Below are 230,686 nucleotides of genomic sequence, written 5' to 3' on the forward strand. Positions count from 1 at the left end.
CCCTGCTCAAGAAGCATCCATGGGTCACATCGCCTACGCTAAATGGCCAGACTTAGTATTAATGGCGCCCGCTACCGCCAATAGCATTGCTAAATTTACTCACGGTTTGGCCGACGAATTAGTTAGCACCTTAATGCTTGCCACAGCCGCGCCCATTGCCATAGCACCAGCAATGAATCAGCAAATGTACCAAGCACCTGCCACTCAAGCCAATTTAAGCCTGCTTAAGCAACGCCAAGTGCATATTTGGGGCCCAGCCCAAGGTGAACAAGCCTGTGGCGATGTAGGCCCGGGCAGAATGCTAGAGCCAGCTCAATTGCTAGCCCACATTAATGAATTATTTGCTCCTAAAGCGCCTTTGCTAAAAGGCGTAAATGTAATGATAAGTGCCGGTCCTACTCGCGAAGCGATTGATCCAGTGCGTTATATAAGCAATCACAGCTCGGGTAAAATGGGCTTTGCGCTGGCCAATGCTGCCGAGCAGCTTGGTGCTAACGTAACTGTAATATCGGGCCCAGTGAACTTAACAACGCCAGCTGGCGTAACTAAGGTGGCGGTAAACACCGCCCAAGAAATGCTCGACGCTGCACTAGAGCACGTAGCAAGCTGCAACATTTTTATCGCCTGTGCGGCAGTCGCCGATTACCGCGTAGCTGATGTTGCCGAGCAAAAAATCAAGAAAACCGATGACAGCGATGAAATGCAGTTACGTTTGGTAAAAAATCCAGATATTGTAGCCACCATTGCTGGTTTAGCGAATAAACCCTTTACCGTGGGTTTTGCTGCAGAAACGCAAGACGTAGCACATTACGCACAAGATAAAATGGCGCGAAAAAACCTAGACATGATCGCCGCCAACGACGTATCAAAGCCCGAACAAGGCTTTAATAGTGAACAAAATGCCCTGTCGGTATTTTGGCCAACTGGCCATCAGCAATTAGACCTCGCTGATAAATCAGAACTGGCACAACAACTCATGGCATTAATTGCCAAGCAGTACGCTGCACAATAATTAAAAAACAAAAAATGAAACAAATAGCACTAAAAATACTAGACCAAAGAATTGGCACTACTTTTCCAATGCCAGAATACGCGACACCAGGCTCAGCAGGCATGGATTTACGCGCCTGCTTAGACCAAGCCATAACATTAGCGCCGGGCCAAACCGAGCTAATTCCTACCGGCTTAGCGATTCACATTGCCGATTCTACTCTTGCTGCCACCATTTTACCGCGCTCTGGCCTTGGCCATAAGCACGGCATTGTACTGGGTAACCTAGTTGGACTTATCGACTCCGACTACCAAGGACAATTAATGGTGTCGTGCTGGAATCGCGGACAAAGCACTTTTACTATCGAGCCCGGCGAGCGCATTGCCCAACTGGTATTTGTACCCGTGGTGCAAGCCAGCTTCGAGATTGTAGAAGACTTTGCCGCAAGCCAGCGTGGTGAAGGTGGATTTGGCCATTCCGGCACAAAGTAAACGGTTCTCAAGTAGTACGCTAATAGACTAATAAAAAGGATTACCATAACAATGGCGGGAAAACCAAAAAGCAATCGCCGCGAACAAATTCTACAGGCGCTCGCGCGCATGTTAGAAACCAGCCACGGACAGCGCATCACCACAGCGAGCCTTGCTAAAGAAGTAGGCGTATCAGAGGCCGCTCTGTATCGTCACTTTCCTAGTAAAGCTCGCATGTTTGAAGGCTTAATTGAGTTCATTGAAGAAACCTTGCTGTCGCGCATTAACCTGATTCAAGAAGAACAAAAAGATACCTTAAACCGCTGTCAGCACATACTCATGCTGTTACTGGGTTTTGCCGAGCGCAACCCAGGCTTAAGCCGCATACTAACCGGCGATGCCTTGCAGGGTGAGCACGAGCGCTTGCGTGCCAGAGTCAGCATTTTGTTCGACAAAATTGAAGTACAACTTAAACAAGTATTACGTGAGCGCAGGCTACGTGAAGGGCAAGGCTTTTTAATTGAAGAGAACAGCCTCGCCACTTTGTTATTGGCCTACACCGAAGGGCGCATTAGCCAATACGTACGCAGTGAATTTAAGTTAGAACCTACCGCACAATTTGATACTCACTGGGGCTTTTTAAAGCAGCAGCTAGTGCAAAGCTAAGCACCTAAAAGGCCTGCTAAATCCCTCGGCAGGCCTTAAGTCTTTCTGTAAAAAATCTAGACACTTGTTTGTATTAAAAAAGCTGCTAAATTTGTAGCTAATTTCACCCCATAACAAGGCGTAACACATGGACGTATTTACCGAAGGTACCAGTTGGTTTGAGAACAACCAAGACCTACTAATGCAGTATGCAATCAACATTGCTGCTGCCATTGCCATTTTGTTTGTTGGTATGATCGTAGCGCGCGTATTAGCGTCAAGCGTAGAAAAACTAATGAACGCCCGTAAGCTTGACTCAACCATTAGCCACTTTGTTGGCTCAATGGTGAAATACATCATCATTGCCTTTGTAATTATTGCTGCGCTATCACGTATCGGCATTCAAACCGCATCGTTTGTAGCGATTATTGGTGCTGCAGGCTTAGCGGTTGGTTTAGCCTTACAAGGCTCTCTCTCTAACTTTGCTGCAGGCGTACTTATTATTGGCTTCCGTCCATTTAAAGCGGGTGATTTTGTAGAAATTGCGGGTACTGCTGGCTCGGTAGCATCAGTGCAAATCTTCACTACCGTGTTAAAAACACCAGACAACAAGCAAATTGTGGTGCCAAATGGCTCGGTATTAGGCGGCAACATTGTTAACTATTCTACCCATCCAACTCGCCGTATAGATTTGGTAGTCGGTGTAAGCTACAACGCCGATTTAGCGAAAACTAAAGCAATACTACGCGAAGTATGTGAAGCAGATTCTCGCGTATTAAAAGATCCAGACATCACTATTGGTGTAAGCGAATTAGCCGACAGCTCTGTGAACCTAGTGGTTCGCCCTTGGGTAAATAGCGCAGATTACTGGGGTGCTTACTTTGATTTAAACGAAAACATCAAAGTGGCTCTAGATAATGCCGGCATCGAAATTCCATTCCCACAAATGGATGTTCACTTGGATAAAGTAGCCAGCTAGTCACCGGCCTTTATACCAACTAAAAGCACAGCCTTGGCTGTGCTTTTTTGTGCCTGACAACTGGCTAAATATCATCTAAGCGATGAGTAGCATGAACCATTTGTTGTTGACGCTTTTCTTGGTGCTCAATCAAGTTAGCTAAAAATTGTCGAGCCCCTAACATGGTTAACTCATCTTTGGCTAAGCGCAATAAACTTAAAGATTGCTCACTAAGTTCTAAGGCCAAATTGCTAACATCATCACTGCTAATATCGGCCGGTTTACTCAGCTTGACCATGTAGTCTAGCAAGTCTTGCTCCACCCGAATGTCGGTCCAGGTATCTAATAACTCCGGTTTAGCCTGGCTAATAAACTCCTGCAAATGCGCGGCATTTTCCTTCTCTTGATGCTGTAGGTAGGCAAGCAACATGCGCACTCGCTCAGCATCACTGTTTATTTCCAAGCGCCGATATAGGGCCATCATTGCTTCGCGGCAGGATACAAAGTGCTCCAGCAGCAGTTTTAGTTGATTAAATCGCATATCAGCTCTCCCGTGTAACTGGTGATAATTTCAGTGTAGAAGCTAGCTTTTCATCTGTTTCAACTAAGCAATCTTGGCTTGATTTATATCAAAACGAGCACCTAACAAACTACATTGTTGCGAGCTGCCGCAAGCTTTTATCGACAAAGAATTAGTAAGCAGTAAACTCACAAATTTGCTAAATTATTAACTAAACCATTGATATAGGTTGGCTACATGAAAAAGCTCATGGATTGGAGCGAAAAGAACAACTTCTACTTTCTTACCATTGCCTTGGTGGGTTACATCTTTTTAGCCGCTTGTTTAGACGAGTTCTGGCAGGGAGATGGCTTTAGGTTTTTACAAATCGCCATGGTACTGGTGCTCGCTGCAGGTGTATGGCAAGCCAAGGGCAAGCGCCTTTGGTATGTCACCGGCATCGGCTTCTTGCTCACCACCACAGTACTGGCTGTTTTTAGCTATTGGTTTGAAGCGGAAGGTTTAGTGAGTTTATACCTTACCATTGTGTTCTGTTACTTGGTATTAACGACCTGGACAGCGTTAAAACAGGTGTTATTTACTGGCGACATAGACACCAACAAAATCATTGGTGCCATCTGCATTTTTTTGCTGATTGGTCTTGGTTGGGCGCACTTGTACACCATTCTCAACTTCTGGTTAAACGAAGCCTTTAACGGCGTGCCCAAAGAACATTGGAGCACCCAAATGACCGATTTCATCTACTTCAGCTTTGTTACGCTAACCACATTAGGGTACGGCGAAATTACTCCCAATACGCCCATCACTCGCTTCTTCACTTTTAGCGAGGCGGTGTTTGGCCAATTTTACATGGCAATATTAGTGGCAAGCTTGGTGGGTGCACGTCTTTCAGAGCGCGAAGGCTAACTCTAAATTTGAGGCAAACCTGCTGCAAATACTGGCAGGTTTGCTTATTGCTTCACAAGATGTCGAATTACTTTTGCTTAGACGCCAACATCATAGCTATCACGCGCAACGATAAAGCTGCCAGCATCAGTATGCTGGGGCCGTTTACACCTTGGGTTTTTAGATGGGAGCTGGCGTTTTTAATCACCACTGCATTGCTCGTACTAGTTGTGCTAATGGCACTTTTTGCCAGGCCATCTAAAGAGCTCAGTAGTTTTTCATAAGAGCTTACTTCACCCGCCAGCATATCCACCAGTTCGTAACTTTTCTTATCTTTAAAGGGAGATTTAATGGACTCATCCTTTAGCTGCTTGCCAATTTTTTTCATCGCCTGATTCACCGCGGTTTCTAAGCCATCCATATTTGCAACCTTGGCATTAGTTGATTGCTTGGCACTAAAACGATGCTCCGGTGCAGCCTGATTTTGTTGAGCGTTGCCAAAGTGCTGAGCATTACTTTTTGAGCTTTTAATGGTTTTACTTAAATGCGCTAATTTATCGGCAACGTTTTTAACCTTTTGCTCCCACTGAGCGTCTGTGTTGCGGTTTTTTATTGCGGTTAAAGCATTAGAAACGAGAATCGAGATTTGATTGTTGGTGGCATTGATTTCAACAGACATGAGACTTCCTTAGTTCTCTGAATTACATGCAAATTTCCATAGATACGGGCTGTTAAACCCCACGCCTCGCAACTCTACCCTCTAAAAACAAAAGCATCAATATGGTTATTGACAATTAGCGTATTTTGGCAATAAAAAAGGCGACTTAATCAAGTCGCCTTAGGTTTAGATATTATAAATGCTAAGCGATACCGTATTGCTCGCGGTAAGCGCTCACTGCGGCTAAAGCAGTTTGATTATCACCTTGCTCTTCTAAGTAAGTGATTAAATCAGCCAACTTAACAATAGAGATAACCGTAGCACTGTAATCGCGCTCAACTTCCTGAATCGCCGACAACTCACCTTTGCCTTTTTCTTGGCGATCTAAGGCAATAAGCACACCGGCTAATTCCGCGTTATGGGCATTAATAATGTCCATTGACTCACGAATCGCTGTACCGGCAGTAATTACGTCGTCCACCAACATTACTTTGCCAGCTAACTCAGAACCTACCAAGCTGCCACCTTCACCGTGAGTTTTCGCTTCTTTACGGTTAAAGCAGTAAGGTACGTCTTTGCCGTGGTGCTCATCTAAAGCAACCACAGTAGTGGTAGCAATAGGAATACCTTTGTAGGCCGGGCCAAATACCAAGTCATAATCAATATTTGAATCTTGCAAAGCCGCTGCGTAAAACTTACCTAAGCGATTTAAATCTCGGCCAGTGTTAAACAAGCCAGCATTAAAAAAGTATGGGCTAGTACGGCCAGACTTTAAGGTAAATTCGCCAAACTTTAATACGCCTTTGGCTAAAGCAAATTCAATAAACTCACGTTGATAAGCTTTCATCTTTCTCTCTCAATTACTTAGCTAGGGCTTCGCGCTGGGCAGCGTTAATTTGGCTAATACCCTCTTTAGCAAAGGCTAGCATTTCTAATAGTTCTTCGTGGCTAAACGGTGCGCCTTCTGCGGTGCCTTGTACTTCAATCATGTTGCCGTCTTCACACATTACAACGTTCATGTCGGTTTCAGCTACGCTGTCTTCGGTGTACTCAAGGTCACAAACTACGTCACCGCCTACAACACCTACCGATACAGCAGCAATAAGCTGTTTAAGCGGGCTAACTTTTAATTTCTTCTGCTCTATCATCCACCAAATGGCGTCTTGCAGCGCAACACAAGCACCGGTAATAGCCGCAGTACGAGTACCGCCGTCTGCTTGAATCACATCACAATCCACTACAATGGTGTATTCGCCAAGAGCTTCTAAATCAACCGCAGCACGTAATGAGCGACCAATTAAACGTTGGATTTCTTGAGTACGACCACTTTGCTTACCACGAGCGGCTTCACGGCCCATACGGCTATGGGTAGAACGCGGCAACATACCATATTCAGCAGTAATCCAGCCTTGGCCTTTACCTTTTAAGAAGCGTGGTACACCATCGTCTACCGAGGCATTACATAGCACTTTAGTATCGCCAAACTCGACCAAAACAGAACCCTCGGCGTGCGCCGTGTAGTTTCGAGTAATAGTAATTGGACGCATTTGTTCAACAGCTCTTCCGTTCGGACGCATGGTAATAACCCTGTAATTTAAAATTCGCGGCTATTATATAGGCTTTTATCGCACTTGGTCACGCCTAGACTGACTAAGCAAGCAATAGCCGCTATAATCGAGCAAATTTATTAAGGGCATTCAACTATGATCCACAGCATGACAGGCTACGCACGCCACCAAATTAAAGGCGATTGGGGCAGTGCAACATGGGAAATTCGCAGCGTAAACCAACGTTACCTAGAAACCTACTGGCGCATGCCAGAACAGTTTCGCTCCCTAGAGCCAGTACTGCGTGACAAAATCCGCAAGGCCCTGCAACGCGGTAAAGTTGAATGTAACCTGCGTTTCGAAGCCGACCAAGCCAATCGCGGCGAACTGCAACTAAACCAAGCACTAGCCGAACAGCTAATTAAAAATGCTGAATGGGTACAACAGCAAGCAGGCGGGCAAATAAACCCAGCAGACATATTGCGCTGGCCAGGCGTAATGGAAACCCCAGAGCAAGACGCCGACGCCATTAGCAAAGAGTTATTAGCCGGCTGGCAAGAAGCCCTAACGGCATTTATCGAAAGCCGCGCCAGCGAAGGGGCCAATACAGCGGTAATGATTACCACCCGCCTCGATAAAACTACCGAGCAAGTTGCCTTTGTACGCGAGCAAATGCCAGCCGTTATGGAATGGCAACGCGAGCGTTTAAAAACCCGCCTAGCCGACGTAATTGACGAACTAGACCCACAGCGCATCGAACAAGAAATGATTATGGTAGCGCAAAAAATTGACGTAGCCGAAGAGCTAGATCGCCTCGACTCACACGTAACAGAGACCCGAAAAATCATCAAAAAAGGCGGCGCCTGTGGCCGACGCTTAGACTTTATGATGCAAGAGTTTAACCGCGAAGCAAATACCCTAGCGTCTAAATCAATTAACGCCGAGATAACCCAAGCCGCAGTAGAGCTTAAGGTGTTAATCGAGCAAATGCGCGAACAAATTCAGAATTTGGAATAAGCAGCCATGGAGCCAAATTCAACAGAGCATCAAGCGCTAAGCAAGTTAGTATTAACCGCCTTACCGCAAACGCGTTTGTTATATCTATTTGGCTCCCAAGCTAACAATAGCGCTACGGCGCAAAGTGACATCGACCTCGCGCTATTGTTACCCCAAAAACTCGACCCTATTCAACGCTTTGATCTGCAAGAAGAACTTGCCATAAAACTTGGGTCAGATGTAGACCTTGTAGATTTACTCTCGGCCTCTACCGTATTGCAGCACCAGATCATTTATAAAGGGAAGCTACTCTGGGGAGAAGAAGCCGAGAAAACACGCTTCGAGATGCAAGTAATGGCAATGTATCAAAAGCTTAATCAAGAGCGAGCAGACATCCTTAAGGCTTACCACAATGAATGACCCCATAATCAATAAGCTTGTTACCGTAGAACGTTGCTTGCAACGTATTGCAAAGGTATACCAAGAAGCGGGTAACAACTTTAAGCAAGACTACACGCGGCAAGACTCGGTAGTCTTAAACCTGCAACGCGCCTGCGAAGCATGTATAGATTTAGCCAACATCATCAATAAGCAACAACAGACAGGCATTCCCCAAAATAGCCGAGACAGCTTTGCGCTATTAGCAAGAGCTGGTTTATTGCCGTTGCCGCTATCAGAAAGTTTGCAAAAAATGGTGGGGCTACGCAACATAGCCGTTCATGACTACCAAACGCTAAACCTCGACATAGTCATCCACGTAGTTGAACATCGCTTGGGAGATTTCAGCGACTTTTGTGAGCACATTAAGCAGCTTTAAAAGCCATATGAGTTGGGAAATCAAAGCTTGCTAGGGCTTGCTGTTAAAATTAAATAAAAAGCTCTAGCATCAAGCTTTCTATACACTATAAACACTAAGCACTAGCCCAATTGAAAGCGAAACAGGAAAGCATGAATAATTTCGTGGGGCCCTCACACTCAGGCCCTTTCTATTAAGGTTCGTGTGCACAAAAATCTAACTGCCCCAATAAATAAAAAAATGCGCAAGTACTCTCTCGTTCAACAAGCTCCAATAATGAGAGAGTTGTCATATGCTCTTGACTCGCTTCATGGTGTACTAACAATATATATAAAGAAGTGATTCTATGACCTTAATCCGAACAGATGAATACCTTAGCTGCCCGCACTGTAAAAGAGTTTCTGTTTTAGCGAAGTGTTTCTGGACGTGCTTAGATTTTCATTTGGAAGAACACTGGTCCGATGGAGGCGTCACCAATGAAGCATTTCGTGACTATGCCTATCTTTGCTGTGAACACTGCAAATGCGTCTTTGAGCAAACAGATAACCTTAAGCTAACAGAGGAAGAAGCTCTACAATCGCAGGACTCCGTAATCCAAACGATTTGGGATGAAGCTTCTTTAACCGACGCTTTCAAAGCCCTCGAATCGCCAAAGTTATACATAGGAAATGAGCTCAGCTTTAGGCTATGGTTGTGGCGAGAAAGCAATACTGATTATCGCAATAAGCCTTACACTCAATTTAGTGCTCCGCGTATAGATAACATGCGGGCACTACTGACAATGCTTGAGCACTCTGGCATCGAAAACGAAACGGAATTGCGCGCAGAACTGTATCGCCAACTTGGTCAATTTAAAGAGGCCTTAGCAACTTTGGCCAACTCAATCGACAATGTTTACACAAGAGCAATACGTAAGCTCTCTGAACAACAGTCTATAGAAATAGTTAAGGTGGATCCTCGAGAAGACCACCCTGAGCCTAAGCCCAAATCCGAAGTCAAATTCGATAGACGTCCCGGAGTTTATATTGGAGACGATAACTCAACTGCAGTTGTCTACCCAGGCGGATGCATTAAAACCATTCTGTTAGACGGCTCACGCAACATCAGATCAAAAAGTGGATGTGAGATGGATATTGACCACCGAGGAGAAGTATCACCGCTTACCATACATGCATAGTGTGTCATTTTAATAACATTGCTGCTCAACTGAAGCGGAGAATGTCTAGCACCACCAAAGGGTAGACAAAACGCCTAGAGACATTGAGAAGGCTACAGCGAGCCCTGCATATTTATAGTTAAAAAATAACTTTAACGCCTCAGTACATGAAAGCTAAGTTGTAAGTAAAGCCAAGGAAAATCACCATGCTTTATCAAATTCCGCATAAACTTGGCTGTTGCCAGATATTTCATCCCAATGCCCAATAGTAGGTAAAAGCTCTACTTTGGTGAGTTTAAAATAAAAGTGCTCTTCGTAAGGTTTAACTATTGAACGTGTAAGTAAAGTTGGCTCGCCGACAAACTCAAATAACCAGAACAGCTTATCGTCGCTACTCACCTTACCTGTCATTTTATCGTCAATGCTATGCCTAGGAAGTAATTTAACACTGCTCACTCGATACAAATATCTCCCCATTTGGGTGGTATCTGCCAAGCTTTCTCTTACTGTTACAATCAGGTATCTAATTTCACGTACAATATTACGGTGAATATTTTGTCGATTAGTCGCCAACAGCTGAGTGTGATACCCCTTTAGCTTTCCATTTCTTGCGTCGTCTAAATAAGCAGTATCGCGATCAATCTCGTTTATCGGCGCCACCATCGTTAAGCCATTATAGCGAACACTGCTCCCCCCATAAGGAGCAATTCGCGTTGCATCCTCTACAAAATAGTAGTCATCACTTAAACTCGAACTCCTCGCTAAGCCTGCGCCCAGCTTTTGTTCAAGGTAGTTTTGCAACCACAAGCAATGGCTAACTTGCTCTGTATCAGTTGGCAATAATGAAAAAGCGCCAATACCTATTTGTTCGATGGCGTCTTGATAAGGGTTTGCACAATTAGCTTGGTCACTAAAGCCAGGATACAAAGCAAACGCTCCCATAACTGGGCGACTTTTTATCGGTTTGTCATTATCCAATTGTTGCTGATGAATAATTGCATCACGGTAGCGGTGCATCTGATTGATTGCGTCTTCTGGTACTGCGTCTTGCCCATCAATTTGGTAGTTATCTATTCGATATTTAGCATCAAATAAGATAAAAAAAGATTCCTTATTTGCCAACGTAACCTGAAGCACAATGTCAGGGCGCTGTTTGGCAATCCAAGTACGATTTTCAGCGTCACTATGTGGTGAAAAAGTGGGTTCATGAGCCAGCTTAACAATCATACCGTCATCACGTTCGAAGACAAAAGCGGCAGCCATTCCATCTTTATTAAACTGTTTCTCAAACTGCACTTGTTTTAACTTAGTTAGTTCTCGTTTTTTCTCTTCAAAACCTAGACTTTTAATAACCTCCATCACCCTAACAAAACACCAAATTTCGTAGAGTTCTGCCACTGATTTAATCGAAATATCAGCATGGCCACCAGCCTGATTCAGATAATGCTTTAATTGCTGCCACACTTTGTAAACCTTCGCGTAACCAGTCCCTTGTTGTAGCACCTTAGAATCACTATTCAGACCACTAAAATCGCCAACTTCTCGCCAAAGCTGTTGCTTTGCCATCTTACTGAATACTTTTTGCCACGTTTTGAGCTGATTTATAAATGAATCTGAAACCTTTGTTTTTTCGTTAGCGGCAACCGCAGTGATCAAGCCTTTTAAGTTATCAGCAATACGATTAATCACCATTTTTATAAAACGGTTTTCAGGAGTATCTATATGGAGTTTTTTATAATTAACACTAATACGTGGGTTACTAATACTACTCGCAATGAGTTGCTGCGCTTTTTCAATTTGTCTTGGCTTTTGTGGCTTACTGATACGATCTAGCTTTTGCTGCTTAGTAAATGACTGTAAGCGGTTATGAGGAGAGTTAATGATCTGCTTAACGCCACGCTCTAGTTCGGTTACCAATCTTTCAAACTGAGCTAACCAAAACAGTTCAAACTTCTCAGGGCTTCGATTTGATTTAGTAACCTGCTGACTGGTTTTACTTATTAAACTGTAGCGCCATAGGGGGTAAACACTATCAATAGCTTGATTTATCAGAGCAAGGTCTTGCTCCATCACCATCTTAGTCGCAAAAATAGTAAAATTTATATTAGCCGAGCAAAGCTTGCCATCGATCAGGTATTCCACCGTAAAACCACAACGGCCTACATCATTACCAAAATTGAGCGCTGCTTGAAGCGCATTGCCTGTGCGGTTTAGGTGAAAAGCCCCTTCTATTAGCCGATGCTTATGATTAACAACCGCAGAGCTTTTCGTCACCTGCTCATTAAACTCAATTTCAAACCAATATTGGCGATTCTCAAAAAAGAAGGGCTTATCTAGCGGCGAGCCACCATCAAATGTGTCAACGTTGCTGGCAGCGCAAACGGCAATCGGCACGCCCGTGGGCTGGGCAACATTACGTTGCTCATAGGTGTGCGACAGCTTTTTTAGTGGGCTATCAATATCATCGCAACTTACATAAACAGTAAAATCTTGGTGCTCTAATTTTATAGTCGCGCGTTTACGGGGGCTAGTCACAGTCATTGTCCTACTGCACCCTTATGGCCAGAATGATGTAAAGCCACTATCTAGCTTAGCCTGCATGCTCTGTAATTTGGCTTTAGAGCGACATGGCACCTTAAGCGCTTTATCATCGCTGTTTATATTTTCACGCAATAAATCTAAGCGCTCGCTATCCCAAATACTGTGTAGTTCTTGGCTTAATACGGTTTCTAGCTGTTGCAGTAATTCTTCACCTTTAAGTGTAGTGAGCTTATCTTCATCACCTTCAATACGTGGCAGCACCTTACACATTAAAAAGTCATCAAAAACTGCGACTAAATGTTCATCTGTTTCGGGCGCAAAACTAATTACCGCCAAACACAGTTCGTTAAAAGCACGAAACGCCAATTCAAACGGCGAACCTTGCAACACTGCGTTAATGACTTTAAAAAACACAGTGGTTTTTTCAGCATTGGGATCTGCTGTAATCGGTGAAAACTGCTCAAGCTTAGCGTGGCTATAAATGGGAAAGCTGAGTTTTTTGGGCTCTGATTTAGCAACAAAAAATTCATCAATGTTATTTGGGAAAAATTCACCAAAATCAAAGCTCAAAGCGCGATCAATCACCTTACGCGAAAAGCCGTGGGTGGTTTCATCCATATTCACCGTACCCGCAACTAGCAGGTTAAACGGAATACCTAAACCATATTGGCAAATATGTGCCCATAGCTCGTCGTATTTCGCATCATCAAAGCCTAGCGCTTCGCGTAGTTTTTCTTTATCAGCGACTTCTTTAATGGTGGCGGGTTTTAATAAAGCATCACTGCTGTAGGTAAAGCTGTCATCTGTCCAACGCCATTCGCGGGTTTCAAGCACCGACAAGTAATCGGCAAAATACTGCTCAACGGGTGCAAGGTTCATTTCATCTAAGCACAGCCAGTAAGGCAACACCTGCTCAAGCGCATCACGTTCACCTGTTACTACTAAACGCTCTCCTAGATCTTCGCTATCTTGAACTTCAACATTTAGCCCGCTATCTAAAATGGCGCGCCAAGCTTTGGCGATAAAATCCAACACATCAGTGGTGATGTATTCGGCAGCGCCATTTAAGCGCGAAATATACCCCAACAAATCACTCGGTTCATGCCAGTCGGGGCGTACCGCGGTTAAACAATAAGTTTCAACAAACTGCTTTGAGGTTTTCGCTTGTTCACGCACAAAACGGGTTTTACCTGTGCCTGAGATGCCTGCGAGAAGAAGGAAGGGCTTGGACAAAAGCTGTGCGTTACTTATTGCTGGCATTGAATTCTGATTAGTCTCTAAATTTACATCCGCATATATTTCTAATAATTCTATTAGGTCCGATGTAAGAGTATTTTCATCGGGCATATTTTCTAAAGGATAAAATTTTGCTCCAGCTGAAGCCCACTCATAGGATTGGCCTAATGTCGTATTAGATCGCAATTCAACTTTCTGATCCCAATCATCAAGTCGATTATCTAACTCCCTTATGCTATTGCGCAACTCCTCCGCTTTCTGCCTTGCTAGAGCTGTTCCATATTGCCTCTTAAGCTCCGTAGTTCCAAAGCCCAAAGAGAGATAAACACCACTGCCATCTGAACGGAACAAATAAACTGGATAAATACCGGACTGTGTTGACTCTGTTATGGACGGATTGAGGATCGACAACCAAGGCACGTCTGCCCAATTTCCTGCCCCAGCACTCGCTTTTATTAAATAGTCAGTTGGAGATGGCAGTTTGTTTTCTATTGCTTTAATTAAATCTTGCCTTAGTAAAGTAGCTATTGGATGACCAGTAAACTGCTCTTTTTTAGCTTGTTTCCAGCCACCTGCTATTTCTGTTAAAAGTTGTCTTAAACTCATACGTATCCTTTATACTAAGACCAAGAATTTTTGGTATTCCAGTTCTATTTTTTTGCATTTACATATTCTGAAGTTACCAGCCTTACAATACCTAAACCATCCCATGTTTTCATTGTTCTCGACACATTGCTGACCGCTCGTCCGGTAATCGGGTCGGGCGCTTGACCTTTAATGTCTATCACGCAGCGCGATTGTTTTGCGTTTTTCATTTCTTTACTTGCATAGCTTACTCGAGTCGTTTGCTCGCTAGATAATAACAGCAGCATAATGGAGGCTTGGATATGATAGAAGACACCTACCCAGAGTTAAGCTTTGAAGACACTTATAAGGGATACACTATTTTCATAGAGAATAACGCTGACCAATATCGCGGCGGTTACGAGTACTCTATTGCTGATGGTAACAGCGAACTTGAACGCGGCTTGGTATTCTCGCTTGAGGTAGGCATAAAGGAAGCTAAAGCATTTATAGATTCCCTAGGTGCTGCTACCTAGCTCTAGTGCCATATACATCATCTACGCTCAATACCTTGTTTGCGATGTTTTTCCAGTCAATCTCGATTAAACCTTGCTCTATAGCCTAGAATCATTACAGTGTGCCTCCCTTTGCTACTTTCGGCAGTTTTCTAGGATTATTATGAAAAAGACTTACCCGCTTACTCATCCCAAGCTTAAATTGGCGCGCATTGTTGAAGCCGCTAAGTATGATGCTAAAAAATACATTCGCCGTGAGAAAAACAAAACCTTGCCTGCGGGTGCCGACTTTTGGGCCTTTGACTGTAAGTACGGTCCTACTCAAGAAGAAGCTGAAGAGATCCACGTTTCGCAAATTAATGCTTGTATGGATAAAGCCGAGCAGCAGCAATTGCCGTCGTTTTACTTAGAAATTATGGCTAAACCTGCCAACCGCCCAGAAAAGCCAGAGGTGGAAGAGTCGTCAGATCTTGACGATATTATCGCTAGCGCAGAGCAAGAAATAGATAAAGACGCCGAGTAACTCTAGAATTGCAAAAGGCTTGCTAGAGGCTTACTAAAAAATAGTAATGTTATGTTTAGTGCTGATGTGCAAACTAAACAAGTAAGCAGATACCACTGCCGTTATTGCAAATAAAAAAGCCGCTTTAAAGCGGCTTTTTAGATCTTAAGTTAAGTACTAGCGCACCGTTAGGCTTATTGCCGCTGGGTCGGAGGCATCTAACACAAAGTCATAGCTACCTGCCGCTGCTGGGGTAAAGCTTAAGTTTGCTCCGCCGTCGAACAGTTGCAGCGGTAACTCTGGGTTTACCAGTGTCTCGGTACCACCACCGAGATTAATGCTAGTCCAATCTGGATCGGCTAACTTGAACAAGTAAGTTTGCACGTCTAATTGCACAGTAATCTCGTATTTACCGCTACCGTGATAAAGCATTTGGCTATCTGGGCCTGCGGCCCAGCCATTCATATCACCACGCAGGTAGACCGGCGTATATTGGTAGGGAGCATACGCTAAATCAGCTTCTACAATCAGTACCGGGTTAGCAGGGTCATCGGCTTGTAAAATAAGTACTAAAGGAGTGGCTTCTTCAAGTGTAATACTTAAGTTTCCACCGCCAGAAGCAAGTGTTTTAAAGCTTGCGGCCTCTAGCTCTGCGCCATCTACCCCCGCACCAAAGTTTAGGTTAGCCCAATTAGCATCGGCCAACTTGAACTCGGTGGTTCCAGCAGGGAAGGTTGCACTCACATGGTAGCTATCAGCCCCCACAAACTCAAAGGCGAGGCTAGTATCCCAGCCATTTAAGTCTCCGCGTAGGTATACTGTTTCGCTGTATGGTTGAGCAGGCTCTTCGCCACCCACTAGTAGTAACTTCGCTTCAAATGGAGCTAGTTCTATTTCAACAATTCCAGCAGCAAAAGCGTATTGCTCGCTACTTTGCAGATCTTGGAAAGTGTTGTGGTTACCTAGCCCCATGTATTCAGGTGGCATTACGGCCAATTGAGTTGTCGCGGTCATGTTAGCAATATAGAGAACTTGCTGTTCACCGTAGCTCTTCATATCGGCATATAGTTCGCCAACGCTCAACACACTTAAGCGTTCACCTTGGCTAAGCGCTGGGTAACTTGCACGAAGCTGCATAAGCTCGGCGATGTAGTCGCGAAGCTCTGCTTGCTGGGCATTAGCAGTAAATACTTCTCCACCTTGCTCGCTGGCTAAGCCTTCCACTTTACCGCTAGAACGAGATACGTGGTCATCACATAAACCGGCAATTGCTCCAGCGCCGCCGTCACTTGCACAATCTAACCTTTCTGCAAAGTTAGCCACTTCATCACCAATCTCATCACCGTAGTACAGTGTAATTGGGCCGGTGTAAGCTGCTAAGAACGCATAAGCGGCTTTATGGCGTTGCCAGTACTCGGCATCACTAGGCTCAGCGATACCAGCACGTTGCAATAAGTCGCCAAAGCGAACTAGATCGTGGTTGGTAATCATTAAGTTAGGAATGGCGTGCTCTGGGTATACAGCATGGGTATCAAATATACCTGCAAGTGTAGAGGCATCGGTGAAGAAGAAGCCATCTTCTTGCGCCGCAAAGTTTTGCACAACGCGGTAGCGACCAGGGAAATCAAAGGCGCTACACAAGCCATGCTGCTCATCGGTACCGTAACCGGTCTCGGCAATTTGGTCTTCGCCCGACCAAATTTCGGCCACCATGTAACCCAGTGGGTTAACCGTTTCGCCATTCATTTGGTAGCTTACGCCTTGCGAGGCTTCGGCCACTGACTGACGAATTTCGCCCCATGCGCCTACCGGTACTTGATAGGCTTGGTCTAAACGCCAGCCATCAATTTTCAGCTCTTCAATCCAGAATTTTGCCACTTCTTTGAAGAAGGCTAAATCTTCTGGGTAAACCGACTTACGACCTAATGTACCTTGGGCTGCTCCCGTCTCCGTAAGCGCTACGCCGTTTGGTGATACGTAGTCTTGAGCATTTGATTTAAAGTGACCAAATACTCCATCAAAGAAAACATACATGCCGCGAGCGTGAGCTTCATCAACCAAGGTTTTAGCTAACTGCATATCACCGAAGTTAGGGTCGATATTAAAGTAGTTAGTGGCAAAGTAGCCGGTTGCATCTAAGCGATCGGTCCAGTGTTCTTGGCCATCAACCGCTACCGTCTCAAACACTGGCGTGAACCAAACTGCATTCATACCCAGTGATTGAATGTAATCGAGCGAGTCGATAATACCTTGTAAGTCACCTTTGTGATGGCTGCTACCATAACCGGTACCGTAATCTGCATTACTGTCGCCGTCGATAAAGGCTTCGGTCATTACTTGGTAAATACGCAAGTCGTTGAACTTGGCTTGATCTTCGGCGGCACATTGGAAGGCGAGATAGTCATACTCTGGCTCTTCGCTATAAGCTTGGAAAGCCGCTAAGCGAGTTGCGTATTCATTACCATCTACCGTTACCGAAACAGCACGCTCTGGGTAGGTCGTCAGATTAAGCTGTAAATCAGCCTCTACCACTTTGTTTAGCGCACCATCACGAATGATGTAGTTGAAACAACCGTCTAATGTGGCTAGGTCAACTTCCCAGTAAGGGCCGTACTCATCATAACCCACTGGTGCGATGCTTTGATCGGCCCAGTCTAGAGTCATGCTTGGATCTGCTGCGCTACAGCTTGCATCATTCCAGATGTATAGCGACCAACTTGCGTACTTAGTAGCAGGGTCAGCCACTGGCGACTCCGCATCAACAAAGCTAATCACCGCTTTTCCGTCGGCCACTACTGGCTCTGGGATCTCGGTTTTAACTGTGCCAATTTCACACACATTTAAAGTAGCTTGGTCACCCGATACATCTAGGTTAAAGGCATAACGGCCTTCACTAAGCGTAATGCTGTTATTGCTTAAACCTGCGTCACCGCGGGTTGCGGTGTATTCAACATCAGTTTCTAGCTCAATCAAGCTGTCGTCTTGCACCACAAAATACTGAGTGCCCCAATCGTCGGTAGCCAGCTTGAACATGAAGGTACCGTTAAATTCAGCTACCGCTTGGTAAAGGTTATTGCCTTTGTAGTTAAATGCGTAAGCTGCATCCCAAGCCCAACCTGAGTTTTCACCACGAATGGCTAAGGCTTCGGCCAGTGGGCCTGCTTCGCCTACCGTAGCTAACTCGCTACATACCGCGCCAGCGTTGGCAAAGCTTACCGCTAAAGTAGGCGCTGCGGTGTCGGCTGCATTTAGGGTTAAGGTGTAGTCTGATGATGTAGCGACGCTTAAGCTTAAGTTGTCGTTGCTACCCGGTTGCAGTGTTACGCTTTCACCACCAGCCACCAAGGCCAGACCACCGCCCAAATTAACCGTGCTCCAATCGGCACTGGCTACTTTAAAGCCATAATCACCTGCAGCTAGATTAACAGTTTGGCTGTAGATACCACTGCCGTTGTAAGCAAACGGTAGGCTTTCGTCCCAACCGTTCATGTCACCACGCAGTAATACCGTGGTATCGCCATAAGGCGCTTCTTCAACTTGAGCAGTAATGCTTACCGTTGCAATGCTTGGGTCAGCCTTATCGATGGCAAAGCTGATTAGGTATTGGCCATCTTGCTCAATGGTCACACTTAAGTTGTCAGCTCCAGTCACAATCGGCAACGAGCCTTGGGCAACTGCAGCACTGTAACCGCCGTAATTAACCCCTTGCGCGCCCCAATCTGCGTCGGCAAATTTGAACTCGTAGCTGCCTGCCACCAAATCAACCAAAGCGCGGTATTCACCATCGTAAACGTATTCTAGAGGGTTGTCGGTAGACCAACTGTTCATGCCACCACGTAGGTACACCACGGTGTCGCCAAAGGTAGGTTGTGCTGGGTCGTACTTATCAACAACCGGAATACCTGCACCTTGCTCTTCACCTTGTGGCAGAACAAATACTACGCTGCTGTAGGCAGGCACGTTAATCGCGCTGCCGTTAACACTTGCCGAAGCCAGTACTGAATCAACAGACTGGGCCTGAGCAGGGTGTAACTCTAAACCAGCAATGCCAGTATCAAAGCCAAGCAATTCTGCGCCGGCATTAAAGGCAATTAAGATAGCGTCGTAGTTAGGGTCAAGATCTTCAAGCCCTGCGCCATCGTTCACCGACATAAGAATTAGACCCGGCGTTTGTGCGCTACCCATGTTGTGGTAATCCACACGAGTATTAATCGCATCGGCGCTGCCCAAACCAATTAATGGTGTGGAGTTACGCAGTGCTAAATACTCGTTAAACACCGCTTTAGCTTGGGCGATATCCCCAGCGGCTACGTCGGTGCTTGGGTCAGCAATAATCTGATCAATTAGTGGGTAGTTTCCGTCTAGGCCGTCTTTACCGTAACGGGGTAAACCCACATTCCAGTTGTTGTCTTGAGCGGTGAAATCTACCTTGTTGTACCAATCACCCGAGTCATAGCTGTCTCGCTCCATAGATTTAGAACGAAGAACATCTGAACCCATGTGAATAAATGGCACACCTTGGCCTAATAGCGGGAAGCTTAAGGCGAAGCTTTGTGCACGAACGCGATCGCTAGGGCTCATGCCACTAGGCAGTTTGTATTGGTTAATGTCCCACAGCGTTTGATTATCGTGCTTAGAAACATAAGACACTGCTTCTAAAGGTGAAGCGGTGTAACCGGTAGGCTGACCGTTGTAGTCAACCTCGCTGCCTAATACCACTTGGTCATTAGCATCGATGAGTTTAAAGCTAGACAACAAACCGGCCAGCTCTACCCGTGCAATGTCGGTATGCTGCAGCAATACTAGCTTGGTTGCATCGTCGCTGGCGTTTAGCTCGTTTGGATCGTGGAATAAACCATTGGCCAAACCTTGAGAACCGCGAATAGCTTCGGCGCTATCAAATGGGCTGCCGCCACGAACCACATCACGCATCCGATCTGAGAATGAACCAATGCCCGTACCGGCTAAGTTAAGTTGAGTAGCTTGAACAAAACGTGCATCGTTTTGTACTTCACCAAAGTTCCAACCTTCACCATAAAAGTAGTTGTCTGGATCTGCCGCTTTAACTGCCGCTAAAGATTCTTCCATAGCCGCTAAAGGCTGATGACCCATTAGGTCAAAGCGGAAAGCGTCAATGCCGTAATCACGCGTCCAAATAACCAAGGTGTCTTTCATCAACTTGGCCATCATGGCGTGTTCGGTGGCGGTGTTATCACAACAAGTAGAGGTTTCTACCGCACCGGTAATGGCGTTGCGGCGCTGGTAATAACCCGGAACCACTTTATCCAGCACTGATTTATCGTTTAGGCCAGACGCATTAGTGTGGTTATACACAACATCCATGGCTACCCGTAAACCCATTTCGTGCACAGATTGCACCATGGCACGGAATTCTTTAATTCGCGCAAAACCATCTGGGTTGCTAGCGTAGCTACCTTCTGGCGCGCCAAAGTGGAATGGGTCGTAACCCCAGTTAAAGCCGTCTAACCAGCGCAATGAGTCAACAATATCGTCGGCACATTGGGTGCTAGGGTCACAGGCTTCTAACAAGTTGGCAATCACCGCGCCATTAGATTCAACACCACACAAGGCGTTGTCTGGCTGAATGCTACATAACTTGCCTACTGTGTCGCTAATTTCAACACGGCGAGCTTCGTCTTCTTCAACGGTGGCAATGTCAAAAGCAGGCAACAGGTGTAGGTGAGTAAGGCCGGCTTGTTTTAGCTCGGCAAGATGCTGCATTGGTGCAGAATCTAGCTCGGTAAAGGCGAGGTACTTACCGCGGTTTTCTTCACTGGTAGATACATCATGCGCACTAAAGTCACGCACATGTGCTTCGTAAATGCTCATGCTGGTCATAGGCAGTTCAGGCACTACGTGACCATCCCAACCCGCTGGTTTAGTTTTACTGTCTTCCAGGTCAACCACTTGCGAATACAGTGAGTTAGTCGCCAAGCTTAGTGAGTAGGGGTCGGTAACCTCTAGTGTTTCTACTTCACCTGAAGCCGGGTGATAAACCTCGACCACGTAACGGTAATATTGGCCGTGTTTAACTCGCGTATCAACCAACCAAGTACCTAAGTCAGCTTGCCACTCCATAGAGTAAGCACGCTTGGCTTTTTTACGTTTGTTGTAAGTTTGCAAAGTTACCGATTGAGCTGTTGGTGCCCAAAGCTGGAACTGATAACCTTTTTGACTAGGGCTTACACCCAGCTGAACAGCATCATCATTAGCTGCGGCATATAAGCTATCTAGCGCGCCGGCAAACTGCACTTCAGTGGTTTTATATACATAGCCTTCGGCGGTAAGCGCCATCGCTACCACTTCGCCTTTTAGCAAGCTTTTTAGGTCTGCATCATCTGGCAGCTGGTAAGCCGAGCTAAAGTCTAGGTGAGGGAAGGCAGCTTGCGCTTCGTCACTCACTTGACCCGGCTCTAGCATCACCATTTGGTAAGCACCATCTACGGTGCCGTCACTGTTTACCGTAAAGCTACCATCGGCAGACGAGTACAAACGTACATAATCAGCGGCAATGGCATCTGCCCAAACCAAAGTATTGGCATCAACTAAATGCGCTGAGGCATTAATAATGCCCAAACCAGGAGGGTTTGTATTCCAAGCCTCTTCGCGGCTATCAAATACTTGGCTATTTCCTTGAATAACGCTCACTGTACGATCGGTGAACTGATCAAAAGAAATGGCTAAGTCTGCATCAATCAGCTTAGAGAGGCTGCCGTCACGAATAATCAGGTTGGCACAGCCAGACTCTTTATTTAAGTCTACTTCCCAATACGGACCATATTGGTCATGACCAGCTGGTACCAATGATTGGTCGGCCCACTCAGCATTTAGTGCCGATTCGGCAATCGCATCACAAGCAGCGTTGTTCCATAAATGAAGCGACCACGAAGCATAGTCTGCAGCAGGATCTTCTCGAGTCGCTGCAGCTGGGTCAATATAGTTCAAACGCAGCTGATTTGGGCCAGCAAGTACTAGCTCTGTTGGCGGAGTTAAATCAATATTTGGATTAGCCACCGGTGGGAAATGAGCTTCCCAAGGCTTATCGACACAGGCAACAACCAGCTGCATGTAGTCTTGTTCGGCCATAACGTCTTGTTCGGGCGTTACCGTACACGACTGCGTCATCGGCTCGTCAACAACAGCAACGGTAAAGGCTTGCTCTGCTGGTAATTTGGTTTTAAATACAAAAGGGCCATCTTCGGTGATGGCCAATGGTTTTTTCTCGTTTAACTGTAGGCTTAACTTGCCGTTTAAGCCCTCAACGTCTCCGCCAACGTTATAACACGCCGTTAGGAGAAGCGATCCAGCCACTACTGCTGAATGCTTTGTCCACCCGCTGAATATAATCATCTACAACATATCCTTGTTGTGTTTGGTTTGCTGCCAGTAAGTCTTCCTACTACTTAATGGGCTCTGGCAGATTAGCTGCCCTAACAAGGGCAAAACGGCACAAAGATAGTTCAGCCAGCGTGAGTTTTTTGTGACCTAGCACGCCCTTTGAAACTTTACAAAAAAGCTAGAAAATCAGCTAAATACGACCGAGCTAGGCTGTGCCTGATAGAAAACGCTTTCAAAACCAACAAAGTTTTTTTTACTTTTTTTGTCAATAAATGCCCGCCAATCAAACAAAGCTGAATGCACTTATTGATAGTTAGCTGTACACCCTAGCCACATGCTAAATTTTCAGCTGCTTTTTACGGTTATTTATAAGATTAAGATGTACTTAAAAACAGCCCTTAGTAGCCTAGGCCGCTATGCCTTATTGCTTGCTTTAGTTTCGCCCATGCTGGTAACTGCCGCCGGCAATCAAAACATTGAATCCTTTACCACCGCCAAGCAGCTATTGTTGCAAGAGGTTTATACTGAGCCGAGCACTCGCCATACCCTGTATTGCGGCGCTAAATTTGACGAGCAAAAGAACGTCACACTTCCACCCGGCTTTGCCACTGGTAAGTATCTGAATCGACTAAGGCGTTACGAAACTGAACATGTAGTGCCTGCAGAAAACTTTGGCCGCAGCTTTGTAGAGTGGCGAGAAGGTGACCCCAAATGTGTGAATAGCAAAGGAAAGGCATACAAAGGTAGGCGCTGCGCTGAGAAAACCAATGCTGAATACCGCTTAATGCAAGCCGACATGTATAACCTTTATCCGGCTATTGGTGCGGTAAATGCGGCGCGATCTAACTACAACTTCACCATACTAAGCGCCCAAGCTTCAAGCTTTGGAACTTGCGACATGCGCATAGAGACGCGCAAAGTACAACCTCCAGAAACAGCGCGAGGTCCCATAGCACGTAGTTATTTGTACATGGATGCAACTTACAAGCGTTTTAATATGAGTAATAGTCAGCGCAAACTGATGGAAGCCTGGGACAAGCAATACCCAGTTAGCCCCCAAGAATGCCTTAGAGCCGGTCGCATAGCGCGCAGCCAGCAGAATACCAACCAGATTCTTCAATCACGCTGTGAAATATTGAATAACTAAAACACTAAATCTGTGCTGCTGATGGGGTTTGGCTTTAGAGATAATCTCATAAATGCGCAGTGCAACCCTTTATAAAGCATGGATTTAGTGAATAATGGCAGGGTAAAATTTTTGTACTGTTCACGCTAAAGCACACTATGAATCAGCAACAACGCGACATTTATTATCCAGTTCTTTTCCTAATATCTTTAGGATTGGTGCTTTGGCAGTACTTAGGCATGGAGCGGAACCTTAACTACTCACTAAACGAAGAATCCCCCATCTCTCTTTCTACTCAGCTCGCCGATGGTCGCTTAGGTAAGGGCTTATTATTACGCCAACAAAATAAAGCCACGCTGTTTTGCAATATAACCGAGAGGCAGCAATCCGATGCCTGTGCTTTACAGTTAAAATTAGTAGAGAATAATCAAACAGGTATAACGCTAGCCAACTTTGAAAACATCCAACTAAATCTGTCTTTTCAAAGCACTGCACCAGACTCACTTTGGCTACAAGTATTTACTCAGCACAATAAAAAACATTTACACCTGCACCAACAAAGCATTTTGCCCCAACAAGGGCGCGCGACCTACAGTATCGATATAGATGATTTATATCAGCCCTCTTGGTGGCAGTTTATTAAGCGTGACAGCCAGCACTCATCGCAAGAGGCTAAAATCACCCACATTAGCTTGCTTACTGGCGACAATACTCAAGATAAAAACATCGAGTTGTCACTCCATTCCGCCCAATTTTCTGGAAAATGGCTACAAGCAAAAGACTTATATTTAGCCTTGCTAGGCATTTGGTTAGTGAGTATTACTTACGCCTTTTTCAGCGTGACTCGTGGGGTAAAAGAGCAACATCAGCAATCAAATAAACACGCGCTAGAACTCAATAAAATTAACAGTTACCTAAGTATTGAGCGCGATAACTACGAATTCATGGCCAAAACAGACCCGCTTACCAGCTGTTTTAATCGGGCCGGTTTGAGCAGTATTTTTGGCGATATCATTATCGAATATGCTGAAATTGGTATGCCTGCCAGCATCGTGTTGTTCGACATTGACCACTTCAAAAAAATCAATGACCAGTATGGCCACGACGAAGGCGACAAAGTATTAGTTAATTTAGCAAACTTAGTACGCCAACAAATTCGCGAGGGCGATTATTTAGCCCGTTGGGGTGGCGAAGAATTTTTAGTGGTATGTACCCACACTCGCCTAAAAGGCGCCTGCGCACTGGCAGAGCACCTTCGCCAAAGCATCGAAAACACCATACTAAGTGAAGAAACCCGCATCACTAGCTCATTTGGCGTGGCCGAAATCAACTCAGGCTTCTTAGAACAATGGATAAAACGCGCCGACGAAGCCCTATATCAAGCCAAAGAAAGTGGCCGCAATAAGGTCGTTGCGGCCAACTAATACCTAAGCCCTACAAAGGATTATCTGGGCAGTTTCCGCTAATGTACAAAGGTACGCCAATACTAGGCTCAATAGGTATTAGTACTGTGCCATTGGTGGCCTGTGGCCCCCAATATTCGACCGGTAAGCTAGCTTGCAAGCCTTGTGCTAGTGGGTAGTCACAAAAACCGCTGCCATCATCTGGGGCATTGTCGCTATAGTTGGCTAAAGCGGCTAGTGCTTCAAACAAAGCCACTCGGTTTATCCAGATCTGTTTACTCAAAAAGCTTGGATCGGGTAGGCCCGGGTTAACGCCAATTTGCGGCTGACCAAGATTTACAGCGGTAACATCGGCCCGCAAATCTTGCACAAAATTTACCGTCTCCCAGCCACCAGCGGCTGCGCCAATGTGTTGATAATTGGCGGTAGCACCACTGCTAATATTACCCGCGCCTAGTTGTACTTGTGAAAAGCGTCCGGTTGAACCCACAAATACTCGGTCGATTTTCTTCATCACTTTCACCGCTAAGCTTTGTGCTAAAAACTGTTGTGGGGAACCAGGAAGCGCATCGGCGAAAGGGCTTAACAAACGAAAGTCGTGAGCAGTTTGCCCGCCTAAACAATCAACGGTTGGTAATTGCCCCAATACCTGAGCCGGTTTAATAGAGCTAAAGTCCAATTGGCAGTCGGTTTTCTGTAAATCGCCATGTAAATCAAGTACCACTTCGGGCTGAAAAGCTAAGGCTGCGGCTACCATTGCTTGGCTTTCTACCGGGCGAATAGGTTTATCTAAGGTCACATGGTGATAACGGTTTAAATCATAACCGCGGCCTACAATGCCGACAAAGTCAGCTTCTGAGTTATCGGCAAAACCGCCACCCGCCATGGGATCTACATTCTGGCGAATCAGCGCGCAATCATTATCAATAACCGTTCCTGGAATAGGATTCAAACTACAGCTTTCTGGGTCAGGCTCACCGCCATCGGGGTTGGCTCTTAATAGCACCAGCAGGTCTAAGTTAGCTAAAATGGTTTTGGTTTTACGGCCAAACCCGGTGCTTAACCAGCGAACAATGCTCAGCGCGGCTTCGGTACCCGCAGGCTCGTTACCATGCTGCTGGGTAATAACCATCACTCGAGTTCCATTGGGGTTACCCATACGGATAGCCAATAATTCGCGACCTTGGGTAGAGAGCCCCACTCGGTCAGGGTTAATATTACCGCGCCCTCCATCATTCACTGTACAAACCACGGCTTGGCGAATGCTGTCGGCTTCAATTTGCTCACCGCACACCTGATAATTGATGTTTAAATCGGCCGGCAGTGCTTGGTCAATATCCAAGAGCCCGCCATTGTCTTGATTTTTGATCAAGGGGCCAGTTTGCATACTAACGCGCGAAAAATAAGGAAGGTAACTGAGTTGAAATTGCAGGTCTTGGTAACGAGACAACTGCCAATAAGTATCATCATTGGTTTGCCAGTTCTGCTGGGGGCTCGCAAAAAGTGAATAACTCACCAGTAACGAGCTTAAAAGAATCCACTTGTTTGCTTTATTCAAGCTTCTTAAAACGTCGTGTATGTTCATGATCATCCTTGATTCGCTAGTGCTTCGCCATTTGACTCAACACTTTGTCAAAAATTAATCATAGAAGCTCAGACGCTTAATTGAGAATTAACTTACTAATTATTCCAGCTTTTTTACTGTACCTTCTCCTTTGCACTAAGTTACTTTGCTGATTATTCATCAGACAACATGCGTACTTCGCGCTGAGGGAAAGGAATTTGTATCTCAGCCTGTTGCAGAGCATTAAACACCGCTAAGTTGGCGGCAAATTTAGTTTGATGGAAAACCGGTGTGGGCACCCAAAAGCGGTAACTAATATTAATGCCACTATCGGCAAACGCATCAATGCCTACCTTGGTAGCCGGAGATTGTTGTACGTCTTCTATCGAGGCTAAAGTTGTCTCTATTAAACCAATAACCTGTTCAGGATTACTGCCATAGGCAACCGCAACTTCGCCTTCAACTAAACTATTTTGCTCGGTGTTCTTAAGTATTTCGCCCACGATGTGGCGATTGGGAATGGTTACACGCTCATTGTCTTCGTTAATCAGCACGGTGGTAGCTAAGTTAATCTCTTCAACAATGCCGGTGTAGCCCTTTACGGTAATGGTGTTTTTGAGCACAAACGGGCGGGTAAGAATAATCGCTAAGCCAGCACCATAATTAGACAAGGTGCCTTGAATCGCTAAACCCGCACCGAGAGAAATAGCACCCAAAGCCGCCACAAACGGGGTAATACTAATACCCAACTTACCCAAGGCAATAATCACTGTAATGCTGATTAACAGCACCTTCACCACATTGGCAATGAAGTTAGCAAGGGTAATGTCTAAACCTTTATGCTCAAGCGTACTAAATAACCACTTAGCGACTTTGCCAGCAAACCATAAACCCAGCAGCACAATGATAATTGCACCGAACAGCTGGAAGCTGTATCTCACTAAAAAGTCGATGATGGTTTGGTATACCGATTCAAGTTGAGCGAGCTCTTGATCAATCATTTAGCATTCCTTGCTGCAAGTATTGTTAACTTAGGTAATAGCACAATAGTTGCTACTAACTTGCTAAGTTTACTGCTAAAACAACAAATATTCTTGAAATAAAGCAACAAACAGGGCTTTTATCACCGCCTAGAACGTTAAAAGCGCCGTCCAAAAAAAACCCAAAAACTGGATAGCAGACAAACAAATAAATAGTTATGTTCAACTAAACTAACCAAGGCTGGCGCTTGGTTTGTCATGGCTTGCTAACTCAATGCAGGCTAAGCTGTTGCTATTGTTACTGCTTAATCGTTGCCAATGACTGAAAAGCTCTCCCTTCAACAAGCCCAAAAGCTGGTGTTACACTCTCAGCGCTTGCCACCCGCCAAAACCAAAGGCTCGGCGCTTAGTGCCAGTTTGGCTGCCATAGAACAATTGAGCTATGTGCAAATAGATACTATTTCGGTAATTCAACGCGCTCATCATCACACCCTGTGGAACCGCAACCCGCGCTATCAAATAAACCACCTTGATCAACTGATGCGCCAGCAGCAAGTATTTGAGTACTGGTCACACGCTGCAGCTTATTTGCCAATGCGCGACTACCGCTTTAGCTTGGTTCGCAAACAAGCCTTTGCTAGCGGCCAGCAAAAGCACTGGTATACCAAGAATACTCAGTTAATGGACGCGATATTGAAGCGCATTAGCGAAGAAGGGCCACTGATGGCCAAAGATTTTGAGCACCACGGTAATAAAACCGCCGACTGGGCCAGTAAACCCGCCAAACAGGCACTAGAGTGTTTGTTTATGCAAGGTGACTTGATGGTGCCTTATCGGCAGAATTTTCATAAGGTCTATCAACTTACCGAAAAGGTATTACCTAGCGATATAGATACCCGCGTTCCTAACCAGCAGGAATACTGTAGGCACTTAATACAGCGCTACTTGGGTGCCAACGGTGTTGGTCTGATTAGCGAGATGACTTATTTACTCAAAAACGTAAAAAGCCCATTAAGCCAATGCTTAAACGAAATGTTATTAGCCGGAGAAGTGCTTGAAGTTGAGGTGGCTGGGCAGCCTTATTTGGCGCTAAGCCACAGCCTAGAGCTATTAAACAAACCCTTGGCGCGCAGCAAACTAAAGATCTTGTCGCCCTTCGACAACCTAGTAATTCAACGAAAACGCCTGCAGCAGTTGTTTAACTTTGATTATCTAATCGAATGCTATGTGCCAAAAGCCAAGCGCCAATACGGCTATTTTTGCTTACCTATTTTATGGGGTAGCCAAGTGGTCGCAAGAATGGACTGCAAGGCCGAGCGTAAAACTCAAACCTTGCACATTTACAACTTGGTGCTGGAACCAAGCCTTAAAAATATTAGCGCTTTTAGCGAAGCCTTAAACAACGAGCTAGCAGCATTTATGCAGTTTAACCAATGTGAGCAAGTAACTGTTCATCAGGTACAGCCCAAGTCAGCGCAGCCAATCATTAGTGCTGAATTACATAGACTAAAAACGGCGATTTAAACCAGCGATAAACTGGCGACGATCGCCACCAAAACCAACGTATTCAAACATGGCAGACCAATAAGCATTAATGTTGAAGTTGGCGCCCACTAAACCCTGCCATTTATCGGTGTTTTCTTGGCGAATTTTATAGTCGATAGAAAGGTCGGTACCAGGAATTGGCTGGTTACCGTCAATTCGTAGTTCGCTGTCTAAATAACTCACTCCGCCATATACCGCTAAGCTGCGGTCATTTTCAAACTGGAAGAGTTTGCCAGCACGTGGCACGGCGCTAAACACGATGCCTTCGCTGTTAGTTCTGTCCATATCGGCATAGGTAAAGGTAAGCGGTACTGCTAAAAAGTAAGAGCGCCAGCCACCAGCCAATACCGTACCTAGGCTATAACTGTAGCCGTCTACATCTACATTCACGTTAAACGGCACAGTTTCTTTACCTTCTAATACGCGACAAGCAGGATGGCTAATAATGCCGGAACAATCTATTTCTAGCTGATCCAGTAAGTCATCGCCGTTTAGCGCAAAGTTTACGTTGGCTTCGCCGGTAATTCGGCCAAAGGTGCCAAATACATTCATAAAGGGAAATATCCAAGCGTCTACTTTAATCTGCGGGGTTTGGGTGCGGTTATCGTTATCGCTAAAGGCAACAAAGTCGATGGGTACGTTGGCACCATTGCCTCCAAGGCCCACTTCTAGCTCATCAAGATTCATGTGCTGATAGGTGTCGACATAAATAAAGCTAATGCCGATGGGTAAAGGTAAGTCGTAACCCAAATCAATGACACGTTGCCCATAAAACGGCAATACCCGATCCCATTTTCGAGGCGAGTTCTCGGTTTGGCTGCCGGGTGATTTAGTATCACGCATGGGTAATGTGGTTTTGTTTAAGCCGCTATCGGTGAGCTCTTCGTTACGCGATAAATTAACCAATACTGCTGAGCCAGAAACATTGGCTCCGCTGTCGTTCACCACATAAGCAGGAATGTTATGTTGGTTCACCTCTATGGTGCTGGCATAGGTTTGGCCGCTTTCACCTAAGCGCCATTCGGCCGACACACCCGTGCCCCAACCACCTTGAGTAAAAGCCTCGATGCTTTGCTGATCTTCGAACAAACCAATAATGTAGTATGAGCTTAAGCCCAAGCCCACACCTACATCGTAACGCTCCACATCCATGTAGGTAATGCTGTCGTCCTGCTTATTGTACAGAGCACCTAAGCCACTAGATTTACCTAATACTGGCACCTTAAAGCTAGATAGTTCAGAGGAGAAGTAGCCTGCGGCTTGGTCAAGTTCTTGCTGTAATTCAGGATTTAACGCCACCAAGCGCTCGATAGCCGTGTCGGCTTGTTGCTCAACTTGCTGTCGCACCGCGTCTCGCTCACCGCTTGGAATCACCGTTTTGCTAGAACAGGCTGCCAAAGTAAATAGAGCAAATAAGCCAAAGCAAAAACCTAGAGGATTTCTCATTACTATCCTTGTTGTGTTGAGGCTGCATCCTGCAGCTCAATATAATGAAGGGCGATCTGCTAATCGCTATATACCAACAATAAGCAAAGGCTCAAATTTCTTCAATTTTAATTCGAAATACCTGCTCTTGCCCAGAGAGTTTAATTTTAGCGTCTTGGTAGCTGGGCGGGCCAAAACTTCCCTTTGGATTATTGCTCATGCCAGTTGGCTCTTTGGGAATGCCAAACCAGTTAGTATCAAGAACACCGTTGGCATTTATATCGTGATAAACATTTATCGCACACTCAGCCGGTAAAGGCTCACTTATAGTTAGCCTTAACTCACCATCACTTGCACTTTTTGCAGGCAAAGCTTGAGTAAAGATAGACTCTTTTAAATAGCTTTCGCTGGAGTCCCACACCCTAAGCACTATTTGCCCTTTCTTAGAGCTAATCCCTTGTACATCAACGTGCACTGGCGCAGCCAGCGCGCTCAAGGGGAGCAAAGCGATAAGGAAACTAAATATTTTCATAAAGCTCCTTGCTGTTAGTTAATCAATTAATACTGAAAGACTATTTGGTAGCTAGCAAGCACTATCAGCTTTTAACCAGAAAATAGCCAAGTGACCCGTCCTAAGATAGGTTGACGATTTTTAGGCCAGCTCCAGTAGCTGGCCTTTTCTATTGTGCACCTGATTGGGCGTTTTCATATTTAAACTCAGATGCGGCCTCATAGCGTTGTATATCGCTATCGATTCTTTTACAAGTATCTTCATTTCTTTAAGCGTTTTACATCGGTACAGTAAAAACTCCTGCTTCAGTATTCCGTTTATCCTTTCCGCCAACGCATTTTGGTAGCAATCATAACCGTCTGTCATCGAGGGTCGAATTTGGTTTATCAACAGTTCATCCTGATAAACTGCCGAGCAGTATTGTGAGCCTCGGTCTGAGTGGTGTACCGTGTTAGCGATATAGCGCTTATCTTTAACCGCCATTTTCAGGGCCTTCACTACGCTGTCAGCTTTCATGTCCTCACTCAAGTGATGACCGACTATTTTACGAGAAGCAGCATCGGTCACCAGCGACAGATAGTGTACACCTTGGTCTGATTCAAGATAGGTTATGTCGCTAACCAGTACATGCTCTGCATCATGTAACCCTTCCTCTTTCAGCAGGTTAGGATGTTTCTTCATCCAGTGCTTGCTGAATGTCGTTTTGGTGAAGCTTCTCTTTGGTTTAACCAGCAAACCMTCACGTCTCAAATAGGCAAAGAGCCCATCTCGTCCAAGTTTAATGTCGTGCTCAAGGAGTTTAGGCTTTATCAACACGTAGAGCTTGCGTACACCCAATCGCGGCATATATTTACGCCAGTACTGTACCCAGTCTTTGATGACCGATAACGTCGCTCTACGGTTTTCCATTCGGGCGACCGCCTGATAAATAGATTGCCGTGAAATACCCGCCGCGCGACATGCAGCAGCTAGGTTTATTTCGCTGTCGGTTTTCGCTTGCCAGATGTACCGGATAAGTACTTTTTTCTAAGGCCCGCTCCGTATTCATTGTCCATGATATCGACCATACCATTGAGGATTTGGTTACGTAGCTTCTCTTCGGCTAACTCACGCTCAAGGCGCTTGATTGTTTCGGCTGGCGTTTCTTTTGAATTAGGCATAAGGGGATGCTGAAATGGTTTTGACCAATCAAGCCTACCATGTTTTCTGAGCCAAACCAGTACTGTTGAACGCCCCTGAATGCCAAATCGGGCTTGAGCTTGTTTGTAAGTCATTTCGCCTTTTTCGACGCGCTCTACGACACCTAATTTAAAGGCTAAGGTGTAATCTCGTTGTGTGCGCTTAGGGCTTGAGTTAATGGGTGTTGTCATAAAGAAGTCCTCTTTATGTCAACCTATTTCCGGACGGGACAAGATGTAAACAAAAGCCGATGCGTGAGCATCGGCTTTTTTGTTTTTAAGGCCTTGCTGAAAAGCACCCAATAAAAAACCAGTCACGTAGACTGGTTTTTTGTTTAGCTGCTGCAGCGAGAGCTAGTTTTGACTGTCATCGAAAACAATGCTTACTGCGTGGCTACCTTTGGGGCCTTGCTGTGTTTCAAATTGAACTGGCTGACCAGCTTTAAGGGTGCGATACCCTTCCATTTGAATCGTCGAATAGTGAGCGAAGATATCTTCTCCACCTGTATCCGGGCAAATAAAACCAAATCCTTTTGCGTTGTTAAACCACTTAACTGTTCCGCTTGGCATACGACATATCCCTATTAAATTTATCTACCAAACTGACCGAGTTGGTCACTTTTGACGCAACTTTGAGTCAGCTGTTTAACAATTTAGTAAAATATTTACTACAGTCAAGTTTTCAAGGTACTTTTCTACTAGCCTTGTTAACTCAAAGCGGTTATGTTGAGAAACAGAGACGCGTTTTTACTACTATAGTTTTTATGAGCAAATTATCTGATTGGTTAGATGTTGAAGAAATAACCAAACAAGCAAAAAGTGAGACAGCACCGCCACCAATGTATAAGGTGGTTTTAAATAATGATGACTATACTCCTATGGAGTTCGTTATTGAGGTGTTGCAGTTGTATTTTAATATGGATTTGGACAAAGCAACCCAAATAATGCTTACCATTCACTACAAAGGTAAAGGAGTTTGTGGGGTTTTCACGGCCGAAGTAGCTGAAACCAAAGCTGCACAAGTAAATAGTTATGCCAAACAAAATGACCATCCCTTGATGTGCACTATGGAGAAAGCATAGCTAAGTAGTATTGATTGTCTTTAGGGGGCCTATGCATGCTAAATAAAGAGTTGGAACAAACTTTAAACCAGGCGTTTAAAGAAGCAAGACAGCAACAACACGAATTCATGACGGTAGAGCACTTGTTGTTGGGTTTATTAGAAAACTCTGCCGCCAAGGAAGCCCTAGTCGCTTGTGGGGCTAACCTCAACCAGCTTAACCAAGAGTTAAGTAGTTTCATTGAACAAACCACCCCTGTTATTCCAGAGGACGATGGAGAGCGCGAGACGCAACCTACTCTTGGTTTTCAACGGGTTCTCCAACGTGCAGTTTTCCATGTTCAATCTTCTGGTAATAGTGAAGTAAGTGGCGCCAATGTATTGGTAGCCATATTTAGCGAACAAGAAAGCCAAGCCGTTTATTTCCTTAAAAAAGCAGATATTAGCCGTTTAGACGTGGTTAACTTCATCTCTCATGGCATTCGCAAAGATGAAGAACCTAGTGCAGAGCAAGGCCCAGCGGAAACGGAAACTCAGTCTGAAGAGACTAAGCAGCTAGAAAGCTTTGCTAGCAACCTTAATCATTTGGTGCTTAAAGGCAAAATTGACCCGCTTATCGGCCGAGATAAAGAATTGTCTCGCACCATTCAAGTATTGTGTCGTCGCCGTAAAAACAATCCATTGTTAGTAGGTGAAGCCGGCGTGGGTAAAACAGCCATTGCCGAAGGCTTGGCTTACCGCATTGTGCACGAAGATGTGCCAGATGTGATTAAAGACGCCACTATTTACTCTTTAGATATTGGCTCGCTGCTTGCGGGGACTAAATACCGAGGTGACTTTGAGAAACGTTTTAAAGCCTTATTAAAGCAGCTAGAAAACGCCGAGAATGCGATTTTATTTATCGATGAAATCCACACTATTATCGGTGCAGGCGCGGCTTCTGGTGGCCAACTAGATGCGGCAAACTTAATTAAGCCTTTATTAAGTAATGGTTTATTACGTTGCGTGGGCTCTACCACCTATCAAGAGTACAATCAAATATTCGAGAAAGATCGCGCTTTAGCTCGTCGCTTCCAAAAAGTAGATGTAGTAGAGCCAACCATTGAAGATACTACTAAGATTTTGTTGGGCTTGAAGAGCCGTTACGAAGCTCACCACGACGTTCGTTACACCAAGCAAGCAATGCGCAGTGCGGCAGAGCTTGCAGCTAAGTACATTAACGAGCGCCACCTGCCCGATAAAGCGATTGATGTGATTGACGAAGCTGGCGCGAGTATGCGCATGTTACCAGTGAGTCGTCGCAAGAAAACCATTGGGGCAGGGGATATTGAAGCTATTGTTGCAAAAATTGCTCGTATCCCTGAAGCCAAAGTTTCTTCTTCAGACAGAGAAACTCTGCGCAGCTTAAATGAAATATTGAAGATGGTAGTATTTGGCCAAGACCCAGCCATTGATGTATTGGTTGATGCCATTCGTTTAAACCGCTCTGGTTTAGGTGCAGAGGAAAAACCGGTTGGTTCATTCCTGTTTGCTGGCCCTACGGGTGTTGGTAAAACAGAGGTAACCCAGCAGTTAGCTAAGGCCTTAGGTGTTGAACTAATTCGTTTTGACATGTCTGAGTATATGGAGCGCCATGCCGTTTCACGCCTGATTGGTGCGCCTCCAGGCTATGTAGGTTTTGACCAAGGTGGCTTACTTACTGATGCAGTGCTTAAGCACCCGCATTGTGTGGTTTTGCTCGATGAGATTGAAAAAGCCCACGAAGATGTATTTAACTTGTTATTACAGGTGATGGATCATGGCACGCTTACCGATAACAACGGCCGTCATGCTGATTTTCGTAATGTGATATTAGTGATGACCAGTAACGCTGGGGTTAAAGAGACGCAACGTTCTGCCATTGGCTTTAAAGAGCAAGACATGAGCTTTGATGCAATGGACGAGATTAAGCGTATATTTGCTCCTGAATTTAGAAACCGCTTGGACAACATCATTTGGTTTAACCATTTAGATGAAAATATTATTGAACAAGTAGTCGATAAATTTATTGTGGAACTGCAAGCTCAGCTTGACGCTAATGGCGTTTCAATGGAAGTAAATACAGAAGCGCGCTTATGGTTGTCTGAGCAGGGTTATGACAAAGCAATGGGCGCAAGGCCAATGTCTCGAGTGATTCGCGAGCAACTTCGTAAGCCGCTGGCTAACGAGATTCTATTTGGCCGCTTGAATGATGGTGGGCATGTAGATGTTGGAATTAAAGACGGTAAGCTTGATTTTCAATATGAAGATGAAGTTGCTGAAGTTTAATTACTAATGCTTAACCCGATCAAAAAAGCCAGCTACTAGCTGGCTTTTTAATTGTTGTATACAACAATTGCGGATTAGCGCGCGCGGAAAACAATGCGCCCTTTTGACAAGTCGTACGGTGTTAATTGAACCGTAACTTTATCTCCGGTTAAAATGCGGATGTAGTTTTTACGCATTTTTCCAGAAATGTGGGCAGTAACAACATGTCCGTTTTCTAGTTCTACACGGAACATTGTGTTAGGCAAGGTGTCTAACACTGTGCCTTGCATTTCAATATTGTCTTCTTTCGCCATTGAGTCCTCTGTTTGACACGCACTTATAAAAACGCAGGGAGAATGCCAGATTTACTGCCTTGTGTAAAGTTTATCCTCTAAATCTATTGCCATTTACTGTTAATAAATCGTTGATGTGGCAAATAGTTCCGTTTGTAGTTCATTTTTCTGCAATCATCTACCTGATAACCCAAATATAACCAGTCCTTACCTTGTTGTTTAGCTTGGCTAATTTGCATTAACACCGCCAAGTTGCCTAGTGATAATTTATCTAAGTCCGGGTCAAAGAATGTATAAACAGCGCTAAATGCTTTTGAAAAAACATCAGTAACGCACACAGCAACTAATTGTTCATCATCAAATAGCTTTAGGTATTGGGTGCTAGACCAATCACACTGCAAAAACTCAAAGAAGGCTTTTTCATTAGGCGGATACATGCTGCCATCTTTGTGCCTTGCTTCTATATAACGGGAGTAAAGTTGGTAATCGTCTTGGTCTAGTTGATGATCCCAGCAAAGGGTAAGCTGCTTAGCTTTGTTCAGAATCCGTTTTTGCGATTTGCTTGGGCTAAAATCTGCCACTTTAACTCTTAATGACTGACATTGAGTACATGCGCTGCAAGCTGGGCGGTATATCTCACTGCCACTGCGGCGAAAGCCGAGTTCTAACAATTGTGAGTAGTAGGCTGATTTTTGTTCATTATTACACAGTAAAAAGCATAATTGCTCTTGTTGGTCTTCCAAATATGGACAAGTATTTACTTGGCTTAAACCTAGCGGTAGCTGCATTAAAAAATCACCTGCTGTTGCCAACACTTAGCATCAACTTTGTTGTCTTTGTGTTTGTTAAGTAGGTTTAAAAAGCATTGTCTTTCAATCGCTTCCATGCCTAAACTTAACAAGTGAGGGTTCTCAACTTGCCCGTCAATGTAAACGCCGCCATGTTGTTTGAAGTGTTGGCAAAAAAGGTGGAACGCCAGTTTGGATGCGTTAGTCTCGGTATGAAACATTGACTCACCACAAAATACTTCTCCTACAAGAACCCCATATAATCCACCGACTAATTCTTCACCATTCCACACCTCAACGGAGTGAGCGCGTTCAAGTTGATGTAAAGCGATATAAGCCTTGATCATGTCTTGATTAATCCATGTTTCATCGGTGCGTAGGGCTGCGCACCGTTCAATCACCTGTGGAAAATCACTATTCACCGAAACCTTTAAGGTGGTTTTTCGCATGAATTTTTGCATGCTTTTGTTTACGGTATGCGCGCTTAAGTCTAAGCCGATTCTAGGATTAGGGCTCCACCATAACACTGGTTGATCATCACTAAACCAAGGGAAAATGCCATTGTCATAGGCTGCGATTAACCTTTGTGGACTAAGGTCTGCGCCAATGGCTAACAAACCATTAGGATCTTCTAAGGCGTGATTGGGAGAGGGGAATGGGCGATTTAGTTCTAAGAATACTGGATGCACAGGCACTTATAGCTTTTACAATATCTCTAACAAGTATATCAATACTAAACGATTTTTAGGTATAAAAAAGCCGGTTATTAAACCGGCTGAATAAGATGCTTAGTCGTTTATGCTATCTAAGTATCGCTCCGCGTCTAGCGCTGCCATACAACCCGCACCTGCAGAGGTGATGGCTTGACGATAAATGTGGTCAGCCACATCGCCCGCTGCATAAATACCAGGAATGCTGGTTTGAGTTGCATTACCTTCAGTACGCGATTGAATAGTGAGGTAGCCATCTTTCATTGCTAACTGGCCTTCGAAGATGCCGGTATTAGGTTGGTGACCAATGGCGATAAAGGCTCCCATTACGTCGATATCTTGGCTAGTACCGTCTTGCACGTTTTTAGTACGCACACCAGTAACGCCCATTTCATCACCTAACACTTCATCAAGAGTTTGGTTTAAATGCAGTACAATATTGCCGTTAGCTACTTTGTCCATTAGGCGTTTAGTTAAGATCTTTTCGCTTCGGAATTCTTCACGGCGGTGAATTAGGTGCACTTCAGATGCAATGTTCGATAAGTACAATGCTTCTTCAACAGCAGTGTTACCACCACCAACTACCGCTACTTTTTGGTTGCGGTAGAAGAAACCATCACAGGTAGCACAGGCAGAAACCCCTTTACCTTTGAATGCTTCTTCAGAAGGTAGGCCTAAGTACTTAGCTGATGCACCTGTGGCAATAATTAGTGCGTCACAAGTGTACTCGCCACTATCGCCTTTAAGCTTGTATGGCTTTTCTTTGAAGTCAACTTCGTTGATATGGTCGAAAACAATCTCGGTTTCAAACTTTTCAGCATGAGCTTGCATACGTTCCATTAGGGCAGGACCCGTTAAACCTTCAGCATCACCAGGCCAGTTTTCAACTTCCGTTGTGGTGGTTAATTGACCACCTTGCTGAATACCAGTGATAAGCACTGGGTTTAAGTTGGCGCGTGCCGCATATACTGCTGCAGTGTAACCCGCTGGGCCAGAGCCTAGAATAATTAGTTTGTGGTGTTTTGCATTGCTCATGATTGCTACAATTCCTTAAAGTTCTTGCTTGATATATGAGGGTACAAAATCCGAAATCAAGCGTCATAAAGCGAAAAAATTGCGCTTTATACAAAGTAGAAGTTTGTTGGATACAGCATAATAGGCTTCGTTATTCCCCCCAAATAATAAAACTTTATATGGATATGCGTATTTATCTAGCCTTTAATTCGGCTTTTTACTTGATAGTCCGTGCATTTTGTGGAATAAATAATGCCTAGGGATAAGACAAAAGTTTAAAAAAGTCTGTTGGCTTGGGTTTTAGCTCTGCATCTCGCTTGGAATGACTTATTTATGTGTGAAAGGACATCCACATAATTTATGCAAAGACTACAAGTATTAATGCATAAAAAGTCAGCACAACTTGGTGTGCTTAGGGACAACAATCGTATCACCATTAATGGAAGCAAAAGGTCGACCAATGAAGGAACTGGATCGTATTGATCGCAACATACTTAATGAGTTGCAAAAAGATGGCCGCATATCGAATGTGGAACTTTCAAAACGTGTAGGCCTTAGCCCTACACCTTGTCTAGAAAGGGTTAGACGTTTAGAGCGCCAAGGTTACATTACTGGTTACACTGCTATTCTAAACCCACAATACTTAGACGCTTCGCTACTGGTTTTTGTTGAAATCACGTTGAATCGCGGTGCTCCTGACGTATTCGAACAATTTAATCATGCTGTGCAGCAGCTTGAAGAAATTCAAGAATGTCATTTAGTGTCAGGTGATTTTGATTATCTATTAAAGACCCGCGTAGCAGATATGTCTGCTTACCGTAAGTTGTTAGGCGAAACCTTGTTACGTCTACCTGGTGTTAACGACACCCGTACTTACGTAGTGATGGAAGAAGTGAAGCAGAGTAATCGACTAGTTATCAAAAACTAACGGAGTCGTTTCCCCCTCCAATTCATTTTTGATAAAGTTAAACAAGCGGCTATAGCCGCTTGTTTTGTTTTTAGCCAAACAGAATAATTATTGGATATTTTTAGTTCAAGGGAACGCTTGTGACAGATACTACAGACAACAAATTGTCTGGCTTTGCTCGAATTGCGGAAGTTGGTGCCATCGCAATGGGCGCTTTAGGTGTTTACCTAATGGTAGCCTTATTAAGTTTTAATCCGAGCGATCCTAGTTGGTCGCAAACTGCTGGTCAGCAAAGTATTGCCAATGCTGCAGGAAGCTCTGGTGCATGGTTTGCCGACTTACTGTTGTTTAGCTTTGGTTTTATGGCTTATAGCATGCCGTTTATTTGCGCGTTGTTGGCTTGGGCGCTGTTTTGGCGTCCTTGTCCTATAGCCCAAGTAAACTTCTTCACTTTAGGCTTAAGGCTTATTGGTTTTGTTTTCACTTTCGCTAGCTTAACCACGCTGGCGAGCATTCATATTGACGATTTTCATTTCTTTTCTTCAGGAGGCTTAGTGGGAGATATCTTCACTCAGCTAATGATTCCGGTGTTTGGTTTACTTGGCACCAGCATTATTTTATTAGCCGTGTTTGCCGGTGGTATTACTTTGTTTACCGGACAGTCTTGGGTTCAATTTGTTGAACAACTGGGTGGTGGGCTTAATTCAGCTTATCTTGCGGTTGTTGGTTTTCCAGAGCGTTTACGAAATAAAAAACAACGTGAAATAGAGCAAGATGTCTTAATGCGAGACTTTGTAGCAGAGCCTTCTCAACAAGAATCACAGCAAAGTCCCCTTAATGAAGGTGATGCTGAGCGCCAAACCGATTTTGTAGAAGAGCAAAATGCTTATCAAGAACCAACGTTCGAACAGGCTATTCAATCAGAAACCGAAAATGATTCGGTAGCTATCGAGCCAAGTTTCTCTATGGAGACTGATTTTGAGGCCGAGCTTTCGCAAGCTAAAGAAGATATTGAGTTTGCTTATGAAGACGAAGCGATAGACCCTCCTAGCGTCATTCTTGATGACACCGCGCCTGAGCCTATGCCAGACATTCCATTTGACGGAGAGTCTGTCGCTGTAGCCAAGCCGCCTGTGTCAAAACCTGCTGTTCAAGCTAAACCCGCTCAGCCAAGGCTAAGCCGTTTACCCGATATGAATCTATTGGATAGGCCAGATAAAAAGGCCAACCCAATATCACCAGAAGAGTTAGAGCAGGTCTCACGCTTAGTTGAAGCTAAGTTGCTCGACTTTAATATTCAAGCAAACGTTGTTGCCGTTCACCCTGGCCCAGTGATTACCCGTTTTGAGCTAGATTTAGCGCCTGGGGTGAAGGTGAGTAAAATCACAAACTTGTCTAAAGATTTAGCGCGTGCATTGTCAGCAATTAGCGTTCGGGTGGTAGAAGTAATCCCTGGTAAATCGGTAATTGGTTTAGAACTGCCAAACCGTTACCGAGAAATCGTTTATTTAAGCGAAGTGATTGATAGCAGCACTTTCCATCAATCGAAATCGCCTTTGGCGATGGTATTGGGCAAAGACATTGCTGGCCAGCCAGTTGTGGCTGACTTAGCTAAAATGCCTCACTTATTGGTTGCTGGTACTACGGGTTCGGGTAAGTCTGTTGGTGTAAACGTCATGATTGTCAGTCTTCTGTATAAATCTACGCCAGAAGATGTTCGGATGATTATGATTGATCCCAAAATGTTGGAGCTGTCGGTCTACGAGGGCATTCCTCATCTACTATCTGAAGTTGTTACCGACATGAAAGAAGCCGCCAATGCCTTACGCTGGTGTGTAGGTGAAATGGAACGGCGCTACAAGTTAATGTCTGCCATGGGTGTGCGAAACCTTAAGGGCTTCAACCAAAAAGTGGTCGATGCGATTGAATCTGGTAATCCGATTGTTGACCCATTGTGGAAGCCGGAAGACAGCATGGCTGAAACAGCGCCTACCTTAGAAAAACTGCCTCACATCGTGGTTATCATCGACGAGTTTGCCGACATGATGATGATTGTGGGTAAAAAGGTTGAAGAGTTAATTGCGCGTATTGCACAAAAAGCCCGTGCCGCTGGTATTCATTTAGTACTTGCTACACAGCGTCCTTCTGTGGATGTTATAACCGGCTTGATTAAAGCAAATATTCCTACACGTATGGCCTTCCAAGTATCAAGCCGTATCGATTCTCGTACTATTCTTGACCAACAGGGTGCTGAAACCCTATTGGGTATGGGTGATATGCTATACCTTCCTGCGGGTACGGGTGTACCAACCCGTGTTCACGGAGCATTTGTTGATGACCACGAAGTACACGCTGTGGTATCGGCTTGGAAAGAGCGGGGTGAACCAGATTACATCGATGAAATTCTAAATGGCGAAGCAGGGCCTGACGCGATGTTGCCTGGCGAAGTTGCAGAGTCTGACGAAGAGCTAGATGCTTTGTTTGATCAAGCTGTTATGCATGTTACCGAAACCCGACGTGGTTCTGTATCTGGAGTACAACGTAAGTTTAAAATTGGTTATAACCGCGCCGCTCGTATTGTTGAGCAAATGGAAGCTCAGGGCATTGTTAGTGCACCAGGTCATAACGGTAACCGGGAAGTTATCGCTCCACCGCCGGTGAAAATTGATTAAGAGAAAAGATGAAAAAATTACTGAGTATAAGTTTTGCTGCATTGTTGTCTGCCCAAGCTTTTGCTAATGAAGCGGCTGACGAGCTACGCGCCCATCTTGCAGATTTAAAGGGGTTTCAGGCGCAGTTTAAGCAAACAGTGATAGATGCCGATGGCGTAAGCATTCATGAAGCGGAAGGAAAGCTAAGCTTAGCTAGGCCTGTAAAGTTAAATTGGCAACAGGTAATGCCCGAACAAGACATGATAGTGTCTGATGGTTCAACCATTTGGTACTACAGTCCGTTTGTCGAGCAAGTGACCATTATGGACGCAAGTGCAGCAATCAACCAATCGCCGTTCATTCTGTTAGCCGATGACCGCAGCGAGAGCTGGCAAAATTATCAGGTTGAGAAACAACAGCAGGGATTTTTAGTTAAGTCGAAAGATGATCCTCTGCAAGCTGCTTTTTGGGTAAAACTAAATGCAGATAACAGCATTTCTCGTTTTGATATTATCGAAAGCACTGGCCAACGTAGCCAATTTGATCTTCAGGGCTTTAAAGCTAACCCAAGCTTTAGTGACAAGTTGTTTAGCTTTGAAATCCCAAAAAATACCATGATTGATGATCAGCGCTAATGAGCCTTGAGCTAAACTTTGAGGCCGACTTTCGGCCTCTAGCTGCTAGAATGCGGCCCAGTAAGTTAGAGCATTATGTTGGCCAACAACATATCTTGGCTGGTGACAAACCGCTCCATAAAGCGATTTCTTCTGGACAGCTGCACTCAATGATTCTTTGGGGCCCTCCTGGCACAGGAAAAACCACAATTGCTGAATTAGCTGCTCTGTATGCCGACGCCGAAGTTGAAAAAATCTCGGCGGTAACTGGCGGCATTAAAGAAGTTAGAGCAGCGATAGACCGCGCCTTACAAAACAAACAGGTTAGCCGACGCACCATACTATTTGTAGATGAAGTGCATCGCTTTAATAAAAGCCAGCAAGATGCATTTTTGCCTTATGTAGAAAATGGTACGGTTATTTTTATTGGTGCCACCACCGAGAATCCATCTTTCGAACTTAATAACGCTTTGTTATCTCGGGCAAAAACCTATGTTCTGCGCGCTTTAGATAGCACCGCTATTTTGCAGCTACTCGACAGAGCGATAAACCAAGATGAGCTGTTAAAGCAACAAAAACTGAATTTTGAAGAAGGCGTGTTAGATACGCTTGCCAACTTAGTGAGTGGCGACGCTCGACGGGCGTTAAACTTACTAGAGATGATGAGTGAACTGGCTGAGAATGATGGTCAGCAAAAACTATTGAGCTTTGACTTGCTCAAGCAAGTAGCCGGAGAGCGTTATAGCCACATCGATAAGGGCGGCGATAAGTATTACGACTTGCTCTCTGCTTTACATAAATCTATACGAGGATCTTCGCCTGATGCCGCCTTATTTTGGTACTGCCGCATCTTAGAAGCCAGTGGCGATCCGCTAGCGGTCGCTCGTCGTTGTTTAGCGATTGCCTCTGAAGATGTCGGCAATGCTGACCCTCGTGCGATGCAAATAGCGGTAAGTGCCTGGGATTGTTTTACTCGAGTAGGAGCCGCAGAAGGCGAGCGAGCAATTGCTCAGGCGGTTGTCTACTTAGCCTGTGCCCCTAAAAGTAACTCTGTATATACCGCATTTAAAGCAGCCAGAGTGGCAGCTAAAGAATACGGTGATACCGAAGTGCCAGTGCACCTGAGAAACGCGCCTACTAAACTGATGGCCGAACTGGGCTATGGGGCAGAGTACCGCTATTCTCATGACGAGCCCAATGCTTACTCAGCTGGTCAGCAATATTTGCCTGATGCTTTGTTAGGGACGCAGTTTTACCATCCCGAACAACGCGGCTTAGAAAAGCAAATAGCAGAAAAGCTCGAATACCTAAGAAACTTGGACAAGCAATCGCCATAGCTTGGATTAAATAACAGTTATTATCTTTATATTGCACAATCAAGCTTAAAGCCTGATTGTGTCTGTAAGTAGTTGCTTTATAATAAGCTCGTTTTGGACACTAAGTCATTAACAGTGCTTAAACTTTTCCGAGTAGGCTTGTTTAGCATTGTTTTTAATTAACGATTTGAATTGGAAGTAGGTTATTGAATGTTAGACGCTAATTTGTTGCGCGGCGAAATAGAAACCACCGCAGAGCGCTTAAAGACTCGTGGATTTGAACTAGATGTAGCACGATTGACTGACTTAGAAAGTCGTCGTAAAGAGCTACAAGTTCGTACCCAAGAACTGCAAAATGAGCGTAATACCCGTTCCAAGTCTATCGGGCAAGCTAAAGGGCGCGGTGAAGACATTGCGCCACTGTTAGCCGAAGTAGGCCAACTTGGTGAAAAGTTAGATGCAGCCAAAGCAGAACTCAACGAACTGCTAGAAGAAATTAAAGACTACTCGTTAACCTTGCCTAATCTTCCTCACCCAAGTGCTCCTATTGGAAAAGACGAAGACGAAAACGTTGAGCTACACACTTGGGGTGAATTGCCTAGCTTTGACTTTGAGGTTAAAGATCACGTTGATGTAGGTAGCGATTTACAAGGGCTAGATTTTGCTAATGCGGTAAAAATTAGTGGCTCTCGTTTTATAGTAATGAAAGGCAAGATTGCCAAGTTACACCGTGCTATCGCTCAGTTTATGCTTGATACCCACACTGAAGAGCACGGCTACCAAGAAATGTACGTTCCGTACTTGGTTAACTCCGACTCTTTGTATGGTACCGGTCAAATGCCAAAATTTGGTAAAGACTTGTTCCATACCCAGCCAGCTACCGAAGAAGGTGTTGGCATGAGCTTAATTCCAACGGCTGAAGTACCGCTAACCAATATGTTACGCGACAGCATTGTAGAAGAAGCTGAACTGCCGATTAGAATGACTGCTCATACGCCGTGTTTTCGTAGTGAAGCGGGATCTTATGGCCGCGATACGCGTGGATTGATTCGTCAGCATCAATTCGACAAAGTAGAAATGGTGCAATTGGTTCATCCTGAGAAATCTTACGAAGCCTTAGAAGAAATGCGCCAACATGCTGAGAACATTCTACAAAAACTAGAGCTACCTTACCGAGTAGTAACCCTATGTACTGGTGACATGGGCTTTGGTGCTACTAAAACCTACGATTTAGAAGTATGGGTTCCTGCGCAAAATGCCTACCGTGAAATCTCATCAGTATCTAACTGTGAAGACTTTCAAGCGCGTCGTATGCAAGCGCGTTTTCGTGCTACCGGTGCTAAGAAGCCTGAGTTGCTGCACTCACTAAATGGTTCTGGTTTAGCTGTTGGTCGTACCTTGGTGGCTATATTAGAGAACTACCAAAATGCCGATGGTAGCATTAAGGTTCCAGAAGTATTGAAGCCTTATATGGGCGGCTTAGAAACTATCGCGGTATAAGCGTTAATTAAAATAAAAAAAGCGCCTTTAGGCGCTTTTTTTGTATGTAATTCAGGTACTAAATACACTTTACTGGTTTAGGTAAGCCAGCAACCTTAGTGGCTTGTTTTGCCGGTCCCTGTGGAAATAGCTTGTACAGGTAACGGCTATTGCCTTTCTCGGGTCCAAATTTTTTGGCCATTGCTTTAACTAAAGCACGCATGGCGGGCGAAGTATTAAACTCTAAGTAGAAGTTGCGGACAAATCTTACAACTTCCCAATGAGCCTCACTCATTTCAATCTCTTCAAGTTTGGCTATATGGGCTGCAAGATCTTCTGACCAACTGTCTATGTCGATCAAGTAGCCATTTTTATCGGTTTCGTATTGCTGGCCGTTGAATTCAATCATTATATTATTCGTATCTATCTTTAACTTGTGGCTAGTTTACCACTTACCATTTACTAGTAGTTGGCGAATTTTCTTCAAATCTTTGCCAATTAGCTGCAGTTGATATGCAATTAATAGCTCGTTACCAACCAGCTGTGGAAGAAGCTGATTAATGGCTCGCGTAAAAGACTCATTGTTAGCTTGAACGATGGGGCGGTTTGGGCCTTTAAGTAATAAGTAATCGTGCATTAACTGCAGCTCGTTTTGAATTAACTCGCCTAAACACGCCAAGCGCTCAGCCGCTTGATTTGATTGCAGTTGGGTGCGGTGGGTTGATAGCGCGGAGAGATGCGAGAGCAGGTGATGGCTTAAGCCCACAAGTTGGTATAAATCTGGCGATAAGCGTTGCTTACGGCTGGGCTCTGCAAGCATGTATTGCCAATGCCTTACCAACTCAGCCTCGCTTTGATAAGCGTGGTAGCGGCTTAGACGAAAATTGGTGGTTTCTTCAACATCGGCGTTAAAATACTGGTTGAAAATGGCGGTCTGGTAGTTAGCTATATTGGCAAACAATTGACTAATGATTTTGCGGCTTTGTTTGTGTTGCCAATCAGGCCATAAATAGCGAAGCGCCGCCATCGCCATAAGTGCACCCATTACCGTGACTAACGCTCGCACTATTAGCGCTTCGTTAGCGGGGTAGCCTTGAATGTCGAGGGAAATGGCAACAAATACCGTAATCATCGCAACCGATATTGCGTAATTAAAGTGGAAGAATAAAAAGAATAACAATACAAGGCCGGGTATCAGTGAGGTAAGTGCAATATCTGGAAGCTGTAGGTAGCTTAGCGCGGCTGCAAAGCCAACCCCGGCTATAGTGCCATACACTCGTTTATCTACGCGTTTCTTGGTGTCGTGATAATTAGGTTTTACTACCAGTAAGCAACTTAGCATAAGCCAATAGGCATGTTCGTCACCCGACAGCTGAATCAGGCCATAAGCAAGTAGCATCAATGTAGCCATGCGCAAAGCATGGCGATTAACGCTCAGACTGAGATCAACGGCTTGTGACAGGTATTGTTTAAGTGATATTTGAGTAAAAGGTGAAAAGCTTTGTTCTGGCTCTGGAAAATGTTGCTCGTGAAAACACAAAGCAATCACTTTGTGCAGGTTTTTCAGCATATAAGCAAAGCGCGGTGGAACATCTTTAAGGTTTGAACGATCCGCTTCTAGTTGTTCAACCGCAGTAATCAACTCTTGTTCTGCACTTGAATCAAGGTGTTTTGCGCCAATCACCCGCGCTATTCTTACTAGAACTGCTCTAGTGTCAGCGAGTAAAGTCCTTGGTAATACGCGTTGTAAGCGTTGGTAGTCTAGGTGCGAAGAGCTTAATCGCTCATGTAGCAGTTGGGCTTTAAAGAAACGGTCCATTTGGCTAGACCCAACATGCTGTTTGTTACGTTGTTGGTAAACATATAGTCCATGGCGTATTACCCCAAGTTGCTCAGCGATATCGGCGCTTTGAGCTGTTAACTTTACCTGTATGTCAGTGATGTTGGCTTCACGTTGAAACAAACGGGTTTTAGTTAATTGATAAAGACTAATTTGCTTGAATATCTGATCTAATTGTTTGTCTAGCCAACGCGTTGGGTAAAGGGCGTTGATTAACAACGAGAGTAGGGCATAACTTAAGGCGCCAACCACTAGCCAAAAGGGCTGTAGCCAAGGGTTGTCGTAGGTGTTGTAACCCAGCATGGTGTAAATAGCGATGATCAAGGAACAGAGGGAGATTGCACCATACTTTTGCCCAAGCACAGGCATTCGCATAAACAGGTAAGTGGAGCAAAATAAACCAATGGCAAACAGCCAAGGCCAGCAGAACAATAAGGTGACCGAGATACTGGCTAAGGAAAAACTGGCCATCATCAATAGCGTGCTTTGAACACGATGTTGATAAAAGTCAGGGCTGTCGGCTAAGCCTGCTGCAACCACGCCAAGTGTAGCCGTTAGGGCAAAATCTAAATTAAACACTAAGCCCAAGCTAAGAATGAACATAGCTAAGCCGGCTGCTTTGCAGGCTATGGTCCAATTTAGTTTGGCTGGGTCTAGTTTAAGATTTAGTACCATAAATAAAAACGCCCTGTAAGAACAGGGCGTGATAGTCCTTCAGCAATATCGCTTAGTCGTCGTTCAAGAAACCTAAGATATGTAACAAGTTTACGAAGATATTAAATACATTCAAGTACATAGAAATAGTAGCTCGAATATAGTTGGTTTCGGTTCCGTTTATGATATTGCTGGTATCATAAAGAATAAAGCCAGAAAACAACATTACCGCTGCACCACTAATGGCTAGGCTAAGCATTGGTATTTGTAAGAACAAGTTAAGTAACATGCTCACTACAACTACTATTAAACCCGCCATCAAAAAGCCGCTCATAAAAGAGAAGTCTTTTTTGGTGGTAAGTACATAGCCTGACAAACCAAAGAAGATAAGACCGGTCATTCCTAAGGCTTGCATTACAATTGCTCCGCCTTGCGGGAACTGTAGGTAATGACTAAGGATTGGTCCTAGTGAGCCACCCATTAGGGTTGTAAATACAAAAGTCCAAACCAAACCCATTGAAGAGTTAATGCTTTTAGGTAGAACGAAGAATACGATTACCATGGCGGCAACCATCATACCAATAGATGCTAAGTGGCCAATTCCGGCTACTACTGCAAAGAATGCTGCAATTGCACTGGTAAACAAGGTCATCGAAAGTAAGGCGTAGGTGTTACGCAATACCTTATTTGTTTCCAGTTTCGATGCAGCGCTATAGTTTATCGTGCTCGGCTGATTCATTATTTCACTCCGTTATGACTGAGTTAATTCGTTAAGTTATGTAAAACGAAATTCTAGTATAACGAGTTTTTTAACAAATAAAATCAAATCTGCCATCTAAAAGTGCGCTTAGCCTCACCAAATCATCATCAAACAATTTCCTAAGACACTCAACTACTTAACAAAATTGCTTCGCTTAAGCGAAAAAATCACTAGGCTTAACACCTCAGTAGTGTTGCACTCCGAATCACATATCCCTATGATCAGCCTATTAACAGGGCAGTTTGCCTAAACCATTCAACGAACAAGAGAGACGGATAACAGATGTTAGTTTTAGGACATACTAATCCAGACTGCGACAGTATTGCGGGTGCAATATCGTTAGCAGAGTTATTAACCAAGCAAGGCACACCAGCAACAGCGATTGCCCAAGGTGAGCCTAATCCTGAAGCCAAATTTCTGTTAGACAAAATTGGTTTTGCAGCGCCAGAAGTACGCACAGAGATTGCCGGTGAAGATGTGTGGCTAATTGACTACTCTGATTGGGGGCAAGCGCCAAAAGACGCTAAAAAAGCCAATATCCGCGGAATTGTTGATCACCACAAACTAGGTGATATCACTACAGCTGAGCCAGTAGAGTGTTGGATCCGCCCAGTAGGGTGTAGCTGTACTATTGTATACAGCATGTACCAAGCCGCTGATATTACACCTAGTAAAGAAGCCGCAACCCTAATGTTAGGCGCTATTTTAAGTGACACGGTTAAGTTTAATTCTCCAACATTTACACCTGTAGATCGCGAAGCAGCTGAAGCTCTTGCTAAGTTAGCTGGCGTAGCAGACATTGACGCATTTGCAGACGAGCAATTTGCTGCTAAATCAGACGTTGCATCTGTACCTGCTGACGAGTTAGTGCTACGAGACCAAAAAGTCTATGAGATCAACGGTAAGCAATTCGCTATTGCTCAATTAGAGCTTACATCAGTTAAACCTGTGTTAGCCCGTTTAGACGAACTAGAAACAGCATTAGTGGCGCTTAAGCAAGCTAATAACTACCATACTGCTCTTGTTCTACTGACCGACATTACTACTTTAAACTCAACCGGTTTAATCTGTAGTGACGAAGCGGCTTTGGTTGCTGCAACTTTAGGTGGAACAATCGAAGGCTCAGTTATCGACTTACCTGGCGTAGTAAGCCGCAAGAAGCAGGTTATGCCGCCGCTTCAGCGTGAATTTGATGTAGTCTAAAGGCTATTTCACTCATACAAAGCCAGCGTATAACGCTGGCTTTTTTGTAAGTAAATGTAGGCAGGGAAAATTTTGTAACCCTCGGTAGCGTTTTCAGTAACAAGATATCTTATTTTGATTTACAAATTACGTTATTTTATTACGTAGGGTATGACTGAAGGGATATTTTTCAGCGGATAGTGAATTTTTCTGCACTATTTGTGAGAAAAAACGCGCTTTTTTAGTCTGTTACGCATTTTTGTAAAAAAAAATCGTGTTTAATTTCAAGTCAAGTCTGAAATTCAATTTATATCTGTGGTAGCATTTCCTTTACTTTCGTGACGAATGGACTAGCTCCTGCGTTATTGAATGCTGTTGTTTTGGAGGTTTAAAGAATAATTATCTGTGAAAGGTAGTTGTTCACACATCATCGATAGATGATGGGGCTCCTCTTTAAATGAAAATACTATTGATGTCTAAGGTCCTGTCGGTCTGAATAACATTAATATAGCAGTAAATAGGAATTACTGGATGACAAACATAACTCAACACAATAAGAGCCTTTATAGGCCAGAATTCGAACACGATAGCTGTGGTATCGGATTCGTTGCCCACTTAAAAGGGCGTAAAAGTCATGATGTGATCGAAAACGCATTAACCATGCTTACTTGCATGGAACATCGTGGTGGTACTGGTTGTGACGTAGATAGTGGAGACGGCGCCGGTATTCTCATTCAGCTTCCTCATGAGTTTTTTAACGAAGAAGTAACAAAATTAGGCTTCAGCTTACCTAAACCAGGTGAGTATGGCGTGGGTATGGTTTACTTCCCAGCTGGTGAAGCTATTCGTCGCGAATGCCGCGAGATATTAAACCGTAACATTGAGAAACTAGGCTTAACCTTATTAGGTTACCGCGTAGTTCCAAAAGACAACTCGAGCTTAGGTCAAGCTTCTCTTGATAATGAGCCGCAGATAGAGCAAGTGTTCATTGCGCGCCCATCAGACTTAGACCAACAAGTGTTCGAACGTAAGCTATTTGTTTTACGTAAGTACACTTTGCACATCGCTGATGCAACAGTGGCTGGCGTGAACGAAGACTTCTACATGGCGTCTATGTCGTCACGTACTATTGTGTACAAGGGTCAGTTAACCACTGCTCAAGTTCGTAAGTATTATTTAGATCTTCAAGATCCTCGTGTGGTATCAGCAATTGCTATGTTCCACTCGCGTTTCTCAACTAACACTTTCCCTGCTTGGCGCTTAGCACAGCCTTTCCGTTACATTGCACACAACGGTGAAATTAACACTGTTAAAGGTAACGTAAACTGGATGCGTGCTCGCGAGTCTTTGCTTGCAAGTGTTAATTTCAGTAAAGAAGAACTGGATATGATTAATCCAGTTTGTGACATCTCTCGTTCAGACTCTGCAAACCTAGACATGTGTGTAGAGCTGCTTGTATTAAGTGGTCGCCCGCTTGAGCAAGTAATGATGATGGTTGTGCCAGAAGCTTGGCAAACTCAAGAAGACATGGATCCTGTGAAACGTGCCTTCTACGAGTACTACTCTTGCATCATGGAGCCTTGGGATGGTCCTGCTTCAATTTCATTTACCGATGGTAAAGTTATTGGCGCAACGCTTGACCGTAATGGTTTACGTCCTTCTCGTTACCTAGTAACTGATGACGGCTTAGTTGTTATGGGTTCAGAGACTGGTGCTTTGGTTGTAGACCAATCTAAAGTGGTTCAAAAAGGCCGCTTGCAGCCAGGCAAAATCTTCATCGCTGATCTAGAACAAGGTCGCATTGTTGCTGATGACGAAGTAAAACACACTGTTTGTTCTACTCAGCCTTATGGCAAATGGGTAGAAGAAAACAAGATTGTTTTAGACGACCTGCCACTACCAGAAGGCTACGACCGTTTTGCTACGCAGCACAGCTTAGAGAAACGTCAGAAAGCATTTGGCTACAGCCAAGAAGATATCTCGGCGGTATTAAAGCCGATGGTAGGTACTTCTAAAGAGCCGCTAGGTGCAATGGGTACAGATACGCCGTTAGCGATTTTATCTGACAAAAACCCGCACTTATCGCACTACTTTAAGCAGTTGTTTGCGCAAGTAACTAACCCGCCAATCGACCCAATTCGTGAAGAAATGGTAATGTCGCTGCGTACATACGTAGGTGCGGACTTAAACTTACTTGAAGAAACACCACTGCATTGTCGTAAGGTTGAAATCAAGCAACCAGTATTAACTAACGAGCAGTTAGCTAAGCTACGTAGCATTGACCATAACCATTTCCAAGCAGCCACTATTCATACTACGTTCCACGCTTCTGGCGCAGAGAATGAGTTGGAAAAAGCCTTAGAGCGCATTTGTCGTCACGCTAAAGATGCAGTAGATGATGGATTCTCAATTCTTATTTTGAGTGACCGTAAGGTAGACAGTGACCACGCAGCAGTACCATCAGTATTGGCTACTGCAGCAGTTCACCACTACTTAATTCGTGAGGGCATTCGTGCTCACGCTGATTTAATTGTTGAATCTGGTGATATTCGCGAAACTCATCACTTAGCTACCGTATTGGGTTATGGCGCAGCAGCTGTTAACCCTTACTTAGCGATTGAAACGCTTCTTGATATGCGCGACCAAGCGATTATTGAAAGCAGCCTAAGCAACGATGAAGTAGTAGAGCGCTACACTAAAGCGGTGAACAGCGGCCTATTAAAAATCTTCTCGAAGATGGGTATTTCAACGCTGCAGTCATACCAAGGTGCACAAATCTTTGAAGCCCTAGGTATTAACTCAGACGTAGTGAAAAAATACTTCACCGGTACAGTAACTCGTATTGAAGGTTTGAGCTTAGACGGTATTGCTACTGAAGCTTTAAATCGTCACCGTGATGGTTTCCCTGCAGACGACAATCCATTCAGTGATTTAATTCTGAAAACCGGTGGTGACTACGCTTGGCGTAAAGATGGTGAGCGTCACCTATTTAACCCAACTACTATTCGCTTGTTGCAAAATGCTTCGTCGACTAACGACTACAAAGTATTTAAAGAATACGCGGCAAACGTAGATAACCAAGCTAAAGAAGCATTCACTTTACGTGGCCTACTTAAATTTAAGTCGGACCGTGAAAGTGTGCCGCTAAGTGAAGTTGAATCAGCAGAGGCAATTCTTAAGCGTTTTGCTACTGGTGCAATGAGCTTCGGTTCTATTTCATGGGAAGCACACACTACACTGGCAATTGCTATGAACCGCATTGGCGGTAAGAGTAACTCTGGTGAGGGCGGTGAAGACCCAATTCGCTTCAAGCCGATGGAAAATGGCGACTCAATGATCTCTAAGATCAAACAGGTTGCTTCTGGTCGCTTTGGTGTAACCAGTCATTACCTAGCTAATGCCGAAGAACTACAGATCAAGATGGCGCAGGGTGCTAAACCAGGCGAGGGTGGTCAGTTACCAGGTGATAAAGTTGACGCTTGGATTGGTAAAACTCGTGGTTCAACGCCAGGTGTTGGTCTAATTTCACCACCACCTCACCACGACATTTACTCTATCGAAGATTTAGCGCAGCTAATCTACGATTTGAAAAATGCCAACCGTGATGCACGTATTAACGTTAAGTTAGTATCTGAAGCGGGCGTAGGTACAATCGCTTCTGGTGTATGTAAAGGTTACGCCGATGTAGTACTTATTGCTGGTTATGATGGTGGTACAGGTGCTTCTCCACTTAGCTCAATTAAGCACGCGGGTCTACCGTGGGAGCTAGGTCTAGCAGAAACGCATCAAACGTTAATTCAAAACAAATTACGTAGCCGTATTACAGTACAGGCCGATGGTCAGCTTAAAACGCCACGCGATTTAGCCGTAGCAACGCTACTAGGTGCTGAAGAATGGGGTGTAGCAACTGCTGCTCTAGTAGTAGAAGGTTGTACCATGATGCGTAAGTGTCACCTGAACACTTGTCCAGTCGGTATTGCGACTCAAGACCGCCGCTTGCGTGAACGTTACGCAGGTCAAGTTGACCACGTTGTTAACTTCTTCAAGATGATGGTTGAAGGCTTACGTGAGATTATGGCAGAGCTAGGCTTCCGCTCAATTAATGAGATGGTAGGTCAAAGCCAATGTCTAACGCCACGTACCGATGTAGACCATTGGAAATACAAAGGTGTGGATTTATCTCCAATCCTTTACAAAGCTGATGACAGCGGTAACGAAACACTTTACTGCAGCCAAGAGCAAAAACACTTAATTCACGACATCGTGGATCGTCAGTTGATTAAAGACGCTGCTAAAGCGCTTGAATCTGGCGAGAAAGTATCGCTAAGTTCAGAAATCATCAACACCAACCGTAGTGTTGGAACCATGTTGTCTAATGAGATTTCTAAACGCTACGGCGCAGAAGGTCTACCAGAAGATACTATCGAAGTTAAATTTAACGGTAGTGCTGGTCAAAGCTTCGGTACCTTTGCAGCTAAAGGTATTAAGTTTGAACTAGAAGGCGATGCTAACGATTACTTCGGTAAAGGTCTATCTGGCGCCAAGTTAGTGGTTTACCCAGATGAAAAAGCCCCATTCGAAGCACGCAAAAACATCATTGTAGGTAACGTAGCCTTCTTTGGTGGTACTTCTGGTGAAGCTTACATTCGCGGTATTGCTGGTGAGCGTTTCTGTGTTCGTAACTCTGGTGTAACAGCCATTGTAGAAGGTGTAGGTGACCACGGTTGTGAATACATGACTGGCGGTAAAGCGGTAATTCTTGGTGAAACAGGCCGTAACTTCGCTGCTGGTATGTCTGGCGGTGTAGCTTATGTATTAGACCGCAGCAAGCAATTCGCCTCACGTTGTAACATGGAAATGGTTAAGCTAGGCGGCATTGAAGATGCAGCCGAAGCAGCAGAGCTAAAAGCATTAATCGAAAATCACTTAGAGCAAACAGGCTCTGATGTAGCAAAAGAATTGCTAGCTGATTGGGATAACGCGCTTAGCATGTTCGTTCGTGTAATGCCTACCGACTACGAGCGTATGCAAAATTACATGAAAGAAGCAAAAGCTACAGGCGAGCATGAAACGGATTACGATGTAGCTGTTGCTGCATTCGATATGCACCTTGATAGCGTAGCGCAAGCGAAAAAAGCCAAGGCTGAACAAGCCAAACAAAAAGCTGAAGCGGTTTAGGAGAGAGACATGGCAAATCCAACGGGATTTATGGAAATAGACAGGAAGCTATCGACAGACCGCGACCCAGCAGAGCGTTTGATAGATTGGCTAGAAGTTAAAACGCCTATGAGCGAAGAAGCAGTTAAAGACCAAGCTTCTCGCTGTATGGATTGTGGTATTCCTTTTTGTCATTCTGGTGACTCAGACTACGCCCCGCGCGTAGCTGGGTGTCCAATTAACAACTTAATTCCAGAATGGAATGACCTGGTTTACCGTGGTCGCTGGAAAGATGCGATTGACCGTTTACACAAAACTAATAACTTCCCAGAGTTTACCGGACGTGTATGCCCGGCGCCTTGTGAAGATTCTTGTGTACTCGGTATTAATGCTCCACCAGTAACTATTAAGAGCCAAGAAGTTAATATTATTGAGCGTGCATTTAAGGAAGGTTGGGTTAAACCTAACATTCCAGCTAAGCGCAGCGGTAAAACAGTGGCCATTGTTGGCTCTGGTCCTGCTGGTTTAGCAGCGGCTGCTCAGTTAAATTCTGCTGGTCATAAAGTGACAGTGTTTGAACGTGCTGACCGTATCGGTGGCTTGCTAATGTACGGTATTCCGAACATGAAGCTGCAAAAAGAGATCGTAGAGCGTCGTATTGAAATCATGCGTGAAGAAGGCATTGTGTTCAAAACTTCAGTAGAAGTGGGTAAAGACATTTCTATTAACCGTTTGAACGAAGACTTTGATGCGTTATTGCTGGCCACTGGCGCAACTGTGCCACGTGACCTGCCTGTTGAAGGTCGCCAGTTAAACGGTGTTCACTTTGCGATGGAGTTCTTGGGTAAAAATACTAAGAGCTTGTTAGACAGCAACTTAGAAGATGGCCGTTACATTAGCGCTAAAGATAAGCACGTTGTGGTTATTGGTGGTGGTGATACCGGTACTGACTGTGTAGGTACTTCATTGCGTCACGGTTGTAAGAACGTAATGCAGCTAGAGATTATGCCTCAGCCTCCGCAAGAACGTGCTCAAGACAACCCTTGGCCAGAGTTTAAGCGCACATTGAAGCGTGACTACGGTCAAGATGAAGCGATTGCAATCCAAGGTGAAGATCCACGTCGTTACTTAGTCATGACGCAAAAGATGGTGGGGGACGAGCAGGGTAACGTAACTGAAGTTCACACTACTAAGATCAACTGGACTAAAAACGCTAACGGCCAAATGATTCCTGAGCCAGTAAAAGGCAGCGAAGAAGTAATTAAAGCTGACCTAGTTTTACTAGCAATGGGCTTCATGGGACCAGAAGCGGGCATTATTGATGAACTAGGTGTTGAAAAAGACGCCCGTTCAAATGCTAAAGCTACCTACGGTGAATACGCAACCAACGTTAAAGGTGTATTTGCAGCGGGTGATGCGCGTCGTGGTCAAAGTTTGATTGTATGGGCAATCAACGAAGGTCGTGGTGCTGCACAAGCGGTTGATACCTTCTTAATGGGCAAGAGTTACTTGCCTAAGTAAGCTCGAGACAAACAGCTAAAAAGCCCGGCTTATGCTGGGCTTTTTTATAGCCAAAATTCGGCTAGTGATTAGTCAATTGCGAAGCTTTTCTAAAAAATCCAAAAATGACGGTTTACAAGCTGAAAAATGCTAGGTAATATGCGCCCCGTTGCTGCGGAGGGGTGGCAGAGTGGTCGAATGCACCGGTCTTGAAAACCGGCAAGGGTTAATAGCCCTTCGAGAGTTCAAATCTCTCCTCCTCCGCCATTATTTAGAAGAACGCCAGCATTACGCTGGCGTTTTTCGTTTCTGTATTCCCTTACATATAATATTGATAAATTGCTAGTTTATTGCGCAAACTGCCAATAATCTCAGTTCTACTCTAAACTTATACCGCTTAATCCTTTAAATTATTATCCTGATGGGATATAAAGTTTGCTGCGCAGACGATGCAAGGTCTGGCAACCCGCCCAATTAGTAGATTGATGTTTTAGTTACAGCGGAGAAAACGCTTGATAAACGTATTTCTGGTTGACGATCATGAGCTAGTGCGTACAGGGATCCGTCGCATTTTAGAAGACGTTCGAGGATTTAAAGTGGTTGGTGAAGCCGAGAGCGGAGAAAAAGCCGCTCAATGGTGCAGAAACAACCAAGCCAACGTAATCTTAATGGATATGAACATGCCTGGTATTGGTGGCTTAGAGGCTACCCGCAAGATATTGCGTTACGATCCAGACGCCAAGATTATCGTACTAACCATTCACACCGAAAACCCATTTCCTACCAAGGTTATGCAGGCAGGTGCGTGTGGCTATCTAACTAAAAGCGCTGGCCCAGACGAAATGCTACAAGCGATTCGCGCGGTTAATGTAGGTCAACGTTACCTATCGCCAGAAATTGCCCAGCAAATGGCCTTGAGTCAGTTTAACCCTGCTGAAGATAATCCTTTTCAAAGTTTGTCTGAGCGTGAGTTACAGATCATGTTGATGATAACCAAAGGTGAAAAGGTTACGGATATCTCGGATCAGTTAAGCTTAAGCCCTAAAACGGTGAACTCTTATCGCTATCGCTTGTTCAGCAAGCTTAATATTAGCGGCGATGTAGAGCTAACTCACTTGGCCATTCGCCACGGCATGATTGATACCGACAAGCTGTAATTTTGCTCGAAGATAGCACTCCATTCGATAGTAAAAAGTTCCTAAGCCAGGTAACAGAAGCTAGCGGCATATACATGATGTATAACGCCGCTAATGAAGTGATCTATGTAGGCAAAGCTAAATCACTTAAAAAGCGTTTAAGCAGTTATTTTCGTAAAAACGTAGATAGCAACAAAACCCGCGCGCTGGTTTCAAACATCGCCAAGGTAGAAGTCACGGTAACCCATACCGAAACCGAAGCGCTGATTCTTGAACACAACCTAATCAAAAAACACCTACCAAAATACAATGTATTGCTGCGTGACGATAAGTCTTATCCCTACATTTTACTCAGTAAACACAAGCACCCCCGGATATCGATGCACCGTGGTGCTAAACGCAACAAAGGTGATTATTTTGGCCCTTACCCTAATGGCAATGCGGTAAGAGAAAGTCTGCATTTGATGCAGAAACTGTTTCCTATTCGCCAGTGCAGCGATAGTGAATATGCCAATCGGCAACGACCATGTTTACAGTATCAACTAAAGCGCTGCTCAGGACCCTGTGTGAATTTAATTAGCGATGAGGACTATAAGCAGCAAGTAGACCTCGCCAGCATGTTCCTAAAGGGCAAAAGCCAGCAGGTTATTAACCAACTGGCTGAGAAGATGACTACCGCCAGCGATAATCTAAACTTTGAAGCTGCTGCCGGTTTTAGAGATCAAATTCAAGCTTTACGTAAAGTACAAGAACAACAGTTTGTAAGTGGTAATACCGAACATAGCGATGTGCTTGGGTTTGCCTTTAGAAATGGCATTGCGGTTATTCACTTATTGTTAATTCGCGATGGTCAAGTATTAGGTAGCCGTTCTTATTATCCTAAGGTGCCTAAACAAGCAGACTTGCCGGAAGTATTACGCAGCTTTGTTATGCAGTATTACTTGTCGGAGCAACGTAAAGGCAATCAACCAAATGAAGTGTTGCTGCCTGACATCGAAGGCGACTGGCCAGAAATAGAAGCCGCTATCGAGAGCGAACTCGATTGTAAAGTTAAGCTGTTACAGCCTAAGCGTGGTGAGAAACTACGTTTTGTGGCACTTGCTAACACTAACGCTGAAAATGCGCTGTTAACTAAACTTAATCAAGAAGCCACTATTCATCATCGGGTAACCGAACTAGAAGCTTTGCTAAAGCAAGACAAGCCAATTAAACGCATGGAGTGTTTTGACATCAGCCACACCCAAGGTGAAAGAACTGTAGCGTCTTGTGTGGTGTTTGACAGGCAAGGGCCCAATAAAGCTGAGTATCGCCGTTTTAATATTGAAGGTATTACTGGCGGCGATGATTACGCCGCAATGGCGCAAGCTTTAACCCGGCGCTATAAAAAAGCTCAACTGGCAGAAAAAATCCCAGACGTACTGTTTATCGACGGTGGTAAGGGGCAATTGTCCGCGGCTTTTTCTAGCATAGAGCCGCTTAACCTTTCGCCAATGCCGCTGTTGGTTGGGGTCGCTAAAGGTACAACCCGTAAGCCAGGTTTAGAAACTCTGCTTATCGGTAAAGCAATGACAGAGATACACTTGCCCAGTGATTCCCCAGCATTACACTTAATCCAACACATTCGCGACGAAAGTCACCGCTTTGCCATTACCGGTCATCGTAATCGACGAGACAAGGCGCGTAAGACCAGCGTACTGGAAGACATTGATGGAGTAGGGGCAAAGCGTAGGCAAGCTCTACTCACCCATTTAGGGGGAATGCAGCAACTTAAAAGTGCCAGTGTAGACGAAATCAAAAAAGTTCCCGGAATTAGCCCTTCTTTGGCGCAAAAAATTTATGATTCGTTGCATCACTAGGCAAGATTAGGCAACATAGCGGCAGTAGTTTTATAAATGAAAAATAATGATAAATATTCCAAATATACTAACCGCGTTTAGAATTGTATTAATTCCGTTTTTCTTAATAGCTTTTTACCTTCCCGTAGAGTGGGGCATGCTAGCGGCTGCTTTCATCTTTGGTTTAGCCGCAGCAACAGATTATTTAGACGGGTATCTTGCACGCCGTTTAGGTCAAACCACGCCTTTTGGTGCTTTTTTGGACCCCGTAGCTGACAAAGCAATGGTGGTGGCTGCGCTGGTAATATTAGTCGAGCATTATCAAACATTCTGGATAACCGTACCTGCAGTAATAATGATCTCTCGCGAAATTATTATTTCTGCACTTAGAGAGTGGATGGCTGAATTAGGCAAGCGATCGAGTGTTGCGGTATCTTGGATCGGTAAATATAAAACGGCAGCTCAAATGGCGGCGATTACAGGTTTAACCGCACAAATAGACCCTTTGGTAACACAAGCTAGTTATGGTTTATTTTATATTGCGACCATTTTAACGCTGTGGTCTATGGTGAGTTACCTAGCTTTAGCTTGGCCAGAATTAAAGCAGAATGACAAATAAACAGCGGCTTTAGCCTAAAAATCAAACGAACAGTTAGAAACTTACCAAAAGACAGTTGACGTAGGGATTTGGGCCGCTAAAATGCACAGCACATTCAGCGGCAACGCTGGAGTGTTAAAGGCGCGTTACTTAGTGTAAATACAAAAGGTAATGCAGATGAAGCGGCACTAGCTCAGTTGGTAGAGCGCAACCTTGCCAAGGTTGAGGTCATCAGTTCGAACCTGATGTGCCGCTCCAATTTAACACAAGTAGTATGGCGGGTTGGCAGAGTGGCTATGCAGCGGATTGCAAATCCGTGGACCTCGGTTCGACTCCGGGACCCGCCTCCATACTATTAAAATTGTGTCGCCCGGGTGGTGAAATTGGTAGACACAAGGGATTTAAAATCCCTCGTCTGAAAGGACGTGCCGGTTCAAGTCCGGCCCCGGGCACCAACTCTTCTTGCTATTCTAAGTTCCAATCTCCCTAAAAAGACTTAACTCATTGTAAAACTATACCTGTTTAGTTATATGAGTTGTTTAAGCCATTTAATCTCTAATTAAAACTAACTTTATGTTCGTTATATTTATAGCTGACTTCGCCGTTATTAAACCTGCAAAAGATTGAAAAGGCAGCTGCTAGATCGCTTTTTAAGCACTTGAATCAACTCCCTCAAAAAATCCGTTGACTCATTTCTGTAATACGTTAAAGTACAACTCGTTTTCAGGGGCTAGCCCTTAGATAACAGCAAAACGTGTCGCCCGGGTGGTGAAATTGGTAGACACAAGGGATTTAAAATCCCTCGTCTGAAAGGACGTGCCGGTTCAAGTCCGGCCCCGGGCACCAGTTATTTGAGTTGGAATACTCGTTACTGCTTGAGTGGTAACAAAAGAAGTTTATTAAGCGGCACTAGCTCAGTGTGAGTATATAGAGTAGCGCAACCTAGTTGCTAACTCGCACACTAAATAGTGATAAAGAATTAAGCGGCACTAGCTCAGTTGGTAGAGCGCAACCTTGCCAAGGTTGAGGTCATCGGTTCGAACCCGATGTGCCGCTCCAAAATTTGTAATGCCTTTTGGCGGGTTGGCAGAGTGGCTATGCAGCGGATTGCAAATCCGTGGACCTCGGTTCGACTCCGGGACCCGCCTCCATTACAAAGTAAAGTTTTGCCCGGGTGGTGAAATTGGTAGACACAAGGGATTTAAAATCCCTCGTCTGAAAGGACGTGCCGGTTCAAGTCCGGCCCCGGGCACCAATTCAAAAAAAGCCAGTAGCAATTGCTACTGGCTTTTTTGGTTCTAAAATCTTCAATATTACTCTCTTAGACAAATCTCACCATGTTGGTGCTTGTTGAAGCGCATTGAGCAAAAACGGTGCGCGAAAAGATACTTTTGCGTCAATGAAGTACCTAAAATTAGGTAACGCTGGTTTGGCATAGCCATTGCTACTTTAACTTTGCGACATGAGAGATGTATGGCTCTGCCTCATCAAGAGCCGCTTAAAATTTGCAATAGACATCTAGGGTTCCGGCTGCAACGCAGTGTCTGGACCGAGAGTTGTCAACCTCATAGAGGTTACACGGAGGGATAAAAGCCCGGGAGATGACAATAAATACGTCTCTCATGTTTTTATTTTAAAGTGCATAACCACATTGAGGTGACCATGTTAAAACTAATTAAATCTCCACTCCGTACTTTGGCCGTAGCAGCCACCATCGTTAGCGCCAGCGCGCTTAGTATTGCATCTGCTCAAGCAGACGATAAACCAACTTATAAACTCGCTTGGACAATCTATGTAGGTTGGATGCCGTGGGATTATGGAGCAGCCTCGGGCATTGTTGATAAGTGGGCCGACAAATACGATATCAATATCGAAGTAGTGCAGGTGAATGACTACATCGAATCAATTAACCAATACACCGCCGGTGGTTTTGATGCCACAGTAATGACCAACATGGACGCACTAACTATTCCAGCAGCCAGTGGTGTTGATTCAACAGCACTTATTGTTGGCGATTTTTCTAATGGTAACGACGGTGTTGTACTCAAAGGTGATAAAACTCTTGCCGACATTAAAGGCGAAAAAGTTAACTTAGTAGAGTTAAGTGTTTCGCATTACTTGTTAGCACGAGCATTAGAATCGGTTGATTTGAAAGAACGCGACATTAAAGTTGAAAACACCTCAGACGCTGATTTAGTTGCCGCATTTACCACTTCAGATGTTACCGCTGTTACCACCTGGAACCCGCTATTAAGTGAAATTATTTCAATGCCAGACACCAACATGGTGTTCGACTCATCTAAGATCCCTGGCGAAATTATCGACTTACTAGTAGTTAATACCGATACCCTTAAGCAAGACCCTAAACTGGGTAAAGCCTTAACCGGCGCTTGGTATGAAATTATGGCAACTATGTCGGGCGACGACGAAGCAGCGACTAAAGCACGTGCGTTTATGGCTGAAGCTTCAGGTACTGACTTAGCCGGTTACGATGCGCAATTAGCCTCAACTAAAATGTTCTACCAAGCTGAAGATGCCGTTGATTTCACCAACAGCGCAACCCTAAAAAGCACCATGGCTAAAGTAGCCGAGTTTTCGCACCATCACGGTCTGTTAGGTGAAGGCGCGCCAGATGCTAGCTTTATCGGTATCGAAACTCCATCAGGTGTGTATGGCGATTCAAGTAACGTAAAACTTCGCTTTACAGCCGAGTACATGGACATGGCTGCTGACGGCAAACTATAAGGCTCTGCCTATGACTCGCATAATTAATAAAAAACCTAGCCGCTTTGTGCGGCTAATGTTGGGCTTACTACCGTTCTTGCTGTTAATTGCTTTATACATGGCGGCATCGCAGGCGCGTTTGGCTGATAATCCAAACGACAAGTTGTTGCCTGCAATGTCGAGTTTTGTGGAAGCAATTAACCGCATGGCCTTTGAGCCTAGCAAACGTAGTGGCGAATACTTAATGCTGGCAGATACAGTAGCCAGCTTAACTCGCTTAGCGTTTGGGGTAGGGATCAGTGCTTTAGTGGCTTTAATGGTGGGTGTTGCCAATGGCATGGTGCCATTTGTACGCGCTCCTTTATCACCGCTGGTTACTGCCATCTCGCTGATTCCACCGATGGCGATTTTGCCAATTCTTTTCATTGTGTTTGGTTTGGGAGAGCTGTCGAAAGTGATGTTGATCATTATTGGAATCTGTCCAATTATGATTAGAGATCTGCAGCTTCGCACCGATGTTCTGCCTAATGAACAGATCTTAAAAGCGCAAACCTTGGGAGCCTCCAGTTGGCAAACCATTATTGCCGTGGTTATTCCGCAAATCCTGCCAAAGCTAATCGAAGCAGTTCGCTTAACCTTGGGTAGCGCTTGGCTATTTTTGATTGCAGCCGAAGCGATTGCTGCCACAGAAGGTTTAGGTTATCGCATCTTCCTAATTCGCCGTTATTTAGCGATGGACGTAATTTTGCCTTACGTGCTATGGATTAGTGTATTGGCCTTTGTAATGGATTGGTTGCTACGCAAGTTGTCGGTGCATGCTTTTTCTTGGTATCACAAAACACAAGGAGACGCATAATGAGCACTCCAATTATTCAAGCTGTAGACGTTTGGAAAGAATACGGCGACAACGTAGTGCTAGAGCGCTTAAACCTAAGTGTTGAAGAAGGCGAGTTTGTTAGCATTGTGGGCGCATCTGGTTGTGGTAAATCTACCTTTCTCAACTTGATGCTAGGTAACGAAACGGTAAGCCGCGGCAAGCTTTTACTCAATGGCGAACCTTTACCTAATGAGCCTGGGCCAGAGCGCGGCATTGTGTTTCAAAAGTACTCAGTGTTTCCCCACTTAACGGCCGTACAAAACGTCATGCTAAGCGATGTATTTGCCCAAGCGCCAATTCTTGCGAGTCTATTTGGTAAAGCCAAGCAACAGGCCTACAGCCAAGCTATGGCAATGTTAGACAAGGTAGGTTTAACCGAGGCGGCGCATAAATACCCAACCGAGATGTCTGGTGGTATGCAGCAGCGCTTAGCCATTGCTCAAGCGTTGATGAAAAAGCCAAAGATATTGTTACTAGACGAACCCTTTGGTGCGCTTGATCCCGGCATTCGAAAAGACATGCACAAGCTAGTTCATCAGTTGTGGCAAGAGCACAAACTTACCATTTTTATGATTACCCACGATCTCTCCGAAGGTTTTAGCCTAGGCAATCGCCTATGGGTGTTTGATAAGCATCGTCATGATGCTCAACAACCCGAGCGCTTTGGCGCGCAAGTCACCTTCGATATTCCTATTAGCAAGGGCAGCGACGCTACTCGCTTTAGTGAAGAGATGAAACCGATTATTGATAAATCGGTGGCCTAATAAGGACAAACTATGAATCAAAATATTTCCCAAGAGCCTATTTACCAAGAAGTAATAAACGGTGCCGCGCATTGGTCGGTAACCGTGCCTGCAGGTAAAACCTTGCGTTTTACCAACCCTGAAGGGGCTTCAAACGTAAGCCTATTGTTTTATAACCCAAAAGATTTGTTAGAGCGTTATAACGCGCCCGATACCCTTAAATGCCAGCACACCTTTAAACTCACTAAAGGTAATTGCTTGTACTCCGATATGGGTCGTGTGTTCTGTTCTATTACCCGTGACGATACCGCTTGGATAGACAGCGTAGGCGGCTTAGCTAACAAACAAAAAGTCGCCGAAAAATGGGGCGAGCGCAGCTACCAAACTCAAGGCAATTTGTGGTTACAAAATGGCTACGACGCCATGCTGGTCGAGCTAGCTAAATATGGCTTAGGCAAACGTGATATGGCAGCGAATCTCAACCTATTTAGTAAGGTGGCAGCCGATGCTGAAGGCAACCTACAGTTTGAGCCAGGCGCTAGCAAAGCGGGGGATGTTATCGAGCTGCGTTTCGAAATGGACACCCTAGTGCTTATGACCACCTGCCCACATCCTATGAATCCTGCTAGCGAATACCCCAACCATGGTGTTGAAGTAGCCATGTTGGAAGCTGATCCCGTGAGCGAAGACGACTATTGCAGAAACTTTAGACCAGAGAATGGTCGTGGTTTTGAAAATACCGAACGCTACCGCTGTGTTAGCCAAGCTAGCACTTGTTGTGAAGCTTAGTTGTAAACGCTAAACAAGGAACAATATTGATGATCAAAGAAAGTGATTTACAAGCAGAACAAGCCAGCCAGCGAAACGTAGTTCCAGCAGGTGACTATTACATGCAGGAGCTCAAGGCCGGTCAAACTCTGCGAATTTTAGACTTAGAAGGTAACCAAGCTGCTGATACTTTGTTTTTTAGCACAGCAGATCCTAGTGAGCGGTACAGCGCCATGGATACTATTCGAGAGCAAGGCAATGTTTACTTAACAGCAGGCACAAAATTGTTGTCAAACTTAGGCCGTGAAATGCTCACCATTACTGCCGATACTTGTGGTCGTCACGATACCTTAGGCGGCGCTTGTGCCACCGAAAGTAATACCGTGCGTTACTCGCTAGATAAGAAATGCATGCACGCTTGTCGTGATAGCTGGTTGCTGGCCGTTGCCGAAAACGATCAATACGGCTTAACCAAACGCGATATTACCCACAACATTAATTTCTTTATGAACGTGCCAATTACTGCAGCTGGTGGTTTAACCTTTGAAGACGGCATTAGCGGCGCAGGTAAGTATGTAGAAATGCGCGCCGAAATGGACGTAATTGTTTTAATGTCTAACTGCCCGCAGTTAAACAACCCTTGTAACGGCTACAACCCAACGCCAGTAGAAATGTTGATTTGGGATGCAGTTTAAGCACAAGTAATAACTCTATAGACTAAGGCTAGGGACGACCCTAAACACGCCTTGTTATTAGCCGGGACGACCCGCAGTTCTCAGGTGACACTATGTTCGATAAAGTATTGATAGCCAACCGTGGCGCGATAGCTTGCCGGATCATTCGAACCCTTAACAAAATGAACATTGCCAGCGTGGCTATTTACAGCGACGCCGACGCAGACAGCCTTCATATTAGCCAAGCCAGCGAAGCCTATAGCTTGGGCGAAGGTTCAGCTAGCCAAACCTATCTAAACATTGACAAGATTTTTGCCATTGCCAAACAAACTGGAGCACAAGCCATTCATCCTGGCTATGGCTTTTTAAGTGAAAACCAAGAATTTGCCGAACGTTGTGAACAACAAGGTTTGGTGTTTTTAGGGCCTACCGCAGAGCAAATGAATGCCTTTGGCCTTAAACATCGTGCTCGTGAATTAGCCGAGCAAGCGCAAGTACCTTTATTACCGGGCAGCGGACTTTTAGAAGACCAACAACAAGCATTAAGCTGCGCCGAAGAACTGGGTTACCCAGTTATGCTAAAAAGCACCGCAGGTGGTGGTGGCATTGGTATGCAACGCTGCGACTCCGCAGAGCAGTTAAGCCAAGCCTTTGATAGCGTAAAACGCCTTAGCGAAAACAATTTTAGCAATGCAGGTTTATTCCTCGAGAAGTTTATTACCCAAGCGCGACACATCGAAGTACAAGTATTTGGTAACGGCAAGGGAGAAGTGCTTACGCTAGGCGAGCGCGACTGTTCTGCTCAGCGCCGCAATCAAAAAGTGATTGAAGAAACGCCGGCACCAAACTTAAGCCCGGCCATTCGCCAGCAATTACAACAAACCGCGCAGCAGCTTACTCAAAGCGTAAATTACCGCAGCGCTGGTACCGTAGAGTTTGTATTTGACCAGCAAAGCCAAGCTTTTTACTTTTTAGAAGTAAATACCCGTTTGCAGGTTGAACACGGCGTTACCGAGATGGTGTTTGGCGTAGATTTAGTGCAATGGATGGTAGAGCTAGGTTACGCTCAACTAGCTAAACAAGCTTATCCATTGGCAGATAAAGCGGCCAATTTACAAGCCTCTGGCCATGCTATTCAAGTTCGTTTATATGCCGAAGATCCTAATAAAGATTTCCAACCAAACGCCGGTCTGCTCAGCCATGTAGCTTGGCCTACAGGCGATGATTTAGTACTGCCACAAAACGACAGTTTACGTATCGACCATTGGATAGAAAGTGGGGTAGAAGTTTCTCCCTTTTTCGACCCCATGTTAGCTAAAGTGCAATACCATGCAGCCGACCGTGATTCGGCCATCGCCGGCTTAGCCAAGGCGCTACAGGCTTGCCAAGTGTATGGTATTGAGCACAACCTAGCCTACCTCAAGCAGTTGCTAACGCTACCCGCTTTAGAGCAAGGCACTTTACTTACTTCAAGCCTTAATAGCTTTGCTTATCGCCCTAGCACTATGGATGTGCTTAGTGCGGGTACCCAAACCACTATTCAAGATTACCCAGCGCGAAAAGGCTACTGGGACATTGGCGTGCCACCTTCAGGGCCAATGGATTCACAAAGCTTTTTGTTGCTTAATCAACTGCTGGGCAACCAAACAGATGCAGCGGGTTTAGAGATAACCCTGCAAGGGCCAACGCTTAAGTTTAATCAAGACAGCTTAGTAGTTGTTGGCGGCGCAGATATCGAGATTGCCTTAGATGGCCAAAGCCGTGCGATGTGGCAGGTATTTAAAGTAAGCGCTGGTCAAAGCTTGGCATTAGGTAAAGTTAGTGAGGCCGGTGCTCGCGCTTATTTAGCGGTAAGTGGCGGCATTCAATGTCCTGAGTATTTGGGCAGTAAAGCTACTTTCACGCTAGGTCAGTTTGGCGGTCACGCAGGGCGAGCACTAAGAACCGGCGATGTATTACAACTGCCAGACGCTAGCCAATTAAGCACCATTGATGATTTCTTACTAGGCCGAGAGCTGCAGCAAAAGCCGCAGATTACTCAACAGTGGAATATTCACGTAATTTACGGCCCACATGGTGCGCCAGACTTTTTCACCGACCAAGACATCGAACAGTTTTTTGAAGCTACGTGGAAAGTGCATTTTAACTCTAGCCGAACTGGCGTGCGCCTAATTGGACCAAAGCCAGAATGGGCGCGCAGTGATGGCGGCGAAGCGGGCTTACATCCATCCAATATTCACGACAACGCCTACGCCGTAGGTAGCATCGATTTTACTGGAGACATGCCAGTGATCCTTGGTCCTGATGGCCCTAGTTTAGGTGGCTTTGTTTGTCCCGCAACCATTATTAAAGCCGACTTATGGAAGATGGGGCAGCTTAAAGCGGGCGATGAAATAAATTTTATTCCAGTAAGTATTGAGCAAGCAGAACAAGCCGAGCGCGAGCAGCTGCAAAGTATCTCTTTGGGTACCGCTTACAATACCAACATTAGCGCTGCGCCTATCACAACGCCGATTGTTAAAACTCTAGCCAGTGAGCTTTATGGTGAAAAGGTAGTGTATCGCCCAGCTGGCGAAGACTATTTGCTCATAGAATATGGTCCGCAGCGTTTAGACATTGCCCTGCGTTTTAGAGTGCACGCTTTAATGCTGAACCTGCAGGAACAAAACATTGCAGGCATTGAAGAGCTTACTCCCGGTATTCGCTCATTACAGGTTCACTACAACAACTTGGAGCTGCCGCTAGAGCGCTTGTTAGCAATACTCGAGCAAGCAGAAGCAAGCTTGGGTGATATCGACCAACTTAGTGTGCCAGCGCGAGTAGTTCATCTGCCGCTATCTTGGGACGACGAAGCCACTCGTTTAGCGATTCAAAAGTATAACGACGTAGTACGTAAAGACGCGCCATGGTGCCCTGATAACATCGAGTTTATCCGCCGAATTAATGGTCTAGACACCGTTGAGCAAGTGAAGGACATTGTGTTTAACGCCAACTACTTGGTAATGGGCTTAGGTGATGTTTACTTAGGCGCACCGGTAGCTACACCTATCGATCCTCGCCACCGCTTAGTGACCACTAAATACAACCCCGCTCGTACTTGGACTCCAGAAAATGCAGTGGGTATTGGCGGCGCCTATTTATGTGTTTACGGCATGGAAGGACCGGGTGGTTACCAGTTTGTTGGCCGCACCCTGCAAATGTGGAATCGCTATCGCAGCACTCAAGAGTTCACTAAACCGTGGTTACTGCGCTTTTTTGATCAAATTAAGTTTTATCCAGTAAGTGCAGATGAACTCAAACAAATCCGCAAAGATTTTCCACGCGGCGATTACCCATTAAAAATTGAACAAACCGAATTCAGCCTAAAGGGTTATCAAGCGCTGTTAGATGAGCAACAAGAGAGCATTCAAGCCTTTAAGCTAAATCAGCAACAAGCCTTTGAAGCAGAGCGCCAGCGCTGGGAAGAAAGCGGCCAAGCACATTTTTCTGCCGAAACTGCCAACGAACAAACCGCTGACGAAGACGCCTTAGGCGATTCAGAGCTAGCTATCGAAAGCCATGTGGCGGGCAACCTTTGGCAAGTAATGGTTGAGCCCGGCCAAAGCGTTAAGTCTGGTCAGGTTGTAGCAGTGTTAGAAGCGATGAAAATGGAATTAGAAGTAACCGCGCCTTCAAGCGGTGTGATTAAACAGCTTAGCCAAGCTCAGGGTTCACAAGTACATGCAGGCCAGCGCTTAATGGTTATGGAGACCGAATAAAATGACGAAAAGTACTTATACTATTTCACAACTACGCGAGGCTTACCTAAGCAAACAGTTTAGCGCTAAGCAGTATTTACAGCAGAAGTTAGCGGCCGTAAAAAGCGATAGCAACAACTGTTGGATCTCAACAATTAGCGAACAGCAGTTAGCCGACTACTTAGAAGGTTTAGCGCAGCAAGACATTGCCGATTTACCTTTATATGGTGTGCCGTTTGCCATTAAAGACAACATTGATTTAGACCAACTGCCAACCACTGCTGGTTGTAAAGAATACAGCTACCAACCCAGCGACAGCGCCTTTGTGGTTAAGCAATTAATTGCCGCCGGCGCAGTGCCACTAGGTAAAACTAACCTAGACCAGTTTGCCACTGGCTTAGTAGGCACGCGTAGCCCTTGGGGAGCGGTAAAAAACAGTTTTGATCCAAGCATGATTTCTGGTGGTTCTAGCTCAGGCAGCGCAGTAAGTGTTGCCTTGGGGCAAGTGTGTTTCTCCTTAGGTACCGACACTGCTGGATCTGGCCGAGTGCCAGCGGCGCTAAACAACATACTAGGGCTTAAAGCTACCAAAGGTTTGCTTAGTTGCAGTGGTGTAGTGCCAGCCTGTAAAAGCCTAGATTGTGTCACCTTATTTGCTCATACCAGTGACGACTTAAACGTGCTGCTGGATGTAGCAGGCCAGTACGACGAAGAGGATTGCTATGCAAGGCCAAACCAAACCAGCAATCAAGCTCAGCACTATCAACCTTTACAAGAGTTAACCTCACTTAAAATTGGTGTGCCTAAAGCCAGTGACCTGGCGTTTTTTGATAACCCAGAAACAGAAAAGTTGTTCAAGCAAAGCTTAAAGCAGCTAGAGCGCCTAGGTGCAGAGTTAGTTGAGTTAGATTTTGAACCCTTTTTAGCCGCAGCTAAATTGCTGTATGAAGGCCCATGGGTTGCCGAGCGTTATGCGGCTATTCAAGACTTCTTTGAAAAAGATCCCAGCCAATGTTTACCGGTTATTCAAACCATTATTGGCAGCGCCACTAAACATAAAGCGGTAGACGCCTTTAAAGCCTTTTATCAACTGCAAGCCTATAAAGTGGTTTGTGATCAGCTAGTAAACCAAGTAGATGCCATTGTTACCCCTACTGCGGGTAGCACTTACAGCATTGCCCAGTTGCAAGAAGATCCCATTCAACTTAACTCCAACATGGGTTACTACACCAACTTTATGAACTTGCTCGACTACAGCGCGGTTGCGGTACCTGCTGGCTTTTACCAAAACCAGCAAGGTAATACCCACAGCTTTGGTATTACCCTGTTTAGCGATGCTTATTGTGACAGAAAGATCCTCAGCATGGCGGCGCTTATTCAACAAGACAATGGCTTTAGTTTAGGGGCTAGCAAGCAAGCTTTACCGGCACTGCAAACCCCTGCAAGCATAGAAGATGATTACATGGAACTGGCAGTGTGCGGTGCCCACTTGTCGGGTTTACCGCTTAACGGTCAGCTAACCGAGCGAGCAGGGCAGTTAGTTAAAGCTACCCAAAGTGCCGCCAAATATAAACTCTATGCACTGGCTGGTGGACCACCAGTACGCCCCGGAATGATTCGTGATGAAGAAAACGGCGTAGCCATAGCGGTAGAGGTTTGGCGTTTACCTAAACAACACCTTGGCAGTTTTTTACAAGGCATCCCGCACCCATTGGGTTTAGGCAAAATAGAACTAAGTGACGGCACTTGGGTAAACAGCTTTATTTGTGAAGGCTACGCCACCAACACCGCAAAAGATGTAAGCGAATTTGCTGGCTGGCGCGCTTACCTTGCCAGCCTATAGCTAGCAATTTCTCTCGTTTACTTAACAAAAGCACTGTGAGTTTTTACAGTGCTTTTTCTTTTCCTGTTTTTCCCAAGCCACTGCATACTTTTATCATGATGTTTTAGTCAATTTGATGCCTAGCCTGCTGAATTGAGTAGCTTTTAGTGATAATCTTGATTTTAATAAATGTATGAAAAGAGGAAAAATTCCGAGTTTAAACAAGGAAATTTTCCTATTGATAAGATGTTATGTTTTTAATCAACTTTTGGAGTATATATGTCTAGAAATACCGATAATGTAATTCGTCTGATAAATGCAGGTGGAAACCTTAGTGTTAACTGTGATGGAAGAAATACTGACAATGTTTTACGAGTAATAAAAGCTGCTCAGAAAAAAAATACTAAGTTGACTCTTAGGAATCTAGATTCACATAATACTGATAATGTTATTCGAATTATTAAAGCAGCAGGTGATACTGTAGTTTTGGAAGTCTAATTCACACACTTTACAAAACATAACAAGTTGCTTAAACGGAATAAAAACAGTTGGTTATCGCTTCGCGATTTTAACCAACCATTTTTGTCCGCTTAGCAAGGCGTTGATATGATTCCCACTGTCAACACGCACAAGTCTATTCCTACCGATTAACACCGGCATAGAAAACCTGAATGAGAGACCCTTGGCAAGTAAGTGTCGGCGGTTGACCTTGCTGATATTCGCGAGTTGGTTATCGCATTACTTGTTTGCGCCTTTGGAGCCTTACCTCAGTCTATGTGCGCGAATTTACATCGCTTAACGCCCTCGAGGGTTGCTCTCACCGCTGCCGCCAGTCTTACTCATTCAAGTTGTTTAAACTCTTAACTTCTCTTCGTTTCTATCCTATATGTTGGCTCTTCGGGTCAAAGCGTTGGGCAATATCCCAGATGTAACCGAGTAACTCCCTGGCGATAGCTGTTACCACTTTGTTGTATTCTTTACCGCGATGTTTGAGCTGGGCGAAGCGTCGACATAATCGAAGCTGAGCCTCCCATGAACGCTGTTGTAGTTTTATTGATTGGTCTTGCTGGCGTATCAGTAACTCTCGCGAAACTTTGGGTGGAAAGCGGTAAGCCCAAGCCGCTTCTATCAGTATTCGCCGAGCATGAGTATTTCCACACTTGGTAATACCGCCTTGCTTTTGTCTGTTCCCACTGGAGTACTCCGAGGGCGTTAAGCCCACAAAATTCATCAGTGAACGCGGGTTAGCAAAACGGCGCATGTCTCCGAGTTCGGCTACAAGAGTAATGGCCGATAAGAAGCGTATGCCACGCAATACCGTTAAGTATTGCACTAGCGGATACCAAGACCAATCTTGGGCAATTATCTGTAGCTCTTGCTCAAGATGCTGAAGCCGCTCATAGCGCTCGGTAACAATGTTGATGTAGTGCTGAAAGGTGAGCTTCTTGGCAGGCTCTAAGAAGTGAATATCTGCCAAGTGCCGCTTGTAGGCTTCATTCCAGACTTGCCGACCTGTGCAAGGATGACCATTGCGTAACAAGAACAGCTTTAAACGTTGCCGCGCTTGGCGACAATCAAGCATGGCATCTTCTCGACAGCGGATTAAGTCGCGCACTGCTTCGTCATCAGCGTTGGGCACATGGATAGAGTGAATCAATCCAGCTCGCGCCATTCTCGCTAATGCGATGGCATCACGCCTATCTGTTTTGACTTTATCACCCGGCGCTTTAGGGATAAGGGCGGGAGCCACTACCCAGCATTCAATACCGTGTTTCGCTAAATGACGATATAGCCAAAATCAGCACGGCCCAGCTTCATAAACTAAACAGAGATGGGTAGCCAAGCCTTTGTATTTTTTGATAAGTTTGTTGATAGAACGAATATTGGTGGGGATGGTGCCATGGAACACAGGCTCATCTCTCGAATTATCAACACAATAAGCGACATCTGTGGTCTCCTTGTGAACATCTAGTCCAATGAAAAACGTGCTAGATTTAGACATGTCGATCTCCTGTTCTGTTAAGACTTGCATCTAACAGTGTGGCTCTAGTTTGACTAACCCACGATAAACGCAGGAGGTCGGCACTTTCGCCGGGGATCATTATGTCTAGATGTTTCAAAATACCGAAGTATCGCTAACAGAAATAGCTGGATATAAAGGTATCATAAGGAAAAAGTAAGCGGAGAAGTGGATTGAAAAATATACTCAATAAACCTTTTACCATCTTTTTTTTATTTTTAGTAATGTCATTAATAATAATGATTGTTGTTAACGCGCTTAAAGTCGAAGATGAAAAATTAAATGACAGTTATAAAGTAGAAATAAGGGATAAAGATACACTAATTGTTTTATTGCATGCATACAATTTGGACAGTAAAAGTCTTGATGACGTTCGTAAAACAATTGAGAGTACCGATGCGTTCAAAGGTGCTGACTTTCTAATTCCAGATTTACCTTTCGATAAATTTTCGATGGCGGACTCGAGCAAGGTAACACTCGATATATTGCAGGCAATTGATATCGCATGGAGCAATCGTAAGAAAATTAACAGGCCTTACCAACGGATAATTTTTGTTGGTCATAGTATTGGAGCACTGTATGCGCGAAAAGTATATGTTGTAGCTTCTGGTGAAAATGCAGATACCAAGTTTGAAAAACACCTACGAGAGCTGAGTCTAACTCATGAATATTCAGTTACAGAGGCACGGCCATGGGTAAATAGAGTAGATCGAATCATTCTGCTGGCTGGAATGAATCGAGGCTGGACTATCTCACATCATATGTCTATTTCACGTGCAATATCGATGCAGGCAGGTGTTTTCCTAGGTTATATTTTAGAGTGGGTGTATGACCGACCACCTATTATTTTCACAATACGTCGCGGCTCCCCCTTCATTACCCAGTTGCGTCTTCAGTGGCTTTCGATGAAAAATCACACTGAAGATAAAGGTGTGGGTAACGCAGTAACAGTGCAGATGTTAGGCACTATAGATGATTTAGTATCACCTGAAGATAATATCGATTTAATTACCGGCGCAGATTTCTCGTATCTAGAAGTTCCTGTATCTGGTCATAAAAATGTAATAGAGATGGACGACTCTGACTTTGGTAAAAAACGCCAAGAAGTATTAAGAAAGGCATTATTTATTGAGGGAAATTCTAAACCAAAATCAGCTGATGAAGAAAAAGTCACTGATATGATTTTCGTAATTCATGGTATACGTGATGAGGGATATTGGACTTCAAAAATAGCACAAAGAGTTCGGTTACTAGCGAAATCAGGTAAATATCATATAGAAACAGAAACATCAAGCTACGGTTACTTTTCTATGCTTTCTTTTCTTATGCCTGGGGCTAGACAGGAAAAAGTACAATGGTTTATGGATAAATATACAGAAGCAAAGGCAAAGTACCCTGATGCTAACTTTCATTTTATCGGACATAGCCATGGCACTTACCTTTTAGCAAAAGCGATTGAAGATTATGACTCCGTTAAGTTTAAGAATGTGTTTTTCGCAGGGAGTGTTGTCCATCAAGATTATCAGTGGACAAAATATATCCCTGACAGAATTGAGCACGTATATAATTTTGAAGCGACAGCTGACTGGGTTGTTGCGTTCTTTCCAAAAGCTCTGCAGAGTATTGGAATACAAAATCTAGGTAGTGCTGGCCACGATGGCTTTAAAGATTCTGAGGTATTAGTAAAAAACGTGAGAAATCATACATACATTACTGGTGGTCACTCCGCAGCAATTCAGGAAGCTATGTGGGATTCCATAGCACAATTTGTGCTAACAGGTGATTTTGTTATACCTCCTGAAACAATAGTCTCTAGCAATCAAAATAAATTCGTGTCATGGCCTGCGAAAATAGCACCCATGTTATGGGTGGCAGGCATTGCTTTACTTCTCTGGATATTATATTTTTTATTTAAACTCAATGTACGAGAATGGAAAAAAACGTTAATTATCACTGCATATCTTTTCGTTATTTGGATTATTTTGACAGAGGTATAATTAACAATTTGATATAAATAAATGGCAAATTAAACGGAATAAATGGACACCCATAAATTTGACGCTTTAATTTTCCTCTTCTAGGCTTAAATACACTAGAAGGGGAATGGCTATGACTCGCGCCCGTGAACAGCAAATTTGTTTAGACAGCACGCCTTATTACCACTGCATTTGTCGCTGTGTTCGACGCGCCTATTTGTGTGGTGAAGACAGGGTAACAGGTACGAGCTTTGAGCATCGCAAGCAATGGATAGTGGATAAATTCACCCAACTCGCCCAAGTATTCTCGGTTGAGGTGTGTGCCTATTCGGTAATGAGCAATCACTACCATTTGGTATTGCGGGTTAACCAAAAGCAGGCAGAGCAGTGGAGCTATAGAGAAATAAATACTCGCTGGAAGCAGCTGTTCGCAGGCCACAATATGGTAGAGCAATACCTTAACGACCCACAAGCCAAAGATGAAGACCATCCTAAGACGATAGAAAAGCTAGAAGACTGGCGTAAACGYTTATTTGATATCTCTTGGTTTATGCGTTGCCTAAACGAACACATTGCCCGCCAAGCGAATAAAGAAGARCAATGCAAAGGCCGTTTTTGGGAAGGGCGYTTTAAATCCCAAGCCTTATTAGATGAAGCCGCAGTATTAGCCTGTATGGCTTATGTGGATTTAAACCCTGTGCGCGCCCAAATGGCTGATACCCCAGAAGACTCAGACTTTACCAGTGTGCAACTACGCATGCAGGCGCTAAAAGCCGCTAATTCAGAAGAAAACTTACAGCCCTCAACTGTGCTGCCTTTTACTGGCTACAAAGCTCATGGTGAACCCCGCCCCGGTTTACCCTTTAATCTTTACGAGTATTTAGAATTGGTAGACTGGACAGGCCGCTGCGTGCGAGCAGATAAACGTGGGGCGATACCTGACAATGTATTACCGATAATGGCTCGGCTTAACATTCATCAGCAAGACTAGTTAAGCATAGTCAAAAACTTTAATCGGCACTTTATTAGCGCAGCCGGCTCAAATAAACATCTGCAACAACACGCTAGCCAAACTGGGCGGCGATGGTGTGCCACGCATAGTCAGTTACAACTCTGCGACACCTAGCTTAACTTACCAAAAACCTACTAAGGTAACTCTTAAACACCATTAAGGGATTAGCAGTGGCTGCTTTTCGTCATGGTAAGCCCCACTACCTTATTGCATGTTTCTTTCGTTGCTTTGCGTCTCAAAAATTCCCACTGGCAGCCGATCATCTCATGCAGCGCGGCAACAATCGTCAGGTCACTTTTGCAATAGAAGAGGCTAATACAGTGAGTTAATTCTTCTCTGCCCCTTTTACTATTTCCGCTAAACAAAAAAACAGAGTGTAGAAAATGTGAGCAAGCATACACAACGTAGAGTGCTTACTTTTATTTTATTTAGACTTGCCTATTATGTATTACAATATTGCATAAAAGAGGCTTAAGGATGATTACAAAACACGTTGTGACAGGTGCTTTACTACTGTCTTTACCGATTGCTGCTTTAGCTAACAATGGGGTGTCTTACCCTGTACCGGCAGATAAATTTGATATGCGTAATTGGAAAATTACCATCCCTTCAGACATCAATGAAGACGGCAGAGTGGATGAGATTGAAGGTGTAGCGATGATGAGCTTCTCGCACAATGACTTCTTCTTCTTAGATGCCGATGGCAACATGGTTTTTGAGGTGCATAACAAAGCAATTACCACTAAAAACTCGAAAAATGCGCGTTCTGAACTTCGCCAAATGCCGCGTGGTGCATTGTTTCATATTGATACCGCAGATAAGCTCAATCAATGGGCACTTACTAGTCACCCGGAAGCTGAAAGCTACAGTGCTGTAGGTGGCAGCTTAGAGGCAAGCCTAAAAGTAAATCATGTTTCTCTAAATGCTAAACATTCAGAAAAAGGGCCGGCTCACTCTGTCGTGGTTGGCCAAATTCACGCTAAAAAGCATAATGAAATTATTAAAGCTAAAACTGGCTTTGGTCATGGGAATGAACCACTTAAGATATTCTTTAAAAAATTGCCAGGTCATGAATATGGTTCGGTATTTTGGAACTACGAGCGTAACTTAGCTAAAAAAGATCCAAACCGTATGGATATCTCACTGCCTGTTTGGGGTAACACTTGGGAAAATCAAACCGACCCCGGTGAAGCGGGTATCGCCTTAGGTGAAGAGTTTAGCTACAAGGTCGTTGTTGAGGGCACTATGATGCACTTAACTTTTGAAACTGCTCGCCACAAGCCAGTCACTTACGATATTGACCTAAGCAAAGGCTATGATGAGAAAGATTTTCCACGTGGTTATGCTGAAGATGATTTCTACTTCAAAGCAGGCGCTTATGGCCAATGTAGCGTACAAGACTCTCATCCAGTATGGGGAACCGGTTGTGCGGGTACTGGCGATTTCGCAGTTGATAAGAAAAACGGCGATTACAATAGCGTTACTTTTTCTAAGCTTAAGCTAAACGGCAAATAAAATGGGTAGAGCTTGAGGCCCCCACGGACTTATTCATGTTTTCCAGCCTCATTTTAATGGGGCTTAAACATCAAGCATAAAAGGGGTCAGAGTCATTTTAAATTGCCTACAGCGAGGTAAGCTTCTTACTTTTTGGGGAATTGAATGGCTCGAAAACTTCGTGTTTCCTATCCCGGAGTAGTGAGCACCTCATTCCATGTAGCTGTTTATGCTTTGGTATTGATGACAAATCACTTGCGCCTTCTTTGCCCACTCTCTACCACCAGTATTTCACAAATGATGTAGGCCTTGGGGCGCGTGTAGGTGCTTTTTTAAACTGCCTTTACTAGCGCTAGCACCTTGTTGGCGGGCCGTTTTAAGTCTTACATTATTGAGTGTGAGCAGTATTTCATGCAGGTGAGTAGGTATATTGAATTCCATCCAGTTAGGGCCAATATGGAGGATGGTCCTACTAACTATTCTTGGTCTAGTTATCAATGTAATGGTTTAGGAAAACTCAGCGTTTTACACCAGCCACACAATTTATGCCTTAACCTAGGAAACACCTCAGTAAAACCGTGCAGACGAGATGGGTGGCGAAAAGGTGCAGTGAGTTAATTTCTCTATTTTTCTATTTATTGCTTGTTAGCACTCCTTGATGACTCGAGTTTTTAATGGCGTTTCTATCCTTAGTTTATAAATATATGATTTTAATCAACAATTTTATTGCGCTTTTTGTCATTTTTGAGTCTTGGTGTGTATAATCTACCCGCTAATATTTGTAGCTTACAGCCTGTAAGTGCAACTGCTTATTGATGAAAGATGATTAGGGATGATCTATGAAAAAACTATCGTTATGGGGTTTTGCTGTTTGGAGTGTTGTGATTGCTTTCGCAAACACTGCCACAGCAGCAACCGCAGGTAATCGATATATGGGCGGAGTGCCTATTCAGATAGCCGAAAATGTTAACTTTAATTTTAATATTGCAAGCCAAGGTAATCGTAATGCCACGGTTTGGTACACCAACAATATTGCGATTGCAGTTGAAGGGCGAAACACTAGCAATTATGACCGAGCCACGATGGAGCAAGTTGTTGGTTTAATGGAAGCGGTAAAGGGCTCATTTGAAGAGTTTACCGGTGTTACGAACTTGCCGCTTAATGGCGGGTATCAAAACATTCCAACCATTCAAGTACCCGCTGATAACAATGGCTCTGGTGGTTTAGCTGGCCATGGTTACTTTGGGTTATCGGTTGGACGTGCAATGTTTGATGATTTTTACAATCGGATAAGAAGTGGCAACATTAGTATCGATCAAGTTTGGTTGTACGAGATGAACCGCAACTACTTCTTAAGTCGTTGGAATGATCACATAGACTGGGCTATGAGTGGCGACAGCAGTAACTGGGGGTGGTGGACTGTTGGTTTCAATAATGCTTCAGTTATTTGGATTCTGGAAGACCTTGGTATTGAACTGAATTACTTTGGACAAAACTTAAACCAGTTCCGCAATGGTATGCTTAATAACTACACGACGTATGTAGGTAACACTAATTATACTTTCGATAATGCTTGGACTGTTCATTTAATGCCATGGAACCAGCGAGGTTCTGTAAACGATTTGATGACAGGTTCTCTAATCACTTGGTATGAACAGTTTGGTGGCAAGCCTTTTATTCAGCGTTTGTACCGTGAAATTTTTAACACACCTAAGCTAAATGGTCGTTTTGACTATCCAGGTGCGCGTGATAATTGGTACCGTTTGGTTAGCCGTGCCGCCGGTGAAGATAAGGCGTCTTACTTTGAAAACACATTGCGCTGGCAGCTTTCGCAAGGCGCAAAAAATGAAATATACGATGAATTAGGCGATCCAGGAAATGGCGGCGGAACTGACCCAGGTAACGGCGGTGGAACCGATCCTGGTAACGGTGGTGGTGAGACTCCGGTGGGTAACGTCGTTTCAAACCCTAGTTTTGAAAATGGTATTAGCCCATGGTTTGGTCAGTATGACTCTAGCGTATCTCGCTATAGCCAAGGTGCCGAGGGCAATTACAGCATTCGCTCTCACAATCGCCCTTATTACTATTCAGGCCCTGCCATTACGCTAACCAGTGAGCTAAAAGCTGGTGAGCAATATAACGTAAGCGGTTTGGTTAAACTGGCGGGTAGCGGCAGTGATAAGGCTAGGTTGTTGCTTGGCATTGAAGATCAAAATGGTTTCCGTTTCGAGTATATCGGTAGTAACGGCACGATGAATAGCAGCAGTTGGACTGAGTACGGTGGTGTACTAGATCTGCGCAACAGCTCATACATTAAAAGTGCTTACCTAATGTTCTATGGTCCTGCAGCGGGAAGAGAGTTTTACTTAGACAATGTCTCGGTAGTTGATGTTAACTATGATGGCGGTGAGACAGACCCTACAGATCCTATTATTCCAACCGATCCGCCAACTGACCCGGTTGAAGAGATAATTCAAAATGGTGATTTTGAATTAGCAAATACAACGGGATGGAATGGTTATCAAGGCTCTTCGGTTAAATTATCTGATACAGCTTATAGTGGGAATTATGCACTACAAAGCTTCAATCGTACCGAATGGTTCCATGGCCCACATCAGGTGCTTAATGGTAAGTTAACAGCTGGTAAGCGTTATAACTTAAGTGCTCAGTTACGTATGCTAACTCGTTCAGATAACATCGATGCGCGCATATTATATCGTGATGGCAGTGGTTGGCACTGGCAAACCTTAGGCAGTATTAGTGCATCGACAAGTAGTTGGAATGAGCTAAACGTTGAGTTTGCCTTTAGCCCAACGGGTACAGTTTCAACGATTGAACTGTTCTTCTTTGGTCCTCAAGCAGGCCGAGAGTTCCTTGTAGATACAGTCGTGCTTACAGAGCAATAATAGGTTTAGTGACTTAATCGGTCTAAAGCCTCACTGTTTATCAACAACACTAAAGATAGACTCTAAAAGAGCCACTGTTACTTAGTAACGGTGGCTTTATTATTTGCTGTGAATAAAGGCGTTGAGCCTTAGTCAAATTAGAATGCTTTTGGGGTTTATGAATGGATGTGATCATCAAACAGGTCGTAGCTTTTCAGTAATCAATAGCCCTCGCAACAGTAATTCACTTAGTCATCTAGCCCTTTTCTCGATTTATCTGAAGCTTAGCTGTGCACTGTTAGGCCGATTTGTATTTCATTGTTATTGATCGACAGTTAGAATATTCGCGTTATAGTTTTTTTCTCTAGCGGATGAAATTTTAGTGATGCAAACGCACCCAGTGACGGCGAGCCAATCTGTTTCGCCTCAAGTCGCCGTAGTAGGTGGTGGAATTGCCGGTAGCGCAGCAGCCCTTAAGCTGGCTGAGCTTGGCGCCAAGGTTAGCCTATTTGAAGCTGGCCCTAGCTTAGTGAATGGTCCGCCAGCTTGTCATTTACATGCTGGTGGTAACCTGTATCGAGAAATCTCTGATGAGCAGTGCCTTAAGCTGCTTGAGCAATCTATTCATACCTTGCGAGTATTTCCGCATGCGGTTAATCAGCGCCCTACGGTAATTAGTGTGCCGCTTAACGACCCCGGCGAGCCAGAAGCTTTGTTGCCTCGTTTGCGCAAAGTACAAGCGCATTATGCCAAACTTATAGAGCAAGATTCTGCCAATCAAAAGCTTGGCCCAGCCAATGACTACTATCGCCTATATAGCCGTGAGCAGTTAGAGCAATTGGCCAAGCATGATATCGTTTCTCAGCCACAAACCCCTGATGAGTGGATGATTCCGGTTGCCAAACATTTAGATCTATCGGCCTTTAAGTTTCCTTTTGTGCAAGTGCAAGAATATGGCTTAAGCCTATTACGCATTGCCGCTAGCGTAAAATTGGCCAGTGAGCGCTTGGCCAACTGCCAAGTATTTACTCACTCTAGGGTGACACACATTGAACTCTTGCAGGGCACTACGCCGCGTTGGCGGGTGGATTATAGCAACCAGCGAGGTAGCCACAGCGTAGAGGTGGATTACCTGATTAACGCTTGCGGTTATCGCAGTGGCAGCATTGATGATATGGCCAAACTAAGCCGTAGCCGGATGGTGGAGTTTAAAGCCGCCTATTTGGCCAATTGGCCTAGCCAGCAAGGGCGTTGGCCAGAACTAATTGTGCATGGTGAGCGTGGCACGCCAAACGGCATGGCGCAGCTTACTCCCTACCCAGATGGTTTATTTCAACTGCACGGTATGACCGACACAGTTACCCTGTTCAAGGGAGGCTTGGTAAGTTCTAGCCAGAGTAGCGCCCAGCCTGAGCTAAACCCAACTTTAAGCCGTAAGTTAACTCAAGGTTGGCAAAGCGAAGAGGTAGAGCAGCGCACCGCCGAGGCGGTAAAACATATGTCGCGTTACCTGCCTAGTTTTAGTAATGCTGAAGTTGCTGGCAGGCCTTTGTTTGGTGCTCAACAAATTCCCGGCAGTGACCCAAGTTTGCGGGCAGCCAGTGTATCCTTTGATAAAGCGCATTATGCCCGCACTGAAATTGTAAAATTTTCTTCGGCCCTGAGTGCTGCCGAGCAGATTATTGAGAACATACGTGAGCTGGGCCTACTTAGCCCGGCTGCTTGCGGCGATCTTAATACCCTACAGAGCACACAAGGCTTAGCGTATCAGCAGGTATTAAACTTAGCGGAGCAGCTAGCTGAACAACGTAATTATCCACTGTCTTTGGCGCGTTAAGCGCTAAGATAAACGTAGGCAAAGGCTAGCAGTGCTAGCCTTTTTTATAAGGAGTAACTATGTCTATTCAACATTTTGAGAGCAAAGCGCGAATGAGCCGTGCGGTGGTGCATAACAACACCGTTTACCTATGTGGCCAAGTAGCAAAAGACACCACCCAAGGCATTGCCGATCAAACCCGCACCACCATTGAGAAAGTAGAAGAATTATTGGCAACGGTGGGCTCCGACAAGTCTAAATTACTTAGCGTGACGATTTACGTACGCACCATGGATGATTTTGCCGAAATGAATAAAGTGTGGGATGCCTGGGTAGCCGATGTAACGCCGCCAGCACGGGCTTGTGTGCAAGCGCATATGGCGCGAGAAGAGATACTGGTTGAAATGTCGGTAACCGCAGCGGTGTAAATGTAAGTTGACCTATGCCTGCTTCGGGATTTACGTGGGCAAGTTCAACAGCAGGTGAAATACGTTTGCCTGTTAGTACATCTTTCCCTACATAATGGTTTGCCAAGTCAATTATTACATAAGTGACTAGCTGGCTTAATCAAAGTGAAAGGCTGTGTTTTGAGGGGGCTTAACGTGATAATTGGTATTAATAATGGCGACCTAGGTCGCCATTATTATGTAGTCCTTATTTGTTGAGGTTAACGTTTGCTAAAGGTTACGTCATCAACATAAAAGGGAGTAGTAGGGGTTCTAGAGTTTTCACCAAGAATGTAAAGTTCGGCTTTGGTAATTGAGCCTTGAGCTGCAGATAAAGGCACACTACCTTTCATCTGAGTCCAGTTGTTACCTACATTCACTTTAATTGAATCCGACCACTGACTTACGCCACCAGCAGTGTAGTAAATCAACATTTGTAACTCAGCTGAACCTGAATTCATACGTATCCACGCACTAAAATCGTAAGTGCCCCCAGAGGTGATACGATTGGTGATATTTTGCATCGCTCCGTCGTACCAGTTGGTGCGTTGGCGTACTTTTAAGCTATAGCTACCACTGTGGCTGGTGGTTGAACTTCGGATGTCTCCATAATAGCCGCCTTGCCAATACTGTACGTTACCCGATTCAAAATCACCGTTTTCAATAAGGTTAGCTTCACCATTACCGCCGCCATTGCCTGGGTTACCAGGGGTGCTTGTTTCCATTTGAACATATACGGCTTCTGAAGCTTCACCTAGCGTGCCACAGCTATTAATGCCAATTACTCGGGCATTAGATACGGGCTCCGTTACATTTGTAATGTTGGCTGTTGTAGAAGACGTTTTAGTAAAGTTACTCCATGATGAGGCGTCTGAATCCCAGTGTTGAACTTGGTAACTTTCAGAATTTGCAGCAGGTGCCCAAGTCAGTGTGTAACTGTTTGACGTAACCTTGCTTGCTACTGGTTTAGCGGGAGCTGCAGGAATATCACATTGATCGCCAGGGCCTGTGTCTGCACTAAGTTCAACGCTTATCCATTGAGATGCCGTACTTTGGGTTCCACAGGCTTTTTTTGCAATTACTCGGTAGTACGAGGTTTGGGCCGTTACTCCGGTTACATTAATGCTTGCGCCAGTTACTTCTTGCTTATTTATCCAAGTACTGTTTGACCCATTCCAGAGTTGTACTTGGTAAGAGTCGGCACCATTTACAGCGGTCCAGCTTAATGTGAAAGATGAGTTAGTCACATTGCTGGCAACCGGTTTATTGGGTGTTGTTAAGCTAGTACATTCGCCAGGGCCGCCTGTTCCGGGGTTACCGATATCAACTTTTAGTTGAGTGGTCAGTGTTGTTGATGCTGCACTTTGTTTACCGCAATCACTTTTAGCAATTACGCGAGCGTAGGCTTCATCACCTTGTTCACCGCTAATGGTTAGCGAGGTACTGCTAGTTGATTGATAATTTACCCAGTTAGATGTGCTAGCGGCCTTACGCTGCACTTGGTATTCGCTGGCTCCGGTTACGGCACCCCAACTAAGGGTGTAAGATGATACGTCTATGTTGCTAGCAGTAAGCTGGCGGGGGGTAGAGGGAGCGTTACATACTTGTCCGCCACCATTATCACCATCTCCTACGTCAATACCTTGGTCTACCACTGTTGGCATATATCCAGAAAGCTGGTCCGCGACAGAATTAACCGCGTAGGCAGCATCGGCACTATCTTCGTTTGCGTGAGCAGAGCCGCATGGCGAGCCACCCGGGCACGTTTGCTCTGGGTTAGAAAAACGGTTTACTCGAGTTGTAATGCCAAAATAGGTAGGGTAGCTCATCAGCGTGGCAAATTGATAATCTACGCCATGACCTAAGCCGAAATCGTACGCCACCCCTACACCACTTTGTCTACGAGAATGGTACAAACCCATGTTATGCCCAAGCTCGTGAGCAAAAGTCATTGCTCCACATGGGTAGTTGGCAACAATAGAAAAGACTTCATTTCTTGAGTTTTCTAAGCGGCCCTTTCCATTGCCAAAGGGTAAATCCGCTTTACCACAAATCCCGTTACCGAATACGGAAACATAGCTGACTAAATCTGCACCGTATTTAGCGCGCATACTGCGTACTTCGCTGTTATTTTGGAAGGTGTAAAAAGAGCTTTGTGTTGCTTTTTCACCACCTTCAAAATTGAATTCTTGTAAGTGAACAAGGCGCAGTTGAATATCTATATTGCTGGTTTTATAGGCATTATTGGCATTGGCCACAAAGTTTTTAACGTAAGCTTCAGCAGATCCTTTTTGAGCGGTTTGTAATTCTTTTGAGTAAAGAATCATTAAATCAACAGTTTCAATGGCATGTACTGTACTCGACACCGCCGCAGCGATAACAGCTAAGGCTAAGCCTGCGCTTATTTGCTTAGCCTTTTTAAATAGAGTTTTCATTTTAAACGGTCCTTGTTTTAACGTAAGAATTGGGTTCTGTTACTCGTCGCCGCTAGTTGGAATAGGTGTTTTCTCTGTGCGAGTTGATACGGTGTCAGGCAGGCTCCAGTCAACCATATGTAAGCCGGAAGTTGATGCCACAATCCATCCTTCACCGAGGTGACCTTGCATTTCGTATACGTCGTTAGGGGTACCAATAATGGCGTACAAGGCAGAACCGCTTACGGTCATGGTTACGGTGTAAGTTAAGCCATCTTCGCCTATTAGTTCACTGGTAATGGTGCGGTCGCCGTCTTTATCTTCAATAATGTCGACAATGTGAGCGTTGTATTCTGCGCCCGTATGGGGAATCTTGATCTCAAGCTTGTCACCTAATACTTTATGTTTTAACGGACCGCCCTGATAGCTTAAATAGCGACGATCGACATCTTGCTGGGCAATGTCTTGATACTGTGCAGGTACACGCTCGATAGTGCTCCAAGTTTCATACGCATCTGGCGCAATTGTGGGTGGCTCGGGTTGTGAAAATACGGTATCTGGTGACGCACTGACTACCGGTATGCTTTGTACTAAAGCTGAAGAAGAAGGCGGCGATGGGGGTGCATCTACTTCGTCTACTGGTGACGCAGGTGGCACTTCGCTATGAGGTTTGGTTTGGCTAATTGGTTGCTCTTGCGATTCGTTGCCTAGTAAGACGATAGCGCTAATAGCCACAGAGAGCACTACACCGCTAACGATGATACTGTGGATTGTTTTCACAATAACTCCTTTTATGTATAAACAAACGGATACACAGACGGGGGTAAATAACTCGCATTTAAAATACTACAAATCTATTTATCCCATCCGTGGAATATTTGGATAGTAACAAAGTTATGATTTTTAAGTAATTATTTATTGATAATAATAGTATTAATGTGTTTTTCCTTAATGCGGTTTTCTTTTCAAAGACAGATTAATACTAAATCGGGGAAGATCGCGCTGTATAAAAAAATTCTCCCGTTAACGAAAAGTTGACTTGTTTCGTTTCATTTAACTTATGTATTTTGTTTAGTATCTTTGCCTATTATTTAAGCCTTATTAGCGTTTTATAGCGTAAGCCATTAATTCAATATAACCCTGGAATCTAGTAGAGCGCTCGCCTTAATCGGTGTTTCTCAGAGTCATGAAATTGGGCTTTAAAAGGTGAAGTGAGAAACAGGTTAAATGCTCGTTCAGCCGCCGCAACAATAACTTTGAGCAACTATAAAGCCACCGTTTATTTGTGTGGCCAAGTAGCAAAAGACACCACCCAAGGTATTGCCGAACAAACCCGTACCACCATAGAAAAAGTAGAAGAACTATTGGCAACAGTGGGCTCCGACAAGTCTAAATTACTTAGCGTGACAATTTACGTACGCACCATGGATGATTTTGCCGAAATGAATAAGGTGTGGGACGCCTGGGTCGCCGATGTAACGCCGCCAGCACGGGCTTGTGTGCAAGCGCATATGGCGCGAGAAGAGATACTGGTGGAAATGTCGGTAACCGCAGCGGTGTAAGTAAAACGGCAGTCTTTAAGGTTGTTTAGGCAAGCACATTGCCTAAGCTAGCGAGTTAATCTGGGCACTGATTAACTCGCCTCATTTCTTTAATTTATTCTATCTAATACCAAGGCAAACTTTTCTGGGATTTGGTTGCGCTCTTTTAAGTTATAGACACTGTTTAACGAACAATTGGCTTTCATGGCAAATACCGAAGGTGGAATACCTTTTTTGCGTAATGCTTTCCAAAACTGCTTTCCATTAAGCGTGCTCATACTCTCTCTTTACCCTCAATTAAGTGTGTGAACTAAGCAATTAGAACGGGAATCTCTGCCAATAAGTTCAATAAGGCTTGGCAAAACTTCCTGCTCAGCTGAGCGTGAATTTCTCATGCGCGGGTATTTAACGAGAATTATATGACAACTTAATTACATCAATATGGTGATTATGTGCTTTGTTAAGTAAGGCCTATTTTTACTAATTTTCTCAAAATGTCATATTTTTGTTTACTTAATCTTAACGATAAAGATAATGAGAACAATTATCATGTGAGTTTTGAAAGGGATGGCAATGCGCTTATTCAAAGTAGTAGTAGGTTCAACAGTATTATTAGCAAACGCATCGTTTGCTGATGTTAAACAAGAGCAAGTAGTAGAGCATTACGCAGACTTGGCTCACGCAGTATTTAGTGATTCGCACAGCAGCGCGTTAAGCTTGCAACAAGCTACTCAGCAGCTGATTGATGCACCTTCAGAAAAAAGTTTATTAGCGGCTAAAGAAGCATGGAAAGTAGCCCGCGTATTCTACCAACAAAGTGAAGTATTCCGTTTTGGTAACCCTATTGTTGACGATTGGGAAGGGCAGTTAAATGCCTGGCCTTTAGATGAAGGTTTAATCGACTACGTAGCCACTGACTACCAATATGAGCTGGGTAACCCTGGCGCTACTGCAAACATTGTGGCTAACACTAGCCTACAAATGGGTGAAGAGAAGCTTGATTTAAGCAACATTACACCAGAGCTATTGGCCTCTTTAAATGAGCTAGCAGGCTCAGAAGCTAACGTTGCTACCGGCTACCACGCCGTAGAGTTTTTATTGTGGGGCCAAGATCTGCACGGCACTAAAGCGGGTGCAGGTGAACGTGCTTACACCGATTTTGCTAAAGGCGATGCCTGTACTAATGGCAACTGTGAGCGCCGCGCTGCTTACCTAGCAGCTGTAACGCAATTGCTGGTTGACGATTTATCTTGGATGAGCAAACAGTGGGCTAAAGGTGGTGAATACCAGCAACAGCTAACTGCCGAACCAAGTGAGCAAGCCTTGCGTCGTATGATGTTTGGCATGGGCAGCTTGTCTTTAGGTGAGTTAGCGGGTGAGCGTATGAAGGTAGCTTTAGAAGCTAACTCAACTGAAGATGAGCACGATTGTTTCAGTGACAATACCCATAACTCTCACTTCTACAATAACCAAGGTATTAGCAACGTTTACTTTGGTAGTTTTGAGCGCTTAGACGGTTCAACTTTAACGGGTCCTAGCTTGGCTGAGTTGGTTGCCCAAAAAGACCCAAGTGTTGCCAAAAACAACAAAAAGATGTTTGAGCAATCTATGGCAGAAACAGCAAAATTGGTAGCGAGCGCGGAGCAACAAGGCGTATACTTCGACCAACTCATTGCTGCTAGCAATAGCGATGGTCACGCACTAATTAACGGCACTATCTTAGCCTTAGTTGAGCAAACCCGTGCTATTGAAGCTAGCGCTAAAGTATTAGGTATCGAGAACCTAAACCCTGATACTGCCGATCACCAGTTCTAATATTTTGTCGGCACAGACAAGGGAGCTTAGGCTCCCTTTTGTGGTTTCTGAAGTCCCATTCTATGGAGAGAGTGAGAGTGAAATTTAAGCTAATAAAAACAATAACTATTACTTTGGCTGTTGCCGCTAGCTCGCTGGTATTCGCCAACCCCAAGAAACCGGGCGGCGATACCACCACTACCCGAATTGACGCCAATGCCTTTTCTTTACCCGCCGCTAACTTAGATTTTGAAGGCCGTTTAAACTTTAGCACCGGTAATAGTTTCTTTCGTAACCCCTGGGTTGTGGCACCAGCCACCACCATTGCGCGAGATGGCTTAGGCCCGCTATTTAATACCAATGGTTGTCAAAACTGTCACTTAAAAGATGGCCGTGGCCATCCTGCACCAGTGGGGGCCAGCAATGCGGTATCTATGTTGGTGCGAATTAGCATTCCAGCCGTGACTAAAGAACAGCAAGCTGTAGAAGCGCAAAATGGCGTTGTGCCAGAGCCAACCTATGGCGGACAAATTCAAGACCAAGCCATTGCTGGCGTTGCACCGGAAGCGCGAGTACGTTTCGCTTATAGCGATAAAACCTTTAGCTTTGCCGACGGCAGTAGCATTGTATTGCGTGACCCAGAGCTGATTGTTGACCAGCTAGGCTATGGTGATATGCACCCCGATACGTTGTTCTCTCCACGTATTGCCACTCCGATGATTGGTTTAGGTTTGCTGGAGAGCATTAGCGCAGCAGATATCTTGGCTAATGCAGACCCTGAAGATAGCAATAATGATGGTATTCGCGGTGTCGCCAACCAAGTGTGGGATGTACAGCTGCAAGCCTTTAACCTTGGCCGATTTGGTTGGAAAGCTGGGCAACCTAATTTAATGCAACAAAACGCCGCTGCCTTTAATGGTGACATTGGTATCACCAGTTTAATGTTCACTAAAGATCACTGTACTGCAGCGCAGCAAGACTGTTTAAGCGCAACCTCTGGCGTTGACCCAGATGGCTCAGAGGTCAGCGATAAACTGCTTGGCTTTGTAGAGTTTTATACTCGGCATTTAGCAGTGCCTAAGCGACGGATTGACGATGCTGAGCAAGTGGAACTGGGTGATAAACTGTTTAGCCAAGTAAGTTGTGATAGTTGCCATAAACGCAGCTTTACCACGGCAAAGCGTGAAGGCTTACCAGCATTAAGTGAACAAGTTATTTACCCCTACACCGACATGCTACTGCATGACATGGGCCCAGAACTTGCCGATGGCCGCAGCGAATACTTAGCTAATGGCCAGCAGTGGCGCACCCCACCGCTTTGGGGAGTAGGGCTTACCGAAACAGTAGTTGGTCATAGCCAATTGCTACATGACGGGCGCGCACGTAATGTCACCGAGGCAATTGTGTGGCATGGTGGCGAAGCCGAGCCAGCCAAACAAGCCTTTGCTAATTTAAGTAACGCTCAGCGAGATGCGCTGGTGGCTTTTGTTAATTCATTGTAAGGACAAGGTATGAACAAGCAGTTTTTGCGCGGCCTAACCATGGGCGTGCTAAGCGTAATGGGCTTAAGCTGCGCTAGCGCTAATGTCTCTCAAACTCAGTGGTTAGATCAAGAGAAGCAAACCATTGCCAATACCAGTACCCAGTTGCTGGAGCAGGCGCGCAATTACCAGCAACAGATAGAGAGCTATTGTGCAAAACCAAGCTCAGAAGCCCTGCTAACGAGCCAGCGTTTATGGCAGCAAAACTATTTAGCCTATTTGCCGCTGCAATCTAGCGCATTGGGTCCCTTGGTTGATCTTAAGCTTAACTGGGCGATTAGTTATTGGCCTGATAAAAAGGACACAACGGGTCGTAAAGTTAAAGCGGCTTTGTCTAACGCACCCATGCCTTTAAGCGATACCCACAGTAACTTGCGAGTGCAAGAATACCTGTTGTTTGAAAGCCTAAGCGATCAGCAGCGTTGTTCATTATTGCCCGGTGCAGTGAGCCGTTATGTGAGTGCCACCGAGCAAGTGAGTAGCGGGCTACAAAGCGCTGAACTGGAAAAGCTGAAAGTAGAGCAGCTTCGCAGCGATGTACTAAATAGCTACCGACTGCAAACCAGTATTATGCTGCGTAAGTACCGCGCCATGTATTCTGCCAAGCATTCACGTTTGCGCCCTTATCAAGGAGAGGCGTGGCGCGCTAATATTAGCGCGCAGTTATTGGCAGAGCAGCTGAGCCTATTACAAGCGCGTTACCAACAAGGTTTAGCGCCCTTTTTAGCCAGTGAAGACAGCAAGTTAGCAAAGCAAGTGAGTGAGCAATTTGCAGCCTTAATTCCACTAATGCCAAGCCAAGAACCCAGTGATGAAAAAGCTAAACTGGCGGTTTGGCAGCAAGCAGAACCGCATTTAGCCAAGCTAGATAGTTTGTTTGCCAACCAAATTCCTCAAGCGCTTTCTATAGAGTTAGGCTTTAACAATAACGATGGCGACTGAGTTTACTCGCAGGCAAGCTTTGTTGCAGCTGCTGGGTTTAAGCGCTGCCGCGGGTTGCCTAAGCTTACCTAGCTTAGCTAAAGGCTTGGATTTGGCGGAAGAGTTAAGCCAAGCCAACAGCGCCTTGCTTATTGGCTGTGCCAAGCAAGCTGGTAAGCACTATGTGGCCGCGATGAATATGCAGGGTGAATTACGTTATCAAATCGCTTTGCCTGCTCGTGGTCATCATGTAGCTTTAGCTAACGCTAACAAGGGCGTAGCAGCTTGCGTTGCGCGTCGACCTGGCCAATACATTGTGTTGTTTGCAGCAGAAACTGGCCAAATTATTCAGCAGCTTTCTCCACCAAAAAACATGCATTTTTACGGGCATGCCGCCTTCTCCGAAGATGCTTCTTTACTATATGTTACAGCAGGAATTAGCGCTACTAGCGAAGGAATGGTGCTGGTCTATCGTAAGCTCGAGGCGCAGTGGCAGTTAAGCGAGCAATGGCCGTTGGGGGGCTTGGGGCCTCATCAATTGCTAGTATTGCCTCAGCAGCGTTTGGCAATTGCAGTTGGCGGTATTCATACTCAAGGGCGAGAAAAACGTAACTTAGAGACCATGCAGCCGGCTTTGTTGTATCTAGATAGCCGTAACGGCAATTTGTTACAGCGCCGCGAGTTAAGTAATCCGCAATTAAGCATTCGCCATTTAAGTTATTCCGAGGTGAGCGATACGCTTTGGTTGGCCTGCCAAGGTCAAAACCCCGAACAAGAAATTACCTCGCTGATCTACTCTCACAAAGGTAATGAGCAATGCCAAGCTTTGGAGCTCGACGCTGATTATTGGCCGCTGTTTAATCAATATATTGGCAGTGTGGTAAGTAGCAATGGCAAGCTGATTGCCAGCTCTCCTCGGGGGGCTAAATTGGCGGTATGGTCGGAAAAAACTCGAGAGCTTGAACAGCTTATGCAAATTGATGATGTGTGTGGTTTGGCAGCCGATCAACATTCGTGGTTTGCTTCCACTGGCCAAGGCCAGCTCATCCAGGCAGCTAATCAACTGCTACGAAAGCAAACCCAGTGGCAGTGGGACAATCACTTAAGTGTGCTGCCTTTGTAGATAAGTTGCCGTTGTAGATAGACTTTCGACAAAAAGCCAAGTCTATTACTATTACAGTAAGGCTTGGCTTTTTTGTTCTGGCTACCAAGAGAAGAGCTCTTGATAAAAGCTACGAGCTGTATTGCACTGCGTTGGTGTGTGGGTCGATATAGCGTTGTTTGCTGGTGTGACTATTAAAGTTGGATTGTAAGCCGTGTTCTTCAAAAATCTCTTCTAGTGCTCGGCTCTGCTCTGCATTGGGTTTCTCAAAGCGAATGTGAAGCTGTGAGTTTTCGGTTTCGTCCTTGGTTTGGTCAATCACTTGACCAGCAATATCAAACTGCTTGTTGCTGCCCTTATGTAAATAAGACAGCTTGAGCACAATCGGCTGTTTGCTGTTTAGGTGCATGCTGCCTGGCACCACCAGTTTCACGCCGCCCATACTAATGTCTTTGGTTAGGCCTTGAGCTTGCTGGTGGCCTTGGTTTAAGGAAAAGTGCAGGCCGGTTGGTACGCGAGGGTGATGGCGTTTTTCATCAGCATCCTTGGTGTTAGCCTTAAGTGAGGCTTCGATAGAAAACCGCTGCAATAAATCGGTGACGTTATTGGACACTTTTGCTAATTGACCGGCAACCAGTGATGAGGTTTCTGACTTGTTATGGCTGTCTTCAATAATTCGCTGGAGCTCGGTTTGGGTTTCTTTAAGCATATCTAATTGTTGATTTTGCTGATCAACCTGCTCGTCAATGCTTTGCTGGGCTTGAGCCACCAATTGAATTTTGTCGGTAACTTCTAATATGCCTTGCTCAGTTTGTTTAGAGGTTTCGCGGCTTTGCTCAACTTTTTCTGTTACTTCACCCATGCTGTTTACAACTTGTTGAACCCCTTCGGTTAATTGGGTAATTAATTTGGCTATTTCATTGGTAGAGCTGCCGGTTCTTGCTGCAAGGCTACGTACTTCGTCAGCTACCACTGCAAAGCCTCGGCCTTGCTCACCGGCGCGGGCGGCTTCAATAGCGGCGTTAAGCGCCAACAAGTTGGTTTGCTCTGAAATGGCGCGAATAGCGTCAACAATGCCGTAAACTTGCTCGGCGGTATTGCTTAGGTCTTGAATAAAGCTGCTAGTTTTAACGGTTTCTTCTGAGGTGGTGCTCATCATGGTGATGTTTTCACCCACTAGCTTGGAGGCATTAGTTGATAGCTGATTGCATTGGGTGACCATGGTGAGAGTTTCGGCAGCAATTTCGCTGAGCCTACCGGTAGATTCTTCTAACGCTTGAGAGTTCTCATACATATTGCCGAAGCGCTGTTGTTCGGCGCGGTTAGCTTGGCTAATTTGACTTGAAAGCTCTGATACTTGAGTCGACGATAGGCTAATGCTGCTAGAGGCTTGTTGAATCTCGTTAAGTGCTTCTTGCAAGGATTCACGCATTAACTCGATGTGATGAGCCAGCATGCCTATCTCGTTTTTACTGATTATATTGGTGAGTTCGGAAGACGATCTTAAATCGCCGCGGCTAATTTTGCGGCTAATTGCCACCAGTAGGTTAATTGGTTGAGTGGTGTCTCTTATCACCAGCCATGCGGCTAATGAGGCTAGTAATACCATGATTACTGCGAGGCCAATGCTGTTGTTTACTAGGGTATTTAGCTTGAGCTCGGCGTAGTCGGCATAAAGGAGCACGGCTTTGTTCATTGAAGCCATGCTTTTGTGGTTAATTTCTAAAAAGGCCTTAGCATTGGCACCAGAAGGATCAGCTTCTAGTTTGGCTGCGGCGGCAAGCTGCTGGTTCCATAGCTGTTCAACTTGACTAAGCTGATCAATAAACGGCTGGTGAGTCGGCTTGGGTAAGTTAATTGGCTTTTTGAGGCCTAAGTCGGCGTAGGTTTGACCGCCGCGAATTAGCGCGCTAAGCGATGCTTCGTAGAGCTCTACGGTGTTATCGGCACTAAGAATCGCTGGAAACTGTTGGTCTTGAAGCTGGCTTCGATAAAGCTCTTCTGCCGAGAACTTCTTAGTTAGCATGCGTTGACGGCCAGCAATATTTACAATTTGTGCGTCGTCATGATTCTGCTTTAATGAGCTAGTGACAAGGATAACTTCTCCCATCATCGCGGCTGCAAGCAATAGTGGCAGTACAAACAATTTTTTGCGAATCGACATAGACTTGAGCATGAAAGTCATCCTTGAGTATTAATAACTTAATCAGTATAGAGCATATTGATAGTGTTATTTAATACGACTATTGGCGGATATTGCGCATGCTCACATTAAACGCTGAGATAGTTGTAGCCAAGCCATGTTCAAGGTGGCTACCTACAGGGGTTTTGCCGCTTTTAAGCGCAGCTTTTGCCAGGGGCTGGCTTTAGTGAATACCAGTAAGTTTCCTAGTAATACAATAGCAACACCAGCTAGGCTTATTGCACTCCATTGATAGCCTTCAAACACCGTTGATAAACCTAACGCCACTACCGGAAATAATACCGTTGCGTAAGCGGCTTTTTGCGGGCCTAGCTTACCAACCAGCACCAAATAAAAGCTAAAGCCCAGCACCGAGCCGATAATGGCGAGGTAGAGCAAGCTACCTAAATAAAGTGGTTCGGTGCTAAAGCCAAACTCTTGACCACTGAACAGCCCCCAGATCAATAGCAATGCTGCGCCGTAGGCCATGCCATAAGCATTGACCGAGAGCACCGATAGGCCTTGCTTTTGCTGCTTAGCCGACAGCATGTTACCTAGCGAGAAACAATAAGTGCCTGCCAAGGCCATTACTAAGCCAAGCAGCTGTTGGCTGGCGGTTTCGCTATGGCGTAGGTCGGGGGCAAACAATAAAACAATGCCGCTTATGCCTAGCAAGCCTCCGCAAATTAAACGCATGCTGGGCTTTTGACCATGAAATAGCCAACTATTGCCCATGTTCATAATGGTTGCGATGGAAAATACGATGGAAATTAACCCGCTTGGGATGTACTGGGCAGCATGGTAAAACAACATGAAATTACAGCTAAACAAACATAAACCCAGCAATAAGCAGCTGGCGTGTTGTTTCAAGCTAAGCCTTTGCAGGCGCTTGGTAACCAGCAGAAACAAAACCAATACCAAGGAGGCGAGGGCAAAGCGATACATGATGGAATTGGCAATTGGTACATCGCCAATTTGATAGGCAATGGCAAGCCAGGTGGTGCCCCAGATAAAAACCGTGGCGAAGTAGATAAAGCCTATCATGTTGGCCTCCTGCGGGTATCACTAAAAGCTTAGTGTCTCAGCAGGCGGCGAGGAAGTATTTCACAATATTGCGCAGAACTTGCGGCTTTTATAGATTATTGCGGCTTATTTAAGAGGGCTGCATGTCTTTGGTTAGCTTTAAGCGGTGTTTGCCGCGGCTGGCTTTGGTTTCTAGGTAGTAGTGATTGTCTACTTTGCGGTAAACGCCGGTGCTTTGTAGCTCGGTAACCTTTATGCCACTTTGCTCTAGAGCGGCTTGTTTACGCGGGTTATTGCTTAGCAGTTTTAGCTCTGATACGCCCATGGCGGTCAGCATTTGCGCCGCTTCGCTAAAGTCACGTAGGTCGTCATCAAAACCAAGCTGGTTATTGGCAGAGTAGGTATCTACACCTTGAATTTGCAGTTGGTAGGCATCGAGCTTGTTGTACAAACCAATACCTCTACCTTCTTGGCGCATATATAAAATAATGCCGCCTTGCTCAGCCATTTTCTCAATGGCCTCGTTGAGCTGTTCACCGCAATCGCAGCGCGAAGAGCCAAACACGTCACCGGTTAAACACTCTGAGTGAATCCGCACTAAAGGCGTTGTTTGCTGGCTATCGGCATTTTTGAATACCAAGGCTACGTGTTCTTTGTCGCTGTTAAGATCGGTAAATGAGATCATCTCAGCAGGAATATCGCTACGTCTTCCCACTTGAAAGGGGACGCGAGTGCGAATGCTACTCAGTTTTTCTGTTGATTTCATTTAAGCGCTCCATTACTACAGCCTATGGCGAGGGCGAAGTGTATAAATTCATTATACCAAATGCAAAGCAATTCCTATTCGTAAATCGTTTGCCCTTATGCTTTTATGGTTTAAAAAGCCTCATCTACATTAAAATAGAAGCCTCTTTCACCGTCGCCAAAGCCCATGTCTAAGCGCAGGTTAACCCGGCTTTTTACTTCAAAGCGGTAGCCAAAACCTGCGTTGGGCAGTATCTCTTGGCTGCTAAACTCATCGACACTGGGCGCCACCGCACCTGCGCCTAGCCAAAATACTAAACCGTGGCGCCTTGGCAAATCCCAGCGGTATTCCACTTGGCTCATCATCATTTGTTTATCGCGATAACGGCCCGTTGTATAACCGCGTAAGGCAGAGCCACCACCTACGGTAGACAGCATATGCCAAGGCACATCGCCACTGGTAAAGCGGCTTTTATATTGCCAGGCTAATACGCTATCGCGTGGGCCTAAGCGGTAGTATTCGCTGTAGTTAAAACTCAAGGTTTGAAAACTGTCGCTGCTGCCAATCGTTGGGTGATACCAGCCAGTATCAAGCTGTAGCAACCTCCCTTGGTAGGGATTGCGAACCAGATCTCGGGTATCATAGTTGGCTTGCAGGGTAAGCCCCACCGCGCTGGAGCTGGAGTCAAGCAAGCTACTATCTACCATGCTCTGGGCTGGGTCTATGTCGCTGGCCTTGGCATAGCTAAAATCGAACCCACCACCTATAAAGCTTGAGTCTGCTACCCGTCGCAGTAACATCGGGCGCAAGGAAAACTGCCGATGATTGAAATCTACGCGATTATTATCTTGGTGGTTTTGTTGATAACCCACCCCATAAAACACATCGGGGGCATCAGAGATTTCACCATCGACATAGAGCCGCCATTGGTCTTCTTGCAAAAAACTACGGTTATCCACGGTAAGGCCTACAGCGCCGTTAATGGAGGCAAAACCGTTGATCACCAGTGACGAGGTTTGGCTCACTTGGTCGTTTTCATCAATTTGGTATAAACCAATCGCCGAAACCCCCACGCCTAAGGATAGCTCTGGATTATAGAAGGGGCCGGGGAGCACGCTAAAATCGATTAACTTGCTGCTGTCGTAGCCACCGTCTGCACCCAATTTGTCTAGAATGTTATCAATCCAACCGGGCTCTGCTTTATCTGCGGGCTGGTCGACGATTTCACTAGAGGCAAGTACGCCTGTGCTAAGTAAAGTGAATAAAAATAGTAACCTAGTCATTGAGTTGGCTACCTACATGAACTTGCAGCTCTAGCTCGTCTTGCAGTTGGTTGTAAGCCGATATCGCTAAAAACTTGCGGTTACTAAAACCGTTTTGCCATAGGTGTTTGGGGATATGGCTAAAGCTTGCTTGGTACTTGGGCGCGACGTCTAGCCATTGCTGGGCAACGCCAGCCATATCAACACCATGCACAATCGCAGGCAGTGACAGCGGCATTGGGTTAAGTTGTTGGGCAAACAGAGGTTCAAGTAATGGCCAGTTGGCATCTTGTTTAGCAAGCTGCTCGGGCACTAAGTATGGATGCTGTTCTTTGCCCAAACGATAATGCCGTTTTAAAAGCATAAACTTACTCGGTAAGGCTTGATTCGAATCCCACCAATGGCCATCTATTGCATCAAACAGGGCATTGGTTTGCTGCTTTGATACAGGCTCTAATTGGGCGATTGACGCACTAAGCCACTGGCTCATATGTTGGTTATACAGCTCTCGCGTCATGGTGAGATTGTTTACCACCAAGGCCAAACCAATTTTTGCCCCCAGCATATTTGAGTAAAGATCTTCCGGTGAGTAAGCCGATACTTGTTCTGACCAAGGTCGCCAGCTTCGGTAGCCATGCCACTGAGCTATTTCGTGGGCCTCAGCCATCGAGTAGGCCATGCGCGCGGCCAATTGTGCCGCTAGCTCCCAACGTTGTTGATAGCTTAGATGCTCGACTTCAAAGGCCGCAATTCTTATCTCGCGAGGGCCAATCTCATTGGGTAGCGGAATGCTAAAGGCTTGGCCTAGTTGCGGATATATCCGTTGAAATAGAGCAACTGTGTTGTCTGCGGTATCGCGTACATGGGCTAAATCGATAAACCCGCCGCGCAGGGTATAAAGCTGGCCGTTATTTTCGCCACTTCTGCGCCCCTTTGGTTCGCCGCGTTGAAAACTCCAGGTGCCCGCTTCGTAAGCGTGCGGGCCAATTTCTTCAAGGGCTAGGGTATTTGCGTAGCGAAAGAAAGGCACTTGAAGGCTAGCGACTTTTACCTTGTGATGATTACCAAAGGCGCAGCATGGTCTTACATCTTCGGGCATTCTGGCCAAACTAAATTGCTGGGGAGCTTGCTGGCTAAGTACTTGAATATCTGGCTGCTCGCTGAGCGCGCTTTGTACTGCATCCTCACTAGGGCGGCTGCGGGTATCCCAGTTATTGTTTGAACAAGCGCTGATTAAGCCAAGCAAGATGAGTAGGCACAGCTGCTTAAGCTTGCGGCCAAGGGAAATTAAGGTCATGTTTTTCATTCAATAAAAAGGCTAATAGCTTGGCTAACAGTGGTGGGGTGCTCATTGCTGATGTTGTGTGGGGCATTAGGAATAACCATCATTGGCGCATCTAAATAGCGAGCCAATTGCTTGCCCTGTTGCAGCGGAAACACTCGATCGTTCTCGCCCCAAATAACCAAGGTAGGTGGCATTTGCTGTGGTTTCACCAGAGGGACTAAGTGATCACGGTAATCAGGAAGCGTATTAATCAGTTGCCGTTTTTGCGGCTGCCATGCAGCAAAGTAGCGCTGATAGATTTGCTCATCTATTGCGTGGGGCAGTGGCGGAAAGCGTGTAAATACTCCGTCGAATAGGTGGCGCATCTGCTGGCGGTTTTCTGGAACAAAAATATCGGCCGGCTGCTCGCGCTCAAAACGCTGGCTGAGCTCGACTAAGTCTTGGTCACTAATAAAGGTGCCTGGGCTAGATAGTATTACCGCTTTGTTGATGCCATTTGGCTGCGCCATCATATCGTAAGCAACAAGCCCGCCGTAGGATATGCCAACCAAGTTGTAGTGCTCTACTCGCAGTTGTGCCAGCAGCTGCTTAACCGCTTGATGCTGGGTGCTTATATTCGCTTCACCTTGGCTGTAAGAATCGCCAAACCAGGCTAAGTCGGGAGCAATTACTCGATAGTGCTGGCTTAGCTCTAACATCATCGGCAACCACGTTGTGGTGGCAGTGCCGCCAAAGCCGTGCAGCAATACTAAGGGCTCGCCTTGGCCGCCAATCCAGTAGCGCAGTTGGCCACCTTCGGCTAGGGCCAATTCACTTTGAGTAAACTGGGCCTTTTGCAGTTGCTTAGCGTCTAGCTGCTCTTTTACCGCTAAGGCTGAACAGCCGTTTAGGCTTAACGCTATAACCAAGCCAAGCAGCCAGCGGGGAAACACACTCATCATGCGCATTAGAAACGGTAACCCAAGCCAAGCATAAAGCTAGTGCGTTTGCCAAAGCCTACTTCGAGCAAAGCGTCTACATGTTCGGTAAGTGACATTTGGCCACCCACTAGGGCATTCCATTTTTCTTCTAAGTGCTGAGTTACCTCGAATTTACCGCCACTCGGCAGTGGTGGTGGCAGGTTAATGCCAATATCGTTTAGGTTGCCGCTAAAGGTTTGCTCAACGTTTTGATACATTGCGCCGCCCCAAACTTGAATGTCTCGCCCGCCTACTTCCCAGCGGTAACCGGCGCGTGGGGTTACTACAATAGTGCTGATCTCACCGTCTAAAATATCTAAGGCGGTATTGGTGTAGTTAACATCAAGCAAAGCAAACCAGTTACCTACGCCGCCTACTAGGGTAGTCCCCGCACCGTAGGTAATGCCGCTAAAGTTTAAGCTGAAATCGATTGGCGGCCCCACCGGTGTACCTGCCAGAGTCACCTGAACATCTGCAACGCTGCTACCTTTGGTTTGCCCTAAAACACCATATACGTTCATAAAAGGTAACACCCAAATATCACCGCGTAGTGTTAGTGTTTCTGAATCTTGGATAGCATGGCTTCCATCAACCCCAACTAGCTTGTCTATGGCGTTTCCCAAGCCAGAGAATGCGACATTATCAATGATTAAAGGTTGTGACATACTCATGTAGTTGATGCTAAAGCCATAAGGTTTTGGCAGCTTGTGGCCTAGATCGATGGCTTCTTGCGCCCAAATAGGGAAGTAAGCTTGGTATTGCTCGCTTTCATCGCTGGGTAGTGGCGAGTTTTCTGCAAAACTAAATAGGGGAGCCAATAGCGTTAAAGCGCTAAATCCCGGCAGAAAATTAGGTAGTTTCATGTACGAACTTGTCTCAATATTGCGTGTAAACAATTAAGCAACGATCGCCAAAGCCACCCCGCTTGCATAGGCAGAGTGTTTACGTCCGTGTGATTTGGAGGGCAGCGCAATGAAGAGTATTAAGTATGCGCTACATAGCCTGAAAAGCATTCAGGTTCAGTGCTTTTAGTAATCGCGGCATTTTATTTGAGCATTTGCTCTAAGGCAAGTGATTACTGTTATTTATCGCCTTGCTTCAAGGTTCACTAAGATGATATTTTCTTAGTTCAATGCGCAGCACCAAAGGGAGGTGGTATGGGCAACAAAGATACTCATCACCGCCTTATTCAAGGCAGCCACGTATTTGAGCGGCTTAATCAAGCACGCGCTGTATTGCATAACAGTGTAAGCCTGGGTGAGCAGCTAGGTTTTGCCCGTTGGTCTAATCAAGATGATCGCACTTCTTATCATCGGCCAGAACATCACACCCTAAGTGTTTACCTATCTGGTGGTTATCAAACTAAACGGCTGATTGGCTCTGAACTGCTTAGTGGTGGCGCTCCTGGGAAGCTATGTTTAATGCCTGCAGGGCATGAATCTCGCTGGCAGGTGGATGGTGACTTAGCTTTTGTTCACTTGTACTTTAGCGACCAAGATCTAAGCCAAAGCATTGAACAAATTTGGGATAAAAGTGCCAGCAGCTTTGATGTTCAAGATCTTACCTTTGCCGATGACATTGCGGTAAGTGGCCTTATTCAGCAGTGGTTGCTTAAGCTTAATTGGCAAGACAAGGCCGACCGCTTAGCGCTGGATCAACTTAGCCAGTTATTACTTGGCCATATCACTAAACACTACCTGAATAAGCACTTACCAGAGCCCGCGATTAATGGCGGCTTAGCGCCTTATCAGTTAAACCGCTGCCAAGAATTTATTGAAGCGCATTTAGCCGACAAATTGAGTTTGCATCAATTGGCCCAGTTGGTTGATTTAAGTGATTACCATTTTGCCCGAATGTTTAAACAAAGCAGCGGAGTAAGCCCGCACCAGTATTTGAGTCTGCGACGTATCGAGCGGGCTAAACACTTGTTATTAAATGGCGAGCTAAGTTTGGCGGAAGTGGCCTATCAAACAGGCTTTTCATCGCAAGCTCATTTTAGTGCTCGCTTTAAGCAAATAACTGGAAATAGCCCAGCCAGCTTTCGCAATAAAAGCTAGCTATCGCCTTTAGTCAGTTTTAAATAACCACCGGAAAATCTTGCTCGGGGTGGCGCAAAATCTCAGCTTGATAATCGAATACATGATTAATATTGGCTTGATTTAGCACTTGCTCTGGGCTTCCATCACTGCAAATTTCACCATCTTTAAGTAGCAAAATTCGTTGGCAGTAACGCGAGGCTAGGTTTAAGTCGTGCACTACGCTAATTACTGTAGCACCTTGTTGGCTTAGCTTTTCGGCGTGTTCCATTAATACCTGCTGGTGGCTTAAATCCAGCGCGCTGGTGGGCTCATCCAATAGCAGAATCTGTTGTTCAACTGGCGTAGTGGCTAATTGGGCGGTAACACGTGCATAGTGTACGCGCTGCTTTTCACCGCCAGAAAGCTGCGGGTAGGGCGTATCCTTATAATGCCAAATGTCCATTAGTTCGAGCTGCTGTTTGATGATCTGTTGTTGATCTTGGTAGCTTAAGCGGCTGTTAATAAGCCCTAGAGCCACCACTTCGCTAACGCTAAAGGCAAAGCTTAACTCAGAGCTTTGCGGCAATACCGCCAAATGGCGGCTAAGCTCAGGTTTGTCCCACTCGCTGCGTAGTTTGCCTAAGATGTTTATGCTGCCAGCCTGCTGCTGGTGGTCACCACAAATAAGTTTAAGCAGCGAGCTTTTACCAGCGCCATTGGCGCCCAATAATGCGGTGTGTTGGCCAGTGGCAAAGTTAAGTGACAACTGTTTGAAGAGTTGCTTTTTGCCTAAGGAAAAATCTAAGCCACTAAGTTGAATACTGTTTGATAAAGATGACATAGAAACCCTAAGCAATACGTTGGCGTTGTTGCAGTAGCAAGAAGATGAAAAACGGTGCGCCGACCAAGGCAGTTACAATGCCTACAGGCAGCTCTGCTGGGCTAATCACTAAGCGAGAAAGTAAGTCAGCTAAAAGCAGTAAAGCGGCACCCAATAAGGCGCTGTAAGGAATTAAGCGTTGATGGTTTGGCCCAAGCAACATACGAATTAAGTGCGGCACGACCAAGCCTACAAAACCAATTAAGCCCGATACCGATACTGCTATACCTACACCTAAGGCGGTAAAGAAAATCAGTTGGCTTTTTAGCTTTTGAACTTGAATACCCAAGTGGCCGGCTTCGGCTTCACCTAGCAACAAGGCATTAAGGGCTTGCGCCTTACGCATAAATACCACTAACAAAATTGCTAGGGTGCTAAAGGCCAGAATAATATTGCCCCAGGTAGCGCCCGCTAAAGAGCCCATTTGCCACAAGCTTAAATCGCGCAGCATTTGGTCGTTGGCTAAATAGCTTAATAAGCCAATGCCAGCACCTGAAAGCGCCCCAACGGCGATACCCGCTAATAGCATCATCACTACTGAGGTGCCGTTAGGCGTGGTGCCTAGGCGATAAACCAATACCGTGGTAACAAAGCCGCCAATAAAGGCAAACAATGGCACGGCTAAAGCACTAATAAATTCAGGCAGCTGCCAGTTCACCAAGCCCAGCAATACAATCGCAATGGCTGCGCCTGCTGCACTGCCGCTTGATACACCAATGATGCCGGGGTCGGCTAAGGGGTTACGAAACAAACCTTGCATCACTGCGCCACACATAGCCAAGATGGCGCCAACCGCAATACATAACAGAGTACGTGGCAAGCGAATGCCCGTTACCACAAGTTGATAATGAGCAGGCGCATCGCTTTCAAAATTAAAGGGCAGCAAGGCACTTAAAGCATCGCTCACTGGAATACTCATTGGCCCTTGAGTCACCGACAACAACGCCGTAGCCATGAGTACCAGCAGGGCAACTGGCAAAAGCCAACCCGACAACAAAGCGTTGGGATTGGCAGAGTGTGAAGAAAATAAAGACATCAATACAACCTAGTTATTACACGAATGCGGAGAGTTAAACCCTCGCAAGCCACGGGTTAAAATGTTACTGCAAGCGTTGGCTTAGGCGCACCGCTTCATCTATGCTTGCCAAGCCTAAGCCACCAATAAGTGCATGTCCATCAATCGCATAAATTGCCTTGGTTTTTCCAGCGGGTGTCGCAGCTAATACCGGAAAGCTACTTAGTACGCCCGATACTCCACCTAGCTTGTCTATGCTGCGCTGGCTAAATAACAATAGCTCTGGCTGCATAGAAAGAATGGCCTCATCAGACAGCGGCTTGTAACTGTTTAAATGTGGTTTGGCGAGGTTTACTGCACCTGCTAGCTCCATAATGCTATTAGCGGTGGTATCACTGCCGGCGGTAAGCAGCTTTTTGGCATCATGGCTAATAAAGAACAAACTGTTAATTGGCTTGGCGGTTTGTGAGTACTGCTCTAGCTCGGTGAGTTGCTGGCTAAGCTTTTGTTGCAAGGCCATTGCTTGACTTTGATGACCCAATAGTTTGGCTAAGGCATCAATCCGTTGCTCAAGGCTAGCTACCGTTGACTGGCTATTCAAACGATGAATTTGCACACCGGCTTGTTGAAGCTGATTTAAGCTACTGTCGGGGCCCATTTCATCACTGCCAATAATAGCGTCGGGCGCTAAGGCTAATAAACCCTCGGCACTTAACTGGCGGTGGTAACCCACTACTGGCAGGCTTAAATCACTAGGTAGCTGGCTGGTTGAATCAACCGCGATAACTTGCTGTTCGGCGTCTAGAGCAATGATGATTTCAGTAATGTTTGCACCCGCACTTACCACCCGTTTAAGTGGCTCTGCTTGTAAGCTAGAACTGGCAATAAGGCTTAGCCCACAAATGGCGGTAAGCAGCTGGGGAAGGAGCGGAAAGTGGCGCTTAATCATTGTTCTTTTCCATAAGTATTTGGGTGGTTTCAATTTCGAGTTGTTGCAGTAGCTCGAGCATTTTTAATAGGTGTTCAACCGGCACTTGGCGCTCGCTGGCTAAGCTCACACTGGGTTTGCTTTGGTCTTGGCTTTGTTGTTTTATCGCCTGTTCAAAGGCTGCAAAAGTTTGGTAGCGCTGCTCGCCAAGGCCCCAAGTGGGGTTGTCTTGAAATAGACTTAGCTGCAATTTGGCCGGCTCACTGGCCACGCTGGCTTGCGCTTGGCTGGTTGCGGGTAAATCCATGTCCATTTGGTACACACGGCTGTTGGCGGTTAGTAGCAAAAACACCAGTACAATAAAAATTATGTCTAGCAGAGCGGTTAAATCGGGCACCATGCTAAAACCGCTGCTTTGTTCTTCTATGCGGATCATGCTGGCGCGTGCTCTAGCTCTTGGGTTTTATTGTCGGGTTGAAATGCCGCCAAGGTGCGGGCGTCATCGGCGAGGGTATTAACCCCTTCAATCATTAAATTTGCTTGGTTAATGGTGGTTTCAAGGTCGTGAATAATCCGCTCTTTCCACAGGCTTAAACCATGGGCAAAAGCGAGTGCGGGCACGGTAACTAACAGGCCTGCCGCAGTGGTGTACATGGCCGTTCCTAAACCCTGTGACAACATTGCTGGGTTTACCGCTTGCTCGCTTACCGCTAAAGCATCAAACATTTCAATTAAGCCTAATACCGTGCCGAGTAAGCCAAGCAAAGGGCTAATTAAAGCCAAAATGTGCAAGGCTTTTAGACCTCTGGCCAACTTTTGTTGTTGCTGGCGCAGCCATACGGCGGCAATTTCTTCTCGCAGGTTTTTAGCTTGTTCTTTATGCACTAGTAATAAACAAATCGCCTTACGCGCTAAACTGCGCGACTGCGAAAAGCACTGCTTTTGTTGCTTGCAAGTGGCCTGTTTACTGGTGAGTAAATGGGTCGCCAACTTAAGCCAATTGCGCTGGTGAATAGCAATATGAGTGAAGGCCAAACTAGCAATGCGCTCAATGATGATGGCACAAGCCAATACCGAACAAAGCAAAATGGGCCAGCGTAAATCGCCCAATTGCTCCGAGGTGAGAATATTGCTTAGCGCGCCAAGCTGTTCAGAAGACATTATTTGCATAGACTTAACTCAATTTAAAACGGATAGGGATAAGCGCGCGTGACGCTTGGGCTTGGCCATCAACAATAAGGCCTTTAAATTGCCAGCGTTTCACTGCTTTTAAGGCGGCTTTGTCCAAGCTTTTAATGCCTGAACTGCTGTTAATTTCGCGTTTAGTTTGGCGCCCTGCGGGGTCTAGCCAAACCTCTACCATTACCGTGCCCTCTAAACCGCGTTTTTTGGCTACTCGCGGGTAAACCGGGGCAGAAGGTGGCGAGGCAAAACGAGGCTGGGTATTAATACGTGGCAGCTTAGATAAACCTTGATCTGGTTGAGATTGGCTATTTACCTGGCTAACCGCAGGCTTAGTATTAGCTAGTTCTTCAACAGGCTCGCGCTTAGTATCAGGCTTTGCTGCGGGTTTAAGGGGTTCTGTAGGCGTCTCTTTAGCTTGCTGCGGCTGCGGCGGTTTAGATTGGGCAAGCTGTGTTTGCTCTCTAGGTTTAGCTGGCTGCTTTTCACGAGGTATTTCCTTTACTACTGGCTTAAGATCCGCGGGTTTGGGGTTGGCCGGAACTGGCGTTGGTGTTTTCGCCACGGCTTTAGGCGTGACAGGCTCTGGCGTGACTTTGGCTGGAGCAATAGTTTTAACTGTGGGCTTAGCCTCAACCGGGCTTGGCTCAGCCACTTCTTCAACAACCTTAACCGGGGGCTGCTTAGCCACAACGTTGGTGTTTATGGCTACCACGCTCAAACTCGGCTCAGCCGTTTGGCCACCACTGCTTAGCGTTATCTCTTTGGTTTTGGGCTGCATATACATAAAGTAGCCATGTATAGCCGCAGAAATTAGCACGGCCAAACTAAGCTTCCCCATTTTTTACCCTTAAACCATTAACTCAACATTAGGCTAAGAATACTGCTAAAAAAAATATAAGTAAATACAAATGATAATGATTTGCATTTGATTGGTAGCTAGGTTAAGGTTTAAAACAGTTAAGCAGTTTGGTGTTTCCAAACGTAGCAACAATGGTAGATAGGAGAGTTAAATGGCCTTAACGCCAGCCGAAGTAGTAGAGCAACATAGCGAACTTAGTGTGGCTCAATTGGCAGAAAAAGCGCAATGCAGTGAAGCAGAAGTAGTAGAGCTACTTCCACAAGAGTGGGCCTGTTGGTTGCCTACCGAGCAACTGCAATGGCTAATGTACGATCTCCCCAGCTGGGGACCCATGACCACCATTATTCAAGTGGCTGGCTCGGTATTTGAGATTAAAGATAACTTTCCTAGTGGTAAACCAGGTCATGGTTATTACAATCTAATGGATAAGCAAAGCCACTTACATGGGCATTTAAAGCTAGACAACATTGCTAGCGTAGCCTTAATCAGTAAGCCTTTGCGTGGCACCGAAAGTTACTGCTTCCAGTTTTTTGATGACAACGGCAGCACCGTATTTAAAGTATATTTGGGGCGTGATCGCAAACGCGTATTGTTACCCCAGCAGGTAGAACGCTTTGAGTTGCTAAAGCAAAACATGGCACTAACGGAACTAGAGAACCAACAGTAATGATTGATAAGAAAGCACGCTTGGCCTCACGCCTTGGCCCAGAAATCGCCGAATTTGTAGAAAGTAAGCAAAGCATACTCATCGCTTCAATGGGAGAAGATGGCTTCCCACATAGCTCTTACTCGCCGTTTGTTTGCTACCAAGGCGCGTTCTACATACTGATTAGCGATATCTCAAAACATGCCGATTACCTGCGTGCCCACGACAAAGCCGCTGTGATGCTGATTGATGATGAAGCCGATACCAAGCAAATTTACGCACGTAAGCGCTTAAGCTACGACGTAATAGCCAAGCAAGTAGACAGCGAACCACGCGAGCAAGTGATTGATTTACTTGAGCAACGCCATGGCGAAATAGTGGGCAACCTTCGCCAGCTAGCTGACTTTAGCTTGTTTGTTCTAGAACCGATTAAAGGACGTTATGTAAAAGGATTTGGTCAAGCTTTTGATATTAAAGGCTTAGACGATGTCGATTTTGTGCACTTGAAGGAAGGGCATAAAAAGCGAGCTTAATTGCTCGTGGGTTTTACACCCGTTGGGGCTTAGCTGCCCTTGTACGTAAGTACTCTCTCCACACTCAGCGAAAGCTGAAACCTTGGGTCTTATTAGACTGTAGCTGCACTAGTATTGGTGCAGCTTTTTTTATGCCTTCGTTTCGTTAAGTTAAGCCAAACAAAGCAAAGCTAGATTTTTGTAAGCTCATCTCTAACTCACTTTTGGTAAAAAGCCAATCATTAAGTTCAAAACAACGAATGGCTTTCAAGAAGCAAGCTACGAGCTAGTCGATTTAGTCAAAAAGTCATTTCACTTTGTTTACATACCGCCAATTAGAACAGCTAGTGATTTACAGTACACTGAGACTGCCATTCTTCGACAACTTGTTGAGGCACACCTTGAGGCAGAAACTAAGCACAAAGACAGCTTTACAAATAAGTTTAAAGACGCCTTTACATTCTTACAAAAACACGCGCTGTCAAAATTAACGAAGAAGCTAGATAAGGAGAGTAGCTTACCAGATGAGTTAGGACTGCAACTTGGTTTTCGTAGAGACATGCATTACTCAGAGTACATAAATGATATTGAAGTTACGATACAAGAGACCTCTCAACGTCATAATTTACTGAATTGTGGAACCGGAATTCAGAGCCTCACTATCATTTCACTTTATAGGCTTTTAGCTAAGCTCGAAGGCAAAACCGTATTCTTAGCTCTTGAAGAACCGGAAACTAATTTACACCCACATGCACAAAGAGAATTTATTCATACTATTCAAAAGGATGATAGTAATAGCCAACTTGCACTCACCACTCACTCAACCGCGATTATCGATACTCTGGGGCATAAAGATGTACTTCTCGTCAAAAAAGCACCGGATAGCAAAAGAGGTTTCAAAAGCAACATAAAGCAGCTTAGTACCACTTTTTTTGAAGACAATAACCTAGATAACTTCAAATACTATCAATTCCATCTATATCGAAATAGCGAGTTTTTCTATGCTCGCCGTGTCATTCTGGTTGAGTCCAAAACGGATGCGGAAGTTTTGAAGGTCATTGCACATAATGCTGGTATTGACCTAGGCTTAATCGGCTGTTCAATAATCAACCTTGATGGCGTAAAAAACCTTACTTACCCACTGACTATAATTAAAGAGCTTGAACTACCTTATCTCATAATTGTTGATAAAGACTTCTTTGTCCCATACTTAAACAGCAATAATGCTTCTGCGAGTAAAGATGTTAATGGCTTCCCACAATATGGTAGCAACTTCAAAAGATCTTCCCCCGTAGACCTATTGTTAACGGACGATGGTGATAAAGAAGAAATACGCTCAAATTTTGTAACTAATCATACTAAAGCTCTAGAGTTGCTTGACAAATATGATGTTATATCAATGAGATATAACCTAGAGACAGACTTACTCCAAAGTAGTCGAGCGCTTGAGCTTATTTGTGATGAATTAGAGCTTGAAGGTGATGACCGAAATTCCCATAAAATTTTAACAACCAAAGAGCTGAGCAAAAAAATTAAAAATATTGAGTTACTAATGAATGTCGTACGAAGCCTTAACGCATCAAATTATCCTCGCTCTTATAGTCGTATAAGACGAAAGGTAATGTCATTTAAAGGATGATTGTTACGCTATTGGGCTTCTCATAAACGGGCAAACCCTGTCTCGCTTTTGTCCCATCCGAATAAATGATAGTTTTCTAACATCGAAGAGTCATTCAAGCGTTAAGTAAGTTGAATCTCAACCAAAATTGATTATAATGAACCTAACAATGGCTTCCTCCAGAACTTCGGTTCGTAAGAGTGGGAGCTTTTTTTTGCCTAAAATTTAGAGATGCGCATGACGGATTTAGTGCCATACAGAAAACCTTACCTTACCAGTGAACAACTTTGCACCAAGCTAGCAGAGCAAGGTTTAAAATTTGAAGATGAGCAAGCTAAAAAGTTCGCTGCCAATATCCTAAGTCGTTGCAGTTATTATCGCTTTAAGGCTTATTTATCACCTTTCCAAGATCCCGAAACAAAGATGTATAATGGCGATACATTTTTTTCTCATGGCTACGAACTCTATCAATTTGACGCTGAGCTGCGTAGTTATCTCTTTAATATAATTGAAAAAGTTGAAGTTGGAGTTCGCTCTTCCTTTGACCAATGGATGACAAATCAAACAAACAACCCTTTCTGGTATCTAGATTCAGCCTTGTTTGTAAATAATGGTAACCAAGTCAAAACCGTTAGCCGAGTTCGCGATATGTTTATAGGCTCACAGGAACTTTTTGCACAACATTATCAAAAAAAGTATTACAACGAGTTTTGTCCATTCTACCGAGATCTTCCTCCGGGTTGGGTAGCTATTGAACTGATGACATTCGGCAATCTAGTAAATCTTATGCAAAGCTTAAGCCTTGAATCTGTTCGCGACTTAAAACTAGACCGATTTGCGAAGAAAAAACTCGATGTTGAAAAGTTCACTTCACTTTGCTCATGGATGGGAGCCCTGCAACAAGTTCGCAATCATTGCGGCCATCACACGCGCCTATTCTCACGTAACTTACATGCACCAAACGGTATCAAGCGCATTATGAGCAACGCCATTCCTTTGGTAAGAACTCGACCAAATCCAAACAAACGGGAAGAAGATCAGTTGAACCGCTTATATACTTCGGTAATTGCGTTGCAACGAATACACTCAGGGCTTAAATTTGACGAAAAGCTTGGGCCTGCGTTAGCCCACTTATTTGATAAATATCCGATAGCCAATCGTTTTATATCTGCAATGGGCTTTCCTACGGAGTGGAAGCAAGAACCTTTGCTTTTCGAACTTGATTAAACCCAGTCTTGAAATCTGAGTTTGATGACCTTTATCTAAGGCGCTTTTGTCCCCGAAGCGACTCACAAACCAGAATAAAAATGCATTTTGACTGCACATTTTATTTTGTTAGCACATGAGTATTTTTTGGGTTAATACTGGTTGATTACAGAAGTCTGAACCTAGCTCGTAAATGATAATGGGGCAAAAAAGTTTCACACACTCGATAGCCAAGATTGTGCTTTTCAATCCCATCATCTTCGCCGAGTAGCGCAAATGAACAAGGGAGCAGAGTTGAAGTCTGTTTGAGCGTAGCGAGTTACTTCAACGCCCTTGTGAATGCGCAACGCAGGATCTAAGAAGATGCGGGGCGAGTTTTCTTTTTGCTTCGTTTTTCTTTGCTCGTCAAAGCTTAATGACGTCGCCGTAGGCGAAAGCCTTTACTCTATAGCTAACACATAAAGGGGCAGGCATGTGTTTATTAGTCCAGCTTACTTCCTTCATTGACGCCGAGTCGCGGAAGTAACAAGCGATCAAGCTGAGCACTGTTTGAGCGTAGCGAGTTGCGTATGCGCGCTTGCCCACTGAGCAACGAAGGATAAAGATAATGCAGGGCGACCTTTCTTTTTGCTTAACTAAGCTCTGCCAGCATATCAAACGAGAACGGGCTGAAAGTACTGGAAGCTTTGCTTTTAAGCTATCATTCCAAAGGAAAAGACAAGCTCCCTTACCTAAGGAATCAAGATGATTTTTACTACTACAGAATCAATAGCCGGTAAGCCAACTAGTGAAGTATTAGGCGTGGTGACTGGCAGTGTGGTGCAGTCTAAACACATTGGTCGCGACATTATGGCGGGTTTTAAAAGCATTGTTGGTGGCGAAATTCGTGGTTATACCGAGATGCTTAGCGAAGCGCGAGATGTGGCGATTCAGCGCATGGTAGAAAGCGCCCAAAACAAAGGTGCCGATGCAGTGGTGGGCATTCGTTTTACCACTAGCGCGATTATGGATGGTTCTTCAGAAATTATGGTGTTTGGCACAGCGGTTAAACTAAGTCAATAAAGGCCGAAAGTTCAGCCTTTTAGTGATGTTTAAATAGTTAAGCTTTTTTGAATCGACTTGCAGCTAAGCCTAGTAAACCAAAAGCGAAGATGGCTAATGTAGTTGGCTCAGTAACAGTAGCTGGGCTGTTAAATCTCGCTTGGAACGTTCCAGTTGTATCGCCATTGTTAAATACTAGTTTGCCGCCGCTTGTGTTCACACTAGGGCTTCTGTTCCACTGCAGAAATGATACGCTATCAACAACGGTATCGAGGGCTGTTAATAGGTCGTAGCTGCCAACGTTAAAAACGTTATACAGATCCATACCCGATTGACCTGCTCTAGAAAGACCTAAGATTCCGTTGGTAACGAAAGTTCGAGTGCCGCTGACAAAATCGAACACGCCGACATTATCGATAGTAATTGTGGTGCTAATGGCATCGATGTATTGACAGGTAGCACTACAAGATTGAAGGTCATCTGTGTTGGAATACTCTGTGATGGTAAAAAAGCTATCAGTGAATGCTTGACCACCAATGGTGCCAGAGCCTGTGCCGGTGTATTCAAATTCAATCAAACCAGCATTTGCAAAACCGCTAAATGATATAGCTAACAAAGCTATAAATGCCTTTAACGTCTTCATATTCATATTACTTCCTTTGTAATTCATTTCTTGAAAGACTCATTCTTTCACCGCCCGTATATGCACAAATCGAGCCCAAATAAAAAATCTATTAAATTCAGCATCTTATGGAGTTTGGTGGATTTGGGCTATAAAAAAGTGTAAATAAATCAGTCACCTATGGTTATTAATTGAACTATCATTTGTTGGTTTTTTGTACAAGGAAGCAGCGGCTAAACTAAGCCAATAAAGGCCAAACTCGGCCTTTATTGGCTTTGGCATTAAGAGTTAAATACCGCCACTTTAGGGGCTAGCTTAGCCACATCTCGGCGGGTAAATACGCCAAGCAAAGTAGGGATGATCACCAAGGTAACGCCAGTGGCAAATAGCTCGCCAAATACCAATGATACCGCCGCTGGCTTTAGGTATTGAGCTTGCTCGGCGCTTTCTAGTAATAAAGGCAGCAGGCCGCACACGGTGGTGATGGTGGTTAAAAATATCGCGCGTACTCGGCTAGTACCAGCTTTGATTAAGGCTTGTTTTAAGGGCATTCCCGCTCGGTAGTATTGGTTAAAGCGGGTAATGAGTACCAGCGAGTCGTTAACTACGATGCCGGTCATCGCCATCATGCCAAACATCGATAAAATACTTAGCGGCAGGCCCATTAAGCCGTGGCCAAATATTGCGCCGGCAAAGCCAAAGGGGATCACTGCCATTATTATCATTGGTTGCCAATAGGATTTTAAAGGCACTGCCAACAATATATAAATCAGCACTAATGTCATGATCATGGCTGATTTAAAGCCTGCTTGTACCTCGCCTAACTCTTCAAACTCGCCATCGGGTTTAATGCTTACCCCAGGGTAGCGTTGCTCAATGTCTTTAAAGATTGGCTGTAATTTGGCCAGTACTTCTTCGGGAGATTGAATGCTACGATCTTGTCGCCAGTATAGGTTCACCACTTGCTCTTGGTTGCGTCGGTATAGCACCTCTGCATGTTGTTCAAAATGCAAAGTGGCAACGTCGCCCAGCATTAATGATTCGCCATTTTCTAAGAATATTGGCGTAGCAAGCAGTTGCTGAGTGGTGGTTTTTTGGCTGTGGTTGTAGCGCACAATTACTTTAGTTTCTTGGCCTTGTTGCAATAGTCGGTGGATCTCGCGCTCTCCAAAGGCGCCGCCAGCGAACAGTGCCAATTGCCGTTGGGTTAAGCCAAGTAGACGCCCAAAGTCGTTAAGCTCGATACGCAATTGCTGGCTACCACCGCGGGCGTTGTGGCGAACATCTTGTGCGCCCGCGAGGCGACTAACTTGTTGGCTAAGCGCGCTGGCTGCGAGTACTGCCAGCTGTCGGTCTTCGGCACTAATGGCAAGGCTGGTTCCGCCTGCTGGCTCATCGTCGGCAGTAAACTCGCTAGAGTAAGCGCCTTCAATTGTGCCGTTTAGCTCTCGCCATGTATTGAGCAGGAGATTATTGGGCAGGCTGGTGAGTGCTTGATTGCTGATTTCCAAGGTGGCTTCTACCGAGCCATAGCCGTCTGACCAAATCAGTAAATTTTCGATGGGTGGCTGGTCTAGCTGGTATTGTTGCTGAACTTGCAGATTCAGCTGTAAGGCGCTTTGCTCGAGTTGAAACAAGGTTTTTTGTTGGAGTGGGAGTGGGGCGCCGTCTTCCAAGCTAACGTTAGCACTAATATAGCGGCCAGGAATTTCGGGAAAGATGGCGCTGCGAATAAGCCCCGTGGACCAAAAGCCGTAGGCCAAAAGTACCAAGGCAAAAAAGCTAATCAAAGTAGCGGTTTTGTTATCAATAGCTTTGCTCAAAATGGGGCTATAAATGTTTTGGCTAAAGCGATTTAGCCCCGTTTGCGCTAGTTGCTGCAGCTTGTTAAACCAAGAAGCTTGTTGGCGATTGGAGCGATAGCGAATCGCCGCTAAATGCGCTGGCAAAATGAGTTTGCTTTCGATAAGCGAAAACAGCAGCGCAAAAATAACCACCGCAGAAAAACTGGCAAGCAATTTTGCTAGTTCATTGTCTATCCATAACATTGGTGAGAAGGCGGCAATGGTGGTAAGCGCCCCAAATACGGTGGCAACAGAAACCGACTCTAAACCTTGCCACGCGGCCTTGAGTGGATGTTTGCTTTTGCTGCGTTGCTCATGAATGCTTTCGCCCACCACCACGGCATCATCCACCAAAATACCTAGCACCAAAATAATGCCAAACAAGGTGATGTCGTTAATGCTGTAATTCATAAAACCCATGGCGGCGAAGGTACCCGCGATAGCGACTGGAATACCCATGGCCACCCAAAACGCCACTTTTAGCTCTAAGAAAATGCCCAGCAGGATTAATACAATCAGTAAGCCTTGCCAGGCGTTGTTGCTTAAGCGGCTTAGCTGGTCCTCAATATAAGGTGCCATATCGGCCATGGTGGATAGACTTACATCTTGCGGTAAGCGCTCAGCCTGTTGGGTTAGCACTTGTTTAATTGCTTGGCTTACTTCTAGCAGGTTGTCTTGTTGGCTGGTGCTAATGAGCAGTGCAATGGCAGATTCACCATTATTGCGCACTATTGAGCCACTGGCTTCATAGTCACGATAAACGTGGGCCAAATCGCCGAGGTTTACGCTGCCCGTGGGGCTAGATAAAATGCCCAGCTGCTTTAACTCTTGCAAGTTGTCGGCGTAACCATCGCCGCGCAATACCATGCGGCCGCGAGCACTTTTAAGCTCGCCGCTGCGGGTTTCTATAGACATTTGTTCAATTCGCGAAGATAAGTCTTCTAGGCTTAGGCGATAGTTTTTAAGCTGCTCTAGTTTTGGCTCTATCACAATTAAAGGCATGCGCGCCCCCCAATTGCTTACCTTGGCAATTTTGGGGTGTTTTTTAAGTGCTAGCTCTACTTGGCGGGCAATTGGCTGTAATTGTTGGTCGGGTCGGGGGGCTGAAATAATCACAAAGGCAGCAAGGTTGGTGAATTCATCTCGGCTTATCTGCGGGCTTTCGGCTTGCACGGGGAAGTTTGCTATCGCATTTACTCGGTTGCGAACATCTTCTATTAGGCGGTCTAGTTCGGTGCCAGAAGTTTTGCGCACGCGCACTTGAGAAAAGCCAGCTGAAGACTCGCTAACAATTTGTTTGATGCCACTTAAATCAGCGATGGCTTGCTCAATACGTTGGGTTACGCTTTGGTCAATTTGTTTAGCGGTACCGCCTGGGTAGGCAACACTTATCACTAAGCTAGAGGGGGCAATTTGCGGAAACGATTCAACCCTGAGCTGTTTGAGAGACAGCAAACCCGCCACAATAATTGCCAGCATGAGTAGGTTAGCTGCAACGCTGTTATGTAAAAACCAATGGCTTAGGGTTCTCATGCTTGATTCTCCTGCACAAGATTAGGGTTCACTCGCAAACCTGGCAGCAGCGAGGGTAGTGGATAAATAACTACGCTACGGGTTTGTTCAGGATGCGTAACAAACTTAAGCCATACGCTGTTTTCGTTTTCATCTAAGACTGTGACTTGCTCAAGCTGTAATTGCTGCTCATTGTCTATGGTCCATACTTCGCCATCGTTAGTTAGCGCGCTAACTGGCAGCTTCGCAACTAAGGGTTGCGGAGCTAAACTCACTTGAATGCTTACCTGTTGTTCGGGCAGCAGCATCGGCTTAGTTTGGTAAGGGTTTTTAACGCTCAACACCACTTGTCGTTGGCGAGTGCTAGCATCCACTTGCGGGGCAATGTAGCGCAGGGTGGCTGGCCAAGTTTTATTCTGTCGGTCGATAACGCTTATCTTTGGCTCCGCGAAGCTGGCTTGAATTCGAGACCAATGCAGCTCGGAAACCGGTAGAGTAACGTCGATGCTTTCGCTGGAGGCAATATCAAATAGCGGGTCACCAATATCAAGTTGCTGCTTGGGGCTCACGTAGCTGTTTATGATAATGGCATTAAAAGGGGCTGCTACTTGGCTGTCGTGCAATCGCTGCTGAATGCTTTTGTAGCTACTCTTGGCTTGGGCCAGCTCTGCTTTGGCAGCTGCTAGTTGCGGCTCTCGCCTGGCAAAAGCCGAGCTGGTTTTGCTCGATAGCATGCTTAGCGCGACGGTTTGCTCGTGTTTTTCGCGCAAGTAATTTAGCTCGGCCAGCTTTATTTGACTGAGTGCTGCACTTAGCTCTGCCTGCAAGTGAATCGGGTCTACCGTTAGCAAAAGCTGCTGCTTGGTCACCAAAGCGCCGGGGTTTAGCTGCTCATCTAAGTTGATAATTTGGCCGCTACTTTGGGCTTTTATTTGATTAAACCAGCGGGCTTTAGTTATGCCGCTAAGTAACAGTTTGGCTTGGTAGTTGCCGGGGGTGACTTGCACTGCACTCAATGGCAGGTACTCAACTTTTGCAGGTGGCTCTTCAAGAGCTTGAGGCTCGAAAATCACAATTGCACTTAACGAGAGGACTAATAAGCCTATCGCAATTAGGATGGGTTTAATCGCCAGTTTTTTCACAAAAGCTCCTTGGCATCTACCCTTTAAAAGGGCGCGTTTGTTTAATCAATAACCTTGAGCAAAGTATAAAATTGGCGGCGCTAAACTCTGTCGCAACTTACTGGCGATTTTGTATGATTGGCAGTGACAAATGCTGACAAAGACGTGCTGAGTTGTTGCATTGGCTAAAGTGGAGTATGTTGACGGGCGTTGCTTTGCTTAGTGCCTGCAGCGGGTGAAGTAAGCAAGTTTTTTAAGCTTAGGGAGAAATAATGTCGGTTACCAAACACTTGTCTTTGTTTGTTGATGTGGTGCAGCAAGGCTCATTTGCCAAAGCTGCCGCCTTGCACAACATGGATAATTCTTTGCTCTCTAAGCAGATAAAAAAGCTAGAAGCGGATCTTGGGGTACAGCTGCTTAATCGCTCCACCCGATCTTTTTCGTTAACGCCGGCGGGAGAAGAGATCTTCGACAAAGCCCTGACGTTGGTGGAGACCTTGGGCGATATTCATATTATTGCCGACTCTTACCAATTAGAACCTAAAGGCACCTTACGCATTGCTGCGCCCATTTTCTTTGGCCAGCAATATCTGCAACCCGTGGTATCGGCGTTTATCAAGCAATACCCGCAAGTTAAAATTAGCATGGTATTAGAAGATCGCCGCACCGACATTATTGCCGACCACTACGATTTAGCTTTTCGTATTGGTAAGTTGAGCAGCTCTAACCTAATCGCCAAAAAGTTAGCCAAAACCCACTTTGCCTTAGTCGCCTCCAATAGCTTTATTGAACAATACGGAATGCCAGAAACACCAGAGCAGCTAATTAGCTTGCCCGCCGTTGTGTATAGCAATGGTGAGCGGGTGCTCGACCACATTAAATTGAGCGAAGTGCCACATGGCGAGCCGAATCAAAGTTACCGAATGCGTGGTAATTATAAGGTGAGCGATGTGCGAGCCTTAATGGGAGCTGTGTGTGATGGCGTTGGTTATTCGATGATTGATTTGTTTAACCTTGAGGCATCTACCGACACCTTAGGCTTAGTGCCGTTGCTCACTAACTACCAAATATCTACCATGGATACTGGCATTTATGCGGTTTATCCGCACCGTAAACAAACGGTGTTAGTGAAAGAATTTATTGATGCGGTGCAGCAACATATTGGCACTCCACCATTTTGGATAAACCACCTGCCTAACTACCAAGAGCTTTACCAGTAAGCATCAAAAGTGCAGGCAAAAAAAGAGCAAGCATTGCTGCTTGCTCACCTTTAGAGTTTGACTGCTACTTACTTAACTATACCGATACTTTAAAGCGGCTAAGTTGCTGGTTTAACTGTTCTGCTTGCTCAATGGCTAGCTGTGCTGCAGCTAAAGAGTCAGTGGAGTTCTCCAAGTTAATTCGGGTTTTATCGGCCAACTCCGTTAGGTTGCGGTCGATATCTTCGGTTACATGGCTTTGCTGTTCGGTTGAAGTGGCAGTTGATACCGATACCTCACTCACTTTTGAGGTCGACTCTAAGATCTGATTGAGGGCCTCTAGGGTTTGGCCTGCTAAATCTACTGTGCCTTCGGCAACTGTGGAGCCTTTGTTAATGGCGTCTACTGCTTGGGTTACGCCGCTTTGTAGCGCTTCAATCATTTTTTGAATGTCTTCGGTAGATTGTTGCGTTTTACTGGCGAGGCTTCTTACTTCGTCGGCTACCACGGCAAATCCGCGACCTTGCTCGCCGGCTCGTGCAGCTTCAATAGCGGCGTTTAAGGCAAGTAAGTTGGTTTGCTCTGCAATGCCACGAATAACATCTAGCACCGAGGCTATGCGGTCAGAATCTTGCGATAAGTTTTCTACCACGTTGGCAGCTTCTTGCACGGTGTTAGACAGCAAGCTGATGTGCTCCACCGATTCCTTGGTAACGTTTTGTCCCTGCTCGGTTTGGCTATTAACAGTGTTGATTTCTTCGGCAGCGTGGTTGGCGTTATTGGCTACTTCTCTAATGGCGGCGGCCATTTGCGTAACGGCTGTAGCAATCATTTCTACCGATTGATTTTGCTCTTTACTTACCTCTGTTGTTTGCTCAGATTTTTGGGCAATGCCAGCGATAGAGTGGTTAAGTTCCTGAGAGAACTTATTCACATTGCCAATTAAGCCTTCTAGCAAATCAACAAACTGGTTGAAGCTAGTGGCTAGCTCACCTATTTCATCATTGCGCTGTACTTCTAAGCGTTGGGTTAAGTCGCCATCGCCCTGAGAAATATCGTTAATGCGGGTGGTGATGCGGGTGATCGAATCAACCAGAATTTTGGGACCGAAGTAGGCCAGTAAGATAGATAAAATTACTGCAATGCTGGCAACAGTAGCGAGCACACTTAATTGGCTGGAAACATCGGCAGATGATTGCTGCTCAATATCATCGGCCAGTTTTTCGGCGGCTTCGGTAGCGATATTGTAAAGCTCGCGTAGGTTTTCAAAATTTTGCACACTTTGCCCAGCACTTAAGGCGATGGCCTGCTTTTGCTTGCCGTCTTTTAGTAAGGTAAAAACCTCGCTGCTGGGTTTTTTCCATTGATTAAATCGTTGCTCAAAGCTTTGTAAGCCCTTAGTGGCTTCGGGGTAGTCGCTTAGCAATTCTTTAAACTTTTGCATGCGCTGGTGGGCTTGCTCAGCATTTTCTTGGTAATTATCTATTAGGCCAGCGTATGCTGAACTTGGCGCTTCTAGTGCTTCTAGTTCGGCCACTCTCGCTTGGTAAAGGTCTCGGTCTGCATTTAGTACGGCGGCTAGCGCGGGAAGGATATTCTCTTCTACGGTGAGTAAGCTGTTGTAAGTACTTTTGCCAAGGTTGAAACCAATCAGCGATACCAATATCAATAACAAAGCATTTACAGCAAAAATTACAGAATACTTAAACCTCAAACTTTTAACATTCATCGTTACCGTCCGTATCAAACAAATTACTGATAATTAGCTTATATAAAACAAAGCGATATAGGCATAGTTATAAGCTCTAATTGTAGGCAAGCAAAACCAAATTTGTATGAATGTGAAATTATTTTTACTTTTTGAGTGGGAGTTTAAATATATTTCCCGTTTTCTCACTAGTTGGTCATACATAATGACTAGAGAGCTGGGGGAATGTTTAGCCAAACAATTCCCCTTACGGCGCTTAATGCAGTTTGTTGGTGAGTAATTCTTGCAGGGGCAGGGGCAAATACCCGCGCAAACCTTGGCTTATTGTGTCTTGATGCTTCTGCCAGAGAATACCCAAATACACCATAGCAAGGCCGATTAGTGTTAGCGAAATTGGGAATAACCAGCTGTCTTTAAATACTTGATCGGCAAGGTGGTAAAAGTAATAAAAGCAGCCCATGGCAGCAAAAACCACAAATACTCGGCGGGCAAGAATCACCCCAGCCAGCATCATCGCCAAGTTAGTAAGAAAGTAGCCAAATTTTGCCCACTCACTATTGGATTCTTGAAAGCTTAAACCACACCAGAAAGTGAGTACGCCAAAGATATATAGCCAAAATGCGAAATCGGCGCTGTGGCGACTGCGTATATCTACCCAAAAGGCCAACAAGATCATGGCTAAACCAAAATACAAAGAGACCAGACTCCGCAAGTGAAAGTCGGGGCGTTCGCCTGCCAACATGGCAGCGATATCCATGCTTATATACCAAAGGGTGATAGCCAGCGGCATTAGCATAAAGGGGTAACGGTAGCGCCAGCAAAGCACTAGGCCAACGATCAGCGTGGCTATTTCCATATATAGCCAGTGCCATTGTATATAGCGGTGGTAGTCGTGATATTGGCTGGAACTAGGCCACCAACCCATGGCTTGCTGTAAACCATATGTTGCCAAAGGGGTAAGACAAATAACAAAAGTGGCGCATAAACCCGCAGGAATAATATGACCTTGTTGTTTAAAACGCTGGCAAAGAAGTAGTGCCATTACTGCGTATAACAGGCTAATACTAACGATGCCCCAGCCTCCAAAACCCTCCCAGGCTAGATTCATAAACAAGGTCATGGCGCCTATAGCGATTAATCCGCCAAAGTAATACAACAAATGACTAAAGCTAAAATTAGCCGTGCTGTTTGATTGCAGCTGTAAAAAACTGAGCAAGTTTTCCGCTTGCTGCTGGCTGATAATATCGGCTTCAACGGCTTGTTGTAATTTACGTGGGGTAATTTGAGTCATTAGTGAGTCCTTGTACTACATGTCATCAGCTTGCCATTGTTCATTTTAAAAAACTAAGTTATTTATCAAAAATATCTACTCAAGGCTAACTTGACATATAAGCCTAGCTGTCGCTTTACTTAGGTATCTCAATTGTTGATGGACTTGATTCGACTATGGCGCTTAAGTTTTTGATAGCCATGATTATTTTTATTTATAGTAGCTGTTTGAGTGCTAAACATTCTGGCGACTTTTATCGTTTTTATGCTTTGAACTCTAAACCTGCGGGCTTTCAAGAAGAGGGTGAAACGAAAGGTTATTACGTCGATATACTTAAGTTGATTGCTCAGCGTTTGGCTGTAGATGATGCCAAAGTTGCGGTGGTTCCTTACCCTAGAATCATAAATGAGCTGCTGCATAACGAACAAGGTGTGGTGATTTCTTGCTTGTTTCCTAATAAAAAGTTCGACGGATTAGTTCACCAGCCAGTTGCTGTAGCCAGTTTTCAAACGGCAGTGGTTAGCCTAGCTCAGAACCCTTTTACGTGGGATAACCTAGAGGGTAAAAGGGTGGCCTCGTTAAGAGGAGCCAGCAAAGTTTATGGGCAAAGGTTGTATGATGCCGCAGAACTGGGGCAAGTGACCATGCTGTCGGCATCAAACTATCCGCAAGCGCTTAAGCTGTTAAAAATAGGGAGGATAGACGGCTTTGCAGGCAATCTAGGGCTCATTTCCAATTTAGCACAAGAGATGGATATCAAGCTTGCTCAGCCTGCTCATTTAAGCACTACCCAGTCATATATCACTATTTCTATAGCGCCTAATACCGCCAACGCCGAGCAAATTTTGCAAGATATCGCGCTAAACGTGAAACAGCTTCTCGAGCGTGGTGAAATTCAAGATATTGTAGAGAGTTACCTACCTAAAGCGATTCAAGAACGCTAGCACTAAGCCTTCAAAGCTGGTTGTTGTGATAATTTAAAATCTGCCCTTTACTATTGGCTCGTGTCATAGCGACTACACTTAAATGACATTTGCATGATAGTGATTGCGGGGATGGCTTATGACGCGAACTTGCTTATGGATAATACTAAGCTATTGCAGCTTAAGCTCTGCACTAGTGGCAGAAGAGTTATGGGTGGGGAAAGTGTGCCCTGTTACTTATCAGCAACAGACGCTGGGTGTACTGGTTTTTTCAGAGGCCTGGTATCACAGCAGCCGCCAACAAGCCTCTTATATTCCACGAGATAACGCCACTGGAGTAGGCCTAGAAATCCACCTATTTGCTAATCGTTTAGGTGAGTTAGACTTAGCCAACCAAGCCCAGTGTAATCAATACCGCATGTTGCAAATTCGCACCACTAATCGTCGTTTGCTGGGCAATGAACAAAGGGCGCAAATTGATGCGCCGTCTAGCTTTGTAGAACCTTTTTATGATGCTTCTCCGCTCGAGCACGGTAGTGGGGTGCACCAAACGCCCGCAGATACTAGCGATAAACCTTGGAATGAACCGCCCTCTAGAGCCTCTACCTTAGCGATTTACGATACGCCTTTTGTGTCAGACGCCTTAGGTAAAGAAGGCCAAGATATCATGGTGGAGTTTGAAACCTGCGTGGTATGCCAACGAGACCAAGGTTACGACACTATTTTGTCTTGCGGTCGCTGGGGCTATAGCCGCGAGTATATGGACGAAAACACCGGTTGGGCCGAGCCCGAATTTCATGGTACCGAGTGCTTAAACAGCCCTAGCCCTCATTACCAAGAAACAGTGAGTTTGTCAGAAGAGTTTCCTTACAGCTATTGGCTTGATTGGCGTTAAGTTAAATCGGGGTACTTGCGTTTATAACGCGGTAGCATGCTTTGGTTACCCAGTAAGCCGCCTTGGTGAATATATAAGGTTGGTGTTTCATCTGCTTGTTCTTCAACTTGCTCTTCAAGAAAGGACATTAAGCATTGCCAGCCAATGGGATCGTAGAGCAGTTCAAATTCAAGTTCGGTTTGCTGCTTAAGATCTAGCCAGGTTTGGTAGTGCTCTCGATACAACTTACCAAAGTGATACTTCTTTTCACGCGGCAGAATAATCGGGTGGGTCGCGGTATTACTATTAAGCTGGGTAAATTGCAGGCTTAAGTAGTCATCATCTCCTACACAGGCACAGCTATATACTGTTATGCAGGGATTCATTTGGCTAAAATACTCACTCAAAAATAAGGCGGTAGTGCCGGTACCCGCTGGCAGCATTACATTTAAACGGCCAATATGACTTTGATGCTGCCATTGCTCAATTTCTTCCGCTAGGGTGACCACGCCCTCTCGCGCATATTCACAGCGCCCACCTTCTGGAATAAACAATTGCTGCGGAGATAAGCTGGGTTTAACAATGGTTTGCATAAAACTGTCTAAATTGGCTTGCTGTTGTCGATGCAAGCTACTTACTTCAATGATCCGCGCGCCTAGCTCCAGAGCAGCTTGATAGTTGCCACAAGGGTTTTGCTTTAGCCAGCTGGGAATATGGTCTACATAAAATTCGCATTTCCATTGCTTGAGCTTTGCCAGTGCGGCTAATGAGTACAAGGAGTTGGCTTGCGCAGAGCCACTTCCAACTAGGGTGCTTACGCCTGGTTGCGGGTGTTTTAAAAAGTGGTAAAACTTGCGCGCTTTATTGCCAGAGAATTGCGGGTGCAGTAAATCATCACGCTTTACGTAGATTTTCTTATGCTGAAAATGTACCAACTGTACTGGAGATGGTTTAAACAACAGGCAACCAAATGTGATGAGTCTGTGGTGATTAGTTTACGTTGACTTGATTCAGTGGCAAAGCAATTTAATGATTGTGAGACAACAACTTGGATGACTGCTTATTATTGCATGCAATTGTGAAAACTTCGTGACAAAAAAATGTGGGCAAAAAGATCTATCAAAAATTTTGGCGATCCCTTAGCGATCTTGCGCGCAGCCCAGCGTTGGCGGGGAAGATTAGATTTATGTGGATGACAAGACTTAGTTAACAAATAAAAATAGAAGCCTTAGTTGATTTTTTACTTGTCAATGAGAGTAACAACTGCCTATTTCCTTCACTGCAATATATTTCACTGAAATAAGCTAAATAATCCAAACAGCTTTTCCCACAGAAACGGTGCACAAAGCTGTGGATAAAATTCTCTACCCTGTGAAGTTAGTGGCTTGTAGCGGATCGGCTTTTAGCGTCAATAATGTCACCTAAAATTAGTAAAAAATTCTTTTTTACTGCTTCTTTGTTTCGTGGCGTTGACATTTTTCCGTTAGTTAAAATAAATACAAAAATAGAACGTTTCATGAGCCTTGTTTTTAGAATGTAATGGCTAAAAAACTAAGCCTATATTGACTTTTATCCTAAGAATGCAAGCTAAGCTACTGATAGTGCTGTACTAGTCTAAGCATGTTTTTTCGCAGGAATGTTCAATAATTATCACTTTTATGCTGTTAGCGTAAGCAAGCTGAATAATATTGCGGCAGCTTGTTTAAGAGATATACGCTGTAAAACGGTAGTAACTCAATAGCATATTGTGTTTTTTCTCAGTCTAAGGTATTTCGATTTTCTAGATGATTTGGTTGCGCAGACTGATTAAATGTTAAGAACTTGCGCTTATGTGAATAAGTTTGGCGATAATCAAGAGTAAAGCGCTAAATTTTACTTAGTTGGATGTAATTTGTACTAAGGATCTTTGGCTGATTATCGGATCTGTTTTGCGGCTTATGCTAATTGCTATTTGTGCGCCTGAAGATGTCGCTAATGTGCTTACTGAGGTAAAGTGAGCCTTTACGGAGGTGCAATGAAACAAGTCGATCAATTACTAGCTCAAGGGCTAAACAAACAACAAGTGTATGATCATGCAGAGCAGCAGCAGTGGAACCTGCGAAAGGTGACTAAAGCCCTGGCGTCTATTCCCGAACCCGGCGCCTTGCAGCAGTATTCCAAGCAGAAAGCCTTTTTGCTGGCGGTGCTGCAGTTTATGGTTCTGAGTAAATTGGTGTTTGGCTTAATGGCTGCAGAACAAGTGAGTGGCCAACTGTTAATGGCCTTGCTAATGCCTGCCTTAGTGCCTTTGTTGATTATCTTTATGATCTATAAAAATGCGGCTAATGGTTATTTGTTGTTGATGGTATTTGCGGGCTTTTCTATCTATCAGAGTTTGCCCTATATCTTTCAGCTAGAAGGGCTAATTAACGTAGCCTTAAGTGCACTGTTTGCTGGCTTTACTTATTACTTGAAGAAACGATTATTTCCCTTTCAAAACTTATTTCATACTGCAATTACTGGGCGAGGGCACTATATTTATCAGCAAGTGGAAAAAACCGATAAGGCCGATAGTTAATGAGAGAGGCTAAGTGCTTAAACGCTTAGAGCTGTTAGTTCCTCCTCCCCTTTGGTTGCTGTTATGTGTAGCAATGGCTTACGGTTTGGCACAGATAAGTGAGCAATGGAGCTGGCAAATACTGCCATTGGCCTTGGTAAAGCTGCAATGGCCTTTGGTAATGTTGGCGGCATTTATTGCGGTTGCTAGTTTATTGGGGTTTGCGCGAAACCATACCACCATTAATCCTCATCATCCCGAGCGAAGTAAGCACTTGGTAATAGAAGGGCTGTACCGTTATAGCCGAAACCCGATGTATTTGAGTTTGCTTCTGTTGTTAACTGCGTGGTGTTTACACTTGCAAGCTGGATTAAGCTTAGTGAGTTGTGTGGTGTTTGTGGCGCTTATCAATCGTTTGCAAATTTTACCTGAAGAAAAGGTACTTACGCAGCAATTTAATGAACAATACCTGCAATATTGCCGCAATGTTCGACGTTGGCTTTAACAAAAATGCAGGATTTTCAACTTTAACGAGTGACTTTTAAGCCAGATCAATTTGGAAAATTAAGCACTTAGGCTACACTACTGCCCATATGTAATGTGATCTTGATCTCCTTTTGTTCAGCTGAAAAGCTTTGCAGCCTTGCTGTTAAGACGCGGACTAGGGATAACTAGCACAGTTTTTTTAGAGTAAGCTAAACATGGCTAATCCAATTTCAGCACGCAAAGCTTGGGTAAAGGGATCTTTACCACTGGCTGAGTATGCCGCTTCATGTAATCAAGCTCAGCTTCAGAGCTTATCTCCCCAACTTCGTAATTTGCGCCAAAATGGCGTAGATGCCTTGGTAGTGCCTGTGCACTGGCGCTACATTGCACCATTTAGTGCTGAACAATTAGACCAAGCAGAGTGCTGGGCATCTCTTAAGCGCTTGTCTGCGCATTTGGTGTCTCACGGCTTTAAGCTGCAATACCAGTTGTTCTTTTCTTCAGATACCCAGCAAGGGGTTGAACAACGTCTTCCAGATTGGTTTTGGGGCTCTATGTTAGCCACCTTGCCAAAAAATCAAAGCGCTGATGCGATTAAGTACGTTAACCAATATGGCCGCGACAATACCCAAAGCCCGAGCCTATGGGCCGAAGCCGGTTTAGCGGAAATGTTTAGCCATTGGATGAGCTGCTTTGCAGAGCACATGGCAGAGTTTGCTTCGCATTGTGATGCTTTATTGTTGGGTTTAGGCCCAAATGGTGAAGCATGCATCCCTTGGGGAGAGCGTGATGGCCAGCCAATCTATCAAAGCTTTAGCCCAACGGCATTGGCAGCCTTAGCCGAAGACATGCAGCTGCAATATGGTTCGCAGCAAGCCTGGTTGAGTTTGTGGGAGTTAAATGGCGATACGCCTTGGCAAGAACAACTGGCAGAAACCTTAAGCCGTTGTTACAAAAACAAAACCAGCAATACCTGCTTTAAAGAATTTAATGCATGGTATGCCAGTAATTGGCAAGCTTATGTGGGTAAGATATTGGCCATTGCTGAGCAGCAATTTGTTGAACCATGGGCGCACAGCCAACTGTGTTTGAATATCCCAATGCCTGAGCTTACCGCCAGTGATCATCCTTGGTTGGGCTGTTTAACTGGAGTGAACCCCCAGCCGTGGTTAGATCGCCCACAATTGCTGGATTACCACATTGCTCAATTAGAGTATTGGCACGTTCAAGCAGCAGGTCGTTTGTTGATTGTGGCCAGTGGCGCAGAATCAAGCCATGCTACTCGCGTTAACCAAGCCTTACTCACCGCCATGCGTAAGCTTAAAATACCGGCATTGGTGCAAAATTCGCAACCACAGGCACTGGCTAGCCACCCAGGTTGGGATCAGCTCTATCATTCGGTGTTACATGGCAGTGCGTTTGAAGGCTGGATCTTTAACGATATGTCGCAACTTAATGAGCAGGCGATTGTTAAAGGACGCTTGTCGCAATTAAACAAGTTTAAGTATCAAATTGCCGAAACTAAGCAATTAGGTAAAAAGCAGTTCCGGGTAATGGGGCCGCTGCATCTTAAAGTGGCCAACCAAAAGCAGTTGCTGGATGAAGAAAACTGGAAACAGTTTGAAGCGCAACTACGCCAGCTTCGCAGTATAGGTGTTACCGCTATTTCTACCGATATTTGGTGGGGTTTGGTTGAAGGCGACAAGCCAGGTAAGTTTGACTGGAGTTATTACGATCGCGTAGTCAGCCTGCTTAAACGCTTAGGTTTGCAATGGGTGCCTATTTTGTCCTTCCACCAAGCAGGTGGCAATGTAAACGATGACTTTATGCAAGCCATTCCACTGTGGTTGTGGGGGCGTTTGCTAGAGAGCAACGATCAGTTAAATTCGGTGCAAGATCTGCAATATGTATCGGAAACCGGTGATGCCTCCATGGAGTATGTGTCGCTGTGGGCCGACGAATTTGTGATGCCTTATTATCAGCGCTTCATGGAAGCCTTTAAGCAGCATTATATTAACCAAGCCGGTTTGATGGATGAAATCAACGTAAGCCTAGGCCCTGCCGGTGAGTTGCGTTACCCAAGCTACAACGCTCACGATTGGGGGAATTACCCTAACCGCGGCACCTTGCAGTGTTACAGCCGCTTAGCCAAACAAGATTGGTTGCGTTACTTAAAAGAGAAGTACCACAGCATTGCTGCGCTAAATGGCAGCTTTGGCTTCACTTGGGACAGTTTTGAACAAGCCGAAATACCCGATGCAGACTGGTTATTTAGTCATAAGCGCTATATTCATAACTCTTGGGCGCGCGAGTTTTTAACTTGGTACCACAAAGCCCTCGTGGCGCACGGTCGACGTATCTTTGAAAATGCTTTGAGCGTGTTTGACGATGACTCCTTTGGTCAGGTGCCTATTGGGATTAAAATTCCGGGTATTCACTGGGTAGTGAGTGACCCCGAATTGCCACGTGCGGCCGAAATTACGGCCGGCCTAATTGCGGTGCACCCAACGCTAAGCAGCAATAATCAGCAAGAATATCTTGGTTTGCTAAAAGCCTTGTTGCCCGAAGGCAAACAGGCGCGTGCTGCTATTCACTTCACCTGTTTGGAAATGATAAACAAAGACTATGAAGGTTATTCTCGTGCCGCTGATTTAGTGGACTGGATGGCCGACGCAGCCGATGAATGTCAGGTTTCATTAATGGGCGAAAATGCCCTAGCAGGAGAGCTATATGGTGAGCAGGGCTGGAAGCAAATGGCCCGTGCGTTAACGCGTGCACCTGGCTACGACGGTTTAACTCTATTAAGAATGCAAAACTTCTTCGACGATGAACCCACGCCAATGCGTGAGCTAAGAAAGCTAATTAACCGTATTAGTTAGTACTTAGCCGTTACCATAATAAGCGCAGCCACTAAGCTGCGCTTTTTTTATGGGCAATTGCTAGACTTTGGCAGGGTTTCGCCAAACTAAGGTAGTGGGGGTGTTCGGTATAGGGGCCAAAAGGAGAAATCACTTGATAGCCTTGCTTAGTGTAAAACCGTATCGCTTGGGTATTGGCTTTGCGGGTGGCAAGTTTAATTTGTTGGTAGCCTAGGGCTAAGGCGCGCGCTTCTAAGGCTTGCACTATCAGTTTACCTACACCAGCTTGGCGAGAATAAATTCGTTTCATCTCGCACACTCCGGGTTGAAGGTAGCGAAAGCCGCCGCAGGCAATGGCTACTCCATTACGCTTAGCCACAATAAACACCGCTTTTTCTGACAAAAACTCATCTTCTTCAAAGCATTCCTTGGCGGAGTTTCCAGCAATTTTAGTTAAGGACATTGCTAGTGCGTTTAGCAGCTCTCTGCTTTGCAAACTATTTGGATTATCTTGGCAAATTTCTATCATTGATTTATCAAAAATTTAATCATTACATAGAGATAATTAGTGCTAGTCTTACTAACGAATGTTACCTGTAGGTTAAATACAGATGATAGTTTCCTTACTTTAGGTGTGGTTTTATTGTCTAATTATTTTTATTTATTTGGTTTTTTAGTCTGAATTAAGCTGATTGTTTGATTTGATCATCTATTGCTGGTGCTAGCTTTGCAGTAAAGTGCGTCGCAATTAAAAAGTGGGAGGAATTATGATCACAATTGAGTTGCTGGTGGTATTAGCAGCCATATTTTTAGGTGCCCGTTTAGGCGGCATTGGAATTGGTTTTGCGGGTGGTTTAGGGGTATTGGTTCTTACCCTTGGTTTGGGTATGACCCCAGGCACTATTCCTATTGAAGTGATCTTAATTATTATGTCGGTGATTGCCGCCATTGCCGCGATGCAAGTGGCGGGTGGTTTACAGTTTTTGGTAAATATTGCCGAGCGCGTGCTGCGCAGTAATCCTAAACAGGTGACCTTTCTTGCCCCCATCGTCACTTACGTTATGACCTTGTTTGCTGGCACCGGGCATACTGCATTTTCAACTTTACCGGTGATAGCCGAGGTAGCTAAAGAGCAGGGGATCCGCCCTTCACGGCCTTTAAGTATTGCCGTTGTAGCCTCGCAAATCGCTATTACCGCGTCGCCTATTTCTGCTGCCGTAGTGCTAATGAGCGGCATGTTGGAAGACAAAGGCGTGGGCTACATCAGTTTGTTGATGATATGTATTCCAGCCACTTTCTTAGCTTGTATGGTGGGTGCCTTTGTTGCTCAATTTATGGGGAAAGAGTTAAAAGACGATCCTATTTACCAAGAGCGTTTAGCCCATGGTTTAGTTAGCCAGCGTGATAAGCAGGCTAGTGAGTTACCAGCCAGCGCAAAACGTTCGGTGCTTATCTTTTTGGTGGCGATTGTTGCGGTAGTGTTTTACGCCACAGCGATTAGCGATGCAGTAGGCTTGATTGAGAATCCAACCCTGCCACGTAATGAAGCCATCATGGTGTTTATGTTAACGGCTGCTACCGCGATTGCGCTGTTTTGCAAGGTTGATACCGGCGAAGTGCTTAATGCGGCTACCTTTAAATCGGGCATGAGCGCCTGTATTTGTGTACTTGGTGTTGCGTGGCTGGGTGATACTTTTGTGTCTGGCCATTTGGAAGAGATTAAAGCCTTGTCGGGCGGTTTGTTAGAAGAGCATCCGTGGATGCTTGCACTGATTTTATTCTTTGCCAGTATGCTGTTGTATTCACAAGCGGCTACTACCGCGGCATTAATGCCTTCGGCCTTTATGCTAGGGGTAAGCCCTGAAGCGGCTATTGCCTCTTTTGCGGCAGTGAGCGCCTTGTTTGTTTTACCTACTTATCCAACGCTGTTGGCAGCGGTAGAAATGGATGACACTGGCTCTACTCGAATAGGTAAATGGGTATTTAACCATCCTTTCTTTGTGCCAGGCGTTGCTACCATTACTAGCTCGGTTATTTTAGGCTTTATATTTGCCGAGATCATTCTCTAGCAACAAGCCTAAATAAGACTGCTGCGCCCATTGCGCTTATTGCTAGGTTTACCTAAAGCGATAAGAGTAATGGGCGTTTTTTGTAGTTTATGCTGAGCCATTCAACAAGCTAGGGCTAGCCGTAATTGAATGGCTAATGTGGTAAGTCATTCAATTTTAGTACTTAGCGCTGCCGCTTCACTGCAACTATCTAACAGATACCATATACTAGATGCTAAGCATCAACTCCCTCTTCAACATTGAGTACCTATGACCATCGAACTGCTTGAGATTCGTAATTTCATCTGCCAATACCCACCGTTTGATCAGTTGCCAGACGAAGTGTTGATAGAGGTCTCTAAAAGTGTCGAAATTTCCTACTATCGTGCCGATAGTATGATTATTGAGTTTGGCGACAAAATTCATGACTTGTTCATGATACGTAGTGGGGTGGTGGAAATATATCGCCGAACTGGAGAGTTATATAATCGTCTCGATCAAGGAGGCTTGTTTGGCCAAATGGGGCTGCTCACCAGCAATAAAGTGCGCTTTCCCGCAAAGGCGGTTAAAGATACGCTGCTGTATTGTATTCCTGAAACCATCTTTGAAGACCTATGCGAACGCTATGAGGTTTTTGCTGATTTTGTGGAAGTTGAAGGCAGTATTCGCCTGCAACAAGCCGTTGAAGACAATAGTGAAGACGCCAACTCACTCACCACCTCTAAGGTGAAAACCATATTAAGTGGTGAGCCGGTGATGTTAGCCTCTAGCACCTCGATTAAAGACGTAGCCATGATTATGTCGGAAGAGAATGTTTCGGCTGCCTTAATTAAAGATCTAAGTTTGGATGACGAAGGTGGTGAAAGCTTTGTGGGCATTATTACTCAGCGTGATTTGTGCGCCAAAGTGATTGCTCAGGGTTTGGATGTAGATACTCAAGTGGATGAGGTGATGTCTACTGAGCTGGTTTCTCTCGACCATAATGCCTATATCTTTGAAGCCATGTTAATGATGCTGCGTTACAACGTGCATCACCTGCCTATTCTTAAAAATAAGCGACCAATTGGACTCATTGAAGTCACCGACCTAATCCGTTATGAATCAAAAAACAGCTTGCTGATAGTAAGCAGTATCTTCCAGCAAAACAGCATTGATGATCTAATTTTACTCTCACACCAAACTAAAGACTGTTTCGTGCGGATGATTCACGAAGACGCCAATTCACATATGATTGGCCGAGCCATGTCGGAAATTGGCAGAAGCTTTAAGCAGCGTCTGTTAGAGCTGGCCGAAGAAAAATTTGGCCCGCCGCCGGTGCCATACTGCTTTTTAGCGCTTGGCTCTATGGCGCGAGACGAGCAGCTAATTGTTACCGACCAAGACAATGCGATTATACTGAGCAACGAGTATCAAGAAGACTTGCATGGTAAGTACTTTGAAGAACTGGCGACTTATGTATGTGATGGCTTAGCGGCTTGTGGTTACACCTATTGTAGCGGCGAGATTATGGCCACTAACCCTGAGTACCGCAAAACTCAAAGCCAGTGGGAAGAATGCTTTGCTGATTGGATAGATAACCCCAATCCGCAAGCCTTACTTAACTGCTCCATCTTCTTTGATTTATACGGAGTGTTCGGTCGCCCTAAATGGGCTGAGCAGTTAAATGCGTTTATCTTGCGAAAAGCCAAAAAGAACAATCGCTTCTTAGCTTGTTTAGCCCGAAATGCCTTGAATCGCACGCCGCCACTAGGCTTTTTTAAAGACTTTGTGATGGAAAAAGATGGTCGGCATAGAAATTCCATTAACCTCAAACGTCGCGGCACTGCGCCTTTGGCAGACTTAATTCGGGTGCATGGTTTAGCCATTGGCTCGCAATCGCAGAACTCTTTTGACCGCTTAGAAGACATTATAGAGGCGGGGATTTTACCGCCTTCCAAAGGCAAAGATCTGCAACATGCTATGGAGTTTATTTCTTTGGTGCGGATCCGCCACCAAGCTCTAGATATTGAATCTGACCAAGAGCCCGATAACAACATTGAACCAGAAAATATGTCTGATTTTGAGCGACGCAATCTTAAAGATGCGTTTTTGGTACTAAGCAGTGCGCAAAACTTTTTAAAGTTCCGTTACACCGCTAACAGCATGCAGAATAGCTAATGCCAAATAGTAATCATAAAGAAATTTTAAACTGGAAAGCCTTTCTCAAAATTAAGGCCTTAGAGAGCAAAGATAAGCGTTTGAGCAATTTTTACAATGCCAGTACTTACCATGCCGATGCTAAGCTTAAAGATGTTGAATTTGTCGCCTTAGATTTTGAAACCACCGGTTTAGATGCAAAAAAAAATAGCATTATTAGCATCGGTTTGGTGCCATTTAACTTACAACGAATTGCCTGTAGGCAGGCTAAACACTGGTTTGTTACGCCAGAAGATAAGTTAAAAGAAGACTCGATAGTGATTCATGGTATTACCCACTCAGACTTAAAAGGGGCGCCCAGTTTACTGCGTATTTTAGAGCAGTTATTAGATGAGTTAGCCGGCAAAGTGGTGGTGGTGCATTACCGCAGAATTGAACGTGATTTTTTGCATGAAAATCTACGAAGTTTAATTAATGAAGGGATAATTTTTCCGATCGTCGATACCATGCAAATAGAAGCCGACATACTAGAAGCGCGACCGAAAAAGATGATGGATTGGATACGAAAACCCAAACCGGTATCAATTCGCTTAGCCAACTCTCGAAGTCGCTATAACTTGCCCGATTACCCGCCACACGATGCGCTTACCGATGCCATAGCAACGGCAGAGTTGCTGCAAGCGCAGATTCATTATCACTTCTGCCCCGACACCCCAATCAACAAGCTGTGGTTATAAAAAAGCCGAGTAGCTTTAGCTTACTCGGCTTATAGTGGCTAGGTGTTTAAGCCTTAGCTACGTTTCTCGGTGCGAAGGCCCATCAGCAAGCTCACACACATCACCAGTAATATTATGGTGAATGGCAAGGCCGTAGATATAGCGCCAGCCTGCAGTGCTTGAATGGCTTCTGTGCCGCCAACCCACACAAGTGCGGCAGCAATTGCGCCTTCAATGGTTGCCCAGAATACCCGTTGAGGAACCGGAGCATCCACTTTACCGCCCGAAGTAATGCTATCGATAACCAACGAACCAGAGTCCGAAGAGGTCACAAAGAATACCAATACTAAAACAATGGCCAGTAAAGATAGAATGCTGCCCATTGGCAAGGCATCAAACATTTGGAACATCGCTAGGGGGACTTCGGTTAGCCCGTCTGCACCTAAGGTACCTACTTTATTCACGATTTGATCAATCGCTACGCCACCAAAAACTGACATCCAAAGGGTGGTTACTACGGTAGGTACAATAAGAACCGCGATAACAAATTCACGAATAGTTCGGCCGCGAGAAATACGCGCAATAAACATGCCCACAAATGGGGACCAAGAAATCCACCATGCCCAGTAGAACACGGTCCAGCCGTGCATCCATGCAGAGTCTTCACGACCTACAGGGTTACTTAGTGGAATGATGTTTTCGATGTAACCCATAACGGTGGTTGGCACAGTGCCCATAGATACCGCAAAGGTTACTAAGGCAACAAATACTAACAATGCTGCAGCAAGTAACATGTTCACATTACTAATGACTTTTACACCGCCATCAATACCACGAACAACCGACACTACCGCTAGTAAGGTCACTAAAAAGATGATACCAATTTGTAGCAATAAACCGTTATCGGCACCAAATACATGATGGAAACCACTGGCTGCTTGTTGCGCGCCCAATCCTAGAGATGTGGCTAAACCAAATAGCGTGGCAAGCACCGCTAGAATATCTACAACGTGTCCAGGCCAGCCCCAGGTACGGTCACCCAAAATTGGATAAAACACCGAACGCATAGAAAGCGGTAGGCCTTTGTTAAAGGCAAAAAAGGCCAGAGATAAAGAAACCACACCGTAGATAGCCCAAGGGTGCAGCCCCCAGTGGAACATGGTGGCACCTAGCGCTAATTTGGCGGCTTCTGGCGTATTGGCGGTAACGTTAAGTGGCGTCTCGTACCAGCCCGTAAAGTAAGCAACAGGCTCGGCTACACCCCAAAACATAAGGCCAATACCCATGCCAGCAGCAAACAGCATAGCTATCCACGACATCATTGAGTAATCGGTTTTAGCGTTTTCACCGCCGAGGCGAATTTTGCCGAAGGGAGAAACAATCATGGCTAAGCAGAACAACACAAATATGTTGGCTGACCACATAAATAGGCCATCAAATGCGCCGATGATTTGCCACTTTATTCCATCAAGTGTGGCTTTAGATGTTTCTGGGTCAACCAGTAGTATGGCGATCAAGAACACCCCGATTAAGGAAGCGCTGATGCCAAAAACAGGGTTGTGTACATCAAATCCCCATTTTTGAACATTATCTTGTCCGACCGTGTAATCGGTATTGTCGATACTGTATTTATCTTTGTTGGTAGTCATTTGTCCTCAATTAGCACAACGTCCATGCGATTTTGTAAACGTAGTTTACGTTATTTTACGGTAACTTGCCGCTTATTCTAAAGACAATAAGAGCCTCTATTACTCTCTAGATCATAGACAAGAAATTATTGATGGTAGGTTTTAATCAAGTATTGGAGAAGACGATATGGCTATCTTGTTAGAGGAGTTGCCGGTAAAGACGCGATATTTATCGTTTGCCTAAGCTATGAATACACAGGCAAATAGGCTTTGTGAAGGTTTAATGAACTTTAGCCATGAACAAGCTGCCAAGTGCTTAGCTGCCTAGAAAGGCAATAAAATGCTCAACGCTTATTTGTTTTTATTAGCAATTATGTCGCTAAGTGCATGTTCTGGCATATCCAATATTTCTACCAAAATAATAAAGAGGTCTGTGGGTAGGGTGCCTGCATAGACTTTGCTGCGAAGATTGCCCTCTTTCATTTCAATGTTTCGTTTGGCCAACTCATCAGACAGATATTTGTATTGAACCCCTTTTAATTGCATCGCAGAACGGATATATCGCTTAATACTATCCTTATAAGGCTGCAAGGCTTGTCGATTTCTAATACTCTGTTCTGGGTTCATTGCTCTTTGGGCACTCATTACTTTTTTATAACTTGCAACGAATGTTAGTAAACGTTGACACAAGAGTCAAACTTGCTATATTTGTTAGCTATAACTAACACTCAAGGAAACGTTATGTCGTGGAATTCAGCATCACTTGAATTACTTGCTAAGGCTCATCCTGATTGGACAGTAGATAATGACGGTGGCTGTTTGTGTATCACCAATGACGAAGGCATTGATGCCTTTGCATACATTGGCGAGCAACAAATGCTTATTGAAGTTGTGCTATTTGGCTGCGAGGTCGTAACTGATAGCGCCAAACTGAATGCCTTGATTTTACGCACTCATCACTTATTACCTTTATCAGCTATTGGCATTAAGCATATTGGTGATCAAGATTACTACATCGCTTTTGGTGCTTTATCCACTAAGAGCCTAGACGAAGTAGTAATAGAAGAGATAGAAACGCTATATTCAAATGTTAGTGAATTTGTCGAATTGTACAGCGAGTTTACCCAGTAGGAGAGAACAGTATGAGCTTGAAACGAATTTGGAACGCACTTCGAGGTGCAACCAATGAAGGTTTGGAAGCAGTGGCAGATAGCCAATCTATGCGTATCTTAGATCAAGAAATGCGCGATGCTAAATCAGAGCTTGAAGCCTGTGATCGTAACCTTACTACTATTATGGCTAAACGTAAGTTGGCGCAAACTAAGGTAGAAAGCTTAACTTCAGATATCGACACTTACACCAACCATGCGGTTGCGGCGAGTGAGAAAAATGATGAAGCATTAGCTTTAGAATGTGCCGAGCGAGTAGCAAACTTAGAAGTGCAACTGGCCACCGAGCAAGAGATTTACAATAGCTATCTAAGCACCGAAACTTCGCTCAAAGCTAATATTGCTAAAGCTAAAGCGAGTGTTAAACGTTTAGGTATTCAAATCGATCAAGTAAAGGCCACAGAGTCTTTGCAAAAAGCACAAGTTGCCGGTTCTTCGCATCATGTAGGCGCGAACTCTAAGGTGAAAACAGCTCTGGATAGCTTAGAGCGAATTAAAGAGAAGCAGGCGCTACGCAGTGCCGAGTTGTCGGCTGCCGAAGAACTTGCCGCCGAAGATAACGGCAGCTGTTTAGACGAGAAGTTGAAGCAAGCGGGCATTGAGCCTGGCGGTCAATCTTCAGGTAGTGATAAACTCAAGCAGATACTGGCCCAAAAACAGGCAAAATAAGTGCTGCTTTATAAAGTGCGCCGATTATTTTCGGCGCTTTTTTTTCGTGCTAACGGCACTGCAATAGCTCTCTCGGTGCTATTTTATGTGCTGATTTCCTACTTTAGCTTAATGCTGGTTGGTGAGCATGACCTCATCAATAGTGAAACCTTTCTTTACTGGATGGTCGTTACTGCTTCTACGGTGGGTTACGGCGATTTTGGTCCCTCTACACCTTTAGGTCGACTAATAGTTAGTGTTTGGGTAATACCCATTGGCATTAGTATTTTTGCAATAGTGGTGGCCAAAGCTGGATTTATTATCAACGATATCTATACCAAAGGAGCGCGAGGCCATCGCATGCTGAAACTATCAAATCATACCGTTATTATTGGCTGGAATGGCAATAGAACACTGCGTTTAATTGAGTTACTAAAGGCTTCTACTAATGGCTCTTCTGACTCAATTTTACTGTGTGTAGATAGCAAAATTGAAAACCCATTACCGGGGCATATAGAGTTTGCTCAGGTTGATTCATATTCTCATGCAGATACCATGGCGCGAACCAATTTGGCGCAAGCTAGTCGAATTATTATCGATACCGACCAAGATGATGTCACGCTAACGTCTGCATTGTACTGCGCTAAGCTCAACCCCAGTTGCCACAAAACCGCCTATCTGCAAGACCAAACCGTCGCTGAACTATTGCGCAGCCATTGCCCTAAGGTAGAAGTCATTCCCTCGGTAACGGTTGAAATGCTAGCTCGCTCGGCAATGGATCCAGGCTCTGCACAAGTCCATCAGCAGCTACTAGATACCACTCATGGTATGACTCAATATTCGGTGCAGTATTCTGGCACTACATCGATTGAGTTTGCTGCAGTATTTCATCATTTTAAAGAGAATTTACAAGCCACTATCATCGGCTTTAAAGCTGCCGGAGATAGCCGCTTGCAGTTAAATCCAAGTTTAGATACCCAACTACATCAGGCCGACTCGTTGTATTACATTGCAGAGCGGCGTCTATCTGACGCTGAGTGTTTTAACTTTCAAAATGGATAAGCATCATGTTTAAGTCTTTGTTCAAAAGAAATAAACCCGAAACAGATAAGTATGCGGGAACACCCAATGTGATGGGGCTTAAGTTGGGTGGAAGCTTTGAGCTAGACGCTTTAGCTCTTAGGTTAGTCATGGCTGATATGGTGGTAAGCAAGGTGGCCGCTACCCAAATTATTCAGTCTGCAGGCATTGTTGATTTAGACGGTACAACGTTGTACCGCTTTTACACCGATGACGAAGGCTTTCTGCAGGTGGTTGCAAATGGCAGCGGTGAAGAAGACGTAGTTGACGTAAAAATGTTTCATTACTACGACACCTTAGACATTGCTAATCAAGCTGAGTGGGATCAGTTGCTGAATAATAAAATAGGCGCTAGTAGCTACCAGTTAGAAGGGCATACCTATCACCGAGTATGGACGTCTACCACTGAGTACCACAATCCAGTACATATGGAAGAAAAAACCTACCAAGACAACACGGATTTTTCTACTACCGATCAATTCACCATGCTGTTTGAGCGAGAGCTGGACAATGGTGAAATGGAATCGTTATTTTTGTCTGCCGAAGAAGTAGTAAATAACAACGCTTTAGAGCGTTGTTTAGTTATTAGTACCGGCATGACCGTATCACCAACTCAAATTACAATTCACGGATAAAGGACCAGAAAATGGAACAGTCGGACTTACTCTTAGCAGTAGCTAACTTTGCGATTTACTTTGCTGCTTCAATCGTTTTCTTAATGCTATTTAAAGTGATTTATGTGCGAGTTACGCCACATGATGAGTGGAAGCTAATTAAAGAAGGTAAAAATACCAGCGCCGCAATAGCCTTTGGTGGTGCAGTACTTGGTTTCGCATTAGCCTTAGCTGGTGCTGCCAGTAACTCAATTTCGTTTGTTGATTTTACCTTATGGGGCACTATTGCTTTAATCGCGCAAATTGCTGCCTTTGTGATTGTGCGTTTTGTATTTATCCCAGGCATTGTGTCACGCATTGAAGCTAACGAAGTTAGCGCAGGTATTATGCTAGCCGCTACCAGTGTGTCGGTAGGTTTATTAAATGCAGCCTGCATGACCTACTAGGAGGCCTTATGAAACGTTCTAAGTTTATTAACTTAGCTGTTATGCGTAAGTTACCTGCAACTAGGCCTTCGTTTATTGTTAAACCTTTGGTAATTGCGGTATCTACCGCGATACTGAGCGCTTGTTCTGAACCTCAAGACGACGCAATTGTGATTGAGTCGGTGGACGACTGCGTTACCAAAACTACATTTAACGAGCAACAGTGTGTTGCTGTCTACCAAAATGCCGAAGCCGAAGCAGCCCGTACTGCGCCTAAATATAATAGCCGCCAAGATTGTGAAGAAGCTTTTGGTTACGAAGGTTGTCGAGCTAACAGTAATGGTATTTTTACGCCGATTATGTACGGTTACTTGTTCGGCCGTATGATGGATACCAACCGTCCTTCATCGGTATATAAATATAATCAACGTGGTTCCTCGTATCGTGATTCTATTATCACTGCCGATGGTTCTGTGATTGGTAAAGCTGGACAAAATGGCTACAAGGTTAATCAGTCAGCGTATAAACCTAAGGCAACGGTAAGCAGAACCGTGTCGCGTGGCGGATTTGGTGCCAAAGCCTCGGCTAAGTCATCTTGGGGTGGCTCTAAATCTAGCTGGGGCGGTTAAGCGTGTTACGAGTACCGATAAAAGAACGACTGAACTGGCAGCAGCAAGCCAAAGAATATGGTTTTAACTACCACACCATGTACGGCGACAAGTACTGGGACGAGTCGGCCTATTATCAGTTCTCTCTAGAGCAAATTGAAAACGGCATAGAAGCTCCTACCGAAGAGATACATCAAATGTGTCTTGAAGTAGTAGACAAAGTAGTGCGTGACGAACAGTTAATGCGCCGTTTTTGTATTCCAGAAAAACACTGGGATTTTGTTCGTCAGTCTTGGTTGAACGGCGAGCCTTGTTTGTACTCGCGTTTAGACTTTTGTTACGACGGCAAAGGTGACGCTAAGTTATACGAAAATAATGCTGACACGCCTACATCGGTATACGAAAGTGGGTTTTGGCAATGGTTGTGGCTAAAAGACAATGTAGACCAAGGTGTATTAAGTCCAGCCAGTGATCAGTTTAATAGCCTGCAAGAAAAGCTGGTAAACCGCTTTAGCGATTTACAGTACTTGACCCCGGGTAGGGAGTTGCACTTTGCTTGTTGTAAAGATACCGATGAGGATCGCGGCACCGTGCAATACATGGAAGATTGTGCGATAGCGGCGGGCTTAGATACCAAATTTGTGTTTGTCGAAGATATCGGTATCGACGCCGAGAAGCGCTTTACCAACCTAAACGATGAAGTCATCACTTGGATGTTTAAACTCTATCCGTGGGAGTTTATGTTTGATGAAGAGTTTGGTGACAGCTTAGGAAAGCAAAATATACGTTGGTTAGAGCCTGCCTGGAAAAGCATTATTTCTAACAAGGCTTTATTGCCAATGTTGTGGAAAATGTTTCCTAATCATCCTAACTTGCTGCCGTCATTTTTCGAAGACCAACTTTCGCAAGCCAACTTTAGTGCAGGAATTGTTAAGAAGCCTATTTTCTCCCGTGAGGGTGCCAATATTTCAATACTGCGCGGCGAAGAAAAAATAGCCAATACTCATGGCCCTTATGGTGAAGAAGGCTACATATACCAAGCCCTACACGAGCTGCCACGCTATGGCGATGACTTTACTTTAATTGGTAGTTGGCTGGTAGATGACCAAGCAGCAGGCATCTCTATTCGTGAAGATAGTAGTTTGGTAACCCAAGATATGAGCCGTTATCTGCCACATATTATTCTGTAAGCTGAACGGAGTTGATCTTGATAAGTTTCGGTAGAAGTGGATATTCGTCTGCTTCTATGGTTTTTTTAACGAGTAATATCCCCATCATTTAAAGGTTTTTTAGCAAGCTTTAAGCCTGTTACAATATTTAACTAATTTGATTCAGTACCTCTTTCAATGGCGGCTATTGAACACCACTTTTTTACTTTCTGAAGGAAGGGCGAATGCGTTTAGTATCGTGGAACGTAAATGGCATTAGAGCTGTGATGAAAAAAGACTTCATGGCGTCGTTGGAATCAATGCAAACAGATATCTTGTGCCTACAAGAAACCAAAGCACAAGACGATCAGGTGGTAGAGGCCTTAAATGAACTCGAGGGCTACCATATTTACAGCAACTCTGCGGTAAAAAAAGGCTACTCAGGCACTGCCATTTTAAGCAAGCAACAGCCAATAAATGTTGAATACGACATGGGCATTGAAGAGCACGACCAAGAAGGTCGGGTAATTGCTGCAGAATACGAAAAGTTCATCTTGGTAACGGTATACACGCCTAACTCAGGCAGTGAGCTAAAACGCCTAGAATACCGTCAACAGTGGGATGCCGACTTCTTAGCGTATCTAAAAGCTTTAGAAGAGCGTAAACCAGTATTAGTGTGTGGCGATTTAAACGTTGCTCACAAAGACATTGATTTAGCCCGTCCAAAACCTAATTACAATAAAAGTGCTGGTTATACTCAGGCTGAGATTGATGGCATTGACAATCTCACCGCTGCAGGTTTTGTTGATACCTTCCGTTTAAAGAAACAAGATGAAGTAAAATACAGCTGGTGGAGTTACCGAGCCGGTGCTCGTGGGCGTAACATAGGCTGGAGAATCGATTACTTCTTGGTAAGCGACAGTTTTGCCGACCAAGTCAGTGATGCTGATATTCTTAATGATGTAATGGGCTCTGATCACTGCCCAGTGCAAGTGGACCTAGCGCTTTAGAGCGATCTCTCATTCACTAAAAACGCTGCTTAGTTTAAGCAGCGTTTTTGTTTGGGTGCTGATTAATTCAGTCGCGTAAACTGGCTTCGGCTGCTGCAAAGTATTCGCGTGCATCCTTCATATCTCGATAACGAGGGTAGCCATCCTCATTTTCCCAATTACAAGAACGTTTTACGTATTCTATCCACATCAGCGTTTGCTGTTGCTGGTCTTGCAGGTAAGCAAGTTCTGTTGGTTCTATCTCTGGGTAAGATTGTTTAAGTACTTTATGCACTGCTAACTCTCTGCGCAGCTGCTTAACATAACTTAAATTACAATACTTTAGTGCACTGGGGCCGGGCTCTGCCAGCAGCGGCTTACCTTCAAGTTCATCTTGCACAATAACACTATTTATATTAACCGTTTCTACATCGAGCATTTTAGTTGAGGCTTGAGCTAACGCGGTCACTGTAAATGCTTCGGTTTGTATACTGACGGGATAGTAATTCAAAGAATGCCCAGCCATTAACAAAGTGCTTTCAACCTTGCTGCTTGGCGCTAGCTGATACTCACCCTGCTGATTGGATAAGGTAGCCGTTTCAGATTGAAAGGCGTGGTAAGCCTTAACATTAGTTAAAGGCTTAAAGCTTGGCGCTTCGCCTGGAGAAAACAACAGTACTTTACCTTTTACTTCCGGCGTTAGATAAACCGTTTGAATGGTAGGTACACAGGCAAGGTTTAAGCTGGCTAGGGCTAATACTGTGACTAGCCGCATCTTAGCTACAATGACTTTCATGCCTTATTCTCCTTTGTACGTACTAGCTTGCTTAGTATGCGATTAAATTATTGTTGGTGACCTACTCATCGCTCATAAACCAGCTAATTATTACTGCTTTGGTGTGCGATTAAGGTAAGCTAATGCTTCGTTTACAGTAACAGTTTTAGTCATGAAGAAGCCAATTCCCGAAGCCAAGAGCTATGATATTGTTCCGCCTGATATGAATTACGTGTATTTCGAAGGCTCCGATCAATATCCATTTCAAGCTGCCAATACCGAGTTCTCAGAGGTGAATGCTTGGTGGTTATCTGAATGTGCATTGCTAGCTTATTGTCATCCAGGTTTCGCCCGTATGGCTTTTAAACTTGCGGGCTTTGAGCAGTTTAGCTTTTTTCAAGGAACCGGCACCGAGTGCATGGCCGCTGGCAATCAAGAAGCCTTGATTATTGCCTTTAGAGGCACCGAGCTTAAGTCATTATCAGCTTTGTACGAACTGAAAACCGATCTGGATAGTATGCCAGTAGCCTTTGCAGAAGGTGGAAAAGTACATCAAGGCTTTGCTAAAGCGCTCGATGAGGTATGGAGTGGCGAGCAAGGTTTGCAGCAGTTTATTGAGCAGCAGATAGAAGACTTTCCAGATCGACCTATTTGGCTTACTGGGCATAGCCTAGGCGGCGCGTTAGCCACCTTATGTTTTGCTAAAGTGCCGCAAGCAACCGGTTTATATGTTTATGGTGCCCCGCGAGTCGGCAATCAGCAATTTGTAGAGTTGGTTAATAGCCGGCCTGTTTGGCGAGCAGAGCATGCTAAAGATCCTATCCCAATGTTACCGCCTAATTTGCCTACAATAAGCTTTGGCTTCGCAGATCTTGGGGAGTTGGTTTACATCCATAATGACCAGACAATAGATTACCAACGGCCGGAAAAAAGCACTGAAGAGTATAAAGAGTTGATAGTGAGCACCTTTAAGGCTCAAGAACAGCGCCGTAAGAGCTTGAGTGTGGATCTTACCGAGATAAACCAGCACTTACTTGAGTCCTTTAAGGAATGGCGAGACAACCTTAAGCAATGGCAAGCAGATACAAAAATCAGCTTTACTGATCACATGCCGATTTATTACTGCGTAAAGCTTTGGAACAACTTGCAGGAATAAGGAGAAAGATAAGCGAAAATTAATCTCCCTGCTCAATAAGCGCACCCTCATTCTCAAATTGATCTCTAACAAGTTATTCATCAATAACCTACCTGCTAGCCATTAAGCTCCGGCTAATACAGCTATGCTTAAAGTAGCAATAGATGTTTAGCTAGCAAGCGTTTGGCTAAGGTAGGCTCCTATGAACAGTTCAATTACTTCCTATATGGAAACCAATGTCATTAGTGTAGAACTCGATGACAGCGCTAAGAAAGTATCTGAAGTACTGGATGAAAATAAACTCAGCTGTGTACCGGTACTGACCCCCGATGGCGCAATATTTGGCGTGGTTAGCGCTACTGATTTGGTACATTTTGATACTTTATACGTGAACCCTAAGTTAGAGCGCGCCTGGGAGTTGTGTACCCATAAAGTGATTGAGGTCTCGCCTGACATCTCGATAGAACAAGCAGGAGCAATAATGGTTAAAGAAAAAATCCATCATTTAATCGTTATGCAAGACGGCAGCTTTAAAGGCATTTTGTCGGCTACCGATGTTATTAAGGCGTATTTAGGTATCGCGATTGAGTAAAATGAGCCCCCTAACTACGCTGGTTAAGCAACCTCATTTTTACATTTTTAGCCCATCTCATTGGTGGCATAAAAGCGAGAAGCAAATAAGCCAATTTCAAACAATGCCCACATCGGCAATGCTAACAAAGTTTGTGAAATAAGATCGGGAGGGGTGAGCAGCATACCAATAACAAACACAGCTACAATGACATAAGCACGCTGTTCACCTAAACGCTGGGCTGTGGTAACGCCAGTCCAACACAATACCAAAGTAACAATTGGGATTTGAAACGCTAGGCCAAATGCAAAAAACAAACTTAATACAAAGCTCAAATAGCTGCCGATATCAGTGGCAATGGTAACCCCTTCTGGGGCCATCGCGCTAAAGAATGAAAATGCGATAGGAAATAATACAAAGTAGGCAAAAGCGACACCCGCATAAAAAAGAAATACCGAGCCAAACAACAGGGGGAACACCCGCTTTTTTTCATGGCGATACAAACCTGGGGCGGTGAAAGACCATAGTTGGTATAAGAGGTAAGGAACGGCTAAAAAGGCGGCTGCAAATAAGGTTAATTTTATCGGTGTTAAAAATGGTGCAGCTACATCGGTAGCTATCATACTCGCCCCATCGGGCAGTGACTCTATCAGCGGTAAGGCAATAATTGAGTACATGTCGTTGGAGAAATACACCAAGAATACAAACAACACAATAATTGCAGCAACACTGCGAATAATCGCGTTTCTACATTCTGTTAAATGAAACATAAGTGAGTGAGTAGTTTGGCTCATAGACTGAATCTCCTATATAGCTTGGTGTGAGTTCGACTTAGTCCTTTAAGTCTTGGTTAAGGGGCTTGTTCAGGCTTTCTAGTTGTTGCTCCATAGCTTTTACATCTAGCTCTTTGCCAAGCTCAGCACTTAAGTGAGAGGCCGTTTGCCGCAGTGACTTAATCACTTTTGATATGCTATGAAGTGCACTGGGCAGTTTATCTGGGCCGATGACTATCAGCCCAATAACGCCGCAGAACAACATTTCCCAAAATCCTATATCAAACATAGTTATGCTCCTTATAGAGCGTCTTTGGGTTCTGTTGCTACGCTTGCTGGTTGAGCCAGTTCTTCAGTAAGGGGCTGGTCACTCATGGCCTTTTTAAACCCTTTAACAGTGGTGCCTACATCACTGCCTAAAGTGCGTAAACGTTTAGTGCCAAAAAGTAGCGCTACAATAATTGCAATAATGGCCAGTTGCCAAACACTAATACCCATAATAATTCTCCGCTTAAGTGACTAAAATTGAATGTTTGTTGTGTGTCATCTGATGACGAGAGCACTATAACGCGGGTGAATTTCTATTACGAAACAGGACCTTTCAATAATTTTGAAAGGTCTAATTTGATGATGAGTTACTGACTTTAATTGACCACTAAGAGGCCGGTAAACTAACTAGCGTGAGTAAATTGCGCTTTAAGGTAATGTGCAACAGGCCCCAATTCATGGCTGGGTTTAATTAAAAAGTCTAAGGCGATGCCACGGCTAGTGATCGCGAATTCTGGCTTAAATATTGTTAAGCCGCCAAATTTCATCCGCTCCTCTGCTTCCACTTGAGGAATGAAGGCCCAGCCAATATCTTGCTCAACAAGTTGGATCATGTCACTGATTGAACTGACTAACATAATGTCATTAGATAAGGTGGCTTCTATCTGCAGCATCGGGTTTTCATACATGCTTTCGCAAATGATCTGTCGCGTAGCAATCAGTGATTCATTATCGACAAGCTCAAGATCTGCTAATGCCGAATCGGGTGAGCACACACAAACCATATCAACGACATCAAATTGATAAAAATCTGCTTCGGTATCTACACCCGCGCTTTGCGACCTAAGTAACACTTGTAGCTGTCCGGACTCAAACTTCTCTTGTAGTTCATCACGGCGACCGCGTTCTATTTTGAATTTTGTGTTGGGGTATTGGCGAATTGTCTTAGCTATTCGCTCTTCCACTAAGCCCATAGGAACAAGCTCACCAATACCAATGGCAAAAGACTCTTCCACCGAATCATTTACATCTTGCACAACACTGTCTAATCGACGCGCTTGGCGCAGTATGGTTTGGGCGTGAGTTAATAATCGTTCCCCTGCAGGGGTGAGAGTGGGGTGTTTACGGCTTCGGTCAAACAGCTGCACATTTAGCTCATCTTCCAAATTTGAAATACACATACTGACACTGCTAATGCTTTTTTTTAAAGCCCGTGCAGCTGCACTAAAAGATCCTTCTTCAGCCGACGCTACAAAAATCACCATATGTTCCAAGTTAATCATTACTCACTCCTAGTATTGATATCCACAAAGTGTAGCAAGTTTCAATAATCTTGAAAGTAACTAATTAAACCTTTCACGAAAATTGTTCAATAATGACTCCATCGAAACAAACTTGATTCAAATTACTTAAGCAAACCGAGGTAAATATTATGTCTAAATCACTAAACCGTCGCGACTTTTTCAAACTTGCTGGTGGCGCAGCAGCTGTTGCAGGCGCAGCAACATTAGCACCAAGTGTATTAGCAAGCAGCGCAACAAGCGCAGTATTAACCGACAGCAATGGAGTTGGTGTTTACAACGAGTGGGACCAACTAAAATCAATCATCGTAGGCACACCAGAAGGCTTCACTTTTCCAAAACTAGATTGGGTGCTAGATACATATGCCGGCATTACTGATGAAGTAAAAGCGGCTTTACGTGACCACCACGGTAAGACTTTTGAAGAGCTTGACCCAGCTCAGTATGCAGTAACCAAAGCAGAAGAAGATGCCCTGGCAGCATTGCTAAAATCAGAAGGCATTGAAGTTATTCGCCCAACGATGCCTAGCAAAGCCGAGCAACAGGCGGCTCATGTTGGTTACACTGCCATGTTTGAGCGTGATAATACCTTGGCCGTTGGGGATGAGCTGATTAACATATTCTGTCGTACAGGCTCTCGTCGTAAAGTTCACCCATTTTTACATAAGCAGTTAACTGAAGTAACACAAGGTACTGGCCAAGCACATATTTCTCAGCCTGTGCCTGCACTAATGGCAGAGCTATCAGATGAAGATCAACCATACTTAGAAGGTGGCGACATTTTCGTACTAGGTAAAGATATCTTAGTTGGCCATGCTGGTATTGCCTCAAGCTATGCAGGCATCGAGTGGCTACAGAAGCACTTAGAGCCTAAAGGTTACCGCGTTCATACGATTGAACTAACAAAAGACTGGATCCACCTTGATTGTATCTTCTCAACACCCCGTGAAGGTTTAGCCATGGCTTACTTAGGTGGGGTAAAAGGCGGTAAAGCAGCATTCCCAGAGTTCATGCAAAACTGGACCTGGTTAGAAGCGACAAAAGAAGAAGCCAAGGCACTTGGTTGCAATGGCGTTAACATAGCACCAAGCCGCACAATTATTGGCGCTGAGCACACTCGTATTATCGAAATGCTAACGGAAAATGGTGTTGAGTGTGTGACCTTACCTTACGCAAATGTATCCGCATTCGGTGGTGGCCCTCGTTGCTCGACTCATCCACTAGTTCGTAAAGCTTAATTACTTCTAAAATAAAAAACCGCTAGTACCACTAGCGGTTTTTTGTGTTCAGCACATCTACATATTCCTTTATGTTAATTGTCGCTCCCAACCAGACCCTGTTGTTCGGCTTTGTAGTAACCAACGTCGTATGTGCATATATTCTGAGCATAATGATAGCAGACAACGTTGGGCGACTTGCCAGTTAACTGAAGTAGCGGCGGGGTTGTATTGACCGTCATAGAAAATATCGAGCGAGAGGCACCTCGATAATAGAGTTACTAATACAGGAGATATCTTTGGAGCTAATGGTTAATTGCTTGATAGTTGAATCGCACTGAGGACGTTATTACCTCCTCAGTGCTAAGGACTATTTCACTCTACACAAGAAGCCTTTTAAGTAGTGGCCTTCTGGGTAAGGGCCGCCAACTGGGTGATCTTCTGCTTGTTCAAGCGTTTTTAGAAACTGCATTTCTCGTTTTGCATCAATTGCTGCATCGGCCACGATTTTTTGGAACAAGCTTGTTGGCATAAGGCCAGAGCAGGAATAAGTCAGCAATATACCGCCAGGGCGTAGCATTTGCATGGCTAACATGTTGATGTCTTTGTAGCCACGGCTTGCGCGATTTAAGCTAGCTTTGCTGTCGACAAACTTAGGTGGGTCTAGCACTATCATGTCAAACTGCTCATCACAATCGCGGTAAGCACGCAGTTGCTTGAATACGTCGGCATTTAGCTGGGTAATTTTACTGGCGTCTAAGTCGTTTAATTCAACATTTTTAGCGGCAATCTCTAATGCTGCATCAGAGACATCTACGTTTACCACCTTCTTAGCACCGCCCGCCAAGGCGTAGGTGCCAAAACCGCCGGTATAACAAAAACAGTTAAGTATTTTTTTGCCTTTGGCAAGCTGGCCAACGAGTTTGCGATTATTGCGTTGATCGAGGTAGTAACCGGTTTTGTGGCCCGTTTCTACGTTAATCAGCAGGCGCAAACCATTCTCATTAATTTCCATTGGCTGTGCGGGTAGCTCGCCATGAATCAGCCCCTGTTGAGGAGCTAAACCTTCTTTTTTACGTACATCTACGTCTGAGCGCTCGTAGATAACATCATCTGGGAAACAGTGTTTTAGCGCTTCAATAAGGTTTAAACGCTGGAACTCGGCGCCGGCACTTAGCAGCTGCAATACTAATACATTGGCGTAGCGATCAATGGTGATACCTGGTAGGCCATCGTTTTCACCGGCTACTAAACGATAAGCGTTGGTATCGGCAAACTCGCCGAGTATTTGTCGCGCGGCTTGGGCATCTTCTAGGCGTTCGATAAAATACTGTTTATCAATCTCTTGCTGTTGATCAAAGCTCCATACCCGAGCACGAATTTGTGACTCTGGTGAGTAGGCGGCAGTGGCCAAATATTTCCCTTCGGCGCTATACACTTCCACGGTTTCACCCGCCAATGGTTTGCCCGAAACTTTATGTATGCCGTTTGAAAAAATCCAAGGGTGGCGACGCAACAAAGCTTTGTCGCGCTTGGCTTTAAGGGTAATGATACCGCTCATGATCTGCTTCCTAAAGGTTAATGCCGCGCATTATAAGCGCCATACTTAGCAAAACCCAAGTATAGTCTGGACTTATTCAATTTAACTTAGGTTTAGGCTTGTTGAAGTGGCAATTAAAAAGCCAAGCAACAGCTTGGCTTGGCAGACTTTACGCTCTTCGTTCTAGAGTTTGGCCTAGAGTTTGGTCATGGCTTTGCCATTCATCTCTTTTTCTAAGCCCTTATTTAAGGCCGAGCGTTGGCTGGTGCGCTTGCGGTAGGCCATCAGTTTTTCGGGTAATTGCTGCTGAAACGCCATTGCCCAATTTAAGGTGTGGCACAACAGCACATCGGCAACAGTAAACTGCTCGCCTAACAAATAGCCTTCTTCAGGACCCCAAAGCTCGGCAATGGCTGCGGCTTTGTTAAACTCCCAAGCCGTGGTTTCTAGCATTTCGGGTATGCGCAGCTCTTCTGGAAGGGCAAAGCGGTGTTTGCCCATGTTCCACAGGGCTTGTTCTAGTTCACAAATGGTAAAGCTTACCCAGCGGTGGTGTAGTGCAGCTTGGTCGCTGCCTGGGGTAGGTAAAAATTGCGGGCCGTACTTCTCGGCTAAATACAGGCAAATAGCGGCAGATTCACTAAAAACCAAGTCGCCATCTTTAAGCGCAGGCACTTTGCCGCAGGGGTTAAGGTTTAAGTACTCTTCGCTGCGGTGTTCACCGGCTTGAAGGTTTAGGTAATGATAATTCCACTCAAGTTGTAATTCTTCCAACATCCACGAAACTCGCAAAGAGCGGGTGCGTGGTGAGCCATATAAAGTAATCATTCAGGCTGTTCCTATTCAGCATTAGCAAGCATTGTATAATACCAATCGTACTAAATAACTGTTCATACTACCTGGTTAAAATACTCGATAACTGCGTTAGAATTTTTGATTGTAGAATAGCTACTTATCGAAAAATTCTGCCTTATTCTCAAGTATTTTTCCTGCGTTATTTCTGAGCACTTACTTAGTGTGATTGGTATAAAGTAGTTGTTTGAAGGCCACTACGCGAGCTTTTGTTGTAGGCAATTTGTCAGCGCTTTAATGGGGCGCTGTGAAACTAAAGGGCTATTTAAAGACTGGTTTCATAGTAATTTGGAATCGGTTCCGTTTTGCTTGTTTAAGCCTTGAGCATCTAAGTCTTGGCGACCATGCTGGTGATATGGCGGGTTAGCTAAGCAGGGAACAATGGCAACGATTAAAGATGTGGCTAAGTTGGCGCAAGTAGGTGTGGGAACGGTATCTCGCTGCTTAGCAGGAAAGGGCGGGGTTTCTGCCAAGGCCGAGCTAAAAGTGAGCGAAGCCATGCAGCAGCTTAACTATCGGCCCAACAGTCTTGCTCGGGCCTTATCTACCCAGCGCTCTAACATCATTGGGGTTTGGTTGCCCTCGTTGTCTGGCCCCTTTTATCAGCACATTCTACAAGCCATAGAGTTTGAGTTGCGCTTGCACGACAAACACCTAATTATTGCTAACGCCGAAGGGGCAAAGAGCAATGAAGGATACTTGCAGCATTTAGATTATTTAATTAATCGTGATTGCGATGGCGTGCTGATGGTATGTCCAGAAATTGCCATTTCCGATCTGCTGATTGCTCAAGCCAATTATCCGCCCTTGGTATTTATTAATCACTCCACCGATTTATTGTCTAAGCAATCTTTTAGTGTTGATCACTATGCTGGTGGATGTTTGGCAGCAAACAGCTTGTTGGCGCTAGGCCATGACAATATCGCCTGTATTAGCGGTCGTTTAAGTGCCCAAGACGCAAAGCTACGTCAGCAAGGTTTTGTTGATGAATTAGCCCGTCAAGGCCGACCTATTAATCCTGAGTTGTGCATTGAAGGCAGCTTTGATTTTGCCATTAGCCAGCGTGCGGTCCAGCAATTACTGGATAAACAATTGCCTTTTGATGCACTGTTTTGCGGTAGCGACAAAGTGGCCTTAGCGGCCTTATCTACCTTGCAAGGTGCTGGTATTAAGGTGCCGCAGCAGGTGTCGGTATTGGGCTACGATGATGTTGACTTTGCCGCTGTTGCCTCACCACCGCTTAGCACTATTGCAATCCCTATCGAGCAAATGGCCACAGCCGCTAGCAGGCAGGTACTCAATTTAGCTTACGACTTAACACTTACTATTCCCAGCGTGCCTGAGCCGCATTTTGTTGCGCGTGCTAGCACCCAAGCATCTCCTCATCTTAAGAGTAAAGAAGACTAAAACTATGGCGAAGTTTATAGAAAATGGAACACGTTACCACTTAGATGACCCTTGCATTGCACCAAACAGTGCGGCTTATTTGTGGAACAAAAAAATGATGCTGCACATGAACTGCCGAGGATTTGCGGTGAGCCAATATATGGATCCCGAGCCTCGCAAATATGCACATGTGCCTAACTTAGCTGCGCAAAGTTTTATGCAGCCAGAGCAGCCCTATTTTAGTCATCACCCTGGGCGCTTTTTTTATCTGCGAGATAATCAAAGTGGCGAGATGTTTTCTGCTCCCTATGAGCCAATGAAAGTGGACTTAGATCGCTTTGCCTTTGAGCCGGGCTTAGCCGATATTCGCTGGGTGGTGGAAAAGCTCGATATTGAGCTAAACATAAGGCTGAATCTTGCGGTTGATGCGGTGCTAGAGAGCTGGCAAGTCACTGTGAAAAACCTAAGCTCTAAGCGCCGAGATATTTCTTTAATACCCTACTTTCCTGTAGGTTACGCCTCGTGGATGAATATGGGCGGGCAATACGATGCAGAGCTTAATGCAATTGTTTGCAGCAGCGTGACTCCCTACCAAAAAGTCACTGATTATTTCAAACATCAGCACTTCAAAGATCTAACCTTTTTGTCTGCTAGTCGACTGCCAGATTTCTATGAAGTTTCACAACAGGCTTTTGAGGGAGAGGGCGGTTTACATAATCCCAGTGCCTTGCAGCAAGGCGGAAACCTAAATAATGGCGAGGCGCATTATGAGCTGCCAGCAGCCATTATGCAGTTTCAGTACTATTTGCCCGCCAATGGCAGCGATGTGCTTAAACTTAGTTTTGGACCGGCTAAAGATAAGGCCGAAATTAAACAACTCAACCAGCGGTATTTGTATGCCGACCAAGAGCCGCAGCGCCAAGCTTGTGAAGCCTCCTTTGCTCAGGCCAATGGCTGTATTTCGATTGAGACGCCTGATCAGCAGTTTAATCACTTTGTTAACCATTGGCTGCCTAGGCAGGTGTTTTATCATGGTGATAGCCAGCGTTTAACTACCGATCCGCAAACACGTAACTATCTGCAAGATGCCATGGGCATGGTTTACCTCAAACCTGAAGCGTGTAAACAAGCATTACTAACAGCGCTGAAGCAGCAAAAATTTACTGGTGAGATGCCCGATGGCATTTTATTAAGCGAACAGGCAGAGCTTAAGTACATTAATCAAGTTCCCCATACCGACCATCCGGTTTGGCTAGCCATTGTGCTAAACGCCTATCTTCAGGAAACTAACGATTATAGCCTGCTGCAAGTGAAGCTCGGTTGGGCCGATAATTCACTCGAGCAAAGCGTATTTGAGCATGTGAGCAAGGCAATGCAATTTTTGTGTGAAGCCAAGGATGAACGCGGTTTACCTTATATCGCTCAGGGCGATTGGTGCGATCCAATGAACATGGTGGGTTATCAAGGCAAGGGCGTATCCGGTTGGTTGGCCGAAGCCATTTCTTATGCCTTGCAATTGTGGGTGCCCATTTGTGAGCACTTAGGTGAAGCCGCCTTAGCGCAAACCTTTAGCCAACATGCAGAGCAACTTAACCAGCTGATTAATCACTACTTTTGGGATGGCGCATGGTATGGGCGCGGCATTACCGATGCTGGAAAGCTATTTGGCATAAGCAGTGATAAGGAAGGGAAAATTTTTCTTAATGCTCAGAGCTGGGCCCTGTTATGCGGTGCTGCCAATAATGAACAAAAAGCGCAGATGCTTAAAGCCATTGATGAGCAATTAGATACGCCGTTTGGGGTGATGATGAGTGCGCCAGCCTTTACCGAAATGCGTGATGACGTTGGGCGGGTGACTCAAAAATGGCCTGGCAGCGCCGAAAATGGCTCGGTGTATAACCATGCTGCGGCATTTTATGCAGCCTCGCTTTACTCTTCGAGCGAAGGACAAAGAGCCTTTGATGTATTACGTAAGATGCTGCCAAGCAATCAAAACCAAGAGCTCAAGGTGCGGGGACAGTTACCGATCTACTTGCCTAATTATTATCGAGGAGCGTATTACCAGTATCCTCGCACTGCTGGGCGTTCTAGCAATTTGTTTAATACCGGTACCTGCGCTTGGTATTACCAATTGGTGGTGGAGCAGTTGTTTGGATTGCGTGGTACTCCACAGGGCTTGTTGCTTAGCCCTCAATTACCCGATGACTGGTCTAAAGTTTCGGTAGTTCGAGAGTTTAGAGGAGCGGTTATTAGTATTGAATACCAACAAGTTAATGCTAGCAGCTCTCAGCCCTTACGCGCGAAACAGCTAATGAGCGCCGCTGAAGCCAAGCTAACCATTACTCAGCAGGCCGATAAACAGCTGCTGATTAGTGGTTTTGTGACTGGCGAGCGCTATCAAATAAGTGTGACACAAGCACTTGAAGACAAGGCGAACTCAGCTAAAGCAGCAGAATCAAAGAGTGCCTTAGTATGAATGCTAATCAGGGCACGGTTTACTTTGTTATGGGGGTGTCGGGTTGCGGTAAGTCTAGCATTGGTGAGGGGCTAGCCAATTACCTGCAAGCAGAGTTTATAGACGGTGATACGCTTCACCCTCACTGCAACATAGAAAAAATGCGCAGTGGCTTAGCGCTCAATGATGACGACCGCAAACCTTGGCTAGCGACTATAGTGGCTAAAGCTGATGCTTTTAGCCAGCAAGGAAAAACCGCCGTGATTGTTTGTTCTGCACTAAAGAAAGCCTATCGAGAACAACTGCGCCAAGTGAGCGCTGAAGTGGTCTTTATCTACTTAAAAGGCGAGCAAAGGCTAATTAAGCAAAGACTAGAGCAGCGCTGTAATCACTTTATGCCGCAGGACTTATTAGCCAGTCAATTTGCGACTTTAGAAGCTCCTTCTGCCGATGAAGTAGATGTTATCCCAATCAATATCGACGCTAGCTTAGAGCAGGTACTAGCACGTTGTATTCACCGTATTAATCGTAAGCCTGCGCTACATTGAGGTTGAAATGAATCCCACCATTAAACAAGTGACTCAAAACATTGTTACGCGCAGCCAAAGCTTGCGAAGCGCTTATGTTCAACGCATGGAAAAACAAGCTGAGCAGGGGAATGCTAGGGCGCACTTAAGCTGCGGTAACTTAGCCCATGCCATTGCCGCCTGTGGCCAGCAACAAAAAGATCGCTTGTTAGATTTTACCAAAGTAAATCTGGCCATTATTACTGCCTATAACGATATGCTAAGTGCTCACCAGCCCTATGCAAAATATCCTCAGTTTATTCAGCAACAAATGGCTGAGCTTGGTCATAGCGCGCAAGTTGCTGGTGGCGTACCAGCTATGTGTGACGGGGTAACTCAAGGCCAAGAGGGCATGGATTTATCGCTGTATTCACGCGACCTGATTGCCCAAAGCACAGCCATTGGCTTGAGCCATCAAGGTTTTGATGCCTGCGTCTTATTGGGTGTTTGCGACAAGATTGCCCCTGGGCAGCTAATGGGCGCGTTGTCTTTTGGCCATTTACCCACCGCATTTATGCCCAGCGGACCCATGCCAAGTGGTATTAGTAATGATGAAAAGGCGGCGGTACGCCAACAGCACGCAGCCGGAGAAGTGAATAAAGCCGAGCTACAACAAATGGAAAACAAAGCCTACCATGCGCCCGGCACCTGTACGTTTTATGGAACCGCCAATACCAACCAATTGGTATTTGAAACCATGGGCTTAATGCTACCGGGCAGTGCTTTTGTTAATGTAAATACCGCGCTTAGAGATAAGCTTAATCAACATTTGCTTCGTCACATGGTGGGAATTAATCGCGGGGGATCTGCTTATCGCCCGCTGTATAAAGTTATCGATGAAAGAGCCATTGTGAATGGCTTGGTGGCTTTGTTAGCTTCTGGAGGCAGCGCTAACCATACCTTACACATGATTGCGATTGCCCGTTGCGCCGGCATCATCATTAATTGGGATGATTTTGCTCAACTGGCCGAGGTAGTGCCGCAGCTTTCTAGTATGTACCCCAATGGCCCCGCAGATATTAACGCCTTTGAACAAGCGGGTGGCGTGCCTTGTTTACTGCGTTTGTTAGCGCTGCGAGACTTGCTACACATGGATGCCAATACTCTGTACGGACATCTAAGCGATTACTTGCAGTCTCCGCTTTTAGAAGCTGGAGAGCTGCTTTGGCGTCCTGCTCAGGCCAGCAATAACAACGATGTAATTGCAGCTGATGATAAACAGTTTAACCACAGTGGTGGCTTGCAGGTATTAAGCGGTAACTTGGGCAGGGCGGTGATTAAAACCAGTGCCGTTAGGAGTGAGCATCAAGTTGTTTGCGCGCCAGCTAAGGTGTTTGATTGCCAGCACCAGGTGGTAGAAGCCTATCAACAGGGTTTACTTAACCAAGATGCCGTAGTGGTGGTTCGCTATAACGGTCCGGCTGCTAATGGAATGCCAGAGCTTCACAAGTTGATGCCAATACTGGGTAACTTGCAAAAACAAGGTTTTAAGGTGGCACTGCTTACCGATGGTCGCTTATCGGGTGCGTCGGGTAAAATTCCTGCCGCGCTGCACCTAAGTCCAGAAACCGCTAAAGGTGGCTTGCTGGCTAAACTACAAGACGGCGACATGATCTACTTAGACGCGATTAAGGGACGCATCGACTGCCAAGTTAGCGAGCAAGAACTACTGCAACGAGAGTCTGTCGCCGACAGCAAAACCAAACAAGATGAAGGTTGCGGCAGAGAGTTATTTAATCCCTTCAGGCGTTTAGTAGGCAGCGCCGAGAGCGGCGCGACCATATTATTTGATGGCTAAGACTTAACGTTGCCGCAGCTTAAAAAGCTTGCTCAAGGCTTAACAAAGGAACGCGGGTAGACAAGGCATGCAAGGCAATGTTGTGCAGCATTTCATCTACCGTGGTAGTGCAGTCCGCCAAAACAGAGACCTCATAAGCCTCTGCCGCTTTTGAGATAGCAGTGTGAGTGACACAATTTTGGGTCATCATGCCGCAAATTAGCAGCTTGTCTACGCCTTGTTGTTGCAGGTAGGCATTAAGTTCGGTTTGCTCGAAGCTATCGGCAAATCTTTTCACTATCACCTTGCCCAGTGGGGCGGCAGCTTGGATGTCTGGGTGAATATCTGCACCGCTTGAGTCTTGGTTGAAAAATGGCGCCAGACCCATCGCCGGATCGGCAATATGTTGAATATGGATAAGCTCCATGTTTTGCTCAGTGGCCTTTGCTATCGCAGATTGTATGTTCTGCAAGCATTTCTGGGTATTCCAAAGAGGGTATTTTCCTTCTGGGAAATAGTCATTTTGTAGATCAATGATTAGCAGGGCAGTGGTCATAATCGTTAGCCTTTTAGTTGTGCGGTGGTTAATAGCATGCTGCTATTATCAACTTAGTGGAGTGTGGCTAACAGAGGCAGAAGTGACAACAATAAGGCTAAAACTGACATTGCTAAATGTGTTTATAGTAGGTCTTAGTCGCAGGTGAGCTATTCAATAGCTTGAATGCTAAATCGCTATTTAACTATTACCCTTGCGCAGTAATAGTGGTTTAGAGTTTTGGCTTTCTGGCAAATCAGTTTGCGAAGAAAATAGTGATGAATTTAGTGCTACCCCTTTGTGTAATTGGCTAGCAATAGAGATTGAGAGCAACACTGGAATAAGCAGCAACAACACCAATGTAAGTCGGTTCATAGAATACCCCTAACAAGCTGTACACTTTATTAGACCGCGAATAGCGGTCTTTGATTGCCAGCAATCTGTAATAAAACGTAAAGAAAAGTAAAACGGACCATTTAAGGTCCGTTTTTAAAGGGTTAGCGAAGTGACTTAGCCAGCTGCAATCAAATTATTCATATTGCTAACCAGCTGGTTGAACTCGGCGCGCTCCTGCTTATCAATGGCAGAGGCTAGGGGGATTTTTGCGGTCATTGGGTTAACCGCTCGGCCATTAATGTGGAACTCGTAATGCAGGTGCGGACCCGTTGAACGGCCGGTATTGCCGGAGTCTGCAATCACTTGCCCGCGAGTCACTCGCTGCCCTTTGCGAACTTTAAACTTGTTTAAATGTAGATAGCGAGAGCGATATTTACCGCCGTGTTGAATCACGATGTACTTACCCGCATAAGGGTGGTTTTCTACTCGAGTTACTACGCCATCACCAGCAGCCAATACTGGGGTACCAATGGCAAGGCCAAAATCGGCACCATTATGTGGTGAAATGCGCCCGGTAATTGGGTGTTTGCGACGTGGATTAAAACCAGAGGTAACGCGATGAGCCCCTTTTAGTGGTACACGCATAAAGGCGCGCGCTAGGCTTTCGCCATCTTTGTCATAGTAGTTACCATTGCTGAACAAGTAGGCGCTGTATTCGTTGCCGCGGTTAAAAATGCGCACCGCACTAATTTCACTTTGGCCAGTTAGTTCGTCATCAATATACTGGCGGTTTCGCACTACTTGAAATACATCGCCCGCTCTAAAGTCACGAGAAAAACGCAGTTTGTCTTTAAACATTTGCGCCACTTGCTCGACTTCGCTTGGGCTTAAGCCGGCTTTACGGGCAGATACGTAAAAGCTACCTTCAATGGTGCCCGCTATGGCTTGTTTTTGCCATTGCCCTTCAATATTAATGGTTTCGTATTCGAAGCTGCTTGCATCTACACGCTTAAATATGATTTTTTGCGCCGGGTTAAAGGCAAGTTGTAAGGCTAATAGCTGTTGGTTGTCGTGGTCGATGGTAAAGGTAAGATCATGACCAGGACTTAAGGTATCTAAAGCTAGTACCGAAATATCGGCTTCTAGCACTTGATACATAGTGGTTTGGTCTATGTTAAAACGGGTGAAAATTTTACCTAAGGTATCGCCTTTCTCAATAGTGTATTGATAGCTACGCTCGCCTATAACTTCAGCTTGTTCAGGCTCTGGCTTTGCAGCAGCGAGTGCTGGTTCACTTTTGTTTTGTTGTTCCACTACTGGCGATTCAGCTGCTTGTCTAAACTGCTCGGCACTGGGTTCAGCTTGAGTATTCTGTTTTACCATATCGATGGCTTCATTAGAGCTACTGGCCAGGCTAAATGTGATGCCGTCGGACTCTGCCTTAAAGTCGTTTTGCGGCAGTTCGATTAGCTGGCGGCTGGTGCTACTTACTTGTTTGGGGCTAGGCCAAATACTGGCAATACCTACCAGTGCTCCGCAGGCGATAATGAGCTGCCAATGTTTATTGGGAAGCCTGCTAGGGCGACCAAACAAACGAGTTTTACTGTTAAACATACAATCTTTTACCTAATAAACGCTGTCTTAACGCAGCTGTTATTGTATTGATATTAGTGAGTGACTTTTGCTGGACCGTGCTGCTATTCACGATACTTGCCCTTGTTGGCAACTTGAGCAAAGACCTTGGAGTTCGTAACTTTGTGAATGCAGCCTAAAGCCCTGCTGCCCGGCAAACTGGTCTAATTCAATCTTTAATGACTTAGATAAGCTTATTTGAGTGACCGATTTACAGTCGGTGCAAATAAGCAAGGGTTGCGGAGTAAACGGGGCATGTTGGTGGCCTATTATGTAACGGCTACTTGATTCAATATGTTGAATGAAGTGATATTGCAGCAAAAAATCTAAAGCGCGATATACCGTGGGTGGCTTAGTATTTTGTTGCTGCTGTTGCAGCTTTGCCAAAATATCGTAAGCGCTAAGTGCTTGTTGATGCTGATGAAGAATAGCCAACACTGCTGCACGATTTGGCGTGAACTTAAGCTTATTTTGGCTACAGTAATCACTGACACGTTGTATATAATTGGCTGTAGACATGCTTTACCGAAATAGAATTTAACTGATGAGTGAAATACACCCACAAAATTTGAGCGTTACATTATAACAATCATTGCTTATAGGCAAGTTTTGTAAGGTCAACTGTCGACTTAGTCATGCTTTTTGATAGTTTATTTAAGTTGTTGTAAATAAAGCGCTAAATTCTGTCGCTGATTGGCGACAGGTTTAAATGGGCTGCGTCGTTGAGTATGTCACTTCCGTCATAGTTGCTTAACTGAGTGAAGATACAAAAAATACTGAGCAAGTCAACGCGAGTGATTAGTGCTTGAAGCTATTGTGGATAAAGGCCTGATTGGAATTGCTGGTTTTTTATTTAGTTTGTTCGCTTTGTAAGCACTCGAACTTTAATTGAGAAAAAGCGGTTGACTTGTTTCGGCTAAAAACGTTTAATAGCCGCCGTTGCCCGGATAGCTCAGTCGGTAGAGCAGAGGATTGAAAATCCTCGTGTCGGTGGTTCGATTCCGCCTCCGGGCACCACATTTAAAAAGCCTGCTAAATTTAGCAGGCTTTTTTCGTTTAAAACCTTGGGTTTAGCTCTGCTGAGGTTTACTGCGCGAATAGTGAATTAAACAATGAAACACTGCCGCTTGCTCGTTTAAGTTTCTATAACCGTGTGGTTTATCGCCAGCAAAGCGCAAAGCTTGCCCTTGGCTGAGTTTATTCCATTGCCCGTTTGCCAAAACTTCCATCTCCCCACTAGTCACAATCACATGTTCGCTTACTCCTAATTCATGGGGCTCTGATACTCGTTGATAGTTCTCTAGCAAGGTGAGTTCGTACATCTCAAAGCCGTACTTTTCATCATAGGGGAATAGAATCGCGACCAACATGTCATCGCTGGCTGGTTGTTGTCGGAGTTGATCAGCGCTGCGAATTTCTGGTTGAGCTTGTTCAGCGAGTTCTGGCTCTAAAAAAGTTGATAAGGAAGTATTAAACCCTCCTGCTATCTTCCACAGTGTGGCAATAGTAGGGCTGGATTCACCACGCTCTATTTGTCCTAACATGGCTTTACTCACGCCAGTTTTATTGGCTGCGGTATCTAAGCTCCACTGCTTGTGTTTGCGCTGCTGCTTGAGAGCCGCCGCGAGATACTGATTTAAGGCCTGCAAAAATAACCTACTTGTTGAAAAAATAGTCTTGTACGTTATAACGCACAAGTGCTAGGCTTGTCTAGTTCGTGCGTTATAGCGCACAAAAATATGGGTGAGTTTACCGTTAAGCCAAGGAGTAGCTATGCGTGACTGGTTTGTAATATCACGAGTGTCGGCTGGATTTATCGCAGTATTAGTGGGTTATACCAGCTCAGCAGTTATTGTGTTTCAAGCTGCTGCTTCGGCAGGAGCAAGCGAGCAGCAAATTAGTTCATGGTTGTGGGCTTTGGGTATTGGAATGGGTGCGACTAGTATCGGTTTTTCTTGGTATCACAAAAAGCCGATCCTTACTGCTTGGTCTACGCCTGGAGCAGCCTTGCTGGTGACTAGTTTATCCGGTCTCTCGGTTAACCAAGCCATTGGTGCGTTTTTGTTTAGCTCTCTATTGATCACCTTGATTGGATTAAGCGGTTTGATGGATAAACTGATCCGCTGGATCCCACAATCAGTCGCCTCCGCGATGTTGGCAGGGGTGTTATTGCAATTTAGTTTGCAGTTATTTCAATCTCTAGAGAGCCAATTGATATTGGTAGCCAGCATGGTGGCTTGCTACTTAATTGGCAAATTGTATGCACCACGCTACGTTATGCTGCTTACCTTATTGGTAGGCATTGCAGCAGCCTATAGCTTAGGTTTATTAGAGCTATCTTCGGTGACTTTAGAGCTAGCCATGCCGGTGTGGATTAGCCCGTCGTTCTCATGGCAAGCAATGTTAGGAGTGGGTTTACCCTTGTTTGTGGTTACCATGGCCTCACAAAATATGCCCGGTATCGCTGCTTTGCATGGCAATGGATATCGGCCGGCTATTTCTCCACTAATCTCTTGGACAGGTATCGCTGGATTGCTGTTAGCGCCATTTGGAGGCTTTGCCTTTAATTTGTCGGCCATTACTGCTGCAATTTGCATGGGTAAAGAGGCCGATGAAGATCCCAGTAAACGTTATTATGCTTCTATTTGGGCAGGCGTCTTTTATCTATTGGTGGGCTTGATGGGAGCAACGGTAGTGAGTTTGTTTGCCGCTTTTCCTCAAGAGTTGGTGGTTGCTATTGCTGGATTAGCGCTGATAAGCACCATAGCAAACAGTTTATCTACTGCCTTAGCTAGCTCAAAGGGCAGAGAGGCGGCCGCCATTACTTTTTTGGTTACGGCTTCATCGCTCAACTTGTTTGGTATTGCCAGCGCGTTTTGGGGCTTAAGCTTAGGTTTGTTTGTACATTACTTCTTTTCTCGTGGCGATTTAGCAGAGGTGGTTAAACAGAGCTGTGAAGCTGGCAATAAAGCCTAGCTTATTTTAAGGTTGAAACATCACAAATATGATTGATTAGCTCGTTGATTAAACGTTTCAGCCTCTATTTATTGAAGGGCTTTTTGCTACTTGCTCTGCTTGCTGAGTTGATGGTGTTAGCCTTACGTTGGATTGATCCACCAATTTGGTCTTGGCGCATACACCTTGCTTGGTTCCCTCCCACTTCTTACCCTGAGCAAATTGAACACCAGTGGGTAGCATTAACTAGCATCAACAAGTCAATGCCCTTGGCGGTGGTTGCTGCAGAAGATCAGCGCTTTTTAGCACACTATGGCGTAGATTTTTTGGCTATCTGGAGAGCTTATAAAAGCAATCGAGAAGGTGGGCGATTAAGAGGTGGGAGTACTATTACTCAACAAACTGCCAAGAATTTGTGGTTATGGCCTAGTCAAAGCTATTGGCGAAAGGCTGTAGAAGTCGGCTTTGCAGGTTTGCTAGAGTTAAATCTATCCAAATCAAGAATATTAGAACTCTATCTCAATATTGCTGAGTTTGGTCCTGGTATTTATGGGGTAGAGGCTGCTAGCCAGCATTACTTTAATCTATCATCAGAACAACTCAGTGCTCATCAGGCAGCTAGCTTGGCCGCCTTGCTGCCAAGCCCCTACCGTTACTCGATAAATCCTAAAAGCGCATTTATGAGCCAGCGAGTCTCGTGGATTCGCCAACAAATGCGCCAATTAGGGCCTTTAGAGCTGAGTCGTCACTAGTTTGCGGCTGATTAAAGCGCTGCTTGGAAAAGACCTATAGCGAACTGTGATGACAGCTTTAGACAAAGCAATATGACAAATACTGAGATTGCAATAAGGCTAGCTTTTGAGAGTGTTTTTAAGAATCCAAAGAACATAATGACCTCACTTGAGTTTAGCCATCCCTGGGGTTCGATTCAGAGCAATTATACTAAATATTGAGCAAAGGCTGAATTTTTGGATTTGTTTTAGATCAATATTGAGCGCTGTTTTTTTGCACAATCGCTGGAGAGTGTGATCGGCAATTCGATTTTAGTTTTGGTGTAGAACTGGACTCTAAATTCAAATGTAAATGATAACGGTTTTTATTATCTTTATCGTAAGTTAATGAAATGTAAATATAATATGCAGCGTGCTTAGTTAGGGTGTATACTTTTTCGATACCTAAAATTGGCAGCTTGGAGCGCAGTAATGAAAGCCGAACCAAATATAATTGCTTTGTTAAATAAGGTGTTAGTTTCAGAACTTACTTCGATTAATCAGTATTTTTTACATGCCAGAATGTATAAAAACTGGGGCCTAGAAGCGCTTAATGAGCGCAATTACAAAAAATCGATTAAGGATATGAAGCAAGCCGACAAATTAATGGAGCGAATCTTGTTCCTTGAAGGTTTGCCTCATGCACACATGTTAGGTGTATTGCGCATTGGTGAAGCTACCGAGGAAATGCTGCAATGTGATATGGACTTCCAGCTGGAACAATTACCAATCATCAAACAAGCGATTGCCGATTGTGAACAGGCTAAAGACTTTGTCAGTCGAGATTTGTTAGAAGAAATTTTAGATTATGAAGAAGACCATATTGATTGGATTGAAACTCAGCAGTATCAAATTGAAAAAATGGGCCTAGAAAATTATTTAGCTGCTCAAATTACCGAAGGAGATGACTAATGAAAGGTAATAATGAAGTTATTGATGCGCTAAACCGCCTGTTAATGAATGAACTAACGGCAATGGATCAGTACTTTATCCATTCACGTATGTATGAAGACTGGGGCCTAAATAAATTATATGAGCGTATCGACCATGAGTTTGATGACGAGAAAGGTCATGCCTCGTTGCTTATTCAGCGCATTTTGTTCTTAGAGGGTACGCCTGACTTAAGTAAGCGTGATCCTTTGCGTATTGGCAGTGATGTGCCAAGCATGCTTGAGAATGACTTAAAAGTTGAGTACGAGGTTGATGCCTTATTAAAAGAAGCAATGGCCCTTTGTGAGCTTAAGCAAGATTATGTAAGCCGTAACATGTTGCAAACTCTGATTGATGATACCGAGATGGATCATGCTTACTGGTTAGAGCAGCAACTAGGATTAATCAAGAAAATTGGCTTAGAGAATTACTTACAAAGCCAAATGTAAAAGTTGCTTCCAAGAGATGTAAAAACGAGAGCCTAGGCTCTCGTTTTTTGTTTTAGTATAGCTGCCAACTAAACTGAGTCCAATTCCGTTCTGACGCAAGCTGTTTAAGCCTAGGGCAGGGGTTAACCGTGTAGGCATTGTCTGCATACTCCAGTAAGGGCTGGTCGTTAATTGAGTCGGAATAAAAACTGATTGAAGAGTATTGTTTAGACTGGTCAGAGAGCCACTGCTTAAGCCGCGTAACTTTACCTTCACGAAAGCTGGCAACGCCTTGTATTTGTTCAGTGTATTTACCCTGCTTAGCCTCTAAATCAACCCCCAAATGATGTTCAACTCCCAGTAGTTGTGCAACCTGACTAACGATAAAACTGACCGTTGCAGAGATGATCAATACATCATGGTTTTGCTTTAACTGAGAGATGAGTGTTTGGCCTTGTGGATAGACGATAGAATTCACTTGCTGTTGAACAAAGTGACTCACTAGTCGGTCAATTTGTTTACTACTAAGGTGTTTTATCGGTTTTAAACTGAAAGTTATGTATTGCTCTAAAGCAAGTTCACCTAAGGCATATTGCTGCATCATCGCCGCGTCTTGCTCCAGAAATCCCGCTTGGGTAACCACTCCTTCTTTTACTAGAAATTGATGCCATAGCACGCCGCTGTCTCCGGCGATCAGTGTTTCATCTAAATCGAATATATGTAGTTCCACAAAAGCCTCTTTCACGAATGAGTGACTAAAGACGATGCTAAGGAAAACTGAGGGATAGCTCAATGGCTAAATTTTATTGAGGATAAAGAAAAGGCCAGCTGAGCTGGCCTTGTAATTTTATGCAGTATCTTTTTTGAGATTCTCAGGTAAGCCATCTGGTACTGGCGCCCAACTGCGTTGCTGAGCTTCACCGTGAAGTACCTTACGTAGCTTCTCATTTGCTGCTGCAGCGTAAATCTTCTCGGTTTTAATTTCTTCTTCTTTACGTTTAAGCGCATCTTCCATATCTAACTGAAGATCTTTGTAGCGCTTGGTGGTTGCCAAGAAGACTAGACCAATTAACACCACTAGTACCGCAACTACTGCGCCGAATAACCACCAGGCAATGCCTGATTCTTGCGCTTGACCAGCATTCTCAGAACGTTGAACTAATTCAACGATGTGAGCACTTAGCTTATTGTTGTCAGCACGTAGTTCGTCTCGCTGAGTTTGCATTTGGTTAAACTGATCTTGCAGTTGTTTTTGCTGCTCAGAGTTACCCGTGTTTTCAGCAATGGTTTTCTGTAAACCTAGCACTTGCTCATTAACACCAGCGAGTTGCTTTTCAAGCTGTTGGTTTCGCTCTAATAATTGAGCTTCTGCATTACTGCTACCGGCTTGTTCAACTTGAGCATATAAGCTTTGGTTAGACGCAGTTAATGTGCGGTTCTCGTTGCTTACTTTGTCGTTAAGTTGCAATAAAGCTTGGTAATCAATCAACTTGCTGTTTAAGTCGCTTTGCAAACGCTGGTTGATTTTTTGCGTGTCGTTAAGAGCAGACTGAAGCTTGTTAATGGTCTTATTCTTTTTACTTAAATCGTTCTTAAGCAAATTCAAAGTACGCGTCATTTCTGGGCTTGGGCCTGTGCTCTTGGCAACCGGTTTTGGCTTAGGCTTAGGTGCAACCTTGGCCGTAGTGGTTGTTGCCTTAGCTTTTGGCACTGGCGGTGGCAGAACTGCTTTAGGCTTAGCTGAAGTAGTGGTGGTTTTTGCTGTTTGAGTTTTAGTATTCTTAGCAAATTGTCTAGGCACACCGGTATAAATCTTTGGATCTTTTTCTACAATCCAAATCTCTAAACCATGTTTGCTTTTAATCCACTTCCATTCTTCCACGTTCATATGGTGAAGTTCACCATTAGTTAACGTGTATGAAAACTGCTTAGCATCTTTACGCACTGGAATGGTAAAGGCTACGCCGAAGTCGTCAAACTTGCTTGGCATTAGCGGATCACCAGGGGTGGTCCCTTTACGCAAACGGAAGTCGGTTCTCGCACCAACTTGTTTTCCGTTCACCATTTCTTCACCAGCCCAGATGTGTAAACCCCAGCCGTCATAGTTGTTATTAGTGCTCTTGTAGTGAACAGTTACACTATCTGCACTAGCAACTGTACTAATACACCAGAAAAGTAATATAAATATGGATGCTCTTTGCACAATTACTCCATTAACTTGTTTAAGTCGCATGAGCCCATAATAACTAAAAAAACATTAAAGAAGTAGCAACTAGATCACCAATATGGTGTTAAATTTTAAAGAAAAATAGACTTAGCTCCAATTGCTGCAGGTTTTTGCCTTAAAAATGCTCAGTTTTTGCTGCTAATTGTTTTTAACCTTAACAATAAATTGTCTGACCTTATGAGGATTGAGTGATGAAATATCGTCAATTAGGAGAGTCAAATTTAAGAGTGAGCGAAATTTGCTTGGGAACAATGACTTGGGGTGAGCAAAATTCTCAAGATCAAGCGTTTGATCAACTTGATTACGCTTTGGCACATGGGGTTAATTTTATTGATACTGCTGAAATGTATCCAGTACCTCCTCAGCAAAGTACTCAAGGCGACACTGAGACCATCATTGGTTATTACTTAACTCGCAGAAAATGCAGAGATGAATTGATCTTAGCCTCAAAGGTTGCTGCGCCTTCTAAATCCGATCGCGGGGGTTATATCCGCCAAGATATGCGGCTTACGTGGAATGGCATTCATCAAGCGCTAGAAGACTCTTTAAATAGATTGCAAACCGATTACCTTGATCTTTACCAAGTTCATTGGCCAGACCGCGCAAGCAATTTTTTTGGCCAGCTAAATTACCAGCATAAAGAAGGTGCTGATCAAACACCTATTATAGAAACGCTTGAAGCTTTAGCTGATCTTGTTAATTCAGGAAAGGTTCGCTATCTGGGGATCTCTAATGAAACACCCTGGGGGGCAATGCGCTATGTCCATTTAGCAGAGAAGCATAACTTGCCAAAGATCGTCTCGATCCAGAACCCTTACAATTTACTTAATCGTAGCTTTGAGGTTGCTTTAGCAGAAGTGTCACATCGCGAGAATATTCCTTTATTAGCCTATTCCCCACTAGCTTTTGGTGCGCTTACAGGAAAGTATTTGAATGATCAATGGCCCGAAGGCGCACGCCTCACCTTATATAAGCGTTTTGCTCGCTATGGTGCAGAAGCTCAACAAGCGATTCAGCATTATGTTGATTTAGCCCAGGAGTTTGAACTTAGCCCCGCCCAGTTGGCCCTAGCATTTGTTAACAAGCGTAGCTTTATAGGTTCCAATATTATTGGCGCCACGAACCTTGAGCAACTAAAAGAAAACTTAAGTAGTACTAAAGTGTTGATGTCTGATCAGTTAGAGCAGCGAATTCAAGAATTGGGTGAACAGTTTAGGATCCCTTGTCCCTAATGCACGACTCGATGATCAGTGGAGATAGCTCAGAAATCCTAGCCCAATTGCTGGAGAGAGTAAGCAATTGTCGTTTGTGTGAAAAACAGCTTGAGCCACGCCCAGTAGTGCAGGCTAGCGCTCAATCTAAGATATTGATTATTGGTCAGGCTCCCGGCATTAAAGTGCACAAAAGCGGCGTGCCTTGGGACGACGCCAGTGGTAAGCGTTTACGTCAGTGGTTGGGCCTAGAACCAGAGACATTTTATAACTCAGAGTTAGTGGCAATTGTTCCTTCGGCTTTTTGTTATCCCGGCAAGGGTAAGCAGGGAGACTTGCCGCCTCCTAAACTATGCTTTGATACTTGGCATCAGCAAATCATTGAGCAGCTTAATAAGGTTGAGCTCACTTTGTTGATTGGCCAATATGCCCAGGCTTTGTATTTGCCAACCGATTCCAAAACTACGCTAAGCGAAAATGTTGCTCGTTATCAACATTACGCTGCCCAAGACATCTGGCCATTACCTCATCCTTCACCACGCAATCGCCATTGGTTTGCTAAGCATCCATGGTTTGAGCAAGAACTAGTGCCTAAGTTGCAAAGCAAGGTTAGGCAGCTATTGGCTTAGCAGCTTAATTGTTGGGGTTATGCTGATCTAGCCACTGTTTAGGAGACATATTTGTATTGGCCCTAAATGCTCGGGTGAAACCTGATACACTTTGATAACCCACTTCTGAAGCAACCCAAGCGATTGGTTTTCTTCGCTTTAGCAGCTGCTTCGCTTGGTTAATTTTCCATTCCACTAAATAGTCACCCGGCGAACAGCCAATGGTTTGCTTGAAAGTGTCGATAAAGCTAGTGCGCGACATAGCCGCTTGCTCTGCTAACCATTCAACAGAATGCTTTGAAGCCGCTTGCTTATGCATTGCTGCTAAGGCTTGCGATAACTTGGGGTGCAGTAAGCCGGCAATTAAACCGGAGTGTTTGCTTTGTTGGTTAATGCTATGGCGCAGCAATAAGGTGACAAGGACTTCTACCAACTTATCCATAATCACCAACGATCCCTGATCTGTTTCAAAGGCTTCGCTAAAGAGTAATTCAATAGTGCGGGCGAATTGAACTTGTTGACTGAGCGATAGCACCATTTGCTCGGGCAGGGCATTGGCTAAGGCACTGTGATTGGCATTGTCGTATTGAATTGTCGCGCACACTAATTCTGCCGGTTGTTGGTCATCCACAATAAGTCGATGAGCTTGCGGCTTAGGAAAGAAAATTAAGCTGGGTGCCACTACCTCTATTTGTTGTTGCTTGCTTTGAATACTCAGCCTGCCAGAGCGCAATACATGAATGTGTCCGACAAGTTCATCCCCCGTGCTTACATCGGACAAGCCGCATAGCTGCCCTGAATAAAAAACACCGGCGCTGATTGAAAACTGTCTGAGTAGGTCAGAAAGTTGGTCCATTTTAGTTATTCCGTACTTTTTGCACTAAATGCTGAACGATTGTATCCCAACAGACCGGAGCAAGCCGTTATTGTTTCATTGTCGCTTAGCACACAACTATTTGGAGAATGAAAATGAATACACTAAAAGCACTTATTCGTACCAGCGCACTAGCCTCTGCCCTAGCTGTTAGCAGCTTTAGCTTTGCTGCCGATGTAGGCATGAGCGTAGACGCCAACGATTTAGCCATTAAAGGCTATGATCCCGTCGCCTACTTTGTAAGCGGCCAGCCAACTCAAGGTAATGGAAGTTATACCGCCACTCACAACAACGCCATTTATCACTTTGCATCTGCAGATAATCGCGATGCATTTAAAGCGGATCCCGCTAAATACGCACCGCAATATGGTGGCTATTGCGCATTTGGTGTAGCCATGGAGAAAAAGTTTGATACCGATCCAACCGCTTGGAAAATTGTCGACGGCAAGCTATACCTCAACCTGGACAAAAAGGTTCAGCAGCGTTGGTTAGAAAACACCGGTGAGCTAATTGTTGATGCCAACCAAAACTGGCCAGAAATAAAAGCTGTAGATGCAGCTAAACTTTAAGCGCTATATGACTATCTCACCAATTGTCTACTTGGTGAGATAGTACTGTTGGTACAAATCTTCGATAAGTGTGGCCAATTTAAAGTCTCGTTCACTTACGCCGCCTAATTCGTGAGTAGTAAGCGAAATATCTACTTTGTTATAGCAATTGCTCCAATCTGGATGATGGTTTTGCTGCTCGGCGTAATCAGCCACTCTTCCCATAAATTCAAAGGCTTGTACAAAGTTCTTAAAGCGGTAGCTGTTTACGATAAAGTTATTTTGGTACTGCCAACTTGGTAGGTGTTTTAAGGCTAAGTGAATAGCTGGTTGGCTTAGGGCATGCTCACTCATATTTACCTCTAGCTTGCTGGGTTATTTATAAGACTAGTTTAGCGAGAGCGTGAAGCCAGTTTTACTAGCATTGGCAGCAAATATACTGGCAGCTGAATCGCGCCCATGTAAATCATGTATTCAATCCCTAAAAAGCTACCGGTAATACTATAGGTGAGTAAAACATTACGGTTAGTCGCAGTGACACCACTAATTATGGCGAGATCTTTTCCTTTATTTAGGTACAACAAAAAGCTGGCACCAAAAGCGATTAAACAGGCCGCACTGGCAATGGCCAAATACTCTAGAGCTGTCGCAGGGCTGGTGTCATATACCTCACGAAATGCTCCCATTAGGCCTAAGGGGAAAAAAAATACTAATACGATGGTTACCGGGCGGATCTGAATAAGGGCTTTGTCGATCAGTTGTTGCTTGAGCAGTTTGTGCAGTAACAAACTGATAATAATAGGTAATATGATGAAAATTGCTAAGCGTTGGCCATAAACCTGCATATCTAACTGCAATTGCTCACTATGACTAAAGTGGCTAAACAGATGACTATTAAGTAGCAATATGCCAGGCATTAACAAAGTAGACGCGATGGTCATGGCCATACAGCGTTGAGCATCCAAGCCTATCGAGCGCACTATCGCTGGGCTGGCAAATAGCGAACCGGTGGCGCAAGTGGCTGCAATAGCCAAGTAGAGTTGGCTATTAACATTGAAAAACCAGGCAATTAGCATGATCAAAGCGGTCAAACCAAGCGTATGCCAAATGGCATAGAGCCAAATGGATATTTGAGCTAAGTCTTGTATTAGGGTTCTGATGTTCAAACTAACGATGGTAAATAGCATTAAAGCAAACAGTACTGCGGGTAAAAAAGGCAGTAATGCATTAGATAAGCCGGGCAGAGCAAAGCCGATGAAAACGCAGCTGGCTAGTAGCTGAGTAGAGTAAGCAGAAATAAACCTTAGCAAGTCCTTGCCCCATTTTGGTTATACGCTGTGCTAGCGTGGTGTTATTGACAGATTAAAACGCAAGTCAGAATCAAGTTCAAACAAGTGTTTGAAAAATGCTAGCAAAGAGATGTATGATTGCAAATGCTACATTTGGCCAATTGTTAATCATTGGCCGACTATGGGATGCTAATCTGAAATCTATTGCGCGTCGAGTCACTCGGCGAGCTTGCAACATTGTTAAGGGTAACATGAAGCAATTAGCGAAGTTTCTACTTCGTTAACCACATAATAACTATAAAATAAGGGAACATTTGATGAGTAAACCGACTATTAACGCATCTAGCTATCATCAGCTAGACCACTACCAAGTATCGAATTTGCTTTATCAGTTTATTAATCAGGATGTTTTGCCTAACTCTGGGGTAGAGCAAGACAACTTTTGGTCAGGGCTAGAAGCCTATTTAGATCACTTCATTACTAAAAACCAAGCCTTGTTAGCTAAGCGTGATAGCTTACAAAGCCAAATTGACCAATGGCATCAGCAGAATCCAGCCCCCCTAGATGCTCAAGCTTATCAGCAGTTTCTAGAAGACATTAATTACCTTGTTAAAGCACCTGAGCAAGTTAGTCTTGCCACATCAAAAGTGGATCGCGAACTCGCCCTATTGGCAGGCCCACAATTAGTGGTACCGGTAATGAATGCTCGCTATGCGCTAAATGCAGCAAATGCCCGCTGGGGCAGTTTGTATGATGCACTTTATGGCACCGATGTGATTGAGCAAAGTGGAGAGTTGGCTCCCGGCCCTGCCTATAATCCAGTGCGTGGCGAAGCGGTTATTGCCTATGGTCGTGCCCTATTAGATGAGCACTGTCCATTAGCTCATGGCAGCCATGCTGATGCCACCAAATACAATGTGCTTTCTGGCGGTTTATTGGTTGGTCTTAAAGACGGCTCCAATACCACGCTGGAAGAGGCCTCTCACCTTGCTGGTTATCAAGGAGACGCAGAGCAACCTTCAGCCATCTTATTGCAACATCACGGCCTACATATTGAAATTCAGTTTGATGAAGAACACCAAATTGGCGCGCAAGACAGCGCCAATGTAAAAGACATTGTATTGGAATCAGCCCTCACCACCATTATGGATTGTGAAGATTCTATTGCTGCAGTCGATGCCGAAGATAAGGTGGAAGTTTATAAAAATTGGTTAGGTTTAATGTGCGGAACATTAAACGAAAGCTTAACTAAAAACGGCAAACAGATTACCCGGGAGCTAGCGCCTAACCGCCAATATATTAATGCTCAGGGGCATGGCTTTAGTTTAAGTGGTCGCTCGTTAATGTTTGTGCGTAACGTAGGTCACCTTATGACCAACGACTTGATGATGGACGCAAACGGTAATGAGGTACCCGAAGGTCTGCTTGATGCAGTATTCACCAGCCTAATTGCTAAACACGATTTACTGGGAAATAGCCCTTATCGCAATTCACGCGAAGGCTCTATTTACATTGTGAAACCCAAAATGCATGGCCCAGAAGAAGTGGCCTTTAGTAATCAAATTTTTGCAGCAGTTGAAGAGCTAATTGGTCTTACTGCTAACACCATCAAACTCGGCATTATGGATGAAGAGCGCCGTACCAGCGTTAACCTAAAAGCCTGTATTGCCGAAGCGAATCAGCGAGTGGTATTTATTAATACCGGCTTCTTAGATAGAACCGGCGATGAAATTCATACCAGCATGGCGGCTGGCGCTATGGTGCCAAAAGGTGATATTAAAGAAAGCCTGTGGATTAAGGCTTATGAGCTAAATAATGTTCAAGCCGGCCTTGCATGCGGCTTGCACGGCAAAGCGCAAATTGGTAAAGGCATGTGGGCCATGCCCGAGATGATGGCCGCTATGATGCAGGCTAAACAAGCCCACCCAGAAAGTGGCGCGAGTACTGCTTGGGTGCCGTCGCCCACTGCCGCAACCCTTCACGCAATGCATTATCACCAGGTAAATGTATCGACTATTCAAAACCAGTTGTTAGAGACTTTAAGCAGTGATGATAAGCGTAACTTGGACGACTTACTCACTCCACCATTAGCTGCAGACACCGCATGGACCGAGCAGCAACTTATCGCTGAACTAGATAACAACATCCAAGGTATTCTTGGTTACGTTGTTCGTTGGGTAGAGCAGGGAGTTGGCTGTTCTAAAGTGCCAGATATTAATGGCGTTGGCTTAATGGAAGACCGGGCTACTTTGCGTATCTCTAGTCAGCACGTGGCAAACTGGTTAAAACACAAGATTGTCAGTGAAGACCTAGTGAAGCAGCGTTTTGAAGTGATTGCTGCATTGGTCGATAAGCAAAACAGTGGAGACCCTGCCTACTTGAATATGGCAGGCAATGCCGCTACCAGTTGCGCCTATCAAGCAGCGCTTGATTTAGTATTTAAAGGTTGTGAGCAACCTAGTGGCTATACCGAACCGTTGTTACACGCTTGGCGACGTGAATTTAAATCTCAATAGGCTGAATAATTCGCTACTAATAAAAGCACCTTAATAGGTGCTTTTTTGTTAGAAATCTAAACCAATACCTATCACTAAGCGATAGTCATTTTTTTCCGGGGTTATATCATCGGCGTCTGCCGTGGGTGACTCGGTATAGTCCCAAATGAAGTCAACATCTAAGTCAAGATCGTCAGTAATATCAATCGCTAGGCTCAGTAGGTTGTGATGTTGGTAACCGCCGGTCTTTTTCTGAGCTAAGGTCATTTGGTAGTCGTGAGTTAGCTCGATGTCTTTGGTAATGTCTATTTCAAAGTTAGAACCAAAGGACAAACCCATGCTGCTTTCTTTGTTAGAACTTCCCGCAGTCACTTCCTCAAAGCGAGTTTGTTGCCAAGAAGGACCAATAGACAGCTCCCATTTTTTGTCATCGTCGTCCACTGCAATGTAACCCACTTGCGAGGCTAATTGACTTTGCAGTTTTATATTTTTCAGCGGTGCATGATAGAAATCAGCCAATACCGGGCGAAAGAACCAATCATGATGTTTATATAAGTCGTGAGAGAGAGTGATTCTGTGGTTTCGCGCGGTGGTTTCGTCATTGGATTCTGAAATCACCCCAAGGTAGGTAATAATGGTGCGGTTAAGCGCGGTTTTTCGCTCACTATTAAGCTTGCCATTAATCTCTAAGGTGTTGGTATTACCGCTGGCAACGTTGGCGCTTAAGGTGGCTTTGTTTTCCCAGCGATCGGCTTCTCGTTCGGCTACCCGATACACCGAAATAACATCTTGGCGAGAGGCATAATGGGTGTCTTTGCCAATAATGGTAACGCCATCTTTATCTACCATTAAGCGGCCGCGTACCACACCTAAACCTCGCAAGTTTACTTGAAACCAGTTGGCTGTGCGGAGGCGCTGAATATCGTCGATATCAATGTTTAGGTCGTCTAATTCATCACTATCGAATAGTACTTCTTTTTGATAAAGCTCTTCGAGTTCCCCTTGAACAACTTCGCCAGAGTCTAATTGGATCCAATCTTTATCCTCATCTAAGTCGAGAGCGCTAAAGTAGTCTTGTTGAAACTGTTCTGCGACAGATTGCGGTGTTTGCTCGGCCTCGGGAAGAGAAGTCTCCGCAGCGAGAGAGTGGCTAAGGCTGGAAGAGGTGACTAACAATACAACAGCTAAGAGGCGCATTAAGTGGTGGCTGCTCCATCAGACATTTAACGACAGTGTTTTGATATTAGCGGCTTTTTCGGCAATACGGAATAAGCGCTTGAGAATACTCGATGTTTTGTTTAGCCGAGTTGTCCTCAGCTAAACATCACCTGCTAGCTATTTCACCTGTGCGCTACGCATCCATTCGCGGTAGGCATCAGCACCTTCTTCACCTTCGGCGGGTGACCAAGGGGCAAAATCTTCTGAAGGTGTTGGCACATAAGCCCCTTCTTTTATCTCTAAGCCTACGGTGCCAGCTTGCATACAAGCATAGCCGTGCCAAGTATTGGGTGGCACTTCGATGGCGCGATTGGTCTCCGGTGATAGGCTATGGCGCTCGGTAAGTTTCCCTTGGTCATTAAAAATCAACAAGTCTAACTGGCCTTTTAACACCAAAAATAGTTCCCATTTGTGGGCTTCGCTATGGCGATGTGGACGCATGTAGGTATCGGGCTCGGTGGCGATAAACAAACGTTGCACACCTGCGTCTAAGGTTTCATGTAAGTTGTGATGGCTGCGCTGGCGTGGTGCTGCTTTAGCCTTATCGCTAAAGTCTGAAAAGTCCTTGTTGTTGATGATCTTCAACATTAGGTGGAGTCCTTAAATGAGTGTATTCGAATTGGTCATCGTAACTGGGCCAGATCTTGGCATATTTTTGACGGCTCAACAAATAGGGTTTTAAGATGTAAGGCAGTAAGTTATTACTCAATAGTTTTTAAGGAGCTTGCCATGAACAAAATGACTGGGCGTTGCTTGTGCGGAAAAGTGAGTTACCAAGTTGATCAATTAGAGCCTCATATGGCTAGTTGTCATTGCAGCATGTGCAGAAAGTTTCATGGCGCTGCCTTTGCAACATATGGCGAAGCCAAAACAGAGAACTTTCGTTGGTTAAGTGGGCAGGACTATATAAAGAAATTTACTGCTGAAAATGGCACCGTGAGGCAGTTTTGCAGCGAATGTGGTTCAAGCTTAAGTTTTGCACCCGCTAACGATGATGGGCGTTTTATTGAATTTAGTTTGGCGACGCTTGATTGCGATATACAACTAAAACCAGACGCCCATATTTTTGTGGCCTATAAAGCTAATTGGTTTGATATTTGCGATAACTTGCCACAGCACCAAGAGGGGCGAGAATAAACCTTATGTTTTTGTCTTAAGTTTTTGCATGTATTGATAAGGAGTCATGCCGCGTAGGCGCTTAAAGGCGCGGCAAAAACTTTGCTCGTTGCTGTAAGATAAGCGCTGGGCAATGTCGTTAATGTCGTAGCCTTTAAATAGATACTGTACCGCTTCATTACATAATACGTTGGCGGTCATGGCTGAAAAATTCCAGCCATGTGCCGATAAGCGTCGTTGGAGTTGCTGGCGCGATATGCTTAGGCAGTCGGCCAAAAATTCGACGTTTGGGCGTCCGTAATAGCGGGAAAAATTTATTAATGAGTAAAGCGATTTAACCATGTCGTGAGGTTGAGGAATATTAATATATTCATCGAATTGCGCGTCACTTAAGCGCAGTGGGGCTTGTTTTTCCCACTGGCTCTTTTCGTCCAAATGAGTGACCGAAGCATTCACCCAAACTTCGGTTTGGGCACTACTCAGTTTAACTTTGCAGCCAAAAAATGCTTCTAGCCGTTTAAGATCGGCAGCAGGTCCGGTTAGAAAAACTTGCAAAGGAGAGAAGTCGCTCCCTAGGTAATAGCGCAACATGTTTACTTTCATGATAGCCATGCGCAAGCTATCGTGTAGCCGCGCTTGGTGGGTTGCATAGGGATTACTGTAGGTCCATTTTACAATATTACCCGACTGTAAACCGCTGAAGGAACAGCCAGATTGTAGTAGTGAGCAGCCATAGTTAATACGCCGAAACGTCACCACAAAATCGGGTGTGTAATAAACCCACTTGTTAAACAGTTGCACACTCTCGAAGTTAATATAAGGGGCTAGTTTAAGCATAAACAAAGGGTCTTGGCTTAAGTGCTCAGCTTGTTCAACCCAACGGTTGGCAAAACTTATGGGGATTAGAGACAGCGGTTCTTCAAGCAAGGCCGAAGGAATGCCGAGATCGTTAGGCTTAATCGCAAACTCGGTGTTCAAACCATCGAGTAGGGGCTTAATAAAGTTAAGCCGAATAAATCCAATATCAAACTCTTTCATTACCGTTCTCTACAACTTGTTTACATTTTGAATCGATTTTCAATCAAATTAGATTGAATCTGTCCATGCCTGCGCATCTTCTCACATTCGACTGCACAATGCTTTGATTTTTAGTTTACCGATAAGAGATTGCTCTATGAGTTTAGTAAGCATGCCATTTGTTGGCGGAGCCGCCGACACCGCATTACATGTAGTGGCTGTTACTGTTTTGCTAGGGACCATTGCTGCCATTGGCTTTGGTTTTTGGAAAGTTCACGAATTACCATTGCATAAAGCACACAGTAAAAAACACCAACAATTAGGGCTTATTAGCGCGCTCACCTGGATTGGGTTTATTTGGCATTGGGTTTGGGTTATCGCTGTCATTATTGCCTTTGTAGACGGCGAAAAAGCACTGTGCCGAATTCGCGATATTTGGAAAGAGAGCGACACCAAAAACGCTGGTTCTGAAGCGGATGTTATTCCAGAGGAGCAAAGCAATGCTTGAAGGTTTAGCGGTTTGGGCTTTGTTTATTTATCTGCTGCGCTTAGTGGGAATGCCTTGGAATAAGTACTCCAAATTGTTTGCTTATCTGGGAGGCGGCACTTGGTTGCTATTTGTATGGGTGGGTTTAATTACTTATACACCCATGGATTTGTCGGGAGGCTCTTTAGTGCAGTCGCCCCATATTCAGGTTCGTCCTGCTTCTACCAAGATTAAGGGCACAGTGGATAGCATTCACATTAAGCCTAATCAAGAGATCCGCAGCGGTCAGCTAATGTTTACCATTGATGACGACATTTACGTGATAGAACGTAACAAAGCACAAGCTGATTTAGATGCGTCGGAGGTGGCCTTAGCAGTGGCTCGCGAAGAAGTGAAAATTGACCAAGCCAACCTAGCAGAGAAAACCGCTGATATTGCCATTACTGAACAGGAAATTTTAGCAGCGCGGGAGAACCTTAAGCTAAAGCAATCGACTTACCAACGTTACTTGGAGCAAAACGAAGCCTTAACTCACTCGGTAACCGAGTCTCGCTTAGATGAGCAAGACACCGAGGTAGAGCTTGCAAAAGTAGAGCTAGAGCGGTTAAAAGCAGAGTTAGAGAAAGCTAAAGTAAGTGTCAACAAAGCACGAGTACTCTTAAGCAAAGCGGAGCTAGCCGTAGACAGCAAACAAGTGGAGGTGATGTCTGCGATACAACTCTTGAAAAAAGCCCAATGGAACTTGGATAACACCAAAATATATGCACCAGCCGACGGTTACGTCACCAACTTTATTATGCGAGAAGGACAGTACGTGGGCGTGGTTCCAAGAATGCAAATGTACACCAATGAAAAATACGTATTGATGCGGGTTAATCACCAAGCTATTCGCAATATTAAGGTTGGCCAAAGTGCCGAATTTGCGACAGCGGTATACCCCGGGCAGATATTTGTTGCAGAAGTTGAAGGGATTGTAGAAGCCTCTGGCGAATCACAAGGCAACCTCACTGGGCGTGATGATCGGGTTCGCCAAACTACTGGCATGAATGTTATGAACAAACATCACTTCGTGCGTTTAAAAATTAGCGAGCCTGAGGGCTACGATATCCCGGTTGGCTCAGTAGGTTTGGCCTGGATTAGTGGTGAAAAGCCCATTGCCTTCATGAACTTTCTCGATGTTATTCGCGGCATTATTATTCGAATGAAATCGCAAATTTACTATATCTACGCCATGTAGTGGTTTATTCAGTTGCTTGGCAGCGCAAGGCTGCTAAGCAACTTACAAGCATTCTCCCTGATTCCGCTTTGACGCCTTTAGCACTTACGGTTAGGCTGAATAGCTACTCCCGCCTTCATTTATGGATCTTATGAAGCTTGTCGATATTCTGTTTGCCTTAATCGTAGCCACTATATGGGGAGTGAACTTCTCGGTGATTAAGTGGGGTTTAACTGAGCTTCCTCCGGTGCTGTTCTCGGCTTTACGTTTTGCCATTGTGGCGATACCGGCAGTGTTTTTTGTACCTTTTCCTAAAACCGCCCTGCTTAATGTTGTTGCTGTGGGGGTATTCCTAGGAGTGATCAAGTTTAGTTTACTGTTTGTGGCTATGGAGGTTGGGGCATCGGCGGGTTTGTCTTCTTTGCTGTTGCAGGCTCAGGTGATGTTCACTATTTTGCTCAGTTTTATTTGGTTTAAAGAAAAAATCACTATTTATCAGTTCGCAGGAATTGGTTTATCTAGCCTTGGCTTTGCGCTGTTTTTTGCCCTGAGTTCAGAAAACCTCGGCTTGATAAGCTTGCTGTTGTTACTTCTTGCAGCCTTGTCTTGGGCGGTTTCTAACTTGTTTATGAAGCAGGCAAAGGGCGTTAATGTATTGCACTTTATGGTGTGGGTGAGTTTGATTCCGCCTTTGCCTTTATTGGTTTTTTCGTATTTGTTCGAAACCCAAACTCCTTATCACTTGTTAATGAGTACTCAAGCTTCAACTTGGTTGGCCTTAGCTTACGTTGGATTTATTTCTACTTTATTAGCTTTTGCGCTTTGGGGGCACTTGCTGGCCAAGTACAGTGCCGCTGCCGTGACACCTTTTGCTTTGTTAGTACCAATAGTGGGAATGGTTACTGCCAACGTGGTTTTCGATGAGAGTTTAAATGGTTTAGATTGGACAGGTGCTGCCTTAGTGTTACTGGGTTTGATATCTTGTGTATTTGGCCAGAACTTGCAAAAGTATTTAGCAGAAGTATTTAGTAAATAGCCCTAGCAAGTCGATTTAAGATTGTAAGCCTAGACCTCAAGCTCTACAGTAGCGAGAGTAACGAAAGAGTATTAATTATGTCGGATTTTAAAGAACTCAATAAGCGCAGTGCCAACGCTTATGCTCAGCAGCGAAACCTCATTAAGCAAGTATTGGCGGGTAAAGCCAAGCAGTGTGAACACTGTAAACAGCCGTTGTTTGTGGTGCTGCCTGGGCAAGAAAAAGCCCCTGGCGTATATTGCACCAAGGGCTGTACGTCTATCGAACTAGAGCTAAGTTTACCGAAGTAACTAATCGCGAGGCGCTTGGCGGCGATCTTGCTCCAAAAACTTTAGGCTTTCTTCTATCGCAACTATGGTCTTCTCGACCAGTTGCTCCCGCTCTGTATCACTAATAGCGCTTAGCACATCCACGTCATGGCGAATGTAGCGCGGTGGTAAACGATTAAGTACCAAGCAACATAAATCTTGCAGAGTATCTAGGTCACAGCGCTTATGGATCTCTAAGGCATGAATCTGTTCACCTAGTAGGAACTCAGTAAAATTATGAATTTCCTCTGATAAGCGCATTATTTTTCCCTCAAGTAAATGTATACATTCAGGTTATATAAGAAAAGCCAGAGCCGCCACTCTCTGGCTGTTTAATCTTATTGATGTTGAACCGGATTCACATTTAATGCGTCATTATACAAAGCTTCGTACTGCCAAACCGACTCTTTCCAATGGAATCGAGATAGCATTGCACGATGGCGCATTGCTTGAAATTCTTCCGGGTGTTCTAAATAAAGCAGCAAGGCTCGGCGTAAAATATTTAGTAAATCGGCTGGTTCCGGATCATAGAAGATATGCCCAGTGGCATTTTCTGGGTCTTCATCATAATCACTTACCGTGTCTCTTAAGCCGCCAACGCCGCGCACAATAGGTAAGGTGCCATAGGCTAGGCTGTACATTTGGTTTAAGCCACAAGGCTCAAACAAAGAGGGCATTAAGAAGAAGTCGGCACCGGCTTCAACTAAGTGGGCCAATTCATTGCTATAAGCATGAATGAAACGCAGCTTATCCGGCCACTGTTTTTGCATTGACTCAAGCTCAGCCACAATACCACTATCACCAGTGCCTACTATCACCACTTGCACGTTGTGACGTAAAAACTGTTGTAGGGCAGGCAGCAACAGGTAGAAACCTTTTTGCTCGGTTAAGCGACACACCATGCCAAAAATAGGTACGTTTAGCTGAGCTAAGTCTGTTTCAACTTGAAGCGCTTGGCGACATACTGCTTTACCACTCATATCTGTGGCGGAGTAATTGGTAGGAATAAACTTGTCGGTTGCTGGATCCCAGTCTGAGTATTCACAACCGTTTAATATGCCTACTAAGTCGCCGCGGCGCTGCTCAAAATAATCACAAAGGCCGTGTGAGCCTAAGCGGGTAAGTAGCTCTTGGGCGTAGTTAGGACTTACTGCATTAATCTTGTCGGCATGGCGAATGCCTGCTTTAAGCAAGTTTATGCAGTTATAACCATCGAGTATTTGGTCCACTAAACCATCGGCTAAGCCTTCTAGAAGCTGAAACTGGTGCTTCTCAAAGATGCCTTGGAAGGCTGCGTTATGAATAGTAAGAATTGATTTGCTGTTACAAAAAAACGGGTGATGAGCAAACTTTTGCTTGAGCAAGTAAGGGATGAGCGCAGTATGCCAGTCATTACAGTGGAAAATGTCTGGCTTGAACTCAAGCGCTTCCGCTACTTGAAATACCGCTCGCGAGAAAAAGGTAAAACGTTCGCCGTTATCATCGTAGGCAAACTCACCTTCGCTATATAATTGGTCCCGCTCAAAATAGTCATTTTGCTGAATTAAGTAAACGGGCACGTCTTCGAGCATTAGCTTGAAGACTGCGTAATCAATATCTTGGCAACCATGGCTAGTTTGAAGGCTTAAGTCGAGAATCTTCTCGGCTTCATCATGGCGATTTATCGTTTTATAAAACGGCATGATAATTCTTACATCTTGGCCATGTTCCTTCAGAGCCAGGGGTAAGGCTTTAGCAACGTCGGCTAAGCCACCTGTTTTAGCTAAGCTTTCTACTTCAGAAGCTACAAACAGAATCTTGACAGGATGGGCTGTCACAGAGCACTCCTTAACGATTAAGGCACCAGAGGGTGCCTTATGTGGTTCAATATTAGAGTAATTGCTTATTTGTTTTCAAGGCAATTTGTAGCTTAAAAGCCAACCTTGGCATTTTTCGGTATCACAACAATCCCTTCTGGGGATACCGTAAAGCGTTTGCGATCTTCCTCGAGGTTCTCACCAATGATGGTACCAGGCGCAATTTCAGCATTTTTATCGATGATGGTGCGGCGGATCTGACAACCTTCACCAATTCTGCAGTTACCGATTAACACTGATTCGCTAATCACCGAACCTGGGCGTACGTGGCTTCTAAAGCCAAATACACTGCGGTTTACCTCAGAGCCTAAAATAAAGCTACCTGCAGAAATCAGTGATTGGCTTACGCTTACCTTTTTGTCGCCAACATCCTTAAAGGTGGCTGGCGGTAGCGGTGGGTAATGGGTATGCAGCGGAAACTTGGGGTTATACAGTGAGAACGGTGGCTCTTCATCTAACAAGTCCATGTGGGCCGCCCAATAGGCATCTAAAGTACCGACATCGCGCCAGTAACCACTTACCGATTCGCCAGGAATGGTGTTTTGGGTGAAGTCATAAGCAAAAACCTTACCCTGAGGGTAGAGTTTTGGAATGATATCATGGCCAAAATCGTGGGTAGAGCTGTCTTCTTTAGCATCGTCGTATAGTGCTTCTAACAGGGTTTTACGTTCAAACACGTAGTTACCCATAGACGCTAGTACGTGGTCCGGATCGCCTGGAATGGTTTTAGGATTCACTTTAGGTTTTTCTTCAAAACCTATCATGCGGCCTTCTTCGTCTACTTCGATAATGCCGAATTGGTCGGCTTGTGCTTTAGGTACTTTAATCGCAGCCACAGTAAGTGCAGCTTCTTTACGGCGATGTTCGTCTACCATCTGGCGTACGTCCATTTTGTAAATATGGTCGCTACCAAAAATACATACATGTTCCGGTTCGTTTATTTCAATAAATCGGGCATTTTGGTAAATAGCATCTGCCGTGCCGTCGTACCAACGTTTGCCTACTCGCATTTGCGCTGGAACCGCATCAATAAAGCGGTCGGTAATACCTGAAAGGTGCCAAGCTTGGCGCAAGTGAATGTTTAACGATTGCGATTTAAACTGAGTTAGCACGTAGATTTTTAAGAAGTCAGAGTTAACAAAGTTATTTAAGGCAAAGTCGATCAACCTGTAACTTCCTCCAAATGGTACCGCTGGCTTAGTGCGGCTGTCGGTGAGTGGATAAAGGCGAGTACCTTCACCACCAGCGAGGATCATTGTAAGAATTCCTGCCATGAGACTTTGTACCTCTGTAATTGTGTCAGTTTCGTGAAATCGTTTTCAAAGTGGCTTGGCTTAGTTTCCAGATATTTACCTTAATGTAAATAGCAGAATCTGGGTTTTAGTAATTCCACATTAAAAAAACGTTCTTTCTATATACAACAACGTAAAATCTTAAATTTTTTGTTGTCGAGTACACTTTCAAAGCGGGAGAAGTGCTGCTTTATTAGTGCTTCGTATTGTAAGAAACTGTTGGCGACTAACCACAGTTCACCGTTGGCGTTTAAGTGTTGTTTTGCCTGAGCAAGAAACGTCTCGGTGGTTTCATACTGGGTATCAATTCCAGCATGAAAAGGCGGATTGCTTACAATAAAATCGAAACTCTGCTTCACCTCGCTTAAACCATCCGAAGCAATTACTGTTCCAGTGAGTTGATTTTCTTTCAGAGTAGCCTTACTGCTAGCAATGGCATATGCACTCACATCGAGCAGGCTTATGTCTACATTTTGTAATAGTGCCTGGCTTGCACCAATAATGCCCGCACCGCACCCAAAGTCGAGCACGCTGCCATGCAAAGTGGGCAAGTGCTCTAATAACAATTGGCTGCCATCGTCGAGTTTACCGTGATTAAATACCCCTGGCAGTGACTTCACCTTGAGCGAGGCATTAGGAAGTGCTACTTCAAAGCTGTTTTGCCATGGGCTGGCATCAAATTGGGGCGCAGCTTTATCTAGCACCCCAAAGTAGAGCCCACAACGGCGCGCACTATCAATTTTGTTTACCTTAATACCAAATTCAGCCAGCAGCTTTTCACAACTTTTAACTCCACCACGGTTTTCGCCCACTACAAATATCTCTGCGCCTGTTTGTAGCTGCGGCAAAATGCAGGCAAATAAATAGGCGGCTTCTTGTTTGGCTTTAGGCATAAATAGCAACAAAGCGTTGCTATTGCTGGCCAACTTAGGTGCAGCGCTAAACTGGCTAGTAAGTTTGCTATTTTGCTGCTTGGCGAAATACTGATGGTGGCCAAAATGACTACAACACACCTGCAACGATGCCACCTGTTCTAGCAAGCTCAAGGGGTAGTTGTCGGCTAGCTGACCGGCTACAACTAAATGCTGTTGAGTGAACAAGTCATCATGGCGAGCAAGAACTTGGCTAGTGGCGTGAGGAGAGGTATTCATAATCTGGCTTGGTTGGGGCGTGGTTGCCGCAATAATAAAAAGTTTTCAAGGAAAAGGCTATCTCATGAGAACTTATGCGGATTTATTTTTCAGGTTACTTGACTTTTACTGCGTGCTAAGGAAACTAGCTAGCAAGAATTTTGATTGTTAAGGACAACACCTTGTTGCCATTTTCTTTAGAATTGAAGAAGTATAAACGGCCCGAATTAAAACGCGGGTGGTTAACGGCTGGGTGTAACTAAATCGAAAAAACGTTTTTGAACCCGGCCACTGTGACCGGGTTTTTTTATTTTTGAAGTAAGTGATGGAGCGGGCATGTTTAAAGGATCGATAGTAGCGTTGGTTACTCCCTTTATTGAAGGTGAAGTAGATTATGCAGCGATTCGCGAGTTAGTTGAGTGGCATATTGGCCAAGGTACTCACGGTATTGTGCCTGTAGGTACAACGGGTGAGAGCCCAACCTTAACTCACGATGAGCATATTGCTGTAGTTAAAGCGGTAGTAGAGCAAGCGAAAGGGCGAGTGCCTGTAATTGCTGGTGCTGGTTCCAACAACCCGATTGAAGCCATCGAATATACTAAGGCTGCTCAACAAGCTGGCGCCGATGCTACCTTGCATGTAGCGGGCTATTACAACCGCCCAAATCAAGACGGCTTGTTCCAACACTTTAAGATGTTGCACGATGCCACCGATATCCCGATTGTTTTATACAATATTCCTCCACGCGCAGTGGTAGATTTAAGCCCAAGCACTATCGCTAAGTTGGCACAGTTGCCGCGTATTGTTGGTGTTAAAGATGCCACTGGTGATTTGTCTCGCCCATTGTTTGAACGTCAATTAGTCGAGCAAGACTTTTGCTGGCTAAGCGGTGAAGATGCTACAGCAGTATCTTACAACGTGAGTGGCGGCCAAGGCTGTATTTCGGTTACCGCCAATGTTGCGCCTAAACTGTGTGCTCAAATGCAGCAAGCTACCCTAGATGGTGATTACGCTAAAGCCAGTGAGATTCAAGACAAGTTGATTCCTTTGCACCAAGCAATGTTTGCCGAGCCTAGCCCGGCCGGTGCTAAGTACGCGATGTCTTTGCTAAATAAATGCCAAGCAGAGTGCCGCTTACCGGTAACAGAGTTATCAGACTCTACTAAGACACGCATTCGCAATGTAATGCAAAACTTAGAGCTTATTTAGTAATAATAAAACTATTTATAAGGCCGAGCTTGCTCGGCCTTTTTATTTACTTAGCGTTTGGTTGCCAGCTGCTTTCCCACGCTTAAGCTAAGCCTATGATTTAACTCTGCTATACTGATAATCACGCAAACTTCAGGGATGTAGTAGTGGCAGAAATCGATCTGGTAAGTTTTTTTCATGGCATTGTAGAGGCCGATAGCGGATATTGGTTATTGCAACCAGATAACGGCCACGTGTCGGTGCGCTACCCCTGGCAAGATGGTCGTTCAGAACAGCTTAACCTAGAGCAATGGCTGGAACGCATTGACGTTCGTTGCCGCGCCGCCTTTCAGCAAGCCTTGCATACTAGCTTACAAAACCAGCAAGCCTTTTTTTGTCACTATTGCCATAGCGATGACGAGTGGTTGCGTATTCACGGAATGCCGGTCGAAATTCAACAGCAGCAATACTTGCTAGCAAGTGTGTTGCCTTTAACCATGCCTGTGATAAACGATGAGGCAAAGCTGCGCGATCCACAAAGTGGTTTACTCTCAGCGCCGCTATTTCGCGAGTTACTTATTCAAGCCATGCGTTTAAGCCAGCGCAATCACGAACCCTTTGCCATTCTTACTCTGCATTACGCCAGTGACGATAGCTCTTTGGTTTGCGCCATCGTCGCTAAAGTTTTGCAAGAACAGTTGCGCCGCTCAGACAGCATTGCTCAGTTTAAAGAAGGTGAGTTAATTGCCTTGTTATATGGCACTAGCAGGGGAGCGGTAGACGCAGTAGCGGCCAAACTCACCAGCGAGTTGCAACGACAATTAGAAGGTGTGGCTTTAGATAGCTTAAAAATGGGCTGGGCCTATTACCCCGAGCACGGTGACAATGTTGACACTTTATTGGCACACAGATTAGACGCAGTGGAAGCACTGCGTCTTTCTTAGAATAACGCCAAAAATGCACCTAGCGCTATCACAAGCAGCTAAGTGCACATCTTCGTGTTTTATTTAGCTTGCTGAACCACAGTGGTACTGCTTTTTAGCATATCTAAATAAAGGTCTTGGTAGTCATCTGGTGTGATGATAAATCCATTGGCATCACTAAATGCACTTACCTGACCGGTTTCTGCGATGCTTCTAGTATCAAGGTATTTAGCCATAAAGTAATCCTGTTGAGTACTTGCTAATTCACCCTCTATCAGCGCCAACTCTAAACCTTCAATCTCTTGAATCGATAGCTCGATGGCACTGCTTTCTAAAAGCGGTTGCTGTGCTTTAGCTTGGGCATAAATGCTTTGATAGAAAGCGCGATTATTGTTGGTGAGCACTTTTACGTGGCTACGTTGTAGAGCAAAGTCATCTTCAGAAAAACTGCCAGCATTGTCGATACAGTACTTAGCGTTATCTAGCGCAGTAGGGCATTGCTGCTGAATATCTACGCCAGTTATGGGTGCTAAGTCAGGTAGGCTTAATTCTAAGCCGCTGTCTTGATCATCAATGGCCATTACACTTTCAAATTGCCAAGAGCTATCGTTGCTGACGCCAGAGAATAAACCTAGCCAGTGGCTAACTTCACTGTAGTTGGCGGCAATAGTAAACTGGTCAACGTCATGGTAAAGGGTTTGCCATTGATAGCTTTGATTGTTGTGAATCGCCAAGATGGCACTGCCTTCATCAAGGTCTAGGTTGGCGGCACTTTGCCAATACATTGGCATGAGATCTTGGTTGTTTAGTTCGCCCGGTGTAATTTCATCGTAGTCTTCGCTGTCGTAAACATAGCTTGGCTCAATGAAGCCATAATAAGCGAGGTCAGTATGTTGGTCGTTGTTACTGGTGTAAAAAGCGGTAACTAAAGTATCTCGGGCGGCGGGAAGCGGGGAGATAACCGGGATGTGAGAGGCGATATCTCTGCCAGATACTGCATCTGCCGAATAGCTAGTTTGGTAGTAACTTACACCGCTTTCTTGAAGTACGGTTAATGCTGCTGAATCGGCGGTATCGCTGATTGAGCGATAGTCTATGCCTTTATAACACTCGCTGCCGGTTTGTGTTGAGCGTACGTTAAGTACTTTATGGCTTAACAGTTCTTTCTCCACACCAAACATATATACATCAGGGTTGCCGCTTAAGTTGCCATCTACCTCTTCAAGCGATACATAGCCGTCTTCTGGTACCAAGCTACTGTCAATGCTCACGATGCCACTGCTAGGCACATCTATGGCCGGAATGGTGTGCTCTTCAATAATTGAACCATCGGCATTGTGGAACAAAATATTGTATCCAGCATTGGCGACTGAGGCGGTGATGACCCGGCTTGGGTCTATTTCTGCGGTGCCATAAACAATGCAGCCCGATTTTAGGTCACTTTCTTTAACCGTATGCAATTGGATAATTTGCCAATTGTATTTGGGAGCACTAGGCGTAGAAGGCGAGCTGTCGCTTCCTCCGCAGCCACTTAGCATAACAGCAGCCACTAAACTGGGTAATAAAGCTTTATTCACTTAAAAATCCTCAAACTACGAGTCAAAATATTGATACTGCGATTTTAAAAGCAAAAATTAGGCCTTTTTGTTTTTATGTTGGTTTTTTATTCTTGAATAGCTGTTTATTTTAGATTTAATTGCTATGTGTTGTGTGCTGATAGAGAAGCTTAAATGAGTCAAAGTGTGCTTGATAAGGCATTTATGAATATATGTGGTTTAGTGCTGTTGATGTTTATTTTATATTTTATTGGATGGTGATTTTTGGGGTGTAGATGGCAACGATCCGCGTGTATGCATGGGGCTTACTATTTTTTTGGCCTTTTTTAAGCAATGCTAAGCAGCTTATAGAGATTAAAGTTGGCGGTTACGACTACCCTCCTTATGTGATTCATGATGTATCTACCAACCGTTATAGCGGCGTAACCTTAGATATACTAAGGGCACTTAATCACCTACAAGATAAGTATTCCTTTCGTTTTGTTTCTACCTCTCGGCATCATCGCCACGCCGCGTTCTCTCGGCAACGTTTCGAGCTGATTTTGTTTGAAAACCTACAATGGGCTTGGCAGCCGCTTAATGTGCAACAGAGTCTTCCCTTGGTGTTAGATAGAAATTTGTTACTCACTCACCAAGCGCATGATTATCAGCAGCATGGTTTGTTCAAACCCGAGCACAATTACAGTGTGGTGTTGTTTGATGAACTGCACCAGCGAGAACATTTATCCGATGAGGGTTTTGCCGTTAAAACCTGCTCGCATGTGATGCATTGCATTAAGCTGGTACTAAAGCGTCGGGTAGACTTTGCCATGGTCAATGAGAGCTACTATTTACCGCTGACTCGACAAAGGCCAAGTTTATTAACGTCACTTAAGTCAGTGGATAACTTTAGCCCTGTTTACAGCTTGCATGCCTTACTTAGCAATGACTCAGCGCTTAGTATTGAACAGCTTAATGTTTATTTTGAGCAATTGAGTTTGTCGGGAAAGTTGCAAGAAATAATGAGCAAGTATCAGCTGGCTTTAGCCAAATAACGCTTAAGCGCGAGCTAGCAATTGCGGGCCGCGCTTGCCTTTATCTTCCATGTATTGAAAGTACAAACGAATATGTGTTGCAGATTGGTCCACACTGCGACCCATTGCTTCACGGATTGATTTTCGATTGGCTTGTTTCGCATCATCACTATCGCGCAATTGGGTGGCCGTTAAGCCTGGTTGAACATCATTGTTGCCAAATACAGCAGTACCAGGATTGGTCATTTGACGCTGAGCCGTGTATTCGGTGATGGTTTGACGAGGTGCGGTGCCCTCGATACGCTGACGCGCCTGATAGGTCGACTCTAACGAGGCGGCTTGGAGATTGTAATTAACCTGCATAAGTGAGCTCTAACCTAAGATTGACCTGAACCATTGAGCTTTTATCGGCAGAAAGCTAGCAAACTTTACTGCTAACTTAACGCTTAACTGCAAGCCAGGTAGTGGGCAATATGTTGGTTGGCGGGCGATTGCTCAAGCTGCTTAACGCTGGCAAACTGCTGAGTCTTACCTTGTTCGATGAAAGCCACTCGCTGAGCAACACGCAAGGCATCTTGCCATTGGTGGGTCACCATTAATACCGCTAGCTGATACTGCTCGGCGAGTTGTTTAACTAACTCTAAGCACTCTAGGCGTAGCATTGGATCTAGCGCGCTAAAGGGTTCATCTAACAATAGAATCGGGCGATGGCGAATTAAGCAGCGAGCTAACGCGACGCGTTGCTGTTGACCACCAGACACTTGGTCTGGGCGTTTATCTAAGATCGCCGAGATGCCTAAGCTGTCGGCGATGTCAGAGACTTGCTGTTGCTGGGCAGCATTAAGTTTGAGTTGCTGGCTAATACCCAAAGCGATGTTCTGCTTTAAACTTAAATGGTGAAACAAATTGTGCTGTTGAAATAGTGAAGTAACTGGCCGCTGACTAATTGGCAAGGCCAACAAGTCATCACCCTTCCAGTTCAAACTTCCTTGGCTGGCAGGCACAAAACCAGAGATAAGCTCCAGCAAGGTGCTCTTACCGCTGCCGCTGGCACCCAGCAAAGCCACCACTTCACCTGGCTTTACTTCCAGTGAGTAATTAAATTGCTGCTGGTGGCGTTGGCATTGCAGCTCAGAGATGCTCAGCATGGTGTCGTCCTAGGCTTATGTCGAGTAAGTAAAATATAATAGCGCACAGTATTAGCATAATGAGCCCAGTGGCGCTGGCTAAGGCGTATTGGTAGCTACTTAATTGTTGAAATAACAGCAGTGGCAGGGTGGTCACATCTACACTGCCAATCAGCGCTATCACTCCCATGTCTCCTAGGGATAAAACCATACATAGGCTTACCGCTACGCTTAAAGGCTTACGCATTAATGGCCAATAAATGAAACGCACTTGGCTAAGGGCGGGTAAGTCTAGGCTTTGATTGAGTTTGGCGTATTGCTTAACTGTGTCATTAAGGGCAGGTTTTAAGCTGCGCATGTAAAAAGGCAGGCTCATTAATGCGTTAATTAGCGCAACTAAGGGCACGGTATAGCGGCTAATGTCGCTGCGGCTAATCAATAGAAAAAACAGGCCAGTAGTGATCACCATTGCGGGTGCTAACAACATGATAGAAGCCAACAACTCTTGGCCTTTGTGCCTTTTTGCTCCTTTGTTTTGGCTTAAGTTGGTGCTGTATTGCCAAAGCAAAGCGCTGCCTAACAGCAGTACCCAAAGCACACTTTGTGCGGCAATGCTTAAAGACCATAAACTGCTTTCTAGCCATTGCTGCCAAGGTAAAGCTTGCCAGCTAAGAGCGCTTAGTGGGCTAAACATACCCAGCACGATTGAGGCGATAAACAGGTAATAAAGAGCAATGATCAGCCTATGAGCGCTGCGTGTTAGCGACGAGCTTTGTTGAATATTCTCTAGGCTTTGCTGATGGCGAACGCTGTCATTTTGCTCGCGTCCCAGCAGTAACCAGCCTAAGCTGGCGGCAATAAGCAGTTGTAACAAGGCACATTGAAGCGCAAACAATGGGTCGAAGTCATAACGAAGCGCTTGGTAAATAGCCACTTCTAGAGTGGTACTTTGTGGGCCGCCACCTAGCGCCAGCACAATGGTAAAGCTGCCAAAACACAACAAAAAGACTAAACCAAATAATCCAGCTAGGCGAGAGCGTAACATTGGCCATTCAATCAATCGCCAATAGTGAAGCTGAGAAAACCCCAGTTGCTTACCTTGGCGCCAATAACTGGCTGGAATAGCTTGGTATTGCAGATAACAGTAGCGTGCTATTAAGGGCATATTGAGGAAGCTGTGAGCAATCAAAATGCCGGGTAGGCCGTAGATCTTCCAAGAAAATGGCGATAACTGTTGCCAAAATCCGTTTAAACCAAAACTGCCTACACAGCCCAATACCACCAAAATTACTGGGCAAACAAAACACAAATTGGCGAGGCGCAATTGCCAGTTGAGGCTGGCGGGCTGCAGGTAAAACCATGCTCGGGCAACTAATATACCGCCGGCGCAGGCCAACAATGCCGACAGTAGGGCTTGCCAAAGGCTAAAGCGCAGTACGCGCCATAAATAGGGGTCGTTAAAGGCGCTCCAGCTTAGTTCTTTGGTTTGCTCGGCTAAGCCCCAAAAGGCGGCCAATACCACCAAAGCGAGGAACGCGCTGGCGGTATAACCCGCAATTGCCGCCAGATTCTTCATCACTGTTTATTGGCTAACTGCGTTGCGCCATTCTTTGGTCCACGCTTTGCGCTGCTGGCTCACTGTTGCTTGGTCAATGCTCAAGGGCTTTGGCGTTACTAAGCTTGAGAATGCTTCTGGCAGCTCTGCTTCAGGGTTTACCGGCAGCATCCAGTTTGTTGTGGCAATAATCTGTTGAGCAGGTGCGCTTACTAGAAAGGATAAAAACTGCTGTGCCAATTCTACTTGTTGGCTGGTTGCGCTAATTGCGGCCACTTCAACTTGGCTCATGTGACCTTCGCTAAACTCTAAAGCCTGATAGCGGTTTTCTTGCTCGGCGACCATGTGATAAGCCGGCGAGGTGGTGTAGCTCAATACTAAATCGGCTTCGCCTTTTAAGAACATGCCGTAGGCTTCGCTCCAACCTTTCGTTACGGTAACAGTTTTGTCTTTTAACTTGCTCCAAGCTTGCTCGGTATCATCGCCATATAACGCTTTTAGCCAAAGCATTAAGCCTTGTCCAGGGGTGCTGGTGCGAGGATCTTGGTAAAGAATGGTGCCATCAAATTCGTTGATAAGCTCGCTCATCGAGCTGGGCTTATTTTTCAAGGATTCAGTGTTGTAAATAAAGGCGAAGTAGCCGTAATCGAAAGGTACAAAGTTGTTGCTTTGCCAGTCTATAGCCAGTTTTGGCAGGCTTAGTTGGTGGGCTTGCACTGCGCCAATGGCTTCGGCCTCAGGGATTAGGTTGGTATCTAAGCCTAATATAACATCGGCTTTATTACGCTTACCTTCTAGTTTTAAGCGATTCAAAATAGCTACGCCGTCATCTAAACCTACCCAATTCACGCTACAGTCACACTGCGCTTCAAAGGCTTTACTTAAGGCTGGGCCGGGGCCCCAGTCAGACACAAAACTTTGGTAGGTATAAACCGTTAGCTCGCTGTTTGCTTGGGCATTAAGGCCAAATACACTGAGAGTACAGCAGGCTAGCCATAGCAATTTTTTCATCTTACACTCCTTGATAATAGATTTAAGACCACCGCCGGAAGCCACCTTGTCCAACTCTCCACTCCCAGAATCCATCGCCACTTACTTGCAACAACAACTGGGCGATATTCTAACAGTAGACCGTTTTGCTGGTGGTCATCAGCATTCTTGGTTATTGGCCACCAAACATCAGCGCTTGGTATTGCGGCTTAATCAACAACAGCCTTGTTATGGCTTGGATTATCAACGCGAAAGAGAAGTATTACAACAGCTTAAAGGGCAAGCGTGGGTTATAGACATACACCCGCTTAGTTTTGATGGCCAGTTTCTCCTCTATCACTACCAAGCTGGCACCGTGCTTAGTGGCTTAAGCAGCTTTGATGATGCTGTTTGGCAACAGCTACTAATGCTGATAAACAGTTTGCCAAATCTAGGCCAAGGTTTGCCCGAGTTTGACATGCTTCACTACCTCACTCGCTATGTGAGTGATATTGATGCTGCTCCAGCCAGTCGCTTTCGCCAACTAGCGCTAAAATGGCTAAAGGTGCAGGCTTGGCCAAGCGGCAAAGCCTTTAATCATCATGATTTGCACTTAGAAAATTTGTTGCTTAGCCCTGAGCAGCAATTGTTTGTATTGGATTGGGAGTATGCTGCTACTTCTATGCAGGGTTGGGACGCCGCCAGTGTTGCGGTGCGCTGCCCTGTTACTGCGCAGCAGCGGCAAGACTTGCTGGCGGCTTCTGGCTTAAGTGAAAAGCAATTTACACTACTTGAAGCGGCAGTTGAGCTGTTGGATTTAGCCTGGTATTGGCAGTATCAAGCTAGTTTTCCTGAACTAGCGCAACGCAGCCAAGCTTGGTTAGCTGCGCATTGTTAGTACCTGCCATGCAGGGCAGTGGCCGAGCTTACTATTGTTGCTGTTTTAAGTGGTTAAAGTAGTCTGGCCAAGTTTGGTGAGCTCTGCCAGCTGCTTGCTGATAATGGCTAGGGTTATCGGACTTTCCTTCCGCAATTCCCTGATAAATACCAGCGATAACGCTGCCAATAAATTCACCCAGTTCTTCGATTCGATCTAGGCGGTAGTTTGCAACGCTCATTGGCTGGTAACTTAAGTTTGCATCAAAGGCTTGGTTTAAGTACTCAGCCAGTTGGTATTGGCTTAAAGCTTCACCGTGCAAATTGTAGGTTTGGCCATGGTGTTTCGTTTCTGTAAGCATGTGGGCATAGGCATAAGCCAATTCGTCTCGAATGGTGTAACCACATTTACCGTCGCCTGCGCAGTTAGTGATTTTTCCGGCTTTTTTATAGTTCTCGATGTACTCAACATCTGGCTCAATATAGATACCGTTGCGGCCAATTACCCAGTCTAAGCCACTGTCTTTGATATCCTGTTCAGTTTGACGATTGCTTTGAATCACCGGTGAAAATGCAGTGTTTTCTTCAGCGCCTTGCACACTGGTATAGACGATCTTTTTAACTCCAGCCTTCTTGGCCGCGTTAATCACATTTCGGTGTTGGCCAATACGCTTATCGGGCGCATCCATACCTGAAACCAGTAAAACAACGTCTACCGATTGTAGTGACTGTTCTAACTGTTCCACTTGGTTGTAATCACCTAATCGAACCTCTACACCTAAGTGCTTGGCTTTTTCTGGTGAGCGAGCTAAGGCAATGACATTTTGTTTTGAAGTTAAAGCAACGGTGGCTTTTACAATGGCAGCGCCAAGCTGGCCACTGGCTGCGGTTACGGCTATTTTCATTACTGTTCTCTCCGTTTACTCACCCTAGGTACATAGGAAACTTTAGATCAAATACAAAAGTTAGCGTTTGTTGAATTGCCATTTACTAAGCAAGCTTAGTTGGAGCTAGTTGCTGGCGCTAGCTTGCTTTACGCTTGATTTTAAATGCTGCATAAAGGTTTTAAAATGAGGGAAAAACTCATCAAATAACGGGTGTTTACGATTTTGCATCATTAAGGGACCGATTAGGCGTAATGACACCGCAAGCCTTTTAGCATCGTTGTTTTCTAAGCCACTACTTGCGTTTAAGTGTTCCACTAACTTGAACAAGTCTTCTCTATCTTGGTAATCAAACTGCAAGCTATTAGCTGGCTGTTGATCGGCATTCAACTCTTCAATAGTGATTTGGTAGTGCTTATTTTTGCTGATTTTAGAGTTCATATTGTTACCTTTGGTTATTTGGTTTAAGTGATTAACTAAAAGCGCGTTGGAGCAAATATTAACTTTTCAAAAATCGTTCTATTTTGGGTTTTACAGTAAGTGAAACCGTGGTCATTAGGATTATTGCCACTGGCAGTGCGGCTACAAGACTACGTAACCAAGCAGAAAAAAACGCATTTCCATCGCTTAAGCCCACATTGTTCAAGCTAGTGCTAAAGGCCATCCCAGATTCCATGATGAGCGCCATTAAAATACCCACCCCAATATCACGTTTATTGCTTGGCAAGTTGGGAAACAGTTTTTCTGCGGCTTTAGAAATTGCTGCCATCAGTGCAAAGCCTATTGGCATAACAGTAATCGCAGCTAGCAGAAAGGCTGATAGCCATTGCTTAAAAAATAGGGGGCTATAACCAAGATTAAAATAGGTCATCACTCCGGTTAACGACCCGCCCATTAGCGTCATCATTGCCAGAACCACCAAGACCTTTTGAATCAAAGGCGGACTTTTAGGCTGAAGCTCAGTAGTAAGGTCAAGGCTCATGGGTGTATTCAAAGTGAATCTCCTGATTTACGCTGGTATATTAGTTGATTTGGTCAACTATATTTACATTGGTTGATTAAGTCAACTAATTGTTGAGTTTAGTTTGTACAGTTCAGTTAAAGGAGCTGGAAAATAGGAACTAGCGACAGCTTATTAAGAGGAGCTAAATTGAGTGGCTTGAGGGCTAGGTTGCTAAATGGTGAGGTATAGGGATAAGCGATGAACGCAGCTGGTTAAATTGATTGATGTTTGGCAGCTGGGTCGTGTTTGATAGTGAGGCCAAAGAGTTAGTAGTTTTAATATATTGGTACTTGTTACTCAATACGCCCGTAAACGGCGTGAGACGCCTCTGTAGAATAAGCCCAATATTGATCGCCGTATGAAAAATGCCACCATTCTCTTGTATAGTTGACGAAGCCCTCTTTCAGCATTGCCGATGCTAGCAATAGCCTATTGTTTTGTGCTCGTAAAGAAATGTCAGCACAGTTGCTACAGCAAAGCCCGTTAGACACTTTATGCCAATCTTTGACTTCCATTCCAAAGTCTAAGACCTTTCCTTTTGAGTCGATGATCTCTATATCCACAGCTCCCCCAGTTGAGTGAGGAGGGGACAAAGGTTTTCCATCTATTGTTTCGGTGGGTGCCACTAACAATGCTGTTTTTCTATAGCTCTGTTCCCTGTTTAACTTAGGTTCGGCTGATAAAACGCGCTGCATGTGCTGAATAAATAGTTGCTGTTGGAAACTCGGTGAGCGGTAGCCCTCATAGAGCCTTAGTTTTAAACCGGTGGGTAATCCAGCCTCTACTTTTAGGAGTTTTACTAATACTTGTTCTCGAAGAAGCTTGTAGTTAGCTCGTGTTAACGGCGATTCTGGTGGAGGTCCGTAGTCAATATGTCCGTCAATGGACACTAATGCTTCGTTTGATTCTTTGATCGGAATGTTGATAACCATTGGAGCTGATATATCGGTATGCGGCGTGTCCATGTTTACCTGTTTTTGGTTGGGTTTAGCAAGCTTTAAGGCAAAGAAAAACTGGCGCAGAGTGCGCCAGTTTGAGGTGTTTGTTTATTCTTCTACTAATACTTCGGCGCGCCAATTACCTTCGCCTTCTTCGCCTAGTGTTTCTGCAAGGTAGGGCAGGACTTCTTGCATTTCTTTCATTAGCGTCCACGGCGGGTTAATGACAATCATGCCGCTGGCGGTCATGCCCATCTCTTCGCTATCGTGGCGAATGCCTAATTCGAATAGTTGAATATTTCGAATGCCGCTGTTAATCAGCTGCTTTTCTAGCTTGTCGATGCGGAAGCGATCGACCACCGGATACCAAAGTGCATAGCTACCTGAAGCAAAGCGTTTATGGGCTTCTTTTAAAGTTTTAACTACGGTTTGGTATTCATCTTTTACTTCATACGATGGGTCAATGAGCACTAAGCCACGGCGCTCTTTTGGTGGCATTAAAGCCACTACGCTTTGGTGACCATTTTCTTGGCGAATTTTGGCGCGGCGGTCCCGTTGGAATAAGCTATTTAACGGCGCTTGCTCGCTCGGGTGAAGCTCGTGTAAAAATAGGCGATCTTCGCGGCGCAGTAGCATTTTGGCTATCCACGGTGACCCAGGATAATGCTGGCGGGTTTTCTCTGGGTGAATTTGGTTTACCAGCTTTAAGTAGCTTTTAACTAACTCTGGTAAGTCATCGGCGTCCCACAGTTTGCCAATACCATTTTCGTATTCACTCTTTTTCTTGGCTTCTGGGCTGTTAAGGCTATAGGCACCTGCACCCGCATGGGTGTCGATGTAACACAAAGGTTTATCTTTTTGTGTAAGGTAAGAAATGATGCGTTGTTGTACTAAGTGCTTAAGTACATCGGCAAAGTTGCCTGCATGATAAGAGTGGCGATAGCTTAACAAAGTGTAGTCTCGACATTGAAGAAACAAGAGGGCGCAGCCAAGGCTGGCAATATTGCGCTAGTCTAGGTAGAGACCAGCGCAGATGCAAGTTTATCGGAGGTTTTAGGCTTTAGAATATTTGCCGTTTTTGCTCTGGTGCGGTATTTAGCAGCTTGGCCAATATTGCTAAACCTTGATCGAGTTGTTGGTTAGATTCAGCTTGGCCTAAAGACAAGCGCACAGCGTTGGGGCTGTCTTGATTGTCTACCACAAAATGTTCGGCTGCCGCGACTTCAACACCCTGTTGCTGAGCTGCAGCAACAAATTGACTGCAGCGCCAGCTTGCAGGTAGGCGTAACCAGCAATGCAGGCCACCTTCTTGATAGCTATAATCCATGCCTGCCATGTGGTGGTGAAGCAATTGGGCGCGCTGGCCAATTAAGCGCCTTTGCTCTATTAGGGCTTTGTCGGCAAAACCTGCTTGTATCCACTGAATGGCAACGTCGACCAATAAGGGGCTAATGTTCCAAACACTGCCGCGTATGGCGCTGTTAAAGGCTGTTTGTAAGTGAGCTGGAGTGTGTAAGTAAGCAAACCTTAGCCCTTTAAAAGCCCCTTTCGAAAAGCTATTAATGTAAATAACTTGCTGAGGCGCCATCTCAACCATGGCGGGTGGGCGTTGATCTGGCAGCAATCCACATACGTCATCTTCAATAATGATTACTTGGTGAGCGGCGCAAATATCAATAATTTGTTGGCGTCGAGCCTCTGGCATGATTGCAGTGGTGGGGTTTTGCAAGGTGGGAGTGAGGTACAAAGCTTTAGGGTGATACTTTTCAATATGGCTTAGCAAGCTGTTTGGGCAAATACCATCTTGGTCTAACTCTACCCCTTTAAGCTCTATTTTTAGTTGCTTAGCCAAGGTGATTAAGCCGGGATAACACAAGGCTTCGCACAATACCCGTTCGCCTGCCAGCTCAAGGGCAATTAAACACAGGTTTAAGCCGTGCTGAGCGCCATAACTAAAAAACAATTGTTCGGGCTTAAAGCTATCGCTGTTGTGATTTAACCAAGCGCAAACCGATTCTCGCTGCGCCAGTAGATTTTGACTCTGGTCATTGTCTAGCAGTTGATCAAGCTGCTCGCCCGCTTGGGCATAGTTTTGTAGCAAGGGCACCAATTGTTGAGCTCGGGCTTGGGTAAAGGCGGTGTTTTGCCATAGTTCAATATGCTGGTTATTGCCCTTTAAGCTGCCCCATTGTTGCTGATAATTGGTTGGGCTTTTTATGTAACTGCCACTGCCGGTTTTTGATTCTATTAAACCTTGCAGCTCGGCTTGTGCATAGGCGCGGCTAATAGTGCCCACTGTTACGCCTAGATATTCTGCTAACTGTCGCTGTGGCGGCAGTTTGTCACCCGGATTAAGCTGTTGTTGTTCAATGAATTGGCGAACTTGTTCAACAATCTGAGTTGCCTTATTCGCTGTATTATCTAAGCCTTGCCAAATTGTCATCATGACAATAAACCTTTTGATCTCTGGTTTCCGCTATATTAGCGTGAATATTGAGAGTTAACTAAGGTTTTTTGAGCGATTTTGCTTATTGTATCGATACAATTTTAATTTTGGGAGGACAGTATGGATATCGCGTTGTTTTCATCTATGGTGTTATTTGCCTTTGTAATGGCTGGCACGCCTGGGCCCAACAATATGTTGCTAACCTTTTCTGGCGCTAATTTTGGTTACAAGCGCTCGATTCCGCAAATGGCAGGGATCCCAACGGGCATTGCAACGATGATTTTACTGATGGGCTTGGGATTGAGTTGGGTGTTTCAGCAATACCCAAGTGTGCAATGGACCTTAAAGATATTGGGCAGTGCTTATTTGCTTTATCTTGCCTTACGTATTCTGCAGCAAAGTAAGTTGGCTAAGCAGCAGATGGCCAAGCCTCTAAGCTTTTTTGAATCACTGGGTTTTCAATATTTAAACCCCAAGGCTTGGATGATGACCTCATCGGCAGTGGCCAGTTTTGCTTTACCGGGCGAAGCTTATTGGGAATCTATTTGGGCCTTAGTACTTACGTTTTTCTTGGTAAATCCTGTGACTGGCTCAATATGGGTGAGCTTTGGTAAGTTTATTGCCCGCTGGTTAAGTGCTCCTATCGCACGACAGCGCTTTAATATCACCATGTCATTTTTAACCGCGGGCTGCGTAGTGCTGTTGTGGGTGTAAGTTTTTAGCAATACTGGGCCTTAGTTGTGCGCAGTATTGCGCCTTGTTCTTCGCAGTTTTGCCATCTAACTGGTATTAACGAATTGTTATCTTCCAATAATATGAGCGCTTGCTTATGCTCAGCCGCTCGCTTAGCAAAGCCCAGTTGTTCATTGTGCTGAGTATCCCACCTATAAACTAGCCGTAGACTACTTTGGTCATATTTAGAGCCTTGTACGCTTATTAATCATATTGTTGGTGTAAAGTAGCGCTAACAGGTGTAGATAAACCATATGTTAGCAAGTTGTTGATTTCTATGTGTGGTTTCTAGACACTCTATTTTTTTATTTGTTAATAACATGGACGTGTTAATGCGAAGTCTGATTAGTATTGCTTTGCTTTTGTCATTGTTTGCCTGTGGTGGCGGGGGCTCTGAGTCAGCACCTGCACAGCCACAAGAGCCCAATGCAGAAGTTGAAGTAGAGTTAAGTGAAACCGCCCGCAAGGGGCAGCCGGTAAGTCTAAGAGCAAAAGCCTCTGGCCTTGGCACCATTAGTAAAGTGGAATGGCGCCAAGTATCTGGCCCTAGCATTAACTTTGAGCAAAGCGACAGCTTAGAGCTAGAAATTGTTCCCGATGACAATGCTAGCCTTAGCGCTGATACTTATACCTTTGAAGTTGCCATTACTAACGACCAACAGCAAGTCACTCGCCAACGTTTAAGCTTTGAAGTGCAGCGCGCAATGAGCAGCTCACAAGCAGCGCGCCTGTTGCACCAAGCTACCTTAGGGCCGAAGGGCAGTGAAATTGATGAGGCCACTGGCATAAGCGAGCAAGAGTGGTTGGCTGAGCAAATGCAGTTGCCAATCACCCAGCACTTACCTTTAGTATCTAATTATCCTGATCGCGAAGAACCAAACCAAATCAATCGAATTGATGCATGGTGGAAGGCCTCGCTGAACGCACCGGATCAACTTCGTCAGCGTGTTGCCTTCGCTCTGAGTGAAATTTTTGTGGTATCCGATAGCAACAATGCCTTGCGTGCTGAGCCAGAAGGCATGGCCCATTATCAAGATATTTTGCTAACTCATTCTTTTGGTAACTTTCGCGATTTATTGGAAGATGTCACCTTATCGCCGGTGATGGGTACCTTTTTAAGCCATTTAGGTAATGAAAAAGCTGATGAAGAGCTAAATATTCGTCCAGACGAAAACTATGCTCGTGAAGTTATGCAGTTATTTACCATTGGCCTGGCTGAGCTGAACCAAGATGGTAGCGTTAAACTGGATGGCCAAGGCAATACCATTGCCACTTATAACCAAGATCAAATAGAAGGCTTTGCTAGGGTGTTTACCGGCTGGACCTTCGGCGCTAGCGCACGTTGGACTCGACCAAGTCGTAACTTTACTATTCCTATGGAAGCTTACGCTGATTACCACTCGCAAAAAGACAAAACCTTGTTAAGTGGCGTGGTGTTAGCAGGTGGGCAAACAGCAGAAGATGATATGCGCGATGCCCTAGATAACCTTTTTGAGCACCCCAATGTTGCGCCGTTTATCTCTAAGCAGCTGATTCAACGTTTAGTCACTTCTAATCCAACGCCGCAATATGTTGAGCGGGTGGCCAATGTATTTGATGACAACGGCAGTGGTGAGCGCGGTGATTTAGCGGCAGTAGTCAGTGCAATTTTGCTAGATGACGAAGCCCGACAAAACTCAGGCGTAATTGCCTACTACGGCAAAATTCGTGAGCCTTTATTGCGTACTGTGCAATTCTGGCGAGAGTTGGATGCAGCAAGCCCAGCTAACTGGTATTTCACTTGGTCGCTTAACGACAGCCACGGACAAACCCCGCTAGGCTCACCATCAGTTTTCAACTTCTTTAGACCCGACTATCAACCAGCCGATTTACTTGAGCTAGATATTGTGGCGCCAGAGCTACAAATTGCTAATGATGCTGCACTGATTGGCCAATTTAATAATCAATACAGCGGCTTTTTGTGGAACATTAAAGAGCTAATCTCTGAGCCAAGTGACAAACGCATCATGCTTAGCCTGCAAGCGCATGTAGATATTCTTGAGCAGCAGGGCTTAGAAGCCTTACTCGACTACTACGATACCTTGTTTTATAGCGGCGGCATGAGCGATGACCTTCGCCAGACCCTGCGTGAAGTGCAAGATATTTGGTCGAGTTGGACACCTTATCAGCAGGTGGCCTTTATATTATTTACCGTGTCGGTATCTCCCGACTACATTGTTCAGCTTTAGGAGCCTGAGATGAATTATAAAAACAGGCGAGAATTTCTATCGCTGTGCATAAAGGGTGGCGTGTCAATGGCGGCACTTACCAGTATGCAGTTAAAGGCAATGACCAGTTTGGCAACGCCCGCGGCTAATGCCGATGGCTTTAAAGCCTTGGTATGTATCTTTTTGAAAGGGGGGAATGACTCGTTTAATATGCTGATCCCTCAGCAAGGCGACCCCTTAGCAGCTTATTTAAATAGCCGACAAAACTTGGCAGTGAGCGATTCAATAGCCATTAATCCAGTTACCGCAGTTGACGGTGGCATCGGCTTAAATCCGGGGTTGTCAGCGATTGAGCCTTTGTTTAATAGTAACAAGCTTGCAGTGGTGTCTGGAGTTGGTAGCTTAGTTGCGCCAATTACTTTGGAGCAGTACAAAGCTAAAAGTGCCGCGATACCCAATAACTTGTTTTCGCATAACGACCAGCAAGCCACGTGGATGCAAGGTCGAGAAAAAGAGAGCATTAACTACGGTTGGGGCGGGCGCATACTGGAGTTGCTAAATCAGCATGACAGCTTTGGTTCAAACATCTCTTTGTCTGGAAATAACCTCTGGCAAACTGGCCCAAATGCGATTCCCTTTGCGATGAATAAATCGGGCATCACTCGGGTAAATGCTTACAACAGCACCTCTCAGCGTACCCAAGATTTTAGGCAGCAGCTCGAGCAAATGTTTAGCCGTGCCAGTCACCCCTTAGCTAAAAGTTACAGCGATAAGTTGGATACATCTATTAGCAACACGGAGCAGCTTAACGAAGCGCTGGGCAGTGCTGAAGAATTCACCGATGTATTTGGCGACGCCAATTTGTCTCAACAACTGTTAGCGGTGGCAAAAACCTTGTCGGTGCAATCTCAGTTTGGGGTAGGGCGCCAAGTGTATTTTGTGGGCATGGGCGGTTTTGATACTCACGACGATCAAAATGTTAATCACCCAGCTTTGTTGGCGCAGCTTGCCGAAGCTATGGCTGAGTTTGATGGAGCCATGACTACCTTAGGTTTATCTGACCAAGTAACCACCTTTACCATGTCTGATTTTGGCCGAACGTTAAGCTCAAATGGAGACGGCACCGACCACGGCTGGGCGGGCAACCAATTAGTGATGGGTGGCGCGGTGAACGGTGGCGAAATTTATGGTTCGGTGATCGAACAAGCGCTAGACAGTGCTTACGATGTTGGTGGCGGGCGAATGATCCCTCAAGTGGCCAACGAGCAATACTTCGCAAGTTTAGCGCGCTGGTTTGGCTTAAGTGATAGCGAAGTGCTTGAGCTCTTCCCAAGCTTGAGTAACTTTAACCAAACCCATCTATCGATGTTTAGCTAAGCCTTTAAATAAGTAGTAAAAAAAAGGCCAGCGGGATGCTGGCCTTTTTAGTATTAAACTAAGCCTATTTAGCTTCAGCAGCTTTCTCTTCTTGTGGTAATACCAAGTTAAGAATAATCGCTACAATGCCACATAAACCCACACCTTTGAGGGTAAATTCGCCTACGCCAACCGCCATGCCACCAATACCAAATACTAAGGTTACTGAAACAATCACTAGGTTGCGTGGAATGGATAAATCAACTTGCTTGTTAATTAAAGTATTTAAACCAATGGCGGCAATTGCGCCGAATAGCAAACACATAATGCCGCCCATCACCGGTACTGGAATAGACAGTAATAAGGCACCGGTTTTGCCTACAAAGGCTAGGCCAATTGCAAATACCGCAGCCCAGGTCATGATGATAGGGTTGTAGGTTTTAAGCAGGCTGACTGCACCGGTTACTTCGCCGTAACTTACCACTGGCGGCGCACCAAAGCTGGCAGCCGTCATGGTGGCTAAACCGTCACCCAATAATGAGCGGTGAATGCCCGGCTTTTCTACAAAGTTTTTACCGGTTACGTTGGAAATGGCTAAGATGTCGCCAAAGTGTTCAATGGTAACAATCAAACCAATAGGGGCAATAAACAGAATGGCCTGCCAATTAAATTCTGGCGTAACAAATTCTGGAATAGCAAACCAAGCCGCTTCGCTTACTGCAGTAAAATCCACCAAGCCAAAGAACAAACTTAATATATAACCTACCGCTACACCGCTAATGATCGGCATTAGTTTTAGCATGCCTTTGGCAAAAATCGATATCACAATGGTGGTGAATAAGGCAGCTAGTGAGATAAGAAGCGCGAGATCTTGCTCAACCAATACCGCAGAACCATCACCGGTCTTACCTAAGGCCATGTTTACCGCAACCGGCGCTAAGCCTAAACCAATCACCATAATTACTGGGCCAACAACAACTGGCGGTAAAAAGCGCTCAATTATTTTAACGCCGCGTACTTTTACCACGGCACTAATAATTATGAACATTAAACCTGCGGCCATTAAGCCGCTTAGGGTTGCCGGTAGGCCAAATTGTTGTGTGCCCAAAATAATTGGGCCAATAAAGGCAAATGAACTTCCTAAGAAAATAGGAATCTGTCGCTTGGTGCAAAACTGAAAGATTAAAGTACCAATACCGGCACCTAATAGTGCGAGGTTAGGGCTTATTCCCGTTAATAGAGGTACTAAGGTGGTAGCGCCAAATGCAACAAGTAACATTTGTGCCCCAAGTAGTGGGGTGTTCATTCGTTATTCTCCCTGAACAAAAAAATTCATTTAGTGTAAGCCGAAGGCTGTTATAAAAAAATGATCAAGGTAGTTACTCTTTAAAAAAGGCTTTGTTTTATTATAGTTGCGTGATCTTTTAGACTTATGTAGCGGGATAGTTCAAAGTAATACAGAACGCTAGGAGGTAATGTGGCAAAGCAACAGAAACAAAAAAGCTCGGAAGAAACAGTAGCAACGGCAGATGCGATAGCAAAAGCCAATCAACGACCGGGGCAAACCAAAGAACAAACCAAATTGATATCGGCAGGTATTCAAAAAGGGATTGAGCAATACAAAAAGCAGCATAAAGCTAAAATGCGTGAAGCCGACAAAGCCCGTAAAAAGCAGGCTCGCCAGCAAAATGAAACCCAAGTCGAAAACCAAGCGGAGCCGCAAACTGAAAGTGTAAGTAAGCTGCAGGCGCTACCTTGGATATTGCTGGGCTTGTCGTGGATAGGGTTTGCAGCCTATGTTTATAGTAATTTGCCAGCCTAGGAGTTAAAGATGCGAGGCAAGCACGTGCTTATTCGCCCTTACCTACCCAGTGATGTTAGCGCCCATGCGCGGGCAGTGCGCGAAACCGCCATTAGCGGTTGTCGCTGGTTAGATTGGATGGAAGAGGATTACCCTGAAGACGAAAGCCGTTCATGGCTGGCCCTAAGCCAAGCAGCCATTGCCAAGAACATTGCTTTTGATATGGGGATCTTTGCCTGCCAAGGTGGCGAGTTTTTAGGGGCTATTGCGATTAATCGCATCGAATGGAATTACCGCGCTGCCAACCTAGGTTATTGGATAAAAGACAGTGCGAGCGGCAAAGGCATTGCCACAGAAGCGGTACGTTTAATGGCCGACTATGCCTTTAATGCCCTGCAGCTTAATCGCCTAGAGCTAGTGATAGCCGAAGAAAACTTTGCTAGCCGCAGAGTGGCTGAAAAGGCTGGTGCTCAGTTTGAATGCCTAGCACGTGCGCGAGTATTGGATTATGGCAAACCTTGCCACGCGGCGGTTTATTCAATTATTGCCGAGGACTTAGAATAGCTAATCAGCTAACTGTCTACGCTTTTGAGGGGAGTACGTCCCCGCTGGTTAATAAATTTGAGCATCGACTTGCCAAGCAACCAGGGTAGGTCTTGGTTTACCGCTTGATAGCCTAAATGGCTGGCCACATGGTTAGTGAACTGGTTCCAACCAACATTGGCTAATCGCCACGCCACACTTTTTTGCTGAGAAGCATCAATAAACAAATGAACAATCGCGCGAAAGCGTGGTGACTCTAAGCTGTCTAACCAAGTTAGGCGTAAGCTTTCACGGCTGCTTAAATCCAAATGCTGAATAAAATTTTGCGTTAGTCGGCTATTTACCGCCGAGGTAATTGACTGCAAACTGGGAAAGCATTCATTCAGTTCAGCGTCGCTAATTCCACATTGGCTAGCGATGTTTTTCATCTCAATTTGCTGCCAATCGCCCTCTAATAAAAAGGCCAATACCTGATCGAGAATACGTTCTTTGAGCTGTTGCTCGGGTGATAAGTTTACTGGCGTCATAGCTCGCTTCCTGCGAATTAAGCGCACATCCACAACGCACGCTTAGGGTCTATAAAAATCGCTCAGGAAAGTCACTAATAACCATATCCAGCCATGGCAACAATGCGGTGATTTCGGTGGGCTCATTTACAGTGTATGTAGACAAACGATAACCCGCCAGTTTGATTTGTTTGGCTTGAGCCACACTGAGTTCTTTATAATTACAGTGGCATGCTACAGCGTTAATATCGGAAAGCTGTTGTTGCCAGTTTTCGGGCGGAGCTTCATATAGCTGGGCTAAGTCTATTTGGCTGGCATGTTTATGTAAAAACAGCAGAATTTGATGATCAAAACTTGAGACAAGTAAATCACTTAAAGGGAAATTGCAGTGTTGGATCTCCGCTAACACCGCCTCAGCAAGTTGTTGCCGAGGTTGCTGATGGTACTTAAGCTCCAAATTAAGTTTTAAACCTAGTTTCTTGGCGTGAAGCAGGTATTGGCGCAAGCTGGGGATTTGTTGGCCAATAAACTCTGGCGCAAACTTTACTCCGGCATCGATGGTTTGCAATTGATCTAGGCTATGTTCCGCTACTTTGCCACTGCCATGAGTACAGCGGGCTAAGTCTTCATCGTGAAATACAATGGCTTGGTGATCACTGGCTAAAAAGGTATCAAACTCAACCCATTCTAAACCTAGCTCAACTGCTCGGTCTAAACCGGCTAAGGTGTTTTCTGGTGCGCTACCTGCTGCGCCGCGATGCCCTACAATAATCGCCATACATTTACCGTTAATAAGTTGTCTAATTCAGTGTAGCCCAGCAGACTAATGCCTGAATAATACAGAATTATGATTCTTCTAACAGGCTTGCGCCGCAGTGTTTACAGTAATCTGCATCGTGGTCGTGACCGGCGCGCTCACAATGTAGGCAGCGGTGCTCACTTTGCTCACGGCGCATTTCATTCACTAGCTCTGCGCCCACGATGCCAGTGGGCACAGTGATAATGGCAAAGCCGGTGATCATCACAAGGGCTGCTAATGCTTGTCCAAGCGGAGTGGCTGGCGAGATATCGCCATATCCCACGGTGGTAATGGTAACAATCGCCCAATAAATGCTTTTAGGTATGCTAGTAAAACCGTTAGCTGGGCCTTCTATGGCATACATTAGCGCGCCATAAATAGTGGTCATTAAGCAGATACAAAACAGAAACACTAAAATTTTGCGTCTTGCCAACATCAGCGCCCGTAGCAATACATTGGCTTCGCTCATGTAACGCACCAGCTTTAATACCCGCAAAATGCGCAGTATTCTCAGTAAACGGAACAACAACATTACTTGAGCGGCAGGGTAAAGCAGTGCCAGATAAGTCGGTAAAATAGCCAGCAGATCAACCACCCCGTAAAAACTCTTGGCGTACTCTTTTGGCTGCGGAGAACAATACAAGCGGGCGATATATTCAAGGGTGAAAAATAGCGTAAACACCACTTCTATGGCGATAAACCAGGTATGGTAAAGCTGTTCTAATTCACTGACCGAATCGAGAATTACCACTGTTACGCTGGCAATAATGGCAATCACCAATATTAAGTCAAAGCGCTTACCGGCCTTGCTTTGGTAACCAAAAATAATGTCATACAGCCTTTGTTGAAACGGGCTTTGCTGGGATTGTTGATTAGACACGCAGTCATCCTTGCTGGTAGTTCTTTATTTAGTATATCGAGAAAAAAGAGCAATGGCAGTTGCAGTGTTTTCTGATCTCTTAATTACGCTTGACTCAGCTTGCAATTATCCAAGACAAACTCTCTAAATCGTTGGTTGGCGCGAGACATGTAGGCGTCGCGTCGCCAAGCTAAACCTAATTCTAAGAAAAACGGTGGATTAAAACTGAGTGAGTGCAGTGCATCGCCCGGTTGAACCACCATGCTAAGCAGGGTAGTGATGCCGAAGTCTCTGGCAACAATCGATTTAATTAAGGGAATGAGGTTGGTTTGAAAAGAGACTTGCGGCACTTGCTGTTGCTCTCGGCTGATCTGCTCAATCACTTTATGGTGAAAATAGCCCTCTCTAAACAATACCAACTCATGTTCTAAAAACTCGCGATGGCTAATGCTGGTTTGTTGGCTAAGCGGGTTGTCTTGGCTGCAACAGGCCAGTAATTCACCTTTATAAATTGGCTCACAATGCAGCTCTGGGGGCACATCCTGAGTAACCACTATGCCTAAATCTAGCTCGCCACTTAGCAACTTTTTTCGTACCAGCTCTGTGCCCGCATCTATCACCGAAAGGTTAAGTTGTGGGTATAGGCTTTTAAAGCCCATTAGTAGGGGAGGGAAAAAGTAAGAGCCCATCATACTGGGGATGCCAATGGTTACCGTGCCACTTTCTAAGCCTACTAAGGATTGCATGGCTTGTTCGGCGTCTTCGGCTTGTTTAAGCAATTGTATGGCGTGTTGGTAAAGTATTTGGCCTTCGGCACTTAGGCTGACTTTGCGCTCATTGCGTTGTAAAAGTTGCACCGCCAGCTGCTGTTCGAGCTTTTTTATGGTGGCACTAATCGCCGGTTGAGCGATGCCTAATTGTTTGGCTGCAGCGGTGAAGCTACCGAGTTCCACAACACTAACAAACTGGCGTAGCTGTCTGAGCTCCATTGCTTTTCCCATAAGTAAAATTTATAGCTGTGATAATACTAATATATTTTATTTATTGGTAGTGGAAGCATAGGATTTAACTATTCCACGATGTCGAGCACGCTATGCAGTATCAGCAAAACAGTAAAGGTTTTTGGAAAGTCACCGCAGCGGTATCGGCCGCTTCACTGGTAACTTTTTTCAATTTGTATTTGGTGCAACCTTTGCTACCTATGTTTGCCAGTGAGTATCAAGTTTCTCCGCTGGCGGCTAGCGCGATGTTATCCGCTGCCATGTTAGGCATGGCGTTAGGCTTGTTGTTGTTGGCCTCTTTGTCGGATGCCGTGGGCAGACGCAAGATTCTGCTGTTGTCTATCGCGTTGGTGCCATGTTTAAGTTTGCTGATTGGTTTAGCACATCCCCAGTCGTTTTATGCCATCGTTGCACTGCGGTTTTTACAAGGCGTATGCCTAGCGGGTGTGCCAGCTGTAGCGATTGCTTACTTAGCTGAGCAGTTGGACTCACGTGCTTTAATCAAAGCGGTGGGTATTTTTATTGCCGCCAACTCTTTAGGTGGAATTGGTGGGCGCTTGCTTGGAGGTTGGAGTGCCGACTTGCTGGGCTCGTGGCAAATGTCGTTTATGCTGGTAGCGATACTTAGCATGGTGATGGCGGTGTTGGTTATCTTGCTATTGCCCGCCGAACAAAAACAAACTTTAGGTCGCTGGCGTTTATGCCAAAGCCTCACTAACTACAAACGGCACATTCGCAACCCGCAGTTAGTATGTGCTTACTTAGTGGGTGGAGTAGGCTTTGGTGTATTCATTAATCAGTTTTCATACTTAACCTTTATTCTGGCGGAAGCGCCATTTTCTTTGCCTGCTAGTCTTACTTCGCTACTGTTTCTTAGTTATCTAGGCGGCACGTTTACCGCGAGTTCGGCGGGAAGAATTGCTCAGCGTTATGGCAGTAAACGTTGTATCGTATTGGGTTTATTGGTGATGACCTTTGCCAGCTTTCTAAGTTTGTTTGGCGAGCTTTGGATATTGCTATTGGCAATGGTGGTGTCTTCAATGGGCTTCTTTTTCTGCCATGCGCAAGCTAGTGCATGGGTAAATCAGCATGCTACTCACGCTAAGGCCAGTGCTTCAGCGCTTTATACCATCAGCTATTACGTTGGTGCGGCAAGTGGTGGCGCTTTAATGCAACCCTTCTTTAGTACTTGGGGATGGCAGGGCATAGTGTTGCTAAGTGTTTGCTCACTGTCGGTGGTAGCATTTATGGCGCAGCGTTACCTACATGTTGCAGACGGCGAATTACAGATTGCTAAAGCGTAAGATTATAGCCGTTCATCTCCTTACTTAAATGTTGTGTGGCGTGGCTATTTTTATTCTTCAGTAGCCAATATTTTGGTTTTTAAAAGTCTAGGTAGCTTCATCAATGGCTGCGCCAACAATAGTGCTTACATAAGCTAACGTTAGGCTAATTTAGACTAGAGCTTTCACTTCAAAAAACTGTCACTGAGTTGTCACATTTTGTTCGCCATTTTTGTGTTTTTTTGTCATTAAGTTTCGTCAGGCTAGACCAGTTAATAGCGCCGCTCGGTGCGGCATTCTTATGGTCTCAGGGACGAGTATAATGAAACCCCAAAATGCAATTTTAATGGGCTTATGTGCCTTAGGTACTAGCGCTCAAGCTAATGTACTAATCAGTGAATATATAGAAGGCAGTAGCTTTAACAAGGCAATAGAAATTGCCAACTATGGCAGCGAAAGTGTTGACCTAGCAGCTGGCGACTATCAGCTGCGCTTGTTTTCTAACGGTGCAAGCACTGCCACTAATACCCAAGCCTTAAGTGGCAACTTAGCGCCAGGGCAAACCTTGGTATTGGTCAATAGCAACGCGGTGATTGGCAATAACGACAATGCGCTTATTGCCCCTGGTGTTGGCATAGAATCAAGCGTAGTTAATTTTAACGGCGATGACGCAGTAGGCTTGTACGCCAACGATGTATTGCTGGATCGCATTGGCCAAATTGGCGTTCGCCAAACTTGGACCGATGGCGGTGCTTCAACCAAAGATCAAACGCTACGCCGCCTAGCAGAAAGCAGCCCAGATAATGACAATAGCCAAGAGTTTGTTATTTCATCTCGCTGGTTTAACTACGCAAAAAACACCGTTGATGGCTTAGGCTGTATTGGCCAAGAAGCTTGCAGCGATGATGGTGGCCCAGTTGATCCGCCTATCTCAGAAATTGGCCAGTGTGGCGATGCAAGCACGGCTATTCATAACATTCGCAGTGCTAACTTGCTTGACCAAGAAGTGGTGGTTGAAGCAGTAGTTGTGGGTGATTTCCAAGGTGACGCAAGCAATAATCAGTTGTCAGGTTTTTTTGTACAACATGCCGATGCTAACTGGGATGCCGACCCACAAACCTCAGAAGGCATATTTGTTTATCACTATGCCGACGAAGTTGAGCTAGGCCAACGAGTGCGAGTAAAAGCAACTGTTGCTACTTATAGCGGTGGAAACCAACTTAAAGATGTAAGTGGCTTAATTGTGTGTGGCGAAGAAGCATTGCCTAGCGCGACTAGCTTAAACTTGCCCTTAGCTGATGCCGATCTTTATTACCTAGAAGGCATGCGTGTTGTGCTACCACAAACCTTACACGCCACGCCTGCCTACACCTTCAATCGCTATGGCGAAACGGTGTTATCGCTAGGCAAACGTTTTAAGTCTACTCAAGTTCACCCTGCTAATACGCCAGAAGCCGAAGCCTTAGCCCAAGCTAACCAGCTAAACCGTTTGGTGCTAGACGATGGCTTAAGCTCGCAGAACCCTGACGATATAGCTTACTTCCCTAACTTCTCGGCTTTAAATAGCCTGCGTGCTGGCTCGCAAGTGAGCAATGTAGAAGGGGTGATTAACTACAGTTTTGGTCAGTTTAGAGTGCAGCCTACTCAAGTGCCGACGTTTATCGACGCTAACCCAAGAACTGCTGAGCCAGAGTTAAGTGAGCAAGGCAATTTAACCGTTGCTAGCTTTAACGTGCTTAACTTTTTCACCGATTTAGACATTGATAATGCAACGGATTTTCGTGGTGCTAACACCGCCGAAGAGTTTGAGCGTCAGCGGGCTAAATTGGTATCTGCCATGGTTGCTATGAACGCCAATGTAATGGGTTTAATGGAGCTACAAAACAATGGCTTTGAGCAAACTAGCGCTATTCAAAACTTGGTTGACGCGGTAAATGCTCAGCTGCCAGCAGAGCAACACTACACGGTGGTTAAGCCGCTGACAGAGCGTATTGGCGAAGACATGATCACCGTAGGTTTAATTTACCAACCTAGTGTTGTGCAAGTAGACGGTGATGCCCAGCTGATTAATGCCTATCCCTTTGATCAAGCAACCGCTAAGCACCGTGTTCCTTTAGTGCAAAAATTCAGCATGCTAGCAGGTGGCGAAAGCTTCTATGTGGCGGTGAACCACTTTAAATCTAAGGGCAGTAATTGTAATGCCTTGGGTGACCCAGACATGGGCGATGGCCAAGGAAACTGTAATGGCCAACGTACTTTAGCGGCGCAAACTCTTAGCCAGTTTTTTGCTGAAAAACAAAATGTACTACTGCTAGGTGACTTTAACGCTTACGCTAAAGAAGACCCAATGTTGGCCTTCGAAAGCGTCGGCTTTACCAACCTAGTGCCGCAGTTTGAAGCCAATAGCTACTCTTACTTCTACGATGAAGAGGCAGGTAGTTTAGACCATGCATTGGCCGATGCTGCCCTAACTTCACGAGTACTTGATGCTACCGACTGGCATATTAATGCCGATGAGCCTACTGGCTTAGACTACAACACCGAGTATAAGTCTGACGCACAAATCACTAACTTTTACGCGCCTGATGCCTACCGTGCTTCTGATCATGACCCTGTGATCGTAGCCTTAGATATGCGCAGTGCTGGCAGCATTAGCTCGGTTTCTCAACTTAGCATTGTTGAGGGTAGCAATAGCCCATTGGTAATTGAGCGCTTAGACGGAGATTACGGCGATGTAGTGCTTAAGTACCAAGTGATTGCAGGCTCTGCCGATGAGCAAGATCTAGCGCTAATCAGTGGTGAGCTAAGCTGGCAAGATGGCGACATGAGTAGCCGCGAGCTAAACATCGCTGCCTATGCTGATGAACTAGCAGAAGGTAGCGAGACAGCCTACTTGCAGCTAAGCATTGAGCAAGGTGATGCCAGTGTTGTGGTTCCGCAGGTAGAACTGCTGATTGAAGACAATACCCCATTAAGTGTGGCGATGCAGTTTGAGCAAATAGAGGTCGATGAATCTGCTGGCAACATTAACATCCCATTAGTATTAAATGGGGAAGCCAACAGCACTATCACTGCATGGGCTTTGGTTTTACCGTCGTCAGCCAATTGGTTTGATTACCGCGCATCGTTTATTCAGCGAGTGCAGTGGAATCAAGGCGAAAGTGGCGTTAAGCATGTGAGTGCCAAAATTGTCGACGACAATCGCAAAGAGGGCAGCGAGCGCTTTAAAGTGTATCTGTTCTCAGCCTTCCCAGCTCAACTAGGTAACATTACTAGCACTTGGGTAAACATTACCGACAACGACTAGTAAGTTTTAGCAAACAAAAAGGCGAGCACTTAGCTCGCCTTTTTGCCATCTATGTCGTGTTTAGCTCTTGCTTGCCACTATGGCGTAAACCAGCGGTGACTCGTAGTGCTCGTGTTCCTTCACAAACTCATCTTTGGCGCGCTCTTTTAAGTCTTCAAAACAGTTATAGGGGCTGTAGTCATATTCCTTTAATAGCTCAATCTTTAAACCTGCTTGAATTAGAGCATTTACTACGTCTGAAATCGGATGACCCCAAGTTAGCATTGGGCTTTCATCACCATCGTCGTTTTCGGTGTAAGTGCCTTCTTCATCAAGATCGGCCTCTTCACGGTGAAAGTAGCCATAGCCACTTAATAAATCGTGAATCGGGTGAAACTCTGCTAAGCACAACTTACCACCAGCTTTTAAGTTAGCCGCCACTACTTGAGCCCAACGGTTTATATCGGGTAGCCAACACAGTGCGCCGTAAGAGACAAATACCCAATCATGAATTGCTTGGCTTTGCTCGGCGTAGCCATAAACATCCTTACAAATGAATTCGGCGCTTAAACCTGTTTTCTCGGCAAGTTCGTTGGCACGTTTAATCGCTTGGCTGGAAAGATCTACCGCGGTTACTTTTGCGCCCAGACGCGCCCAAGACAAGCTGTCTAAGCCAAAATGACATTGCAGATGTAACAGCTTTTTGCCGTTTACGTCGCCCATTAAGTCACGCTCTATCGACTTAAGTGAACTGTTGCCAGCGAGAAATCCGTCTACATCATAAAAATCAGAATCTACATGCAGCTCGGTACGTTTATCCCAAGCGGTTTTGTTTAGCGCTAAATAGTCCATGCTCGCCACTATCTTAGTAAAGTGAATATGCCAAAAGTTTACCGCAAAGCATCAGTTTAAAGCAGCATTGGCTGACAAATTTACAATTCTAGTGGCTGTTTTGGTGCTCACGGTGTTTAAGCAACATGTCTTCTAACATTATTAAGCCCAAGCAAACCCCATTGGGCCCCGTTACCGCCACCACGGTATAGGGTTGATTAACAAACTGCTCGAATAGTTGGTCGAAGGAGGTATCTAAACTTACTTGCAAAAAGTCTTTGCTCATTACCTGATGGGCGCGTTTGTTTAGAGTCATTAAGTCGCGATTTTGCTCACCTTTAGTATTTAGGTAGGGGCTAATGGCGGCACTCACATCGCTTTGATGTAGCACGCCCAAGCAGTGGCTATTTTCAATCACCAGCAAATGTCTCGAGTTGTGTATTTCAAACTTTTCTAGAGCAATGCCGAGTTTTTGGTCTGGGCCAATTTTTGGAAAATCTCGGCGCATAATGGTTTGTGCGTTTACCACGTTCTCTTGGTACAAGTTCTGTATGAGCTTCATATACACAGGGTCGTTACTGTTATTTAGAATTTGTTCTAGGCTGCGAGGTTTACTAAAAATATAGCCTTGCAGCATATCAGCTTTAATCTTGGAGAGTAGGTAAAGCTCTTGTTGGGTTTCTACACCTTCGGCGATAACCTTTCCTCCCATTTTATGGGTGAGTTTGCACAGCATATCTATCATTGCGTATTCGTTAGATTCTTCCGTGAGTCCCGAGACAAAAGAGCGGTCAATTTTTACGATGTTCACCGGTATTTGGCGCAAGTAAGAAAACGAAGAGTAGCCAGTGCCAAAGTCGTCTAAGGCAATGGCAATGTTGCGGGCCTTAAGCTTTTCCAGCCACTCCGCGTGGTAATAAGAATCATCAAAGTAGGCTGACTCGGTAAGCTCTAAAGTAATAAGGCCTAAGTCGATATCGCTGGCTTCAAAGATTTTCAAGGTATCTTCCAGGCAGCAGTGGGAGACTCTATCATTAACTACCGAGCGATTAATCGACATGCCAATGTTGTCATCGTGGTAGTGGCGTTGCAGCAAGGGTAAATCGTGTAAAGCTTGCTTTGTGACCGCCGCATCTATTTGATCAATCCAGTTGTATTCTTCCGCTATTTCAATAAGTTCTTGAACACTATAAGGCAGTTGGGTATCTAATTTTACACGGCATAAAGCTTCAAATTTAACAATCTTTAGTTCGGGCAGGGCAACGATAGGTTGATAGTAGGCTTCAACTTGGTTAGCGGCGAGAGCTTGCCTAAGTAAGGTAGCTAAGGTGGCTTTGCGATTAAAGCGTTTAGATAAGCGTCGGTCAAAATAATACAGAGAGGACTCGTCACCTTGGCTATTCGCAATCAGTGCTTGGCTAGCATGTGCCAGCATTTGCGAAGGCGATGAAGCATCAATTTGCAATACCGACGCTCCACCGTGCACCGTGGCTGATAGGCCAATATCTTCATAGCTATTGTGGCCTTCAAGCACATTTAAAGCGTTTTTTAAGGTGTGCTCAATGTCTTCCATTTTTTTGGGCACAACCCAATAGGCTGCAAACATCTTCTCGTTAAGTATGCCCAAGTGACCGCTTTGACTAAGCTGACTAAAACGCTGTGCCACCAACCATTGGCGCGTCATTGCGCTGGTGGCTTGGGCTAAGCTAACGCTAAATACCAGCCCCACAATGGTGACTTCATTATTCAGTTGTTTGTAATCGGCATTTAACTTTTTGTTGAACGCATTCTTGTCGGGAACATGCACTTTTGAGCTGGCGTTGGGGTCGTCTTCGTCCCATAAATCGGTAGAGGTATCAAGGCGGTGGCTTGATGATACATAAACATGTTCTTCGCCTGGTAAATCAATCCGTTGAATACGTGCTTCGTGGGCATAAATCTCACCTTGCTTAGTTTTTGCTAATAGCTCGCCAGTCCAAATTTTATGCTCATCTATGTGGCTCCAAAGTTTCTGATAAAACGGTTTAGTATAGCGGCCGCTTTTAAGTATCGAGGCTGGCTGGCCTAATAACTCATGCTCTTGGTAACCCGTGTTGTTACACCATGCCTTGTTCACCAGCAAAATGGTGTGATTTAAATCTGCAATCATTAGGCCTTCATTAGATTGAGCAAAAACCTGTTTTAAAAATGCCAGTTCTTGTTGTTTAGTAAGGAAATACTGCTTTAATTCAATGGTGCCGGTAATTACTTTGTCGTTGGCTGGTAGGGCATTAATGACTATTTCGGCGATATAACGATGCTGATAAGCGTTCAGAATAGCCGTTTGAATTATCGGCTTACCGGTTTCCATTACTTGTTTAATGTGCTTTTTAAGCAGCGCAAGTTGGGTCTTTTCAAAGGCTGCAAATAGCTGGGAAAGCGTTAATACAGATTGAGTAGGATAGCCCAACATCGCAATAAGCTGATGCGGGCAGGTAAAGCTGTTGTTTTGTAAGTCAATTGACCATGCTTGTGGAGCAAAACCTTTAACTTTTTGAAATGAAGATTCATCAACTATCATTTTGCAGCTCTCAGTGATGCATTAGGTTTGTGCTTGTCATTACAAATAACAATTAGATTGCTCAGTTAAACTTTAGCAAACACTAAGTAAAGCTTCTAACCAATTGTGAGCTTATCCCCTCATATTTGCTCTAGCTCATATTTGCTCATTTTTTCTGTCAATTGCTCTATTGCCAAAAAATAACTGATTTTGGCGCTCCCGCTCGGGGTATCATGGCGGTGTATTTAACATTTAAGAAGGTGTGTATGTCATTTGACGCAATAGGCTTGTGTGATGAGTTGTTACAAGCGGTGCAAGAGCAGGGTTATAGCACGCCATCTCCAATTCAGCTAAAAGCGATACCCCTAGCACTTAGCGGGCGAGATTTAATGGCTGTAGCCGACACTGGCACTGGTAAAACCGCTGGGTTCACTTTGCCTATGTTGCAGCTATTGGCAAACGGCACTAAACCACAGCCAAAACAAATTCGCGCTTTGGTGCTTACGCCAACTCGCGAGTTAGCCGCTCAAGTGGCTGAGAGTGTTAAAAACTACAGCCAATATATGAAGCTTAGCGTGGCTGCTGTTTATGGCGGTGTGAGAATCGAGCCGCAAAAAGCTCAGCTATTAGAAGGTGCCGATGTGCTGGTGGCCACGCCGGGTCGTTTAATCGATCTTTATCAACAACAAGCAGTGAGCTTTGACCAGCTAGAGATATTGGTATTGGATGAAGCCGACCGCATGTTAGATCTTGGCTTTATTGATGAGATTAGCCATATCCAATCATTACTTCCTAAAACGCGCCAAACCTTACTATTCTCCGCTACCTTTTCTAAGCAAATTAAATCGCTGGCTAAAGGCATGTTAATCAATCCGCAGTTGATTGAAGTGGCCAATCAACAAAACAAGCTAGACAACATCAAGCAAAAGCTTCACCCAGTAGATAAAGCACGTAAAACAGAACTGCTTATTCATCTGTTTAGAAAAAACAAATGGTCGCAGGTATTGGTATTTAGCCGCACTAAAGTGGGTGCCGATGTATTGGTGACTCAACTAGAAAAAGCCAAAATTAGCGCAGCATCTATTCATGCTAACCGAACCCAGCACGCGCGCACCCAAGTGCTAGAGGGCTTTAAAAACGGCAGCATTAAGGTACTGGTTGCCACCGACATTGCCTCACGCGGTATTGATGTTGCCCAGCTCCCCTGTGTGATTAACTTTGATCTTCCCTATGAGGCCGAAGACTACGTACACCGTATCGGCAGAACTGGCCGCGCTGGAGCATCGGGGTTGGCGATTTCTCTGTATAGCAACGATGAAGAAAAGCGGCTACAAGCCATAGAGCGGCTGATTGGTCGCAAGCTTGAAGGCGAAATTATTCGCGGTTTTTCTCCCAAGCCCAAAGCAGTTTCCCACCCAGCTGATGATGACGAATATGGAAACTTCGAACCCGACCCAGAGCCACAAGGCCGTGGCAAAGGGCGGGGCGGTCGCAGTGCTAAGTCATCAACTAAAAAAGGCAATAAGCGTAGGTAAGCCGCTTCTTTTGTCTTACCTGTAAGCCAGAGTTTAAGCTGTTAATTCAGTCTTTTTGTTTAGTCGCGTTAATCTACAGCCATCAACGCAACAGATTGTTACTCAATAAAGGCTAACATTATGAACAAGACACTTATCGCACTTACCATCGCAGCAAGCACTTTCGGCCTTATGCAAACCGCAAACGCCTGTACTACTGCCGCTTATCATAATGGCGAAGCACAAGTAACCATGCGCACCATGGACTGGAACGGTTACGACAACGCTACCGTAGTAGGCAAAGGCCGTGGCATAAACAATAGCTACAGCGAAACCAACGGCGTAAGCACTAAAGCAAAATACGCCGCGATTAAAATTGAATCATTTGGCCATGCCACCGTTGCCGAAGGCATCAATGAAAAAGGCCTAGAAGCACGTATTTTATACCTAGGCACAGACGCAGGAACCCAGTTCCAGCAAGACACCGCCGAGCTACCCAATGTAGATGCAGGCGAAGTACCTAACTTTGTATTAGACAACTTTGCCACCGTAGCAGAGGCCATAGCAGGGCTAGAATCAGTAGAAGTTATTCCAACCGGCATCACTGGCATTCCTGGCCACGAAGACGAAGCTATTTACCCACCGGTGCATTTTCAACTGGTAGATGCCTCAGGTGAAGTCGCAGTAGTGGAATACATTGGCGGCGAAATGAAAGTGTATAGCGAGCATGGCGCTAGCTACATGAGTAACGACCCAGCCTTTGACTACCACCTAACCTTAGACAAAGAACAAGTTGAGCCAAACGCCACTATTCGCGCTGCCGACCGCCGTTTACGTGCCAAAATTACTACCGAAGATCTGTACCAGCGCAACGTGACTAACAGCCAACAAGCGCTAATCTCAATGAAGGCGACCCAAGCTGCCTCATTCTCTGGCTACAACCAACATGACCCGTACTTTGACAACGCCACTTTTCCAACCCTATGGACAGTATTTACCGACCGCACCAACAAAACCTTAATGTTGGATCGCGCCCATACCTTTGCTACAGAAAGCTACAGCTTCGATATGTTTGATGTAGCAGCCGCTGAGAGAGTGGTACTAGGTGAAAATCCAACGCCAAATGCGAGCTTTACTAACGAATTAGCGAAATAAGCGTTTGAATACAAACAACGGGCTAGGGCTCGTTGTTCTTGTTTAACTCGAATCAATTGGAGAGCATTATGACAACTCAAGTGGAACAACAAGCCGCTAGTACACAAGTAAGGCACTTTATTAATGCCCATAAAATTGCCACTCCGTTTGTAGTGCTGGGATTAATGTACGTTTATGATTTTTGGGGCGTATTAGCTTGGGTATACTTAGCCTTGCATGGTACTTATTGTGCGCTCTGGATGATCAAGGAATACAGCTTTCGTGATAAGCGATTTGAGCAAGATATTCACCCAGTGGCTGGCGGTATTTTTGTTTTTGGCATGTTGGGAGCCTACTGGCTCGCCCCATATATTATTATTTCTGAACAACTTAGCGCACCCGCTTGGCTAATGGCCTTTGCTGCTAGCGTCACCATTATTGGCATCTTCTTTCACTTTGTTAGCGATGCCCACAAGCATGCGGTGTTAAGCATTAAAAAAGGCTTAATTACAACGGGCTTATTCAGCCGAACGCGTAACCCTAATTACTTTGGTGAAATGCTAATTTATGCCGGCTTTGCCATGTTAGCTCAACACTGGGTACCCTTATTAGCATTGGCGTATTGGTGGACTTTCTTTGTACGAAACATGCTTAAAAAAGACCAATCTATTTCTCGCTATCCAGAGTTCGCCGACTGGAAGAAACGCAGTGGTTTATTGCTGCCAAAGCTTCTTTAATTTCGTTGTACATATAGTTAGAGTCAAATTTACTCAATGTCACAAGTCTTATTTTCACATGAATATGCCATTGCGAGTGTGTTTAGCTGGGAGGATTTCGCCTCTCGGCGACATCATTTTCTTTGAACAGCCAAAGAAAACGAAGCAAAAGAAAGGCTGCCCCGCATTATCTTTTTCCCTTGTTACTCAGTGCCAAGCGCGCCTGCGCAGCTTGCTATCGACTATGGTGTTTAGTTTCGCCTGTCGGCGACGTCATAAGCTTTGAATAGCCAAAGCTTAACGAAGCAAAAAGAAAGGTCGCCCTGCATTATCTTATTCCCTCGTTACTCATTGCCAAGCGCGCCTGCGCAACTCGCTGCGCTCAAACAGTGCTTGGCTTAATCGCTTGGCGCTTGCGTGACTCGGCGATAATGAAGGGGAAGGAATAGCAACTGCTAGAAAACTCAATTCATTGAGCTTGTTGTTATTTTAGTAAGTATTGTTAGGGTATGATTGTTCTTGGGTTTTTGATGCTTGTTGGTGTTTTTGTACATAGTAACCAAGCTTGCAAGGTCGCAGTAATAAAATGTCAAATGGCGCTTATGAAAAAGATTCTTCCACATATAGAAATTGGATATGACCAATACGGTGCTGTAGCCCTTAGTGTCGAAGATTACGAGTTGTTTGATTTTATCTCTGATTATGTCACTGAACAGTGTGATTTGGATTGGGAAGATAAAACTCACAAAGAGAATGAACAAGGAGAAGTTCATATAATGTACTTCAGTCAGAAACACTCTATCAAAGACGTTGAAGGTGCTCTTCTAAAATTATCACCAACAGAAATTAATGATGTATATGCACTCAATAACTAGCATGTTGCATTACCAGGAGCATTTAGTAACCGCCTAAGTTGAGGCAGAAATCAGGCAAGTGAGGCATCATATGGAAAATCAAGACTGGAAGGCAATGATTCGCTTCCTTGAAGTATTACCAGAATCTGGGGACAAAGAGCTGACATTGCTCAAAGCGCATTTAGTAATTGAAGAAGTGCTGACGAAAATTCTGGCTAAAGAATGTGTAAATGAAAAATATCTTAATGAAGCCAAATTGCAATTCCATCAAAAAGTTAAGCTTGTGCGGGCATTTTACCAACTCACGCACTCAGATTGGATTTGGAAAGCACTTCATAATTTAAATCAAGCTCGAAACCATATGTCACACAACCTAACGAAGCATGAGCTTGAAAATAAAATTAGTGCTTTTACGAATTACGTAGCTTTACACAACACGAATTTGTTTAAAGAGGACAATGCTGGGAAGTTCTCCGACTTTCACATGGCAACGTTTGCTACATATATTCCCTTGGCTGCGTACGTTAGTTTTGAGCCTACGGTCCCCAATATTAAGACGCTACTAACGGCGCAATGACACAGAACGAAATGGATGAAATTGTACAACTAATCAAGCAAGACTCAATCAGAGTGAAAGCCTTAAACTGCGTGGCAATTTTAGGCTTGACTGAATGCTATATTGCAGCTGGGTTTGTTCGAAACTGTGTTTGGGATTCGTTGCATAATTTTGAAGCATTTACGACCTTGAACGATGCCGATGTCGTCTACTTTTAACCTGATGAGTCGAACCACAAGTCTTGTCTTGAGTATGAAGTCTTGTTAAAAAAGCTATACCAGAATTGAATTGGGAGGTTAGAAATCAAGCAACAATGCATAGTAGTAACGGAGACTTACTATATTAAAGTACGTTAGATGCTATGAGTTATTGGCCAGAAAAAGAAACTGCGGTTGGTATTCGGCAGGTTGCCCCAAATCATTGCGAGTGTATTGCTGCATTTGGCTTTGAGTCATTATTCCAATAAAGCATCACACATAATCCCAAACGATCACTGGAAATGCTTTAAAGCCTTGTAAACTCAAAGGGTTAGCTAGCTAGGTCGCTTTCGTTGAGAATCGTGTCATAACAACTGCTTCAGCGCTGCTAGTTTTGCTTCGTTTATAAGCCAGTTTATCGTGGCGTCAGATCTAGTGAGTAATACGAGAAGAATATGAAAGTTGGCTCAAAAGTTACCTTAATTACTTTTAACGGCAAATTATCACCTCCAACTGGTTGCGACTCATCTGAGGACTATTGGGCATTAATCGGGTCAAGCGGAACGATTGCTAAATTAGAGAACAAGCGCGGTAGGTTTCTAGTGCAATTTGATACTGATGTAAGCAAATTGGGCTTGCACTGCCACAACGAAATACCAAATAGCTTGCTTATTTTATCAAGCGATTTAGATGAACTTTAATTGAATGGACAAGCTTAGACAGCTTGCCCCTCACTCCCTTTTGGCAGCGCTACACTAATCACGCAGCATATCGCTAACATGGCAAAGCTTGCCCATAAACAGGCGGCTAGGCCGGCCATTTGAAATACTACGCCCGACAATACCGTTCCTACTAATCGCCCCATGGCGTTGGCCATGTAGTAAAAACCTACGTCCATAGATACGCCGTCTTCGCTGGCATAACTCACTACCAGGTAAGAGTGCAGCGAGGAGTTAATGGCAAAGGCGATGCCAAATAGCATTAAACCTACAATAATGGTGGCCTGTGGCTGCCAGCCTAGTTGCACTAAGTAGGCGAGGATGCCGGTAATAACGCTAAGCAATAATGCCCAAATTAAGGCTGCGCCTCGGCCGGGCACTTTGCCCGATTGGCTGCCGGTGATTTTGGGAGCTAAGCCTTGCACTACGCCGTAGGCGATCACCCACGCGGCCATAAAGGTGCCGGTTTCGATGTGCGACCAGTTTAAACTGGCGCCTAAATACACTGGTAGCGCGACCACAAACCAAACATCGCGGGCAGCAAATAAGAATAAACGTGCTGCTGCCAAAATATTGATTTGCGGGCTTTTAGAGAATATTTGCGAGAACTTAGGTTTGTTTTTGGCTTTGCCTAAGTCTTTTTCCAGCAGCTTTAAGCTTAATAGCAGCACTACAAACAATACTGCCGCCATGGCTATCATCGACAGTTGAAAGCCGATTAAATTTAGCAGCGCACCGCCTAAGAAAAAGCCAAAGCCTTTAAGGGCATTTTTAGAGCCAGTAAGAATGGCCACCCACTTGTATAGGCTGTGTTGCTGGTCGCCACTCACCAAACCTTTAATCGAGCTTTTAGCGCTCATTTTGTTTAAGTCTTTAGCAATGCCCGACAGCGCCTGCGCCGCCATTACCAAAGGAATACTTAAATATTGGCTAGGCAAACCCAGCGCCAGTAAGGCTATGATTTGCATGGCTAGGCCAATATTCATGGTGTGGTTTAGGCCAATACGTGCGCCTAACCAACCACCAATTAAGTTGGTCACTACCCCAAAAAACTCGTAAAACAAAAACAGCATGGCAATGGCAATAGCCGAGTAACCTAGCTGGTGAAAATACAGCACCACTAACATGCGCAATGCGCCGTCGGTAATGGTGAAGTTCCAATAGTTAAAGGTAACTAATAGGTACTGTTTTAGCTGTTGGGGTAGTGCTTTTATCATGTTTGCCTAGGGCCTGTTGATCTTTGGTGTTGATCTTTGGTGTTGAAATTTTGTTCGAGATAAGCGGGCTTTAATTGCGGCGAGCACTTTGAAGCCTAGTGGGCTAAGCGAGAAGTGCTCAACAAAGAGTAAAGTTCGCTTATCTGAACCCTTCGGGCAGCATTTATTGGCCATTTATTCAGCGTTAGCGAGTGATTATTAAGCTCACTTAAATTCACACTCACTGCCTTGCCTAAATGGCTAATAAACTGCTGCAAAAAACATCAGCAAGGTTCAACAGGTCCTAGCCTTTATCTGCTAAACCAACTTTGCGAATAAGCTCGCTGGTGCGGGTTGCGTAGCCCATTTCGTTGTCGTACCAGGCGTATACTTTAAGCATGCGTTTGCCAACCATCATGGTTGATTGCGCATCTACAATACTTGAGCGTTGGTCGCCTTTGTAGTCAATCGACACTAGCGGCTTTTCTTCGTAACCCAGAATGCCTTTTAGCTCACCTTCGCTGGCTTGCTTAAATAAGCTGTTCACTTCTTCGGCGGTGGTATCGCGCTCTAGGGTAAACACCATGTCGGTGAGTGAAGCATTGGCTAGTGGTACGCGCACTGCGTGGCCGTTTAGCTTGCCGTCTAACTCAGGGAAAATGTCGCAAATCGCTTTAGCGCTGCCGGTGGTAGTAGGAATTAACGACATGCCACAAGCGCGGGCGCGGCGTAAATCTTTATGCGGGGCATCTAAGATGGTTTGGGTATTGGTTAAGTCGTGAATGGTGGTCATGCAGCCAGACTCAATGCCTAGGTGCTGCTGAATTACTTTAATCACTGGTGCTAAACAGTTAGTGGTACAAGAAGCCGCGGTAACAATTTGGTGTTGGCTTGGCTCAAAAATATCGTCATTCACACCCACTACAATGTTGGCCACGCCGTCTTCTTTAACTGGGGCCGATACCACAACGCGCTTAACGCCTTGGGCTAAGTAAGGTGCTAATTTGGCTTTAGAGCGGTGTACGCCGGTAGACTCTAACACTACGTCACAGCCCGACCAATCAAGCTTGCTTAAGTCTTTTTCTTGAAAGCACTTAATGGCTTTATTGTTGATAACAATGCCATCGGCGGTGTGCTCAACGCTATGTTCCCAACGGCCTTGCACTGAATCAAACTCTAGCAAGTGGCCTAGGGTTTCGGCGTTGCCTGCTGCATCGTTAATCATTACAAATTCTAACTCTGGCCAGTTGTATGCGGCGCGAAGGGCTAGGCGGCCAATACGGCCAAAGCCGTTAATTCCTACTTTAATGGTCATAGCTATATTCTCTATTTGGCAAATTGTTGAATGTAAGTTTGCTGTGCAGGTACGGTGAAGGCATTAGGGCGTACTGCTTTAATTTTGCTAATGGCGTCGTCTAACTCAAAACCCATTGCTAGCATAATGCGCGCAGCTAATAGCCCAGTGCGACCGCTACCACCTTTACAGTGAATAGTTAGGTTCATGCCATTGTTTAGTAGCTGTAAAAAGCGTGGTAACAGAGTTTGAAATTGCGCTTCCCATTCTTCGTCTGGCACAGTGTCGTCGGCCAAAGGCAGGTGGAACCACTGCATGTCGTGAGTCACCGAAGTTTTAGGTAAATCACTTAAGTCGTTGTCGGCTAGTTCTTGCTTGGTCATTAAAGTGATTAGCGCAGGGCTGTTTTTGTAACAAAGCTGCTGTAACGACGTAGAAAGATCGACACCTTTGGTGCCAGGGCACGGTGTTAACAGTAGTTGAGCATTATCGCTAACATCAACGGCAAAAATAGGATGTGAAGACATAAACGTACCTTAATCTTGTTTAACTAATTGAGATTGTAGTTGGGTATTAACTGGCTGCCTGATTCGAGTTAGCGGCTGGTTAATGTAACTGGGGTTAGCTACTCGCGTAGTAGAGAGGGTTTGCGCAACCCACTCGGGCAGCAGTGGATTTAAATGGTAAAACACCTGCTGGCCTTGGCGCGTAGTAGACAATAATTGGCATTCGCGAAGTAGCGCCAAATGGCGTGAAACTTTGGGTTGGCTTACTTCTAGGGCAGTACAAAGCTGATTAACACTTAAGCGTTGCTCGTCTTCAATCAGCATTAAAATTTGTAAGCGAGTATTGTCGCTAAATTGCTTAAATACGTCGATGGGCTCGATTTGCAACGCAGCCTGTGGGTTGTGATTAAAGCGCACAAACTCGGCTAAACGCAGCTCTAAGTCTGCAAATACTTGTTCAAATAAGGCTAAGCCTTGTTGCTCGGCCGGATCGGGCAAGTTCCAATGTAAAATGGCCGCGCTGTTTGGCAGTAAGGCACACTCTTGCTTGGCGCTGTCACACAAGGTAATGATGAAATTAAACAAGGCAGGGCGCTGAGTTTGCTGCTGAATATCTTGCTCAAGCTCGGTAATGGTTTTACTGCGCAAGCCGCTACTAGATAAGCCTTGAGCCTGTAAATGCTTAATGGTGCGAGGGTCGATGCCCTTAGGCTGGGTGCCAGCACTATAAGCCACAAAGTGCTCGGCATAGCGTTGGTTAACCAAGGCTTCGGCTAACTGCGAGCGAGCAGCATTTGCGGTACATAAAAACAATACAGATAACATATGGTCAACCAAATATACGTAAAAGCATATATACGATATTTCATATATCTCGGTTGCGCAAGAGATATTTCGAAAATCTATTACTCAGTTTCATCTAATCAACGTCGATAGAGGGTGTTAATTGGGTATTTGGTCTAGCGGAAGCTGCTAGAGGGGAATAGCTGAAGGTCACTTTTAGCAACATAAAAGCCATCGAAGTAGTGAACTTAACGATGGCTTAAAGAGTGATGAATTGTCGGAATTACTTGGTTAAGAAGAGGCCAGATAAGCCCTGAATCGTAATGTTTTCACCATTAATTTCGAATGTAGATACAAGATCTGTTCGGTTGTAAATGGCATAGCCTTGTTCGAACTCTTTGTAGCTAACACCTTCCGATACTTCTATTTGCTCACCGATTGGTTTACCTAAATCGGTGTGAAAAACATCATAATACTGGTGTGAGTGAATGCTTTGGTCGGGGTAGAGAATATAGCCATTGTCAGCAATCACTAGCGTCATTGCTGTAAATAACTCTACTAGTTGGATATTCTCATCGCTTAGGCGCTCTTCATAACCGCCGATATTCCAGGGTTCTACAGCAATGACTTTTAGGCCCGATAAGGCGGTATTCCAATAGCTGATTACCTCTTCAATTTCTTCGATTGAACTAGACCCATCTTCTTTATACGTTGGGTAGCGCGTATCTGTTGTTGCTTTTGCTAACTCAAGGAATACGCCTGAGAGGTACTCGGCAGATGGATCGTTTATCGCCCAGTTGGTATTACCCATGATAATAAAGTCTTCGCCCACGGCCGCACGGATTTGTTGGGCAATTTCAACGCGAGCTTGCTGCACTTCTTCATCGGTGAAAAGGTCGTCTTCAGCTCCTGCCCAGCGTCCATCTGCACCGTTGTGCCACCAATCAAACAGTATGCCGTTACCACCATCGGCTTTGATGTTTGTCGCTTTCTCGACTAGCGAGCTATGTAGCTCGGGATCAAGAATGTTTAGGTTATAGGCTCGCGCCCAAAGATCATCGCCTTCATGAGGTTGAAACAGCTCATCCATGTAATAAGAAGTACTAGGATCTAAGGTATTCCACTGTTCAAACCAATAGTTCCACATAGGCGCAACGATATAGAGGGTATTTGGGTCGGTTGTGTAGCGTTGTATTTGTTCAGCGCTCATGCCACTTAAAGGGCTAGCAACATCGGTTTTCCAGTTGTTATTCATACCGTGACTTTCACGATTAACCCAAACCATTGCATAGGGTGTTTCAGCGGTATCACAATCCATCCAAAGTGTGTCTTGCCCACAGTTGCTGTTGGGGTCTTGATTGGCGCCCCAAGGTGAAAATACTGGAACAGTAGGCTTATTTTGAACTTTTTCAGTAGTAGTGTAGGTAGTTGTTGGGCTTGTTCCGCCATCACTTCCACCACCACAAGCGGCTAAAAGTGCAGTGCTAATTAGCGCAAGTGTAAGGTGTTTCATTTATGTGTTTTCCTGATAATGAATAAAACTGTGATTAGTCTAGGTTTTCATTTTTTTCAGCACATTAGGTATTCTGTATAAACTTATCAACTGCTTATGTCTTATAAATTAGTTAAATATTTCGATTTGAGTTGTTGTTGATTTTGATTTGTTTTCTTTGATGTGCACTTTGGGCCAATTTGCTGACAATCTCGGCTGTTGTTTTACAAGGGATTTGCTAAGTTTTAAGAACTAGCCAAATTTGGCTAAGGCTGAAACAACATATCGGGTTTAAATGGAAAGGAGTTTTTATGTTAGGTGAAGATCATTCTTTGGCAAAAGAGTTTCCAGAGTTGCTAGATAAGATTACTGCTTTAACGGGCAGTGATGAGAAGTTTGCCGCAGACACCAAGCGCTACAATGCCTTAGATAAAGAAATTCGTGTATTGGAGCTGCGCGGCGGCCCGATAGATGACGAGGCAATGCACCAGCTAAAACATGATAGGGCAGAGCTTAAAGACTCCCTGTATCACCGCCTTAAGTAGGTTTTGAACACTCATAAATTAGTTTGCCTTAAACTAGTTTATGTATTGCTAAAACTTAGGCCGCCTGAGCGGCCTTTTCGCTATTTAGTCTATTAAACCCACTAAGCGCTTGGCTTGTTCCGATTTTAATGAGAAGTCGCTGCCCGCAAATTGTTGTCCTTCTGGCCCACACAAAAACGCTACTGCTTTGGCTGCCCACTCGGCAGGAATATGGCTATTCCAATCGAGTTTACTTACCGCATTAATTTGTGAATCTCGAATGCTGGCCATCATGTCGGTAGCCACTGTGCCTGGAGATAAACCCACGATGCGAATATTGTGTTCCGCTACTTCCAGTTGCGCGACTTCGGTGAGCTTTTGGCTGGCGGCTTTACTCGAGCAGTAATGGCTCCAGCCCAAAAGGGCGCTATTTGCCGCGCCAGAACTCAGGTTAACAATTACTCCAGACTTGGCCTTAATCATCTCTGGCAATACCGCTCGGATCCCATGATTAACCCCTTTGTAATTGATGTCGGCGGCTAAGCCCCACAGTTGTGGGTCACTCTCTACCAGTGTTGTCAAAGGCTCAATTACCCCAGCATTGTTAATCAAAAAGTCTATTTGTCCGTGCAGTGTTAAGCAGTAGTCGACCGCATTAAGCAACGAGGTATATTGGCTTACATCGCAAGCGATGGCATCGGCAATTGCGCCCTGTTGCTTAATCAATTGCGCTTGCTTTTCGACTTCATGCTCATTGCGTGCTGCCAGTACAACCTTGGCTCCAAGGCCTGCGAGCACTTGAGCTGTCGCAAGACCTATACCGCGGCTTGCACCCATGATCAGGGCGCTTTTACCCAAAAAGTGCTTGTTATTTTGCATCTGCTAATCTCCTTAAGTGTTCGTGTTAGTGAGATTAAGTTGATCTGAATGCACAATAAACTAGGCTATAAGCAAATAATTAATGCGGATATCGCACCAATGGACACTGCTAAGCTGAAGATCTTTGTGGCGGTATATCGAGCTAAAAGCTTTGCTGTAGTAGCAAAGCAGCGCAATTTGGCGGCGTCTTCTATTTCTCGCGCTATTGCCGGTTTAGAAGAAGACTTAGGTTTGCGTTTGTTCCAGCGAACCACCCGAACACTAAAGCCTACCCAGGCAGCTGAGCGTTATTTTTTACGGGTGGAACCTTTGTTAGAAGAGCTTGATTTAGCCCAGCAAGAGGCCTTAGGTGAAACCGTGCAGCCATCAGGATTGCTGCGAGTGAGCGCGTCTAGCTCGTTTGGTCAACTGGTATTAGCGCCGTTACTTGGTAAGTTTCAGAAAACCTACCCAAAGATAAAATTGGATTTGGATTTGTCTGACTCTAGGGTTGATCTTATTGCTCAACAATTTGACTTAGTGATACGCCATGGCAGGTTAAACGACAGCAGTTTAGTGGCGCGTAAACTGGTGGATGTGAATTATCAATTGGTGGCCAGTAGCACTTACCTAAAACATGCCACAAAAATTCGCCAACCCAGTGACATCATCCAACACAACTTGCTGGGCTTTACCTACCGTGACTTAAATAAACAGTGGTTTTTTAGCCAAGGTAATACAAGCCACAAGCTTGCGATTAACCCATCGATTAGTTTATCGAGTGCCGCTGCGATTAAACAATGTGTGAACAACGACATGGGCTTGGCGTTGTTAGCCGACTGGACGGTTCGGGAGGATCTTAAGTCAGGCAAACTGGTGCAGGTACTTAGTGAATGGCAAGTGACAGGCGCAAATAGCGAAAGCGCAATCTGGCTGGTTTATCCATCCCGCGCGTTTATGCCAAACAAGGTGGTGGTATTTAGTAAGTTTTTGCTAGAACACTTGCAGTGAGATTAAATTCGCTTGTTGGGAACAGATAAATTCTAAGTTTTCCTTCGTGTTCAGCCGCTTGCTTGGTTATATTAGCCAGCAAATAAGTAAGAGAATCAAACATGGCTAAAAAGTATTACGTGGTATGGCAAGGGCGAGACACCGGCATATTTAACGATTGGCCCACCTGTAAACGCAGCATCGATAAGTTTGCTGGCGCGCGTTACAAGTCTTTCCCCACTTTAGCTGAGGCCGAAGCCGCGTTTGGTGGTAAAGCCAGCGCCAGTGTTAAAGCTGCTGGTGCAGCACCAGCGCGTAAACGTAGCTCGGGGCAATCCGTTAAAACCTATACCGCGGAAGAGATAAGCAAGCTCGCCGCAGAAGTGAAAATTTATACCGACGGTGGCTGCGAGCCAAACCCGGGAAAGGCTGGATCGGGTTTAGCGTTGTACCGAAATGAAAAGTTGGCCGAGCTTTGGTATGGCCTATATAACCCTATGGGCACCAACAATACCGCAGAGCTAAACGCCCTCAATCAAGCAATGATTATGGCGCAGCAAGAGCTTGCCAGTGGTTTGCGAGTAGCAATTTTGTGTGACTCTAAATATTCCATTCAATGTATTACCCAATGGGCTGCCGGCTGGAAGAAAAAAGGTTGGAAGAAAGCCAGTGGTGAGATTAAGAACTTAGCACTGATTCAAGAAATGTTCGAACGCTACCAAGTGCTTAAAGACAAGCTGCAAATACTGCATGTAAATGGCCACGTTGGGGTAGAGGGCAACGAGCTGGCAGATCGAATGTCTATCGTGGCTATCGCCGAGAAAAAACAAGCCTTTGTTGCTTATAGCGAAGCCTTAAATATCCCGGCTATTTTGGCATTAAGGGCAGGCTAACAGATGGAAGATAAGCCAGAAGCAAACAGCCCAAGTGAGCAACGTTTAATAAAACTGTCTGATTTAGCTAATGCCGCTCACCTAAGAATTCAGCAAGATTTTGCGCAGATAGACCCGGTGATTGGTATTAGTCGAAATATGCGTAAAAACGGCGTGCCTGCTGACGTAATGACCATTGATTGCTTAAAAAGCGGTAAGCGCATTATTGTGATTTTGCATGACCAACACCCCGATCAGCTAATGTATAAATTCGCCTTTAAAGACCAAGATCCCGCTGGCGATTTTAGTCAACTCGCCTTTGCCGAGTTTAACCAGCAAGTATTCTACGATTGGATAAAATCTTACTTTTCTCCAGCAGTAAATTAAGCATAAAAGCCAGAGCAAAGGCTCTGGTTTTTTGTTTAAAATCATCTTAAGCAATATCGA

At 44.9% G+C, this 230,686-nt stretch carries 205 protein-coding genes, 9 tRNA genes, 2 pseudogenes and 1 riboswitch (1 of these 217 only partly in view); of the genes and pseudogenes, 121 read left to right on the forward strand and 95 right to left on the reverse strand.

From position 1 onward, the window contains the following. The 4 genes from coaBC to mscS all read left to right on the forward strand — a co-directional run. Nucleotides 1–1,012 carry the 3' portion of a bifunctional phosphopantothenoylcysteine decarboxylase/phosphopantothenate--cysteine ligase CoaBC gene (gene coaBC / locus G6R11_RS00585; RefSeq protein ID WP_205472521.1) on the forward strand. The gene continues 194 nt to the left of window position 1, outside the view, so only the last 1,012 of its 1,206 coding nucleotides appear in the window; its start codon lies beyond the left edge, outside the window; it ends in the stop codon at nucleotides 1,010–1,012. Nucleotides 1,013–1,026: 14 nt separating this feature from the next. Beyond that, a complete protein-coding gene (gene dut / locus G6R11_RS00590; RefSeq protein WP_163130314.1) occupies nucleotides 1,027–1,482 on the forward strand; it encodes a dUTP diphosphatase in 456 nt (151 codons plus the stop codon). A gap of 51 nt (nucleotides 1,483–1,533) precedes the next feature. Beyond that, nucleotides 1,534–2,127, forward strand: coding sequence for a nucleoid occlusion factor SlmA (gene slmA / locus G6R11_RS00595; protein ID WP_016400155.1), 594 nt, complete (start codon nucleotides 1,534–1,536; stop codon nucleotides 2,125–2,127). A 127-nt stretch (nucleotides 2,128–2,254) separates the two neighbouring features. Next, nucleotides 2,255–3,085, forward strand: coding sequence for a small-conductance mechanosensitive channel MscS (mscS, locus tag G6R11_RS00600; RefSeq protein ID WP_163130316.1), 831 nt, complete (start codon nucleotides 2,255–2,257; stop codon nucleotides 3,083–3,085). A 64-nt stretch (nucleotides 3,086–3,149) separates the two neighbouring features. Here the strand turns inward: mscS and G6R11_RS00605 are convergent, their stop codons facing one another. Beyond that, nucleotides 3,150–3,605 (reverse strand): hypothetical protein, encoded by a 456-nt coding sequence (locus G6R11_RS00605; RefSeq protein WP_163130318.1) that lies wholly within the window; start codon nucleotides 3,603–3,605, stop codon nucleotides 3,150–3,152. A 216-nt stretch (nucleotides 3,606–3,821) separates the two neighbouring features. Between G6R11_RS00605 and G6R11_RS00610 the strand changes: the two genes are divergently transcribed. Then, complete coding sequence (locus tag G6R11_RS00610) at nucleotides 3,822–4,490, forward strand: potassium channel family protein (protein ID WP_163130319.1); 669 nt, start codon at nucleotides 3,822–3,824, stop codon at nucleotides 4,488–4,490. A gap of 67 nt (nucleotides 4,491–4,557) precedes the next feature. Here G6R11_RS00610 and G6R11_RS00615 read toward each other — a convergent pair whose 3' ends face one another. The 3 genes from G6R11_RS00615 to rph all read right to left on the reverse strand — a co-directional run bounded on the left by G6R11_RS00615 (nucleotide 4,558) and on the right by rph (nucleotide 6,704). Beyond that, nucleotides 4,558–5,148 carry a hypothetical protein gene (locus G6R11_RS00615; RefSeq protein ID WP_163130322.1) on the reverse strand — a complete coding sequence of 197 codons (591 nt, stop codon included), beginning with the start codon at nucleotides 5,146–5,148 and terminating at the stop codon, nucleotides 4,558–4,560. A gap of 181 nt (nucleotides 5,149–5,329) precedes the next feature. Continuing rightward, nucleotides 5,330–5,974 carry an orotate phosphoribosyltransferase gene (gene pyrE / locus G6R11_RS00620; protein ID WP_163130325.1) on the reverse strand — a complete coding sequence of 215 codons (645 nt, stop codon included), beginning with the start codon at nucleotides 5,972–5,974 and terminating at the stop codon, nucleotides 5,330–5,332. 13 nt (nucleotides 5,975–5,987) lie between these two features. Further along, nucleotides 5,988–6,704 carry a ribonuclease PH gene (gene rph / locus G6R11_RS00625; protein ID WP_163130328.1) on the reverse strand — a complete coding sequence of 239 codons (717 nt, stop codon included), beginning with the start codon at nucleotides 6,702–6,704 and terminating at the stop codon, nucleotides 5,988–5,990. A gap of 126 nt (nucleotides 6,705–6,830) precedes the next feature. Between rph and G6R11_RS00630 the strand changes: the two genes are divergently transcribed. The 4 genes from G6R11_RS00630 (at nucleotide 6,831) to G6R11_RS00645 (ending at nucleotide 9,643) form a co-directional block, all read left to right on the forward strand. Then, complete coding sequence (locus G6R11_RS00630) at nucleotides 6,831–7,691, forward strand: YicC/YloC family endoribonuclease (protein ID WP_163130331.1); 861 nt, start codon at nucleotides 6,831–6,833, stop codon at nucleotides 7,689–7,691. 6 nt (nucleotides 7,692–7,697) lie between these two features. Further along, nucleotides 7,698–8,090: a nucleotidyltransferase domain-containing protein gene (locus G6R11_RS00635; protein WP_163130334.1), complete on the forward strand. Its 393-nt coding sequence runs from the start codon at nucleotides 7,698–7,700 to the stop codon at nucleotides 8,088–8,090. After that, the gene (locus tag G6R11_RS00640; protein ID WP_163130336.1) at nucleotides 8,083–8,487 is read left to right on the forward strand and encodes a DUF86 domain-containing protein; all 405 of its coding nucleotides are present in this window, start codon (nucleotides 8,083–8,085) and stop codon (nucleotides 8,485–8,487) included. The genes G6R11_RS00635 and G6R11_RS00640 overlap by 8 nt, the downstream gene beginning before the upstream one ends. A 760-nt stretch (nucleotides 8,488–9,247) precedes the next feature. Continuing rightward, nucleotides 9,248–9,643 carry a hypothetical protein gene (locus G6R11_RS00645; RefSeq protein WP_163130339.1) on the forward strand — a complete coding sequence of 132 codons (396 nt, stop codon included), beginning with the start codon at nucleotides 9,248–9,250 and terminating at the stop codon, nucleotides 9,641–9,643. A 180-nt stretch (nucleotides 9,644–9,823) separates the two neighbouring features. Here G6R11_RS00645 and G6R11_RS00650 read toward each other — a convergent pair whose 3' ends face one another. The 3 genes from G6R11_RS00650 to G6R11_RS00660 are packed head-to-tail and all read right to left on the reverse strand — an operon-like array spanning nucleotide 9,824 to nucleotide 14,271. After that, a complete protein-coding gene (locus G6R11_RS00650; protein WP_163130342.1) occupies nucleotides 9,824–12,163 on the reverse strand; it encodes a DUF2357 domain-containing protein in 2,340 nt (779 codons plus the stop codon). A gap of 15 nt (nucleotides 12,164–12,178) precedes the next feature. Beyond that, entirely contained in the window at nucleotides 12,179–14,005 is a 1,827-nt protein-coding gene (locus G6R11_RS00655) for an MrcB family domain-containing protein (protein ID WP_163130345.1), read from the reverse strand. Between the two features lie 44 nt (nucleotides 14,006–14,049). Further along, nucleotides 14,050–14,271 (reverse strand): hypothetical protein, encoded by a 222-nt coding sequence (locus tag G6R11_RS00660; protein WP_163130082.1) that lies wholly within the window; start codon nucleotides 14,269–14,271, stop codon nucleotides 14,050–14,052. A 15-nt stretch (nucleotides 14,272–14,286) separates the two neighbouring features. On the opposite strand from G6R11_RS00660, the gene G6R11_RS00665 reads away from it, so the two are divergent. Together G6R11_RS00665 and G6R11_RS00670 are read left to right on the forward strand one after the other, a co-directional pair. Next, complete coding sequence (locus G6R11_RS00665; RefSeq protein ID WP_163130347.1) at nucleotides 14,287–14,499, forward strand: hypothetical protein; 213 nt, start codon at nucleotides 14,287–14,289, stop codon at nucleotides 14,497–14,499. A gap of 142 nt (nucleotides 14,500–14,641) precedes the next feature. Further along, nucleotides 14,642–15,001 (forward strand): DUF6172 family protein, encoded by a 360-nt coding sequence (locus G6R11_RS00670; RefSeq protein WP_163130349.1) that lies wholly within the window; start codon nucleotides 14,642–14,644, stop codon nucleotides 14,999–15,001. Nucleotides 15,002–15,157: 156 nt separating this feature from the next. On the opposite strand, the gene pulA is transcribed toward G6R11_RS00670, so the two are convergent. Continuing rightward, complete coding sequence (pulA, locus tag G6R11_RS00675) at nucleotides 15,158–22,351, reverse strand: pullulanase-type alpha-1,6-glucosidase (protein ID WP_163130352.1); 7,194 nt, start codon at nucleotides 22,349–22,351, stop codon at nucleotides 15,158–15,160. 367 nt (nucleotides 22,352–22,718) lie between these two features. On the opposite strand from pulA, the gene G6R11_RS00680 reads away from it, so the two are divergent. After that, the gene (locus G6R11_RS00680) at nucleotides 22,719–23,486 is read left to right on the forward strand and encodes an endonuclease (protein ID WP_163130355.1); all 768 of its coding nucleotides are present in this window, start codon (nucleotides 22,719–22,721) and stop codon (nucleotides 23,484–23,486) included. A 137-nt stretch (nucleotides 23,487–23,623) separates the two neighbouring features. Further along, on the forward strand, nucleotides 23,624–24,889 hold the full coding sequence (locus G6R11_RS00685) for a GGDEF domain-containing protein (RefSeq protein ID WP_163130357.1): 1,266 nt from the start codon (nucleotides 23,624–23,626) through the stop codon (nucleotides 24,887–24,889). 10 nt (nucleotides 24,890–24,899) lie between these two features. Here G6R11_RS00685 and G6R11_RS00690 read toward each other — a convergent pair whose 3' ends face one another. Next, nucleotides 24,900–26,453, reverse strand: a complete 1,554-nt coding sequence (locus G6R11_RS00690; RefSeq protein WP_163130360.1) for a M14 family zinc carboxypeptidase — start codon at nucleotides 26,451–26,453, stop codon at nucleotides 24,900–24,902. Nucleotides 26,454–26,605: 152 nt separating this feature from the next. Beyond that, nucleotides 26,606–27,433, reverse strand: coding sequence for a mechanosensitive ion channel family protein (locus tag G6R11_RS00695; protein WP_163130363.1), 828 nt, complete (start codon nucleotides 27,431–27,433; stop codon nucleotides 26,606–26,608). Between the two features lie 297 nt (nucleotides 27,434–27,730). On the opposite strand from G6R11_RS00695, the gene G6R11_RS00700 reads away from it, so the two are divergent. Further along, complete coding sequence (locus tag G6R11_RS00700; RefSeq protein ID WP_163130366.1) at nucleotides 27,731–28,936, forward strand: winged helix-turn-helix domain-containing protein; 1,206 nt, start codon at nucleotides 27,731–27,733, stop codon at nucleotides 28,934–28,936. Here G6R11_RS00700 and G6R11_RS00705 read toward each other — a convergent pair. The 4 genes from G6R11_RS00705 to cspD form a co-directional block, all read right to left on the reverse strand. Beyond that, nucleotides 28,919–30,403 (reverse strand): hypothetical protein, encoded by a 1,485-nt coding sequence (locus tag G6R11_RS00705; RefSeq protein WP_163130369.1) that lies wholly within the window; start codon nucleotides 30,401–30,403, stop codon nucleotides 28,919–28,921. The genes G6R11_RS00700 and G6R11_RS00705 overlap by 18 nt on opposite strands. A gap of 91 nt (nucleotides 30,404–30,494) precedes the next feature. Further along, a complete protein-coding gene (locus G6R11_RS00710) occupies nucleotides 30,495–30,914 on the reverse strand; it encodes a DUF2141 domain-containing protein (RefSeq protein ID WP_163130373.1) in 420 nt (139 codons plus the stop codon). A gap of 120 nt (nucleotides 30,915–31,034) precedes the next feature. Continuing rightward, nucleotides 31,035–32,263, reverse strand: a protein-coding gene (locus G6R11_RS00715; protein WP_163130376.1) for an IS3 family transposase whose coding sequence is annotated in 2 segments (ribosomal slippage) — nucleotides 31,035–31,912 and nucleotides 31,912–32,263 — 1,230 coding nt in all. Because the reading frame shifts where the segments join, the coding sequence is not laid out codon by codon here. Nucleotides 32,264–32,425: 162 nt separating this feature from the next. Then, complete coding sequence (gene cspD / locus G6R11_RS00720; protein ID WP_016401033.1) at nucleotides 32,426–32,641, reverse strand: cold shock domain-containing protein CspD; 216 nt, start codon at nucleotides 32,639–32,641, stop codon at nucleotides 32,426–32,428. 194 nt (nucleotides 32,642–32,835) lie between these two features. On the opposite strand from cspD, the gene clpS reads away from it, so the two are divergent. Together clpS and clpA are read left to right on the forward strand one after the other, a co-directional pair. Beyond that, complete coding sequence (gene clpS / locus G6R11_RS00725) at nucleotides 32,836–33,153, forward strand: ATP-dependent Clp protease adapter ClpS (RefSeq protein WP_016401032.1); 318 nt, start codon at nucleotides 32,836–32,838, stop codon at nucleotides 33,151–33,153. 35 nt (nucleotides 33,154–33,188) lie between these two features. Further along, nucleotides 33,189–35,438 carry an ATP-dependent Clp protease ATP-binding subunit ClpA gene (gene clpA, locus G6R11_RS00730; RefSeq protein WP_163130379.1) on the forward strand — a complete coding sequence of 750 codons (2,250 nt, stop codon included), beginning with the start codon at nucleotides 33,189–33,191 and terminating at the stop codon, nucleotides 35,436–35,438. Between the two features lie 74 nt (nucleotides 35,439–35,512). Here the strand turns inward: clpA and infA are convergent, their stop codons facing one another. The 4 genes from infA to trxB form a co-directional block, all read right to left on the reverse strand. Further along, on the reverse strand, nucleotides 35,513–35,731 hold the full coding sequence (gene infA / locus G6R11_RS00735; RefSeq protein WP_016401030.1) for a translation initiation factor IF-1: 219 nt from the start codon (nucleotides 35,729–35,731) through the stop codon (nucleotides 35,513–35,515). Between the two features lie 83 nt (nucleotides 35,732–35,814). Further along, nucleotides 35,815–36,498 carry an arginyltransferase gene (locus G6R11_RS00740; protein ID WP_163130382.1) on the reverse strand — a complete coding sequence of 228 codons (684 nt, stop codon included), beginning with the start codon at nucleotides 36,496–36,498 and terminating at the stop codon, nucleotides 35,815–35,817. Then, nucleotides 36,498–37,187, reverse strand: coding sequence for a leucyl/phenylalanyl-tRNA--protein transferase (gene aat / locus G6R11_RS00745; protein WP_163131852.1), 690 nt, complete (start codon nucleotides 37,185–37,187; stop codon nucleotides 36,498–36,500). The genes G6R11_RS00740 and aat overlap by 1 nt, the downstream gene beginning before the upstream one ends. A 99-nt stretch (nucleotides 37,188–37,286) precedes the next feature. Beyond that, nucleotides 37,287–38,243 carry a thioredoxin-disulfide reductase gene (gene trxB / locus G6R11_RS00750; protein WP_163130385.1) on the reverse strand — a complete coding sequence of 319 codons (957 nt, stop codon included), beginning with the start codon at nucleotides 38,241–38,243 and terminating at the stop codon, nucleotides 37,287–37,289. Between the two features lie 418 nt (nucleotides 38,244–38,661). On the opposite strand from trxB, the gene lrp reads away from it, so the two are divergent. From lrp to serS, 5 genes are all read left to right on the forward strand, one after another. Beyond that, a complete protein-coding gene (gene lrp / locus G6R11_RS00755; protein WP_040306996.1) occupies nucleotides 38,662–39,150 on the forward strand; it encodes a leucine-responsive transcriptional regulator Lrp in 489 nt (162 codons plus the stop codon). Between the two features lie 119 nt (nucleotides 39,151–39,269). Continuing rightward, nucleotides 39,270–41,801 carry a DNA translocase FtsK gene (locus G6R11_RS00760; protein ID WP_163130403.1) on the forward strand — a complete coding sequence of 844 codons (2,532 nt, stop codon included), beginning with the start codon at nucleotides 39,270–39,272 and terminating at the stop codon, nucleotides 41,799–41,801. Between the two features lie 8 nt (nucleotides 41,802–41,809). After that, nucleotides 41,810–42,415, forward strand: a complete 606-nt coding sequence (gene lolA / locus G6R11_RS00765) for an outer membrane lipoprotein chaperone LolA (RefSeq protein WP_163130407.1) — start codon at nucleotides 41,810–41,812, stop codon at nucleotides 42,413–42,415. Nucleotides 42,416–42,465: 50 nt separating this feature from the next. After that, nucleotides 42,466–43,731: a replication-associated recombination protein A gene (locus G6R11_RS00770; protein WP_370525608.1), complete on the forward strand. Its 1,266-nt coding sequence runs from the start codon at nucleotides 42,466–42,468 to the stop codon at nucleotides 43,729–43,731. 189 nt (nucleotides 43,732–43,920) lie between these two features. Next, nucleotides 43,921–45,210, forward strand: coding sequence for a serine--tRNA ligase (gene serS, locus G6R11_RS00775; RefSeq protein ID WP_163130413.1), 1,290 nt, complete (start codon nucleotides 43,921–43,923; stop codon nucleotides 45,208–45,210). A gap of 58 nt (nucleotides 45,211–45,268) precedes the next feature. On the opposite strand, the gene G6R11_RS00780 is transcribed toward serS, so the two are convergent. Genes G6R11_RS00780 through G6R11_RS00790 form a run of 3 tightly spaced genes read right to left on the reverse strand, consistent with a single transcriptional unit; the run spans nucleotide 45,269 to nucleotide 48,422 of the window. Next, entirely contained in the window at nucleotides 45,269–45,598 is a 330-nt protein-coding gene (locus tag G6R11_RS00780) for a TusE/DsrC/DsvC family sulfur relay protein (protein ID WP_163130416.1), read from the reverse strand. Between the two features lie 36 nt (nucleotides 45,599–45,634). Beyond that, nucleotides 45,635–47,704: an FUSC family membrane protein gene (locus G6R11_RS00785; protein WP_163130419.1), complete on the reverse strand. Its 2,070-nt coding sequence runs from the start codon at nucleotides 47,702–47,704 to the stop codon at nucleotides 45,635–45,637. Between the two features lie 52 nt (nucleotides 47,705–47,756). Next, on the reverse strand, nucleotides 47,757–48,422 hold the full coding sequence (locus G6R11_RS00790) for a Bax inhibitor-1/YccA family protein (protein ID WP_163130422.1): 666 nt from the start codon (nucleotides 48,420–48,422) through the stop codon (nucleotides 47,757–47,759). Nucleotides 48,423–48,725: 303 nt separating this feature from the next. Here G6R11_RS00790 and G6R11_RS00795 point away from each other — a divergent pair, with 303 nt between their 5' ends. The 22 genes from G6R11_RS00795 to G6R11_RS00900 all read left to right on the forward strand — a co-directional run bounded on the left by G6R11_RS00795 (nucleotide 48,726) and on the right by G6R11_RS00900 (nucleotide 71,694). After that, nucleotides 48,726–49,646 (forward strand): manganese-dependent inorganic pyrophosphatase, encoded by a 921-nt coding sequence (locus G6R11_RS00795; protein WP_163130425.1) that lies wholly within the window; start codon nucleotides 48,726–48,728, stop codon nucleotides 49,644–49,646. Between the two features lie 510 nt (nucleotides 49,647–50,156). Then, nucleotides 50,157–54,803, forward strand: a complete 4,647-nt coding sequence (gltB, locus tag G6R11_RS00800) for a glutamate synthase large subunit (RefSeq protein WP_163130427.1) — start codon at nucleotides 50,157–50,159, stop codon at nucleotides 54,801–54,803. 9 nt (nucleotides 54,804–54,812) lie between these two features. Further along, nucleotides 54,813–56,303, forward strand: a complete 1,491-nt coding sequence (locus G6R11_RS00805; protein ID WP_163130430.1) for a glutamate synthase subunit beta — start codon at nucleotides 54,813–54,815, stop codon at nucleotides 56,301–56,303. Nucleotides 56,304–56,458: 155 nt separating this feature from the next. Then, nucleotides 56,459–56,549: transfer RNA gene (locus G6R11_RS00810), tRNA-Ser, on the forward strand. A 245-nt stretch (nucleotides 56,550–56,794) separates the two neighbouring features. Continuing rightward, nucleotides 56,795–57,439: a UvrY/SirA/GacA family response regulator transcription factor gene (gene uvrY, locus G6R11_RS00815; protein WP_163130432.1), complete on the forward strand. Its 645-nt coding sequence runs from the start codon at nucleotides 56,795–56,797 to the stop codon at nucleotides 57,437–57,439. Between the two features lie 2 nt (nucleotides 57,440–57,441). After that, nucleotides 57,442–59,274 (forward strand): excinuclease ABC subunit UvrC, encoded by a 1,833-nt coding sequence (uvrC, locus tag G6R11_RS00820; RefSeq protein ID WP_163130434.1) that lies wholly within the window; start codon nucleotides 57,442–57,444, stop codon nucleotides 59,272–59,274. Between the two features lie 43 nt (nucleotides 59,275–59,317). Further along, the gene (gene pgsA, locus G6R11_RS00825) at nucleotides 59,318–59,872 is read left to right on the forward strand and encodes a CDP-diacylglycerol--glycerol-3-phosphate 3-phosphatidyltransferase (RefSeq protein ID WP_205472583.1); all 555 of its coding nucleotides are present in this window, start codon (nucleotides 59,318–59,320) and stop codon (nucleotides 59,870–59,872) included. 161 nt (nucleotides 59,873–60,033) lie between these two features. Then, nucleotides 60,034–60,109: transfer RNA gene (locus G6R11_RS00830), tRNA-Gly, on the forward strand. A gap of 18 nt (nucleotides 60,110–60,127) precedes the next feature. Then, nucleotides 60,128–60,201 (forward strand) — tRNA-Cys (locus G6R11_RS00835). Nucleotides 60,202–60,219: 18 nt separating this feature from the next. Beyond that, nucleotides 60,220–60,306, forward strand: a tRNA-Leu gene (locus G6R11_RS00840). Nucleotides 60,307–60,610: 304 nt separating this feature from the next. After that, a tRNA-Leu gene (locus tag G6R11_RS00845) sits at nucleotides 60,611–60,697 on the forward strand. Nucleotides 60,698–60,834: 137 nt separating this feature from the next. Then, a tRNA-Gly gene (locus G6R11_RS00850) sits at nucleotides 60,835–60,910 on the forward strand. Between the two features lie 18 nt (nucleotides 60,911–60,928). Then, a tRNA-Cys gene (locus G6R11_RS00855) sits at nucleotides 60,929–61,002 on the forward strand. A gap of 17 nt (nucleotides 61,003–61,019) precedes the next feature. Then, nucleotides 61,020–61,106, forward strand: a tRNA-Leu gene (locus G6R11_RS00860). A gap of 252 nt (nucleotides 61,107–61,358) precedes the next feature. Then, a riboswitch (guanidine-I (ykkC/yxkD leader) is annotated at nucleotides 61,359–61,454 on the forward strand. A 59-nt stretch (nucleotides 61,455–61,513) separates the two neighbouring features. Beyond that, nucleotides 61,514–62,596 (forward strand): putative urea ABC transporter substrate-binding protein, encoded by a 1,083-nt coding sequence (locus tag G6R11_RS00865; RefSeq protein WP_163130441.1) that lies wholly within the window; start codon nucleotides 61,514–61,516, stop codon nucleotides 62,594–62,596. Between the two features lie 10 nt (nucleotides 62,597–62,606). Continuing rightward, nucleotides 62,607–63,431: an ABC transporter permease gene (locus tag G6R11_RS00870; RefSeq protein ID WP_163130443.1), complete on the forward strand. Its 825-nt coding sequence runs from the start codon at nucleotides 62,607–62,609 to the stop codon at nucleotides 63,429–63,431. Beyond that, nucleotides 63,431–64,216 carry an ABC transporter ATP-binding protein gene (locus tag G6R11_RS00875; protein WP_163130446.1) on the forward strand — a complete coding sequence of 262 codons (786 nt, stop codon included), beginning with the start codon at nucleotides 63,431–63,433 and terminating at the stop codon, nucleotides 64,214–64,216. The genes G6R11_RS00870 and G6R11_RS00875 overlap by 1 nt, the downstream gene beginning before the upstream one ends. Nucleotides 64,217–64,228: 12 nt before the next feature. Continuing rightward, nucleotides 64,229–64,984: an urea amidolyase associated protein UAAP1 gene (locus G6R11_RS00880; RefSeq protein ID WP_163130449.1), complete on the forward strand. Its 756-nt coding sequence runs from the start codon at nucleotides 64,229–64,231 to the stop codon at nucleotides 64,982–64,984. Between the two features lie 29 nt (nucleotides 64,985–65,013). Then, complete coding sequence (locus tag G6R11_RS00885; RefSeq protein ID WP_163130451.1) at nucleotides 65,014–65,658, forward strand: urea amidolyase associated protein UAAP2; 645 nt, start codon at nucleotides 65,014–65,016, stop codon at nucleotides 65,656–65,658. Between the two features lie 92 nt (nucleotides 65,659–65,750). Next, a complete protein-coding gene (gene uca, locus G6R11_RS00890) occupies nucleotides 65,751–69,395 on the forward strand; it encodes an urea carboxylase (protein WP_163130454.1) in 3,645 nt (1,214 codons plus the stop codon). Between the two features lies 1 nt (nucleotide 69,396). Continuing rightward, the gene (gene atzF, locus G6R11_RS00895; RefSeq protein WP_163130457.1) at nucleotides 69,397–71,217 is read left to right on the forward strand and encodes an allophanate hydrolase; all 1,821 of its coding nucleotides are present in this window, start codon (nucleotides 69,397–69,399) and stop codon (nucleotides 71,215–71,217) included. Nucleotides 71,218–71,475: 258 nt separating this feature from the next. Further along, nucleotides 71,476–71,694, forward strand: a complete 219-nt coding sequence (locus tag G6R11_RS00900; protein ID WP_163130460.1) for a hypothetical protein — start codon at nucleotides 71,476–71,478, stop codon at nucleotides 71,692–71,694. 379 nt (nucleotides 71,695–72,073) lie between these two features. Here the strand turns inward: G6R11_RS00900 and G6R11_RS00905 are convergent. Beyond that, a pseudogene (locus G6R11_RS00905) lies at nucleotides 72,074–72,979 on the reverse strand (IS110 family transposase); the annotation flags it as partial. A gap of 410 nt (nucleotides 72,980–73,389) precedes the next feature. On the opposite strand from G6R11_RS00905, the gene G6R11_RS00910 reads away from it, so the two are divergent. From G6R11_RS00910 to G6R11_RS00935, 6 genes are all read left to right on the forward strand, one after another. Further along, entirely contained in the window at nucleotides 73,390–75,213 is a 1,824-nt protein-coding gene (locus G6R11_RS00910; protein ID WP_163130463.1) for an alpha/beta hydrolase, read from the forward strand. 112 nt (nucleotides 75,214–75,325) lie between these two features. Beyond that, entirely contained in the window at nucleotides 75,326–76,183 is an 858-nt protein-coding gene (locus tag G6R11_RS00915; protein WP_205472522.1) for a transposase, read from the forward strand. A gap of 498 nt (nucleotides 76,184–76,681) precedes the next feature. Next, nucleotides 76,682–77,719 (forward strand): polysaccharide lyase family 7 protein, encoded by a 1,038-nt coding sequence (locus G6R11_RS00920; protein ID WP_163130466.1) that lies wholly within the window; start codon nucleotides 76,682–76,684, stop codon nucleotides 77,717–77,719. Nucleotides 77,720–78,537: 818 nt separating this feature from the next. Next, nucleotides 78,538–80,604 (forward strand): carbohydrate binding domain-containing protein, encoded by a 2,067-nt coding sequence (locus G6R11_RS00925; protein ID WP_163130469.1) that lies wholly within the window; start codon nucleotides 78,538–78,540, stop codon nucleotides 80,602–80,604. Nucleotides 80,605–80,968: 364 nt separating this feature from the next. Next, a complete protein-coding gene (locus G6R11_RS00930) occupies nucleotides 80,969–82,420 on the forward strand; it encodes an FAD-dependent oxidoreductase (RefSeq protein WP_163131856.1) in 1,452 nt (483 codons plus the stop codon). A 59-nt stretch (nucleotides 82,421–82,479) separates the two neighbouring features. Continuing rightward, a complete protein-coding gene (locus G6R11_RS00935) occupies nucleotides 82,480–82,827 on the forward strand; it encodes a RidA family protein (RefSeq protein ID WP_163130472.1) in 348 nt (115 codons plus the stop codon). Between the two features lie 239 nt (nucleotides 82,828–83,066). On the opposite strand, the gene G6R11_RS00940 is transcribed toward G6R11_RS00935, so the two are convergent. Further along, nucleotides 83,067–85,280, reverse strand: coding sequence for a carbohydrate binding domain-containing protein (locus G6R11_RS00940; RefSeq protein WP_163130475.1), 2,214 nt, complete (start codon nucleotides 85,278–85,280; stop codon nucleotides 83,067–83,069). A 39-nt stretch (nucleotides 85,281–85,319) separates the two neighbouring features. Beyond that, entirely contained in the window at nucleotides 85,320–86,039 is a 720-nt protein-coding gene (locus G6R11_RS00945) for a hypothetical protein (protein ID WP_163130478.1), read from the reverse strand. 476 nt (nucleotides 86,040–86,515) lie between these two features. Between G6R11_RS00945 and G6R11_RS00950 the strand changes: the two genes are divergently transcribed. Further along, nucleotides 86,516–86,821, forward strand: a complete 306-nt coding sequence (locus G6R11_RS00950) for a RidA family protein (protein ID WP_240352370.1) — start codon at nucleotides 86,516–86,518, stop codon at nucleotides 86,819–86,821. Between the two features lie 89 nt (nucleotides 86,822–86,910). Here G6R11_RS00950 and G6R11_RS00955 read toward each other — a convergent pair whose 3' ends face one another. Further along, complete coding sequence (locus G6R11_RS00955; RefSeq protein ID WP_016403909.1) at nucleotides 86,911–87,078, reverse strand: hypothetical protein; 168 nt, start codon at nucleotides 87,076–87,078, stop codon at nucleotides 86,911–86,913. 295 nt (nucleotides 87,079–87,373) lie between these two features. Here G6R11_RS00955 and G6R11_RS00960 point away from each other — a divergent pair, with 295 nt between their 5' ends. The 4 genes from G6R11_RS00960 (at nucleotide 87,374) to G6R11_RS00975 (ending at nucleotide 92,179) form a co-directional block, all read left to right on the forward strand. Further along, on the forward strand, nucleotides 87,374–88,615 hold the full coding sequence (locus G6R11_RS00960; RefSeq protein WP_205472523.1) for an imelysin family protein: 1,242 nt from the start codon (nucleotides 87,374–87,376) through the stop codon (nucleotides 88,613–88,615). Between the two features lie 77 nt (nucleotides 88,616–88,692). Next, nucleotides 88,693–90,096 (forward strand): di-heme oxidoredictase family protein, encoded by a 1,404-nt coding sequence (locus tag G6R11_RS00965; RefSeq protein WP_240352371.1) that lies wholly within the window; start codon nucleotides 88,693–88,695, stop codon nucleotides 90,094–90,096. Between the two features lie 9 nt (nucleotides 90,097–90,105). Next, nucleotides 90,106–91,077, forward strand: a complete 972-nt coding sequence (locus G6R11_RS00970; protein WP_163130485.1) for an imelysin family protein — start codon at nucleotides 90,106–90,108, stop codon at nucleotides 91,075–91,077. Next, on the forward strand, nucleotides 91,067–92,179 hold the full coding sequence (locus G6R11_RS00975) for a DUF1513 domain-containing protein (RefSeq protein ID WP_163130488.1): 1,113 nt from the start codon (nucleotides 91,067–91,069) through the stop codon (nucleotides 92,177–92,179). Before G6R11_RS00970 ends, G6R11_RS00975 begins: the two co-directional genes overlap by 11 nt. A 109-nt stretch (nucleotides 92,180–92,288) precedes the next feature. On the opposite strand, the gene G6R11_RS00980 is transcribed toward G6R11_RS00975, so the two are convergent. From G6R11_RS00980 to G6R11_RS01010, 7 genes are all read right to left on the reverse strand, one after another. Beyond that, nucleotides 92,289–94,334: a methyl-accepting chemotaxis protein gene (locus G6R11_RS00980; protein ID WP_163130491.1), complete on the reverse strand. Its 2,046-nt coding sequence runs from the start codon at nucleotides 94,332–94,334 to the stop codon at nucleotides 92,289–92,291. Nucleotides 94,335–94,475: 141 nt separating this feature from the next. Then, nucleotides 94,476–95,384 (reverse strand): DMT family transporter, encoded by a 909-nt coding sequence (locus tag G6R11_RS00985; protein ID WP_163130494.1) that lies wholly within the window; start codon nucleotides 95,382–95,384, stop codon nucleotides 94,476–94,478. Nucleotides 95,385–95,493: 109 nt separating this feature from the next. After that, entirely contained in the window at nucleotides 95,494–96,111 is a 618-nt protein-coding gene (gene ribA, locus G6R11_RS00990; RefSeq protein WP_163131859.1) for a GTP cyclohydrolase II, read from the reverse strand. 128 nt (nucleotides 96,112–96,239) lie between these two features. Beyond that, complete coding sequence (locus tag G6R11_RS00995) at nucleotides 96,240–97,391, reverse strand: BamA/TamA family outer membrane protein (RefSeq protein WP_163130497.1); 1,152 nt, start codon at nucleotides 97,389–97,391, stop codon at nucleotides 96,240–96,242. Beyond that, nucleotides 97,384–98,667: a DUF4056 domain-containing protein gene (locus G6R11_RS01000; protein WP_163130500.1), complete on the reverse strand. Its 1,284-nt coding sequence runs from the start codon at nucleotides 98,665–98,667 to the stop codon at nucleotides 97,384–97,386. The genes G6R11_RS00995 and G6R11_RS01000 overlap by 8 nt, the downstream gene beginning before the upstream one ends. 5 nt (nucleotides 98,668–98,672) lie before the next feature. Continuing rightward, on the reverse strand, nucleotides 98,673–99,602 hold the full coding sequence (locus G6R11_RS01005) for an alpha/beta fold hydrolase (RefSeq protein WP_163130503.1): 930 nt from the start codon (nucleotides 99,600–99,602) through the stop codon (nucleotides 98,673–98,675). Next, nucleotides 99,602–100,477, reverse strand: coding sequence for a virulence protein (locus G6R11_RS01010; protein ID WP_163130505.1), 876 nt, complete (start codon nucleotides 100,475–100,477; stop codon nucleotides 99,602–99,604). The genes G6R11_RS01005 and G6R11_RS01010 overlap by 1 nt, the downstream gene beginning before the upstream one ends. A 294-nt stretch (nucleotides 100,478–100,771) precedes the next feature. On the opposite strand from G6R11_RS01010, the gene G6R11_RS01015 reads away from it, so the two are divergent. Then, nucleotides 100,772–101,671, forward strand: coding sequence for a helix-turn-helix domain-containing protein (locus tag G6R11_RS01015; RefSeq protein WP_163130508.1), 900 nt, complete (start codon nucleotides 100,772–100,774; stop codon nucleotides 101,669–101,671). Nucleotides 101,672–101,690: 19 nt separating this feature from the next. On the opposite strand, the gene G6R11_RS01020 is transcribed toward G6R11_RS01015, so the two are convergent. The 6 genes from G6R11_RS01020 to G6R11_RS01045 all read right to left on the reverse strand — a co-directional run bounded on the left by G6R11_RS01020 (nucleotide 101,691) and on the right by G6R11_RS01045 (nucleotide 106,478). Beyond that, entirely contained in the window at nucleotides 101,691–102,473 is a 783-nt protein-coding gene (locus tag G6R11_RS01020; RefSeq protein WP_163130511.1) for a heme ABC transporter ATP-binding protein, read from the reverse strand. Between the two features lie 7 nt (nucleotides 102,474–102,480). Beyond that, nucleotides 102,481–103,548, reverse strand: a complete 1,068-nt coding sequence (locus G6R11_RS01025) for an iron ABC transporter permease (protein WP_205472525.1) — start codon at nucleotides 103,546–103,548, stop codon at nucleotides 102,481–102,483. 64 nt (nucleotides 103,549–103,612) lie between these two features. Then, nucleotides 103,613–104,476 (reverse strand): hemin ABC transporter substrate-binding protein, encoded by an 864-nt coding sequence (locus tag G6R11_RS01030; protein ID WP_163130514.1) that lies wholly within the window; start codon nucleotides 104,474–104,476, stop codon nucleotides 103,613–103,615. Next, complete coding sequence (locus tag G6R11_RS01035) at nucleotides 104,469–104,891, reverse strand: biopolymer transporter ExbD (protein WP_163130517.1); 423 nt, start codon at nucleotides 104,889–104,891, stop codon at nucleotides 104,469–104,471. The genes G6R11_RS01030 and G6R11_RS01035 overlap by 8 nt, the downstream gene beginning before the upstream one ends. Next, a complete protein-coding gene (locus G6R11_RS01040) occupies nucleotides 104,888–105,625 on the reverse strand; it encodes a MotA/TolQ/ExbB proton channel family protein (RefSeq protein WP_163130520.1) in 738 nt (245 codons plus the stop codon). Before G6R11_RS01040 ends, G6R11_RS01035 begins: the two co-directional genes overlap by 4 nt. A gap of 4 nt (nucleotides 105,626–105,629) precedes the next feature. Then, nucleotides 105,630–106,478: an energy transducer TonB gene (locus tag G6R11_RS01045; protein ID WP_163130522.1), complete on the reverse strand. Its 849-nt coding sequence runs from the start codon at nucleotides 106,476–106,478 to the stop codon at nucleotides 105,630–105,632. Between the two features lie 172 nt (nucleotides 106,479–106,650). On the opposite strand from G6R11_RS01045, the gene hutX reads away from it, so the two are divergent. The 5 genes from hutX (at nucleotide 106,651) to G6R11_RS01070 (ending at nucleotide 111,543) form a co-directional block, all read left to right on the forward strand. Continuing rightward, nucleotides 106,651–107,166, forward strand: a complete 516-nt coding sequence (gene hutX, locus G6R11_RS01050) for a heme utilization cystosolic carrier protein HutX (RefSeq protein ID WP_163130525.1) — start codon at nucleotides 106,651–106,653, stop codon at nucleotides 107,164–107,166. Beyond that, on the forward strand, nucleotides 107,166–107,678 hold the full coding sequence (locus G6R11_RS01055) for a pyridoxamine 5'-phosphate oxidase family protein (RefSeq protein WP_163130528.1): 513 nt from the start codon (nucleotides 107,166–107,168) through the stop codon (nucleotides 107,676–107,678). Before hutX ends, G6R11_RS01055 begins: the two co-directional genes overlap by 1 nt. 313 nt (nucleotides 107,679–107,991) lie before the next feature. Beyond that, entirely contained in the window at nucleotides 107,992–109,296 is a 1,305-nt protein-coding gene (locus G6R11_RS01060) for an ATP-dependent endonuclease (RefSeq protein ID WP_255494536.1), read from the forward strand. 216 nt (nucleotides 109,297–109,512) lie between these two features. Continuing rightward, a complete protein-coding gene (locus tag G6R11_RS01065) occupies nucleotides 109,513–110,502 on the forward strand; it encodes an Abi family protein (protein ID WP_163130531.1) in 990 nt (329 codons plus the stop codon). A gap of 723 nt (nucleotides 110,503–111,225) precedes the next feature. Continuing rightward, nucleotides 111,226–111,543, forward strand: a complete 318-nt coding sequence (locus G6R11_RS01070) for a heavy metal-binding domain-containing protein (RefSeq protein ID WP_163130534.1) — start codon at nucleotides 111,226–111,228, stop codon at nucleotides 111,541–111,543. Nucleotides 111,544–111,580: 37 nt separating this feature from the next. Here G6R11_RS01070 and G6R11_RS01075 read toward each other — a convergent pair whose 3' ends face one another. The 3 genes from G6R11_RS01075 to G6R11_RS01085 all read right to left on the reverse strand — a co-directional run bounded on the left by G6R11_RS01075 (nucleotide 111,581) and on the right by G6R11_RS01085 (nucleotide 116,642). Then, nucleotides 111,581–112,171 carry a PEP-CTERM sorting domain-containing protein gene (locus G6R11_RS01075; RefSeq protein ID WP_163130537.1) on the reverse strand — a complete coding sequence of 197 codons (591 nt, stop codon included), beginning with the start codon at nucleotides 112,169–112,171 and terminating at the stop codon, nucleotides 111,581–111,583. A gap of 254 nt (nucleotides 112,172–112,425) precedes the next feature. Further along, nucleotides 112,426–115,521: an efflux RND transporter permease subunit gene (locus tag G6R11_RS01080; RefSeq protein WP_163130540.1), complete on the reverse strand. Its 3,096-nt coding sequence runs from the start codon at nucleotides 115,519–115,521 to the stop codon at nucleotides 112,426–112,428. After that, nucleotides 115,518–116,642, reverse strand: a complete 1,125-nt coding sequence (locus tag G6R11_RS01085; protein ID WP_163130543.1) for an efflux RND transporter periplasmic adaptor subunit — start codon at nucleotides 116,640–116,642, stop codon at nucleotides 115,518–115,520. The genes G6R11_RS01080 and G6R11_RS01085 overlap by 4 nt, the downstream gene beginning before the upstream one ends. 251 nt (nucleotides 116,643–116,893) lie before the next feature. On the opposite strand from G6R11_RS01085, the gene G6R11_RS01090 reads away from it, so the two are divergent. Next, nucleotides 116,894–117,841 carry a LysR family transcriptional regulator gene (locus tag G6R11_RS01090; RefSeq protein ID WP_163130546.1) on the forward strand — a complete coding sequence of 316 codons (948 nt, stop codon included), beginning with the start codon at nucleotides 116,894–116,896 and terminating at the stop codon, nucleotides 117,839–117,841. A 76-nt stretch (nucleotides 117,842–117,917) separates the two neighbouring features. Here G6R11_RS01090 and G6R11_RS01095 read toward each other — a convergent pair whose 3' ends face one another. Further along, a complete protein-coding gene (locus G6R11_RS01095; RefSeq protein WP_163130549.1) occupies nucleotides 117,918–119,549 on the reverse strand; it encodes a methyl-accepting chemotaxis protein in 1,632 nt (543 codons plus the stop codon). A gap of 235 nt (nucleotides 119,550–119,784) precedes the next feature. After that, nucleotides 119,785–120,819 carry a DUF2157 domain-containing protein gene (locus G6R11_RS01100; RefSeq protein ID WP_163130552.1) on the reverse strand — a complete coding sequence of 345 codons (1,035 nt, stop codon included), beginning with the start codon at nucleotides 120,817–120,819 and terminating at the stop codon, nucleotides 119,785–119,787. Between the two features lie 155 nt (nucleotides 120,820–120,974). Here G6R11_RS01100 and G6R11_RS01105 point away from each other — a divergent pair, with 155 nt between their 5' ends. After that, nucleotides 120,975–121,742 (forward strand): ABC transporter substrate-binding protein, encoded by a 768-nt coding sequence (locus tag G6R11_RS01105; RefSeq protein ID WP_163130554.1) that lies wholly within the window; start codon nucleotides 120,975–120,977, stop codon nucleotides 121,740–121,742. Nucleotides 121,743–121,860: 118 nt separating this feature from the next. Further along, nucleotides 121,861–122,616 (forward strand): hypothetical protein, encoded by a 756-nt coding sequence (locus G6R11_RS01110; protein ID WP_163130557.1) that lies wholly within the window; start codon nucleotides 121,861–121,863, stop codon nucleotides 122,614–122,616. Here the strand turns inward: G6R11_RS01110 and G6R11_RS01115 are convergent. Beyond that, on the reverse strand, nucleotides 122,613–123,554 hold the full coding sequence (locus tag G6R11_RS01115) for a pyridoxal-phosphate dependent enzyme (protein WP_163130559.1): 942 nt from the start codon (nucleotides 123,552–123,554) through the stop codon (nucleotides 122,613–122,615). The two genes, G6R11_RS01110 and G6R11_RS01115, sit on opposite strands and share 4 nt — an antisense overlap. A gap of 1,055 nt (nucleotides 123,555–124,609) precedes the next feature. Between G6R11_RS01115 and G6R11_RS01120 the strand changes: the two genes are divergently transcribed. The 3 genes from G6R11_RS01120 to G6R11_RS01130 all read left to right on the forward strand — a co-directional run bounded on the left by G6R11_RS01120 (nucleotide 124,610) and on the right by G6R11_RS01130 (nucleotide 128,496). Continuing rightward, nucleotides 124,610–125,152: a hypothetical protein gene (locus G6R11_RS01120; protein WP_163130561.1), complete on the forward strand. Its 543-nt coding sequence runs from the start codon at nucleotides 124,610–124,612 to the stop codon at nucleotides 125,150–125,152. A 13-nt stretch (nucleotides 125,153–125,165) separates the two neighbouring features. After that, the gene (locus G6R11_RS01125) at nucleotides 125,166–125,636 is read left to right on the forward strand and encodes an isoprenylcysteine carboxylmethyltransferase family protein (RefSeq protein WP_240352372.1); all 471 of its coding nucleotides are present in this window, start codon (nucleotides 125,166–125,168) and stop codon (nucleotides 125,634–125,636) included. A gap of 196 nt (nucleotides 125,637–125,832) precedes the next feature. Further along, on the forward strand, nucleotides 125,833–128,496 hold the full coding sequence (locus G6R11_RS01130) for a family 14 glycosylhydrolase (RefSeq protein WP_163130562.1): 2,664 nt from the start codon (nucleotides 125,833–125,835) through the stop codon (nucleotides 128,494–128,496). 31 nt (nucleotides 128,497–128,527) lie between these two features. Here the strand turns inward: G6R11_RS01130 and G6R11_RS01135 are convergent, their stop codons facing one another. Further along, the gene (locus G6R11_RS01135; protein ID WP_163130564.1) at nucleotides 128,528–129,004 is read right to left on the reverse strand and encodes a GNAT family N-acetyltransferase; all 477 of its coding nucleotides are present in this window, start codon (nucleotides 129,002–129,004) and stop codon (nucleotides 128,528–128,530) included. Nucleotides 129,005–129,242: 238 nt separating this feature from the next. Between G6R11_RS01135 and G6R11_RS01140 the strand changes: the two genes are divergently transcribed. The 3 genes from G6R11_RS01140 to G6R11_RS01150 all read left to right on the forward strand — a co-directional run bounded on the left by G6R11_RS01140 (nucleotide 129,243) and on the right by G6R11_RS01150 (nucleotide 133,396). Beyond that, entirely contained in the window at nucleotides 129,243–130,544 is a 1,302-nt protein-coding gene (locus tag G6R11_RS01140; protein ID WP_163130566.1) for an anaerobic C4-dicarboxylate transporter, read from the forward strand. A gap of 249 nt (nucleotides 130,545–130,793) precedes the next feature. Next, entirely contained in the window at nucleotides 130,794–132,680 is a 1,887-nt protein-coding gene (locus tag G6R11_RS01145; RefSeq protein WP_163130568.1) for a DUF294 nucleotidyltransferase-like domain-containing protein, read from the forward strand. Continuing rightward, nucleotides 132,680–133,396, forward strand: coding sequence for a 3'-5' exonuclease (locus tag G6R11_RS01150; protein WP_163130570.1), 717 nt, complete (start codon nucleotides 132,680–132,682; stop codon nucleotides 133,394–133,396). The genes G6R11_RS01145 and G6R11_RS01150 overlap by 1 nt, the downstream gene beginning before the upstream one ends. A gap of 53 nt (nucleotides 133,397–133,449) precedes the next feature. Here G6R11_RS01150 and G6R11_RS01155 read toward each other — a convergent pair whose 3' ends face one another. After that, nucleotides 133,450–135,024 carry a BCCT family transporter gene (locus tag G6R11_RS01155; protein ID WP_163130572.1) on the reverse strand — a complete coding sequence of 525 codons (1,575 nt, stop codon included), beginning with the start codon at nucleotides 135,022–135,024 and terminating at the stop codon, nucleotides 133,450–133,452. A 330-nt stretch (nucleotides 135,025–135,354) separates the two neighbouring features. After that, nucleotides 135,355–135,630 carry a DUF6471 domain-containing protein gene (locus G6R11_RS01160; RefSeq protein WP_163130573.1) on the reverse strand — a complete coding sequence of 92 codons (276 nt, stop codon included), beginning with the start codon at nucleotides 135,628–135,630 and terminating at the stop codon, nucleotides 135,355–135,357. Between the two features lie 114 nt (nucleotides 135,631–135,744). Between G6R11_RS01160 and G6R11_RS01165 the strand changes: the two genes are divergently transcribed. The 8 genes from G6R11_RS01165 to G6R11_RS01200 all read left to right on the forward strand — a co-directional run bounded on the left by G6R11_RS01165 (nucleotide 135,745) and on the right by G6R11_RS01200 (nucleotide 141,705). Next, a complete protein-coding gene (locus tag G6R11_RS01165; protein WP_163130575.1) occupies nucleotides 135,745–136,134 on the forward strand; it encodes a DUF2170 family protein in 390 nt (129 codons plus the stop codon). Between the two features lie 11 nt (nucleotides 136,135–136,145). Then, entirely contained in the window at nucleotides 136,146–136,841 is a 696-nt protein-coding gene (locus G6R11_RS01170; protein WP_163130578.1) for a PspA/IM30 family protein, read from the forward strand. Between the two features lie 87 nt (nucleotides 136,842–136,928). Next, the gene (locus tag G6R11_RS01175) at nucleotides 136,929–137,882 is read left to right on the forward strand and encodes a potassium channel family protein (protein ID WP_205472529.1); all 954 of its coding nucleotides are present in this window, start codon (nucleotides 136,929–136,931) and stop codon (nucleotides 137,880–137,882) included. A gap of 5 nt (nucleotides 137,883–137,887) precedes the next feature. Then, nucleotides 137,888–138,535: a YjfK family protein gene (locus G6R11_RS01180; RefSeq protein WP_163130598.1), complete on the forward strand. Its 648-nt coding sequence runs from the start codon at nucleotides 137,888–137,890 to the stop codon at nucleotides 138,533–138,535. Nucleotides 138,536–138,546: 11 nt separating this feature from the next. Further along, entirely contained in the window at nucleotides 138,547–138,960 is a 414-nt protein-coding gene (locus G6R11_RS01185) for a DUF350 domain-containing protein (protein WP_163130601.1), read from the forward strand. A gap of 8 nt (nucleotides 138,961–138,968) precedes the next feature. Continuing rightward, the gene (locus G6R11_RS01190; RefSeq protein WP_163130604.1) at nucleotides 138,969–139,568 is read left to right on the forward strand and encodes a DUF1190 domain-containing protein; all 600 of its coding nucleotides are present in this window, start codon (nucleotides 138,969–138,971) and stop codon (nucleotides 139,566–139,568) included. A gap of 2 nt (nucleotides 139,569–139,570) precedes the next feature. Beyond that, nucleotides 139,571–140,737, forward strand: a complete 1,167-nt coding sequence (locus G6R11_RS01195) for a glutathionylspermidine synthase family protein (protein WP_163130607.1) — start codon at nucleotides 139,571–139,573, stop codon at nucleotides 140,735–140,737. A 203-nt stretch (nucleotides 140,738–140,940) separates the two neighbouring features. Further along, complete coding sequence (locus G6R11_RS01200) at nucleotides 140,941–141,705, forward strand: exodeoxyribonuclease III (RefSeq protein ID WP_163130610.1); 765 nt, start codon at nucleotides 140,941–140,943, stop codon at nucleotides 141,703–141,705. Nucleotides 141,706–141,772: 67 nt separating this feature from the next. Here the strand turns inward: G6R11_RS01200 and G6R11_RS01205 are convergent, their stop codons facing one another. Further along, entirely contained in the window at nucleotides 141,773–142,480 is a 708-nt protein-coding gene (locus tag G6R11_RS01205) for a hypothetical protein (RefSeq protein ID WP_163130613.1), read from the reverse strand. Nucleotides 142,481–142,631: 151 nt separating this feature from the next. Between G6R11_RS01205 and G6R11_RS01210 the strand changes: the two genes are divergently transcribed. Both G6R11_RS01210 and G6R11_RS01215 read left to right on the forward strand, forming a co-directional pair. Continuing rightward, nucleotides 142,632–143,615, forward strand: coding sequence for a lipase family protein (locus tag G6R11_RS01210; RefSeq protein ID WP_163130616.1), 984 nt, complete (start codon nucleotides 142,632–142,634; stop codon nucleotides 143,613–143,615). Nucleotides 143,616–143,796: 181 nt separating this feature from the next. After that, nucleotides 143,797–144,186, forward strand: coding sequence for a CBS domain-containing protein (locus G6R11_RS01215; protein ID WP_163130619.1), 390 nt, complete (start codon nucleotides 143,797–143,799; stop codon nucleotides 144,184–144,186). A gap of 47 nt (nucleotides 144,187–144,233) precedes the next feature. Here G6R11_RS01215 and tatC read toward each other — a convergent pair whose 3' ends face one another. From tatC to G6R11_RS01235, 4 genes are all read right to left on the reverse strand, one after another. Continuing rightward, the gene (tatC, locus tag G6R11_RS01220; RefSeq protein WP_163130622.1) at nucleotides 144,234–144,959 is read right to left on the reverse strand and encodes a twin-arginine translocase subunit TatC; all 726 of its coding nucleotides are present in this window, start codon (nucleotides 144,957–144,959) and stop codon (nucleotides 144,234–144,236) included. Between the two features lie 37 nt (nucleotides 144,960–144,996). Beyond that, complete coding sequence (tatB, locus tag G6R11_RS01225) at nucleotides 144,997–145,227, reverse strand: Sec-independent protein translocase protein TatB (RefSeq protein ID WP_163130626.1); 231 nt, start codon at nucleotides 145,225–145,227, stop codon at nucleotides 144,997–144,999. 11 nt (nucleotides 145,228–145,238) lie between these two features. Further along, a complete protein-coding gene (tatA, locus tag G6R11_RS01230; RefSeq protein WP_163131865.1) occupies nucleotides 145,239–145,439 on the reverse strand; it encodes a twin-arginine translocase TatA/TatE family subunit in 201 nt (66 codons plus the stop codon). Between the two features lie 170 nt (nucleotides 145,440–145,609). Next, nucleotides 145,610–146,488, reverse strand: coding sequence for a LysR family transcriptional regulator (locus G6R11_RS01235; RefSeq protein WP_163130629.1), 879 nt, complete (start codon nucleotides 146,486–146,488; stop codon nucleotides 145,610–145,612). A 149-nt stretch (nucleotides 146,489–146,637) separates the two neighbouring features. Here G6R11_RS01235 and G6R11_RS01240 point away from each other — a divergent pair, with 149 nt between their 5' ends. Then, complete coding sequence (locus G6R11_RS01240; protein WP_163130633.1) at nucleotides 146,638–147,744, forward strand: arginine deiminase family protein; 1,107 nt, start codon at nucleotides 146,638–146,640, stop codon at nucleotides 147,742–147,744. A gap of 349 nt (nucleotides 147,745–148,093) precedes the next feature. On the opposite strand, the gene G6R11_RS01245 is transcribed toward G6R11_RS01240, so the two are convergent. Continuing rightward, nucleotides 148,094–149,284 carry a class I SAM-dependent methyltransferase gene (locus G6R11_RS01245; protein ID WP_163130636.1) on the reverse strand — a complete coding sequence of 397 codons (1,191 nt, stop codon included), beginning with the start codon at nucleotides 149,282–149,284 and terminating at the stop codon, nucleotides 148,094–148,096. A gap of 174 nt (nucleotides 149,285–149,458) precedes the next feature. Then, nucleotides 149,459–150,091 (reverse strand): glutathione S-transferase family protein, encoded by a 633-nt coding sequence (locus G6R11_RS01250; protein WP_163130639.1) that lies wholly within the window; start codon nucleotides 150,089–150,091, stop codon nucleotides 149,459–149,461. A 405-nt stretch (nucleotides 150,092–150,496) separates the two neighbouring features. Between G6R11_RS01250 and G6R11_RS01255 the strand changes: the two genes are divergently transcribed. Genes G6R11_RS01255 through edd form a run of 4 tightly spaced genes read left to right on the forward strand, consistent with a single transcriptional unit; the run spans nucleotide 150,497 to nucleotide 156,320 of the window. Then, nucleotides 150,497–151,522 carry a LacI family DNA-binding transcriptional regulator gene (locus G6R11_RS01255; protein ID WP_163130642.1) on the forward strand — a complete coding sequence of 342 codons (1,026 nt, stop codon included), beginning with the start codon at nucleotides 150,497–150,499 and terminating at the stop codon, nucleotides 151,520–151,522. A 4-nt stretch (nucleotides 151,523–151,526) separates the two neighbouring features. Further along, nucleotides 151,527–153,977: a GH36-type glycosyl hydrolase domain-containing protein gene (locus G6R11_RS01260; RefSeq protein ID WP_163130645.1), complete on the forward strand. Its 2,451-nt coding sequence runs from the start codon at nucleotides 151,527–151,529 to the stop codon at nucleotides 153,975–153,977. Beyond that, nucleotides 153,974–154,504 carry a gluconokinase gene (locus G6R11_RS01265; RefSeq protein ID WP_163130648.1) on the forward strand — a complete coding sequence of 177 codons (531 nt, stop codon included), beginning with the start codon at nucleotides 153,974–153,976 and terminating at the stop codon, nucleotides 154,502–154,504. The genes G6R11_RS01260 and G6R11_RS01265 overlap by 4 nt, the downstream gene beginning before the upstream one ends. A 7-nt stretch (nucleotides 154,505–154,511) precedes the next feature. Further along, the gene (gene edd / locus G6R11_RS01270; RefSeq protein WP_163130651.1) at nucleotides 154,512–156,320 is read left to right on the forward strand and encodes a phosphogluconate dehydratase; all 1,809 of its coding nucleotides are present in this window, start codon (nucleotides 154,512–154,514) and stop codon (nucleotides 156,318–156,320) included. Between the two features lie 19 nt (nucleotides 156,321–156,339). Here the strand turns inward: edd and G6R11_RS01275 are convergent, their stop codons facing one another. The 4 genes from G6R11_RS01275 to G6R11_RS01290 all read right to left on the reverse strand — a co-directional run bounded on the left by G6R11_RS01275 (nucleotide 156,340) and on the right by G6R11_RS01290 (nucleotide 159,321). Beyond that, the gene (locus G6R11_RS01275; RefSeq protein ID WP_240352373.1) at nucleotides 156,340–156,855 is read right to left on the reverse strand and encodes a cysteine hydrolase family protein; all 516 of its coding nucleotides are present in this window, start codon (nucleotides 156,853–156,855) and stop codon (nucleotides 156,340–156,342) included. A gap of 180 nt (nucleotides 156,856–157,035) precedes the next feature. Continuing rightward, nucleotides 157,036–157,209 carry a hypothetical protein gene (locus G6R11_RS01280; RefSeq protein WP_163130653.1) on the reverse strand — a complete coding sequence of 58 codons (174 nt, stop codon included), beginning with the start codon at nucleotides 157,207–157,209 and terminating at the stop codon, nucleotides 157,036–157,038. 135 nt (nucleotides 157,210–157,344) lie between these two features. Then, complete coding sequence (locus G6R11_RS01285; protein WP_163130656.1) at nucleotides 157,345–158,784, reverse strand: peptidoglycan DD-metalloendopeptidase family protein; 1,440 nt, start codon at nucleotides 158,782–158,784, stop codon at nucleotides 157,345–157,347. An 87-nt stretch (nucleotides 158,785–158,871) separates the two neighbouring features. After that, on the reverse strand, nucleotides 158,872–159,321 hold the full coding sequence (locus tag G6R11_RS01290; protein ID WP_163130659.1) for a Fur family transcriptional regulator: 450 nt from the start codon (nucleotides 159,319–159,321) through the stop codon (nucleotides 158,872–158,874). A gap of 422 nt (nucleotides 159,322–159,743) precedes the next feature. On the opposite strand from G6R11_RS01290, the gene G6R11_RS01295 reads away from it, so the two are divergent. Then, nucleotides 159,744–159,819: transfer RNA gene (locus tag G6R11_RS01295), tRNA-Phe, on the forward strand. A 53-nt stretch (nucleotides 159,820–159,872) separates the two neighbouring features. On the opposite strand, the gene G6R11_RS01300 is transcribed toward G6R11_RS01295, so the two are convergent. Continuing rightward, entirely contained in the window at nucleotides 159,873–160,451 is a 579-nt protein-coding gene (locus G6R11_RS01300; protein ID WP_163130662.1) for a helix-turn-helix domain-containing protein, read from the reverse strand. Nucleotides 160,452–160,575: 124 nt separating this feature from the next. Between G6R11_RS01300 and G6R11_RS01305 the strand changes: the two genes are divergently transcribed. The 4 genes from G6R11_RS01305 (at nucleotide 160,576) to bfr (G6R11_RS01320) (ending at nucleotide 163,906) form a co-directional block, all read left to right on the forward strand. Continuing rightward, nucleotides 160,576–161,778 (forward strand): benzoate/H(+) symporter BenE family transporter, encoded by a 1,203-nt coding sequence (locus tag G6R11_RS01305; RefSeq protein ID WP_163130664.1) that lies wholly within the window; start codon nucleotides 160,576–160,578, stop codon nucleotides 161,776–161,778. 44 nt (nucleotides 161,779–161,822) lie between these two features. Continuing rightward, nucleotides 161,823–162,509, forward strand: coding sequence for a monofunctional biosynthetic peptidoglycan transglycosylase (mtgA, locus tag G6R11_RS01310; RefSeq protein ID WP_240352374.1), 687 nt, complete (start codon nucleotides 161,823–161,825; stop codon nucleotides 162,507–162,509). 450 nt (nucleotides 162,510–162,959) lie between these two features. Then, nucleotides 162,960–163,439: a bacterioferritin gene (gene bfr / locus G6R11_RS01315; RefSeq protein WP_163130670.1), complete on the forward strand. Its 480-nt coding sequence runs from the start codon at nucleotides 162,960–162,962 to the stop codon at nucleotides 163,437–163,439. After that, nucleotides 163,439–163,906 (forward strand): bacterioferritin, encoded by a 468-nt coding sequence (gene bfr, locus G6R11_RS01320; RefSeq protein ID WP_163130673.1) that lies wholly within the window; start codon nucleotides 163,439–163,441, stop codon nucleotides 163,904–163,906. The genes bfr (G6R11_RS01315) and bfr (G6R11_RS01320) overlap by 1 nt, the downstream gene beginning before the upstream one ends. 52 nt (nucleotides 163,907–163,958) lie before the next feature. Here the strand turns inward: bfr (G6R11_RS01320) and G6R11_RS01325 are convergent, their stop codons facing one another. Both G6R11_RS01325 and G6R11_RS01330 read right to left on the reverse strand, forming a co-directional pair. Continuing rightward, nucleotides 163,959–164,615, reverse strand: a complete 657-nt coding sequence (locus tag G6R11_RS01325; protein WP_163130676.1) for an HAD family phosphatase — start codon at nucleotides 164,613–164,615, stop codon at nucleotides 163,959–163,961. 117 nt (nucleotides 164,616–164,732) lie between these two features. Then, nucleotides 164,733–166,088: a pullulanase-associated domain-containing protein gene (locus G6R11_RS01330; protein ID WP_163130679.1), complete on the reverse strand. Its 1,356-nt coding sequence runs from the start codon at nucleotides 166,086–166,088 to the stop codon at nucleotides 164,733–164,735. Between the two features lie 215 nt (nucleotides 166,089–166,303). Between G6R11_RS01330 and G6R11_RS01335 the strand changes: the two genes are divergently transcribed. Together G6R11_RS01335 and G6R11_RS01340 are read left to right on the forward strand one after the other, a co-directional pair. Further along, entirely contained in the window at nucleotides 166,304–167,344 is a 1,041-nt protein-coding gene (locus G6R11_RS01335) for an NADP(H)-dependent aldo-keto reductase (RefSeq protein ID WP_163130682.1), read from the forward strand. Beyond that, nucleotides 167,344–167,952 carry a uracil-DNA glycosylase family protein gene (locus G6R11_RS01340; RefSeq protein ID WP_163130685.1) on the forward strand — a complete coding sequence of 203 codons (609 nt, stop codon included), beginning with the start codon at nucleotides 167,344–167,346 and terminating at the stop codon, nucleotides 167,950–167,952. Before G6R11_RS01335 ends, G6R11_RS01340 begins: the two co-directional genes overlap by 1 nt. Before the next feature lie 4 nt (nucleotides 167,953–167,956). Here the strand turns inward: G6R11_RS01340 and G6R11_RS01345 are convergent, their stop codons facing one another. After that, nucleotides 167,957–168,787, reverse strand: coding sequence for an AraC family transcriptional regulator (locus tag G6R11_RS01345; RefSeq protein WP_163130688.1), 831 nt, complete (start codon nucleotides 168,785–168,787; stop codon nucleotides 167,957–167,959). Between the two features lie 107 nt (nucleotides 168,788–168,894). Between G6R11_RS01345 and G6R11_RS01350 the strand changes: the two genes are divergently transcribed. Beyond that, on the forward strand, nucleotides 168,895–169,374 hold the full coding sequence (locus tag G6R11_RS01350) for a YHS domain-containing (seleno)protein (RefSeq protein WP_370525609.1): 480 nt from the start codon (nucleotides 168,895–168,897) through the stop codon (nucleotides 169,372–169,374). Between the two features lie 27 nt (nucleotides 169,375–169,401). On the opposite strand, the gene G6R11_RS01355 is transcribed toward G6R11_RS01350, so the two are convergent. Both G6R11_RS01355 and G6R11_RS01360 read right to left on the reverse strand, forming a co-directional pair. Further along, the gene (locus tag G6R11_RS01355; RefSeq protein ID WP_016402935.1) at nucleotides 169,402–169,707 is read right to left on the reverse strand and encodes a 4a-hydroxytetrahydrobiopterin dehydratase; all 306 of its coding nucleotides are present in this window, start codon (nucleotides 169,705–169,707) and stop codon (nucleotides 169,402–169,404) included. 38 nt (nucleotides 169,708–169,745) lie between these two features. Further along, entirely contained in the window at nucleotides 169,746–170,663 is a 918-nt protein-coding gene (locus G6R11_RS01360; RefSeq protein ID WP_205472532.1) for a hypothetical protein, read from the reverse strand. 296 nt (nucleotides 170,664–170,959) lie between these two features. Between G6R11_RS01360 and G6R11_RS01365 the strand changes: the two genes are divergently transcribed. Continuing rightward, nucleotides 170,960–173,158 carry a malate synthase G gene (locus G6R11_RS01365; RefSeq protein ID WP_163130694.1) on the forward strand — a complete coding sequence of 733 codons (2,199 nt, stop codon included), beginning with the start codon at nucleotides 170,960–170,962 and terminating at the stop codon, nucleotides 173,156–173,158. A gap of 48 nt (nucleotides 173,159–173,206) precedes the next feature. Here the strand turns inward: G6R11_RS01365 and G6R11_RS01370 are convergent, their stop codons facing one another. Further along, the gene (locus G6R11_RS01370; RefSeq protein WP_163130696.1) at nucleotides 173,207–174,334 is read right to left on the reverse strand and encodes a DUF481 domain-containing protein; all 1,128 of its coding nucleotides are present in this window, start codon (nucleotides 174,332–174,334) and stop codon (nucleotides 173,207–173,209) included. A 138-nt stretch (nucleotides 174,335–174,472) separates the two neighbouring features. Continuing rightward, nucleotides 174,473–174,943 (reverse strand): WbuC family cupin fold metalloprotein, encoded by a 471-nt coding sequence (locus G6R11_RS01375; protein WP_163130699.1) that lies wholly within the window; start codon nucleotides 174,941–174,943, stop codon nucleotides 174,473–174,475. 141 nt (nucleotides 174,944–175,084) lie between these two features. Here G6R11_RS01375 and G6R11_RS01380 point away from each other — a divergent pair, with 141 nt between their 5' ends. Further along, entirely contained in the window at nucleotides 175,085–175,492 is a 408-nt protein-coding gene (locus G6R11_RS01380) for a GFA family protein (RefSeq protein WP_163130702.1), read from the forward strand. A 3-nt stretch (nucleotides 175,493–175,495) separates the two neighbouring features. Here G6R11_RS01380 and G6R11_RS01385 read toward each other — a convergent pair whose 3' ends face one another. Next, nucleotides 175,496–176,509 (reverse strand): AraC family transcriptional regulator, encoded by a 1,014-nt coding sequence (locus G6R11_RS01385; protein ID WP_163130705.1) that lies wholly within the window; start codon nucleotides 176,507–176,509, stop codon nucleotides 175,496–175,498. 136 nt (nucleotides 176,510–176,645) lie between these two features. Between G6R11_RS01385 and G6R11_RS01390 the strand changes: the two genes are divergently transcribed. The 4 genes from G6R11_RS01390 (at nucleotide 176,646) to G6R11_RS01405 (ending at nucleotide 179,517) form a co-directional block, all read left to right on the forward strand. Further along, nucleotides 176,646–176,996: an MFS transporter gene (locus G6R11_RS01390; protein ID WP_163130708.1), complete on the forward strand. Its 351-nt coding sequence runs from the start codon at nucleotides 176,646–176,648 to the stop codon at nucleotides 176,994–176,996. Next, nucleotides 176,989–178,212, forward strand: a complete 1,224-nt coding sequence (locus G6R11_RS01395) for an HlyD family secretion protein (protein ID WP_163130711.1) — start codon at nucleotides 176,989–176,991, stop codon at nucleotides 178,210–178,212. The genes G6R11_RS01390 and G6R11_RS01395 overlap by 8 nt, the downstream gene beginning before the upstream one ends. Before the next feature lie 130 nt (nucleotides 178,213–178,342). Beyond that, nucleotides 178,343–179,227, forward strand: coding sequence for an EamA family transporter (locus G6R11_RS01400; protein ID WP_163130714.1), 885 nt, complete (start codon nucleotides 178,343–178,345; stop codon nucleotides 179,225–179,227). A gap of 77 nt (nucleotides 179,228–179,304) precedes the next feature. Then, nucleotides 179,305–179,517 (forward strand): hypothetical protein, encoded by a 213-nt coding sequence (locus tag G6R11_RS01405; RefSeq protein ID WP_163130717.1) that lies wholly within the window; start codon nucleotides 179,305–179,307, stop codon nucleotides 179,515–179,517. Here G6R11_RS01405 and G6R11_RS01410 read toward each other — a convergent pair whose 3' ends face one another. The 4 genes from G6R11_RS01410 to rsmC form a co-directional block, all read right to left on the reverse strand. After that, nucleotides 179,518–179,796, reverse strand: coding sequence for a late competence development ComFB family protein (locus G6R11_RS01410; RefSeq protein WP_163130720.1), 279 nt, complete (start codon nucleotides 179,794–179,796; stop codon nucleotides 179,518–179,520). A 77-nt stretch (nucleotides 179,797–179,873) separates the two neighbouring features. Beyond that, nucleotides 179,874–181,352 carry a glycogen synthase GlgA gene (glgA, locus tag G6R11_RS01415; protein ID WP_163130723.1) on the reverse strand — a complete coding sequence of 493 codons (1,479 nt, stop codon included), beginning with the start codon at nucleotides 181,350–181,352 and terminating at the stop codon, nucleotides 179,874–179,876. A 92-nt stretch (nucleotides 181,353–181,444) separates the two neighbouring features. Beyond that, nucleotides 181,445–182,686: a glucose-1-phosphate adenylyltransferase gene (gene glgC / locus G6R11_RS01420; protein ID WP_255494537.1), complete on the reverse strand. Its 1,242-nt coding sequence runs from the start codon at nucleotides 182,684–182,686 to the stop codon at nucleotides 181,445–181,447. Between the two features lie 116 nt (nucleotides 182,687–182,802). Beyond that, on the reverse strand, nucleotides 182,803–183,834 hold the full coding sequence (gene rsmC / locus G6R11_RS01425; protein ID WP_163130729.1) for a 16S rRNA (guanine(1207)-N(2))-methyltransferase RsmC: 1,032 nt from the start codon (nucleotides 183,832–183,834) through the stop codon (nucleotides 182,803–182,805). A 315-nt stretch (nucleotides 183,835–184,149) separates the two neighbouring features. Here rsmC and dapA point away from each other — a divergent pair, with 315 nt between their 5' ends. Next, the gene (gene dapA, locus G6R11_RS01430; RefSeq protein ID WP_163130732.1) at nucleotides 184,150–185,022 is read left to right on the forward strand and encodes a 4-hydroxy-tetrahydrodipicolinate synthase; all 873 of its coding nucleotides are present in this window, start codon (nucleotides 184,150–184,152) and stop codon (nucleotides 185,020–185,022) included. Nucleotides 185,023–185,168: 146 nt separating this feature from the next. Beyond that, entirely contained in the window at nucleotides 185,169–185,945 is a 777-nt protein-coding gene (locus G6R11_RS01435; RefSeq protein ID WP_163130746.1) for a diguanylate cyclase domain-containing protein, read from the forward strand. A gap of 59 nt (nucleotides 185,946–186,004) precedes the next feature. Here the strand turns inward: G6R11_RS01435 and G6R11_RS01440 are convergent, their stop codons facing one another. Then, the gene (locus G6R11_RS01440) at nucleotides 186,005–187,501 is read right to left on the reverse strand and encodes a hypothetical protein (protein WP_163130749.1); all 1,497 of its coding nucleotides are present in this window, start codon (nucleotides 187,499–187,501) and stop codon (nucleotides 186,005–186,007) included. A 254-nt stretch (nucleotides 187,502–187,755) separates the two neighbouring features. On the opposite strand from G6R11_RS01440, the gene G6R11_RS01445 reads away from it, so the two are divergent. Beyond that, the gene (locus tag G6R11_RS01445) at nucleotides 187,756–188,514 is read left to right on the forward strand and encodes an amino acid ABC transporter substrate-binding protein (RefSeq protein WP_163130752.1); all 759 of its coding nucleotides are present in this window, start codon (nucleotides 187,756–187,758) and stop codon (nucleotides 188,512–188,514) included. Nucleotides 188,515–188,517: 3 nt separating this feature from the next. Here the strand turns inward: G6R11_RS01445 and G6R11_RS01450 are convergent, their stop codons facing one another. From G6R11_RS01450 to thiB, 4 genes are all read right to left on the reverse strand, one after another. Further along, nucleotides 188,518–188,856, reverse strand: a complete 339-nt coding sequence (locus G6R11_RS01450) for a hypothetical protein (protein WP_163130755.1) — start codon at nucleotides 188,854–188,856, stop codon at nucleotides 188,518–188,520. A gap of 83 nt (nucleotides 188,857–188,939) precedes the next feature. After that, nucleotides 188,940–189,641: a thiamine ABC transporter ATP-binding protein gene (gene thiQ, locus G6R11_RS01455; protein ID WP_163130758.1), complete on the reverse strand. Its 702-nt coding sequence runs from the start codon at nucleotides 189,639–189,641 to the stop codon at nucleotides 188,940–188,942. Continuing rightward, nucleotides 189,625–191,199 carry an ABC transporter permease subunit gene (locus tag G6R11_RS01460; protein WP_163130761.1) on the reverse strand — a complete coding sequence of 525 codons (1,575 nt, stop codon included), beginning with the start codon at nucleotides 191,197–191,199 and terminating at the stop codon, nucleotides 189,625–189,627. Before G6R11_RS01460 ends, thiQ begins: the two co-directional genes overlap by 17 nt. Nucleotides 191,200–191,202: 3 nt before the next feature. Beyond that, nucleotides 191,203–192,186: a thiamine ABC transporter substrate binding subunit gene (thiB, locus tag G6R11_RS01465; protein ID WP_163130764.1), complete on the reverse strand. Its 984-nt coding sequence runs from the start codon at nucleotides 192,184–192,186 to the stop codon at nucleotides 191,203–191,205. Between the two features lie 46 nt (nucleotides 192,187–192,232). On the opposite strand from thiB, the gene G6R11_RS01470 reads away from it, so the two are divergent. Next, entirely contained in the window at nucleotides 192,233–193,042 is an 810-nt protein-coding gene (locus G6R11_RS01470; protein ID WP_163130767.1) for a phosphotransferase family protein, read from the forward strand. 31 nt (nucleotides 193,043–193,073) lie between these two features. Here the strand turns inward: G6R11_RS01470 and G6R11_RS01475 are convergent, their stop codons facing one another. From G6R11_RS01475 to G6R11_RS01500, 6 genes are all read right to left on the reverse strand, one after another. Next, the gene (locus G6R11_RS01475) at nucleotides 193,074–193,925 is read right to left on the reverse strand and encodes an SDR family oxidoreductase (RefSeq protein ID WP_163130770.1); all 852 of its coding nucleotides are present in this window, start codon (nucleotides 193,923–193,925) and stop codon (nucleotides 193,074–193,076) included. Between the two features lie 105 nt (nucleotides 193,926–194,030). Continuing rightward, on the reverse strand, nucleotides 194,031–194,345 hold the full coding sequence (locus G6R11_RS01480; RefSeq protein WP_163130773.1) for a DUF3861 domain-containing protein: 315 nt from the start codon (nucleotides 194,343–194,345) through the stop codon (nucleotides 194,031–194,033). Between the two features lie 58 nt (nucleotides 194,346–194,403). Further along, nucleotides 194,404–194,898 (reverse strand): DUF2798 domain-containing protein, encoded by a 495-nt coding sequence (locus G6R11_RS01485; RefSeq protein ID WP_205472534.1) that lies wholly within the window; start codon nucleotides 194,896–194,898, stop codon nucleotides 194,404–194,406. A gap of 302 nt (nucleotides 194,899–195,200) precedes the next feature. Then, on the reverse strand, nucleotides 195,201–195,872 hold the full coding sequence (locus G6R11_RS01490) for a M15 family metallopeptidase (RefSeq protein ID WP_163130776.1): 672 nt from the start codon (nucleotides 195,870–195,872) through the stop codon (nucleotides 195,201–195,203). Between the two features lie 81 nt (nucleotides 195,873–195,953). After that, on the reverse strand, nucleotides 195,954–196,796 hold the full coding sequence (locus tag G6R11_RS01495; protein WP_163130779.1) for a 23S rRNA (adenine(2030)-N(6))-methyltransferase RlmJ: 843 nt from the start codon (nucleotides 196,794–196,796) through the stop codon (nucleotides 195,954–195,956). Between the two features lie 109 nt (nucleotides 196,797–196,905). Further along, nucleotides 196,906–198,291 (reverse strand): PLP-dependent aminotransferase family protein, encoded by a 1,386-nt coding sequence (locus tag G6R11_RS01500; protein ID WP_163130782.1) that lies wholly within the window; start codon nucleotides 198,289–198,291, stop codon nucleotides 196,906–196,908. 120 nt (nucleotides 198,292–198,411) lie between these two features. Between G6R11_RS01500 and G6R11_RS01505 the strand changes: the two genes are divergently transcribed. The 3 genes from G6R11_RS01505 (at nucleotide 198,412) to G6R11_RS01515 (ending at nucleotide 202,607) form a co-directional block, all read left to right on the forward strand. Beyond that, the gene (locus G6R11_RS01505; RefSeq protein ID WP_163130785.1) at nucleotides 198,412–199,005 is read left to right on the forward strand and encodes a LysE family translocator; all 594 of its coding nucleotides are present in this window, start codon (nucleotides 198,412–198,414) and stop codon (nucleotides 199,003–199,005) included. 350 nt (nucleotides 199,006–199,355) lie between these two features. After that, nucleotides 199,356–201,251 carry a DUF1800 family protein gene (locus tag G6R11_RS01510; protein WP_240352375.1) on the forward strand — a complete coding sequence of 632 codons (1,896 nt, stop codon included), beginning with the start codon at nucleotides 199,356–199,358 and terminating at the stop codon, nucleotides 201,249–201,251. 9 nt (nucleotides 201,252–201,260) lie between these two features. Next, nucleotides 201,261–202,607: a DUF1501 domain-containing protein gene (locus tag G6R11_RS01515; RefSeq protein ID WP_163130791.1), complete on the forward strand. Its 1,347-nt coding sequence runs from the start codon at nucleotides 201,261–201,263 to the stop codon at nucleotides 202,605–202,607. Between the two features lie 64 nt (nucleotides 202,608–202,671). Here G6R11_RS01515 and G6R11_RS01520 read toward each other — a convergent pair whose 3' ends face one another. Next, entirely contained in the window at nucleotides 202,672–203,892 is a 1,221-nt protein-coding gene (locus G6R11_RS01520) for a uracil-xanthine permease family protein (RefSeq protein ID WP_163130794.1), read from the reverse strand. Nucleotides 203,893–204,063: 171 nt separating this feature from the next. Between G6R11_RS01520 and G6R11_RS01525 the strand changes: the two genes are divergently transcribed. Further along, complete coding sequence (locus G6R11_RS01525; protein ID WP_163130797.1) at nucleotides 204,064–204,408, forward strand: DUF2956 domain-containing protein; 345 nt, start codon at nucleotides 204,064–204,066, stop codon at nucleotides 204,406–204,408. A gap of 9 nt (nucleotides 204,409–204,417) precedes the next feature. Further along, on the forward strand, nucleotides 204,418–204,951 hold the full coding sequence (locus G6R11_RS01530) for a GNAT family N-acetyltransferase (protein WP_163130799.1): 534 nt from the start codon (nucleotides 204,418–204,420) through the stop codon (nucleotides 204,949–204,951). Nucleotides 204,952–204,959: 8 nt separating this feature from the next. Here the strand turns inward: G6R11_RS01530 and G6R11_RS01535 are convergent, their stop codons facing one another. The 4 genes from G6R11_RS01535 to G6R11_RS01550 all read right to left on the reverse strand — a co-directional run bounded on the left by G6R11_RS01535 (nucleotide 204,960) and on the right by G6R11_RS01550 (nucleotide 208,083). Continuing rightward, nucleotides 204,960–205,457, reverse strand: coding sequence for a TetR/AcrR family transcriptional regulator (locus tag G6R11_RS01535; protein ID WP_163130802.1), 498 nt, complete (start codon nucleotides 205,455–205,457; stop codon nucleotides 204,960–204,962). 49 nt (nucleotides 205,458–205,506) lie between these two features. Next, entirely contained in the window at nucleotides 205,507–206,214 is a 708-nt protein-coding gene (locus G6R11_RS01540; RefSeq protein WP_163130805.1) for a glycerophosphodiester phosphodiesterase family protein, read from the reverse strand. Between the two features lie 67 nt (nucleotides 206,215–206,281). Then, nucleotides 206,282–207,115, reverse strand: a complete 834-nt coding sequence (locus G6R11_RS01545) for an ion transporter (RefSeq protein ID WP_163130809.1) — start codon at nucleotides 207,113–207,115, stop codon at nucleotides 206,282–206,284. Nucleotides 207,116–207,198: 83 nt separating this feature from the next. Continuing rightward, entirely contained in the window at nucleotides 207,199–208,083 is an 885-nt protein-coding gene (locus G6R11_RS01550) for a LysR family transcriptional regulator (RefSeq protein WP_163130812.1), read from the reverse strand. Between the two features lie 104 nt (nucleotides 208,084–208,187). On the opposite strand from G6R11_RS01550, the gene G6R11_RS01555 reads away from it, so the two are divergent. After that, nucleotides 208,188–209,399 (forward strand): MFS transporter, encoded by a 1,212-nt coding sequence (locus G6R11_RS01555; protein WP_163130815.1) that lies wholly within the window; start codon nucleotides 208,188–208,190, stop codon nucleotides 209,397–209,399. A 301-nt stretch (nucleotides 209,400–209,700) separates the two neighbouring features. After that, nucleotides 209,701–212,685, forward strand: a complete 2,985-nt coding sequence (locus tag G6R11_RS01560) for an ExeM/NucH family extracellular endonuclease (RefSeq protein WP_163130818.1) — start codon at nucleotides 209,701–209,703, stop codon at nucleotides 212,683–212,685. 60 nt (nucleotides 212,686–212,745) lie between these two features. Here G6R11_RS01560 and G6R11_RS01565 read toward each other — a convergent pair whose 3' ends face one another. Both G6R11_RS01565 and G6R11_RS01570 read right to left on the reverse strand, forming a co-directional pair. Then, on the reverse strand, nucleotides 212,746–213,516 hold the full coding sequence (locus G6R11_RS01565; RefSeq protein ID WP_163130821.1) for a class I SAM-dependent methyltransferase: 771 nt from the start codon (nucleotides 213,514–213,516) through the stop codon (nucleotides 212,746–212,748). Nucleotides 213,517–213,604: 88 nt separating this feature from the next. Then, complete coding sequence (locus G6R11_RS01570; protein ID WP_163130823.1) at nucleotides 213,605–216,055, reverse strand: EAL domain-containing protein; 2,451 nt, start codon at nucleotides 216,053–216,055, stop codon at nucleotides 213,605–213,607. A 245-nt stretch (nucleotides 216,056–216,300) separates the two neighbouring features. On the opposite strand from G6R11_RS01570, the gene G6R11_RS01575 reads away from it, so the two are divergent. The 8 genes and pseudogenes from G6R11_RS01575 (at nucleotide 216,301) to G6R11_RS01605 (ending at nucleotide 221,706) form a co-directional block, all read left to right on the forward strand. Then, nucleotides 216,301–217,569 carry a DEAD/DEAH box helicase gene (locus tag G6R11_RS01575; protein WP_163130826.1) on the forward strand — a complete coding sequence of 423 codons (1,269 nt, stop codon included), beginning with the start codon at nucleotides 216,301–216,303 and terminating at the stop codon, nucleotides 217,567–217,569. Between the two features lie 120 nt (nucleotides 217,570–217,689). Continuing rightward, entirely contained in the window at nucleotides 217,690–218,703 is a 1,014-nt protein-coding gene (locus tag G6R11_RS01580; RefSeq protein WP_163130829.1) for a linear amide C-N hydrolase, read from the forward strand. A 68-nt stretch (nucleotides 218,704–218,771) separates the two neighbouring features. Then, nucleotides 218,772–219,419, forward strand: coding sequence for a DUF1295 domain-containing protein (locus G6R11_RS01585; RefSeq protein ID WP_163130831.1), 648 nt, complete (start codon nucleotides 218,772–218,774; stop codon nucleotides 219,417–219,419). Nucleotides 219,420–219,907: 488 nt separating this feature from the next. Further along, nucleotides 219,908–220,273, forward strand: a complete 366-nt coding sequence (locus G6R11_RS01590) for a hypothetical protein (protein WP_163130833.1) — start codon at nucleotides 219,908–219,910, stop codon at nucleotides 220,271–220,273. Nucleotides 220,274–220,343: 70 nt separating this feature from the next. Continuing rightward, nucleotides 220,344–220,829, forward strand: coding sequence for a hypothetical protein (locus tag G6R11_RS01595; RefSeq protein ID WP_163130835.1), 486 nt, complete (start codon nucleotides 220,344–220,346; stop codon nucleotides 220,827–220,829). Between the two features lie 11 nt (nucleotides 220,830–220,840). Further along, on the forward strand, nucleotides 220,841–221,026 hold the full coding sequence (locus G6R11_RS21955; RefSeq protein WP_205472554.1) for a nucleotidyltransferase family protein: 186 nt from the start codon (nucleotides 220,841–220,843) through the stop codon (nucleotides 221,024–221,026). 140 nt (nucleotides 221,027–221,166) lie between these two features. Continuing rightward, nucleotides 221,167–221,274: pseudogene (locus G6R11_RS21960) on the forward strand (nucleotidyltransferase family protein); the annotation flags it as partial. Between the two features lie 186 nt (nucleotides 221,275–221,460). Then, the gene (locus G6R11_RS01605; RefSeq protein WP_163130838.1) at nucleotides 221,461–221,706 is read left to right on the forward strand and encodes a hypothetical protein; all 246 of its coding nucleotides are present in this window, start codon (nucleotides 221,461–221,463) and stop codon (nucleotides 221,704–221,706) included. A gap of 14 nt (nucleotides 221,707–221,720) precedes the next feature. Here the strand turns inward: G6R11_RS01605 and arsJ are convergent, their stop codons facing one another. From arsJ to G6R11_RS01630, 5 genes are all read right to left on the reverse strand, one after another. Continuing rightward, a complete protein-coding gene (arsJ, locus tag G6R11_RS01610; protein ID WP_163130841.1) occupies nucleotides 221,721–222,941 on the reverse strand; it encodes an organoarsenical effux MFS transporter ArsJ in 1,221 nt (406 codons plus the stop codon). Between the two features lie 283 nt (nucleotides 222,942–223,224). Next, on the reverse strand, nucleotides 223,225–224,235 hold the full coding sequence (locus tag G6R11_RS01615; RefSeq protein ID WP_163130844.1) for an ArsJ-associated glyceraldehyde-3-phosphate dehydrogenase: 1,011 nt from the start codon (nucleotides 224,233–224,235) through the stop codon (nucleotides 223,225–223,227). Nucleotides 224,236–224,246: 11 nt separating this feature from the next. Then, complete coding sequence (locus G6R11_RS01620; protein WP_163130847.1) at nucleotides 224,247–224,741, reverse strand: dual specificity protein phosphatase family protein; 495 nt, start codon at nucleotides 224,739–224,741, stop codon at nucleotides 224,247–224,249. A gap of 9 nt (nucleotides 224,742–224,750) precedes the next feature. Next, a complete protein-coding gene (locus G6R11_RS01625; RefSeq protein ID WP_163130850.1) occupies nucleotides 224,751–225,545 on the reverse strand; it encodes a metalloregulator ArsR/SmtB family transcription factor in 795 nt (264 codons plus the stop codon). A 241-nt stretch (nucleotides 225,546–225,786) separates the two neighbouring features. Then, nucleotides 225,787–227,016, reverse strand: coding sequence for a hypothetical protein (locus tag G6R11_RS01630; RefSeq protein ID WP_163130853.1), 1,230 nt, complete (start codon nucleotides 227,014–227,016; stop codon nucleotides 225,787–225,789). A gap of 290 nt (nucleotides 227,017–227,306) precedes the next feature. Between G6R11_RS01630 and G6R11_RS01635 the strand changes: the two genes are divergently transcribed. Beyond that, nucleotides 227,307–227,540, forward strand: a complete 234-nt coding sequence (locus G6R11_RS01635) for a YdcH family protein (protein WP_016403794.1) — start codon at nucleotides 227,307–227,309, stop codon at nucleotides 227,538–227,540. An 84-nt stretch (nucleotides 227,541–227,624) separates the two neighbouring features. On the opposite strand, the gene G6R11_RS01640 is transcribed toward G6R11_RS01635, so the two are convergent. Further along, on the reverse strand, nucleotides 227,625–228,398 hold the full coding sequence (locus tag G6R11_RS01640; RefSeq protein WP_163130856.1) for an SDR family oxidoreductase: 774 nt from the start codon (nucleotides 228,396–228,398) through the stop codon (nucleotides 227,625–227,627). Nucleotides 228,399–228,446: 48 nt separating this feature from the next. Between G6R11_RS01640 and G6R11_RS01645 the strand changes: the two genes are divergently transcribed. The 3 genes from G6R11_RS01645 to G6R11_RS01655 all read left to right on the forward strand — a co-directional run bounded on the left by G6R11_RS01645 (nucleotide 228,447) and on the right by G6R11_RS01655 (nucleotide 230,626). Beyond that, the gene (locus G6R11_RS01645) at nucleotides 228,447–229,388 is read left to right on the forward strand and encodes a LysR family transcriptional regulator (protein ID WP_163130859.1); all 942 of its coding nucleotides are present in this window, start codon (nucleotides 228,447–228,449) and stop codon (nucleotides 229,386–229,388) included. Between the two features lie 101 nt (nucleotides 229,389–229,489). Further along, nucleotides 229,490–230,260, forward strand: a complete 771-nt coding sequence (locus G6R11_RS01650) for a ribonuclease H family protein (RefSeq protein WP_163130862.1) — start codon at nucleotides 229,490–229,492, stop codon at nucleotides 230,258–230,260. A gap of 3 nt (nucleotides 230,261–230,263) precedes the next feature. Next, nucleotides 230,264–230,626, forward strand: a complete 363-nt coding sequence (locus G6R11_RS01655; protein WP_163130865.1) for a hypothetical protein — start codon at nucleotides 230,264–230,266, stop codon at nucleotides 230,624–230,626. Nucleotides 230,627–230,686: the final 60 nt, after the last annotated feature.

Source organism: Agarivorans sp. Alg241-V36 (assembly GCF_900537085.1).
In the GTDB taxonomy this organism is placed as follows: Bacteria; Pseudomonadota; Gammaproteobacteria; order Enterobacterales; family Celerinatantimonadaceae; genus Agarivorans.

Excerpts from the sequence above, each read along its gene's own strand:
- dut (WP_163130314.1), top strand. The coding sequence starts at position 1,027 with ATGAAACAAATAGCACTAAAAATACTAGACCAAAGAATTGGCACTACT.
- slmA (WP_016400155.1), top strand. The coding sequence starts at position 1,534 with ATGGCGGGAAAACCAAAAAGCAATCGCCGCGAACAAATTCTACAGGCG.
- mscS (WP_163130316.1), top strand. The coding sequence starts at position 2,255 with ATGGACGTATTTACCGAAGGTACCAGTTGGTTTGAGAACAACCAAGAC.
- G6R11_RS00605 (WP_163130318.1), bottom strand. The coding sequence starts at position 3,605 with ATGCGATTTAATCAACTAAAACTGCTGCTGGAGCACTTTGTATCCTGC.
- G6R11_RS00610 (WP_163130319.1), top strand. The coding sequence starts at position 3,822 with ATGAAAAAGCTCATGGATTGGAGCGAAAAGAACAACTTCTACTTTCTT.
- G6R11_RS00615 (WP_163130322.1), bottom strand. The coding sequence starts at position 5,148 with ATGTCTGTTGAAATCAATGCCACCAACAATCAAATCTCGATTCTCGTT.
- pyrE (WP_163130325.1), bottom strand. The coding sequence starts at position 5,974 with ATGAAAGCTTATCAACGTGAGTTTATTGAATTTGCTTTAGCCAAAGGC.
- rph (WP_163130328.1), bottom strand. The coding sequence starts at position 6,704 with ATGCGTCCGAACGGAAGAGCTGTTGAACAAATGCGTCCAATTACTATT.
- G6R11_RS00630 (WP_163130331.1), top strand. The coding sequence starts at position 6,831 with ATGATCCACAGCATGACAGGCTACGCACGCCACCAAATTAAAGGCGAT.
- G6R11_RS00635 (WP_163130334.1), top strand. The coding sequence starts at position 7,698 with ATGGAGCCAAATTCAACAGAGCATCAAGCGCTAAGCAAGTTAGTATTA.
- G6R11_RS00640 (WP_163130336.1), top strand. The coding sequence starts at position 8,083 with ATGAATGACCCCATAATCAATAAGCTTGTTACCGTAGAACGTTGCTTG.
- G6R11_RS00645 (WP_163130339.1), top strand. The coding sequence starts at position 9,248 with ATGCTTGAGCACTCTGGCATCGAAAACGAAACGGAATTGCGCGCAGAA.
- G6R11_RS00650 (WP_163130342.1), bottom strand. The coding sequence starts at position 12,163 with ATGACTGTGACTAGCCCCCGTAAACGCGCGACTATAAAATTAGAGCAC.
- G6R11_RS00655 (WP_163130345.1), bottom strand. The coding sequence starts at position 14,005 with ATGAGTTTAAGACAACTTTTAACAGAAATAGCAGGTGGCTGGAAACAA.
- G6R11_RS00660 (WP_163130082.1), bottom strand. The coding sequence starts at position 14,271 with ATGCTGCTGTTATTATCTAGCGAGCAAACGACTCGAGTAAGCTATGCA.
- G6R11_RS00665 (WP_163130347.1), top strand. The coding sequence starts at position 14,287 with ATGATAGAAGACACCTACCCAGAGTTAAGCTTTGAAGACACTTATAAG.
- G6R11_RS00670 (WP_163130349.1), top strand. The coding sequence starts at position 14,642 with ATGAAAAAGACTTACCCGCTTACTCATCCCAAGCTTAAATTGGCGCGC.
- pulA (WP_163130352.1), bottom strand. The coding sequence starts at position 22,351 with ATGATTATATTCAGCGGGTGGACAAAGCATTCAGCAGTAGTGGCTGGA.
- G6R11_RS00680 (WP_163130355.1), top strand. The coding sequence starts at position 22,719 with ATGTACTTAAAAACAGCCCTTAGTAGCCTAGGCCGCTATGCCTTATTG.
- G6R11_RS00685 (WP_163130357.1), top strand. The coding sequence starts at position 23,624 with ATGAATCAGCAACAACGCGACATTTATTATCCAGTTCTTTTCCTAATA.
- G6R11_RS00690 (WP_163130360.1), bottom strand. The coding sequence starts at position 26,453 with ATGAACATACACGACGTTTTAAGAAGCTTGAATAAAGCAAACAAGTGG.
- G6R11_RS00695 (WP_163130363.1), bottom strand. The coding sequence starts at position 27,433 with ATGATTGATCAAGAGCTCGCTCAACTTGAATCGGTATACCAAACCATC.
- G6R11_RS00700 (WP_163130366.1), top strand. The coding sequence starts at position 27,731 with ATGACTGAAAAGCTCTCCCTTCAACAAGCCCAAAAGCTGGTGTTACAC.
- G6R11_RS00705 (WP_163130369.1), bottom strand. The coding sequence starts at position 30,403 with ATGAGAAATCCTCTAGGTTTTTGCTTTGGCTTATTTGCTCTATTTACT.
- G6R11_RS00710 (WP_163130373.1), bottom strand. The coding sequence starts at position 30,914 with ATGAAAATATTTAGTTTCCTTATCGCTTTGCTCCCCTTGAGCGCGCTG.
- cspD (WP_016401033.1), bottom strand. The coding sequence starts at position 32,641 with ATGCCAAGCGGAACAGTTAAGTGGTTTAACAACGCAAAAGGATTTGGT.
- clpS (WP_016401032.1), top strand. The coding sequence starts at position 32,836 with ATGAGCAAATTATCTGATTGGTTAGATGTTGAAGAAATAACCAAACAA.
- clpA (WP_163130379.1), top strand. The coding sequence starts at position 33,189 with ATGCTAAATAAAGAGTTGGAACAAACTTTAAACCAGGCGTTTAAAGAA.
- infA (WP_016401030.1), bottom strand. The coding sequence starts at position 35,731 with ATGGCGAAAGAAGACAATATTGAAATGCAAGGCACAGTGTTAGACACC.
- G6R11_RS00740 (WP_163130382.1), bottom strand. The coding sequence starts at position 36,498 with ATGCAGCTACCGCTAGGTTTAAGCCAAGTAAATACTTGTCCATATTTG.
- trxB (WP_163130385.1), bottom strand. The coding sequence starts at position 38,243 with ATGAGCAATGCAAAACACCACAAACTAATTATTCTAGGCTCTGGCCCA.
- lrp (WP_040306996.1), top strand. The coding sequence starts at position 38,662 with ATGGAAGCAAAAGGTCGACCAATGAAGGAACTGGATCGTATTGATCGC.
- lolA (WP_163130407.1), top strand. The coding sequence starts at position 41,810 with ATGAAAAAATTACTGAGTATAAGTTTTGCTGCATTGTTGTCTGCCCAA.
- G6R11_RS00770 (WP_370525608.1), top strand. The coding sequence starts at position 42,466 with ATGCGGCCCAGTAAGTTAGAGCATTATGTTGGCCAACAACATATCTTG.
- serS (WP_163130413.1), top strand. The coding sequence starts at position 43,921 with ATGTTAGACGCTAATTTGTTGCGCGGCGAAATAGAAACCACCGCAGAG.
- G6R11_RS00780 (WP_163130416.1), bottom strand. The coding sequence starts at position 45,598 with ATGATTGAATTCAACGGCCAGCAATACGAAACCGATAAAAATGGCTAC.
- G6R11_RS00785 (WP_163130419.1), bottom strand. The coding sequence starts at position 47,704 with ATGGTACTAAATCTTAAACTAGACCCAGCCAAACTAAATTGGACCATA.
- G6R11_RS00790 (WP_163130422.1), bottom strand. The coding sequence starts at position 48,422 with ATGAATCAGCCGAGCACGATAAACTATAGCGCTGCATCGAAACTGGAA.
- G6R11_RS00795 (WP_163130425.1), top strand. The coding sequence starts at position 48,726 with ATGTTAGTTTTAGGACATACTAATCCAGACTGCGACAGTATTGCGGGT.
- gltB (WP_163130427.1), top strand. The coding sequence starts at position 50,157 with ATGACAAACATAACTCAACACAATAAGAGCCTTTATAGGCCAGAATTC.
- G6R11_RS00805 (WP_163130430.1), top strand. The coding sequence starts at position 54,813 with ATGGCAAATCCAACGGGATTTATGGAAATAGACAGGAAGCTATCGACA.
- G6R11_RS00865 (WP_163130441.1), top strand. The coding sequence starts at position 61,514 with ATGTTAAAACTAATTAAATCTCCACTCCGTACTTTGGCCGTAGCAGCC.
- G6R11_RS00870 (WP_163130443.1), top strand. The coding sequence starts at position 62,607 with ATGACTCGCATAATTAATAAAAAACCTAGCCGCTTTGTGCGGCTAATG.
- G6R11_RS00875 (WP_163130446.1), top strand. The coding sequence starts at position 63,431 with ATGAGCACTCCAATTATTCAAGCTGTAGACGTTTGGAAAGAATACGGC.
- G6R11_RS00880 (WP_163130449.1), top strand. The coding sequence starts at position 64,229 with ATGAATCAAAATATTTCCCAAGAGCCTATTTACCAAGAAGTAATAAAC.
- G6R11_RS00885 (WP_163130451.1), top strand. The coding sequence starts at position 65,014 with ATGATCAAAGAAAGTGATTTACAAGCAGAACAAGCCAGCCAGCGAAAC.
- uca (WP_163130454.1), top strand. The coding sequence starts at position 65,751 with ATGTTCGATAAAGTATTGATAGCCAACCGTGGCGCGATAGCTTGCCGG.
- atzF (WP_163130457.1), top strand. The coding sequence starts at position 69,397 with ATGACGAAAAGTACTTATACTATTTCACAACTACGCGAGGCTTACCTA.
- G6R11_RS00900 (WP_163130460.1), top strand. The coding sequence starts at position 71,476 with ATGTCTAGAAATACCGATAATGTAATTCGTCTGATAAATGCAGGTGGA.
- G6R11_RS00920 (WP_163130466.1), top strand. The coding sequence starts at position 76,682 with ATGATTACAAAACACGTTGTGACAGGTGCTTTACTACTGTCTTTACCG.
- G6R11_RS00925 (WP_163130469.1), top strand. The coding sequence starts at position 78,538 with ATGAAAAAACTATCGTTATGGGGTTTTGCTGTTTGGAGTGTTGTGATT.
- G6R11_RS00930 (WP_163131856.1), top strand. The coding sequence starts at position 80,969 with ATGCAAACGCACCCAGTGACGGCGAGCCAATCTGTTTCGCCTCAAGTC.
- G6R11_RS00935 (WP_163130472.1), top strand. The coding sequence starts at position 82,480 with ATGTCTATTCAACATTTTGAGAGCAAAGCGCGAATGAGCCGTGCGGTG.
- G6R11_RS00940 (WP_163130475.1), bottom strand. The coding sequence starts at position 85,280 with ATGAAAACTCTATTTAAAAAGGCTAAGCAAATAAGCGCAGGCTTAGCC.
- G6R11_RS00955 (WP_016403909.1), bottom strand. The coding sequence starts at position 87,078 with ATGAGCACGCTTAATGGAAAGCAGTTTTGGAAAGCATTACGCAAAAAA.
- G6R11_RS00960 (WP_205472523.1), top strand. The coding sequence starts at position 87,374 with ATGCGCTTATTCAAAGTAGTAGTAGGTTCAACAGTATTATTAGCAAAC.
- G6R11_RS00970 (WP_163130485.1), top strand. The coding sequence starts at position 90,106 with ATGAACAAGCAGTTTTTGCGCGGCCTAACCATGGGCGTGCTAAGCGTA.
- G6R11_RS00975 (WP_163130488.1), top strand. The coding sequence starts at position 91,067 with ATGGCGACTGAGTTTACTCGCAGGCAAGCTTTGTTGCAGCTGCTGGGT.
- G6R11_RS00980 (WP_163130491.1), bottom strand. The coding sequence starts at position 94,334 with ATGCTCAAGTCTATGTCGATTCGCAAAAAATTGTTTGTACTGCCACTA.
- G6R11_RS00985 (WP_163130494.1), bottom strand. The coding sequence starts at position 95,384 with ATGATAGGCTTTATCTACTTCGCCACGGTTTTTATCTGGGGCACCACC.
- G6R11_RS00995 (WP_163130497.1), bottom strand. The coding sequence starts at position 97,391 with ATGACTAGGTTACTATTTTTATTCACTTTACTTAGCACAGGCGTACTT.
- G6R11_RS01000 (WP_163130500.1), bottom strand. The coding sequence starts at position 98,667 with ATGACCTTAATTTCCCTTGGCCGCAAGCTTAAGCAGCTGTGCCTACTC.
- G6R11_RS01005 (WP_163130503.1), bottom strand. The coding sequence starts at position 99,602 with ATGCGCATGATGAGTGTGTTTCCCCGCTGGCTGCTTGGCTTGGTTATA.
- G6R11_RS01010 (WP_163130505.1), bottom strand. The coding sequence starts at position 100,477 with ATGAAACTACCTAATTTTCTGCCGGGATTTAGCGCTTTAACGCTATTG.
- G6R11_RS01015 (WP_163130508.1), top strand. The coding sequence starts at position 100,772 with ATGGGCAACAAAGATACTCATCACCGCCTTATTCAAGGCAGCCACGTA.
- G6R11_RS01020 (WP_163130511.1), bottom strand. The coding sequence starts at position 102,473 with ATGTCATCTTTATCAAACAGTATTCAACTTAGTGGCTTAGATTTTTCC.
- G6R11_RS01025 (WP_205472525.1), bottom strand. The coding sequence starts at position 103,548 with ATGTCTTTATTTTCTTCACACTCTGCCAATCCCAACGCTTTGTTGTCG.
- G6R11_RS01030 (WP_163130514.1), bottom strand. The coding sequence starts at position 104,476 with ATGATTAAGCGCCACTTTCCGCTCCTTCCCCAGCTGCTTACCGCCATT.
- G6R11_RS01035 (WP_163130517.1), bottom strand. The coding sequence starts at position 104,891 with ATGATCCGCATAGAAGAACAAAGCAGCGGTTTTAGCATGGTGCCCGAT.
- G6R11_RS01040 (WP_163130520.1), bottom strand. The coding sequence starts at position 105,625 with ATGCAAATAATGTCTTCTGAACAGCTTGGCGCGCTAAGCAATATTCTC.
- G6R11_RS01045 (WP_163130522.1), bottom strand. The coding sequence starts at position 106,478 with ATGGGGAAGCTTAGTTTGGCCGTGCTAATTTCTGCGGCTATACATGGC.
- hutX (WP_163130525.1), top strand. The coding sequence starts at position 106,651 with ATGGCCTTAACGCCAGCCGAAGTAGTAGAGCAACATAGCGAACTTAGT.
- G6R11_RS01055 (WP_163130528.1), top strand. The coding sequence starts at position 107,166 with ATGATTGATAAGAAAGCACGCTTGGCCTCACGCCTTGGCCCAGAAATC.
- G6R11_RS01065 (WP_163130531.1), top strand. The coding sequence starts at position 109,513 with ATGACGGATTTAGTGCCATACAGAAAACCTTACCTTACCAGTGAACAA.
- G6R11_RS01070 (WP_163130534.1), top strand. The coding sequence starts at position 111,226 with ATGATTTTTACTACTACAGAATCAATAGCCGGTAAGCCAACTAGTGAA.
- G6R11_RS01075 (WP_163130537.1), bottom strand. The coding sequence starts at position 112,171 with ATGAATATGAAGACGTTAAAGGCATTTATAGCTTTGTTAGCTATATCA.
- G6R11_RS01080 (WP_163130540.1), bottom strand. The coding sequence starts at position 115,521 with ATGAGAACCCTAAGCCATTGGTTTTTACATAACAGCGTTGCAGCTAAC.
- G6R11_RS01090 (WP_163130546.1), top strand. The coding sequence starts at position 116,894 with ATGTCGGTTACCAAACACTTGTCTTTGTTTGTTGATGTGGTGCAGCAA.
- G6R11_RS01095 (WP_163130549.1), bottom strand. The coding sequence starts at position 119,549 with ATGAATGTTAAAAGTTTGAGGTTTAAGTATTCTGTAATTTTTGCTGTA.
- G6R11_RS01100 (WP_163130552.1), bottom strand. The coding sequence starts at position 120,819 with ATGACTCAAATTACCCCACGTAAATTACAACAAGCCGTTGAAGCCGAT.
- G6R11_RS01105 (WP_163130554.1), top strand. The coding sequence starts at position 120,975 with ATGGCGCTTAAGTTTTTGATAGCCATGATTATTTTTATTTATAGTAGC.
- G6R11_RS01110 (WP_163130557.1), top strand. The coding sequence starts at position 121,861 with ATGACGCGAACTTGCTTATGGATAATACTAAGCTATTGCAGCTTAAGC.
- G6R11_RS01120 (WP_163130561.1), top strand. The coding sequence starts at position 124,610 with ATGAAACAAGTCGATCAATTACTAGCTCAAGGGCTAAACAAACAACAA.
- G6R11_RS01130 (WP_163130562.1), top strand. The coding sequence starts at position 125,833 with ATGGCTAATCCAATTTCAGCACGCAAAGCTTGGGTAAAGGGATCTTTA.
- G6R11_RS01135 (WP_163130564.1), bottom strand. The coding sequence starts at position 129,004 with ATGATAGAAATTTGCCAAGATAATCCAAATAGTTTGCAAAGCAGAGAG.
- G6R11_RS01140 (WP_163130566.1), top strand. The coding sequence starts at position 129,243 with ATGATCACAATTGAGTTGCTGGTGGTATTAGCAGCCATATTTTTAGGT.
- G6R11_RS01145 (WP_163130568.1), top strand. The coding sequence starts at position 130,794 with ATGACCATCGAACTGCTTGAGATTCGTAATTTCATCTGCCAATACCCA.
- G6R11_RS01150 (WP_163130570.1), top strand. The coding sequence starts at position 132,680 with ATGCCAAATAGTAATCATAAAGAAATTTTAAACTGGAAAGCCTTTCTC.
- G6R11_RS01155 (WP_163130572.1), bottom strand. The coding sequence starts at position 135,024 with ATGACTACCAACAAAGATAAATACAGTATCGACAATACCGATTACACG.
- G6R11_RS01160 (WP_163130573.1), bottom strand. The coding sequence starts at position 135,630 with ATGAACCCAGAACAGAGTATTAGAAATCGACAAGCCTTGCAGCCTTAT.
- G6R11_RS01165 (WP_163130575.1), top strand. The coding sequence starts at position 135,745 with ATGTCGTGGAATTCAGCATCACTTGAATTACTTGCTAAGGCTCATCCT.
- G6R11_RS01170 (WP_163130578.1), top strand. The coding sequence starts at position 136,146 with ATGAGCTTGAAACGAATTTGGAACGCACTTCGAGGTGCAACCAATGAA.
- G6R11_RS01180 (WP_163130598.1), top strand. The coding sequence starts at position 137,888 with ATGTTTAAGTCTTTGTTCAAAAGAAATAAACCCGAAACAGATAAGTAT.
- G6R11_RS01185 (WP_163130601.1), top strand. The coding sequence starts at position 138,547 with ATGGAACAGTCGGACTTACTCTTAGCAGTAGCTAACTTTGCGATTTAC.
- G6R11_RS01190 (WP_163130604.1), top strand. The coding sequence starts at position 138,969 with ATGAAACGTTCTAAGTTTATTAACTTAGCTGTTATGCGTAAGTTACCT.
- G6R11_RS01200 (WP_163130610.1), top strand. The coding sequence starts at position 140,941 with ATGCGTTTAGTATCGTGGAACGTAAATGGCATTAGAGCTGTGATGAAA.
- G6R11_RS01205 (WP_163130613.1), bottom strand. The coding sequence starts at position 142,480 with ATGAAAGTCATTGTAGCTAAGATGCGGCTAGTCACAGTATTAGCCCTA.
- G6R11_RS01210 (WP_163130616.1), top strand. The coding sequence starts at position 142,632 with ATGAAGAAGCCAATTCCCGAAGCCAAGAGCTATGATATTGTTCCGCCT.
- G6R11_RS01215 (WP_163130619.1), top strand. The coding sequence starts at position 143,797 with ATGAACAGTTCAATTACTTCCTATATGGAAACCAATGTCATTAGTGTA.
- tatC (WP_163130622.1), bottom strand. The coding sequence starts at position 144,959 with ATGAGCCAAACTACTCACTCACTTATGTTTCATTTAACAGAATGTAGA.
- tatB (WP_163130626.1), bottom strand. The coding sequence starts at position 145,227 with ATGTTTGATATAGGATTTTGGGAAATGTTGTTCTGCGGCGTTATTGGG.
- G6R11_RS01235 (WP_163130629.1), bottom strand. The coding sequence starts at position 146,488 with ATGATTAACTTGGAACATATGGTGATTTTTGTAGCGTCGGCTGAAGAA.
- G6R11_RS01240 (WP_163130633.1), top strand. The coding sequence starts at position 146,638 with ATGTCTAAATCACTAAACCGTCGCGACTTTTTCAAACTTGCTGGTGGC.
- G6R11_RS01245 (WP_163130636.1), bottom strand. The coding sequence starts at position 149,284 with ATGAGCGGTATCATTACCCTTAAAGCCAAGCGCGACAAAGCTTTGTTG.
- G6R11_RS01250 (WP_163130639.1), bottom strand. The coding sequence starts at position 150,091 with ATGATTACTTTATATGGCTCACCACGCACCCGCTCTTTGCGAGTTTCG.
- G6R11_RS01255 (WP_163130642.1), top strand. The coding sequence starts at position 150,497 with ATGGCAACGATTAAAGATGTGGCTAAGTTGGCGCAAGTAGGTGTGGGA.
- G6R11_RS01260 (WP_163130645.1), top strand. The coding sequence starts at position 151,527 with ATGGCGAAGTTTATAGAAAATGGAACACGTTACCACTTAGATGACCCT.
- G6R11_RS01265 (WP_163130648.1), top strand. The coding sequence starts at position 153,974 with ATGAATGCTAATCAGGGCACGGTTTACTTTGTTATGGGGGTGTCGGGT.
- edd (WP_163130651.1), top strand. The coding sequence starts at position 154,512 with ATGAATCCCACCATTAAACAAGTGACTCAAAACATTGTTACGCGCAGC.
- G6R11_RS01275 (WP_240352373.1), bottom strand. The coding sequence starts at position 156,855 with ATGACCACTGCCCTGCTAATCATTGATCTACAAAATGACTATTTCCCA.
- G6R11_RS01280 (WP_163130653.1), bottom strand. The coding sequence starts at position 157,209 with ATGAACCGACTTACATTGGTGTTGTTGCTGCTTATTCCAGTGTTGCTC.
- G6R11_RS01285 (WP_163130656.1), bottom strand. The coding sequence starts at position 158,784 with ATGTTTAACAGTAAAACTCGTTTGTTTGGTCGCCCTAGCAGGCTTCCC.
- G6R11_RS01290 (WP_163130659.1), bottom strand. The coding sequence starts at position 159,321 with ATGTCTACAGCCAATTATATACAACGTGTCAGTGATTACTGTAGCCAA.
- G6R11_RS01305 (WP_163130664.1), top strand. The coding sequence starts at position 160,576 with ATGCGTGACTGGTTTGTAATATCACGAGTGTCGGCTGGATTTATCGCA.
- bfr (WP_163130670.1), top strand. The coding sequence starts at position 162,960 with ATGAAAGCCGAACCAAATATAATTGCTTTGTTAAATAAGGTGTTAGTT.
- bfr (WP_163130673.1), top strand. The coding sequence starts at position 163,439 with ATGAAAGGTAATAATGAAGTTATTGATGCGCTAAACCGCCTGTTAATG.
- G6R11_RS01335 (WP_163130682.1), top strand. The coding sequence starts at position 166,304 with ATGAAATATCGTCAATTAGGAGAGTCAAATTTAAGAGTGAGCGAAATT.
- G6R11_RS01340 (WP_163130685.1), top strand. The coding sequence starts at position 167,344 with ATGCACGACTCGATGATCAGTGGAGATAGCTCAGAAATCCTAGCCCAA.
- G6R11_RS01345 (WP_163130688.1), bottom strand. The coding sequence starts at position 168,787 with ATGGACCAACTTTCTGACCTACTCAGACAGTTTTCAATCAGCGCCGGT.
- G6R11_RS01350 (WP_370525609.1), top strand. The coding sequence starts at position 168,895 with ATGAAAATGAATACACTAAAAGCACTTATTCGTACCAGCGCACTAGCC.
- G6R11_RS01355 (WP_016402935.1), bottom strand. The coding sequence starts at position 169,707 with ATGAGTGAGCATGCCCTAAGCCAACCAGCTATTCACTTAGCCTTAAAA.
- G6R11_RS01365 (WP_163130694.1), top strand. The coding sequence starts at position 170,960 with ATGAGTAAACCGACTATTAACGCATCTAGCTATCATCAGCTAGACCAC.
- G6R11_RS01370 (WP_163130696.1), bottom strand. The coding sequence starts at position 174,334 with ATGCGCCTCTTAGCTGTTGTATTGTTAGTCACCTCTTCCAGCCTTAGC.
- G6R11_RS01375 (WP_163130699.1), bottom strand. The coding sequence starts at position 174,943 with ATGTTGAAGATCATCAACAACAAGGACTTTTCAGACTTTAGCGATAAG.
- G6R11_RS01380 (WP_163130702.1), top strand. The coding sequence starts at position 175,085 with ATGAACAAAATGACTGGGCGTTGCTTGTGCGGAAAAGTGAGTTACCAA.
- G6R11_RS01385 (WP_163130705.1), bottom strand. The coding sequence starts at position 176,509 with ATGAAAGAGTTTGATATTGGATTTATTCGGCTTAACTTTATTAAGCCC.
- G6R11_RS01390 (WP_163130708.1), top strand. The coding sequence starts at position 176,646 with ATGAGTTTAGTAAGCATGCCATTTGTTGGCGGAGCCGCCGACACCGCA.
- G6R11_RS01395 (WP_163130711.1), top strand. The coding sequence starts at position 176,989 with ATGCTTGAAGGTTTAGCGGTTTGGGCTTTGTTTATTTATCTGCTGCGC.
- G6R11_RS01400 (WP_163130714.1), top strand. The coding sequence starts at position 178,343 with ATGAAGCTTGTCGATATTCTGTTTGCCTTAATCGTAGCCACTATATGG.
- G6R11_RS01405 (WP_163130717.1), top strand. The coding sequence starts at position 179,305 with ATGTCGGATTTTAAAGAACTCAATAAGCGCAGTGCCAACGCTTATGCT.
- G6R11_RS01410 (WP_163130720.1), bottom strand. The coding sequence starts at position 179,796 with ATGCGCTTATCAGAGGAAATTCATAATTTTACTGAGTTCCTACTAGGT.
- rsmC (WP_163130729.1), bottom strand. The coding sequence starts at position 183,834 with ATGAATACCTCTCCTCACGCCACTAGCCAAGTTCTTGCTCGCCATGAT.
- dapA (WP_163130732.1), top strand. The coding sequence starts at position 184,150 with ATGTTTAAAGGATCGATAGTAGCGTTGGTTACTCCCTTTATTGAAGGT.
- G6R11_RS01445 (WP_163130752.1), top strand. The coding sequence starts at position 187,756 with ATGGCAACGATCCGCGTGTATGCATGGGGCTTACTATTTTTTTGGCCT.
- G6R11_RS01450 (WP_163130755.1), bottom strand. The coding sequence starts at position 188,856 with ATGCAGGTTAATTACAATCTCCAAGCCGCCTCGTTAGAGTCGACCTAT.
- thiQ (WP_163130758.1), bottom strand. The coding sequence starts at position 189,641 with ATGCTGAGCATCTCTGAGCTGCAATGCCAACGCCACCAGCAGCAATTT.
- thiB (WP_163130764.1), bottom strand. The coding sequence starts at position 192,186 with ATGAAAAAATTGCTATGGCTAGCCTGCTGTACTCTCAGTGTATTTGGC.
- G6R11_RS01475 (WP_163130770.1), bottom strand. The coding sequence starts at position 193,925 with ATGAAAATAGCCGTAACCGCAGCCAGTGGCCAGCTTGGCGCTGCCATT.
- G6R11_RS01480 (WP_163130773.1), bottom strand. The coding sequence starts at position 194,345 with ATGAACTCTAAAATCAGCAAAAATAAGCACTACCAAATCACTATTGAA.
- G6R11_RS01490 (WP_163130776.1), bottom strand. The coding sequence starts at position 195,872 with ATGGACACGCCGCATACCGATATATCAGCTCCAATGGTTATCAACATT.
- G6R11_RS01500 (WP_163130782.1), bottom strand. The coding sequence starts at position 198,291 with ATGATGACAATTTGGCAAGGCTTAGATAATACAGCGAATAAGGCAACT.
- G6R11_RS01505 (WP_163130785.1), top strand. The coding sequence starts at position 198,412 with ATGGATATCGCGTTGTTTTCATCTATGGTGTTATTTGCCTTTGTAATG.
- G6R11_RS01510 (WP_240352375.1), top strand. The coding sequence starts at position 199,356 with ATGCGAAGTCTGATTAGTATTGCTTTGCTTTTGTCATTGTTTGCCTGT.
- G6R11_RS01515 (WP_163130791.1), top strand. The coding sequence starts at position 201,261 with ATGAATTATAAAAACAGGCGAGAATTTCTATCGCTGTGCATAAAGGGT.
- G6R11_RS01520 (WP_163130794.1), bottom strand. The coding sequence starts at position 203,892 with ATGAACACCCCACTACTTGGGGCACAAATGTTACTTGTTGCATTTGGC.
- G6R11_RS01530 (WP_163130799.1), top strand. The coding sequence starts at position 204,418 with ATGCGAGGCAAGCACGTGCTTATTCGCCCTTACCTACCCAGTGATGTT.
- G6R11_RS01535 (WP_163130802.1), bottom strand. The coding sequence starts at position 205,457 with ATGACGCCAGTAAACTTATCACCCGAGCAACAGCTCAAAGAACGTATT.
- G6R11_RS01540 (WP_163130805.1), bottom strand. The coding sequence starts at position 206,214 with ATGGCGATTATTGTAGGGCATCGCGGCGCAGCAGGTAGCGCACCAGAA.
- G6R11_RS01550 (WP_163130812.1), bottom strand. The coding sequence starts at position 208,083 with ATGGAGCTCAGACAGCTACGCCAGTTTGTTAGTGTTGTGGAACTCGGT.
- G6R11_RS01555 (WP_163130815.1), top strand. The coding sequence starts at position 208,188 with ATGCAGTATCAGCAAAACAGTAAAGGTTTTTGGAAAGTCACCGCAGCG.
- G6R11_RS01560 (WP_163130818.1), top strand. The coding sequence starts at position 209,701 with ATGAAACCCCAAAATGCAATTTTAATGGGCTTATGTGCCTTAGGTACT.
- G6R11_RS01565 (WP_163130821.1), bottom strand. The coding sequence starts at position 213,516 with ATGGACTATTTAGCGCTAAACAAAACCGCTTGGGATAAACGTACCGAG.
- G6R11_RS01570 (WP_163130823.1), bottom strand. The coding sequence starts at position 216,055 with ATGATAGTTGATGAATCTTCATTTCAAAAAGTTAAAGGTTTTGCTCCA.
- G6R11_RS01575 (WP_163130826.1), top strand. The coding sequence starts at position 216,301 with ATGTCATTTGACGCAATAGGCTTGTGTGATGAGTTGTTACAAGCGGTG.
- G6R11_RS01580 (WP_163130829.1), top strand. The coding sequence starts at position 217,690 with ATGAACAAGACACTTATCGCACTTACCATCGCAGCAAGCACTTTCGGC.
- G6R11_RS01585 (WP_163130831.1), top strand. The coding sequence starts at position 218,772 with ATGACAACTCAAGTGGAACAACAAGCCGCTAGTACACAAGTAAGGCAC.
- G6R11_RS01590 (WP_163130833.1), top strand. The coding sequence starts at position 219,908 with ATGATTGTTCTTGGGTTTTTGATGCTTGTTGGTGTTTTTGTACATAGT.
- G6R11_RS01595 (WP_163130835.1), top strand. The coding sequence starts at position 220,344 with ATGGAAAATCAAGACTGGAAGGCAATGATTCGCTTCCTTGAAGTATTA.
- G6R11_RS21955 (WP_205472554.1), top strand. The coding sequence starts at position 220,841 with ATGGATGAAATTGTACAACTAATCAAGCAAGACTCAATCAGAGTGAAA.
- G6R11_RS01605 (WP_163130838.1), top strand. The coding sequence starts at position 221,461 with ATGAAAGTTGGCTCAAAAGTTACCTTAATTACTTTTAACGGCAAATTA.
- arsJ (WP_163130841.1), bottom strand. The coding sequence starts at position 222,941 with ATGATAAAAGCACTACCCCAACAGCTAAAACAGTACCTATTAGTTACC.
- G6R11_RS01615 (WP_163130844.1), bottom strand. The coding sequence starts at position 224,235 with ATGACCATTAAAGTAGGAATTAACGGCTTTGGCCGTATTGGCCGCCTA.
- G6R11_RS01620 (WP_163130847.1), bottom strand. The coding sequence starts at position 224,741 with ATGTCTTCACATCCTATTTTTGCCGTTGATGTTAGCGATAATGCTCAA.
- G6R11_RS01625 (WP_163130850.1), bottom strand. The coding sequence starts at position 225,545 with ATGTTATCTGTATTGTTTTTATGTACCGCAAATGCTGCTCGCTCGCAG.
- G6R11_RS01630 (WP_163130853.1), bottom strand. The coding sequence starts at position 227,016 with ATGAAACACCTTACACTTGCGCTAATTAGCACTGCACTTTTAGCCGCT.
- G6R11_RS01635 (WP_016403794.1), top strand. The coding sequence starts at position 227,307 with ATGTTAGGTGAAGATCATTCTTTGGCAAAAGAGTTTCCAGAGTTGCTA.
- G6R11_RS01640 (WP_163130856.1), bottom strand. The coding sequence starts at position 228,398 with ATGCAAAATAACAAGCACTTTTTGGGTAAAAGCGCCCTGATCATGGGT.
- G6R11_RS01645 (WP_163130859.1), top strand. The coding sequence starts at position 228,447 with ATGCACAATAAACTAGGCTATAAGCAAATAATTAATGCGGATATCGCA.
- G6R11_RS01650 (WP_163130862.1), top strand. The coding sequence starts at position 229,490 with ATGGCTAAAAAGTATTACGTGGTATGGCAAGGGCGAGACACCGGCATA.
- G6R11_RS01655 (WP_163130865.1), top strand. The coding sequence starts at position 230,264 with ATGGAAGATAAGCCAGAAGCAAACAGCCCAAGTGAGCAACGTTTAATA.